Genomic DNA, 225,926 nt, shown 5'->3' on the forward strand with positions numbered 1-225,926 from the left:
GGCCTGTCGATGTCGACAGAGAAAACGGGTGCGTCACGGGGGTACGACAACGGCGACGCCGAGCCGGAAGAGAGGGCTCCGCCCGGGAGAATCCGGGTACGGGCCCGCCGACGGCGGCGTACCGAAAAAGCCTGTGACGGCCCGCCGCGCACTGCCTCCCATCCGGACTTTCACCGTCGGTCCAGGAATTACACCTGGTCAACCGGTCACTGGAGGTGACCGGGTCGCGGACTATAACCGCCGGTTCGGAATTACACCGACCCCGGAGTGCGCTGCTGCTGGTACAGGGCCAGTGTGCCACGACTGATCGGTGGCTATACCAGGGACCGCCTGTGGGCTGACTCACAGCGGTGTGGGCGGGGTCACATCCCGGCATCGGTGTGGGCGGGGTCACCTTTAACTGGTCCAGACCTATTGACGACTTGGTCTAGTCCTTTTAACGTCTGCGTCACCTCCCAGGAGACAGCCCGCCGGTGTGCGCACACCCCGGGCACGCACCACGGACCATCCCCGTACCGTCGCCGTGTGACGCTGAGCCTCCCCAGGAGGACCTGACGTGCTGTCCCCCACCAGACCCACCCGACCTGCGCCTTCTCGCACCCGGGCTTCCCTGCTCGCCGCCACGACCGCGGCCACCGCTCTCGCCGCGCTCCTCGTCGGCACCCTCTCCGCCACCGCCGCCCCGGCGGCCCCCTCCCCCGCCGCCGCGGACAACGAGTCCTGTCGGCCCGACGGGCTCTACAAGACGCCGGGCGTGGACGTCCCGTACTGCTCGGTCTACGACACCGAGGGCCGCGAGAAGATGGGCGCCGACCACCAGCGCCGGATCATCGGCTACTTCACCGGCTGGCGCACCGGCAAGGACGGTCTGCCCTCCTACCTGGCGTCCGACATCCCCTGGGACAAGGTCACCCACCTCAACTACGCCTTCGCGCACATCGGCGGCGACAACAAGATCTCGGTCGGCACGGACGGCGAGAAGAACGCCGCCACCGGCATGACCTGGCCGGGCGTGGCGGGCGCGGAGATGGACCCCGGGCTCCCGTACAAGGGCCACTTCAACCTGCTGAACAAGTTCAAGAAGCAGCACCCGAACGTCAAGACGCTCGTCTCGGTGGGCGGCTGGGCGGAGACCGGCGGCTACTTCGGCGACGACGGCAAGCGCGTGAACTCCGGCGGCTTCTACTCCATGGCCACCAACGCCGACGGCTCGGTCAACCAGGCGGGCATCGACACCTTCGCCGCCTCCACCGTCGACTTCATCAAGAAGTACGGCTTCAACGGCGTCGACATCGACTACGAGTACCCGACCACCATGAAGGACGCGGGCAACCCGCTCGACTGGTCCCTCTCCAACGCCCGCCGCGCCGGGCTGGTCAAGGGCTACGCGGCCCTGATGAAGTCCCTGCGCGAGAAGCTGGACCGCGCGGGCGCCGCCGACGGCAAGCACTACCTGCTCACCGTCGCCGCCCCCTCCTCCGGCTACCTGCTGCGCGGCATGGAGACCTTCCAGGTCCAGAAGTACCTGGACTACGTCAACATCATGTCGTACGACCTGCACGGCGCCTGGAACGAGCACGTCGGCCCGAACGCGGCGCTCTTCGACAACGGCAAGGACGGCGAGCTGGCCGCCGCCAACGTCTACGGCAGCGCGCAGTACGGGGGCATCGGCTACCTCAACACCGACTGGGCGTACCACTACTTCCGCGGCTCGATGCCGTCGGGACGCATCAACGTGGGCCTGCCGTACTACACGCGCGGCCACAAGAACGTGCAGGGCGGCACCGACGGCCTGTGGGGCAAGGCGGCCGCGACCACCTGCCCGGCCGGGTCCGGTCTGACCAAGTGCGGTGACGGCGCGGTCGGCATCGACAACCTGTGGCACGACAAGGACGACAACGGCAAGGAGTCCCCGGCGGGCTCCAACCCGATGTGGCACGCGAAGAACCTGGAGAAGGGGATCGTCGGCGACTACACGGCGAAGTACGGCTTCCCGGCGGGCACCAAGCTGACCGGCACCTACGTCCGCAAGTACGACTCCTCGCTGGTCGCGCCGTGGCTGTGGAACGCCGAGAAGAAGGTCTTCCTGTCGACGGAGGACGACCAGTCGGTCGGCGCCAAGGCCGACTACGTGGTGGACCGGGGCATCGGCGGCACGATGATCTGGGAGCTGGCGGGCGACTACGGCTGGAACGCGGCCAAGGGCCAGTACGAGATGGGGTCCACGCTGACCTCGCTGATGTACGACAAGTTCAAGGCCGCGAAGCCGTACGGGGCCACGGTCTCGAACAAGGCGCTGCCGAAGAAGGCCGTGAACATCGGTGTGGAGTTCGGCGACTTCAAGCTGGGCGACTCCAACTACCCGATCACCCCGAAGCTGAAGATCACCAACAACACCAAGACGGCGCTGCCGGGCGGCACGGAGTTCCAGTTCGACTACTCCACGGCCGCTCCGAACAACGCCTCCGACCAGTCGGGCTTCGGCACCAAGGTGATCAGCAGCGACCACACCGGCAGCAACGTCGGCGGACTGAAGGGCGACTTCCACCGGGCCTCGCTGAAGCTCCCGGCCTGGCAGTCGCTGGCCCCGGGCGCGTCGGTGGACCTGTCCTTCAACTACTACCTGCCGGTCTCCACCCCGTGGAACTGGACGGTGAACATCGGCGGTACGACGTACGCGCTCGCCGGTGACCTGGCGCGCGGCACCGAGACGGTGGAGCCGGGCACGGGCCCCGGCCCCGACCCGACGCCGACGCCCACGCCGACCCCGGGTGCGTGCACCGCGCCCGCGTACGTCGCGGCCACCGCGTACAGCGGCGGGGCGACCGTGTCGCACAAGGGTCACCAGTGGAAGGCCAAGTGGTGGACGCAGGGCGCTGAGCCCGGCACCACCGGCGAATGGGGCGTGTGGCAGGACCTGGGCGCCTGCTGAGGCACCGCTGAGGTCCTGCGTACCGGACCGCGCCCCCACCCTTCGCCCCGGCCCCTTCCCCTCCTGGGGAGCCGGGGCGAAGGGCTGTTCTACCGGGGTGCGAAGAGGTCGTCCTGCGCGGCCTCGCGGGCGATGAGCAGGGCACCGCTGAGCACCGCTGAGCCGCCGAGTTCCCCGGCCCGCACCTCCGTGTGCAGCGGGGAGAGTTCCGCGAGGCGGGCCTCGACGCGGGCGGCGAGGGCCTTGCCGCCCGCGAGGCCCATGTCGCCGCCGAGGACGACGCAGCCGGGGTCGATGACGGCCGCCACGGCCGCCGCCCCGAGGGCGAGGCGTTCGGCGAGGGCGTCGAGGAAGGGTTCGGCCCGCTCGCCCGCGTCCAGGGCCGAGGCGATGACCGCCGGTCCGTCGGGCCCGCCAGGCAGGCCGTGTTCGGCCGCCAGCCGGCAGATCGCGCCGCCGCCCACCAGGGAGTGGAAGCCGCCCTCGCAGCCGGTGGCGGAGGGCAGTCCGGCCGTTCCGGGCACGGGCAGGAAGCCCACCTCGCCCGCGCCGCCGGAGGCCCCTCGCCGTACCTTCCCGTCGAGTACGACGGCCGCGCCCACGCCCTCCCCCAGCCACAGGAAGACAAACGTGTCGTGGGCTCGCGCGGCGCCGAGGCGCTGTTCGGCGACGGCGGCGAGGTTGGTCTCGTTCTCGACGAGGACGGTGGCCGGAAGGCGCTCCTGGAGGACGGCGACCAGTCTGCGGTGCCAGAGCGGCAGCTTGGCGGAGTCACGCAGGTCTCCGGTGGCGGGGTCGATGAGGCCGGGCGCGCCGATGGCGACGGTGTGCAGCGGCGCGGACCCCGCCTCGCGGGCGGTGCGCTCCAGCAGGGCGACGGCCGCCTCCACCGCCTGGTCGGTGGGCATGTCCTCGGGCACCGCGAGGGTCTTCTCGGCGAGCGGGTTGCCGAGGAGGTCGGCGACACCCACGCCGACGCTGTCGGTACGGACGTCCAGTGCGGCCAGGTGGGCGCGGTCGGCGACGATCCCGTACACCCGGGCGTTGGGCCCGCGCCGCTCGGCGCCCCGCTCGCCGACGACCGCGATCAGGCCCGCGCCCTGGAGCCGCTCGACGAGGTCGGCGACGGAGGGCCTGGAGAGGCCGGTGAGCGCCTTGAGCTGTCCCGCCGTGAGCGGACCCTCCTCCTGGAGCAGGTGCAGGGCGCGCCGGTCGTTGATGGCGCGGGCGGTGCTCGGTGAGGCGGGCATGGCCAGATCCTTTCAGATCGCGGACGACTTCCCGCACTATTTATCAGGCAGGCTTCCTGATAGTTTACGGCGCGATACGGAGACGTACGGGAACAGAAGGCGTCCGGGGGCGAAGGGGAATCATGGAATTCGGTACGGAACGGGTGAAGCGGGCGCGGTACGCCATCGCCGCCGTCTTCTGCGTGCACGGGGCGGTGACCGGCAGCTTCGCCACGCGCATCCCGTGGATCCAGGACCACGCGTCGATCAGTGCGGGCCAGCTCGGTCTGGCGCTGGCCTTCCCGGCGCTCGGCGCGGCGGTGGCGATGCCGCTGGCGGGGGCGATCACCCACCGGTTCGGAGCGCGCAACGCGCTGCGCGGGCTGCTCGCACTGTGGACGCTGGCGCTGATCCTGCCGTCCCTCGCGCCCAACATCTGGACCCTGTGCGTGGCGCTCTTCGTGTACGGGGCCTCGGCCGGGATGTCGGACGTGGCGATGAACGCGCTGGGTGTGGAGGTGGAGAACCGGCTCGGCAAGTCGATCATGTCGGGGCTGCACGGCATGTGGAGCCTGGGCGCGCTGATCGGTTCGGCGGGCGGCACGCTGGCCGCGCACCTGGGCAGCGACGCACGGCTGCACCACCTGCTGGCCGCGCTGGTCCTGACCGCGCTCGGCCTGGCCGCCTGCCAGGGCGTGCTGGACCTGCGCAGCGCGCCGGACGCGGAGGCGCCGCCGCACTTCACGCTGCCGCCGAAGTCGGCGCTGATCATCGGTGCGGTGGGCTTCTGCGCGGTGTTCGCGGAGGGCGCGAGCCTGGACTGGTCGGCCGTCTACCTCAAGGACGTCCTGTCGACCGACCCCGGTCTCGCGGCCGCCTCCACGACCGCGTTCGCCCTCACCATGGCGATCGCGCGGATCGCGGGCGACAAGGTGGTGGACCGGTTCGGCGCGGTGCCGACGGTACGGGTCGGCGGTGTGGCGGCGACGATGGGCGGCCTGCTGGTGGTCTTCGCCCCGAACGTCCCGCTGGCGCTGGCCGGGTTCGCGCTGATCGGGCTCGGGGTGGCGGTCGTGGTCCCGCTGGCGTTCGCGGCGGCGGGTCGCAGCGGCCCGAACCCGAGCCAGGCCATCGCGGGCGTCGCCACCATCACGTACACCTCGGGCCTGATCGCGCCGTCGGCGATCGGTGCGGTCGCGGACGCGACGTCGCTGGTGGTGTCGTTCGGGCTGGTCACGGTGCTGGCGTTCGGCCTGGTGGTCGGTGCGCAGGTGCTGCGCGGGGCGGGCCGGGAGACGGCGCCGCTGGAGCCCGCCGCGAAGTAGGGACCTTCCGGCGGCCGTTCCGGGACCCTTTCCGGGGAGTGGGGGCCCGTTTTCAGCCATAACATTTGATCCTGCTCGATCGATCCCGACCGGGCAGGATCACTTGCACAGCTGCATCAGAACAGAGCTGAACGGGAGCACCCATGGGCCTCGGCGTCCGCTGGACCTTGCACGGCGACGGGCGCACACCCGCCCCCGGAGCCGTCGTCCGACCCGATGAACGGCTGTCGTGGCCGCGCACGGCGGGGCTGGGCGCGCAGCATGTGGTGGCCATGTTCGGCGCGAGTTTTGTTGCGCCCGTCCTGATGGGTCTTGACCCGAATCTGGCCATCATGATGTCGGGTGTCGCGACCGCCATCTTCCTGCTGGCCACCAAGGGCAAGGTCCCCTCCTACCTGGGTTGTTCGCTGTCCTTCGTGGGCGTGGCGGCGGCGATCCGGGCGACCGGCGGCGACAGCGCGACGGTCACCGGTGCGGTGCTGGTGGTCGGCGCCGCGCTCTTCCTCGCGGGTCTGGCCGTCCAGCGGTTCGGGGCGCGGATCATCCACGCGGCGATGCCGCCGGTGGTGACGGGCGCGGTGGTGATGCTGATCGGCTTCAACCTGGCGCCGGTGACGGCCTCCACGTACTGGCCGCAGGACCAGTGGACGGCGCTGCTGGTGATGCTCTTCACCGGTTTGGCCGTGGTGGCGCTGCGCGGTTTCCTCTCCCGCATCGCGATCTTCCTCGGGCTGATCTTCGGGTACGGGATCTCCTGGCTCTTCGACCAGGTCTTCGGCAAGATCAACTCGCCGATGGGCGGGGGCGCGGCGGTCGACCACTGGCGACTGGACCTGTCGGGTGTGGCGAAGGCCGACTGGATCGGGCTGCCGTCCTTCCACGGGCCCAGCTTCGAATGGTCGGCGATCCTGGTCGCGCTGCCGGTCGTCATCGCGCTGATCGCGGAGAACGCGGGTCATGTGAAGGCCGTCGGGGAGATGACCGGCGACAACATCGACGACAAGCTGGGCACGGCGATCGCCGCGGACGGTGCGGCGTCGATGCTCTCCACCGCGGTGGGCGGGCCGCCCAACACGACGTACTCCGAGAACATCGGGGTGATGGCGGCGACGCGGGTCTACTCGACAGCGGCCTACTGGGCTGCCGCCTTCTTCGCCTTGCTGTTCGGACTGTGCCCGAAGTTCGGGGCGGTCGTGGCGGCGATTCCCGGGGGTGTGCTGGGCGGGATCACCGTGATCCTGTACGGCATGATCGGCCTGCTGGGCGCCCAGATCTGGATCAACGCGAAGGTGGATCTGCGCAATCCGCTGAACCTGGTGCCTGCGGCGGCGGGAATCATCATCGGGGTCGGCGGGGTGAGCCTGAAGTTCACGGACAGCTTCGAGCTGAGTGGGATCGCGCTGGGGACGATCGTGGTGATCACGGGATATCACGTGCTGAGGGCTTTGGCGCCGGCACACATGAAGGAGGCTGCTGGCGGCCCTGGGCAGCGGGAGCCGCTGCTGGACTCGGGGACGTCGTCGTACGACGAAGACCGCTGAGCCCCCGCGGGGCGGGACGGGCTTCCATGCGTCGTGGCTGGTCGCGCCCCTGAAAGGGGCGCGGGGAACTGCGCAAAACGCCAGCCAAACACCCAGCCGCGCGGCCGAGCGCTTTAGGTGAAGGGGCGGGGCCGGGGCGGAAAAACCCCGGTGCCGGGGGCGACACGAATCGGGCCCGCCCCCGGCGGCCAAGGCTGCCGGGGACGGGCCCGTGAACGTACGAGAAGGCGTCAGCCGCGCGCCAGCTCGGCCGCGTAGTCGGGCGTGAAGCTCCCCGCCGCCCCCTTGCACCCGTCCGACTCACCGGGAAGCTTGACCCACAGGTAGGCGTCGATCCGCGCCTCCCCGGTACGCGTCGTCGGCGGACGGCCCAGCGCCCGCCCGTCGGGGTCGCACCACTTCCCCGCCTCCGGCGCCCCGTTCCCGTTGCGGCTGGTGTCGATCACCGCGCCGAGGGAGGACGGCCCGCCGAGTGCCGCGAGGACCCGGCGCGCGTAGGCGACCTCGTCGGCCGTGCGGTGGAAGTTGGAGACGTTGGTGAAGATGCCGTCGCTGCTGGTCGCGGCGTCGGCCTGGCGCAGGAAGCCCGCCATCTTGGAGGCCGCGTGCCACCCGGAGTGCCCCGCGTCGAAGTACACGCGGGCGTTGGGGTTGGCCGCGTGGATGGCCTTGCCCGCCCGGGACAGCGCCCCGAAGCGGTTGGCGCGCTGGCCGTCGTCGAGGCAGTCGGTCTGGGCGATGGAGTCGGGTTCGAGGATGACGATGACGTCGCCCTTGCCCAGCCCTGCGGCGAACTTGGCTATCCAGGAGTCGTACGCGTCAAAGCTGGGCGCACCGCCCTGCGAGGCCCCGCCGCAGTCCCGCTCGGGGATCGCGTACGGGACGACCACGGGGACGCGTCCGGCGGCCGCCGCGCCCGAGGTGACATCGCGCACCCTGCTGGTGATGGTGCCCGGGTTGTACTCGGCGAACCAGACCGCGGCGGGCTGGGCGGCGATCTTCGACTGGATGAGCTGCTGGCGCGGGTCGCCCCGGTTGGCGCGTACCCAGTCCAGGACCTGGGAGTCCGGGTGCAGGTAGAGGTTGCCGGAGACGGCGGCGCTCTGGCTGCGCGGCGGCTTGGCCTTCTTCGCGGGTTTCTTCGCCGCCTTCTTGGTCGCCGACGGGCTGGGCGACGGCGAGGTGGCGGACGGGCTGGGCACCGCGGGCAGGGGCGGTACCACGGGTGCCCGTGTCACGTCGGGTATCGCGGTGGAGCGCTCGCCCTCGCCGGAGGTCGCGGAGACCACTCCGGCGACGCCGCCGACGGCGACCACGGCGGAGGCGACCACGGCCATCGCGCCGCGCAGCGCGGAAGTGTTCACACGTTTGTCGTCCTGGGCGCCCCGGGTACCCCGGCCGCCCCGGCGAGCGGCCCTGCGGGAGGCCGCCCGGCCGACGGTGACCACCGGTTCCGTACCGTCCGCACCGCCGGCGTCCCGCGTACCGCCGGACACCTCCGTGACGTCTGCTGCGGGCGTCTCGCCCGCCGGGCTGCTCGTACCGCTGTCGGTACCGCCGCCACTCCTACTGCCGTGGGCCCCGTGCCGTCCTTCGGCACGACCCCTGCGGCGCTGGCCCGGTATGCCTGACACCGTGACTCTCCCCCTTTCCCCCGGCACCGGAGGCGTTCCGTTCCCTCGTTCTGGGGAAGCCCCGGCCCGGCTGCCTCGTGCACGCTCCGCGACTGGGACGCTGCCCCCATGTCACAGATCGAGCACTTCACACACTTCACAGTTGAGAGGGACCGTACACGGCCCACGCACCCGCGCACCGCACGGTCGGCCCCAAAAACCCCAGGAATCCCGGGGTCCGTGCACTCCGTGATGGAGCGGATGCGGACGGTCCGTGAAGAGTGGCCCGCGAGCGACGGGGTCGCGGTCTTCAACCGGGTGTATCTCACAGTGACGGAGGAGGTCTCCCGGCAGATCGATGCCGGACGCTTCCCCGATCCGGGTGCCGCGGCCACCCTCGACGTGTTGTTCGCGGAACGTTATCTGGCGGCGGTCGACGCGACGGCCGCGGGACGGCGGCCGCCCGCGTGCTGGCGGCCGCTGTTCCAGTACCGCAGACACCCGGGGGTGCGGCCCCTGCAGTTCGCGCTCGCGGGGATCAACGCGCACATCGGGCACGACCTGGCGCTGGCGGTCGTCGACACCTGTGAGGCGCTGGAGTGCGGGCCCGCCGAGGTGGAGGCGGCCTTCGACCGGGTCGGCGAGACGCTGGTGGCGCTGGAGGAGCGGATCAGGGAGGAGCTGATGCCGGGCCCGGACCTGCTGGAGATCGCGGACCCGCTCACCCATCTGATCGGTACGTGGAGCCTGGAGCGGGCCCGGGACGCGGCGTGGGCGGCGGCCCGGGTGCTCTGGGGGCTGCGCGAACTCCCGGATCTGGGGCGGGAGTTCGCGCAGCGGATGGACGCGGGGGTCGGGCTGGTGGGGAGGTGCCTGCTGACCCCGCTGCGGTAGCCGCCGGGGGAGGCCCGGCCGTACGGGGACTCAGTCCTCCGGCAGCTCCACCGGGGCGATCTCGTCGTACACGTCGCCCGGACCCGGGTTCGTGCCGTCCGTGGTGCCGCCGAAGTGGTGCATGACGCCCCAGACCGCGTTCAGCGCGGTCTGCACGGCGCCCTCGGCCCAGCCCGCCGTCCAGGAGATGTCGTCGCCCGCGAGGAAGATGCCGCGCTTGTCCTCGGGGAGGCGGTCCTGCATGAAGTGGGTGAACAGGCGGCGCTGGTAGCGGTAGTGGCCCGGCAGGTTGGCCTTGAACGCGCCCATGAACCAGGGCTCGTTCTCCCAGGACACGGTCACCGGGTTGCCGATGATGTGCTTGCGGATGTCGACCTTCGGGTAGATCTCGCCGAGCGACTTGAGCATGACCTCCATCCGCTCCTGCGCGGTCAGCGGCAGCCACTTGAGGCTGTCGTCGCACCAGGTGTAGGAGAGGCAGATGGTGGCGGGCTTGTCCGGGCCGTCGTCCAGGAGGTACGTGCCCCGGGTCATCCGGTCCGTCAACGTCATCGACATCACGTCGCGCCCGGTCTCCTCGTCCTTGTCCAGCCAGAACGGCCGGTCGACGGGCACGAAGAGCTTGCTCGACTCCATGTAGTGGGTCCGCTCCATCGCCGTCCAGTGGTCGATGGGGAACAGCGAGTCGTCACAGTCGATCTTGGAGAGCAGCAGCCAGGACTGGGCGGTGAAGATCGCCGCCCGGTAGGTGCGGATGTCGCCGGAGGAGTCCGTGACCGTGATCCGGTTCCCGGCCGTGCGGTTCAGGCGGGTCACGGCGGGCTTCGGGTCGCCGCCGTGCAGCGACTTCAGCGAGGTGCCGAGCGGCCAGTGCACCAGCTTCTGCGGTTCGCGTTCCCACAGCCGGACCGGCAGCTGCTGGCTGCCGCCCTCGATGCCGCGGTGGTGGTCGTCGGCCTCGGTGTAGACGACGCGCAGGATCTCGAGGATGGAGTTCGGGAAGTCGGTGTCCCAGCCGCCCGTGCCGAAGCCGACCTGGCCGAAGATCTCGCGGTGCCGGAAGGACTTGAAGGCGTCGGAGTCGCAGAGGAAGCCGTAGAAGGTCTGGTTGTCGAGCTTCTCGACGAGCCGGGCCCAGATCTCGCGGATGCGCGGGACGTCGCGCTCGCGCATGGCCTGGTTCATGTCGGAGAAGTCGGCGCCCTCCTCCAGGCAGGCGTTCCAGGCGGCGGCGACGTCGCGGTAGACCTGCGGGAGGTCGGCGACGGTCTCCGCGTAGTGCGACTCGCCCTTGAGGTCGACGACGGTGGACGGCGTCTCGGGGGCGAGCGGGTTCGGGAACGGCTTGGTGGTGAGCCCCACCAGGTCGATGTAGTGCTGGAGGGCGGTGGACGACGGCGGGAAGCGCATCGCGCCCATCTCCGCCGTCAGCCCCTCCGTGCTGGGCCCGTCGAAGCCGACGGTGCGCAGGCGGCCGCCGATCTGGTCGGCCTCGTACACGACGGGCTTGAGGCCCATCTTCATCAGCTCGTACGCCGCGACGATGCCGGACAGCCCGCCGCCGATCACCGCGACCTCACTGCCGTGCTCGGCCGCGGGTATCTGGCCGAGGCCCGCCGGGTGGGCGAGGAAGTCGTCGTACGCGTACGGGAAGTCCGGACCGAACATGGTGATCGGCGGCTGCGCGTCGGTGTGCTGGACGGCGGTGGGCACCGTGGACGTCATGGGGTACGGACTCCTTGCGGGGGCGGAACGGGGGAAGAAGAGCGGGGGGCGGACCGGTCAGGCCAGCGAGCCGTAGAGGCCCGGGCGGCGGTCGCGGAGGTACGGATTGGTCTCGCGCGAATCGCGCAGCAGGGCGGCGTCGACCTCGCCGAGGACGAGCTCCTCACCGCGCCCGGCACGCACGCGGGTGGCCCCGTCGGGACTGGCCAGGCAGCTCAGCCCGACGAACTCGAAGGCCTCGTCCCCCTCCCCCTCCGGACCCGTCCGGTTGACGTACGCGATGTACATCTGGCTCTCGAAGGCGCGGACCGGCACGAGGGACTCGGCGACGAACTCGAAGGGGTGCATCTGCGCGGTCGGCACCAGCAGGAGGTCGGTACCGGCGAGGGCGTGCGCCCGGACGTTCTCCGGGAACTCCACGTCGTAGCAGATCATCAGCCCGAGCTTCAGCCCGTCCAGCTCCGTCTGCACGACGGGCTGCTCACCAGCGACAAACACGTCCTGCTCGAACCCGCCGAAGAGGTGGGTCTTGCGGTAGTTGGCGCGGCGGGTGCCGGTAGCGTCGATGAGCTGGGCGGAGTTGAAGACGCGGTCGCCGTCGCGCTCGGGATAGCCGTAGTGGATGGCCACGTCATGCCGGGCGGCGATCTCCGCGACGGCGTCGGCGCCCTCGCCGTCGGCGCTCTCCGCCAGCCGGTGGACGGCGTCCTTGCCGATCGCGTACCCGGTCAGGAACATCTCCGGGCAGACCAGCAGCCCTGCTCCGGCCTCGGCGGCCCGCCCGGCGGCCTCGTCGAGGACCTTCAGGTTCGTGGCCACGGAGCCGGGACGCCCGGAGCTCTGGAGCAGGGCGATGCGCAGGGGCTGCGCGGGCGGGGACGACGGCATGGGGGACCTCGGGCGGGTGCGGAAGGGGGGTGGGGAGGACGTAATGACGGTACGGTCCGTCGATCACCCCGGACAAGGCACGACCGTTGCGGACCAACCGTTGATCCATTGCGTACGGGGGCCTTGCGGCGGCGATTCGTTGCGTAGGGGCTTTGATGCGGGGCGGGGCCCTTCAGGGGCGCGGGGGGGGACCGGGGGGGGCGGGAGACCGGGGCCCCTGGAGGGCCGTGCCCCGTCAGGGGCGCGGGGAACTGCGCGAGCAACCACGACTCGCCCGAACGGAACCGTGCAATTGCCCCGCGGGTTTAGGTGAAGGGGCGGGGCTGGGGACCCCTTGCCCCGGCGGGGCAGAGCTGCGCCTGTCCAACGCCGGGAGGCGGGCCGGAGCCCCCTTGGACGCGCACCCGGTGTCGGGGCGGAGCCGGGGGCGGCACCGGGCTGGGCCGGGAGCGGGAGGGGCCGCCCCCTTGCCCGCCCGTCCCGCCCCCGGGGGGGGCGGCCCCGCCGCCCAAGGGGGCTGCGGGAAGGGGAGGAGGGCGGCCCCGCCGCCCGGGGGGGGCTGGGGGGAAGTGGGGAGTGGGCGGCCCCGCCGCCCAAGGGGGCTGTGGGAACGGAGGGCGGAGCCCCAGGGGGGCCGGCTACGCCGGGGAACCCGAGGAGTACCTCCGCAGCAGCGGCGACAGCACCAGCACCGACTTCGTCCGCTCCACAAACGGCTCGCCCGCAATCCGCTCCAGCACCCGCTCGAAGTGCCGCATGTCCGAGGCGAAAACCTGAACGATCGCGTCCGCCTCACCGGTCACGGTGGAGGCGGACGCGATCTCGGGATACCGCTCCAGGCCACGGTTGATGGCCTCCGGCGACGTATTGCGACGGCAGTAGATCTCGATGAACCCCTCGGTCTCCCACCCCAGCGCCGCCGGGTCCACCCGGACCGTGAAGCCCGTGATGGCCCCTTCGGCGCGCAGCCGGTCGACCCTCCGCTTCACTGCGGGAGCGGAGAGCCCGACCAGGGAGCCGATGTCGGCATACGAACGGCGGGCGTCCGCCGCCAGGGCGTGGACGATTCGCTCGTCGAGATCGTTGAGTCGCACTGCGGGTCGTTCACTTTTCTACGCGTCTGCGGAAACCTTCTCCGGCGCGCCCTTCGCCAGCTGCGAGTGACGAATGCCGTACCCGAAGTAGAACACGAGACCGACGACCATCCAGATTCCGAAGTACACCCAGGTGGCGGTTCCGAGCCCGAACATGTTGTAGACGCAGAAGATGAAGCCCAGGATCGGGAAGACCGGGCCGAGCGGCACCTTGAAGGTGCGCTTCATGTCCGGGCGCGTCCGGCGCAGGATGATCACCGCGATGTTGACCAGCCCGAACGCGAAGAGCGTACCGATGCTGGTGGCGTCCACCAGGTTCCCGAGCGGGATCGCCGCCGCCAGGATCCCGCAGAAGAGGGACACGATGATCGTGTTGATCCTCGGCGTGCCACTCTTGGCGTTGACCTTCGAGAAGGCCTTCGGGACCAGCCCGTCGCGGGACATCGCGAAGAGCACACGGGTCTGGCCGTACATCACGGCCAGCACGACGCTCGCGATGGCGATGACCGCACCGGCGGCGAGCAGGGTGCCCCAGAAGGCCTGCCCCGTGACGTCCTTCATGATCCCGGCGAGCGCGGCCTCCGAGCCCTCGAAGCCCTTCCAGTTGCGGGCGCCGACGGCGACGGCCGCGACCAGGACGTACAGCACGGTGACGATGAGCAGCGAGAGCATGATCGCGCGCGGCAGGTCGCGCTGCGGGTTCTTCGCCTCCTCACCGGCAGTGGAGGCGGCGTCGAAGCCGATGTAGGAGAAGAAGAGCGTGGCACCGGCGGCGCCGACGCCCGTCATGCCCAGCGGCATGAAGTCGGCGTAGTTGCCGGACTTGAAGCCGAGGAAGCCGATCACGCAGAAGAGCAGCAGCGTGCAGATCTTCACCGCGACCATGATCGTGTTGGCGCGGGCCGACTCCTTGGCCCCGCCGAGCAGGAGGAACATGGCGAGGAGCACGACGATCAGCGCGGGGAGGTTGAAGACGCCGCCGTCGCCGGGCGGTGCGGACAGGGCGGCGGGGATGGTGACGCCGATCGTCCCGTCGAGGAACTCGTTGAGGTACTCGCCCCAGCCGACGGCCACCGCCGCCACCGAGACGCCGTACTCCAGGACCAGGCACCAGCCGCAGATCCAGGCGATGAATTCGCCCATCGTTGCGTACGCATACGAGTACGAGGACCCGGAGACCGGGATGCTCCCCGCGAGCTCGGCGTACGAGAGGGCCGAGAAGAGTGCGGTGAGACCGGCGATCACGAACGAGATCGTGACGGCGGGACCGGCCTCGGGGACGGCCGTGCCGAGCACGACGAAGATGCCGGTGCCGAGGGTGGCACCGATGCTGATCATCGTCAGCTGCCACATGGAGAGCGTGCGCCGCAGCGAGCCGCCCTCACCCTGGCCACCCTCGCTGACCAGCCGCTCGACCGGCTTGCGCCGCCACAACGGGTTGCCGGGGGACGCCGGGGGGACGGCGGTTGGCGGTGCGCCTTGGTCCAACACGGGGGTGGCTCCTTCTGCTGCCTCATCGGGCGGCGGGCGACCGCGGCGGTACCCCCGAAAGGCACGGCGAAGCAGCCGAGAGCTCGGGGACCGCCGAGCAGGCGGTCCCCGCCACTCCACGTACAGCGGTGAAGCCTATGAGGTGTCAGTTCCCGGTCGTAATGCAGCAACCTTGCGCATCCACGGATGATCATTGCGTGCAACGGCCGGTGGCGGCGGTTCGTTGCGCCCCCTTTTTCGATTTCCCTTTTGTCCGGTACGTCGTCCGGACCCGGAGGGAGCCTCCGCGAGAACCCTTTGCGCACTCATGTTCGGGGCTTTGCCTGGGCAGGGTGTCAGGAACGAACCGAGGGAACACCCCGGGGCGCGAACCGAGGGAGGCGCCGATGACCTGGCTGGACGCCGGGCCGTTTCTGCGCGGGGTGGCCTGGCGCGACGAGGACGGTTTCCCGCTGCGGGCGAACCCCGCCGACCTGGACCGGCTGCCCTGGGACGTCCTGGAGCGCGCCCGGGTGCCGGTCGGCGTCACCCTGGAGTTCCTCGCGTACGAGACGGAGGACGGGACGGAATCCGGCACGAAGACCGGGACGCAGGCCGGCACGAAGACCGGAACGCAGGCCGGCACGAAGACCGGAACGCAGGCCGGCACGAAGTCCAGGACGCAGGCCGTGGAGATACGTTTCCGCGCCGAGCCCGGAGAAGTCCCGCACGCCTTCGGGCTCTGGGCGGGAGGCGAGCAGCTCACCGAGGTGCTCGCCGACCCGGTGCCGGGCGAGACGACGGTGACCGTCCCGCTCCCGCCCGGCCGGGGCCCGTTCACCGTCCACCCGCCCGAGACCCAGTCACCCCGCCTGCTCGGGATACGGGCCCTGGGCGGTCGCATCGCCCCCGCCCCGCCGCGCCCCCGCTGGGTGGTGCACGGCGACTCCATCACCGAGGGCTGGTGGTCGACGCGGCCCGCGCACGCCTGGCCCGCCGCCGCCGGGCGCCTGCTCGGCCTGGAGCCGGTGAACCTGGGGCACGCGGGCGCGGGGCGCGCCGAGCTCGCGGTGGCACAGCAGATCGCCGCACTCCCGGCGGACGTCCTCACCCTCGCGTTCGGCACCAACTGCTGGGGGCGCGCCCCCTTCGACGTCCCGCTGCTGCGCGCGACGATGCGCTCCTTCCTCGCCCTCGTGCGCCGTGGCCACCCGGACACCCCGCTCCTCGTCGTCTCCCCCGTGCTGCGCCCCGCCGCCGAGGACGCCCCGAACACGGCCGGCGCGACCCTGGGCGCGCTGCGCACCGCGCTGGAGGACGTCGTACGGGAGGAGGCGGCTGCCGGGGACGGGCGGCTGGCCCTGCTGCCGGGGCTCGGACTGCTCGGCCCCGACCGCCTCGCCGACGGGCTGCACCCCGACGACGCGGGGCACGCGCTGATCGCGGCGGCGGTGGCCGAGGCGCTGACCAAGCTGCTGGCGGACGCCGGGCTGCCGACGCATGGTTCGCGACGGGCGGGGTAACCGGGGCCCCGTGGGCTGCGTGGTTCGGGCCGTTCGGCCGAGGGGACTAGCATCGTTCGGCCGAAGAGCCGGACAGGTTCGGTCGAGGGCCGGACAGCGGGCAGCCCGGGCAGGCTGCCGCCCGGTCAGCGATGCCAACGGCGAGAGGTGAGGGTTGAGTACCAGCGAGACCACCGTGCGGGACCGTCTTCGGGACGCCCTGCGCGAACGGGAGCAGGAGATCGCGGATCGCTGGGTCCGGCTTCAGCGGGAGCAGTCGGCCCCGGGCGCCGACCTGGGCGAGCGCGAACTGCGCGAGGAGGCGGGCCTGCTGATCGCCGCCCTCGGCGCGGGTCTCGCCAGTGACCTGCCGGTCGAGCGGCTCGTGGCCTCCCAGCACGAGCTGCGCAGAACGGTCATAGAACTGTCACTGCGCCGGGCCCGCGCGGGCGCCACGCCCACGGCGACCTCGCTCGCGGTGCTCTCCCTCAAGGAGGCGCTCCTGGAGGCGGTGCAGCACACCACCCGCGACGCGAACGAGCTGTTCCGGGCGGCGGTGCTGGTCAACCGGCTGCTGGACGCGGCGGGCGCACTGTCCTTCGAGACGTACGTGGAGGGCCGCGAGGAGATCATCCAGCGGCAGTCGCGGCAGCTGATGGAGCTGTCCACGCCGGTCGTGCGGCTGTGGCACCACGTCCTCGCGGTCCCGCTGATCGGCACCCTGGACACGGCCCGCACCCAGGTGGTGATGGAGAACCTCCTTCAGGCCATCCAGGACAACGAGGCCCAGGTCGCCATCATCGACATCACAGGCGTCCCGACCGTCGACACCGCCGTCGCCCAGCACCTGATGCACACGGTGTACGCGGTACGGCTGATGGGCGCGGACTGCGTCGTCTCCGGCATCCGGCCGCCGATCGCGCAGACCATCGCCCAGCTCGGCATCGACCTGTCCACCATCCTGACCCGCTCCACGCTGGCCGACGCACTGGCCGCCGCGGTCCGCCTGACCGACCGGACCCCGGTCCCGACGCCGTACGCACCGGCGGGTCCGTGAGTACCCCCTACCCGCGGGACGGCGGGGTGCCGATCCTGCGGCTCGGCGACGTCCTGGTGACGGGTCTGCTGAACGAGCTGGACGACAAGTCGGCGCTGGCCTTCACCGACGAGCTGACGGAGCGGATCGTCGCCGACGCGGCACGCGGCGTACTGATCGACATCTCACGACTCGAACTCATCGACTCGTTCGTGGCCCGTACGCTGATGGAACTCACCACCACGGCACGGCTGTTGGGCGCCCGGGTGATCGTGGCGGGCATGCGGCCCGCCGTGGCGATCACCCTGGTCGAACTCGGCCTGCGACTGACCGGCGTGGAGACGGCCCTCAACGCGGAGGCGGGTCTCGTCGCGCTGGGCTGGCAGCGCATGCCCCAGCCCTCTGGGGAGGCCTCTCGTGACGCTCTACGATGAACAGCTCACCCGAGGCGCGCACCCCGAGCAGGGTGCCGCGGGCGACTCGGCGACGTACCAAGTCGCCACCGAGGAAGACCTCCTGACGGTCCGTCATGCGGTGCGGGCGGCCACCGTCGAGGCGGGCTTCGGCCTGGTCGACCAGACCCGCATCGTCACCGCCGCCAGCGAACTGGCCCGCAACGCCTACATCCACGGCGGGGGCGGCAGCCTCAGCGTGGAGCAGGTGCGCGACGGCGGGCGCACCGGTCTGCGGCTCACCATGCGCGACGAGGGCCCCGGCATCCCGGACCTGGAGGCGGCCCTGACCGACGGCTACACCACCGGCGCGGGCCTGGGCCACGGCCTGGGCGGGGCGCGGCGGCTGATGCACGAGTTCTCGGTGCACAGTCACGAGGGCGAGGGCACCACCGTCGTCGCCACCCGCTGGAACGGCCGCTGATGCGCGGCGGCGACGCGGCCGCATCGCCCGGCCCGGCCCCCGGAACGCCGGATCGCGGCACCCCCGGCCCGACCGGGGGCCGCGCCGCGCCGCCCTCCCCCGCCGCCGTCCGCATCCGGATCGACCACTACAGCGCGGTCCACCTGGCCGCCGCCACCGCCCGCCGGATCGCCGTGGACAGCGGGCTGCCGGGGGCGCTGCCCGACCGGGCGGCGGTCCTCGCCAGCGAACTGGCCAGCAACATCGCCAAGCACGCGCAGGACGGCTCGGTGTTCGTGCAGCCGCTGCCGCTGCGCCCCGGCGTGGAGATCACCGCCGTCGACCGGGGACCCGGCATCCCCGACCTGGACGCGGCCCTCACCGACGGCTGGACCACCACGAGGACCCTGGGCTCGGGCCTCGGCGCGGTCCGCCGCATCGCCTCCGACGTCGCTCTGCGTACGAAGCCGGGCGCGGGCACCCTGATCTGCGCCCGCATCGCCGCCCCCGGGGCCCCGCCGCCCCCGGGCCCCGACCTGGCGGCCCTCTGCCTGGCGCTGGAGGGCGAGCGCGGCTGCGGCGACGGCTGGGCGGTCGCCGACGCCGAGGACGGGCTGCGCACGGTCGTGGTGGTGGACGGCCTCGGGCACGGCGAGAGCGCCGCGGAGGCCGCCGACGTCGCGCTGCGCGCGTTCCGCCGCGACCCCGAACTGCCGCTGCCCGAGCTGCTGTTCGCCCTGGACCGGGCGCTGCGGCACACCCGGGGCGCGGCGGTGGGGCTGCTGCGGCTGCGGCCCGACGGGGACGCCGACCACTGCTCGGTGGGCAATGTACGGGCCCAGACGGTCGGCTTCGACGGGGTGCGCTCCCGGGTGACCGGGCAGCCGGGGGTGGTCGGATGGAACATGCCGGGCCCGAGGGTACGGCGGATCGCGGTGCCGCCGGGCTCGACGCTGGTCCTGCACAGCGACGGCATCGACCCGCGCTGGACGCACGACCCGTCCCCGTTCCTGCTGCGGCTGCCGCCGCCCCTGCTGGTGGCGGCCCTCGCCCACGACTTCCGTCACATCCGCGACGACGCCACGGTCCTCGCGACCGGTGCACAGGCAACGACCGATGCACGGCCAACGACCGGTACCCCGACCCCGACCGACGCCCCGCCCCCGCAGAGCGGCCCCACCCCCGCTCCGAAGAGAGACGCATGATCCCCCACAGCACCACCCACCACTCCCTGCCCGGGCTGCGCACCACGCTGCGCCGGCTCGCCCATCAGCTGGACCTGCCGGTGGAGCAGCGTGCCCGGCTCGCGCTGGCGGTGACGCAGGTGGCCGCGGGGGAACTGGGCGCGGGCCGCTCCGTCACCCTGCACGCCGCCCAGGAGGACGACCCGAAGGAGGACGGCGGGTCGGTGCTCACCGTGCGGCTGCGCACCCCGCTCGCCCCCCGCCCGCCCTCGCTGCAGGACCTCCCGCTGCCCGCCGAACGGCTGCCGGGCACGGCGGCGGTGTGGCGCCTGCCGCACCCCCAGCCCCCGCTTCCGGCGCGGAACAGCACACCGGACAGCACACCGGACAGCGGGACTCCCGGGACGACGGAACTCCTGGAGGAGGAGCTGCGGGCCGCCGTCGCCCGGGCGGACACGCTCGCCGAGGACCACAAGCGCCTCAAGCACGAGCTGGCCGAGACCAACAGCGGGGTGCTGGCCCTCTACGTACAACTGGAGGAACGGGACGAGCAGTTGCGGCGCGCGCACGGACAGATGCTGCGCGAGCTGGAGGACGCACTGCGCCCGTCCCCGGTGCACGTGCCGGGCCTGGAGATGGCGGTGCACTACGAGCCCGCCGGCACCGACGCGCCGACCGGCGGCGACCTCTACGACTGGTTCCTGCTCCCCGACGGCCGCGTCCACATCACCCTCGTCGACGCCCTCGGCCACGGCGTCACCAGCACCCGCAGCGCCCTCAACGTCACCCACGCGGTGCGCACCCTGGCGCTGGAGGGCCACCCGCTGGAGTCGATCGTGGCCCGTACGGACGAGATCCTGCTGCCCTTCGACCGGGAGCTGATGGCGACCGTCCTGCTGGCCAGGATCGATCCGGCGGGCGGCACCTTCTCGCTGGCCAACGGCAGCCACCCGCCCGCCCTGCTGGTCCGCGAGGACGGCAGCGCCGAATTCCGGGAGGTGCGCGGGCGGGGCATCGGCTACCCGCTGCCGGGCAGCGAACAGCTCGTGTACGACGAACTGGCCCCCGGCGACCTCCTGGTCCTCTACACCGACGGCCTCACCGAAAGCCGCCGGGACCCCCGTGAGGGCGAGCAGCGTCTCCTGGAGGCCGCCCGCGCCCACCGCCACCTGCCCATAGAGAAGATCCCCGGCGCGATCGCCGCCGACATGCACACGGTGATCCTGCACCCCGACGACACCGTGGCCCTGACCGTACGCAGAACTCGCGAGGACAGCGCATGAACCGTGACCTCACCCCCGCTCACGACCCCTCCTCCCCCACCGCCCCCTCCCACGACCTCTCCCCGGCCCGTGAACTGACCGTCGCCGTCACCGCCACGGAGGTCCGGGGCCGCGACGCCGGCGTGGTGCTGGCCGTCGCGGGCGACCTGGACTTCGACAACTCGCCCCGGCTGCGCACGGCGCTGAACCGGCTCGCACTGGCCCCCGGCGACCTGCTGGTGATGGACCTCTCCGAGGTGACCTTCTTCGACTCCAGCGGCGTGACGATGCTGGTCATCGCCCGGAAGGTGGCGCAGGCCGCGAGTGCGGAGATCGTCGTCACCGGGGTCACGCCGATGGTGGCGAAGATATTCCGCATCACCGGCCTGGACGAGGTCTTCCGCACCTACGCCGACCCCGCGGCCGCGTTCGCCGACAGCGTGCACAACTGAGCGAGGGCGGAGGCCATGAGCGGGAGATCTCGGGGTAGGCGAGCGGTTGATGACTGAGGAGCCGCCCGTGGTTGTCCTGGATTCACCGCAAGGAGCGCAAGGAGACAGCGCATCCGCCCGAGACGCCGCCGCCGTGTATCTCGCCCAGCACTGTCCCTGGGTCGATCTCGACGCGGTGCTGCTGGTCGTGAGCGAGCTGGTCACCAATGCCGTGCGGCACACGACCGGCTGGTGGCGGCTGCGGCTGCGCGTCGGCAAGGAGCAGCTGGTGGTCGACATGGAGGACTCCAGCCGGGAGCCGCCGGTCCCCCGGGAGCCGGACTTCGCGGGCGGCGGCGGCTTCGGCTGGCACATGGTGCAGCGGCTCGCGGGCCAGGTGGAGGTACGCCCCCTGCCGGACGGCAAGCAGGTGCGGGCAACCTGGTTCCGCCCGGCGGACGCGACCTGCTGACGCGGGCGGCCCGGGACCGTACCGCACTGTCCTGACCGCAGTGCGCACACAACGCGAGAGCAGCACGCACACAACGCAAGAAGGGCCCGGACCCCACCAGGGGGTCCGGGCCCTTCTCCTGCACTCACTCCTGGGTGAGCAGTCCTTCGCGCAGCCGCTTGGTGATGCGCGTCAGCAGCCGGGACACCTGCATCTGGGACACGCCCAGTTCGGCTCCGATCTGCGACTGCGTCATCTCCGCGCCGTACCTCATGCTCAGGATGCGCTTGTCGCGCTCGTCGAGTTCGTCGATGAGGGGCTTGAGCGCCTGGACGTTCTCGACGATCTCCATGTCGGCGTCGGTGTCGCCGAGCCGGTCGGCGAGGGTCTGCGCACCGGAGTCCGCGCCGTCGTCGAGCGGGATGTCGATGGAACCCGCCGTGTAGCCGTTGGAGGCGACGAGACCCTCGACGATCTCGTCCTCCTCCATGTCGAGGTAAGAGGCGAGTTCGCTGGTCGTCGGGGCCCGGTCGAGCTGCTGGAACAGCACGTCGGACGCCTTCGCGAGGTCTATCCGCAGCTCCTGGAGGCGCCGCGGCACGTGCACGGACCAGCTGGTGTCGCGGAAGAACCGCTTGATCTCGCCGACGATGCACGGCATGGCGAAGGTGGCGAACTCGACCTCTCGGGTCAGCTCGAACCGGTCGATCGCCTTGATCAGCCCGATCGTGCCGACCTGGACGATGTCCTCCATCTGGTCGGCGCGGTTGCGGAAGCGGGTCGCCGCGTACTTGACCAGGGCCAGGTTCAGCTCGATCAGGGTGTTGCGGGCGTACTGGTATTCGTGCGTGCCCTCTTCGAGGACTGCGAGCCGGGCGAAGAAAAGCCTCGACAGCTCACGGGCGTCCTTCGGGGCTACCTCCGACGGGTTCGCCACATACGGAAGTTCCTGCTCCGCCGGTGCGGTCTCGGTCACTCCCCGCGTGGTATCCGTCGGGACTGCGGTCGCCATGGACACGGTGTCCTCCCCTTCATCGGTGTATCAGCGCAAGGGCGCGTGTACCCGGAGGGCAGCCCACCATGCATGGTCACGCACCGCTAATTTATTCAACACCACCTTCACATCGCGGATTTACCACCTCCTCCCCCCATCAAGTCGCCCCAAACCGCCCACAGCGGCCTTTCCCCCCAGCGTGTCACGGATGGGGGCCCGCGTCACTCCTCGGGGACAAGTCCCGCTTCGTACGCGAGGATCGCCGCCTGCACGCGGTTCCTGACGTCGAGCCGGGCGAGGATCTGACTGACGTACGTCTTCACCGTGCCCTCGACGACGTGCAGCCGCCGGGCGATCTCGGCGTTGGAGTGCCCGGCCCCGACGAGGGCGAGCACCTCCTGCTCCCGGGCGGTGAGTTCGGCGGTGCGGGCGCGGGCGGCGGTCCGCCTGCCGAGCTGCCCGGTGCCGAAGTGGGCCAGGACGCGCCGGGCGACCGTCGGGGAGAGGTACGCGCCGCCTTCGGCGACGGCCCGCACCCCGGAGATGAGTTCGCGCGGGTCCCCGGACTTGAGGACGAACCCGGCGGCTCCCGAGCCCAGCGCGCTCGCGATGTACTCGTCCTCGGAGAACGTCGTCAGCATCACGACGGCCGCCTCCGGAAGGAGCGTGCGCAGTTCCTCGGCGGCCCGCAGCCCGTCGACCCGGGGCATCCGGATGTCGAGCAGGCACACGTCGGGCCGGTGCTTGAGGGCGAGCTCGACGGCCTCGTGCCCGTCGCCTGCCTCGGCCACGGTCTCGATGTCGTCCGCCGAGGAGAGGATGGCCCGCACTCCGGCGCGCATCATCGCTTCGTCGTCGGCCAGCAGCACCCGGATCACTTCGGCTCCCCCGCATCACGTGTCTGTGTCACCGGAACGCTAACCGCCCCCGGAGAACGGAACGGGCCCGCCTCCCCTGCGAGGGGGAAGCGGGCCCGTACACGGGTGGGACGCGTCAGCTCCAGCTGGCGTGCAGGGGCTTGCCCTCGGCGTAACCGGCGGCGCTCTGCACACCGACGATGGCCTTCTCGGCGAACTCCTCCAGGGAGGCGGCACCGGCGTAGGTGCAGGAGGACCGCACACCGGCCACGATCGAGTCGATCAGGTCCTCGACACCGGGGCGGGCCGGGTCCAGGAACATCCGCGAGGTGGAGATGCCCTCCTCGAAGATCGCCTTGCGGGCCCGGTCGTACGCCGACTCCTCGCTGGTGCGGTTCTTGACCGCGCGGGCGGAGGCCATGCCGAAGGACTCCTTGTACCAGCGGCCGTCGGCGCTCTGCTGGAGGTCGCCGGGGCTCTCGTACGTACCGGCGAACCAGGAGCCGACCATCACGTTCGACGCACCGGCGGCGAGCGCCATCGCGACGTCGCGCGGGTGGCGGACGCCACCGTCGGCCCAGACGTGCTTGCCGTGCTTCTTGGCCTCGGCGGCGCACTCCATGACGGCGGAGAACTGCGGCCGGCCGACGCCGGTCATCATCCGCGTCGTGCACATGGCACCCGGACCCACACCGACCTTGATGATGTCGGCGCCGGCCTCGATGAGGTCCTTGACGCCCTCGGCGGCGACGATGTTGCCCGCCACGATCGGGACCTGCGGGTCGAGGGCGCGCACGGCCTTGACCGCGGCGATCATCGACTCCTGGTGCCCGTGCGCGGTGTCCACGACGAGGGTGTCGACACCGGCGTCGAGGAGCTGCTTGGCCTTGCCCGCGACGTCGCCGTTGATACCGACGGCGGCGGCGATGCGCAGCTTGCCGTTGGCGTCGACGGCGGGGGTGTACAGGGTGGCGCGGAGCGCGCCCTTGCGGGTCAGGATGCCCGCGAGGCGGCCCTCGGCGTCCACGGCCGGGGCGTAGCGGCGGTTGGCCGCGTCCAGCTTGTTGAACGCCTCCCGCGGGTCGATCTCCGCGTCCAGCAGCACCAGGTCCTTGGACATGACCTCGGACAGCTGGGTGAAGCGGTCCACCCCGGCGAGGTCCTGGTCCGTCACGACACCGATCGGCCGCTGTTCGTCGTCCACGACGACACCGGCGTTGTGCGCCCGCTTCGGCAGCAGCGACAGGGCGTCGGCGACGGTCTGGGTCGGGGCCAGCACGATCGGCGTGTCGAGGACGAGGTGGCGGGTCTTGACCCAGGCCACGACCTCGGTGACGACCTCGATCGGGATGTCCTGCGGGATGACGACGAGGCCGCCGCGGCGGGCCAGCGTCTCCGCCATGCGGCGGCCCGCGATGGCGGTCATGTTGGCGACGACCAGCGGGATCGTGGTGCCGGTGCCGTCGGGGGCGGAGAGGTCCACACCCTGGCGGGAACCGACCGCGGAGCGGCTCGGCACCATGAAGACGTCGTCGTACGTGAGGTCGTACGGCGGCTTGAGATCGTTGAGGAAACGCACGCGCGGAACATCCAGTCGTTCGGTGTTGGCCCCGGGGCATTTCAGCCCGGGGGAAAACGCACGTACTTGATTGTCCCACGAACGTCCGGTTTTGCCCCCTCGGCCGATCCTCCAGTCACCACCCCCTCCCCCTGGCCAATGCTCCAAAGCCGTTCCCACTACCGGTACGAGGAAGGGGGCGACCGGCATCACGCCGGTCGCCCCCTTCCTCGTCCGCCCGCAACCCGGCCGGACGGACTCAGTCGTCCGGGTCCGCCCGGTCCAGGGCGGGGCGCGGCGGCGGGCCGCCCGCGCTCAGCAGGTAGTCCGCGGCGGCCGTGTCGGTGACGAGGCTGGTCACGAGCCCGGAGCGGAGCACCGCGTCGATGGCCGCGGCCTTGCGCAGTCCGCCCGCGATGGCGACGACTTCGGGTATGCGGCGGAGCCGGTCGGCCTCGACGGTGATGCAGCGCTCGCCGAGGTCACGGCCGACCCGACGCCCCTGGGCGTCGAAGAGGTGCGCGGACGTCTCGGCGGCGACGCCGAGAGACGCGTAGTGCGCACGCTCCTCGTCCGTCAGCATGTCGTGCACCGTGGAGATCCCCGGCTCCCACGACCCGATGGACACGCACGCCACGGTCACCTTGTCGAAGTACTCGAAGGCGCGGGCGATGCCCGTCTGGTTGCGCAGGGCGGCGGCCGTCGCCGGATCGGGCAGCAGCATCGGCGCGTAGATGGGGTGGGCCTCGCCGCCGGACACCTGCGCGGCCCGCCGGACCGCCTCGACCGAACCGCGCTCGGCGGTCCCCGCGTCGTACACACCGGTGAGCTGTACGACCGTGCACGGCGGCAGGTGATGCAGGGCGGCGGCCATGTGGATCGTCGACCGACCCCACGCCAACCCCAGCACGTCCCCTTCATTCACCAGCTCACCGAGCAGGTCGGCGGCGACCTCACCCAGATTCTCCGGATCGGGAGCATCGTCGGCCGCATCCGCCGGGGACTCCACCACGACCGCGTGCCGCAGCCCGTACCGGGCGCGCAGGGCGTCGGAACGCTCCGCGTCCAGTTCGGCCGGGACGCGGATCTCGATCCGTACGAGATCGCGCTCCAGGGCGGTCTCCAGCACCCGGGCCACCTTGAAGCGGCTGACGCCGAACTCCTCGGCGATCTGGATCTTGGACTTGCCCTCCAGGTAGAAGCGGCGGGCCATGGCCGCCGCCTGCACCAGTTCAGCGGGTCCCATCCGCATGGCCGACCGGCCCGCTGACATCGCAGACACCGCGATCTCCTTAACCTTGGTTCACTTTCACACAATGGTTCGTCGTTCATCCTGTCAGATGTGACGGACCTTGATCAGCCCTGTGGGCCCACGTTCATTTTGCCGTCTTATTACTGTGCCCGCCCCGATGCTGCGCGGACTCTCAACGGACTCTCAGTGGGCGCAGGCCCAGGGAGCCTTCGCGGTGGCCTCGTCGGCCTGGTGGCGCAGCATGCGGACGGCGGCGGCCGGGTCGTCGGTGTTGTACACGGCGGACCCGGCCACGAACACATCGGCCCCGGCCTCGGCGCAGCGCTCGATGGTCGACGCGGAGACCCCGCCGTCCACCTGGAGCCACAGCTGGAGCCCGTGCTTGGCGATCAGCTGCCGCGTACGGCGGATCTTCGGCAGCATGATGTCGAGGAACGACTGCCCCCCGAATCCCGGCTCAACCGTCATGATCAGCAGCATGTCCAGCTCGGGAAGCAGGTCCTCGTACGGCTCGATGGGCGTGGCGGGCTTGAGCGCCATGGAGGCGCGGGCGCCCTTGGCGCGGATCTCACGGGCCGTACGCACGGGCGCCGCGGCCGCCTCCGCGTGGAACGTCACGGACCCCGCACCCGCCTCCACATACTGCGGAGCCCAGCGGTCCGGGTCCTCGATCATCAGGTGGCAGTCCAGCGGAATGTCCGTGGCCCGGCTGAGCGACTCCACGATCGGGACGCCGAGGGTGAGGTTCGGGACGAAGTGGTTGTCCATGACGTCGACATGGAGCCAGTCGGCGCCCTCGACGGCTTTGGCCTCGTCGGCGAGCCGGGCGAAGTCCGCGGACAGGATGCTGGGATTGATCTGCGCTGCCATGCCCCAAGACTGCCATGCCGCCCACCACTTCACGGACGGGGCGGGCCCGTTGGGCACGCGGGGCCGCACTCGATCTGCCGCTCGGGCGCGCCTCTTCAGGGGTGCGGGTCTGCACTCGCCCTACCGCTCAGACGCGCCCCGTCAGGGGCGCGGGGCCGTACCCGATCTGCGGCTCCGCCACGCTGGGCGCCCCGTCAGGGGCGCGGGGAACTGCGCGACCAGCCACCCACTCACCCGCACGGTAACCGTGCAATGGCCCCGCGGGTTTAGGTGAAGGGGCGGGGCTGGGGACCCCCTTGCCCCGGCGGGGCAGAGCTGCGCCTGTCCAACGCCGGGAGGCGACCCCAGGGCCCTGGTGGTGACGTGCACCCGGTGTCGGGGCGGAGCCAGGGGCGGCACCCGGGTGGGCCGGGAGCGGGAGGGGCCGCCCCCTTGCCCGCCCGTCCCGCCCCCGGGGGGCGGCCCCGCCGCCCAAGGCGGCTACGGGGAAGCGGGGAAAGGGCGAGCCCAAGTCCCCCTACGCCACCCGCCTCAGCACCGCCAGGTACATCGCATCCGTCCCATGCACATGCGGCCACAACTGCACATCAGGCCCCTCCCCCAACGCCGAAACCCCCGGCATCAGCGCCCTCGCGTCCACCCACTCCACCTCGAAGGGCTCGTTCCCCGCCCCGCGCCCCCGGATCACGTCGTCCACGACGGTCCGCGTCTCCGCCAGGTGCGGCGAGCACGTCGCGTACCCGACCACACCCCCGACCCGTACGGCCTTCAGCGCTTCCCGCAGCAGCCCCCGCTGCAACGGCGCGAACCCCTCCAGGTCCTCCGGCCGACGACGCCACCGCGCCTCCGGCCGCCGCCGCAGCGCCCCCAGCCCCGAGCACGGCACGTCCATCAGCACCCGGTCGAAGGTCCCCGGCAGCCACGGCGGCCTCGTGCCGTCGGCCGCGATCACCTGGTACGGCCCCGGGTTCCCGGCCAGCGCCTGCTCGACCAGGCGGGCCCGGTGCGGCTGCTTCTCGGAGGCGAGCAGCACCGCCCCCCGCTCGGAGGCCAGCGCCGCGAGCAGCGCCGCCTTTCCGCCGGGGCCCGCACAGCCGTCGAGCCACCGTTCGTCGCGGCCCTCGACGGGCGCGTTCGCGAGGGCCGCCGCGACGAGCTGGCTGCCCTCGTCCTGGACTCCGGCGCGCCCGTCCCGTACGGCGTCCAGCGCACCCGGTTCGCCGCCCTCGGCCATCCGTACCGCGTACGGCGACCAGCGCCCCGGCAGTCCGGACTCCTCGCCCAGCACGTCCAGCAGCTCATCGGTCGTGGAGCGCCCCGGACGGGCGACCAGCGTCACCTCGGGTCGCTCGTTGTCCGCTTCGAGGAGGTCCTCGATGCCCGCCCGGCCGCCGCCCAGCGCGTCCCAGAGCGCCGAGACGATCCAGCGCGGGTGCGAGTGCACGACGGCGAGGTGCTGCTCGGCGTCCTCGTCGTACGGCGGAGCGACCTGCTCCACCCACGCGTCCAGGTCCTGCTTGGAGATCTTGCGGAGCACCGCGTTGACGAACTTCGCCCGCCCCTCGCCCAGCACCAGCCGCGCCAGGTCCACGCTGGCCGAGACGGCCGCGTGGGTGGGGATGCGGGTGCCCAGGAGCTGGTGCGCGCCGAGTGCGAGCACGTCGAGGACCGGCGGGTCGACCTCGCGCAGCGGCCGGTCGATGCAGGCCGCGATGATCGAGTCGTACGTTCCCTGGCGGCGCAGCGTCCCGTAGACCAGCTCGGTGGCGAGCGCGGCGTCGCGGCCGTCGAAGCCCTCATTCTTCTCGCGGGCCTTCTTCAGCAGCGGCGGCAGCACCAGGTTGGCGTACGCGTCCCGCTCGTCGACGGCGCGCAGGGCCTCGAAGGCGAGGAAGCGGACGGGGTCCTTCTCCGGCTTGCGATGCGGCTTGTACGGCTGCTTGCCCTTGCTCGGTGCGCCCTGCTTGCGGGGGCGGCTCTGCTGGGACTTCTGGTCGCTCAAAAGGTGCTCCGCGTATGTGAAGGGTGTTCCCCCTCAGGTTACGTCTGTCTCGGTGGGCGGCCCGCCCGGGCCGCCGGGCCCCCGGGCGGGGGTCAGGCCGTCGCGGCCCTGGTCAGGAGTTCTCCCGCGGTGATGCGCACGCCGCGCGCCCAGTCGGCGGCCTTCATCGGCTTCTTGCCCTGCGGCTGCACCCAGAGCAGCTCGACGGCGTGCGAGCCGGTGCCGACGTACACGTTGTTCTTGCCCGCGGACAGCTCACCGGGGGCGAGGTCGGTGCGGTCCGTGACGAGGCCCGTCTGCACCAGCTTCAGGCGCTCGCCGCGGAAGACGGTCCACGCGCCGGGAGCGGGCGTGCAGCCGCGCACGACCCGGTCGACGCGCAGCGCCGGGGCCGCCCAGTCGACCTGTGCGTCCTCGACGGTGATCTTCGGGGCGAGGGTGATGCCGTCGGCGGGCTGCGGAACGGGCTTCAGCGAGCCGTCCTCGATGCCGTCCATGGTCGCCACGAGCAGCCCGGACCCGGCGAAGGCCAGTCGCGTCAGCAGGTCGCCGCTGGTGTCCGTGGGCCGTACGTCCTCGGTGATCACCCCGTAGACCGGACCCGAGTCCAGGCCCTGCTCGATCTGGAAGGTCGACGCGCCGGTGACCTCGTCGCCCGCCATCACCGCGTGCTGCACGGGGGCCGCGCCGCGCCAGGCGGGGAGCAGCGAGAAGTGCAGGTTGACCCAGCCGTGGGCGGGGATCTCCAGGGCGGACTTGGGCAGCAGCGCGCCGTACGCGACGACCGGGCAGCAGTCCGGGCCGATCTCGCGCAGCCGTGCCTGGAACTCCTCGTCACGCGGCTTCACCGGCTTGAGCACCTCGATGCCCGCCTCCTCCGCGCGCTCCGCGACGGGGCTCGCGACCAGGCGGCGGCCGCGCCCGGCCGGGGCGTCGGGCCGGGTGACGACGGCGACGACCTCGTGCCGCGAGGCGATCAGGGCGTCCAGGGCGGGGACGGCGACCTCGGGGGTGCCGGCGAAGACGAGCTTCATGGGGGTACGAGCCTCTCGTTCGGGTCGTTCGGGCGAAGGAACGGCCCGCCGGACGTGCGGACGCGGGCAGCGCACCAGTCTATGGGCGTGGCCCCCGGGCCGCCCCGGCGGGCGTCAACGGCAGCGGACCGACCCGCGCTCCGGCGGCTTCGAACGCTCCGGAGGTCGGGGGCGTACGCATGTCCGTGCGCCCCGCGCATATGCGGACACGCCCCTGGAGCGTGACCACAACACCGGGTGGCGCGTTGGTCAAAAGAGATTGACCGAAACGGGTCGTCAACCTGACGGCCCCGTCCTTCTTCGTCCTTCTTCATTCAACGCCGGTTCGAGAGGCTTTTTCATGGCCGACCACGCAACCCATGACGCCCAAGCGCGGGCCAGCCTGCACCTGTTGGTACGGGACATCGAGCGGGTCCGCCGGCAGGTGGACGCACTGCGTACCCTCACCGCCCAGTTGGGCAACGTCTACCGCCCGCGCCGATCGGGTCCCTCCACGGGCTTCGTCGTGTACGGGCGGGCCCCCGCCCCGACCGTCCGCCTCGCACAGGAACTGCGGGACAGCGTCGAGACCCTGGTGACCGCCGCCGTGGACTTCGACCGCTCGCTCGGATTCTCGTGGGACGCGGTGGGGTCGGCGCTCGGGGTCACCAAGCAGGCGGTGCACCGCCGGTACGGCGCACGCCGGGCGGCCGCGCAGTCCGCCGCCGGGGCGGCCGCGGAGTCCCACGGTGCGGACTCCGCGACCTCCTCCGCTCCGTCCTCCGGGGGTTCGATCGCTCCCGTCTCCCCTGCCGCGGCGGCGAACGGGGCGGTCACCACCGCACCGGCCCCGGCCGTGACGCGCACGATGCCGGGGATGCTTCCGGCGGTGCCTGCGGCGCGGTCGATGCCGCCGCAGCCGACGGCCTCCAGCCAGTCGCTCCGCGAGGAATCCCGCCCTACGCCTCCCCCTTTCCCCAGCCCCCGCAACGGCTGACCCCCTTCCAGGGCCCCCTCCAGGCCCTCTCCAGGCCCTCGCCACCCCCATGGCGGGGGCCTTCCCCTGTACGTGCCGCACCCGGCCCCCCGATGCCTGCGGCGCTGCCCCGGCCCCGCCCTGCGCCGAAGCCGCCCCCCTTCCCCTGAGCCCCCTTGGGCGACGGGGCCGCCCCAGGGGGGCGGAACGGGCGGGCAAGGGGGCGGCCCACCCGACACCGGCCCCGCCCGGTACCGGCCCACCCCCACACCGCCCCCGGCCAAGCCCCCCGCCGGACGCCCGTCCACAGAACCCCCAGCCCACCCCCGTACCGCACACCCCCTCACCCAATGTCCGGCGGATCCACCCGAATCCGCACCCCCTCTCCCCCACCCCCCTTCGCCATCCGCGCCGCCTGTGCCACCTTCAACGCCCCCGCCAACGCCGCCCCCTTCCCCTGCGGCACCCTCACCAGCGCCCGCTCCCACCGCTCCCCCACCGGCGGGTCCTGCGGCCTGCGCGGCCGTCCCGGCTCCGTCACCGGCAGCGGGATCGGGCCCAACACCTCCGCCTCCACCGGCAGTTCCGCCACCCGCAGGAACTCCTCCAGGTCCTCCGCCCGCCCGCTGACCGCCGCCATCCGCGACACTGGCGGAAAGCCCAGCTCAGCCCGCTCCGCCAGCTCCCGCTGCGCGTTGCCCACGGGGTCCCAGCGCACCAGCGCCTGCACCGGCCGCAGCGTCGGCTCGGCGACGACGACCACGACCCCGCCCGCCTCCTGGCCCCGGACCAGCGAGGCCGCCGCGATCCAGCGGCGCAGCGCGTCCTCCCCGGCCCGCAGGTCGGGCCGCCCGAGCATGGCCCAGCCGTCGAGCAGCAGCGCCGCCGCGTACCCGCCCTCGGCGACCGGCTCGGCCCCGGGTGTGCTCACCACCAGGGCAGGTGCGCCCGGCACCACATCGAGGACATGGTCACGCCCCGACGTCCGCACCGGCACCGCCGGGAACGCCCGCCCCAGCTCCTCCGCCGTGCGCCGCGCGCCCACGATCTGCGCCCGCAGCCGGTTGAACCCGCACTCCGCGCACCGCCACTCGGCCTCGGTGCGCCCGCACCACCCGCACTGCAAATCCCGTGCGTCGGGGGCCTCCAGGGGTCCGGCACAGTGCCGGCACCGCGCGGGCGTCCGGCACCGCTCGCACGCCAACCTCGGGACATACCCGCGCCGGGGCACCTGCACCAGTACGGGACCGGTTTTCAGCCCCTCCCGTACGGTCTGCCAGGCGAGGCTCGGCAGCCGTGCCGCCCGCGCCGCCTCGTCCCGCGCCAACTCCTGGTCGCCCACGGTCCGTACGAGAGGAGCGGCCCTGCGCACCTGCTCCCGCGAGGCCGCCAACGGGCGCGCCCACCCGCTGGCCACCAGCTGCGCGGCCTCCACCGTGCAGCTCGTACTGCCCAGCAGGAAGGCGCACTTGTCGAGCGTCGCCCGCAGTTCCAGCACTTCCCGCGCATGCGGCAGCGGGGCGTGCAGCTCGCTCAGGTTCATGTCCCCGTCGTCCCAGACCACGACCAGCCCCAGGTCCCTGACCGGCGCGAACATCGCCGACCTGGTCCCCACCACCGCCCGCACGGCGCCCCGCCGCACGGCCAGCCACTCCCGGTACCGCTTCTCGGGCCCGGCGTCCGCGGTGAGCACCGCGTGCCGCCCTTCCCCCAGCACCGAGGTCAGCGCGGCGTCCACCCGCTCCACGCTCCGCCCGTCGGGCACCACCACGACCGCCCCGCGCCCGGACGCGAGCGTCGCACGCACCGCCCGGGCGATCTCCTCGGCCCACAGGGGCCCCGGGAGCGCAGTCCACACGGCCCGCGGGGCACCACCCCCGGCCAGCGCCTCCAGAAAGGCCGCCCCCTGCTCGTACCGCCCCCAACTCCCCACCTCGGGAACCCCGGGTGCGGGCAGCGGCGGCGGGAAGTCCTTCTTCTCCGCCCGCGCGTTCCTCGGCGGAACGGCCAGTTGCAGCACGTCCGCCAGGCTCCCCGCGTACCGGTCGGCGACCGCCCGCGCCAGCCCCAGCAGCTCCGCGCTCAGCACCGGCTCCGGCGACACCACCTGCGCGAGCGCGGCCAGCGGCCCGTGATAATCCGACTCGGCGACCCGCTCGACGATGAACCCGTCGATCAGCCCGCCCCCCTCCCGCCGTCCGTCCCGCACCCGGTGCGCCCCGGCGCCGAACCGCACCCGCACCCGCACCCCGGGCTGCGCCTCGGCGTCCAGCTCCTCGGTCACCGCGTAGTCGAAGTACCGGTCGAGATGCAGCACGCCCTTGTTCACCATCACCCGGGCGACGGGCAGCTCCTTGGCCAGCGGCGCCCCCCGCCACGTACGCGGCTTCGCCTTCGGCACCTGCTTCTCGTGCCGGAGGAACTCCCGCATCAGCGCCAGCTGCTCGGGCGGCCCCTCCACCGCCCCCTGCTCCTGCGACTGCTCGTCCTTGCTGCTCACAGCCCCATACCTACCATCCCCCTCTGACAACCGACCTGTCCGAGGCTGCCCCGGACCGCCCGAAATCGCCGTCTCGACAGCTCCGAAGAGATCGGGTTCCCTCCACTTCGGGAAACGGGAAACTCCGCCGACCGTCTTGTCCGGCCCACCGCACCGGGCCGAACCTGACCGGCGACGACGGGCGCGACCCACGCCCGGACACCGACGGCCCCGGGGGGACGAAGTGCCGGAAGAGACGTCCGCGTTCGGCAGCGAGCTGCGCCGCACCAGGCAGGCGGCACGCCTGACCGTGGCCGGGCTGGCGGCCCGCCTCTGCCGCGCGGAGCTCCGTGCGCGCGGGGCCCTGCTGGCGCTGCTGCCCGGTGTCACGCCGCCGTCCGGACCTGCCCGCCGCCAAGTGATGACAGCGGGCACGGCCGCCTCGACCGTGCTGCCCGATCTGGCCGAGCTGACAGCGTCAACGAGTCGGGGCCGACCGTCGACGCCCCGTCCTGAAATGCGGCAGGAGAGCGCCCGAGATCACAACGACAAGCAGCAAACGCCCCAAGGGCGCCTGGTGCCATGGCCCACTCGGCCACACCGGCCCCCGAGGGAACCGGCGGCGGGATTCGAACCCGCGAGGGTGCGATCACCCAGGAAGTAGCCGCTCGCCCGCGCACCGGGCTGCGGCCCAGCCCAGGGCCCAACCACCGTCCCGGTCGCGGCAATTGCGTACGACGCCACGCAACGCGCGACGGCCCCGCACACCGCCGAAGGGCGGATGCGGGGCCGTCGCGCAAGCGAGAGCCGTACGAAGTACGAGGGCCTACAGGCCGGCGGCCTTCTTCAGCGCCTCCACACGGTCCGTGCGCTCCCACGTGAAGTCGGGCAGCTCGCGGCCGAAGTGGCCGTACGCGGCCGTCTGCGCGTAGATCGGGCGCAGCAGGTCGAGGTCGCGGATGATCGCGGCCGGGCGGAGGTCGAAGACGTCCGCGATGGCGTGCTCGATGCGGTCGGTGTCGATGGTGGCGGTGCCGAAGGTCTCCACGAAGAGACCGACCGGCTCGGCCTTTCCGATCGCGTACGCGACCTGGACCTCGCAGCGCGCGGCGAGACCGGCGGCCACGACGTTCTTGGCGACCCAGCGCATCGCGTACGCGGCCGAGCGGTCGACCTTGGACGGGTCCTTGCCCGAGAAGGCGCCGCCGCCGTGGCGGGCCATGCCGCCGTACGTGTCGATGATGATCTTGCGGCCGGTGAGGCCGGCGTCGCCCATCGGGCCGCCGATCTCGAAGCGGCCGGTCGGGTTGACGAGGAGGCGGTAGCCCTCGGTGTCGAGCTTGATGCCGTCCTCGACGAGCTGCTTGAGGACGTGCTCGACGACGAACTCGCGGATGTCGGGGGCCAGGAGCGAGTCCAGGTCGATGTCCGAGGCGTGCTGCGAGGAGACGACGACCGTGTCGAGGCGGACGGCCTTGTCGCCGTCGTACTCGATGGTGACCTGGGTCTTGCCGTCGGGGCGCAGGTACGGGATCGTCCCGTTCTTGCGGACCTCGGACAGGCGGCGCGACAGACGGTGCGCGAGGTGGATCGGGAGCGGCATCAGCTCCGGGGTCTCGTCGCAGGCGTAGCCGAACATCAGGCCCTGGTCGCCCGCGCCCTGCTTGTCGAGCTCGTCCTCGTCACCTTCGACGCGCTTCTCGTAGGCGGTGTCGACGCCCTGCGCGATGTCCGGGGACTGCGCGCCGATGGACACCGAGACGCCGCAGGAGGCGCCGTCGAAGCCCTTCTTGGACGAGTCGTAGCCGATGTCGAGGATCTTCTCGCGCACGAGCTGGGCGATCGGCGCGTACGCCTTCGTGGTGACCTCACCGGCGACGTGCACGAGGCCCGTCGTGATCAGGGTCTCCACGGCGACCCGGGAGGTCGGGTCCTCCCGCAGGAGCGCGTCGAGAATCGTGTCGCTGATCTGGTCAGCGATCTTGTCGGGGTGGCCCTCGGTCACAGACTCCGAGGTGAAGAGACGACGGGACACAACGCTCCCTGGGGTTGCAGCGGCTGCTGGCTGATCATTGGCGGACCTGCCGGGAGCTGCGCCCGGCGTCGGTCCGCGACCACTTTATCGGTCGCTCCCGCCTGTCGGACCACGTGTCTCACCGAATGGCAATTGTGTGATCCGAGGCACTGCCTCGTGCAGTACGACAAAACGCCGGGGAACGGGGTCGAAAATGCTGTTTTGACCGTATTTCCGACCCCTGAAGGAGTGAGGCAGGCTCTAGGCGGACTCAGATCCCAGACGAGGGACGACCAAGTCCCACACGACATCCGCCAGAGCTTCCTTCGGACCGTGCGGAACGGGCGTCTCCGCGCCGTCCGCCGCGAGCACGACCGCCTCGTTCTCCTCGGAGCCGAAGGTCTTGCGCTCCCCCACCTCGTTGACGACGAGCAGGTCACAGCCCTTGCGCCGGAGCTTCTTGCGCCCGTTGGCGAGTACGTCGTCGGTCTCGGCGGCGAATCCGACCACCACCTGACCGGGCCGCAGCCGGGCACCCGTGCCGCCGCCCGCGACCTCGGCGAGGATGTCCGGATTGCGGACGAGGGCGACCGGCGCGGGCTCCTGGCCGTCCTGCTTCTTGATCTTTCCTGTGGCGTACGTCTCGGGGCGGAAGTCGGCCACCGCGGCGGCCATCACCACCGCGTCCGCGTCCGCGGCGGCCTTCAGGACCGCCTCGCGGAGCTGCACGGCGGTGCCCACGCGCACGATGTCGGCGCCCGCCGGGTCGGGCAGGCCGGTGTTCGCCTCGATGAGCGTGACCCGCGCGCCGCGCGCCAGGGCGGTGCGCGCGAGCGCGTACCCCTGCTTGCCGGAGGAACGGTTCCCCAGGTAGCGGACCGGGTCCAGCGGCTCGCGGGTGCCGCCCGCGCTGATGACGACGTGGCGGCCGGTCAGGTCGGGGGCAGCGACACCGCGCGCCAGGACCCGGCGGCAGGTCTCGAAGATCTCCACCGGGTCCGGGAAGCGGCCCTTGCCGGTGTCCACGCCGGTCAGGCGGCCCACGGCGGGCTCCAGGACGACCGCGCCCCGGCGGCGCAGCGTGGCGACGTTCTCCTGGGTGGCCGGGTGCTCCCACATCTCGGTGTGCATGGCCGGGGCGAAGAGCACCGGACAGCGGGCCGTGAGGAGGGTGTTGGTCAGGAGGTCGTCGGCGAGGCCGTGCGCCGCCTTGGCGAGCATGTCGGCGGTGGCGGGGGCGACGACGACGAGGTCGGCGTGCTGGCCGATGCGCACGTGCGGGACCTCGTGGACGGAGTCCCAGACCTCGGTGGAGACCGGGTTGCCCGACAGCGCCGACCAGGTGGCCGCGCCCACGAAGTGCAGGGACGCCTCGGTCGGCACGACCCGTACGTCGTGGCCGGACTCGGTCAGCCGGCGCAGCAGCTCGCACGCCTTGTAGGCGGCGATGCCACCGCTGACTCCCAGGACGACCTTCGGCTTCTCCACCACTACCGCTCCCCGCGCTCTTCGGATGCGTACAGGACCATCACACACCACAGGCCCGACGGGAGTCCCGTCGGGCCTGTGGTGAAGGTGCTGGTGCTGCCAAATTTTCGTACTGACTACTGGCTACTGGGCCGGACCCTCGATGGCCTCGGAGGTCAGCAGGCCCGCGTTGATCTCACGCAGGGCGATCGAGAGGGGCTTCTCGTGGACGTGGGTGTCCACCAGCGGACCGACGTACTCCAGCAGGCCCTCGCCGAGCTGGGAGTAGTACGCGTTGATCTGGCGCGCGCGCTTGGCCGCGTAGATCACGAGGCTGTACTTCGAGTCCGTGGCCTCGAGCAGCTCATCGATCGGCGGGTTGATGATGCCCTCGGGCGTGGTGATGGAAGAGGACACGCTCTACCTTCCGAAAACTTCCGGGATACCCGGCTTCCCGGAGGACCGGTCTTCTGGGGCGCCCGAAAAAGTGGACAAAGATCAAACAACTTCCATCAACGTTAGCAGCTCACGTGCTACGTCCTCGACGGAGGTGTTGACAAGGGTGGTGTCGAACTCGGACTCGGCGGCCAGTTCGATCTTGGCGGCGGCGAGCCGACGCTCGATGACCTCGGGCGATTCGGTGCCGCGCCCGGTGAGGCGGCGGACCAGCTCGTCCCAGTTCGGCGGCGCGAGGAACACCAGCTGGGAGTCCGACATCGACTCCTTGACCTGGCGGGCGCCCTCCAGCTCGATCTCCAGGAGGACGGGCTCGCCCGCCTCCAGGCGCTCGACGACCGCGTTGCGCGGGGTGCCGTAGCGGTTGCCCGCGAACTCGGCCCACTCCAGCAGCTCGCCGTTGGCGATCAGCTTGTCCATCTCCTCGTCGGTGACGAAGAAGTAGTGCACACCGTGCTTCTCACCGGGCCGCGGCTTGCGGGTGGTGGCCGACACGGAGAGCCAGACCTCGGGGTGGACCTTGCGCATGTGCGACACGACCGTGCTCTTGCCGACCCCGGAGGGGCCGGAGAGCACGGTCAGCCGCGGACGTGCGTCCGGGGGTACGGGGGACGTCCCCCGGGATGTTGCAGCCATGGAGCGATTATTCCAGCTTCCCGGGCGTGCCCGGACCGCGAGTCAATCGCCGTGTGCGTGGACGGGGAGTACGGCCCGGTCGTCCTGGAGGGACGATCAGGCCGGGCTGCCGCCGAACTCGCGCTCCAGGGATGCGATCTGGTTGGAGCCGAGACCGCGCACCCGGCGGCTCTCGGAGATGCCGAGCCGCTCCATGATCTGCTTGGCGCGGACCTTGCCCACGCCGGGCAGGGACTCAAGGAGGGCGGAGACCTTCATCTTCCCGATGACGTCGTTCTCCTGGCCCTGCTTGATGACCTCGTGGAGGGAAGCGCCGGAGTGCTTGAGTCGATTCTTGACCTCGGCCCGCTCCCGGCGAGCCGCGGCGGCCTTTTCGAGCGCGGCTGCGCGCTGTTCAGGGGTAAGGGGCGGAAGAGCCACGCCTACGTCACCTCGGATGTCGAACTGTCGGATACGGACCGGCGCAGAGCTAGTAACCCCGCACGCGGTGACCAAACACACGGTGGAGCTGTGCGTTTGCTCTCGTCGGAGACTAGCGGGGTTGGCCGCTCCCGTCAGTGAGAACGGACTAAAAGTCCTGGTCAGCCTCAGACGACCAGGACATTTGCCCCATATCGCCCTGGTTTTGGGTAAGGAATGCGTCAACATCGCGCCCCGGCCCGACGCACGGAGGGCACGAACCCGTCTCCGGTCCGCGCCCTCCGTGCTGCGTCAGGTCTTCCGACAGGCCTCTCAGGCCCCGGCGACCGCCTCGCGCACCTCGTCCGCGAAGCGCTGTGCGGAATCCCTCAGTCCGGTCTTGTCGGGGCCGTGGCGCAGGACGCCCCGGCTCACGCTCGGTACGACGTTGCCGACGGCGGAGCCGAAGACGCCGGGAAGGTCGGCCGGGGTCGCGCCCTGCGCGCCGATGCCGGGGGCGAGCAGCGGGCCGTTGATCGCGAGGTCCGCGCCCGCGTCGCCCAGGGTCGCGCCGACGACCGCGCCGACGGAGCCCATCGGGTCGGCGCCCGCGTTCTCGGCGGCCATGTGGTCCAGCATCAGCTGGGCCAGCGAGCGTCCGTCGGCGGCGGTGGCGCGCTGCACCTCGGCGCCCTCCGGGTTGGAGGTGAGGGCGAGGACGAAAACGCCCGCGCCGTTCGCGGCGGCCAGGTCGAGCGCGGGGCGCAGCGAGCCGAAGCCGAGGTACGGGGAGACGGTCACCGCGTCGGAGAAGAGCGGGGAGGCCGGGTCCAGGTAGGTGGCGGCGTACGCGCCCATGGTGGAGCCGATGTCGCCGCGCTTGGCGTCCATCAGGACCAGGGCCCCGGCGGCGCGGGACTCCTCGACGGCCTTCTCCAGGACGGCGACGCCGCGCGAGCCGAAGCGCTCGAAGAACGCGGACTGCGGCTTGAGGACGGCGACCCGGTCGGCCAGCGCCTCCACGACGGTCCGGGTGAAGGTCTCCAGGCCCTTGATGTCGTCGTCCAGGCCCCAGGCCTGCAGCAGCGAGGCGTGCGGGTCGATGCCGACGCAGAGGGGGCCGCGGGTGTCCATGGCGGCGCGAAGACGCGTACCGAACGGGGTCATGCGGAGGCCTTCTTCCGGGTGTCTGCGCCGACGGCCTCGGCGAGGGTCTGGTACGGGCTGTTGGCGAGGCGCGCGGCCAGGCCCTTGTGGATCGCGCGGGCGTAGAAGGGGCCCTCGTAGATGAAGGCGCTGTAGCCCTGGATGAGGGTGGCGCCCGCGAGGATGCGCTGCCAGGCGTCCTCGGCGTTCTCGATGCCGCCCACCCCGATGAGGGTGAGGTCGTCGCCCACACGGGCGTACAGGCGGCGCAGGACCTCCAGGGAGCGCGCCTTGACGGGGGCGCCGGAGAGGCCGCCGGTCTCGCCGTACAGCTCCGGGGAGGACTTCAGGCCCAGGCTCTCGCGGGCGATGGTGGTGTTGGTGGCGATGATGCCGTCGAGGCCCAGCTCCAGGGCCAGGTCGGCGACCGCGTCGACGTCCTCGTCCGCGAGGTCCGGGGCGATCTTGACCAGGAGCGGGACGCGGCGGTCGGTGACCGTGCGGTCGGCCGCCTCGCGTACGGCGGTGAGCAGCGGGCGCAGCGACTCGGTGGCCTGGAGGTTGCGCAGGCCCGGGGTGTTCGGGGAGGACACGTTGACCACGAGGTAGTCGGCGTGGGCGGCGAGGCGTTCGGTGGACGCCACGTAGTCGCCGACCGCTTCCTCCTCCGGGACGACCTTGGTCTTGCCGATGTTGACGCCGACGGTCGCCTTGAAGACCGGGTTGCGGGCCGCCAGGCGGGCGGCCACGGCCTCCGAGCCCTCGTTGTTGAAACCCATGCGGTTGATGAGCGCGCGGTCCGCGATCAGGCGGAAGAGGCGCTTCTTGGGGTTGCCGGGCTGCGGCTGGGCGGTGACGGTGCCGATCTCGATGTGGTCGAAGCCGAGCATGGTCATGCCGTCGATGGCCACGGCGTTCTTGTCGAACCCGGCGGCCAGGCCGAACGGGCCGTGCATGCGCAGGCCGAGGGCCTCCGTACGGAGCTCCGTGAAGCGCGGAGCGAGGGCGGCGGCCACGAACGTACGCAGGACGGGGACGCGGGCGGCCAGGCGGATCCAGCGGAAGGCCAGGTAGTGGGCCTTCTCGGGGTCCATCCGCTTGAAGACGAGGTTGAAGAAGAACTTGTACATGGGTGCCTTCGCAGAAGTCTGGGTGAGGGGGCTCGCGAAGAGGGGGACACCGGATGCTTCCGGTGTCCCCCTCCCTGGCCGCTCAGTCCTCGCGGGCCGCGGTCAGATGTTCCGCGTGTTCCTGGAGGGAGCGGACCCCCACGTCGCCGCGGTTGAGCGCGTCGATGCCCTGCACGGCGGCGGCGAGCGCCTGGACCGTGGTGAGGCAGGGGACGGAGCGGGAGACCGCCGCCGTACGGATCTCGTAGCCGTCGAGGCGGCCGCCCGTGCCGTACGGGGTGTTGATGATGAGGTCGACCTCGCCGTCGTGGATCAGCTGGACGATGGTCTTCTCACCGCCCGGGCCCTCGCCCTCGGACTGCTTGCGCACGACGGTGGCGTTGATGCCGTTGCGCTTGAGGACCTCGGCGGTGCCGGAGGTGGCCAGCAGCTCGAAGCCGTGGGCGACCAGCTCGCGGGCCGGGAAGATCATCGAGCGCTTGTCGCGGTTGGCGACCGAGATGAAGGTGCGGCCCTTGGTGGGCAGCGGGCCGTACGCACCGGCCTGCGACTTGGCGTACGCCGTGCCGAAGACCGAGTCGATGCCCATGACCTCGCCGGTGGAGCGCATCTCCGGGCCGAGCACCGTGTCGACGCCTCGTCCGTGCATGTCGCGGAAGCGGCTCCACGGCATCACGGCCTCCTTGACGGAGATCGGCGCGTCCTGCGGCAGCGTGCCGCCGTCGCCGGTGGCCGGGAGCATGCCCTCGGCGCGCAGCTCGGCGACGGTGGCGCCCAGCGAGATGCGGGCGGCGGCCTTGGCCAGCGGCACCGCGGTCGCCTTCGAGGTGAAGGGGACGGTGCGCGAGGCGCGCGGGTTGGCTTCGAGGACGTAGAGGATGTCCCCGGCCATGGCGAACTGGATGTTGATCAGGCCACGGACCCCGACACCGCGAGCGATGGCCTCGGTCGAGGCGCGCAGGCGCTTTATGTCGTGGCCGCCGAGGGTGATCGGGGGCAGCGCGCAGGCGGAGTCGCCGGAGTGGATGCCGGCTTCCTCGATGTGCTCCATGACGCCGCCGAGGTAGAGCTCGGTGCCGTCGTAGAGGGCGTCGACGTCGATCTCGATCGCGTCGTCGAGGAAGCGGTCGACCAGGACCGGGCGGTCCGGGCTGATCTCGGTGGACTCCTCGATGTAGGAGGAGAGGCGGGTCTCGTCGTAGACGATCTCCATGCCGCGGCCGCCGAGCACGTACGACGGGCGTACGAGGACGGGGTAGCCGATCTCGTCGGCGATGGCCTTGGCCTCGGAGAACGTGGTGGCGGTGCCGTGCTTGGGGGCCGGGAGACCGGCCTCGGCGAGCACCCGGCCGAACGCGCCGCGGTCCTCGGCGGCGTGGATGGCCTCCGGGGAGGTGCCGACGACGGGCACGCCGTTGTCCTTGAGCGCCTGGGCGAGACCCAGCGGGGTCTGGCCGCCGAGCTGGACGATGACACCGGCGATGGGGCCCGCGAGGGACTCCGCGTGGACGATCTCCAGCACGTCTTCGAGCGTCAGCGGCTCGAAGTACAGGCGGTCGGAGGTGTCGTAGTCGGTGGAGACGGTCTCCGGGTTGCAGTTGACCATCACGGTCTCGTAGCCCGCGTCGCTGAGCGCGAAGGAGGCGTGGACGCAGGAGTAGTCGAACTCGATGCCCTGGCCGATGCGGTTCGGGCCGGAGCCCAGGATGATCACGGCGGGCTTCTCGCGCGGCGCGACCTCGCTCTCCTCGTCGTACGAGGAGTAGAAGTACGGGGTCTTGGCGGCGAACTCGGCGGCGCAGGTGTCGACCGTCTTGTAGACCGGGCGGACGCCCAGCGCGTGCCGGACCTCGCGGACGACGTCCTCGCGCAGGTCGCGGATCTCGGCGATCTGCACGTCGGAGAAGCCGTGACGCTTGGCGTCGGCCAGCAGCTGGGGCTCCAGCTTGTCGGCGGCGGCCAGCTCGTCCGCGTACTCCTTGATCAGGAACAGCTGGTCGACGAACCAGGGGTCGATCTTCGTGGCGTCGAAGACTTCTTCCTGGGTGGCGCCGGCCCGGATGGCCTGCATGACGGTGTTGATGCGGCCGTCGGTGGGGACCTTGGCGATCTCCAGGAGTTCGGCCTTGTCGCCGGGCTCGCCGACGAAGGTGAACTGGCTGCCCTTCTTCTCCAGGGAGCGCAGCGCCTTGTTGAGGGCCTCGGTGAAGTTGCGGCCGATGGCCATGGCCTCGCCGACCGACTTCATGGTGGTGGTGAGGGTGGCGTCGGCGGCCGGGAACTTCTCGAAGGCGAAGCGCGGGACCTTGACGACGACGTAGTCGAGGGTCGGCTCGAAGGAGGCCGGCGTCTTCTCGGTGATGTCGTTGGGGATCTCGTCCAGCGTGTAGCCGACGGCCAGGCGGGCGGCGATCTTGGCGATCGGGAAGCCGGTCGCCTTCGACGCCAGCGCCGAGGAGCGCGAGACGCGGGGGTTCATCTCGATGACGATGATGCGGCCGTCGTCGGGGTTGACCGCGAACTGGATGTTGCAGCCGCCGGTGTCGACGCCGACCTCGCGGATGATCGCGATGCCGATGTCGCGCAGGCGCTGGTACTCGCGGTCGGTCAGCGTCATCGCGGGGGCGACGGTGATCGAGTCGCCGGTGTGGACGCCCATCGGGTCGAAGTTCTCGATGGAGCAGACGACCACGACGTTGTCGTTCTTGTCGCGCATCAGCTCCAGCTCGTACTCCTTCCAGCCGAGGATGGACTCCTCCAGGAGCACCTCGGTGGTCGGGGAGAGCGTGAGGCCCTGTCCGGCGATGCGGCGCAGCTCCTCCTCGTCGTGCGCGAAGCCGGAGCCGGCGCCGCCCATGGTGAAGGAGGGGCGCACGACGACGGGGTAGCCGCCGAGGGTGTCGACGCCCTTGATCACGTCTTCCATCGTGTGGCAGATGACCGAGCGGGCGGACTCGCCGTGCCCGATCTTCTTGCGGACCTCTTCGACGACGCCCTTGAAGAGGTCGCGGTCCTCGCCCTTGTTGATGGCCTCGACGTTGGCGCCGATCAGCTCCACGCCGTACTTCTCCAGCACACCCTGCTCGTGCATGGAGATCGCGGTGTTGAGCGCGGTCTGACCGCCGAGGGTCGGCAGGAGGGCGTCGGGGCGCTCCTTGGCGATGATCTTCTCGACGTACTCCGGGGTGATCGGCTCGACGTACGTGGCGTCGGCGATCTCCGGGTCGGTCATGATCGTCGCGGGGTTCGAGTTGACCAGGATGACCCGCAGGCCCTCGGCCTTGAGGATGCGGCAGGCCTGGGTGCCGGAGTAGTCGAACTCCGCGGCCTGGCCGATGACGATCGGGCCGGAGCCGATGACCAGGACGGACTGGATATCGGTGCGCTTAGGCACGCTGGCCCTCCATGAGCTGTACGAAGCGGTCGAACAGGTACGCGGCGTCGTGCGGCCCTGCCGCTGCCTCGGGGTGGTACTGGACGCTGAACGCGGGCTGGTCGAGGAGCTGGAGGCCCTCCACCACGTTGTCGTTCAGGCAGACGTGGGAGACCTCGGCGCGGCCGTAGGGCGTGTCCGAGACCTTGTCGAGGGGCGCGTCGACGGCGAAGCCGTGGTTGTGCGCGGTGACCTCGACCTTGCCGGTGGTGCGGTCCTGCACCGGCTGGTTGATGCCGCGGTGGCCGTACTTCAGCTTGTACGTGCCGAAGCCGAGCGCGCGGCCGAGGATCTGGTTGCCGAAGCAGATGCCGAACAGGGGGGTCTTCTTGGCGAGGACCTCCTTGATGACGGTCAGGTCGACGGTGGCCGGGTCGCCGGGGCCGTTGGAGAGGAAGACACCGTCGGGGCCGACGGCGTACAGGTCCTCGGCGGTGGCCGTGGCGGGCATCACGTGGACCTCGATGCCGCGCTCGGCCATCAGCGCCGGGGTCATGCCCTTGATGCCGAGGTCGATGGCGGCGACGGTGAAGCGCTTCTCGCCGACCGCGGGGACGACGTACGTCTCCTTGGTGGCGACCTCCGCGGAGAGGTCGGCGCCCTTCATCTGGGGGGCCTGCTTGACCCGCTCCAGCAGGGTGGCCTCGTCGGCCAGCGCCTCGCCGGAGAAGATGCCGACGCGCATGGCGCCGCGCTCGCGCAGGTGGCGGGTGAGGGCGCGGGTGTCGATGCCGGAGATCCCGACGACGCCCTGCTTGCTCAGCTCGTCGTCCAGGGAGCGCTGCGAGCGCCAGTTGGACGGGATGCGGGCGGGGTCGCGGACCACGTATCCGGCGACCCAGATCTTCGCCGACTCGTCGTCCTCGTCGTTGACGCCGGTGTTGCCCACGTGCGGGGCGGTCATCACGACGACCTGACGGTGGTACGAGGGGTCGGTGAGGGTTTCCTGGTAACCGGTCATGCCGGTGTTGAACACCGCCTCGCCGAAGGTCTCCCCCACGGCCCCGTAGGCGCGGCCGCGGAAGCTGCGGCCGTCCTCCAGGACGAGTACGGCGGGAGCCTGTCCGGCTCCCCGGGTGGAGATCGTCATCGTGCGGTGCCTTCCGTAGTAACTGCGTTGTTCATGGTGTTGATCGCCTCGACCCAGGCCGCGTGCTCCGCCGCCCTGTCGGAGCGGAAGCCGGAGTCCAGCTGCTTGCCGCCGTGCTCCCAGGTGACGACCAGGAGGCCGCCCTCCGCGAGGACCTTGCCCGCGATGCCCTTGTCGAGGCGGGCCTCGACGAGCTGCGCGCGCGGGATGAAGAAGTCGTCCGCGCCGGGGCGTACGACGTCCAGCCCCTGGTCGGTCAGGGTGAGCTCGGCCCGGCTGCGCGTGCCCAGGCCGTGGGCCACGATCCGGTCGAGCCACTGCCCGGCGGTGGTGGAGCCGTGGTACCGGCCGCTCATCCTCAGCTTCGCCGCACCCGGCTCCGACGGCGATTCGGGGAGCTCGGGCAGGTCCGACTGGAGGGTGCCGCGCCACTTCCAGCCCTGGCGCATCAGCCAGTAGACGAGGGCGACGAAGAGACCGAGTCCGACGACCCAGCCGATGCGTCCCGACCAGTTCGTCACCTCCGCCGACTTCTGCTCGGCTGCCAGGCTTGCCGCCATTACCAGGTGAGTTGTCACGCGAGTTTCCCGTCCACGACCGTTGCCCGGCCCCGCAGGAAGGTGTGGGTGACGCGTCCCGGCAGCTCACGACCCTCGTAGGGGGTGTTGCGGCTGCGGGAGGCGAAGCCCGCGGGGTCCACCTGTCCACGGTAAGCGGCGTCCACGAGGGTGAGGTTCGCGGGCTCCCCGGCGGCGATCGGACGGCCGTGGCCCTCCAGGCGGCCGATGGCGGCGGGCTTGGCGGACATGCGCTCGGCGACACCGGCCCAGTCCAGGAGGCCCGTCTCGACCATCGTCTGCTGGACGACGGACAGCGCGGTCTCCAGGCCCACCATGCCCATGGCGGCGGCGGCCCACTCGCAGTCCTTGTCCTCGTGCGGGTGCGGGGCGTGGTCGGTGGCGACGATGTCGATCGTGCCGTCGGCCAGGGCCTCGCGGAGCGCCAGGACGTCCTTCTCGGTGCGCAGCGGCGGGTTCACCTTGTAGACCGGGTTGTACGAGCGGACCAGCTCGTCGGTGAGCAGCAGGTGGTGCGGCGTGACCTCGGCGGTGACGTCGATGCCGCGCGACTTGGCCCACCGTACGATCTCCACCGATCCGGCGGTCGACAGGTGGCAGATGTGCACGCGGGAGCCGACGTGCTCGGCCAGCAGCACGTCCCGGGCGATGATCGACTCCTCGGCGACGGCCGGCCAGCCGCCGAGACCGAGCTCGGCCGAGACGACGCCCTCGTTCATCTGGGCGCCCTCGGTGAGGCGGGGCTCCTGGGCGTGCTGGGCGACGACGCCGCCGAAGGCCTTCACGTACTCCAGGGCGCGGCGCATGATGACCGCGTCGTCGACGCACTTGCCGTCGTCGGAGAAGACCTTCACCCCGGCGGCCGAGTCGTGCATCGCGCCCAGCTCGGCGAGCTTCTTGCCCTCCAGGCCGACGGTGACGGCGCCGATGGGCTGCACGTCGCAGTAGCCGGACTCCTTGCCGAGCCGGTAGACCTGCTCGACGACACCGGCGGTGTCGGCGACCGGGAAGGTGTTAGCCATGGCGAACACGGCGGTGTAACCACCGGAGGCGGCGGCCCGCGTACCCGTCAGAACGGTCTCGGAGTCCTCGCGGCCCGGCTCGCGCAGGTGGGTGTGCAGGTCGACCAGGCCCGGCAGGAGGACCTTGCCGTCGGCCTCGACGACCTCGGCGCCCTCTGCGGAAAGACCGGTGCCGACCTCGACGATGGTCTCGCCGTCGATCAGGACGTCCTGGACCTCGCCGCCCAGCACCTTCGCACCACGGATCAGGGTCTTGCTCATGATTTCTTGCTCTCCTCGGTACGAAGGGTCTTACTGGGCGGCGGCGGACTCGTTGCCGCCGAGAAGCAGATAGAGGACGGCCATCCGCACGGAGACGCCGTTGGCGACCTGCTCGACGACCGTGCAGCGGTCGGAGTCGGCGACCTCGGCGGTGATCTCCATGCCGCGGACCATCGGGCCGGGGTGCATGACGATGGCGTGCTCGGGCATCTTCGCCATCCGCTCGCCGTCCAGGCCGTACCGGCGCGAGTACTCGCGCTCGGTGGGGAAGAAGGCGGCGTTCATGCGCTCGCGCTGGACGCGGAGCATCATCACCGCGTCGGACTTGGCGAGGACGCTGTCGATGTCGTACGACACCTCGGCAGGCCAGTTCTCGACGCCGATCGGCAGCAGGGTGGGCGGCGCGACGAGGGTGACCTCGGCGCCGAGGGTGTGCAGCAGGTCGACGTTGGAGCGGGCGACCCGGCTGTGCAGGACGTCGCCGACGAGCGTGATCCGCTTGCCTTCGAGGTCCTGGCCGAGCCCGGCGTCGCGGCCGACGAGGCGGCGGCGCATGGTGAAGGCGTCCAGCAGGGCCTGCGTGGGGTGCTGGTGGGTGCCGTCACCGGCGTTGATGACGGTCGCGTCGATCCAGTCGGAGGTGGCGAGGCGGTACGGGGCCCCGCTCGCGCCGTGCCGGATGACGACCGCGTCGACGCCCATGGCCTCCAGCGTCTGCGCGGTGTCCTTGAGCGACTCGCCCTTGGAGACGGACGACCCCTTGGCGGTGAAGTTGATGACGTCCGCCGACAGGCGCTTCTCGGCCGCCTCGAAGGAGATCCGGGTCCGGGTCGAGTCCTCGAAGAAGAGGTTGACGACGGTCCGCCCGCGCAGCGTGGGCAGCTTCTTGATCGGCCGGTCGGCGACCCGGGCCATCTCCTCGGCGGTGTCGAGGATCAGGACGGCGTCGTCGCGGGTGAGGTCGGCGGCCGAGATGAGGTGACGCATCATCTTGGGTTCTCTCCAGGTGTACGGAGGAGGTGGGAAGGCATGACGGCAGGCAGCAGCGTCCGTACGACCCGGATCGCGGGCCGTACGAGGCGGCTGGGGCTACTTGCTGTCGGCCGGGGCGGTCTGCTTGACACCGAGCAGCACGGTGTCGCGACCGTCCTCCTCGGCGAGCTGGACCTTGACCGTCTCCCGCAGGGACGTGGGGAGGTTCTTGCCGACGTAGTCGGCGCGGATCGGCAGTTCGCGGTGGCCCCGGTCGACGAGGACCGCGAGCTGGACCGCGCGCGGGCGGCCGAGGTCGCCCAGGGCGTCGAGAGCGGCGCGGATGGTGCGGCCGGAGAAGAGGACGTCGTCGACGAGGACCACCAGGCGGCCGTCGAGGCCGTCGCCGGGGATTTCCGTACGAGCGAGGGCGCGCGCGGGGCGCATCCGCAGGTCGTCGCGGTACATCGTGATGTCGAGGGAGCCGACCGGCATCGGGCGGCCGGTGATCTCTTCGAGCTTGGCCGCGAGCCGGCGGGCGAGGAAAACGCCGCGGGTCGGAATGCCGAGGAGAACCACGTCGTCGGCGCCCTTGGCGCGTTCGACGATTTCATGGGCGATACGGGTCAGTACCCGGGCGATGTCGGGGCCTTCGAGAACGGGCCGGGCCGCATCGCCTTCGCCGGAAATTCCGGAATTGGCTGTGTTACTGGCGTCCATAAAAACGGACCTCCTTCTCCGCCTCACGGGACGGTTCTTAAAGGACGTCGAGATGTGCGTGTTCCACGGTACCAGGGGCCCCGTAATGCCTCTCCCCCAGGGTGGGGAACCCCTCGGACCCCTTGTCCCACGGGGCTCCCACCCGTTCGGCTTGACGCAGCCAAGTAACGCTGCGTAACCTCACAGTGAGTTACCAGCCACGCGGCGGAGCCGCAATGTTCCAGCGTCCGGGGAGCTTTATGTCCAGCGAATACGCCAAGCAGCTCGGGGCCAAGCTCCGCGCGATCCGCACCCAGCAGGGCCTTTCCCTCCACGGTGTCGAGGAGAAGTCCCAGGGCCGTTGGAAGGCGGTCGTGGTGGGTTCGTACGAGCGCGGCGACCGTGCCGTGACCGTGCAGCGCCTCGCCGAGCTGGCGGACTTCTACGGGGTCCCCGTCCAGGAGCTCCTGCCCGGCACCACGCCCGGCGGAGCGGCCGAGCCGCCGCCGAAGCTCCGTCTCGACCTGGAGCGTCTCGCGCACGTTCCGGCGGAGAAGGCCGGCCCGCTCCAGCGGTACGCGGCCACCATCCAGTCGCAGCGCGGCGACTACAACGGCAAGGTGCTGTCGATCCGTCAGGACGACCTGCGCACCCTGGCCGTGATCTACGACCAGTCGCCCTCGGTCCTGACCGAACAGCTCATCAGCTGGGGCGTCCTGGACGCGGACGCGCGTCGCGCGGTCGGCCACGAAGAGGTCTGACCCTCGGCCCCGTCACCCCGGGTGCCACAAGAGAAGAAACGTACCGCCGGGGGCGGTGGGAACCATGTGGTTCCCACCGCCCCCGGCGGTTTTCGCTGAGGGGGACGGCTGCCCGGAGGGCATGCCGTCAGGGGCGCGGGGAACTGCGCGACCAGCCACGACGCACCCGCACAAGACCGAGACCCACGACACGCCCGCACGGGACCGCACGAGCCCGACGGAAGGCCCCGCACAGGGCCCCCGACGCGCCGAAGGGCCTGCGGTACGGGATCACCCGTACCGCAGGCCCTTCGTCAGCGGCGCACACCCCGCGTCGAGAGCGTCAGCTCTCCTCGCGGCGCAGCTTCGGCTTCAAATCCTTGAAGCGGCCGAGGAGGCCGTTCACGAACGACGGGGACTCGTCGGTGGAAAACTCCTTGGCGAGCTGAACCGCCTCGTCGATCACCACGGCGTCCGGGGTCCCGTCCACCCACACCAGCTCGTACGTACCGAGCCGGACGATGTTGCGGTCCACGACCGGCATGCGGTCGAGGTCCCAGCCCTCGGCATAGGTCTCGATGAGCTCGTCGATGCGGGGCGCGTACTGGGCGTACCCCTCGACCAGCTCCATCGTGTATTCGGTCACCGGCGGCTGTCGCTCGTCGCTCCGCGAGTGCCGGACCCAGTCCGCGAGGACATTCTGCACGGACGTGCCGCGCTGATCGGCCTCGAAGAGGATCTGGAACGCGCGCTTGCGGGCGTTGTTGCGAGCGGCCACGGTTAGCTGTTCACCCGGCCGAGGTAGTCGCCCGTGCGGGTGTCGACCTTGATCTTCTCGCCGGTCGTGATGAACAGCGGGACGCCGATCTCGTAATCGGTCTCCAGGATGGCGGGCTTGGTGCCACCGGTGGAGCGGTCGCCCTGCACACCCGGGTCGGTGTGCTTGATCGTCAGCTCGACGGCGGCCGGGAGCTCGACGTAGAGCACCTCGCCCTCGTGCTGCGCGACCGAGGCGGTGAAGCCCTCGATCAGGAAGTTGGCGGTGTTGCCGACGGACTTGCGGTCGACCATGAGCTGGTCGTACGTGTCCATGTCCATGAAGACGAAGTAGTCGCCGTCCATGTACGAGAACTGCATGTCGCGACGGTCGATGGTGGCCGTGTCGACCTTCGTGCCGGCGTTGAACGTCTTGTCGACGACCTTGCCGGACATGACGCTCTTCAGCTTGGTGCGCACGAAGGCAGGGCCCTTGCCGGGCTTGACGTGCTGGAACTCGACGACGGACCAGAGCTGGCCTCCGTCGAGCTTGAGCACCATGCCGTTCTTGAGGTCGTTCGTGGAAGCCACGGTTGCGGAATCTCCTGGACTGGTGGAACGACCGACGGAACGCCCTCGGCTAGAGCGCGAGGAGCTCCTTGGTCGTAATGGTGAGTAGCTCGGGTCCGCCGTCCGCCTCGGGGCGTACGACGAGAGTGTCGTCAATCCGGACTCCGCCCCGACCTGGGAGGTGAACCCCCGGTTCGACGGTGACCGGCACACAAGCGTCCAGTTTACCCATGGCCGACGGTGCCAACTGCGGGTCCTCCACGATTTCGAGCCCCACGCCGTGTCCGGTGGCCGCCGGAAGGGCTTCGCCGTACCCTGCCGCCTCCAGTGACTGCCGTGCCGCGCGGTCCACTTCGCGGTACTCGACGCCGGGCGCGAGGGACTCCCGGCCCGCCCGCTGGGCGGCGAAGACCAGGTCGTACAGCTCGATCTGCCAGTCCGCAGGGGCGGTCCCGATCACGAAGGTCCGCCCGATCTCGCACCGATATCCCCGGAAGTTCGCGCCGAGGCACACCGACAGGAAATCGCCCTCCTCGACCCGACGGTCCGTCGGCCGGTGTCCGCTTCGACCCGAATGCGGCCCGGTGCCGACCGAGGTGGCGAAGGCGGGGGCGTCCGCCCCGTGGTCGACGAGCCGCCGCTCCAGCTCCAGCGCGAGATGCCGTTCCGTCCTGCCCACCAGGATCGACTCCAGCAGCTCCCCCAGCGCCTGGTCGGTGATCTCCGCGGCCGTCCGCAGGCACGCGATCTCCTCCTGGTCCTTCACGATGCGCTGCTGCTCGACGGCGGAGCCCAGCTCCGCGAGCCGCATGCGCGGCGCGACCGACCCGAGGGCCCGGTACCGGGCCACCGTCAGGTGGTGCTCCTCCACGGCCAGCGACCCGGCCCCCGCCGCCGCGGCGAAGCCCGCCGCCGCCACGGCCGCGTCCGCCCCGGGAACGGGCAGCACGCTGACCCTGAGCGCCTCGTCGGGCCGCCCCTCCACGGGCGTCCCCTCGGGCGTGCGGGGACACAGCAGTACGTCGCTCTCGGGTCCCCCGGGCCCTATGAGCAGCACGGCCCCGGGCGGGGCGCTCCCCGCGAGGTAGCGGACGTTGGCGGGCCGGGAGACGAGCGCCGCCTCACTGCCCGCGGCGGCCGCACGGTCGCGCAGCCGCCCACGACGAATTCCATGGGCATCGGACATGCCCTCAACGTAGGTACGCCCGCCACCGCCCGCCGCCCGAGCGCGTCCGACCGGGGGCGGGAGCCCCGGCTACCAGGTCGGCGGGCTCGCCATGGCCCGGGCGAGGGTCTCGTCCAGCAGCCGCGCGGTGGTCGGCACGTCGAACTGCGAGTTGTCGATGATGGGCAGCCCCGACCCGTACCAACCGGCCATCCGCCCGTGGATCCGGGCGACTTCCTCGTCGCTGAGCCGTCGGTTGCCGCTGCGCTTGGCGTTGCGCTCCAGGACGACCTCAAGCCCCGGCAGCAGCACCACCGGGAGCAGCCCGGGGCCCACGTGCCGCTTCCACCCGCCGAGTCCCACCACGGGCCAGTCGGGGAAGACCGCGTCGTCGACGATGCAGGAGATGTTGTTGGCCAGGAAGTTGCGCGCCGCGAATCCGCACGTGCGCCGTGCCAGCCGGTACTGGGCCTCGGAGTGGTCGTTCCACCCGCCCTGCGGGTCGGCGAACCCGGAGCACACCCACTCGCGCACGTCGTCCAGGCTGATGTGCGCCGTCGGCACCCGGCGGCTCTGCGCCCAGTACTTGGCCACGGTGGTCTTGCCCGCCCCCGCGGGGCCTATCAGCAGCACGGCGAGCGTGGTGGTGCCCGTGCCGGCGTGCCCGGGCGCTCCCGGCGCCTGCGGCAGCGGTACGGGGCCGCCCGGCGGCAGCTGGATGTGCCCGGTGGTGTCCCGCGCCCCGGACGGCACCGGGGCGTGCTGCGGACCGGGACCTGCCCCGGGACCGGGCCCGGAGTAGGGCTGCGGCTGCGGGGCGACCGGCCCCTGCCCGTTCCCGTTGAATCCCGGCGCGGGCGCAGGAGCGTGCGGAGGCGCGGGCGCCTGCGGCGGCGTGTGCGGCGGAAGCGGCGGCCCCTGCGGCGCCGGCGGACCGACGGGCGGGTGCGGGGCGGCCCCCGCGGGCCCAGAGGCTCCCGGGGCTCCCGCCCAGCTCTGGCCAGAATCGTGCGGCGGTGGCAGCGGCGCCCCCACTACGTGCTGCATCCGGTGCCACTCCGTCTCGTACAGGCGACTGTTGCCGGGCCGATCGATACATCGGAACCGTGGTGATGCTGACCCGAAAGGACCGGGTCGAACCCTCGAACGGTACCGCCCCCGTCGTTCACCAGGTGAACGACGGGGGCGAACGATACGTGCCCTGCCCTGTCAGACGGCGGTCTCAGCCGTCGAGTTCCTCCGCGAGCGCCCGCAGTGCGAGCCGGTACGACCCGATCCCGAAGCCCGCGATCGTGCCGCTCGCGACGGCCGCGACCACCGAGGTGTGGCGGAATTCCTCACGGGTGTACGGGTTCGAGATGTGCACCTCGATCAGCGGGGCGGTGCGCTGGGCCGCCGCGTCCCGCATCCCGTACGAGTAGTGGGTGAAGGCCCCCGGGTTGAGCACGACCGGAATGGAGCCGTCCGCCGCCTCGTGCAGCCAGCGGATCAGCTCGCCCTCGTCGTTGGTCTCGCGGACCTCGACGGCGAAGCCGAGTTCCTTGCCGAGCCGCCGGCACTCCTCGACCAGCCCCGCGTACGAGGTCGCCCCGTACACGTCCGGCTCGCGGGAGCCGAGCCGCCCCAGGTTCGGCCCGTTGAGCACGAAGACCCGGGGCGTGTGCCCGGTCCCCTGCACCTGGCGGCCGCCGCTCACGACGCGATCTCCGCGTGTGCCGCCAGCAGCATCGCCGGGTCCGGGCCCTCCAGCACGACGGGCTTGCCCAGCCCGTCCAGGACGATGAAGCGCAGGAGGTCACCGCGCGACTTCTTGTCGACCTTCATGTTCTCGACCAGCTTGGGCCACTGGTCGCCCCGGTAGGTGAGCGGCAGCCCGACCGACTCCAGGATGGAGCGGTGCCGGTCGGCGGTCGCGTCGTCCAGCCGTCCGGCGATCCGCCCGAGTTCGGCGGCGAAGACCATGCCGACCGAGACGGCCGCGCCGTGCCGCCAGTTGTAGCGTTCGTTCTTCTCGATCGCGTGGCCGAGCGTGTGGCCGTAGTTGAGGATCTCGCGGCGTCCGGCCTCCTTGAGGTCCCCGGACACCACCTCCGCCTTGACCCGGATGGAACGCTCGATCAACTCGGCGGTGTGCGGCCCGGCGGGCGTGCGCGCCGCCTGCGGGTCCTCCTCGATCAGGTCCAGGATCACCGGGTCGACGATGAAACCGGCCTTGATGATCTCCGCGAGCCCCGACACGTAGTCGTTGACCGGCAGCGAGTCCAGCGCCGCGAGGTCGCAGAGCACCCCGGCGGGCGGGTGGAAGGCCCCCACCAGATTCTTGCCCTCGGCGGTGTTGATGCCGGTCTTGCCGCCGACGGCCGCGTCCACCATGCCGAGCACGGTCGTCGGTACGGCGATCCAGCGCACCCCGCGCAGCCAGGTCGCCGCGACGAAGCCCGCGACGTCCGTGGTGGCCCCGCCGCCGACGCCGACGATCACGTCGGTGCGGGTGAAGTTGGTCTGCCCGAGCGCCTTCCAGCAGTACGCCGCGACCTCGACGGTCTTGGACTCCTCGGCGTTGGGCAGCTGGATCGCGACGACCTCGTAGCCCTGGTCAGCGAGGTCCGCCCGCAGCGCCTCACCGGTCTCGGCGAGGGCTTCGGGGTGCAGTACGGCGACCCGCTTGGCCTTCTTCCCGATCAGAGCGGGAAGCTCGCCCAGCAACTGCCGCCCCACCAGGACGTCGTACGCCTCGGTGCCGTCCGTGCCGCCGACGGTGATCCGCGTCGGCGCTCCTGCCTGCTCCGTCATGCGTCCTTCAACTCCAGTGCGTCCAGGACCGCCTGGGCGACCTCTTCGGGGGTGCGCCCGTCGGTGGCGACGACCACCCGGGCGACTTCGGTGTACAGGGTGCGGCGGGCCTCCATCAGCTCGCGCCACTGCTTGCGCGGGTTGACGGCGAGCAGCGGGCGGGCCTGGTTCAGCCCGGTGCGCTTCACGGCCTCCTCGACGTCCATCGACAAGTAGACGACCGGGTGTGCCGAGAGCAGCTCCCGCGTCGACGCGTCGAGGATCGCCCCGCCGCCGAGGGCGAGCACGCCCGTGTGCTCGGCGACGGCCGCCGAGACGGCCTCCCGCTCCAGCTCGCGGAAGTGCTCCTCACCGTCGTCGACAAAGATGTCGGCGATCTCACGGCCCTGAGCTGCGACGATGTCCGCGTCGGTGTCCCGGTGCGGGACACCGAGCCGCTCGGCGAGCAGCGCGCCGACGGTGGTCTTGCCGACCCCCATCGGTCCGACCAGAACGACCTTCGGGCCGGTCACCGGATCTGCCTCGCGGCCGGTCACCGGATCTGGAGGTTGTCGAGGTACGACTGCACGTTGCGCCGCGTCTCGCCCACGCTGTCCCCGCCGAACTTCTCGGCGACCGCGTCCGCCAGCACCAGCGCCACCATGGCCTCGGCCACGATGCCCGCCGCCGGGACGGCACACACGTCGGAGCGCTGGTGGTGGGCGGCGGCGACCTCGCCGGTGGCGACGTCGATCGTGGCCAGCGCACGCGGCACCGTCGCGATCGGCTTCATCGCGGCCCGTACCCGCAGCAGCTCACCGGTGGACATGCCGCCCTCGGTGCCGCCCGCGCGCCCGGTGGTGCGCTTCACGCCCTCGGCGGTCGGGACGATCTCGTCGTGCGCCTTCGAGCCCGGCACCCGCGCCAAGTCGAAGCCGTCGCCGACCTCGACGCCCTTGATGGCCTGAATTCCCATGAGCGCACCGGCCAGACGGGAGTCAAGCCGCCGGTCCCAGTGCGTGAAGGAGCCGAGGCCGACCGGCACGTTGTACGCCAGCACCTCGACCACACCGCCGAGGGTGTCGCCGTCCTTGTGGGCCTGGTCGATCTCCGCGACCATCGCCTTCGACGCGTCGGCGTCCAGGCAGCGCACCGGGTCCTCGTCCAGCTTCGCCTCGTCGGCGGGGACGGGCAGCACACCGTACGGAGCCTTGGCGGCGGCCAGCTCCACGACGTGCGAGACGATCTCGATGCCGGTGGTCTGCTGGAGGTACGAACGGGCCACGGTGCCCAGGGCCACCCGCGCCGCGGTCTCGCGGGCGCTCGCGCGCTCCAGGACCGGACGGGCCTCGTCCAGGGCGTACTTCTGCATGCCCGCGAGGTCGGCGTGGCCGGGGCGGGGGCGGGTCAGCGGCGCGTTGCGCGCCATCGTGGCCAGCTCGTCGGGGTCGACCGGGTCGGCCGACATGACCTTCTCCCACTTGGGCCACTCGGTGTTGCCCACCATGATCGCGACGGGGCCGCCCATGGTGAGGCCGTGCCGTACGCCGCCGAGGAAGGTGACCTCGTCCTTCTCGAACTTCATCCGCGCGCCGCGGCCATAGCCGAGCCGTCGCCTGGCCAGCGCGTCCGCCACCATCTCCGTGGTGATCGGCACGCCGGCGGGAAGTCCCTCCAGCGTCGCGACGAGTGCGGGTCCGTGGGATTCTCCCGCGGTCAGCCAGCGCAACCTGCTCAACGGTGCTCCTCATGCTCGCGCCTGGAACTGCAATGACGCAGCCCGGATGCGCGGCCCGGACCCGCCACCCCCGATCCTCCCACGTCCGGCGGTACGCCCCTGCCCCCGGTCCAGCACTCGGACCCGGTGGTCATCTTTCGGACACCGGGGAGCTACCTCGCGGCGAGGGCCCGCTCGCCCGCGGCCCGCATCGCAGCGAGCGGTCCGACAGGCACACCCGTCATCTGCTCCACCTGCAACACCGCCTGGTGGACCAGGAGATCCAGCCCACCGACCACCGCTCCCCCGCGCGCCGTCCAGGCGCTCGCGAGGGGGGTCGGCCACGGCTCGTACAGCACGTCGAAAAGCGTTCCGACGGACTCCGGCACGTCCCTTGCCAGCGCGTCCGTCGTTCCGGCGGGTGTGGTCGCGATCACCAGCGGTGCGGTGAAGGCCTCGCGGGCGTCGTTCCAGTCGGCGGTGCGGACGTCGACTTCCAGCCGCTCGCCCCAGGTCCGCATCTCGGCCGCGCGTGCTGCACTGCGTACGTACGCGGTGACCGGGCCGGTGCATATCCGGCGCAGGGCGGCCAGCGCGGAGGAGGCGGTGGCTCCCGCACCGAGGATCGCGGCGGACTCGACCTTCTCGACCCCGCGCTCGCGCAGGGCGGCGACCATGCCGGGGATGTCGGTGTTGTCGCCGAGCCTGCGGCCGTCCTCGGTGAGGACGACGGTGTTGACCGCCGCCACTGAGGCCGCCGTCTCGCTGACCTCGTCGAGCAGCGGCATGATCGCCCGCTTGAGCGGCATGGTCAGCGAGAGGCCCGCCCACTCCGGCCCCAACTCCCGCACGAATGCGGGGAGTTGGGCCTCGTCCACCTCGAAGCGGTCGTACGACCAGCCGTCGAGGCCCAGTTCCGCGTAGGCGGCGCGGTGCAGGACCGGGGACAGGGAGTGGGCGATGGGCTTGCCGAGGACGGCGGCCCGCCGCTCCTCAGCGGCCCTTCTGACTGTCATTGAACTTGTCCTTCAGCTTGAGGAACTCGTCGTGCGTCTTGGCGAACTCGGTCTTGTTCAGGCCGTCGGTCGCCACGAAGTAGAGCCAGCCGTCGTGCGTCGGGGTCACCGCCGCGGTGAAGGCGTCGTTGCTGGGGTTGTTGATGGGGCCGGGCGGCAGACCGTCGTTCGTGTACGTGTTGTACGGGTCCTTGTCCTTGTTGATCGCGTTTTCGCCAATGTTGATGTTGCTCTGGCCCTTGGCGTAGTTGTACGTCGAGTCGAACTGGAGGCGTCCCACGGTCTGCGGGTTGTACGTGCGGCGGTTGTAGACGACCTCGGCGATCTTGCGGTAGTCGTCGTGCGTCTTGCCCTCGGCCTCGACGAGGCTCGCCACGATGAGCAGGTCGAAGGGCTTGAGCTTCATCTTCGCCGCCTCCTCCGTGATGTTCTGCGCCTCGTAGTGGGAGGTGGCCTGCGAGACCATCTTCTTGAGGATCGTCTCGGGCTTGGTCCCCTTGGGCGCGGAGTAGGTCGCGGGGTACAGGAAGCCTTCCAGCCGGTCCTTGATCTTCGGGTCCTTGGGCACCCAGGCAGGCAGGCCCAGCTCGCCGACCTTCTCCTTGGCGATCTTCTTCGTGGTGCCCTCGGCGAGACCGAGCCGCTTGTCGATGTCCTTGTAGACGGCGATGTTCCGCTGGCCCGGCCGCACCATGAGGTTGCTGCGGCTCTTGGGGTCCAGCATCAGCGTCACCGCGCTGTCCGCGGACATGCCCTGCCGCAGGGTGTACGCACCGGGCTGCAGGGTGCGGCCCTTGGGGTTCTTCTCGGCCGCGGACGTGAAGGCGTCGACGCTCTTGACGACGCCCGCCTTCTTCAGCGCGTTGCCGATCTCGTTGAGACCGGCGTCGTCCTTGATCTCGACCTCGACCTGGCCCGACCCCTCGCCCGCGAAGTCCTCCGCCGGGCCGAAACGGTCCTTCCAGAAGGAGTAGGCGACGTACCCGACCCCTCCGAGTCCCCCGAGGATGACCAGCGAAACCACCAGGCACGCAACACCGTTGCGGCCCTTCTTCTTGCCCTTGCCGCCGCCCTTGCCGCGGCGGGAGGCGGGCTCGTCGTCGTGGCCGTCGTCGTCACCGCCGCCCCGCCCCGCCCGGTTGTCGTCGGCGCCGGTGAAGAAGGGGTGCTCCTCCTGCACCGGGGCGTCCGCGTCCCAGTCGGTCTCCGGCTCGGGCGCGGCGCGCCGCTGGGCGGGGGGCTGCGGCGGGGGGTAGGCGTCGGGGGTGCCGTAGTGGTCGTGGTTCTCGGCGCCGTAGCCGGGCTGCTGGCCGCTGTAGGGGTCGGCCGCGTTCATCCCGTACGGAATCGCCTGGCCCTGGCCGGTGTCCCAGTCGCCCTGCTGCTGACCGTGCCCCTGCTGCTGCGGGTACTGGCCGCCCTGCTGGGCCTGCGCGTACTGGCCGCCGTCGTAGGAACCCTGCGGGTACTGGCCGCTGTCGTAGCCCTGGCCGTACTGCCCCGTGTGCTGCTGCGCCTGCGGGTACTGACCGCTGTCGTGCCCCTGGACGTACGGGCCGTCGTGCTGGGGGGCCTGCTGGTACGGGCCACCGTTGTCGTAGTACGGCTGCTGGGGCTGGCCCTGCTGCGGGTACTGCTGCTGGCCCGCGTAGGTCGGGTCGTAGGGGACCTGGCCCTGTGCGGCCTGCTGTCCGGCCCAACCCTGGTCTCCCTGGTCCCCGTACAACGGGTCCTGAGGGTGCCATTGTTCGGAGCCCTGACCCCGGCCATACTCAGTCATCGGTCCCCTAGAGCCGCGAGGCGGCGGGTGTGGCGCGCGTGGGGCACGGCATCCGTCCCGCCTCAAATCCTGTGCGGCAGCTGTTCGAACGCCGCCACGGCGCGGAACGTTACCGTATCGCGATCAGACAACCACTTCGACGCCTTCGCCGGGAAGCTCTCCCGACACCCGTTCGGACTCCAAGGCGTTCTGAAGAATGACGATCGCAGCGGCCTGGTCGATGACGGACCGCCCCTTCTTGGACTTCACGCCCGAAGCGCGCAGCCCCTGAGTGGCCGTCACCGTGGTCATCCTCTCGTCGACCAGTCGTACGCCGATCGGGGCAATGCCCTTGGCGAGCTCCTGGGCGAACTTCCTGACCTTGGCCGCGGCCGGGCCCTCGCCCCCGTTGAGGGAGCGAGGGAGTCCGACGACGACTTCGAGGGGTTCGTACTCCTCGACCAGCTGGCGCAGCCGCCGGTGGGCGGCCGGGACGTCACGTCCCGGCACGGTCTCCACCGGCGTGGCGAGGACCCCGTCGGGGTCGCACGAGGCGACCCCGATCCGGGCGTCCCCGACGTCGATCGCGAGACGGCGTCCGCGTCGCATCAGGCCGTTTCCCCAACCAGGCGCTCGACGGCGTCGATGGCGTCGCCGATGGCCTCGACGCTGGTACCGCCGCCCTGGGCGACGTCCGGCTTGCCGCCGCCGCCTCCGCCGAGGGTCTTGGCGGCGGTGCGCACCAAGTCGCCTGCCTTCAGGCCGCGCTGACGGGCCGTCTCATTGGTGGCGATGACGGTCAGCGGGCGGCCGTTGGCCGTGGTGAACAGGGCCACGACGGCGGCCCGGTCGCCCTGGATGCGGCCGCGCACGTCGAGGACGAGCTTGCGCAGGTCGTCGGCGGAGGTGCCGTCGGGCACCTGGCCGGTGACCAGGGCGACGCCCTTGACGTCCTTGGCTCCGGCGACGAGTCCGGCGGCGGCCTGGAGGACCTTCTCCGCGCGGAACTTCTCGATCTCCTTCTCGGCGTCCTTCAGCTTGCCGAGCATGGAGGAGATCTTCTCCGGGAGTTCCTCGGGGCGGCCCTTGACCAGCTCCTGGAGCTGGGCGACGACCGTGTGCTCGCGGGCCAGGAACTTGTACGCGTCGACGCCGACCAGGGCCTCGATGCGGCGCACGCCGGAGCCGATGGACGACTCGCCGAGCAGCTTGACCAGACCCAGCTGGGCGGTGTTGTGGACGTGCGTGCCGCCGCACAGCTCCTTGGAGAAGTCGCCGATGGTGACGACGCGGACCCGCTCGCCGTACTTCTCGCCGAACTCGGCGATGGCGCCCTGCTTCTTGGCCTCGTCGATCGACATGACCTCGGCGTGGACGTCCATCTCGTGCGAGAGGACCTCGTTGATGCGCTGCTCGACGTCGATGAGGACGTTGCCGGGCACCGCGGCCGGGGAGCCGAAGTCGAAGCGGAAGCGGCCGGGCTGGTTCTCGGAACCGGCCTGGGCGGCCGTGGGGCCGAGAGCGTCGCGCAGCGCCTGGTGGGTGAGGTGCGTGGCGGAGTGGGCGCGGGCGATGGCGTTGCGACGGTGCACGTCGATGATCGCCTGGGCCTGGGCGCCGACGGTGACCTCGCCGACCTGGACGACGCCCTTGTGGACGTACACGCCGGGAACCGGCTTCTGGCAGTCGCGGACCTCGATGATGGCGCCGCTGTCCAGCTTGATGCGGCCGGTGTCGCCGATCTGGCCGCCGCCCTCGGCGTAGAAGGGGGTGCGGTCCAGGACGATCTCGACGTCGTCGCCCTCGGTGGCGACCGGCGACGGCACGCCGTCGACCAGGATGCCGACCACGCGGGACTCGCCGACCGTGGAGGTGTAGCCGATGAAGTCGGTCTCGCCGGAGGCGTCCGCGATCTCGCGGTAGCCGGACATGTCGGCGTGGCCGTGCTTCTTGGCCTGGGCGTCGGCCTTGGCGCGGTCCCGCTGCTCCTTCATCAGGCGGCGGAAGCCGTCCTCGTCCACCGAAAGGCCCTGCTCGGCGGCCATTTCGAGGGTGAGGTCGATCGGGAAGCCCCAGGTGTCGTGGAGCAGGAACGCCTTGTCGCCGGAGAGGACCTGGCCGCCGGCGGCCTTGGTCTCGGTGACGGCGGTGTCCAGGATGTTGGTGCCGCCCTTGAGGGCCTTAAGGAAGGCGGCCTCTTCGGCGAGGGCGACGCCCAGGATGCGCTGACGGTCGGTGATGAGCTCGGGGTACTGCTGGCCCATCGTGTCGATGACCGTGGTGACCAGGTCCTGGACGACGGCTCCGGTGGCGCCCATGAGGCGCATGTTGCGGATCGCGCGGCGCATGATGCGGCGCAGCACGTAGCCGCGGCCCTCGTTGCCGGGGGTGACGCCGTCGCCGATGAGCATGACGGAGGTGCGCATGTGGTCGGCGACCACGCGCATCGAGACGTCGCTGTTCTGGGCGGCGCCGTAGCGGACGCCGGTCAGCTCGGTGGCGGTGTCCATGACGACGCGCAGGGTGTCGGTCTCGTACATGTTCTGTACGCCCTGGAGGATCATGGCGAGACGCTCAAGACCCAGACCCGTGTCGATGTTCTTGGACGGCAGCTCGCCGAGGATCTCGAAGTCCTCCTTGCCGATGCCGGCGCCGCGCTCGTACTGCATGAAGACCAGGTTCCAGATCTCCACGTAGCGCTCGTCGTTGACGGCCGGGCCGCCCTCGACGCCGAACTCGGGGCCGCGGTCGTAGTTGATCTCCGAGCACGGGCCGCAGGGTCCGGGGACGCCCATCGACCAGTAGTTGTCCTTCTTGCCCAGGCGCTGGATGCGCTCGGCGGGGACGCCGATCTTCTCCCGCCAGATCTCCTCGGCCTCGTCGTCGTCGAGGTAGACGGTGATCCACAGGCGCTCGGGGTCGAGGCCGTAACCGCCGTCGTCGACGGACTTCGTCAGGATCTCCCAGGCGAAGCGGATGGCCCCTTCCTTGAAGTAGTCCCCGAAGGAGAAGTTGCCGCACATCTGGAAGAACGTGCCGTGCCGAGTGGTCTTGCCGACCTCTTCGATGTCCGGGGTACGGACGCACTTCTGGACGCTGGTGGCGCGCTGCCAGGGGGGCTTGACCTCACCCAGGAAGTACGGCTTGAAGGGCACCATGCCCGCCGGGACCAGGAGCAGAGTCGGGTCGTCCGCGATGAGCGACGCCGAAGGGACAACGGTGTGACCGCGCTCCTCGAAGAAGCTCAGCCAGCGGCGACGAATTTCTGCCGACTCCATCAGTGGTCCTCATTCCGGTTGTACGAAGTCCCGTTGGTGTACGGGGGCTTGGGGTTGTCGAGGGCAACGGCGTACCGCTGCGGGGGAAGTGCTCGTACGTCGTCGGGCGCCGCGTCGAGGCCGAGCGCGTCGCCCAGTTCGGCCTCGCGCTGGACCATGCCGGCCCGGACGTCGAGCGCGAAGTCCTTGAGCCGGTGGCCCGCTTCGACGGCCTTGTCGGCGGCCTGCGCGGCGAGGCTCTCGGGGCTCAGCGCCTTGATCTTGCGGTTGACCTTCTGGGTGGCCCACACGCCTGCTGCGGCGCCTGCGGTGAACCAGAATGTACGGCGGAACATCGCAGCCTCAGTTCTTGTTTCCGCGCGATCCCCGGGCCCGGCGGCGCGCTGCGGGCAGGGTCCGTCCGACGATCACGGTGCGTTCGGCAGCCGGGGGCTCCGGGGCCTTGCGGCGGCCGATCGCCCGGCGCACCCCGTACCCGAAGGCGGCGACCTTGACCAGGGGGCCGCCGAAGGTGGAGGCGACGGTGGTGGAGAGCGCCGAGGCGTTCGAGGTGACTTCCTGGACGTCGGAGGCGATCGCGTCGACCCGGTCCAGCTGCGTCTGCGCGGAGCGGACGGTCGCGGAGGCGTCGGCCAGCAGCGGAACCGCCTGGTCCGTCACGTCGGCCACCATGCGGGTCGTCGCCTTGAGCGTCTGCGCCAGCCTCACCAGCACCAGGGCCAGGAAGGAGACGAGGATCGCCCAGAAGACGGCCACCAGGATGCCGGCCACCTCTCCACCGGACACGATGCGCTCCCTTGTGATCGAGACGTTTGCGGGACGAAAAGTCGTTCCGCGAGCCTATCGCGCCGGGGCGAGCGCTCCGTACCGGATATCGCACGCCCCGCCGAGGCGGCCCCACAACGCGCAAACCCGCCGCTCCCCGCTCCGGTGAGGGAGCGGGAAGACGACGGGCAGTGCACGCACGTGCGTAAGTGCTACGCCGAATCAGCGGGCGTAGTACTCGACGACCAGCTGCTCGTCGCAGATGACCGGGATTTCCTTGCGGTTCGGGTCGCGGTCCAGGCGGAAGGCCAGGGCCTTCAGGTTCACCTGGAGGTAGCGCGGGGTCTCACCCTCGGTGTCGTAGCCACCCTCGCGGGCGACCTGGAAGGGGACCTTCTCGCGGCTGCGCTCGCGGACCATCACGACGTCGTCGGGACGGACGCGGAACGACGGCTTGTCGACCTTGCCACCGTTGACCTCGATGTGGCCGTGCACGACCATCTGGCGGGCCTGGTAGATGGTGCGGGCGATGCCCGAACGCAGGACCAGGGCGTCGAGGCGACGCTCGAGCTCGACGACCAGCGCCTCGCCCGTCTTGCCTTCGGCCTTCTTGGCGCGGTCGTAGGCGCGCGCCATCTGGCGCTCGCTGATGTCGTACTGGGCGCGCAGACGCTGCTTCTCGAGCAGACGGACCTTGTAGTCCGAGTTCTGCTTGCGGCCACGGCCGTGCTCGCCCGGCGGGTAGGGGCGCGACTCGAAGTACTTGACGGCCTTCGGCGTCAGCGCAATGCCGAGCGCGCGGCTCTTCTTGACCTTGGGGCGGGACTGGTTCGGCACGAACCAACCTCTCTATCTGTGTGGAAAACGGCTTCACCAGGGTTAAGGGAGGTCGCATCCGCAGCCGGGGAAACCCCTCCATGACTTCTGGACGGGCAGCCGCTCCCTGGTCTGGGCACTATGTGCAGCACGCGAGAGGCCCACCGATCCGTCGGGAATCCCCGGGATGATGGGCTGCCCGCGACACCTTCAACGGTGCGCGACGCTCCTGGAACACCCTCGAAAGGGGTTCCGGCTGCCTGTCCCGTTCTGGTGATGCCGGTACGAGACCGGACACGGGACGCAGCGCTTCGGTCGATTGTACGGGGTCGCGCGCGATGGTGCGGACCGGGCCGCCGGTCAGGCGCAGGCCCCGAGCATCTCGTACAGCGCGCCCTTCTCGGGCGGGGTCACCGTCAGCGCGTACTTGGCCTTGATGCCGGTCCAGCGGCGTGCGTACTCGCACCAGTATTCACGCCGGGGCTTCCACTTGTCGGGGGTCTTGCTGCTCTTGTCGTAGTTCGCCTGCTTGTCGACGGCGAGCAGCACATCCAGGTCGTTGGCGTACGTGAGCCGCTTCTCCGGGGTCCACGCCCAGGCCCCGGCCCGCCAGGCCGCGCCGAGCGGGACGACGTGGTCGGTCTGGATCCGGGAGGCGCGACGGTAGGCGTACGGGAGGTCCTGGCCGGTGTACGGGTCGTGGAGCACCCCGGCGAGCGGCACGCAGGCGTCCGGGTCGCCCTGCTCGGTCACGGTGAGGTCGCGGTGCAGGACGTCGTCCCGGGTGTCGCAGCCGTTGCGCCCGCCCGGGGCATCGGTCTCGTCGCTCCAGGTCTCGCCGAACTCCGCCCTCTTGTACGTCTCCCAGTTCTTGCCCCAGGCGACGGTGAGCCCGGCGAGCTCGCGGCGGGCGCGGTCGGCGTCGGGCGGGAAGCCGTGGCCGGTGAGGGGCACGGGCGAGGGGCGCTCGGGCGGGGTCTCGGCCTGGTGGCAGGCGGTGGCCGCCGCGAGGCAGACGAGGAGTACCGCCGTTCGTCGGGCCATGTTCCGGAGCGTAGTCGCGCGGGCACGCTCCCGCCCGTTGCGCTCACCCCTTCCCGCCCAGCCTCTCCCGCACCTTCTCCACCACGTCTGCGTACCGGGCCTCGGCGCCGTACCGGGTGGGCCGGTAGTACTCCTTGTCCTTGACCTCGTCGGGGGCGTACTGCTGGGCGGCGATTCCGCCCGGCACGTCGTGCGGGTAGACGTACCCCTGGGCGTGCCCCAGCTTGGCGGCGCCCTTGTAGTGCCCGTCGCGCAGGTGCGGCGGGACGGCACCGGCCAGTCCGTTGCGTACGTCGGCCTGGGCGGCCTGGATGGCGAGGGTCGCGGCGTTGGACTTGGGAGCCAGCGCGAGGGCGATGGTGGCGTGGCTCAGGGTCAGGGCGGCCTCGGGGAAGCCGATCAGGGCGACGGCCTGGGCGGCGGCGACGGCGGTCGGCAGGGCGGTGGGATCGGCCAGGCCGATGTCCTCGCTGGCGGAGATCATGAGCCGCCGGGCGATGAACCGGGGGTCCTCCCCCGCCTCGATCATCCGCGCCAGGTAGTGCAGGGCGGCGTCCACGTCGGAGCCCCGGATGGACTTGATGAGGGCGCTGGCGACGTCGTAGTGCTGGTCGCCGTCGCGGTCGTAGCGCACGGCGGCCCGGTTGACGGCCTCCTCGACCGTCTCCAGGGAGATCTCCTCGTCCCCCTTGGAGATCGCCGCTCCGGCGGCCGCCTCCAGAGCAGTCAGCGCACGGCGGGCGTCGCCCCCCGAGATCCGCAGGAGGTGCTCCTCGGCGTCCTGGGACAGGGTGACCGCCCCGCCGAGGCCGCGCTCCTCGGTGAGCGCCCGGTGCAGGAGTCCGCGCAGGTCCTCGTCGGTGAGGGATTCGAGGGTGAGCAGCAGGGAGCGGGACAGCAGCGGCGAGATGATCGAGAAGTACGGGTTCTCGGTGGTCGCCGCGATGAGCGTCACCCAGCGGTTCTCCACGGCGGGCAGCAGGGAGTCCTGCTGGGCCTTGCTGAAGCGGTGGATCTCGTCGAGGAAGAGCACGGTCTCCTTGCCGTACCCCCCGGAGGCCCGCCGGGCCCCCTCGATCACGGCCCGGACCTCCTTCACCCCCGCCGTGATCGCGGACAGCTCCACGAACCGCTTCTGGGTGGCCTGACTGACGACGTACGCGAGGGTCGTCTTGCCGATGCCCGGCGGCCCCCAGAGGATCACGGACGACGCCCCGGCCGGGCCGCCGCCGCCCTCGCCCACCAGGCGGCGCAGCGGGGAACCCGGCTTGAGCAGGTGCTTCTGCCCGAAGACCTCGTCGAGGGTGCGCGGGCGCATCCGGACGGCCAGGGGGCTGCTGGACGGGTCGCTCGCCTGGCGTTCTTCTGCGGCTGCGGTAAAGAGATCGGGCTCCACAACCTGAAGCCTAGGTCAGCCCACTGACAACGCCGGGTCCGGCCGCCGGATCAGCTGGTCCAGAAGCTCCACCAGTTGGTGAGGATCAGGATGCCGATGACCCCGATCCACAGCACCGGCACCACCCAGTGGAACTCCACCAGCCCGTTGCGCAGGGCGCGCGGGGCGGGCAGCACGCGGTGCTTGAGGTTGTGGACGGTGACGTAGCAGAACATGAAGATGGTGGCGACCCAGGCCAGGCAGCACCACAGGCACAGCGAGCGGATCGTGTACAGCGACTGGTACTGGAGGTAGGTGCAGAACGCGACGCCGAAGAGGGTGCCGGCGTTGAGCCCGAGCCAGTACCAGCGCTTGTAACGGGCCCCCGCGAGGAGCGCGACGCCGATCGCGATCACCATCGCGTAGGTGACCAGTCCGAGCATCGGGTTCGGGAACCCGAAGAAGGACGCCTGCTCGCTCTTCATGATGTTGCCGCAGGCGACGACGGGGTTGAGGCTGCACCCGGGGGTGAAGTTCGGGTCTTCGAGCAGCTTGAACTTGTCGATCGTGATCACCCAGGCGGCGAGGAGCCCGGCCGCCCCGGTGATGATCAGCATCCAGGCGAAGGCCTTGCCCGCCCCGATGAGGCCGGTGCCGTCCCGTTCGTCCGTGTCCGCAGACGCGCCCTCTGACACGTCGTCAACCGCTGTCGAAGTCATATCGCCGTTCCGTCGCTGCTGGGCCTTTGCTGGGCAGCCTCATTCTGCCGCACGGGGGGCGGCGGATGCCGTTGGGCGGGGATAAGGAGAGGCTCGGGCGGGGCCCGGGGCTGCGGGCCGTCGCCGTCGATTCGGACATGCGTCTGACGCGTAGTCATCCGTCGTCGTACGTTGGCCGCTCCCCGGCATGATCCAGGAGCTGCCTTGGCCACGACCACCCCTTCCGTCCTGACCGTTGCCGGAGCGCCCGGCGAGGGGTCCCGCGCCTCCTTCGACGGGACGGCGGTCGAGGTCACCACGGGCCGCCACGTGCTGCGGATTCCGTTGTCCGCGGTGCACTCGGTGGACGTCTCGCCGCAAACCCTCATGATCATGGTCACCGGCGACCGGGCCACCGAGCCCGACACCGGGGCACCCCAGCAGATCCGCTACCACTCGCCCGCCGAGGCGCGGGCCTTCGCCGAGGCCGTGACGTCCGCGCTCGCCCGCACGCAGCCGCGCCCGGGCGGCCTGGCCCGGGTGGAGAGCAGGCTGCGGCCGGACTTCCTGTTCCACGGCTGGACGGGGCGGGTGCTCGCGGTGTGGGCGCTGCTGGGCCTGGTGACGCTGCCGCTCCTGCTGGGCCCGACACCCGAGGACACGTCCGCCATGCTGGTGCTGAGCGCGGTGCTGTGGCCGCTCGCCCACCTGCTGGTCCGCTTCTGGTGGCAGCTGCTGGTCCGCGACCCGCTGATCCTGCTCCGGCGCGGCGTCAGCGTGCCCGGCACGGTGCTCCGGCACCGCCGCAACGCCGGGGACAACGCGCTGTACTACCCGGAGCTGCGCTTCACCACGGCCGAGGGCACGGTCCAGGAGACGCGCTCGTGCGTCGGCCGCCGGCTCGACGGCCCGCCCGGAGCGGTCCGGGTGCGCTACGACCCCCGCGATCCGCGCCGGGCGGGGCGGCCCATGACGTTCGCCCATCTGTTCTGGATCGCGGTGCTGGGTGGGATCGCGCTGAGCATCTCGGCGCCGGCGGGCAGTCCGATGTACGGGCCGTGGGCGGAGTTCCTCGGGGGCTGACCGCACCGCAGCCGTGGCGGCCGGTGCTGCACGGGCGGCGCGGAATACCCGGTTCTCCGTCATCCTCATAAGCCATGACAGCCCACGCAGTGGAAGTCCGCGCCCTGCGCAAACGCTACGGCGACGTCACCGCCGTCGACGGCCTCGACCTCGGCATCCGGTACGGCGAAGTGTTCGGCCTGCTCGGCCCGAACGGAGCCGGCAAGAGCACCACGGTGGAGATCCTCCAGGGCCACCGCACCCGCGACGGCGGCGACGTGAAGGTCCTGGGCGCGGACCCCGCCACCGCCGACCGCGCCTGGCACGCACGGGTCGGCATCGTCTGGCAGGACGAGTCCGCGCCCGCGGAGCTGACCGTACGGGAGACCGTGACGCACTTCGCCCGCTACTACCCCCGCCCCCGCGACCCCGACGCGGTGATCGCCCTGGTCGGCCTGGAGGCGAAGGCGAAGGCCCGGGTCAAGAGCCTGTCCGGCGGTCAGCGGCGGCGGCTCGACGTGGCGCTCGGGGTGATCGGCGGCCCTGAGCTGCTGCTGCTCGACGAGCCGACGACCGGCTTCGACCCGGGGGCGCGGCGGCAGTTCTGGGACCTGATCCGGATGCTGGCGGCCGAGGGCACGACGATCGTGCTGACCACGCACTACCTGGAGGAGGCCGAGGCCCTCGCCGACCGGCTGGCGGTGATCGCGGCGGGCAAGGTGGTCGCGGAGGGCGTTCCCGCCGATCTGCGCGCCGAGTACGGGACGTACGCGACGGTGGAGTGGCGGGAGGCCGACGGCTCGCCCCGCTCGGAGCGCACGCAGACCCCGACCCGTACGGTCGCCGAGCTGACCGGCCGCTTCGACGGCGAGATCCCGGGGCTCCGGATCACCCGACCCACCCTGGAGGACGTCTATCTGCGCCTCACGGGACAGGAGGTGGCCCCGTGACCACGGACCCGAGCACGGACCCGAGCACGGACCCGAGCACGGACCCGAGCACGGCGACGAAGAACGCAACGGCCGAGCGGCCCCCGCTCCCCGGCGTGTGGGCGATCGGCCTGCACCGGGGTGCGGTGGAGATCAAGCAGTTCTTCCGCCAGCGCGACCAGGCGATCTTCACCTTCGCCTTCCCGATCGTCTTCCTGGCGCTGTTCGCGTCGATCTTCCGGGACGACATGGAGGGCACGGGCATCACCGCCTCCCAGATGTACGTGCCGACGATGCTGGCCTCCGGTCTGATGTCGGTCAGCTTCCAGTCGCTGGGCATCTCGATCGCCATCGAGCGCGACGAGAAGGTGTTGCGGCGGCTGCGCGGCACACCGATGCCCCCGGCCGCTTACTTCTTCGGGAAGATCTGGCTGGTGCTGGTCACCGGGGTCGCCGAGGCGGTGATCCTGCTGGCGGTCGGCGCCACGCTGTTCGACGTGGATCTGCCGGCGACCGCGGGCAAGTGGCTGACCTTCGGGTGGATCTTCACGCTGGGGCTGACGGGCTGCGCGCTGCTGGGCATCGCGGTCAGCAGCCTGCCGAGGTCGGGCAGGAGCGCGACCTCGGTGGTGGTCCTGCCGTTCCTGCTGCTCCAGTTCATCTCCGGGGTGTACATCCCGTCCAAGGAACTGCCCGACTGGATGCTGACGATCGGGTCGGCGTTCCCGCTGAAGTGGATGTGCCAGGGCCTGCGCGGAGTGTTCCTGCCGGAGTCGGCGGCGAGCCTGGAGCACGCGGGGGCGTGGGAGTTCGGCCGGACCGCGCTGGTGCTCGGGGCGTGGGTGATCGGCGGCCTGGTGCTGTGCCTGCTGACGTTCCGGTGGAAGAACAAGCAGGACGGGTGACGGTACGGGCGAGGGGCGCCCGGAATCGATGATTCCGGGCGCCCCTGCGCACCGTACGAGCCGAAAAGCACTCAGCCCAGTCGGCGCTGCAGCTCCGTGACGACCGCGTCCAGCGCGACCGGCTCCTGCTCGCCGGACTCCATGTCCTTGATCTGGACCTGGCCCTCGGCGAGGTCGCGCTCACCGGCGACGACGACGTAGCGCGCGCCACTGCGGTGGGCGTTCTTCATGGCCGACTTCAGACCGCGCCCGGTGAAGGAGAAGTCGGTGGCGACCCCCGCCCTGCGCAGCTCGACGACCTTGGCGAAGAGCACCCGGCGGGCCTCCTCGCCGAGCGGCACCGCGTACACGGAGGTCGAGGCGGGGATGTCGAGGGCGATGCCCTCGGCCTCCAGCGCGAGGACCGTGCGGTCGACGCCGAGCGCCCAGCCCACCGACGGCAGTGCGGGGCCGCCGATCATCTCGGAGAGGCCGTCGTAGCGGCCGCCGCCGCCCACCGCGGACTGCGAGCCGAGACCGTCGTGGACGAACTCGAAGGTGGTGCGGGTGTAGTAGTCCAGGCCGCGCACCAGCTTCTCGTCGTCCTCGAAGGCGACGCCCGCTGCGGTGATCAGGGCGCGCACCTCCTCGTGGTACGCCTTGCAGCCGTCGCAGAGGTAGTCGCGCAGCACCGGGGCGCCGACGAGCTGCTTCTGCACGTCCGGGCGCTTGTCGTCGAGGACGCGCAGCGGGTTGATCTCGGCGCGGCGGATCGTCTCCTCGTCGAGGTCGAGGCCGCGCAGGAAGGTCTGGAGGGCCTCCCGGTAGACGGGGCGGCACTCCTTGTCGCCCAGCGAGTTCAGCAGGATGCGGAAGTTCTGGAGGCCGAGGGAGCGGTACGCCTGGTCCGCCAGGATGATCATCTCGGCGTCGAGTGCCGGGTCCTCCGCGCCGATGGCCTCCGCGCCGACCTGCGAGAAGTGGCGGTAGCGGCCCTTCTGCGGGCGCTCGTAGCGGTAGTACGAGCCGGAGTACCAGAGCTTGACGGGCAGGTTGCCGACCTTGTGGAGGTTGGCCTCCAGGGCGGCGCGCAGCACGGAGGCGGTGCCCTCGGGACGCAGGGCGAGCTCGTCGCCGCCCTTCGTGGTGAGGGTGTACATCTCCTTGGTCACGATGTCGGTGGACTCGCCGACACCGCGCGCGAAGAGCTCGACGTTCTCGAAGCCGGGGGTCTCGATGTAGCCGTAGCCGGAGTTCTTCAGCGGCGCGGCGATGGCCTCGCGCACCGCGAGGAACGTCGCGGAGTCCGGGGGAAGCAGGTCGTAGGTGCCCTTGGGGGCCTTGAAGGTGCTCACGGGAGGGGGTTCACATTCCTCGTCGAGGGGCGGGCGCGGCGTCCATGCCCCGCAGGTACGGGTTGGTCGCGCGCTCCTGGCCGATGGTCGTCTGGGGGCCGTGCCCGGACAGCACCACGGTCGAGTCCTCAAGCGGCAGGCACACGCGGGCCAGCGACTTGAGGAGATCGGCGTGGGAGCCGCCGGGAAAGTCCGTGCGTCCGACGGAGCCGGCGAACAGCAGGTCGCCCGAGAAGAGGATCGACGGAATGTCCGCCGCCTCGGGCAGCCCGAAGGTCACCGACCCCTTCGTATGGCCGGGCGCGTGCGACACGGTCAGGTCCAGACCGGCGAGCTTCAGCTCGGCCCCGTCGTGCAGCTCCTTGACGTCGTCCGGCTCGCCCACGGTCAGCTCGCCCATGAGCTGGGCGCCCAGGGAGCGGCCGAGGGCCTTCTCCGGGTCGCTCATCATGAAGCGGTCCTCGGGGTGGATCCAGGCGGGCACGTTCTTCGCGCCGCACACGGGGACGACGGAGGCGACGTGGTCGATGTGGCCGTGGGTGAGCACGACGGCGACGGGCTTCAGCCGATGCTTCTTCAGCGTCTCCTCGACACCCTGGGTGGCCTGGTGGCCCGGGTCGATGATGACGCACTCCTCGCCTGCGGCGGGGGCGACCAGGTAGCAGTTGGTCCCCCAGGCCCCAGCGGGGAACCCGGCAATAAGCACGATCGTCCTCTTCGTGGTCGTCCAGCCAGCCGTTATCTATTGCACGTGCAATAGATGAGAGCCTACCGGCGCTCCTCGTCCCACAGGTAACCCGTATACGGTACGGGCAAGCTCGGGCCGATCGGACACATGTCCGACATACGACGACACGTACGAGGAGAACACCCGGTGGTCACCAGCGATCAGCGGCGGCGGCAGCTCGCCAGGGAGAAGTTCGAGCGCCAGCAGCAGCGGCGTGCCGAGAAGCAGCGCAGGGCGCGTCGCCGCGCGGCCGTGATCGGCGCGGCGGTGGCCGTGGTCGTCGCGGCCGCGGCGACGGCGTTCGCCACGGGCGCCTTCGACAGCAAGTCCGCCAAGGACAAGGACGACGGGGCCAACGTCGCGGACGCCCCGACGACTCCCGCCAAGAAGCCCGACCCGTGCAAGAAGCCCGCCCCGGGCCAGATAGCCAAGCTCTCCTTCGACAAGGAGCCGAAGCTCGACGTCGACACGTCCGCGACGTACTCGATGAAGCTGGCCACCACCTGCGGCGACATCGCTCTCGACCTGGACGCCAAGAACGCCCCGCGCACGGTGAACTCCTTCAACTTCCTCGCGAACAAGGGCTACTTCGACCACACCAAGTGCCACCGCCTGACCACCCGGGGCATCTACGTCCTCCAGTGCGGCGACCCGACCGCGGCGGGCAGCGGCACCCCCGGCTACAAGCTGCCCGACGAGAACCTGAAGGACCCGAAGGTCAAGGGCGGCACCTACCCGGCGGGCACGGTCGCGATGGCCAACTCGGGCCCGAACACCGGCGGCAGCCAGTTCTTCCTGGTCTACAAGGACAGCCCGCTGCCGCCGAACTACACCCCGTTCGGCACCATCAAGGCGGGTCAGGACGTGCTGGAGAAGATCGCTGGTGCGGGTGAGTCGGCCGGGACCGGCGACGGGGCCCCGAACGCCACCGTGGTCATCGACAAGGCGACCGTGACCAAGTAGCCCCCTGCGGGCGGTCGGCCAAACCCAGATGTGCGGGATGCGGACAGCCGCCCTGCACGTCGCCTATGTTGGCGGTGTGCAGGGCGTCTGTCGCCCCGCGATCAACTGTGGACGTTGAAAGACGTGTGGACGATGTCCGGGGGCTCACGAGCCTCGGCGGGCATCATGTGGAGGAGGCGCTGTGAGCAGCGACCCGTGGGGCCGTGTCGACGAGACGGGCACCGTGTACGTGCGGACGGCCGACGGTGAGAAGGTCGTCGGTTCCTGGCAGGCGGGCTCTCCCGAGGAGGCGCTGGCCTACTTCGAGCGCAAGTACGAGGGGCTGGTCGTCGAGATCGGGCTTCTCGAGCGCCGGGTGAAGACCACCGACCTGTCGGCGAAGGACGCCCAGACCGCGATCGACCACCTGCGTACGCAGGTCGACGAGCATCACGCGGTGGGCGACCTGGCGGCGCTGACCAAGCGCCTGGACGCGCTCGTCACGACGGTCGAGGCGCGCCGCGAGGAGCGCAAGGCGGAGAAGGCCAAGCAGGCCGACGAGGCGAAGGACGCCAAGGAGAAGCTGGTCGCCGAGGCCGAGGAGCTGGCGCAGAGCGACCAGTGGCGTTCGGCGGGCGAGCGGCTGCGGGCCCTGGTGGACACCTGGAAGGGTCTGCCCCGCCTCGACCGCAAGGCCGACGACGAGCTCTGGCACCGCTTCTCGCACGCCCGCTCGGCGTTCTCCAAGCGCCGCAAGGCGCACTTCGCGTCGCTGGACGCGCAGCGCGAGGAGGCCCGCAAGGCCAAGGAGAAGCTGGTCGCCGAGGCCGAGTCGCTGTCGAAGTCGACAGACTGGGGCGGCACGGCGGCGCGCTACCGCGACCTGATGACGGAGTGGAAGGCGGCGGGCCGCGCCCAGCGCGAGTTCGAGGACGACCTGTGGAACCGCTTCCGCGGCGCCCAGGACGTCTTCTTCGCCGCCCGCGGCGAGACCTTCGCCGAGCGGGACGCGGAGCAGGGCGAGAACCTCAAGCTGAAGGAGGAGCTCGCCGCCGAGGCCGAGAAGCTGGTGCCGGTCAAGGACCTCAAGAGCGCGCGCGCCGCGTTCCGGGCCCTGAACGAGCGCTGGGAGGCCATCGGCCACGTGCCGCGGGACGCCCGTCCCAAGGTCGAGGGCCGCATGCAGGCCGTCGAGCGCGCCCTCCAGGAGCAGGAGGAGAACGAGTGGAAGCGGACCAACCCGGAGGCGCGCGCCCGTGCCGCGGGCCTCACCGGTCAGCTCCAGGACGCCGTCGAGAAGCTCCAGAAGCAGATCGACGCCGCCCGCTCGGCCGGCAACAACGCCAAGGCCGACAAGCTGGCGCGTGAGCTGGAGGGCCGCCAGGCCCTGCTCGACCAGGCCATGAAGGGCCTGGAGGAGTTCGGCGGCTGATTCTCACCGTCTCAGGTACGTGGAAGGGGCCCCCGGCATTGCGCCGGGGGCCCCTTCCACGTACCGCCGTACTACGGCCTGCGTGCCGACGTCACCCGGTACACGTCGTACACGCCCTCCACTCCCCGGACCGCCTTCAGGACGTGCCCGAGGTGCTTCGGGTCGCCCATCTCGAAGGTGAAGCGCGAGGTGGCCACCCGGTCGCGGGACGTCTGGACGGCCGCCGACAGGATGTTGACGTGCTGGTCGGACAGGACGCGGGTGACGTCCGAGAGCAGCCGGGACCGGTCGAGGGCCTCGACCTGGATGGCGACCAGGAAGACCGAGGACTGGGTGGGCGCCCACTCGACTTCGAGGATGCGCTCGGGCTGCTGCGACAGCGAGTCGACGTTCACGCAGTCCGCGCGGTGCACGGAGACGCCGCTGCCGCGCGTCACGAAGCCGATGATCGGGTCGCCGGGCACGGGCGTGCAGCACCGCGCCAGCTTGACCCACACGTCGTCGGTGCCCTTGACGACGACACCGGGGTCGGCGTTGGACCGGCGCTTGCCGCGGCTGTGCGAGGGCGGCGAGCTCTCCGCGATGTCCTCGTTGGCCGCGTCCTCGCCACCCAGCGACTGCACGAGCTTCTGCACCACGGACTGCGCGGTGACATGGCTCTCGCCGATCGCCGCGTACAGCGACGAGATGTCCGGGTAGCGCATCTCGTGCGCGAGCGTGACGAGCGAGTCCCCCGTCAGGATCCGCTGGATCGGCAGGTTCTGCTTGCGCATGGCACGCGCGATGGCGTCCTTGCCCTGCTCGATGGCCTCGTCGCGGCGCTCCTTGGAGAACCAGGCCCGGATCTTGTTGCGCGCACGCGGCGACTTGACGAACCCGAGCCAGTCCCGCGAGGGCCCCGCACCGTCCGCCTTGGAGGTGAAGACCTCCACCAAGTCACCGTTGTCCAGGGTCGATTCGAGCGGTACGAGCCGCCCGTTGACCCGCGCTCCTATCGTCCGGTGCCCGACCTCGGTGTGCACCGCGTACGAGAAGTCGACCGGGGTCGCGCCCGCCGGGAGCGCTATGACGTCGCCCTTGGGCGTGAAGACGAAGACCTCGTTGCGCGACAGGTCGAAGCGCAGGGACTCCAGGAACTCGCTGGGGTCCTCGGTCTCCTTCTGCCAGTCCAGCAACTGCCGCAGCCACGCCATGTCGTTGACGGCGTCGTCCTTGTGCCGGGGGACGTCGGTGCGGACCTTGGAGGCGCCGGCCACGGCCTCCTGCTTGTACTTCCAGTGCGCGGCGATGCCGTACTCGGCGCGGCGGTGCATGTCGAACGTACGGATCTGGAGCTCGACCGGCTTGCCGCTGGGCCCGATGACCGTCGTGTGCAACGACTGGTACATGTTGAACTTGGGCATCGCGATGTAGTCCTTGAAGCGCCCCGGAACCGGGTTCCAGCGCGCGTGCACGGTGCCCAGGGCCGCGTAGCAGTCCCGGACCGTGTCGACGAGGACACGGATGCCCACCAGGTCGTAGATCTCCGCGAAGTCCCGGCCCCGGACGATCATCTTCTGGTAGACGCTGTAGTAGTGCTTCGGTCGCCCGGTGACGGTGGCCTTGATGCGCGCGGCCCGCAGGTCGCTCTGCACCTCGTCGGTCACTATGGCCAGGTACTCGTCGCGCTTGGGGGCGCGCTCGGCGACCAGGCGCACGATCTCGTCGTACATCTTGGGGTAGAGGATCGCGAAGGCGAGGTCCTCCAGCTCCCACTTGATGGTGTTCATGCCCAGGCGGTGGGCGAGCGGCGCGTAGATCTCCAGGGTCTCGCGCGCCTTCTTCTCCTGCTTCTCGCGCTTCAAGTACCGCATGGTGCGCATGTTGTGCAGGCGGTCGGCGAGCTTGATGACCAGGACGCGCGGGTCCTTGGCCATCGCGACGACCATCTTGCGTACGGTCTCGGCCTGCGCGGCCTCGCCGAACTTGACCTTGTCGAGCTTGGTCACGCCGTCGACGAGGAGCGCCACCTGGTCGCCGAAGTCGCGGCGCAGGGTGTCCAGGCCGTACTCGGTGTCCTCGACGGTGTCGTGCAGCAGGCCCGCCATGAGCGTCGCCGGGTCCATGCCCAGCTCGGCCAGGATGGTCGTCACGGCGAGCGGGTGCGTGATGTACGGGTCGCCGCTCTTGCGCTTCTGGCCCCGGTGCCAGCGCTCGGCCACCTGGTAGGCGCGCTCGATGGTGCGCAGCGTCGCCGTCTCGATCTTCGGGTCGTTGCTGCGCACTATCCGCAGCAGCGGCTCCAGGACCGGGTTGTACGGGGACTGCCGCTGCACGCCGAGGCGGGCGAGCCGGGCGCGTACGCGGTTGGAGGAGCCTCCGGTGCGGGCCGTGGGGCCCGTGGGGGCGGCGGGGCGTACCGCGGGGGCGGGAGCGGGGCCGTTGGCGCGCTCCGGGGCGACGGGCGGCTTGGCCTTGTCGACCGGCGGCGTCGGGGGCGTGGCGCCCGCCGCGGCCTTGTCCGGCTGCGGGGTGGCGACTGGCTGGGCCTCGTCAGGCAAGGGCGCTCCTCGTACGGGCCTGGGCTCCGGGGCTCCCCCGTGTGGGGCGGCCCGGTTCAGGTTCTCTCCCGGTCGGGTCCGGAACGCCCATGGTATCGACCCTTGGCCGCCCGTTCTTCCTGGGCCGGGAGTGGAGGTACGGGAAAGGCGGGCCCCGGGGTGTCCCGGTGGCCCGCCCGTCCGTGCGTACCGTCTGCGATCAGATCGCGATCAGGGTGTCCAGCGGTGCCCCCTGGAGCGCGGGCTCCAGCTTGGCGCGGCCGCCCAGGAAGCCGAGCTCCATGAGCACGGCGACCCCGGCGACCTCGGCCCCGGCCCGGCGGATCAGCTCCAGGGCCGCGCCCGCGGTGCCGCCGGTGGCCAGGACGTCGTCGATGACGAGGACGCGGTCGCCCGCGTTCAGGTCCTCGGCGTGCACCTCGATCTCGGCGGTGCCGTACTCCAGCTCGTACGCCTGCGAGAGCGTCGCGCCGGGCAGCTTGCCCGCCTTGCGGACCGGGATGAACCCGAGGCCCGCACGAATCGCCACCGGGGCGGCCAGGATGAAGCCGCGCGCCTCCAGGCCGACGATCTTCGTGGCGCCGTGCTTCACGCACAGCTCCGCGAGGGCGTCGGTGAGGGCCGTGAAGGCCTCCGGGTCGGCGAGCAGGGGCGTGATGTCCTTGAAGACGACGCCGGGCTTCGGGTAGTCCTGCACGTCCCGGATGCGGCTGAGCAGCAGCTCCCGGGTGGTGTCGGCGTCCGTCATCGGCGCTTCCCCGACGCGGGGCGGCCACGGCTGGGCCGGGGCCCGACCACGGCGGCCGCAACGGCGTCCTGCGGTGCCTCGTCGTCGGCGGGCCCGTTCTTGGCCTCGGACGCGCGCTTGGCGAGGATGCGCTTCTTCAGGGCCTTCATCGCCGGGTCGCGCTCCTTCAGGTCGGCGACCAGCGGAGTGGCGATGAAGATCGAGGAGTACGCACCGGCCGCGAGGCCGACGAACAGCGACAGCGAGATGTCGTTGAGCATGCCCGCGCCCAGCACACCGCCACCGATGAACAGCAGACCGGCGACCGGCAGCAGCGCGACGACCGTGGTGTTGATGGAACGCACCAGGGTGCCGTTGAGGCTGCGGTTGGCGATCTCGCTGTAGGTGAAGCGGGTCTGCTTGGTGATGTCCTTCGCGCCCTCCTTGAGACCGTCGAAGACGACGACGGTGTCGTAGAGGGAGTAACCGAGGATCGTCAGCAGACCGATCACGGTGCCCGGGGTGACCTCGAAGCCCACCAGGGCGTAGATGCCCACGGTGATCGTGAGGTCGTGGATGAGGGCGATGAGGGCGGCGACGGCCATCCGCCACTCGAAGGCGATGGCCAGGTAGATCACCACCAGGATCATGAAGACCGCGAGGCCGGTCCAGGCCTTGTTGGCGATCTGCTCGCCCCAACTGGGGCCGACCAGCTCGGTGTTGATCTTCTCGGACGGAACGCCGAGGTCCTGCGCGAGCTTCTCGGTGACCGGGGCGGCGGTCTTGGTGTCGAGACCGCCGACCTGGATGCGCAGGGTGTTGTTGCCCAGCTTCTGGACGATGGCGTCGTGGCCGGACGCCTTCTCGGCGTCCTCCTTCGCCTTCTCGACGGAGACCGAGGTGGGGGGCGTGGTGAAGAGCGCGCCGCCCTGGAACTCGATGCCCATGTTGAGGCCCTTGAAGGCGAGCCCCGCGATGGCGATGACGGTGATCAGTACGGAGATCCCGTACCAGATCATCCGCTTCCCGACGAAGTCGTAACCGACCTCGCCGCGGTACAGCCGGGCGCCGATGCTGCCGAGTCGCGACATCTCACGCCTCCTTCGGTTCGGTGGAAACGACAGAACGGCGGGTGCGACGCAGCGGGGGCTGCACGCCGAGCCGCTTCGGGTCCAGACCGGACCACTTGTGGCCGTTGCCGAAGAACTTCGTCTTCGAGGCGAGCAGCGTCATCAGCGGCTTGGTGAAGAGGAACACCACGACGACGTCGAGCAGGGTGGTCAGGCCCAGCGTGAACGCGAAGCCCTGCACCTTGCCGACGGTGACGATGTACAGCACCACGGCGGACAGCAGCGACACGAAGTCGGACACCAGGATGGTGCGCCGGGCGCGCGGCCAGGCCCGCTCGACCGCGGGGCGCAGCGTGCGGCCGTCGCGGATCTCGTCCCGGATGCGTTCGAAGTACACGATGAAGGAGTCGGCGGTGATGCCGATCGCGACGATGGCACCACAGACGGCCGGGAGGTTCAGCGCGAAGCCGATGGCCGGGCCGAGCAGGGCCATGATCGTGTACGTCAGGATGCCCGAGACCAGGAGGCTGAGGAGCGCCACGAAGGACAGGCCGCGGTAGTACAGCACCAGGTAGATCACGACGAGGGCGAGACCGATGGCGCCGGCGATCAGGCCGGCCTCCAGCTGGTCGCTGCCGAGCGCCGGGGTGACCGTGGTGACGGTCTCTTCCTTGAAGGTCAGGGGCAGGGAACCGTAGGAGAGGATGTTGCCGAGCTCCTGCGCGGTCTCCTGGGTGAAGCTGCCGGTGATCTCGGCGTTGCCGCTGAGGACCGTGGAGACCGAGGGCGCCGAGACGACGTTGCCGTCGAGGACGATGCCGAACCGGTTCATCGGGTCCTGCTGCTTCATCAGCTTGCCGGTGGTCTTGGCGAACTTGTCGGAGCCACCCTTGGTGAACTCCATGTCGACCTTCCACAGCGCACGCTGGGTGTCGAAGGTGCCGGCCGCCTTCTTGACGTCCGTGCCCTCCAGCTCGGCCGGGCCCAGGAGGTACTTCTCCCAGCTCTTGCCGTCCCAGACCTTGCCGGTGATGGCCTTGCCGCAGCCGATCGTCGTCTCGCTCGGCTTGAAGCCGTCGCCGGCCTTCTCACGCTGGTCGGGCTTGGTGCAGTCGAGGGCGGCGAACGCCTTCTCCAGCTTCGCGGTGGCCGGGTCCGGCGCGGGCGGGGTCTTCTTCGGGTCGGGCGTCTTGGAGGCGCCCGGCGTCGGCGTGGGCGTCGGCGCCTTCAGGGCGTCGGTGACGGCACGGCCCTGCGAGGTCTTGGTCGGGTCGGGGGTCGGCGAGGACTTCTTGTCGTCCTTGTCCTTGCCCTTGTCCTTCGGGTCCTTGGCCTCGTCCGGCTTGCCGGTGGACGTCGGGTCCGGCTTGGGGGTCTTGCCCGGGTCGGGCAGCGGCGTGCCGTTGGTGACCGCCAGCACGGGCCGGAAGTAGAGCTTGGCCGTGGTACCGACCTGCTCGCGGGCCTGCTTGGAGTTCGTGCCCTTGGGGATGTTGACGATGATGTTGTCCGTGCCCTGGGTCTGCACCTCGGACTCGGAGACACCCATGCCGTTGACGCGTCGCTCCATGATGGCGACGGCCGTGTCCATGTTCGTCTTGTTGATCGCGTTGGGCTGGCCCGGCTCGTTCTGCGCCTTGAGCGTGATGCTCGTACCGCCGGCGAGGTCGATGCCCAGGCGGGGGGTGGTGTGCCCGGACGCGAACATCCCGCCCGCGAGGGCGAGGATGACGATCGTGATCAGTGCCAGGGCGCGCCCCGGCCTGCCCGGGGCCCCCGAGACCTTGCGGCCCTTCTTCGGTGCTGCCACCTTCTCGTTTCTCCCTGTCCAACCGCATGCGCCGGGATGTGCGTCGATGCGGCCACGAAGTGTTGTGGGGGCCTGCCCCCGCAGAGGAATGCACAATCCGCGGACCGCGGCGCTCCCGGTGGGGTGCGCCGCGGTCCGCGGAGGTGGCTACTTCGCGTCGCCCTCGCCGTCGGTCTTCTTGTCCTTCGGCTCGGTGTCGGCGTCGGCGTCGCCGGACGCGGACTCGGGCTTCTTGCCGAGGTCGATGCGCGCCACGTCGGCGTCGTCGGCGGAGTCCGAACCGGTCAGCGACGACGCGTCGTCCGGGACGACGGGGGTGTCGGACTCGAGGTCGGCGGCAGCCTGCTCGCCGTGCACGATGCGGTTGTACTCCTCGTCCGCGAGGACCGCGCCGATGGCGTTCTTCGCGTAGACGGCGTGGACGCCCGGGGCGACCTCAAGAAGGACCGTGTCGTCGTGAACCTCCTTGACCGTGGCGTACATGCCGCCGATGGTGCGCACGCCGGTGCCGGGCTGCATGTCGTTGCGCATCTGCGCAGCGGCCTGCTGCTTCTTCTTGGCGGACCGGGTCATCAGGAACATGGCCCCGATGAGCACGATGAAGGGGAGGAAGGTCATGAGACTCACGGGACGGAACTTCCTTCGCACGACCGCGTCGAGGGCGGCCTGTATATACGGGGGTGGGCATGCCGACGGGAAGGTCGGCATCGGCGGAGTCTAAGCGAGTCCGCGTATCTGGAACAACGTCCAGCATCGCACTGGGGTTCCTGAGCGTGCGAGCCTCCGCGCCGTCACGTCCCGAACAGACCCGGTTGTCCGCCTTTCCCCAGGCCCTGCTGGGGCGGCACGAGCCCCAGGTGCGCCCACGCGGCGGGCGTGGCGACCCGCCCGCGCGGTGTTCTGGCCAGAAGACCTTCTCGTACGAGGAACGGCTCGGCCACTTCCTCGACGGTCTCGCGCTCCTCCCCGACCGCGACGGCGAGCGTGGACAGGCCGACGGGTCCGCCGCCGAAGAGCTTCAGGAGCGCCTCCAGGACGGCCCGGTCGAGCCGGTCCAGTCCGCGTGCGTCCACTTCGTACACCTTGAGGGCGGCGGCGGCGATGTCCTTGTCGATGATTCCGCCGTCGGTCTTGACCTGGGCGTAGTCACGGACCCGGCGCAGCAGCCGGTTGGCGATGCGGGGGGTGCCCCGGGAGCGTCCGGCGATCTCGGCGGCTCCGTCGGCGCCGATCTCGACGTCGAGGAGGCGGGCGGAGCGGTGGACGACGCGCTCCAGCTCGGCGGGTTCGTAGAACTCCATGTGTCCGGTGAAGCCGAAGCGGTCGCGCAGCGGCGGCGGCAGGAGACCGGCCCGGGTGGTCGCGCCGACCAGGGTGAAGGGCGGCAGCTCCAGCGGAATCGCGGTGGCGCCGGGGCCCTTGCCGACGATGACGTCGACCCGGAAGTCCTCCATCGCCATGTACAGCATTTCCTCCGCCGGGCGGGACATCCGGTGGATCTCGTCGAGGAAGAGGACCTCACCCTCCTGGAGGGAGGAGAGGATCGCGGCGAGGTCGCCCGCGTGCTGGATGGCCGGGCCGCTGGTGATGCGGATCGGGGCGCCCATCTCGGCGGCGATGATCATCGAGAGGGTGGTCTTGCCGAGACCGGGGGCGCCGGAGAGCAGGACGTGGTCGGCGGTCGCGCCCCGGGCGCGGGCGGCCTTCAGCACCAGGTCGAGCTGCTCGCGCACCTTCTCCTGGCCGATGAACTCCTCCAGGTCCTTGGGGCGCAGGGCGGCCTCGACGGCCTGGTCCTCGCCGTCGGCGGAGGAGTCGACCAGCCTCGCGTCGGCGGGGGTGTCGGGTCCGGTCTCGTCCCAGTTCATGTGCGGATCGCTCTCGGGTCGGGTGCTGCGGCTCTACGTCGGGGCCGTGCGGGTCAGCGGGTGCGGTTGAGGGTCTGCAGGGCGGCCCGCAGCAGCTGCGGCACCGGCGGCTGGGTGCCTTCGGCGAGGGCTGCCTCGGCCTGCGGGGTGACGGCGGCGACCGCTTCCTCGGCCTCCCGGGAGGCGTAGCCGAGGCCGATGAGCGCGGCGCTGAGCTGCTCGGTCCAGGGGGCGGGGCCCGACGCGACGCGCTGGGCGCCGAGCTGTGCACCGGTGCCGAGCGGGGCCCCGAGCCGGTCCTTCAGCTCCAGCAGCAGCTTCTGCGCACCCTTCTTCCCGATGCCGGGGACGGCGGTGAGGGCCTTCTCGTCGCCGGTGGACACCGCGAGGCGCAGGGCGTCGGGGCTGTGCACGGCGAGCATGGCCTGGGCGAGGCGGGGGCCGACGCCGCTGGCGGTCTGGAGCAGCTCGAAGACCTGCCGCTCGTCGTCGTCGGCGAAGCCGTACAGGGTGAGCGAGTCCTCCCGTACGACCAGCGAGGTGGCGAGCTTCGCCTCCTGGCCCATGCGCAGGGTGGACAGGGTGTTGGGGGTGCACTGGACGGCCATGCCGACGCCGCCGACCTCGATCACCGCGGTGGTGGGGGCGAGGGCGGCCACCGGGCCACTGACGAAGGCGATCATGAGGTGCGGCCTTTCCTGACGGCGGTACGAACGGGTGCGGTACGGGACTTGTGTGCGGCCACCGCCTGCTGGAGGCGGTTCTGCGCGGGGGCCCGCCAGATGTGGCAGATGGCGAGGGCCAGCGCGTCGGCGGCGTCGGCGGGTTTCGGCGGGGCGTCGAGCCGCAGCAGCCGGGTCACCATGGCTCCGACCTGCGCCTTGTCGGCGCGGCCGCTGCCGCTGACGGCGGCCTTGACCTCGCTGGGGGTGTGCAGGGCGACGGGGATGCCGCGCCGGGACGCGCACAGCATGGCCACGGCGCTGGCCTGGGCGGTGCCCATCACCGTACTGACGTTGTGCTGGCTGAAGACGCGTTCCACGGCGAGGACTTCGGGGCGGTAGTCGTCGAGCCACTGCTCGATGCCCTGCTCGATGGCGACCAGCCGCAGCCCCAACTCGGCTTCGGGGGGCGTGCGTACGACACCCACTCCGCACATGGTCAGCGGACGCCCGGCGACGCCTTCGACCACGCCGACACCGCACCGGGTCAGACCGGGGTCCACCCCAAGCACCCGCATCGCACCCCTCCTTCGCTCACCTGTTTGTGCAGGCTATCGGCTCGCACTGACAATCAGGCCCGCCAACACAGCCCCGCCGTCCCGGGCCGGGCAACGCGACGGGCCGACGGGAAGGTCTCCCGTCGGCCCGTCGTCGTACCGGCAACTGGCGGTGCACCGGCAACCGGCGATCACTCGCCGTCGATCGCCGCCATGACCTTGTCGCTGACGTCGAAGTTGGCGAAGACGTTCTGCACGTCGTCGCTGTCCTCCAGCGCGTCGATCAGCTTGAAGATCTTGCGCGCGCCCTCTTCCTCCAGCTCGACCTGCATGGTCGGGACGAAGTTGGCGTCGGCGGAGTCGTAGTCGATGCCCGCCTCCTGGAGCGCGGTGCGGACCGCGACCAGGTCGGTGGCCTCGCTGAGCACCTCGAAGCTGTCGCCGAGGTCGTTGACCTCTTCGGCACCCGCGTCGAGGACCGCGCCCAGCACGTCGTCCTCGGTGAGCTCACCCTTGGGGACGACGATGACGCCCTTGCGGTGGAAGAGGTACGACACGGAGCCCGGGTCGGCCATGGAGCCGCCGTTGCGGGTCATGGCGACACGCACGTCGGAGGCGGCACGGTTGCGGTTGTCGGTGAGGCACTCGATGAGCACCGCGACACCGTTCGGGCCGTAGCCCTCGTACATGATCGTCTCGTAGTCGGCGCCACCGGCTTCGAGACCGGCGCCGCGCTTGACCGCGGAGTCGATGTTCTTGTTCGGGACCGAGCTCTTCTTGGCCTTCTGGATGGCGTCGAAGAGGGTCGGGTTGCCCGCCGGGTCGGCGCCGCCCGTGCGCGCCGCGACCTCGATATTCTTGATCATCTTCGCGAAGAGCTTGCCGCGCTTGGCGTCAATCACGGCCTTCTTGTGCTTCGTCGTAGCCCATTTAGAGTGGCCGGACATCTGCCTGTCTCCTTCGCGTAACCAATTCTGCTGCGTTCGGCAGAGATCCTACCGGGATCCCCGCCGATGACTGCGCTCAGGCGGCAGCACGCACCATGTCGACGAACATCGCGTGCATCCGGTGGTCGCCGGTGAGCTCCGGATGGAAGGACGTCGCGAGCGCGTTCTTCTGCCGTACGGCCACGATGTGGTCGCCGTGCTCGGCGAGCACCTCGACCTCCGCGCCGACCGATTCCACCCACGGTGCGCGGATGAAGACGCCCTCGACGGGGCCGCCCTCGACGCCCGTGACCTCGACGGTCGTCTCGAAGGACTCGTTCTGCCGGCCGAAGGCGTTGCGGCGGACGATCATGTCGATGCCGCCCAGGGTCTCCTGGCCGGACCGGGGGTCGAGGATCTTGTCCGCGAGGAGGATCATCCCGGCGCAGGTGCCGTAGACCGGCATCCCGGCGGCGATGCGCTCGCGCAGCGGCTCCAGGAGCCCGAAGAGGGACGCCAGCTTGGAGATGGTGGTGGACTCGCCGCCCGGAATCACCAGGCCGTCGACCTCCGCCAGTTCCTCGGGGCGCCGGACCTCCCGGGCCGTGGCGTCGGCCACGGCCAGGGCGATCAGGTGCTCCCGGACGTCGCCCTGGAGGGCCAGGACGCCGACAACGGGGTTGCTCTTCATGCTGCTTACCAGCCCCGGTTGGCGTAGCGCTCGGACTCGGGGAGGGTGTCGCAGTTGATGCCGACCATGGCCTCGCCGAGGTTGCGGGAGGCGTCCGCGATGATCTTCGGGTCGTCGAAGAAGGTGGTGGCGCGGACGATGGCGGCGGCACGCTTGGCCGGGTCGCCGGACTTGAAGATGCCGGAGCCGACGAAGACGCCCTCGGCACCGAGCTGGCGCATCAGCGCGGCGTCGGCGGGGGTGGCCACACCACCGGCGGAGAACAGCACCACGGGGAGCTTGCCGAGCTCGGCGACCTCCTTGACCAGCTCGTACGGGGCGCGGAGCTCCTTGGCGGCGGCGAACAGCTCGTTGTTGTCGAAGCCGCGCAGCTTGGCGATCTCGTTCTTGATCTGGCGCAGGTGGCGGACGGCCTCGACGACGTTGCCGGTGCCGGCCTCGCCCTTGGAGCGGATCATGGCCGCACCCTCGGCGATGCGGCGCAGGGCCTCGCCCAGGTTGGTGGCACCGCACACGAAGGGGGTGGTGAAGGCCCACTTGTCGGAGTGGTTGACCTCGTCGGCCGGGGTGAGGACCTCGGACTCGTCGATGTAGTCGACGCCCAGCGACTGGAGCACCTGGGCCTCGACGAAGTGGCCGATCCGGGACTTCGCCATGACCGGGATGGACACGGCCGCGATGATCTCTTCGATCATGTTGGGGTCGGACATCCGGGCCACACCGCCGTCCTTGCGGATGTCGGCGGGCACCCGCTCCAGCGCCATGACGGCGACCGCGCCCGCGTCCTCGGCGATCTTCGCCTGCTCGGCGTTGACGACGTCCATGATCACGCCGCCCTTGAGCTGCTCGGCCATGCCGCGCTTGACGCGGTCGGTGCCGGTGGCCGGGGACTGGGGAGTGGGGGTGCTGGACATGTTCGACCTCGCTCGATGACGAAAGACAGGCGTTTTTAGCGATACGGGCGCGCCTTCGGGTGGCGCACGCTGCCCGCACAGCCGAGGAAACGCCCTGCGACCAGTCCACTGCAAGGGCCAATGGGGAGCCGGTGGATCGTTTTCATCCCACGAAGGCGTACGAAGTGGAACCGGCGTTACGTTCCGGGACGGTCGGCCAGTGCCACCGGAGCCTCGTCGTCCATTTCGAAGGCCAGCGGGAACGGGGCGTGCCCGGCCAGCCGGAACCACCGCACCTTGCGGTGCCGGCGCAGGGCGCGGGCGGCCCGTACGGAGTCGTTGTGGAACCGCCGCGCCATCGGCACCCGCCGCACGGCGGCCGCCAGCTCCCCGGCAGCTTCCTCGCCGCCCGGGGCCAGCTTGAGCGCCTCCACCTGCTCCGGTTCCCCGAACACGGCCCGCAGCGCCTGGCTCAGCTCGCTCTCGGCGACCTCCCGCTGCTCCTCCTCGGCCTGGCGGGCGTCGTGGGCGGCCTGGTACAGCACGATCGACGAGGCGGGGTCGAGCACCCCGGAGGTCGCCAACTCCTGCGCCACGGACGCCCGGCGCAGCAACTGCGCGTCGAGGGCGGCACGCGAGGCGTCGATACGGGCGTGCAGGCGGTCCAGCCGCCCGGCGGTCCAACTGAGGTAGAGCCCGATCGCGAACAGGCCGACAACGATCCAAATGAGGGTGGTCACGGCCCGCAAGGCTACCGGCGAACAGACGGCGCCCCGTCAGGGGCGCGGGGAACTGCGCGAGCAACCACGACGCACCCGCACGAGAACCGTGCATGCTCCCGCGGATTTAGGTGAAGGGGCGGGGCTGGGGACCGCTTGCCCGCGCGGGGCAGAGCAGAACGCTTCAAGCACCGGAAGGCGAGCCGGGCCCGGCAGAAGTGGGCCCCTTGGAACCCCCGCCCCCTTCCGCAAGACTGCGACCCCACCGCGCCACAGGGGCGCGCGAGCACTTCCCAGGGGGACGACCACCCATGGACAGACGGACCTTACTGGCAGCCGCCGCTGCCGGAGCGCTGGCAGGCACCCTGCCCACCTCCACCGCCCACGCCGCACCCACCACCCCCGACCCCCTCCCCCGCATCGCCCACACCCTCGGCGCCTCTCTCGCCCGGACGGTCCACGGCGACGGCTGGACCCACCTCCGTCTCACCCTCCCCGACGCCCCCGTCCCCCTCGGCGTCGACGTCCTCGCCGACACCCGTCGGCCCCCGCAGGGGATCGCCTACCTCCTCCCCGGCGGCGGCCTCAACTTCGCCGCGAACTTCTTCACCCCGCGCGCCCGCAACCTCGCCCACCACCTGCGCTCCCAGGGCCTGTTGGTCATCGGCATCAGCCCCCGCGAGGACCTCGCGAAGCCCACCGACCTGACGGCCTCCTGGGGCCAGGCCGCGCACAAGGCCGACGCGGCGAAGGTGATCACCGCCGTCGACCGCGCCCTGTGCCTGCCGTACCAGTTCGTCGGCCATTCGGCGGGAGCGGCCCTCGCCCTCGACCTGGCCTCGACGGACCGCTCACCGAGACTGCGCAGGGCGGTCGCGATCGACACCACGGGCCCGTACACGGGTGCGCAACAGGCCCGGGCCGTACAGATGCAGGCCGCGATCCAGGGCCAGATCGACGCGGGCGTCCTGTACGGGGACACCGGCCTGAAGGGCCTGGTCTCCCGCGCGCTGACCGACCCGAACGGCGCCTCGCCCGTCCCCCGCCCGACGGACCCGGCCACCTTCTTCACGAACGCGGCCTTCGCCCACTTCGCGCTGATCCGCACGCGCGCGCTCCCCAGCGCCACCAACTGGATCTACCAGCAGGGCTACAGCGCGGGCACGTTCACGTTCGGCGCGACCCCGCTCGACGACCGCTACTCCCTCACCCACACCCCGCTCGCCACCTGGGGCGAGGCCACCCGGGCCCTCGGCAGCGGCCTGGTCCCCAACGCACTGCTCCGCGACCTCGCCGCGATCTGGGCGGGGGACACCGCGACGTACCCCTTCGACTGGTCCGGCATCCGCACGGAGGTCGTCTGGGTCAACGCGGCACTGGGCCGGGGCGACGAACCGCACGGCGCGGAGCTGATCCGGGCCGGGGGCAACCGGCGGGTGACCTTCCGGGTCGTCCCCGACTACGGACACGCGGACCCCGTGTGGAGCGACACGGCGGACCAGGACGTCTGGCGGCACCTGACCCCGTAAACACCCCGCGCAAGCACCCTGCAAGCACCACAAGCACCGCAGGCATCTCAAGCCCCCCGTGAACGAACAACGGGCTGCGGGGGCACACCGCCCCCGCAGCCCGCCCCTTCCCCCTGCCTACTCCCGCCCCATCCGGGCCCGCGCCCGCGCCCGCAGTCCGCCCCGCTCCCCCACGTCCTCCGCCGCCACCGCGTTCGCGCCGTCCGTCACCGTCTCGTACACGGCCAGGATGTCGGCGGCCACCGTCGACCAGTCGAAGCGCCGCACATGCGCCGCCCCCCGCTCGCTCAGCCCCTTGCGCCGCTCCGCGTCCTCCAGCAGCCGCACCGCCGCCCCGGCCAGCGCGTCCGCGTCCTCGTTGGCGAACAGGTCACCGGCCGCCCCCTGGTCCAGCACCTGCGCGAACGCGTCCAGGTCGCTGGCCAGCACTGGCGCGCCCGCGGACATCGCCTCGACCAGGATGATCCCGAAGGACTCCCCACCGGTGTTGGGAGCGACGTACACATCGACACTGCGCAGCAGCCGCGCCTTGTCCTCGTCGCTGACCATGCCGAGGAACTCCACCCGCGAGCGCAGCTCCTCCGGGAGGGAGGCGACGGCCTCCTTCTCGTCGCCGCGCCCCGCGACCAGCAGCCTCGCCCCGGGCCGCTCGGCGAAGACGCGCGGCAGCGCCCGCATCAGCACGGGCAGCCCCTTGCGCGGCTCGTCGATCCGCCCGATGAAGCCGAGGGTCTCCCCCTGCCACTCCTCCTTGGGCTCGGCCTTGGCGAAGAAGTCGACATCCACCCCGTTGGGAATGGTGACCGCGTCACCGCCGAGGTGCTCCACCAGCGTGCGCCGCGCGTACTCGCTCACCGCGATCCGCGCGCTGATCTTCTCCAGCGCGGGCTGCAGGATCGGGTACGCCGCCAGCATCACCCGCGAGCGCGCGGTCGACGTGTGGAAGGTCGCCACGATCGGCCCCTGCGCCGCCCAGCAGGTCAGCAGCCCCAGCGACGGAGCGGCCGGCTCGTGGATGTGCACCACGTCAAAGGCCCCGTCGTGCAGCCACTTGCGCACCCGGGCGGCCGACAGGACGCCGAAGCTCAGCCGCGCGACCGACCCGTTGTACCGGACCGGGACCGCCCGCCCCGCCGACACCACGTACGGCGGCAGCGGCGTGTCGTCGTCCGCCGGAGCCAGCACGGAGATCTCGTGCCCGAGCCCGATCAGGTGCTCGGCGAGGTCCCGGATGTGGAACTGGACGCCGCCCGGCACGTCCCACGAGTACGGGCAGACGATCCCGACCTTCACGCCCGGTCCTCCGTCCGGGGTTCCAGATCCGCCGTCCGGGGTTCCAGATCCACCGTCCACAGCCTTTGCAGCATGTGCCAGTCCTCCGGATGCTCGGCGATCCCGGTGGCGAAGGCATCGGCCAGCGCCTGTGTCATCGTGGACGTCTTCTCGCCCCGCGTACCTGTCTCGGGCACGTCGACCGGCGGGTGCACCCGCCCCCGCATCACCTTCGGCCCGTCGTACCAGAGCGTCACGGGCAGCAGCAGCGCCCCCGTCTGCTGGGCGAGTATCGCGGGCCCGGCGGGCATCTTCGCGCTCTCGCCGAAGTACTTGACCTCGACACCGGACGCGGACAGGTCCCGGTCGGCGACCAGGCACACCAGTCCGCCGCCCCGCAGCCTGCGCGCCAGCGTCCCGAAGGCCGAACCGCCCGTGTGCGGCAGGACCTCCATGCCCAGGCTCTCGCGGTACGCCACGAACCTGTCGTACAGGGACTCCGGCTTCAGCCGCTCGGCGACCGTCGTGAAGGGGTGGCCGAGGTGGCTGGTCACCCAGACTCCCGCCAGGTCCCAGTTCCCCATGTGCGGCAGCGCCAGCACCACGCCCCGGCCGCTCTCCAGCGCATCGGTTATCCGGTGCGCGTCCTGGATGCGCACATCGGCGGCGATCCGCTCCGGCGTCCACGAGGGCAGCCGGAAGGACTCCATCCAGTAGCGCATGTACGAGCGCATGCCCGCCCGGGACAGCGCCCGCAGCCGGGCCTCGCTCGCGTCGGGGACGACCCGGGCGAGGTTGGACTCCAGGCGCAGCACGCTCTTGCCGCGCCGCTTCCAGGTCTGGTCGGCGATGGTGCGGCCGAGCCGCGCGACGAGCGGCTCCGGGAGCTTCTTCACACCGGCCCAGCCGAGCCCGTACAACCCGTCGACCAGCCGGTCCTGGGGCGTCATGCGTTCGAGGGTGCTCACGTCGCGGCTCCGTTCCCGGTCGCCGCGTCCGCCTCGGCGGACTCCCGGCGCACCGTCACCACCCGTTGCCCCAGGGTCACCAGGGACCCCACGGCGACGACCCACAGCGCGATCGGCAGCAGGATCTCCACGCCGGGCAGCCCGAACGTGTGCAGCCCCGCGACACCGGCCGCGACCAGCGTGATGACCAGGCGTTCCGCCCGCTCGACCAGCCCGTTGACGGCGACCGGCAGGCCGATCGCCTCGCCGCGGGCCTTCGTGTACGAGACGACCTGGCCGCTCGCGAGGCAGAAGATGGACACCGCGCACAGCACGTTGTCGTCGCCGTTGCCCGCGTACCAGAGGGCGAGCCCGCCGAAGATGCCCGCGTCGGCCACCCGGTCCAGCGTCGAGTCGAGGAACGCGCCCCACCGGCTGGAGACTCCGGCCTGCCGGGCCATGTTGCCGTCGACGAGGTCGGAGAAGACGAAGAGGGTGATGACGATGGTGCCCCAGAAGAACTCCCCGCGGGGGAAGAAGACCAGCGCACCCGCCATCACCCCGGCAGTACCGATGAGGGTGACCGCATCCGGACTGACTCCGCGGCGGAGCAGAAATGCGGCAAACGGTGTGAGGACACGCGTGAAGAATGCACGCGCGTACTTGTTCAGCATGGCCTTCCCGAGGGGTCGGATCGCCGAGCGGCCCCTATGGCCACCGGCTGGCCCATCGTAGCCACGACCGCCCCGCCGCACCGCCGGGCACCCGCCCGCCGCCGTGTCCGTACGACAGATGGCCGCAATCGGGCCCTCGCGGAGCGGCCGAACACGCAACGGACCGGGGTATGGACGCACAGTGACCCGAGTGGAAAGCTCGAATGACCGCGGGCGTCACCGGTGCCGCCACGCCGCTGCGGCTCCCCGTGCCCGCGCCCTTCACCGTGCACTTCTCCTCGGGAGGCCGGAAACCATGGGCGACAAGACACACACGAGCGCACACCCCGGAGCCGCCGGCAGGGCTCCATTGGCCGACCGCCCCGCATCCGTACGGAACGTGGTGCTGGTCGGCCACAGCGGATCGGGCAAGACCACCCTGGTGGAAGCCCTCGCGCTCGCCGCGGGGGCAGTGAACCGGGCGGGCCGGGTCGAGGACGGGACGACCGTCTCCGACCACGACGAGATCGAGCACCGCCAGCAACGGTCCGTACAGCTCTCCCTCGTCCCCGTCGAGTGGGACGGCATCAAGGTCAATCTCATCGACACCCCCGGCTACGCCGACTTCGTCGGGGAACTGAGGGCCGGTCTGCGGGCTGCGGACGCGGCCCTCTTCGTCGTCTCGGCCTCCGACGGCGTCGACGGCGCGACCCGCATGGTGTGGGAGGAGTGCGCCGCCGTCGGCATGCCGCGCGCCATCGTGGTGACCCACCTGGAGGCCGCCCGCGCCAACTTCGAGTCCATGACCGACTTCTGCGCCACGGCCTTCGGCAACGACGACCCCGACGCCGTGCTCCCGCTCTATCTGCCGCTGTACGGGGACCACGGCCCCGACGGGCACGCCCCCGTCGCCGGACTCCTCGGTCTGCTCTCGCAGCAGATCTACGACTACTCCTCGGGCGAACGCAAGGAGCTCGCCCCCGACCCCGCCCAGCTCCCCCGCATCGAGGCGGCCCGCAACCGGCTGATCGAGGGCATCATCGCCGAGAGCGAGGACGAGTCCCTCATGGACCGCTACCTCGACGGCGAGGACATCGACCTCAAGACCCTGATCGACGACCTCGAACGGGCCGTCGCCCGCGGCACCTTCCACCCCGTGCTCGCCGCCGCGCCCGCCCCCGAGGGCAGCCGCCAGGGCCTGGGCACGGTCGAGATCCTGGAGCTGATCACCGGCGGCTTCCCGACCCCCGCCGAACACGAACTGCCCGCCGTCACCACCCCGCAGGGCCGCCCCGCACCCCCGCTGACCTGCGACCCGGCGGGCCCGCTGGTCGCCGAGGTGGTCAAGACCGCCTCCGACCCGTACGTCGGCCGGATCTCCCTGGTCCGCGTCTTCTCCGGGACGCTCCGCCCCGACGAGACCGTCCACGTCTCCGGGCACGGCATGGCCGACCGGGGTCACGAGGACCACGATGTCGACGAGCGCGTCGGCGCCCTCTCCGCCCCCTTCGGCAAACAGCAGCGCACCCTCTCCCACGTCATCGCGGGCGACCTCGCCTGCGTGGCCAAACTCACCCGCGCGGAAACCGGCGACACCCTCTCCGCGCGGGACAACCCGCTGCTCATGGAGCCCTGGCAGATGCCCGACCCGCTCCTCCCGCTCGCCATCCAGGCCCACAGCAAGGCCGACGAGGACAAGCTCTCCCAGGGCCTCGCCCGCCTGGTCGCCGAGGACCCCACGATGCGCCTGGAGCAGAACCAGGCCACCCACCAACTCGTCCTGTGGTGCCTGGGCGAGGCCCACCGCGACGTCGCCCTCGAACGGCTGCGCTCCCGGTACGGGGTCCAGGTCGACGCCGTCGACCACAAGGTGTCCCTGCGCGAGACCTTCGGCGAGAAGACCGCCGGGCGCGGCCGGCACGTCAAACAGTCCGGCGGCCACGGCCAGTACGCCATCTGCGAGATCGACGTGGAGCCGCTGCCGCCCGGTACCGGCATCGAATTCGTCGACAAGGTGGTCGGCGGTGCGGTGCCACGCCAGTTCATCCCCTCCGTCGAGAAGGGCGTACGCGCCCAGGCCGCCCGGGGCCTGGCCACCGGGTATCCGCTCGTCGACGTACGTATCACCCTGCGGGACGGCAAGGCCCACTCGGTGGACTCCTCCGACGCCGCCTTCCAGACCGCCGGGGCCCTCGCCCTGCGCGAAGCCGCCGCCGACGCCCGCATCGACCTCCTCGAACCCGTCGCCGCCGTCACCGTCCTGGTCCCCGACGACTACGTCGGGCCCGTGATGAGCGACCTGTCCGGCAGGCGCGGCCGCGTCGTCGGCACCGAACAGGCGGGCCACGGCCGCACCCTGGTGCGGGCCGAGGTCCCCGAGATCGAGATCGGCCGGTACGCCGTCGACCTGCGCTCCGTGTCCCACGGCACCGGCCGCTTCCACCGCACGTACGCCCGGCACGAACCCATGCCTCCCCAGATCGCAGGCAAATTCCGCGAACGGGAGCAAAACGGCGGCTAGTTGACCGATTTGCGGCAATGCCGCCCGCCCAATTCCCTTGCGGTGGGCGGCATTCCGCGCTCCCATGACGAAGAGGACCCCACGTCGATACGCTGTGACCCCAGCTCAGAAGGTGTGCGGGGCGCGGCGGTTGGGAACAACGCCGCAGTGCGGGAACGACGTGGAGAGCACAGGGCTCCACGGACGCGGACGGTCGATGGGGGCGGTAGTGGCGGACTCGGGATTCGATTTCTCACCCGGTGCACAGGTACCGCTCCAGGGCGCGGCCGGACAGACCGCGGCGACCAACGCGCTCGCCTCGGCCGCGTACCGGGACAGCCCGGTGACCGTCCTGCTCGACGCGAACAGCGAGTGGCACAAGTCCGCCGTGAAGAAGGGCAAGCTGTCCCTCTTCGAACCGGACCTCGGCGAGGCCTTCTCCCGCGCGGTACGGGTCCGGATGCTCGGCGGCGCCCGCAAGGCCCTCATCCAGTCCTTCGGCACGGAACCGCAGACCGTCGTCGAGCACTGCCTCGCCGCCACCAACATCCGCAAGGCCCGCGACACCAAACTCACCCTCATCATGGTCGTCTTCGGCCTGCTCTTCCTGCCCGGACTCCTCATCTGGCTGGCCATCTTCCAGCTGCGCCGCACCATCGCGGGCGCCAAGGACAAGAAGTCCGGCGCACTCGGCACGGCCCTGCTGGTCGCCGTCGGCGGCCTCGCCGTGATCTTCCTCATCAAGCTGCCGTTCGACGGGATACTCGGCATCTACCTGCGCGCCATGGTGATCGCCCCGGTGATCGGCTGGCTCTGGGCCAAGCAGGTCTGCGAATCCACCGCCAAGGACCTGCGCGACCGCTGGTCCTCCCTCCTCGGCGGAGGCGGCGGCATCGGCCCCAAGATCCCCGAGGCCGTCCCCCGCGACCCCAGCCAGAGCAACGCCGAAGAACTCCGCCAGGGCCTCGCCCGGCTCACCGCCGAGCAGCAGTCCAACTCGGTCTTCTACGCAGGCCCCAAGGGCATACTCGGCATGGGCACCCGCTGGGGCAGCTGGCAGCTCGCCGAGGAACTCGCCCCCGCCGACCCCGGCAAGGAGATCCACGGCTTCCGCAGCTGGGACGTCATCCGCGCCATCCACGACCAGCTCCGCATGCTGGAGCGCAGCACCCTGCACACCAACGGTTTCCCGACCCCCTCGGTCAAGCACTGGATCGTCGCCCCGGTGGGCGAGAACGCGGGCGAGGTCAGCCGCCCCGACGGCCAGGACGTGGACCAGTACCTCATCAAGAACCACGAGATACAGCGCATCTGCAACGAGCAGCAGTTCGGCGCGGGCAACCGGCACTATCTGGGTGTCCAGTTCACCCTGTGGGACGGCCAGTTGGTCATCACCATGCTCATCACGGTGACCGTCCTGCACGAGACCCTGCGCATCGAGGTCACCGGTCACGCACTGGGCCCGGTGCACTCCCTGTTCACCACGAAACCCAAGGCCAAGACGGTCACCGTCAGCAAGACGGTCAAGTTCTGGGAGACCAAGGACCGTCAGCTGCCCCTCATGGAGACCAGCGACGTCGTCCGCCTGAGCGTGCGCGCCCCGTTCACCTGGTTCCCGAACGTCCTGGACTTCCTCGGCGGCAAGCTCACGCTGCCCGAGCCGTTCGGCCTGCGGCACGTGTGGGCGGAGAAGCCCTGGCGGCACCGGTTCATGGCCGACGACGCGATGCGTACGGCCACGCCCGTCCTGCGGGTCGTGCACAGCGCCGCGATCAAGGTCCTGGAGGACCACGGAGTCGACACCGAACGCTTCAACGGCCGTTCGACGTTCCTCAGCGGCATGATCCAGGACCCGTCCCCGCGCAAGGCCGACCTGTACGACGCGTGACGCCTACGGCTGCTCGGGCCACACGTCGGCGAGCATCTTCCGGGTGTCCGCGAGGAGCTGCGGCAGCACCTTGGTGTGCCCGACGACCGGCATGAAGTTGGTGTCCCCGCCCCAGCGGGGCACCACGTGCTGGTGCAGGTGCGCGGCGATCCCGGCCCCGGCGGCGGAGCCCTGGTTCATCCCGAGATTGAACCCGTGCGCCCCCGACGCCTTCCGCAGCGCCGTCATCGCCTTCTTCGTGAAGAGGGCGAGCTCGGCGGTCTCGGCGTCGTCCAGCTCGGTGTAGTCGGCGACGTGCCGGTACGGCATGACCATCATGTGGCCGCCGTTGTAGGGGTACAGATTCATGATCGCGAAGACGCTCGTCCCCCGCGCCACGATCAGCGACTCCTCGTCACTGTGCGCCGGAGCGATGCAGAAGGGACAGCCGTCGCCGGACCCGGGTCCGGTCGGCTTGTTCTCACCCTGGATGTACGCGATCCGGTGGGGCGTCCACAGCCGCCCGAACCCGTCCGGCTCACCCACCGGTCCACTCTGCTGCTCCGGCTCAGTCGTCATGCGGAAAGCATAGGCGTACGACCTGGGGGGATGGCAGAGAGGGCGGCTCCCCGAAGGGAACCGCCCTCATCCGCGCTCTTTACGGTCAGACCTGGACGCGGCGCTCCACCACGTCGACCAGCTTCGCGATGGCGTCGGCCTTCGGGATGCCGTTCTCCTGCGAACCGTCGCGGTAGCGGAAGGAGACCGTACCGGCGGCCATGTCCTCGTCACCGACGATGATCATGAACGGCACCTTGAGCTTCTGGTGGTTCCTGATCTTCTTCTGCATGCGGTCGGAGGAGGCGTCCACCTCGACCCGCAGCCCCTTCTTCTTCGCCTCGGCGGCAAACTCCTGGAGGTACGGGATGTGGCCGTCGCCGATCGGGATGCCGACCGCCTGCACGGGCGCCAGCCACGCCGGGAACGCACCCGCGTAGTGCTCCAGCAGCACTGCGAAGAAGCGCTCGATCGAGCCGAACAGCGCCCGGTGGATCATGACCGGCTGCTGCTTGGTCCCGTCCGGGCCGGTGTACTCCAGGTTGAAGCGCTCCGGGAGGTTGAAGTCGAGCTGCACGGTCGACATCTGCCAGGTGCGGCCGATGGCGTCCTTGCACTGGACGGAGATCTTCGGGCCGTAGAAGGCGGCGCCGCCCGGGTCCGGAACCAGGGGCAGCCCCTGCTTCTCGGCGACCTGCTGAAGGGTGGCGGTGGCCTCTTCCCAGATCTCGTCGGAGCCGACGAACTTCTCCGGGTCCTTGGTGGACAGCTCCAGGTAGAAGTCGGTCAGGCCGTAGTCGCGCAGCAGCCCGAGGACGAAGGTGAGCGTCTTGTCGAGCTCCTCCGCCATCTGCTCCTTGGTGCAGTAGATGTGCGCGTCGTCCTGCGTGAAGCCCCGGGCACGGGTCAGACCGTGCACGACGCCCGACTTCTCGTACCGGTACACGGTGCCGAACTCGAAGAGGCGCAGCGGCAGTTCACGGTAGGAACGCCCGCGCGCATCGAAGATCAGGTTGTGCATCGGGCAGTTCATGGGCTTGAGGTAGTAGTCCGTGCCCTCGTCGAGCTGCATGGGCGGGTACATGCCGTCGGCGTACCAGTCCAGGTGGCCCGACTGCTCGAAGAGCTTCCCCTTCGTCGCGTGCGGGGTGTAGACGAACTCGTAGCCCTCCTCCTCGTGGCGGCGGCGCGAGTAGTCCTCCATGACCCGGCGGATGATGCCGCCCTTGGGGTGGAAGACCGCGAGGCCCGACCCGATCTGCTCCGGAATGGAGAACAGGTCCAGCTCGTTGCCCAGCTTGCGGTGGTCGCGCTTCTCGGCCTCGGCGAGGAACTCCAGGTACGCCTTCAGCTCGTCCTTCGACGGCCACGCGGTGCCGTAGATGCGCTGGAGCATCGGGTTCTTCTCGCTGCCGCGCCAGTACGCGGCGGCGTTCCGCATGAGCTTGAAGGCGGGGATGTTCCGGGTCGACGGCAGGTGCGGGCCCCGGCAGAGGTCCTTCCAGCACAGGTCGCCGGTCTTCGCGTCGAGGTTGTCGTAGATGGTCAGCTCGCCGCCGCCCACCTCGACGTCCGCGCCGTCGTCGCTGGACGCGGAGCCCTTGATACCGATGAGCTCCAGCTTGTACGGCTCGTCGGCGAGCTCCTCGCGGGCCGCCTCGTCGGAGACCACGCGGCGGGCGAACTTCTGGCCCCGCTTCTGGATCTCCTGCATCTTCTTCTCGATCGCCTTGAGGTCCTCCGGGGTGAAGGGCTTCTCGACGTCGAAGTCGTAGTAGAACCCGTCCTTGACCGGCGGGCCGATGCCCAGCTTGGCCTCGGGGAAGAGCTCCTGCACAGCCTGCGCCATGACGTGCGCGGTGGAGTGGCGCAGGATGTTGAGGCCGTCCTCGGAGGTGATCTCGACCGGCTCCACCTCCTCGCCGTCCTGCACCGCGTGGCTGAGGTCCTTCAGCTCACCCGCGACGCGGGCGGCGACGATCGAGCGCTCGCCGGCGAAGAGCTCGGCTGCCGTAGTGCCCGTCGTCACCACGCGCTCTTCCCGCTCGGAATCGCGTTGGATGATCACACGGACGTCTGACACCGGTCTCTCCTGACTGAGGGGGGTGCGGGCCTCGGAAGCGGCACGCCCCCGAATCGTACCGAGCCACCGGCCCCTCTCGCGAAACGGTATTCGCCGACCCCTCACTCCTCCCCGCTGCACGCCTCCTCGAAGAAGTCCAGGTTCTCGTGCAGCGCCTTCATCAGCCGGTCCCGCTCCGCCTCCTCCACCTGTACGGGAGCCACCCCGACCGCCCCGGTCAGCCGCCGGAACCCGCCCCTGCGCTCCAGCCGCCCGCCCACTTGAATGGGCAGCCCCACCAGATGCGCGTGCCCGGCGATCCGGTACGCCTCCTCGTCCAGTACGAGCCGTACGTGCGGCACCTCCGCCCCGGCCAGCACCCGCAGCCGCACCGTCCCGCCGCCCCGCGGGTCCGACCTGCGCATCCGTACCACCGCCCCGGTGATCCGCACCGGCACCGACGGCTCGTCCCGCAGATAGCGCGCCCCCGCCGAGCGGAGCGCGGGCAGGTCCCCGGGCGAGAACTCCACGACCTCCGGCCGCACCGCGCACCCGGGCGGCGCCCCGGCCGCCGGCGCCCAGTCCAAAGCGATCCGCGCACCCTCCGCACCCTGCACCAACGCGACGACGGCCTCCGTCAGTTCATGGCTGACCCCCGCCTCGACGGCCGCGTCGAACGCCTCCATCCCCCCGGTGGCCCGCTGGTAGTCCGTGGCTTCCCGCGCCGCGTGCAGCGCGTGGTGCAGCCGTACGACGGTGCCGCGCCCGCCCGCGACCGGCACGAAGGCCGTCAGCTTCCGCCCGCCCGTCGCGGCCCCCACCAGCACACCCTCCAGCGAGGCCTGCGCCTGCCGCCGGTGCCGCGCCCCGTAGTACCCGGCGCGCCCGCGCGCGGCGAGCGCCCCGGCGAGCAGCATCTGCCGGGCCGCCGAGCGCAGCTTCTCCTGCGCGGGCCAGGCCGCCGCCCCGGTCACGTCCTCGGGCACGTCCCGGGACCAGCGGATCTCGTCGCTGGGCACGGCGAGCTGCACCAGCACCTCCCGCGCGGACGGCGCGGGGCAGCGTTCCAGGGCGTACAGCGCCTCCCCGAGCAGGTCCTCGCTGTCGGGGAACGCCCTCGATTCCGGTACGAGCAGACTCATGCCCCCTGCCGAGGGCCCCGGCGGTGTCCAGCGGGCGTAGCGGCCCGCGGCTCCCCCGCGCCGCCGCCAGCCGTGCCGGGCGAGGAGGGTGCCGAGGACGGCGGGGTCGACCTGGGCGGGTTCGGGGCCGCCGCCGTCCCAGCTGCCGGCGGGTTCCCCGGGGTGCGGTCGTCCGGGGTCGTCGATGGGCCGGTACCGGTGCATCAGGGTTTCCCTCCCGCCCCGACGCGGGTCATGATCTCGCAGAGGGCTCGGTCGTCGAATATCCGCGAGGTGGGGACCCGCACGTTGGTCCTGTTCCGGCCGGTCACCGGGTGTCCGGCCAGGTTGATCCAGTAGCAGCAGTGCCGCAGGTCGAGCCGGTCGTGCCCGGCGCGCAGCCAGTCGTCGCGGCTGCGCGGCACGAGCATCACGACCAGGATCTTGTGCACCGAGACGGGGGTGCGCGCCAGCTTCACCAGGTGGTCGTTGTCGAGGGTGAAGGAGAAGGCGGAGCCCGGCGGGCGCGGGGCGATCTGGTACGTGCACTTGAGCTGGACCTTGATGGTCACTTCGTCGTCGATGGTGTGCACGGGCGATCCGTGGCTGACGTGCCAGTCGATCCCGTTGTCCGGAAACGGCTGGGAGAGCGAGCAGCCCGCGGCTGCCGCGACGGCGTGCAGATAGCCCACCTGGAGTGTCTCCATGCAGGCGGTGGTGGCGAGCGCGCCGCGGAGCGGGGTGGTCCGCTCGGGCAGCAGCCCGCCCGGTTCGGGCTGCGTGAGCGCCATGGCTGACGTGTGCCTTCCGGGCCGTGCCGAATCGATGGCTGGTGTGCTGAGCGTGTGCTGCTCGTGCGCGCGGCCCCGGCGGGAGCTGCGCTTTCGCGACGGAGCGTCAACTTCCCTCCCCGTCACCTGTGTTGTCTCCGTACGGCTTATGGCGTAAACGGCCCGGGTATCACCGCTTCGGGCAGAAAGCGCACCGGGTCCGTTCCGTGAGCACGCCGTCTGCCGTCGGAGCATGAGGAGTTGGGGACATGACGTGCTGGTACGAGGGGCCGCTGGCGGCCTTCGACACGGAGACCACGGGTGTGGACGTGGAGGGTGACCGGATAGTTTCGGCCGCCCTCGTCGTGCAGGACGCCGCGGGGTCGCGCATCCGGGCCACCAAGTGGCTGGTGAACCCGGGTGTGCCGGTGCCCGCGGGGGCCACCGAGATCCACGGGCTGACGGACGAGCACCTCCAGCGCAACGGCCGGTGGCCGTCGCCGGTGATGGAGGAGATAGCGCGGGCGCTGGCCGAGCAGTGCGCGGCGGGCCGCCCGCTGGTGATCATGAATGCGCCGTTCGATCTGACGCTGCTGGACCGGGAGTTGCGGCGGCACCGGGCGTCGTCGCTGGGCCGCTACCTGGAGGCGCGGCCGCTGCACGTCCTGGACCCGCGGGTCCTGGACAAGCACCTGGACCGCTACCGCAAGGGCCGCCGCACCCTCACCGATCTGTGCGCGCACTACGGCGTGGAGCTGGCCGGGGCGCACGACGCGGTGGCGGACGCGACGGCGTCGCTGGAGTTGGTACGGGCGGTGGGCCGGCGTTTCTCGGCCCGTCTGGAGCGCCTGTCCCCCGCCGAACTGCACACGCTCCAGGCGGTGTGGCATGCGGCGCAGGCGCGTGGCCTGCAGGCCTGGTTCGCCCGCAACGGTTCGGACGAGGCGGTCGACCCGGCGTGGCCGCTGCGCCCCGAGGTGCGGGCCCAGGCGGCCTGATCAGTCGGACGAGGTCCGCTTGAGGGCGACCAGCCCGGCGATCGCGGCGAGTCCGACGCCTCCGGCGACCACGCTGAGCAGGACCTGGAAGACGCCGTCCAGCTGCGAGCTGAGGAGTCCGTTCGCGGCGACGGCGACGGCGAGCAGGGTCCAGAGCATCGTCTTGGTCATGGTGGTGTCCATCAGGGCGGTTCTCCTGTGTGTGGGTACGGCGGTTCTCGTCCCCCCAAACTAGGAAGACCGCTCGCGCCGGAACAGGGCGTTCGCACCCGGACCGGGGGTGTCGTCAGCACCACCACGGCGCTTCGCCCTGCCCTCTCGCAGCTGCTCGGGGCATGCAAAAAGCCGGTCCGTCTGTGACGGACCGGCCTTTCCCAGGTGGGCGATACTGGGTTCGAACCAGTGACCCCTTCGGTGTGAACGAAGTGCTCTCCCACTGAGCTAATCGCCCGGGAACGGGTTGAACCATACAGCGCTTTTCGGGTTTCGTTCAAACCGCGCCCCCGGCCGCCCTCAGCATCGTGGCCCGCGCGGCGAGTCCACGCCGTCCGGCACGCATCATCAGGGCGTGGTTGGCGAGGAAGAAGGGCCGCCCGGGCACGGCGAGGCGGCGCAGGAGCGGCTTGTTCACCTCGACCTCCTGCTCGTACCGGACGACGGTCCCGGCGCCGTGCGGGCGCAGCGTCCAGCGCACCCAGCCCTCCAGATCGCCCGTCATCCGCACTTCCAGGAACCCGGCGTCCCGGTCGCCGCGCCCCTCGTGGACACCGACGACCAGGTCGTACGGGAGGAAGGACCGGAAGCGCACGGTCCCGCTGCACTCGTCGACGCGGGCGACGTCGCGCACTTGGGGCCACCAGCTCGGGTACCCCTCCGGGTCCTCCAGGACGGCGAACACTGCTGCGGGCGGGGCGGGCACCTTCCAGATGCTGAGGAAGCGGTAGTGGCTCCAGTCCATGGGCTCAGTGTGCTCCGCCTGCGCGTCGGCATGCCTGTGCGTGCGCGCATGAGTACGGGAGTGAGTATCCGCGCCCATGTCCGGCGGGGCGTACGGCCGCACACTCCCTCCATGACGAACGTTCCGCCGCTCGCGCCCGCCGAGGAACTGCGCAGGCTCGACCAGGAGTTGCTGCGCCTCGACGTGCACCGCGCCCAGTTGCTGCAGCGGCGCGCCTGGCTGCTGCGCGCCCTCAACGCTCCGGTCCCGCCGCCGGCCCGGCCCGGTGTGCCGGTGCGGGAGGCTGCGCCGCAGCCCGGTCCGAGCGCACAGAACGTGCTGCTCACCCTGGGCGGCATTCTGCTGGCCGTCGCCGCGCTGGCGTTCACGCTGGTGGGCTGGGGGCAGTTGGGGATCGCCGGACGCTCCGCCGTGCTGGCCCTGGTGACCGCGGCGACGCTCGCCGCCCCGGTGCTGCTGATCCGCCGGGGGCTGGTGGCGACGGCGGAGTCGGTGGCGGTGCTCGGCCTGGTCCTGACCCTGCTGGACGCGTACGCCCTCCGCCAGGTGGCCTTCCCCGACGCGGACGGCACCTCCTACACCGCCGCGGCAGCGACCGCCCTCACCGCCCTCTGGGCCTCGTACGGCCTCCTCCTCCCCCGCCTGCGCACCCCGCTCCCCGCCGCCCTCCTCCTCGCCCAACTCCCGCTCTCCCTCTGGGCCCTGTCCCACTCCACCACCCCGACCCCCGTCCTCTGGGCCCTCCTCGCCACCGCCGCCCTGGACACCATCGTCGCCCTCCACCGTCTCCCGCCACGACCTCCCGTACGGCCCACGCCGCCCCCCGCAGCCGCCACCCCGAACACCCGTGGAACCACCCCGGCCACCCCGCACCAGACCCCGGCCTCCGCCGGCGGCTCGCCCGCAAGCCCCGCAGCATCCACCCCCGCAGCACCCACCCCCGGTGCACCCGCAAGCCCCGCCGCGCCCACCGCTGCGCCCCTCGGCGCCCCGCACCCGGCCGCCGCCCAGGGCCTCCCGGCTCCCGACGCCCGCCCCTCGGCCGCCGCCTCCGGTGCTCCCTTCGCCGGGGCCCCGGGCACCCCGCGTCCGGGCGGAGTGCCGGTCCCGGGTGCCGCCCTCCGCGTCCTGGCGGCCGTGCTCGCGTGGGCGGCCGGAGCTGTGGCCCTGCTGGCCGCGCTGTTCCTGTCCGGCCTCGCGGACTCCCTCGCCGACACCCCGCGTTCCTCCGCCCTGCTGCTGGCCGGCGGCGCCCTCGCCCTCTCCGCCTCCCTGCGCCGCCTGCAGACCGCGACCGCCGTGGTCGCGGGGCTGGCCGCCACGGCCGCCGTCGGCGGTCTCCTGCGGCCCGTCCTGCCGCTCGCCTGGACGGTTCCGCTGTACCTGGCGTGTGCGCTGGCCGTGCTCGCCGCCCCGCGCCTGGCCCGGCCGGTCCGGCACGGTCTGGCCTGGTCGTCGGCCGCCGTCACGTCGGGTGCGGTCCTCTCCACGCTGCCCGCGCTGACGCTGACGCTGATGTCGGGCCCGCTCTCCGCCCTCGCCGCCCCGTGGCGGGGCCTGCCCGGAACCCTCCGGGCCCCCCTGGCCGACGGCGAGGAGTGGCACCTGCCCTGGCAGGCCATGTCGACCGCGCCGCTGATCCTCCTGGCTTCGGCGGCCGCCCTCGCTCTGTTCCACCGCCGCCGCCCGCACCCGGCCTCCGCCGTCGGCGCCGTCCTGCTGACCGCCGCCGCGCTGCTCGCCGTCCCGCTCGCCGTGAACCTGCCGTACGTCGCCGGGCTCGCCCTGTACGTCGTCGTGGCGGCCACCGCCCTGACCCTGGCCGCGCTGTCCGCCCCGTCGGCCGCCTCGCACGCGGCGCTGGCCTCCGGCGCGGTGGCCTCGGTCACGGTGTCCTTCCTGGCGGTGGCGAGCCGGGGCAGCACCTTCGCCGTCCTCGGTGTCCTGTTCCTGCTGTGGCTCGCCCCGGCCGTCCGGACGACGGCGCCTGCCCTCCGGCCCCTGGGCGCCGTCGCCTGTGTCGCGTACGCCCTGGCCCTGGCCTGCGCCTCGGGGGCCGCCCTCGGCCTCCCGGTGCGGCACACGGCGCTGCTGGCCCTGGCGGTGCCCGCCCTGGTGGCGCTGCTGGCGGTCCGGGTGCGCAGCGTCCCGATGGAGATCGCGGGCGCGGCCTCGGCCCTGGTGCCCCTGGCCCTCGCGGCGGTTCACCTGCCGACGTTCTCCCTCGCCCTGGCCCTGTGCGGTGTGATCGCCGCCGCCACGGCGGTCCGGCCGGAGCGCCGGGCGGTCGGCTGGGCGGCCGGGGGCCTGTTCGTCGCGGCGACCTGGGCGCGGCTGGCGGCCTCTGAGATCGCCGATCCGGAGGCGTACACGATCCCCGCGAGCGTCCTGGCGCTGACGGTGGGCGTCCTGCGCCGCCGCCGCGACCCGCAGGCCTCGTCCTGGACGGCGTACGGTCCGGGGCTCTCGATGACCCTGGTGCCGAGCCTGGTCGCCGCCTGGGCGGACCCGCACTGGCTGCGCCCGCTGCTGCTGGGGGTGGCCGCGCTGGTGGTGACCCTGCTGGGGGCCAGGTTCCGGCTCGGGGCTCCGCTGCTGCTCGGCGCGGTCGTGCTGAGCCTGGTCTCGCTGCACGAGTTGGCTCCGTACGCCGTCCAGGTCGTCGACGCACTCCCCCGCTGGCTGCCGCCCGCGCTGGCCGGGATGCTGCTGCTGGCCGTGGGGGCGACGTACGAACAGCGGCTGCGCGACGCCCGCCGCCTGCGCGAGCGCATCGGCCGCCTCCAGTAACCCCGGCGGAGGGCCCGCCGGAAACGCCAGAGGCCCGAGAGACGGTTTACGTCTCTCGGGCCTCTGATCCCGGGTGGGCGATACTGGGTTCGAACCAGTGACCCCTTCGGTGTGAACGAAGTGCTCTCCCACTGAGCTAATCGCCCGGGCACAGACAGAACATTACCGCATGTCAGCGCGTGCCCCCGACCACTTTTACGGGTGGCCGCCGATCGTCACTCGTTGATCTTCCACGGCATCACGATGCCGAACTTCCAGACGTAGATCCCGACCAGCACGGCGATGATCACCAGGCCGATGGTGGTGAGGATGATGTTCCGCCGCCGGACCTTCGGGTCGAGCGCCTTCTGGGCCGCCTCGGTGAGCTTCCGCTTCGTCCAGCGCATGACCAGCTGGGCCCAGACGAACTCGGTCGCCCAGATCGCCATGCCGCCGAAGATCACCACCCAGCCGGGCCCCGGCAGCGGAAGCATGATGATGCCCGCGATCACGACCGCGAGGCCCACGACGAAGACGCCGACCTGCCAGCTGAGGTGGAGCGTCCTGCGCGCCTGGATGTACTGCGGCGCCCGCGATCCGAGCCCTCGCTCGTCGGTGGCGCCCCCCGTTTCGGGATCGGTCGTCGCCGCGGCGACGCCCCCGTCCCGCCCGTCACTCTCCGCATTCATGAGGGCCAACTTACCGGACCGATCCCCTTCACTGGAATGGCCGTACGAGTCAAGTCCGGACTCGGCCGTACGAGCGACATCAAGAGACTCAAAACACTCATAAGGGTTTACAACGGCCCTGGAGGTGGCATGTCGATTTCGCCGACGTGCGAATCCCCGAGCGCACACTGAGCGAAAGGCCCTGGCGCTTATGAACACCACGGTCAGCTGCGAGCTGCACCTGCGCCTCGTTGTGTCGAGCGAGTCATCACTGCCTGTACCCGCGGGCCTGCGGTACGACACGGCCGATCCCTATGCCGTGCATGCCACCTTCCACACCGGAGCCGAGGAAACGGTCGAGTGGGTCTTCGCCCGCGATCTCCTCGCCGAGGGCCTGCACCGGCCCACCGGAACCGGCGACGTCCGAGTCTGGCCGTCCCGGAGCCACGGTCAGGGCGTCGTCTGCATCGCCCTGAGCTCACCGGAGGGCGAGGCCCTGCTCGAAGCCCCGGCGCGGGCGCTTGAGTCGTTCCTGAAGAGGACGGATGCCGCAGTGCCACCCGGCACTGAACACCGGCACTTCGACCTCGACACGGAGCTCTCTCACATCCTGGCCGAAAGCTGAGCCAGGTCGAGAGTCGCTCCTCGCCGTCCGACTCGGGGAGACGGCGCGGAGCGGACAACCTCATAGGGACAACTTCATAAGCCTTGCCGACTGCGCCGCCGTCGCGGAATCCACCGCGACGGCGGCGCAGCCGTGCCCGCACGCAGCGCGATCGCACCGGGTGCGGGGAACTGTCCGTAGCGTTCTGGGTACGAGCGGCTAGAGTCGGCGAGCATCGGCGGGCAACGGCCCGCGCAGGCCAGGGAGCAAAGCGTGCTGATCCCCCACGACACCCGGCGAGCCCTCGACGTCGTCGTCGGCCTCGTGAACACCGCGCCGGAGAGCGAGCCCACGGACCGCCTCACGGACGTCGAGGCGCTGACCGACTTCGCGGTGCGCTACGACGTGAGCGACGTCGGCGAACTGACCGAGGACGACGTCCGGGCCGTACGAGCGGTACGGGCCCGCTTCGCAGACGTGTTCGGGGCCTCCGATCCGCACACGGCCGCCGAGCTGATCAACCAGCTGATCGCCGCGGCCGGGACCACGCCCCGGCTCACCGACCACGACGGCTACCACTGGCACGTGCACTACTTCGCGCCCGGCGCCTCGATGGCGGACCACCTGGCGGCGGACTGCGGGATGGCCCTGTCGTTCATCCTGGTGTCCGGGGAGCTGGAGCGGCTGCGGCGCTGCGAGGCGCCGGACTGCCGGCACGCCTTCGTGGACCTCTCGCGCAACCGCTCCCGGCGCTACTGCGACAGTCGCACCTGCGGGAACCGGCTGCACGTGGCGGCGTACCGGGCGCGGCGTAAGGAAGCGTCGGGCTGACGCAGGGCCGGGTCGGTCCGGGCGGTGCCGGTCCACGCCGTGTCAGTCCAGGAACAGGTCATGGACCGCTCCCATCAGGAGCAGCGTGCCGATGAACGCGAGGAAGATCATCAGCGGCGGCTGGGAGAGCGCGAAGAGGCACCCGCGCGCTTCTTCGGCGGGCGCGGGTACCTGGGGGGTCTCGTCGGGGGAGGTCTGGAGCATCTCGGGCTGATGATGACGCAGCCCGGTGGTACGGGATGACCATCACGCCCACGAATGGCGGCAGTTCACCGGATTGGGCGGCTCCGGTGTGTTCGTTCGACCGGTCCGAGCGAAACCCGGTGAGGTGCTCGACCGCGTCAGATCCCGTGCTTCTTCAAGATCGCCTCGATGTCGGAGAAGTCGTCGTCCGCCTTCTTGCCCTTGGCCTGCGCGGGCGCCGGGGCGGGAGCGGCGGCGGGTGCGCCCGCCGGGCGTGCCGCGCCGAGCGAGGGGGCACTGGCCGCCGGGGCGACCGCGTCCCGCTGCGCGGCCCTGGCGGCCTTGCGCTCCTTGCGGGTGCCGCCGCTGCGGCGTTCCACGAAGCGGGTGGTGACGAAGAGCAGCCAGGCCACGCCCAGGACGCCGAGGCCCGCCCAGACGACCGGCTTGAAGACGATGTCGGAGAGCCAGCCCACCGCCCCGATCATCACCAGGCCGACCGGCACCAGCGAGTAGGCGGCCAGCCGGGTCGCGGTGAGGAAACGCTTCCGGTACGCCGTGATCGCGGCGATGCCCAGTCCTGCGGCGGACACCGCGGAGCAGACGGTCTCAACCAGCAGCATCGGTCCTCCAGCGGTGGAAAGTACGGTCCCTTCCATCCTGCACCGCCCCGCACGCGCGCGGCCATCCCCGGCCCCGGTCTCAGGGAGATCTCCGGGGTGCGGCTCCTCCCCAGGTCCCGGTTGGGGCGGCGGTCGTACGACTGGGAGACTGACCCCATGAGCAACACGCCTCCCCTCGACTCCCCCGCCGCCTCCCCCGTCGTCCTGGACGTCTGGTGCGAGCTCCAGTGCCCCGACTGCCGGACCGCGCTCGCCGACCTGGACGCGCTGCGGGCCCGCTACGGCGACCGGATCGACGTCCGGCTGCGGCACTTCCCGCTGGAGAAGCACGCCCACGCCCACGACGCCGCGCAGGCCGCCGAGGAGGCGTACGAGCAGGGCCGGGGCTGGGCGTACGTCGAGGCGGTGCTGGCGCGCGCCGAGGAGCTGGGCGAGCGCGGGAAGCCGGTGCTGATCGAGGTGGCCGGCGAACTCGGCCTGGACGCCGAGGAGTTCGACACCGCGCTGATCGACGGGCGGCACATGCTGATCGTGGACGCCGACCAGGCCGAGGGCAAGGCGATCAAGGTGACGGGCACGCCGACGTACGAGATCGGCGGGCAGCTCCTCGACGGCAGCAAGGACCAGTCGGGCCTGCGGGAGCGCATCGAGGAGATCGCGGACAAGCTGCTCGCCGAGCAGCAGGGCTGAGGCGTACTAGAGCAGCTGCTTGAAGCTGTTCACAGTGGTCGTGCGGTAGCCGAGGGAGTCGTACAGGCGCAGGGCCGGGGTGTTTCCGGCGAAGACGTGCAGGCCGATGCGGCGTTCGCCGGCCTGGAGGGCGATCCGCTCCGCCGCCGTCATCAGGGCCCGCCCGTACCCCCTGCCGCGCTGGTCCTCGTCGACCTCGACGGCGTACACGAAGGCACTCCACTCGCCCGGCTCGGTCTCGCTGCGGCCGAGCCACAGCAGGCCGACGGGCGCGCCGTCGCGCAGCAGGCGGCTGACCCAGGTGTGCGGGGTGGCCAGACCCCGGGGCAGGAAGCGGCGTTCGCTGGTCTCCGCCTTGGCGCGGGCCTGGGCGGGGGTGAGGCCCCGGTCGATCCAGCTCTGCGCGAAGTGCGCGGTGTCCTGGGCCCGCCAGGCGTCGTATTCCTCCTGGGTCACGGGACGGAAGCTCACATCGGCGGGCAGCGGCGGGGGCTCGGCGGGGAGGTCCTTGAGCATGTTGCGGCTGCGCTCGACGTAGCCGAGCGCGGTCGCCATGCGCCCGGCCGCCTCCGCGTCCGCCGGTACGGAGATCACCACCTGGTCGCAGCCCCAGCCGCGCAGGACCTCCTCGGCGGCGAGGGCGGCGACCGTGCCGCGGCCCCGGCGGCGGTCCGGCTCCTCGATGTGCAGCGAGGCGATCCGGCCGACCTTGCTGCCGAACTCGGGCACGGTCTCGATGCGGGCGGTGCCGACGGGCCGGCTGTTCACGCACACTTCGTAGGGGCGCGAGCGCGCGCCGTCGTCGCTGGTCGAAAGCGGCCCGGTCGGCCGTAGGGTCGTCGTCATCACGGGAGTTGTACCCCTGCGGGGAGCGCCCGTCATCACGTTTTACGGTTCGGGATTGTCCTGCGCGTGCTCCTCGAAGACCCGCATCGCCTTGGCGGTCACCGGTCCGGGGGCCCCGGGCAGGTCACGGCCGTCGACGCGGTGGACGGCCTGCACGTCGCGCAGGGTGGAGGTCAGGAAGATCTCGTCGGCCCGCTCCAGCACGTCGAAGGGCAGGTCGGCCTCCTGGGCGCCGGTCCACTCGACGGCGAGCGCGCGGGTGATGCCGGCCAGGCAGCCGGAGGCGACGGGCGGGGTGAGGAGCTGTCCGTCGAGGACGACGAAGACGTTGGAGCCCGTCCCCTCGCAGAGCTGCCCGACGGTGTTGGCGAACAGCGCCTCCGACGCCCCGTTCTCGCGCGCCCTGGCGAGGGCCACGACGTTCTCCGCGTACGAGGTGGTCTTGAGCCCGGCCAGCGCGCTGCGCTCGTTGCGCGTCCAGGGGACGGTGATCACGGCGGTGGAGTCGGGGCGGCGCGCGGACTCGCCGAGCGCGACGACCAGCGTGGGCGGGTGCTCGCCCCGGTCGGAGCCGAGCGGGGAGACGCCCCCGGTGTACGTCACCCGGAGCCGCCCCAGCGGCATCGGGTTGGCGTCCAGGACGGCGGCGCAGGCCCGGCGGACCTCGTCGTGGTCGGGGTCGGGCAGGCCCAGCCCCCGGGCGGAGGCGGTGAGCCGGTCCAGGTGGCGGGTGAGGGCGAAGGCCTGGCCGTCGGTCGCCTTCATGGTCTCGAAGACGCCGTCGCCCACGGTGATCCCGTGGTCGAGGACGGAGACGCGGGCCGAGTCGGCGTCGACCAGTCCCCCGTTGACCCAAATCTGCATGACGCGGCCTTTCCTCTCGCTGTTCGTCGTGCCCGCGCTGTCGGTGGTGCTGCTGTTCATGCCGTACGCGCGGTGACCTCGTAGGCACCCGACGCTACCGCGAGCAGTCGGGACGCCTTCAGCTCGGTCTCCGCCCACTCGCGCTCGGGGTCGGAGCCCCAGGTGATGCCCGCTCCGGTGCCGAAGCGCAGGAGAGGGCCGCCGGGCGCGGTGCGGTCGATCCAGAACGTACGGATGCCGACGGCCAGCTCCCCGGTCCTCCGGTCGGCGTCGACCCAGCCGATGCCGCCGCAGTAGGGGCCGCGGGGTGCGGTCTCCAGCGCCCGGATGATCTCCAGGGCGCTGGCCTTGGGCGCTCCGGTGACGGAGCCGGGCGGGAAGGTGGCGCGCAGCAGCCCGCCCCAGCCCTGCCCGGGGGCCAGCTCGGCCCGTACGGTCGATACGAGGTGGACGAGCCCGGGGTGCGGTTCGACCTCGCAGAGCTGCGGGACGGTCACGGAGCCGGTGACGGCGACGCGGCCCAGGTCGTTGCGGACCAGGTCGACGATCATCACGTTCTCGGCGTGGTCCTTCTCCAGGAGGTCGGCCTCGGTCCGCCCGGTGCCCTTGATGGGCCCGGACTCCACCGTGCGTCCCTCCCGGCGCAGGTACAGCTCGGGGGACGCGGTGGCGATCTCCACGCCGTGCGCGGGCAGCCGGATCGTTCCTGCGTACGGAGCGGGGTTGCCCCGCGCCAGGAGGGCGGTGAGGGCGTCGACGTCCGCCCCGGCCTCCACCGGCGCGCTCAGTACGCGGCAGAGGTTGGCCTGGTAGACCTCCCCCTTCGCGATGTGCTCGCGGATGCGGCGCACGCCCGCCGTGTAGGCGGCGCGGTCCAGGGAGGACGTCCAGGAGCCGGCCGAGGGGCCGCGCCAGGCGCCGGGGACGGGGGCGGGCACCGGTTCCGTACGGACGTCTCCGAAGCGCGCACAGACGAGACGGCCTTCGAAGTCGGCCGCGACGGCCCAGAAGCCCGCGGAGTCGAGGGCCGCGGGATCGCTGGTCACGTCGCGCAGATCGGAGGCGACAAGGCCGCCGAAGCGGGCCAAAGAGGGGAGGTCGGACACGCCGTCGAGTCTAGGGCGGGGGTGTGCGGCTCTCTCGGTGGCGAGGACACCGCAGCACGCTGCACAAACGCGTTTTTGTGCTGGCCCAGGAATCCGCTAGAGTTCAACACGTCGCCGGGACACGCAAGTGAAACGGAACAGACAAGCGGACGTAGCTCAGTTGGTAGAGCACCACCTTGCCAAGGTGGATGTCGCGAGTTCGAGTCTCGTCGTCCGCTCTATAGTGGGGGAATCATCCCGATACCCTTTACTAGCACTCCTGGTGGAGTGGCCGAGAGGCGAGGCAACGGCCTGCAAAGCCGTCTACACGGGTTCAAATCCCGTCTCCACCTCCAAGCGCGATTAGCTCAGCGGGAGAGCGCTTCCCTGACACGGAAGAGGTCACTGGTTCAATCCCAGTATCGCGCACGCAGAACAACTGAACAGATACGATCCGCATGGATCGTCCCGCGCGATTAGCTCAGCGGGAGAGCGCTTCCCTGACACGGAAGAGGTCACTGGTTCAATCCCAGTATCGCGCACGCAGCACCAGCAGTACGTTGCAAGATCAGGTTCGCAAGGACCGTCCCGCGCGATTAGCTCAGCGGGAGAGCGCTTCCCTGACACGGAAGAGGTCACTGGTTCAATCCCAGTATCGCGCACAGCAGTTGAAGCCCCCGGCCGTTCTCGGTCGGGGGCTTCTTCGTGTGTCCGGCTCGTGTGTCCGGCGTGCTGATCAACCGGTGAAGAGCTGGGTGGCCTTGCGGATGAGTTCGTACAGGCCGTAGGCGAAGGGCAGCAGGACCCAGAGCCAGACGGCGACGGCGAGAGCGCGGGGGCTACTGCTGCGGGGCGGCATGGGCGGGGTTCCCTTCGGGGGCCTTCGGGCGGGGCTCGTGGAAGCGGGGGTTCACCGGGCGGACGAGTTCGTTGGCGACGAAGCCGACCAGGAGCAGGCCGATCATGATGTACATCGAGGTCGTGTAGAGGCTGGGGCCGCTGTGGCCCGCCTGTTCCTGGGCGTCGGCGACCCGGTTGACGATGAGGGGGCCGAGGACGCCCGCCGTGGACCAGGCGGTGAGCAGGCGCCCGTGGATGGCGCCGACCTGGTACGTGCCGAAGAGATCCTTCAGGTAGGCGGGGATCGTGGCGAAGCCGCCGCCGTAGAAGGACAGGATCACCAGGGCGCAGACGATGAAGAGCGGCTTGGAGTCGTTGCCGAAGTGGGCGAGGGCGAGATAGGTGAGGGCGCCGACGCCGAGGTAGACGCGGTACATGGACTTGCGGCCGATGAGGTCGGAGGTGGAGGCCCAGAGGATGCGGCCGGTCATGTTCGCGAAGGAGAGCAGGGCGACGAATCCGGCGGCGGCGGAGACCGAGACGGGGGCCGGGGTGTCCGCGAAGTAGTCCTTGATCATCGGGGCGGCCTTTTCGAGGATGCCGATGCCCGCGGTGACGTTGAGGCACAGGACCACCCACAGGCACCAGAACTGCGGGGTGCGCAGGGCGTTGCGGGCAGAGACGTCGGCGGTGGTGACCAGGGCCCGGGACTTCTGGGCGTCCGGCTGCCACCCCTCCGGCTTCCATCCTGGGGGCGGTACGCGGACCAGGACGACGCCGAGGGTCATGAAGACGGCATACGCGAGGCCCATGACCAGGAAGGTGAGCGCGATGCCGCCGTCCCCGTCGGGCTTCAGGCCACCGAAGGACTCCAGCAGCTGGGAGGACCAGGGCGAGGCGATGAGGGCTCCCCCGCCGAAACCCATGATCGCGATGCCGGTGGCCATGCCCGGCCTGTCCGGGAACCACTTCATGAGGGTGGAGACCGGGGAGATGTACCCGATGCCGAGCCCGATGCCGCCGACGAAGCCGTAGCCGAGGACGATCAGCCAGAACTGGTGGGTGGCGGCGCCGAGGGCGGAGATCAGGAAGCCGGAGGAGAAGCAGACGAGGGAGACGAACATGGCCCAGCGGGGCCCGTTGCGCTCCACCAGCGTGCCGCCGAACGCGGCGGACAGGCCGAGCATGACGATGCCGAGCTGGAAGGGGAGGGCGCTGGCGGTGCCGGAGAGGCCGAGGGAGGTTTCGAGCGGGGGCTTGAAGACGCTCCAGGCGTAGGCCTGGCCGATGGAGAGGTGGACGGCGAGGGCGGCGGGCGGGACGAGCCAGCGGCTCCAGCCGGGTGGGGCGACGGTCCGGGACCTGTCGAGGAAGGTCATGGGGCCGAACACTAGGGATCATGGGACCCGTCTGACCAGACGGCGGGCCGGGGAGTTGACGGCTCCCCGGCCGCGGGCGTTGGGGTGTCGGACCGTTCCTGACCGCTCCGGACCGTTGCGGGTTTCGGGCCGGGGTCAGGAGGAGAAGAGCATGCGGCCGAAGCCCTTCTGGCGGTGGTGACCGCCGTGGTGACCGCCGTAGTGGGCGCCGTGGCCGCCGTGCTGGGGGGCACCCCAGGCAGGGGCGGGGGCGGCCGGGTAGGCCTGCGGCGGCGGGCCCGCGGGCGGCGGGGCCTGCTGGGACCACTGGGATTCGAGACGGGTGAGGGACTCCAGCTCGCCGTAGTCCAGGAAGATGCCCCGGCAGTTGCTGCACTGCTCGATCTGGACGCCGTTGCGGTTGAAGGTGTGCATGGGGGCGTGGCACTTGGGACAGTGCATGGCGTTCGCTCCTCGGTGGTCGGGTCGTCCGGTACGGGTCTCCTGCGTCGCGGGGATGCATGCCCGGTGGGCCGGGATTCACCCTACGGCGGAGGGGCCGCGTCCAACTCCGGCGGGAGGGAGGCGATTCGGGCGCAGGAGTCGAGCATGAGCTGCTCGACCTCGTCGAGGGGGCGGGCCTCGGTGGTGGACTTGGCGAGGGCGAGGGCCGCCGTCTGGACCGTCAGGGCGCGGGCGGCGACGTCGAGTTCGGGCCACGGGTCGCCCTCGGGGCGTACGGCGGGGCCGCCGGCCGCCCGGTAGGCGGTGAGGAAACGCTGCCAGATGTCGGGGTGCAGGAGGCCTGCGGCGTACCAGGCGGCGGGGCGGGCCAGGTCCCAGGTGGGGTCGCCGAGGCCGAGGTCGTCGACGTCGATGAGGTGCCAGGGGCCGTCGGGGGCGGGGTGGCGGACGAGCTGGCCCAGGTGCAGGTCGCCGTGGCAGAGGGTGGTGAGGGGGCGGGCCGGGTCGGGGTCGTCACGGGCCCAGGCCGGGAGGCCGTGCCAGGCGTGGCGGACGGTGCGGTGGGCGTCGGGGGCGGCCGGGTGCGGGGCGGTGGTGTGCATGCGGGCGACGGCCCGGGCGGCTTTGGCGGGGCCGCGCATGGGCGGGAGGGGGGTGGGGAGGGCGGCGGGGTCGGCGCGGTGGAGGCGGGCGAGGAGGGTGGCGGTCTGCTCCCAGGGGGCGGCGTCGGGGTCGTCCGGGGCGACGGGCGTGCCGTAGGGCCAGGCGGAGAGAGGGCGGCCGGGGTGGGCGGGGGTGGCTGTGGCGGGGGTGGGGAGCGGGGGCAGGAGGATGCCGGTGAGGAGGGGGTGGGCGGCGACGGCGATGCGGGTGGTGAGGGCGGTGGGGTCGGAGTCGGGGGCGTGGGTCTTGAGGACGAGGGGGCCGTGGCGGACGACGGTGCCGTCGGGGCGGTCGGCGAGGAGTTCCGGGGCGGGGTCGGGTGGGGGCATGGTCCTCCGGAGCTTAGGCCGCGGGGCGCGTCCGGTACGGGGGTGGGCCGGGGCCTCTGCGGACGGGCGTCCGGCGGGGGGGCTTGGCCTCGGGCCGGTGGCGGGGCGGGCCAGAGGCGAGAGGGCCGGAACCGTGCGGGGCCCGTGTCGGGCGGGCCGCCCCCTTGCCCGCCCGTCCCGCCCCCGGGGGGCGGCTTCGCCGCAGGGGCTATGGCTGCCCGGAGGGCATGCCATTAGGGGCGCGGGGAACTGCGCGACCAGCCACGACGCACCCGCACAGGACAGAGACCACCACACACCCGCACCCGCACCCGCACAGGTACAGGCAACCGCCCGGCCCGCACGGAGCGCGGAGCCAGCACCACGGCTCACCCACACCACGCCCCGCACCCGCCCCGGAAACACGTTTGCCCGGACAGCTCCCCAGCTGTCCGGGCAAACTCAGCCGTCCGCCGCACCCCCGTCCCCACGGGGCTGATGGGCTTGGTGTTGTCCCGACCCGGACCGCTCTTCCGGGTCAGGGGCGCCGCTCAGCGCCCCAGCAACATGCCCACGGACGACGCTTGTGTGGCCACCGCCTCCCAGCCTCCGAAGAGGAAGAGGAGGAGGACCACCAGGGGGAGGGCCATGGCCGTTGCCACCAGGGGGTGGCGCGGGCCGGAGTTGCGACCGCCGAACACCGCGAGGGCGCGGCGTCCGCGGACGCGGATCGAAGCGCTGCGGATCATCGTCCGCGATGCCGTGTCCGCCATGGTCCTCTCCCTGTCGTTTTGGAAGCGGTGAGTGTCTGACCTCGGGGGACGAGTGCTGCACCCACCGCTTGAGTTCAAGATTAGGGGCGGGGGCCGGACGGGTCGTCATGCCCTCGTACCGATTGGTGGGCCTCCCGGAGGATGACCTACCGGGTGAGGATGTACTCCCCTGGGTGGAGAGCCGGGTGGAGGTCTCGGGGACTTCCCCGAGGGGTCGCGGGGGGGCCCGCCCCCGCACGACCCCCCAGCGCTCCCCGGCACTCCCCCGGCTCACTCCGCCTGGCTGCGCCGTTCCGAGGCGTCCTCCCTGGGGACCGGCTGCTCCACCAGGGCCAGCACGCGGGTGGCCATGAAGCGTGCCGTGCGCACGACGCTGCCGTTGCGGGTGACTTCACTCACTTCCACCACCCCCCTGCGGACCGCCGTCTCGACCCTTCGGCCTGCCCTGCTGGCCACCATTTCGTACGTCCGGGTGGTGTCTCCGGCGTCCACCACTATCTCGACTCGATCACCCTTCATGGAGTCAATCCCCCTTCTGCTGTTGCCCGTTGGGAATGAGCAGGGGTCAGGAAGATGGGAACGTACGTTCCCTGACCACTCCTCAAGTTTCGCACCCGGCACTGACAATCGATCGATTCGGGCGGGTGTGGCCTATGAGCACACCGCGCCAGGGATACGTAAGCTGTGCCACGTCGAACGGACCGGTCGGAAGTGGGGTGGGGGAGGCCCCACCGGAGGTAGGGGACGGACATGGCGATGATGCGGCTCCGGCGCGAGGACCCGCGTGTCGTCGGCTCGTTCAGGATTCACCGGCGGCTCGGTGCGGGCGGCATGGGTGTCGTCTACCTGGGCTCGGACCGGCGGGGCCAGCGGGTCGCGCTGAAGGTGATCCGGCCGGATCTGGCGGAGGATCAGGAGTTCCGGTCCCGGTTCGCGCGTGAGGTGTCCGCCGCGCGGCGGATCAGGGGCGGTTGTACGGCGCGGCTGGTGGCGGCGGATCTGGATGCCGATCGGCCGTGGTTCGCGACGCAGTACGTTCCCGGGCCGTCCCTGCACGACCGGGTGGCCGAGGAGGGCTCGCTGGTCGCCGCCGAGGTCGCGGCGATCGGGGCGGCGCTGGCGGAGGGGCTGGTGGCCGTTCACGAGGCGGGGGTCGTGCACCGCGACCTGAAGCCGTCGAACATCCTCCTCTCCCCCAAGGGCCCCCGCATCATCGACTTCGGCATCGCGTGGGCGACCGGCGCGAGCACGCTGACGCATGTGGGGACGGCCGTGGGTTCGCCCGGCTTCCTCGCGCCGGAGCAGGTGCGCGGTGCCGCTGTGACGCCCGCGACGGACGTGTTCGCGCTGGGTGCGACGCTGGCGTACGCGGCCACGGCGGACTCGCCGTTCGGGCAGGGCAGCTCCGAGGTCATGCTCTACCGGGTGGTGCACGAGGAGCCGCTGCTGGACGGCGTACCGGACGCACTGGCTCCGCTGGTGCGGGCCTGCCTGGCGAAGGAGCAGGAGGAACGTCCCAGCACCCTCCAGCTGTCGATGCGACTCAAGGAGATCGCCGCCCGGGAGACGCAGGGGGGTTCCGCCTCGGGCGGTTCCGACAAGCGTCCGCCCGTACAGCGCGGGGCCGATCGGGACGCGTACGCCGACCAGCGGACGCAGCGGAGCGTGCAGCAGCGGACGGAGGGCGGCAGCGGTGGCGGTCAGGGGGCGCGCGGGTCGTCCGCTCCCCCGGCGGCCCAGGCGGCTTCGCGGGGCGGTTCGGGTGCCCGGCGCACCGGGCCGTCCTCCGGGCCCGGCAAGAACGGCTCCCCGCGCAACACCACCCGGTCGGGGCCTGCCCGCAAGGGGACGCGGCCGGGGGGCCGGCCCACCTCCGGCGGGAAGCTGCGGCCCGCCAATCCGCGCCTGCTGCGGCAGCGGCTGGTGGTGTTCGTGGTGGTGACGCTGCTGGTCGCGCTGGGCATCGCGGCGGCACAGGGGTGCCAGGGGCCGAAGGAGTCCAAGGGCGCGGGGGTCGTGGTGTCGGGCACGGTGGGTGCCGCGTGCCTGCCGTCGGACGGCGAGTGCCCTGCGTAACACTCGCGAGGGCACGTGCCCTGCGTGACGTACGAAAGCTCCGTCGCGTGGCATCGGCCGCGCGGCGGAGCCTTTGTCGTACGGGAGAGGGCTAGGCGGGACGGCCCGTCGTCACGGCGTAGAAGGAGACGGCGGCGGCCGCGCCCACGTTCAGGGAGTCCACGCCGTGGGCCATCGGGATGCGGACCCATTCGTCGGCGGCGACCAGCGCGCGGCGGGAGAGGCCGTCACCCTCCGCGCCGAGCATGAGGGCGACCCGGTCCATGGTGTGCGGGGCGACCTCGTCGAGGGAGCGGGCCTTGTCGGCGGGGGTGAGGGCGAGGAGCGTAAAGCCCGCCTCGCGCACCGTTTCCAGGTCGGCGGGCCAGGACTCCAGGCGTGCGTACGGTACGGAGAAGACCGCGCCCATCGAGACCTTGACGGAGCGTCGGTAGAGGGGGTCGGCGCAGTCCGGGGAGAGGAGGACGGCGTCCATGCCCAGGGCGGCCGCGCTGCGGAAGATCGCGCCGATGTTGGTGTGGTCGTTGACCGACTCCATGACGACGACGCGGCGGGCGGTGGTGAGGAGGTCCGCGGCCGTGGGCAGCGGTTTGCGCTGCATGGAGGCGAGGGCGCCGCGGTGCACGTGGTAGCCGGTGACCTGCTCGGCGAGGTCGGGGCTGACCGCGTACACCGGGGCGGGGACCTCGTCGATGACGTCGCGCATGACGTCGACCCACTTGGCGGAGAGCAGCATCGAGCGCATCTCGTAACCGGCCTGGCGGGCCCTGCGGATGACCTTCTCGCCCTCCGCGATGAACAGGCCCTCGGCGGGCTCGCGGCGGCGCCGGAGCTCGACGTCGGTCAGGCCCGTGTAGTCGCGCAGGCGCGGGTCGTCGGGGTCGTCGATGGTGAGGAGATCGGCCACAGGGTGATACTGCCTTGTCGTGGGTGCGGTGCCCAAGGGGCGGGAGCGGTTGTTACCCCCGGTTACTGCGGGGTGTTCACCGAGACTACGTCGCCGATGACGATGACGGCGGGCGGTCGTACGTTCTCGGACTTGGCGAGCGCGCCGACCGTGGCCAGCGTCGCGTCGACGCGGCGCTGGGTGGCCATCGTGCCCTCCTGGATGATCGCCACGGGGGTTTCGGGCGAGCGGCCGTACGCGACCAGGGCCTCGGCGATCGAGCCGATGCGCTCGACGGCCATCAGGAGCACGAGGGTGCCGCGGAGGCGGGCCAGGGCTTCCCAGTCGACCAGGGAGCGCGGGTCATCGGGGGCGACGTGGCCGCTGACCACGGTGAACTCGTGGGCCACCCCGCGGTGCGTGACCGGGATGCCGGCCGCACCGGGGACGCTGATGGTGGAGGAGATGCCGGGGACGACCGTGCAGGGGATGCCCTCGGCGGCCAGGGCCTGCGCTTCTTCCATGCCGCGGCCGAAGACGAAGGGGTCGCCGCCCTTGAGGCGTACGACCGTCTTGCCCTGCTTGGCGTGGTCGATGAGGGCCTGGTTGATGGCTTCCTGGGCCATGAAGCGGCCGTACGGGATCTTCGCCGCGTCGATGACCTCGACGTGCGGGGGAAGTTCGTCCAGGAGGTCGCGGGGGCCGAGACGGTCGGCGATGACGACGTCGGCCTCGGCGAGGAGGCGGCGGCCCCGGACGGTGATCAGGTCGGGGTCGCCGGGTCCGCCGCCGACCAGGTGGACGCGGGGGGCGTCGTCGGCGGTACGGGGGCGGTGGTGCGGGGCGGCGAGGGTGCCGTTGCGCAGGCCCTCGACGAACACGTCGCGCAGGGCGGCGGAGCGGCGGGGGTCGTGGCCGGTGAGGACGGCGACGGTGACGTCGTCGCAGCGGCCGGTGGCGGGGGTCCAGGCGGTGGCGGCGTCCGCGTCGTCGGAGCGGACGCACCAGGTGCGGTTGCGCTCGGCCTCGGCGGAGGCGGTGGCGTTGGCCTCCGGGTCGCTGGAGGAGATGAGGACGTACCAGGCGTCGGCCAGGTCGCCCTCCGCGTAGCGGCGCTGCTCCCAGGTGATCTCGCCCGCTTCGGCCATCGCCTCGACGGAGGGGGTGGCGGAGGGGGAGATCAGGGTGATGTCCGCGCCGGCCGCTATGAGGGCGGGCAGGCGGCGCTGGGCGACCTGGCCGCCGCCGAGCACGATCGTGCGGCGGCCGGAGAGGCGGAGGCCCACGGGGTATGCCGGGGGCTCGACTTCGTGCGTCGCTCCGGCCTGGTGCGGGGCGCCTGCGGCGTGCGCGGTCATGGGTGCGGCTCCTCGGGAGGGTGGGGCTTGGCGGGCCCCCGCCTGGGGAGGGGGTGCCGGGGCCGGTGGGCCGCTGCGGCGGTGGAGCGGCGCTGGTGGGGAGGGGTGGGGAGGGGTTTCGGGTGTGGGGGTTACTTTACGGGGCGGGGGGGTTGGGGGGCGCTTCGGGCCCCCGGGGGCCCGGGCTTTCGGGTCCCCCTTCCCGGGGGGCGGTGGCTGCCTGGTGCACCCGGGAGGCCGGGTTCGCGGGAGCCTGGCTGCGGGGCACCCTCCCGGCGGCGGGGCCCGGCTGCGGCGGGGCCCTGTTTGTGCCGCACCCGGCACCCCGGTTGCCTGCGGCGCTGCCCCTGCCCCGCCCCTTCACCTAAACCCGCGGGGCAATGGACGGTTACGTGCGGGTGCGTCGTGGTTGCTCGCGCAGTTCCCCGCGCCCCTGAAGGGGCGCTGCGCGAGCGACCCACCACAAAGCGCTCGCCGAGCACGGGCTACTTCTCCGTGACCCCCGCCGAGTCGAACGTCGCCACCTCGTGCATGGCACGGGCCGCGCTCTGCACCACCGGGAGGGCCAGCAGTGCGCCCGTGCCCTCGCCCAGGCGCAGGTCCAGGTCGACCAGCGGGCGCAGGCCCAGCTTGTTCAGGGCGGCCACGTGGCCCGGTTCCGCGCTGCGGTGGCCCGCGATGCAGGCGGCGAGGGCTTCCGGGGCGACGGCCCGGGCGACCAGGGCCGCCGCGCCCGTGCTCACGCCGTCCAGCAGGACCGGCGTACGGAGGGATGCGCCGCCGAGGATGAGGCCGACCAGGGCCGCGTGCTCCAGGCCGCCCACCGCGGCGAGGACGCCGATCGGGTCGGCCGGGTCCGGCTTGTGGAGGTCCAGGGCGCGGCGGACCACGTCCACCTTGCGGGCGTGCATCTCGTCGTTGATGCCCGTCCCCCGGCCCGTGACCTCGGCCGGGTCCTGGCCCGTGTAGACGCAGATCAGGGCGGCCGACGCGGTGGTGTTGGCGATGCCCATCTCACCGGTGAGGAGGGCCTTGTTGCCTGCCGCCACCAGGTCGCGGGCCGTCTCGATGCCGACCTCGACGGCCGCGAGGACGTCCTCGCGGGACATCGCCGGACCCGTGGTGAAGTCGGCCGTGCCCGCGCGGACCTTGCGCGGGAGGAGGCCGGGGGTGGCCGGGAGGTCGCCCGCGACGCCGACGTCGATGACGCAGACCTCCGCGCCGACCTGGTTGGCGAACGCGTTGCAGACCGCTCCCCCGCCGAGGAAGTTGGCCACCATCTGGGAGGTGACCTCCTGGGGCCAGGCGGTGACGCCCTGGGCGTGCACGCCGTGGTCGCCCGCGAAGATCGCGACGGCGGCGGGCTCCGGGATCGGCGGCGGGCAGGTCCGGGCCAGGCCGCTGAGCTGGGCGGAGATGATCTCCAGCATGCCCAGGGCCCCGGCGGGCTTGGTCATGCGCTTCTGGCGCTCCCACGCCTCGCCGAGCGCCTTCGCGTCCAGCGGGCGGATATTGCCGATCGTCTCCTGGAGGAGGTCGTGCGGCTCCTCACCGGGGAGGGCCCGGCGACCGTACGTCTCCTCGTGGACGACCCAGGACAGCGGGCGGCGCTTGGACCAGCCCGCCTGGAGGAGTTCGGGCTCCTCGGGGAACTCGTCGACGTAACCGACGCAGAGGTAGGCGACGACTTCGAGGTGTTCGGGCAGGCCCAGCGCGCGGACCATCTCGCGCTCGTCGAAGAAGCTGACCCAGCCGACGCCCAGGCCCTCGGCGCGCGCGGCGAGCCAGAGGTTCTCGACGGCGAGCGCCGAGGAGTACGGGGCCATCTGCGGCTGCGTGTGGCGGCCCAGGGTGTGGCGGCCGCCACGCGTCGGGTCGGCGGTGACGACGATGTTCACCGGGGTGTCGAGGATCGCCTCGATCTTCAGTTCCTTGAACTGCTTCGCCCGGCCCTTGGGCAGCGACTTCGCGTACGCGTCGCGCTGGCGGGCGGCCAGTTCGTGCATCGCGCGGCGCGTCTCGGCGGAGCGGATGACCACGAAGTCCCAGGGCTGGGAGTGGCCGACGCTGGGAGCCGTGTGCGCGGCCTCCAGGACGCGGAGGAGGACCTCGTGCGGGATGGGGTCGCTGCGGAAGCCGTTGCGGATGTCGCGGCGCTCGCGCATCACGCGCAGGACCGCCTCGCGCTCGGCGTCGTCGTAGCCGGGGGCGGCGGGCGTCGCCGGGACGTCGGAGGACTCGGCGGGCTCGGTGGACTCCGGGAGCGCGGACGTCTCGATGATCTGCGGGCCTTCGGGCGCCTCGGGCGCCTCGACGGATTCCTGCGGGGGCTGCGGTGCTTCGGGCCCGGCGTGGGCGGCGGGCTCCGGCTGTGCGGACAGCACGGATTCCTCCTGTATGGGCTGCGCGGGCTGTACGGGTTCCGGCTGCGGTTCGGGCCGGGGCTGTACGGATTCCTGCGGTACGGACGGGACGGGCTGGGGGGCCTCGGGCTCCCCCTCGGCGGCGGGCGCGGACTCCTGCGGTCCGGCCTGGCCCTCGGGGGCCTCCTCCGCCACGGGCTGCGGCTGGACGTCGTCCGCCGCCGGAACCCGGACCTCAGTGTGCTCCAGGTCGGGCTGCGCGGCCAGCCGGACGGCCGGGCCGCCGTCGCGCGGTGCGGGCACCGTCGCGGACTGCTCCGCCGGTACGTCACCGGGCTGCTCGGCGCGTACGTCGCCGGGCTGTTCGGGCCGTACGTCATCGGGCTGCTCGGCGGGGGCCGCCGCTGCCTCGGCCGGTGCGGCTTCCGGCTCCTGCGGTACGGGCACGGGCTCGGCCTGCGCCTCCGCCACGGGTGCGTCGGGCGCCTCCGGAACGGGCTGCGGTGCCGTGCCCGGCTGCGCTTCCGCCGGAGCGGCGGCCTGGGCCTGCTCCGGGGTCGCGGGCTGCTCGGGGGTGCCGTCCACCGGCGTGCCGTCCACCGGCGTGCCGTTCACCGGCGTGCCGTTCACGGGAGTCGCGTCGGCCGACGTCGCGTCGTTGTCGGCAGGAGTCTCCTGTACGGGCAGGCCCTGGGCCGGGGTCGCCTGCGCCGGGGCGGGGGCCACCACACCATCGGCCGGGGTTTCGCCCGCCGGAACGACGGCCGCCGGAACGCCCTGGGCCGGAGTGCCGTGGACCGGCACGCCCGGAGCGGGAGTCCCCTCGGCCGGAGTAGGGGCCTGGGCAGGGGCCATGACCGGCACGGCCGCCATCGGCGTCGGGGCCAGGTGGGCGCCGTCCGGCACCGAGCCCTCGACCTGGACGAACTGCCCCTGCGGCATCGCCCGGGGAGCGCCCTGGGCCGGGATCGGGGCCGTCGGCGTGGCGTGCGCGGGGCCCGGCTGGAACACGGGCTGCGCGGCGGCGTCCGGCGTCGCCCCGGGGGCGTCGGGCCCGGTGCCCCCGGCGGCCACCGGCTGCTCGGCGGGAGCAGAAGCGGGAGCGGGAACAGCAGTAAGAGGGGGACCGGCAGCGACAGGCGCGGCCTTCGGCTCCTCGGCGGGCGCGACACTCCCGGCCTCGGGGGCTGCGGGCGCGGCGGCCTCCGGAGCGGCCTGCTCCGGGACGACCGTTTCTGCGGTGCTGCTCTGAGGCTCCTGGGGCGCCTGGGACTCGGCCGGCTGCTGCGCGGCAGCGTCCGGCACAGGAGTCACGGGGGTTACGGGGGTCACGGGAGTGCCTGGACTCGGCACCTGGACGTGCGTCTCCGCCGCCTCGGCCTGGGCGGGCACAGCGGCCTGCGGGGGCGAAACAGCCGAAGCGGCGGCAGCGGAAGGAGTGGCGGGAACCGGGGCGGAGCCGTCCGCCGGAACACCCTGCGCGGGCACCGGCACGGGCGCCGTCTGGACCTGCTGCGTCACGGGCTGCGCGGCGGCCTGGGACGGCTGCGCCCACGGCGTCGGCCCCTGCGAGGGGATCTCGCCGAGCTGCGGGCCGGGCAGCATCGCGGCCTCGTCGCGCGGGATGTCGAGGTACTCGGGGCCCGTGGTCGGCGGACCCGCGTGCCGCATCTGCGCGGCAGCGGCGGGCGCCGGGACCGGGGTCTGGGCGGGGGCCTGGAACTGGCCGGGAGCGGGCGCCGCGACCGGCGTCATGCCCTGCAGGGGCAGCGGGCTCTGCGCGGCGGCCGGGCCCCGGTCGGCCAGGGAACGTACGACACCGCTGGAGGCGTCCGGCACCGGCGGGCCCATGTGCAGCGGGCGGCGGGAGGGGGGCGGCGTCATCGACGCGGGCGGCGGGGGCATCCGTACACCCGAGAAGTCCACCGAACCGGAGTCCCGGCCACCGGTCTCGTGCGTGCCCGCCTCGGGCTGCGGGGCGAGCGGCGGCTGCGCGGGGACGACCTGCGGGTCGCTCCAGGCGCCCTGCGCGGCGGGCATCAGCAGGAGGTCGTCGTCCTCCATGCCGGAATCGCCGGAGTCGCCGAGGTCGCCGGAGTGGGCGGCGGGGTCGGAGGGGTCGAGGAAGGTGTAGGCACCCGGGGCGGGGACGCCCGGCTGCTCCACCATGCCTGCGTTCTCCGGCAGTCCCTCGCCCGGGACCTGGCCGGTGTCAGTCATGCGTACCCCTCGCTCATCTGTGCCGCCAACGCTTCTTCGGCCGCGCCGCCTTCCGCCGGCAGGGCCCCGTCGCCCGGAACGACCGCCCGACACGGCCGCACCCGTTCCTGATGGAACGAGCGGGGGTGTCGTGCGGCACGAAAGGTTCCGCGGACACCAAGCATTGTCGCGGCCCTTCGGAGCCGGGGCAGGGAGAACTGCCACGGCCCACTGTGGGCTGCGCCACGTCGCGCACGTCCCGGGTCCGCCGCACCGCCGGGGTCCCAAAGCGGGCCCCGTTTCAGGACATTGGCGAACGATCCGCCAACCGCCCATCTGCGGTACAACGATCGGCCAGCCTACCCCGCGCCACCGACAGCGCTCGCCCTGGGGAGCGATCCGTAGAACATCCGCGCGAAGAAGGGGACATGGTCCCGCCGGATCAGGTACGACCGTCCCGAATCGCCCCGGGGCGGAAGCGTCCTGCGGTATGGGGCGTCAGACGCGGGGGTCGCGGGTGGTGCGTTCCTGGCGGCGGCCGGTGAGGAGGAAGACCACCGAGCGCCGGCGCTCCTCCCACTCCCCCGCCGCGTGCAGGTCGACGGTCTGGAAGAGGGCGCACTCGACGGTGTACCCGCCCTCCTCCAGGGTGCGGCCGATCTCCTCGGCGGCGTCCCGGGTCTGGGCGTGGGTGACGATGCGTTCGGGGCGGCGGTCGACGCAGGCCTGGACGACGGGGACGCCGCCGCCCCCGATGCGTACGACGTCCGGTTCGGGGAGGTCCTCCAGGACGTGCGGGGCGGTGCCGCGCACCACCTGGAGCTGGACGCCGAAGCGGCGGGCGGCGGCGGCCGTCCGTACGCACGCGTCGGCGCTCTCGTCGACGGCGATGACGGCCGCGCCGAACCGGGTGGCCTCCACGGCGAGCGCGCCGCAGCCGGAGCCGATGTCCCAGACGAGGTCGCCGGTGCGCGGGCCGAGCCGGGCGAGCTGGGCGGCACGCAGGCCGGGGGTCTCGCCGTCGGCCAGGTCCTCCCCGTACTCCTCGGAGTTCAGGGCCCAGCCGCGCAGTTCGCCCGGATAGGTGCTGTCGTGGCCGAGCAGCCAGCCACCGCCCTGGGCGGGGGGTGCGGTGCCGCCGACGGCGATGACGACGTTGGGGTCGCGCCAGGCGTGGTCGGCGGCCTTGTCGGAGGTGAGGACGGTGATGCGCTCGCGGTCGGTGCCGAGTTCCTCGCAGATGACGAAGGTGCGGTGCACGCCGTCGAGGAGCAGGGCGAGTTCGGCGGGGCCCGCGCCCGGGGAGGTGAGGACGGCGACCTTGGTGTGGGCGCGGATCACGTTGACGGCGCGGCGCAGGGTGCGGCGGTGGGCGACGACGACCTGGGCGTCGTCCCAGGGCATTCCGGCGCGGGCGAAGGCGGCGGCGACGGAGGAGACCGCCGGGACGACCTCGACCTCCAGGCCGTGTTCGGGGGCGCGCAGGGTGCGCACGACGCCGAAGAAGCCGGGGTCGCCGTCGGCCATGACCACGGCGGTGCCCCGGTGGCCCGCGATCCGACGGGCGGCGAGGTCGACGCTGCCCAGCCGGATGCGCTCGGCGCCCGCGGGGACCTCGGGGAGGTCCAGGTGGTGCGGGGCGCCCGCGACGAGGGTGGCGGCCGCGAGGGCGGAGGTGGCCGCGGCAGTGAGGGGCGAGCCGTCCCAGCCGATCACCGTGACGCGGTCGGCCATCGTGGTCTGTCTCCTGAGGGGGTAGGGCTGGAGGGAAGGGGTTCCGCCGCCGCCGAGGGCAAGGGGCCCGTCCGGGGCACGGAGCCCGGCTGCGGCACGGAGCGTTCGGGGCAGGCTGAGAGTACCTGGTCCAGACCACTGCCGCCGCCGTGCGGGCGTCAGTTCCAGTCGGTGTACGCCGACGCGTAGCCGCCCGCGTCGGCCATCTGGTCGGAGACGCCCTCCAGGTCCTCGGGCAGCAGGCTCCACACGATGAGGTCGGTGCGGATGTTCGTCCAGCCGCCGTCGGTGCCGTTCTCGGTGCGCGTACGCGCTATCCAGGCGTTGCGCAGGACTCCCTCGCTGATGCAGCCGACACGCTGGGCGACCTGCTGGGCTGCGGTGTTGTCGGCGGGGGTGCGCAGTTCGATGCGCTCGAAGCGCTGGTCGCGGAAGAGCCACTGGGCGACCGCGAGGACGGCCTCGGTGGCGTAGCCCTCGCCGCGGGCCCAGGGGGCGGTGACGTACGAGATTTCGGCGGCCTGGATGTGCCAGTCGGTGCGGGAGAGGTGGATGAGGCCCACCAGGCGCTGGGTGAGGAACTCGGTGACGGCGAAGACGATGCCGCGGCCCTGGGTGCGCTCGGTGGGCGCGATGCGGCGCACCCAGCGTTCGGCGTCGCGCGCGGTGTAGGGGTGCGGGGCGGTCGTCCAGGCGGTCACCGCCTCGTCGTTCATCATCTCGATGTGCGCGGGGATGTCCGCCTCCTCGTAGGGGCGCAGCACCAGCCGGTCCGTGCTGATGGAGACGTCCGGGAAGGTGGTTGTCATGCGCTGCTCCATACCGAAGGGGCGTCGGGCCGGGTCCGTACGGGAAACGATTCCGCGGTCGTACGGGCGTGAACGCACAGCATGCCGCACGCCTCGGCCGTCATGCATGGCCGGGTCGGCGGTGGGGGTGACGCCCGGTCATATGCCCGAAGCCCCGTACTCCGCGCGGGAGTACGGGGCCCGGTCGCCAAGTGTCGTACGAGGGCGGTGACTTGGCGGGTGGTGCGATGCGCCGGAGTTACTTGACGGCGCCGAAGGACGGGACGACCAGCCCGGTGTACTTGTCCTCGATGAACTTCTTGACCTCGTCGGAGTTGAGGAGCTTGGCGAGCTTCTCGACGCGCGGGTCCTTCTCGTTGCCCTTCTTGACGGCGAGGAAGTTCGCGTACGGGTTGCCGTCGGCCTTCTCGGTGGCGAGGGCGTCGTCGGCGGGCTTCAGCTTCGCCTGGATGGCGTAGTTGCCGTTGATGACGGCGGCGTCGACCTGGTCCAGGGCGCGGGGCACGGAGGCGGCCTCCAGCTCCTTGAACTCCAGGCCCTTCTTGTCCTTGATGTCGGACAGCTTGGCGTCGATGCCCACGCCGTCCTTGAGGACGATCACGCCGTTGTCGGCGAGCAGGTGCAGGGCGCGGCCCTCGTTGGTGGTGTCGTTGGGCACGGCGATGGTCTGGCCGGGCTTGAGACCCTTGAGGTCCTCGATCTTCTTGGAGTAGAGGGCCAGCGGCTCCAGCTCGACATTGACGACGGGGACGATGTCCGTGCCGCGCTTCTTGTTGAAGTCGTCGAGGTAGGGCTTGTGCTGGAAGAAGTTGGCGTCGACCTCGCCGGACTGGGTGGCGGTGTTCGGCAGGACGTAGTCGGAGAACTCCCGCACCTCCAGCTTGAGTCCGGCCTTCTCCGCCAGGTTCTTCTTGACGAAGTTGAGGATGTCGGCGTGCGGCGTCGGGGACGCGGCGACCGTCAGCGGCTTGGTGGTGTCGGCCTTGGTGCCCTCGGTCTTGGCGCCCGGGTCGGAGGCCGTGCCGCAGGCGGAGACGCCCAGGGCGAGCGCGGTGACAGCGGCGGCGGCGAGGGAGATCTTGATGTTCTTACGCACGAAAAGTGCCTCTTTCTTGATCTTGCGGATGGATCGCCCGGACAAGGAGTGCGGGCTCAGGGGAGGAAGGTTCAGGAGGTGCGGCCCCGGCGGGCGAGCAGGCGCACCGCGCCGTCGCCGATCAGCTGGACGACCGTCACCAGGACGATCAGGACCGCCACGGTGATGAGCATGAAGTTGGTCTCGAAGCGGTTGTAGCCGTAGTTGACGGCCACGCTGCCGAGTCCGCCGCCGCCGACCGCTCCTGCCATCGCCGAGTAGCCGACAAGGACGATCACCGTGGTGGTGACGGCGGAGATCAGGGTGGGCAGGGCCTGCGGGAGGAGCACCTTGAAGACGACGGTCGGCACGCCGCCGCCCATCGCCTGGGCGGCTTCGACCAGCCCGTGGTCCACTTCGCGGACGGCCGTCTCGACGAGCCGGGCGAAGAAGGGGATGGCGCCGATGGCGAGCGGTACGACCATGGCGCTGGGGCCGATGAAGGTGCCGACCACCAGGGTCGTGAAGGGGATCAGCGCGATCAGCAGCACGATGAAGGGGAGCGAGCGGCCGATGTTGACGATCACGCCGACGACCTTGTTGACGACCGCGTTCTGGAGCAGGCCGCCCTTGTCGGTGAGGACGAGGAGCAGGCCGAGCGGCAGGCCGCCGAGCACGGAGACGACCGTGGCCCACAGAACCATGTAGAGCGTGTCGATGATGCCCTGCGAGAGCAGCGGCTGCATTTCGGACCAGGTCACTTCGCGTTCTCCTTGACCAGGGCGGCCTTGTTCACCAGGACGGGCTGTTGCGCCGGTACGTCGGTGGGCTCGTCGTCATCCTCGACGTGGTCGACCTGGAGGCCCTGCTCGCGCAGGAAGCCGATCGGGACGACGTTCTCCTCGTACGGGCCGGGCAGCTCGATGCGCATCCGGCCGATCTGCTTGCCGCCGACGGTGTCCATCGCGGCGCCCAGGATCGAGATGTCGATGTTGTACGTCCGGGACAGCTGGGAGATGACCGGCTGGGTGGCGGCCTCGCCCTGGAAGGTGACGTCGACGACGGTGCGGCCGGGGCCGGTCGCGTGGCCGGTCACCGGGAACAGTTCGGCGGCCAGCTCGGAGCCGGGGGTGGCGAGCAGTTCGGCGACGGTGCCGGTCTCCACGACGCGTCCGCGCTGCATGAGGGCGGCCGAGTCGCAGATCGTCTTGACGACGTCCATCTCGTGGGTGATGAGCAGGACGGTCAGGCCGAGCTGCTGGTTGAGGTCGCGCAGCAGCTGGAGGATCGAGCGGGTGGTCTCCGGGTCGAGGGCGCTGGTGGCCTCGTCGGAGAGCAGCACCTTGGGGTCTCCGGCCAGGGCGCGGGCGATGCCGACGCGCTGCTTCTGACCGCCGGAGAGCTGTCCGGGGTACGACTTGGCCTTGTCGGCCAGTCCTACGAGGTCGAGCAGCTCCAGGGCCTTGCGGCTGCGCTCCTTGCCGGAGACGCCGAGGATCTCCAGGGGCAGCTCGATGTTGCCCTGCACGGTGCGCGAGGACAGCAGGTTGAAGTGCTGGAAGACCATGCCGATGCGGGAGCGGGCGGCGCGCAGTTCCTTGCTCGCGCGCTGGCCGCGTCCGGCGAGCGCGGTGAGGTCGACGCCGTCGACGGTCACGGTGCCGGAGGTGGGGCGCTCCAGCAGGTTGACGCAGCGGATGAGCGAGGACTTGCCGGCGCCGCTCTGACCGATCACGCCGAACACCTCGCCCTCGCGGACGTGCAGGTCGACGCCGTCGAGGGCGGTGACCTCACGGCCGCGCGAGGCGTAGACCTTGGTCAGGCCAGTTGTGGTGATCACAGGGTTTCCATCACTGTTGTCGAGTGCGCGGCGGTTCGTGTCCGCCGGACGCACGGGGCAGGTGTCCGGGGGCGAGGCTCAGCTCGGCTCGGGTGGATCTGGGGAGCCGAGGGCGCGCGGGGCGGGTGGCGCGGTCGTACGCGGGTGAGGCGTGCCGACGCGGCCGGACCGGGTCTCGCTTCGGGGCGCGAGGCTCAGGCGGGGGCCCTCAGAAGTCGCACATTCGACACATACAACGAGCACCGGGCGTCATCATCGCCTCGGTCGCAAGGGTGCGGCTGCTCGTCGTGGTCATGGGAACGAGTAAACCAGACGGGTGTGCGGACGGATCACTTCTGTCCGAATAGCGGACAGGTTGTGTCCAGGGATGGACAGCCGTGGGGCGTGGCGCCCTGTGCTGGCAAGGGTGCGGGGCGGGGGTGTGTGGCCAACGCCACGCCGGGTGCGAGGGTGGGTGCGGGGTGGGCGGCACGCCGTGCGCGGGGGTGGGGGTCCGAGGGGAAGCGTCCGGAAGCGCCCAGTACGCTCCTTCCCATGCTTGACGCCCTGACGGTCGCGGTCGCCGTGGCCGCGCTCGCCCTCGCCGCGTGGTGCGGTTACGCCGCCTTCCGCGACCAGCCCACCAAGGACTGGCACTTCATCGGCATGGCCGTGGTGTCGGTTCTCGCGCTCGCCCAGTTGGTGATCGGCATCGTGCAGCTCGCGCGGGGCGAGAAGCCGGCCGAGGGGAACGTGATCTTCGTGTCGTACCTGATCGGCTCGTTCGCGGCGGTGCCCGCCGCGGGGTTCATGTCGCTCGCGGAACGGACCAAGTGGGGGTCGATCACGGTGGCGGCGGGCGCTGTGGTGCTCGCGGTGCTGGAAGTACGGCTGTACGACATCTGGAGTGGCTGAGATGAGCGCGGAGACCGCCCCCGGGCGCAAGAGGCTCGTCAAGGGGCCCGGACTGCTGCTCGTGTGGCTGTACGGGGTGATGTCGGTGGGGGCCGTGTCGCGGTCGGCCTACCAGATCGCGACGGAGTACGACCGGGCGCCGCTGGCGTACACGCTGTCGGCGGTGGCGGCGGTCGTGTACGCGTTCATCACCTACACGCTGGTGCGGGGCGGGGAGACGGCCCGGCGGGTCGCGCTCGGGTGCTGTGCGGTGGAGCTGGTGGGTGTGCTGGTGGTGGGGACGTGGACGCTGGTGTCGCCGGGGTCGTTCCCCGACGCGACCGTGTGGTCGAAGTTCGGGTTGGGGTATTTGCTGATTCCGGTGATTTTGCCGGTGACGGGGCTTTTGTGGCTGCGGGGGCGGCGGGACGCTTAGGCGCTGTGCGGGCTGGGCGGGTGGGTTGGTGGTTGCGGTTCAGGGGGGGGGGGGGGGGGGGGGGGGCCCCCGGGGGGGCGCCCCCCCCCCCCCCCCCCCCCACGAACCGCAACCCCACTCCACCCGCACGCCCCCCCCAGGCGCCTCAGACCACCTCCCGCGGCAACCGCAAGCTCAGCAGCCCCGTCACCCCCGCGACAGCCACCTGCACCAGCACGGTCCAGACCAGCGCCCCCCGCATCCCCACCCCCTCCGCCAACCCCAGAAAGAGCGTCCCGAGGGTCGCCACCCCCAGCCCCAGCGCCGCCTGCTGCGCCGTGACCATCACCCCACTCCCCACCCCGGCCCGCTCCGCCGGAACCTCCGACAGCACGATCCGCATCAGCACCGGCAGCTGAAGCCCCTGCCCCAGCCCCGTCAGCACCATCGCCGGAAGCAGCGCGCCGAACCCCAACTCGGGCCACTCCCGCCACACCACTCCCACCAGCACCAGAAACCCCGTCGCCTGGATCAGCGACCCGGCCACCGCGACCCGGCCGCCCCACCGCCCGATCAGCTTCGGCCCCGCCAGGGAAGCCCCGAAGTACGCGAGCGCCATCGGCACCAGCGTCATCCCAGCCGCAACGGCCCCCTTCCCCAGCCCCTGCTGCAAAGCCACCGCGAGCACGAACATGTACCCGCCGAAGTTCACCGAGAACGGCACGATCGGCGGCAGCCCCCGCCGCATCGACGCCACCGCGAACATGCTCGGCGGCACCAGCGGCACCCGCCCGGCCCGGTCCGCCCGCCGCTCCACCAGGAAGAACGCGAGCGCCACGAACGGAAACGCCCCCAGCGACACCCACGTCCACAGCGGCCAGCCCGCCGCCCGCCCCTCGGTCAGCGGCACCAGCAGCGTGAGCAGGGACAGGGCGAGGAGCAGCGTTCCGGGTACGTCGACGGGCGCGGGCCGCTCCGAGCGGCTCTCCGGCACCGAGCGCGCCGCGAGCAGCAGCCCGAGGAGCACCACGGGCACGTTGACCAGGAAGATCGACCGCCAGCCGGTCCCGGCGAGGTCGGCGGCGACGAGGACCCCGCCGAGTATCTGCCCGGCGACTCCGGCGAGCCCGGCCGTCGCCCCGTACAGGCCCATCGCCTTCGCCCGGCGCTCACCCGCCGTCGACGCCTGGATGGTGGCCAGCACCTGCGGCAGCATCAGGGCCGAGGCCGCACCCTGGGCGACCCGTGCCGCGACCAGCGTCCCCGCGTCGGGCGCGAGGCCGCAGGCCAGGGAGGTGAGGCCGAAGGCGGCCATGCCCCACAGGAACAGCCGCCGACGCCCGAACATGTCGCCGAGCCGCCCGCCGAGGACCAGCAGGACGGCGTACGCCACCCCGTACCCGGCGACGACCAGTTCCAGGACGGCCGGTCCCGCGGCCAGTTCGCGGTCGATGGTCGGCAGGGCGACGTTGACGATGAAGAAGTCGACGAGCGGGAGCGCCGCACCGAGCAGCACGGTGAACAGGGCGAGCGGCCCCAGCGAGGACGGGGCGGAGGAGGGGGAAGCGGGGGAGGGACGGACAGGGACAGGAGCGAGTGCGGTCGTTGTGGTGGTCACGGCAGCCACTCTCCCGGCGCCCCCAGACGGGTACCAGAGCTTCCTTATCCTGGTAGTGGCAGTACCCGCCAACGGTCTGGCCCGACGGCGGCCCGACGGGAGAGGCTGACCACATGCTCACGACGACGCAGTACGAGACGGCCGCCCGACAGCCCACCGAGGCCGACGTCCGCCGCACCGAACTCGCCGCCTTCCTGCGCAGCCGCCGCGAGCGCATCACCCCCGAGCAGGTCGGCCTGGTCCGGGGCGCCCGCCGCCGCACGCCGGGCCTGCGCCGCGAGGAGGTCGCACAGCTCGCCGCTGTCGGCGTCACCTGGTACACGTGGTTGGAGCAGGCCCGCGACATCCAGGTCTCCCCGCAGGTCCTGGACGCCATCGCGCGCGCCCTGCGGATGGACCGGGTCGAGCGCTCCCACCTCTTCGCGCTCGCCGGGACCCCCGACCCCGCCCCCAACGGGCCCTGCCCGACGGTCACTCCGGCCTACCAGGCGCTGCTGCGGCAGCTGGAGCCGATCCCGGCCTGCGTCCAGAACAGCCGGTACGACATCCTCGCGTACAACCGCTCGTACGCCCGTCTGCTCTGCGACCTCGACGCCCTGCCCCGCCAGGACCGCAACTGCATGCTGCTCGCCTTCACCAACGAGGAGTGGCGCGCCTCCATGGACGACCTGCCCCGGGTCACCCGGTCGATGGCCGCCAAGTTCCGCGCCTCGATGGCCGGGCACCTCGCGGAGCCCGCGTGGAAGGCGCTGCTGAAGCGGCTGGAGGCCGAGTCGGCGGAGTTCCGGGAGCTGTGGGAGCGGCACGAGGTCGTCGAGCACACCGGCCACACCAAGTTCCTGCGCAACGCCGAGGTGGGCCTCCTGCACGTCGAGCACGTCAACCTCTGGCTGAGCCCGGGCAACGGCCACGGCACGGGCCCCCGCCTGGTCAGCTATCCGCCCGTCGACGCCGAGACCCGCGAGAAGCTGGAGCGCCTTCACGCCCTGGCGGGCGCCGCCTCCTGAGCCACCGGCTCCGCCAGCCGCTCCGCCGTCCGCAGCGCCGTCTTCTTCGCCCACGTCCCGCTGGTCAGCGCCCCGACGAGGAGGACGGCCAGTCCGCACCCGGCGATCACCCACCACGCCGGGACGGCCGCCGCCACGAAGCCGTCGGCGTACGAGGTCCCGCTGATCCCCGCCGCGATCACCGCCCCGATCACGGCGACCCCGAGGGTGGAGCCGACCTGGCGGCTGGTGGAGGCGACGGCGGCGGCCACGCCCGCCTGGGCGCGCGGCATCCCGGACACCGCCGTGTTGGTGATCGGCGCGTTGACCACGCCGAAGCCGATGCCGAACAGGACGTACCCGGTGAACATCAGCGCGGTGTTCGTCTCCGCCCGGAAGCCCGCGAACAGCACCGCGCTCGCCGTCATCGCGGTGCCCGCGACCAGCAGCGACAGCCGGGGTCCGCGCGTGCCGACCAGCCGCCCGGACAGCGGTGCGCAGACGAAGGTCAGCGCGGCCATGGGCAGCATGTACAGCCCGGCGTGCAGGGCGGACAGGCCGCGCACGTTCTGCAGGTAGAGGGTGTTGAGGAAGAGGAACCCGGCCAGCGAGGCGAAGGCGCAGATGGCGATCACGGTCGCGCCGCTGAACGGGGCGCTGTGGAAGAACCGCAGGTCGATCAGGGGTTCCGCGCGCCGGGGTTCGTACAGCACCAGGGCGACGAGCGCGAGGACCGCGACCCCGGCCAGGGACAGCGTGAGCGGCGAGACCCAGCCCGCCTCCGGGGCCTCGATGATCGCGTAGGTCAGGGCGGCGAGCAGCACGATGACCAGGAGCTGGCCCACCGGATCCGCCCTGCGGGCCTTGGGGGCGCGCGACTCGGGAACGTACCGGAACGTCAGCAGCAGGGCCGCGAGCCCGACCGGGAGGTTGACCCAGAAGATCGACCGCCAGCCCACCGAGTCGACGAGCAGCCCGCCGATCAGGGGTCCGGCGGCCATGGATATGCCGACGACGCCGCCCCAGACGCCGATGGCGCGGGCGCGTTCGCGCGGGTCGGTGAAGGTGTTGGTGATGATCGACATCGCGACCGGGTTGAGCATCGAGCCGCCGATCGCCTGCACCGCGCGGAAGGCGACCAGGGACCCCAGGTTCGGGGCCAGCGAGCACAGCAGCGAGCCGAGCGTGAACATCACCAGGCCCGCCATGAACACCTTGCGCCGCCCGATCCGGTCGGCCGTCGAGCCCGCGAGCATGAGCAGCGAGGCCAGGACCAGGGTGTAGGCGTCGATCGACCACTGCATTCCGGCGACGCTCGCGTCCAGCTCGCGCTGCATGGAGGGGAGGGCGACGTTGAGCGCCGTGTTGTCGAGGCTGACGATCAGCAGGCTCATGCAGCAGATGCCGAGGATCAGCATCCGGCGGCGGTGCGGGAGCGGGAGGGAGGTGTCGGCGGACATCTTTCGATAGTACGGATAACTAAAGAAACCGCTCGATCGGGTCCGGGGCGTGCGCGACAATGAGGTAATGACCTCGCTCAACATCGGCCCCCATCTTGTGCAGCCGCCCGTGGTCCTTGCACCCATGGCAGGCATCACGAACGCCCCCTTCCGCACCCTGTGCCGCGAATTCTCCGGCGGGAAGGGCCTGTTCGTGAGCGAGATGATCACGACGCGGGCGCTGGTGGAGCGCAATGAGAAGACCATGCAGCTGATCCGCTTCGACGCGAGCGAGCAGCCGCGTTCGATCCAGCTGTACGGAGTGGACCCGGTCACCGTCGGCAAGGCGGTCCGCATGATCGTGGACGAGGACCTGGCCGACCACATCGACCTGAACTTCGGCTGCCCGGTGCCCAAGGTGACCCGCAAGGGCGGCGGCTCGGCCCTCCCGTACAAGCGGCCGCTGCTGCGCGCGATCCTGCACGAGGCCGTGACCAACGCGGGCGACCTCCCGGTCACGATGAAGATGCGCAAGGGCATCGACGACGACCACATCACCTTCCTGGACGCGGGCCGCATCGCCGTGGACGAGGGCGTCACCGCGATCGCCCTGCACGGCCGCACGGCCGCCCAGCACTACGGCGGCACCGCCGACTGGGACGCCATCGCACGCTTGAAGGAGCACGTGCCGGAGATCCCGGTGCTCGGCAACGGCGACATCTGGTCGGCGGACGACGCGCTGCGGATGGTCCGCGAGACCGGCTGCGACGGCGTGGTCGTGGGCCGCGGGTGCCTGGGGCGGCCGTGGCTGTTCGGCGACCTGGTGGCGGGCTTCGAGGGCCGTGAGGGGCGGGCGACGCCCACGCTGCGCGAGGTCGCGGTGGTGATGCGGCGGCACGCGGAGCTGCTCGGCGAGTGGATCGGCGACGAGGCACGGGGTGTCATCGACTTCCGGAAGCACGTCGCCTGGTACCTGAAGGGCTTCTCCACGGGCGGCGAGATGCGGAAGAAGCTGGCTGTGGCGTCTTCTCTCGCCGAAATGGACGCTCATCTGAGCGAGCTTGATCTGGACCAGCCGTGGCCGGAGGGGGCGGACGGGCCTCGGGGGCGTACGTCCGGAAATGGGCGGGTTGTGCTGCCTGATGGCTGGCTGAAGGACCCGTACGACTGTGCCGGGATCAGTGACGAGGCGGAGCTGGACACGTCCGGAGGGTGAGATCCGGGGTGCTCTGATGAGCGTACGGATGAGTGATTCTCGCCACGCCTGATGGTGTAGTCGCTCAGATGAGCATCAAGAGACGGGCTGCAGTTTTCAAAGGGTGGCACCCAGTGCCACCCTTTCTTTTTTCAATCTCCGAGATCATCCGTAACGCTGAGTCGATCAGCGCCGCTCTTGTCGTGCCTCTTTGTGATCTTCCGTTCAAGACCTGAAGGCTGACCGCACGGGCCCGGTGAGCCCGGATCACTTTCGATCTGCTGGCGGACGGGTGGTTAAAGCCGTATGACGGTTAAGTGGACGTACCCAGACACCTTCGATCTGGGTATGTTCCTCGCCGTCAGGGCAGCCAACGCGTCTTCGAGGAGCCGAGACCGTGTCGGAAAACAAAGAACCCCACGTAGGTACGTCGACTTCTGAGCAGAAGTTCGTCTACGACTTCACCGAGGGCAACAAGGACCTCAAGGACCTTCTCGGTGGCAAGGGCGCCAACCTCGCCGAGATGACCAACCTGGGTCTGCCGGTGCCCCCGGGGTTCACGATCACGACCGAGGCCTGCAAGGTCTACCTCGACAGCGGTGACGCTCCCAAGGAGCTGCGCGACGAGGTCAGCGCCCACCTGGACGCCCTTGAGGCGAAGATGGGCAAGAAGCTCGGCCAGGCCGACAACCCGCTCCTCGTCTCGGTCCGCTCCGGCGCGAAGTTCTCGATGCCCGGCATGATGGACACGGTCCTCAACATCGGCCTCTCCGACGCCTCCGTCACCGGCCTCGCCCAGCAGGTCGGCGGCGACGAGCGCTTCGCGTGGGACTCCTACCGCCGCCTGATCCAGATGTTCGGCAAGACCGTCCTCGGCGTGGACGGCGAGCTGTTCGAGGACGCCCTCGACGAGGCGAAGACGGCCAAGAAGGTCAAGGTCGACACCGACCTGGAGGCCGCCGACCTCAAGAAGCTGGTCAAGAAGTTCAAGAAGATCGTCTCCGACGCGTGCGGCCGGGACTTCCCGCAGGACCCGCGCGAGCAGATGGACCTCGCGATCAACGCGGTCTTCGACTCGTGGAACACCGACCGCGCCAAGCTCTACCGCCGCCAGGAGCGCATCCCCGGCGACCTGGGCACCGCGGTCAACGTGTGCTCGATGGTCTTCGGCAACCTCGGCCCGGACTCCGGCACCGGCGTCGCCTTCACTCGCGACCCCGCCTCCGGCCACCAGGGCGTGTACGGCGACTACCTCCAGAACGCGCAGGGCGAGGACGTCGTCGCGGGCATCCGCAACACGGTCCCGCTCGCCGACCTGGAGCACATCGACAAGGCGTCGTACGACCAGCTCATGCAGATCATGGAGACCCTCGAAACCCACTACAAGGATCTCTGCGACATCGAGTTCACCATCGAGCGCGGCCAGCTGTGGATGCTCCAGACCCGTGTCGGCAAGCGCACGGCGGGCGCCGCCTTCCGCATCGCCACGCAGCTCGTGGACCAGGGCCTCATCGACGAGGCCGAGGCCCTCCAGCGGGTCAACGGCGCGCAGCTCGCGCAGCTGATGTTCCCCCGCTTCGACGACGAGGCGAAAACGACGCTGCTGGGCCGGGGCATCGCCGCCTCGCCGGGTGCGGCGGTCGGCAAGGCCGTCTTCGACTCGTACACGGCCGTGAAGTGGTCGCGCTCGGGCGAGAAGGTCATCCTGATCCGCCGCGAGACCAACCCCGACGACCTGGACGGCATGATCGCCGCCGAGGGCATCCTGACCAGCCGCGGCGGCAAGACGTCCCACGCGGCGGTCGTGGCGCGCGGCATGGGCAAGACCTGTGTCTGCGGCGCCGAGGAGATCGAGGTCGACACCAAGCGCCGCCGCCTCACCGTCGGCGACACGGTGGTCGAGGAGGGCGACGTCGTCTCCATCGACGGCTCCTCCGGCAAGGTCTACCTGGGCGAGGTCCCGGTCGTCCCGTCGCCGGTCGTGGAGTACTTCGAGGGCCGCATGCACGCGGGTGCCGACGACGCCGACGAGCTGGTCGAGGCCGTGCACCGGATCATGGCGTACGCCGACCGCCGCCGCCGGCTGCGGGTGCGCGCCAACGCGGACAACGCCGAGGACGCGCTGCGCGCACGCCGCTTCGGGGCGCAGGGCATCGGCCTGTGCCGCACCGAGCACATGTTCCTCGGTGAGCGCCGCGAGATGGTCGAGAAGCTGATCCTCGCCGACACGGACGACGAGCGCGAGGAAGCCCTCAAGGGCCTTCTGCCGCTTCAGAAGCAGGACTTCATAGAGCTTTTCGAGGCCATGGACGGCCTGCCGGTCACCGTCCGTCTCCTCGACCCGCCGCTGCACGAGTTCCTGCCCGACATCACCGAGCTCTCGGTCCGCGTCGCCCTCGCCGAGTCCCGCAAGGACGCCAACGAGAACGACCTGCGCCTCCTCCAGGCCGTGCACCGCCTGCACGAGCAGAACCCGATGCTGGGCCTGCGCGGCGTCCGCCTCGGCCTGGTCATCCCGGGCCTGTTCACCATGCAGGTGCGGGCCATCGCCGAGGCCGCCGCCGAGCGGCGCAACGCCAAGGGCGACCCGCGCGCCGAGATCATGATCCCGCTGGTCGGCACGGTCCAGGAGCTGGAGATCGTCCGCGATGAGGCCGAGGCGGTCATCGCCGAGGTCCAGGCGGCCACCGGCATAGACCTCAAGCTGGCGCTCGGCACGATGATCGAGCTGCCGCGCGCCGCCATCACCGCCGGTCAGATCGCCGAGGCGGCCGAGTTCTTCTCCTTCGGCACGAACGACCTCACCCAGACGGTCTGGGGCTTCTCCCGCGACGACGTGGAGGCCTCCTTCTTCACGGCCTACCTGGAGAAGGGCATCTTCGGCGTCTCCCCCTTCGAGACCATCGACAAGGACGGCGTCGGCTCGCTCGTACGGCAGGCCGTCGAGGCGGGACGCAAGACCCGCCCCGACCTCAAGCTGGGCGTCTGCGGCGAGCACGGCGGCGACCCGGAGTCCGTCCACTTCTTCCACGAGGTGGGCCTGGACTACGTGTCCTGCTCCCCGTTCCGCATCCCGGTCGCCCGCCTGGAAGCGGGCCGGGCGGCGGCCCAGTCGGCGGGCAGCGACAGCCGCTGACGCCGTACTCGGCCTTCTGCTCCTGGCCCGCTGCTGCTGGGCCTGTGTGAGACCACCGATCCCGTTGCCGGGACTGCACCACCCCCACCCTCACCCCTGGCGACGGGCTCGGCCCGATACGAAGCGGCGGCACCCCGTGCGGGGGTGCCGCCGCTTCGGCGTGCGCGCGGACCGGGGCGGGCGTGCGGGTGTCCCGGCGGGCGTGCGGGGGTCCAAGAGGAGAGGGTGCGCAGTCCTTGCGGTAACGGTTTGGGTACCGGTATAGACCACTGTGGATCAGATCGCGTCACTCATCGCTCGTACGCCCCGGACGTCCTCAGGAGGACCCCGCATGAGCAAGGGAACGACCGCACACCAGGAATCCACCCCGCCCCGTTTCTCGCGCCGCGCCCTCGTCGCCGCTGCCACCGTCGCCACCGCGACCACCGTCTTCCCCTTCTCCGCCCCGGCCTACGCCGCCGAGCCCGCCCCGCCGCTCACCGAGCCCGCGCTCGCCGCCGACGGGACCAACGCCCGGCCGGTCGTCGTCCCCGCCCTCCAGGAGTGGACCGGAGGTACGGGCACCTACCGGATCGACGACGACACCCGGGTGGTGGTGGAGGGGCGGGCCGATCACCAACTCCTCGCCCTGGCCCGGACCTTGACCGAGGAGATCGGCGAGGTCACCGGGGTCCGGCTGGCCGCGCCCCGGCGCGGTCAGGCCCGGCGCGGGGACATCGTGCTGCGGGTCGACCCCCGCTCCGTACACCCCAAGGGCGGGGAGCTGTATGAGCGGGAGGGGTACGAACTCCAGGTCGCCGAACGGGGGTTGAGAGTAACCGCACCCGGCTATCGAGGGGTCTTCTACGGCACCCGCTCCCTCCTGCAGATCCTCCTCCAGGACGACCGCCGCACCCGCGTCCCCGTCGGCACCGCCCAGGACTGGCCGCACTACCGGCTGCGCGGCTTCATGCTCGACGTCGGGCGGCGCTTCTTCACCCCCGGGTTCCTCCGCGACTACCTGCGCATCATGGGCTGGTTCAAGCTCAACGAGCTCCAACTCCACCTGAACGACAACGAGATCACGGCCCCCGGCGGGGACTGGTCCAAGGCCTACGACGCCTTCCGGCTGAAGAGCGAGAAGAAGAAGTGGGACGGGCTCGCCGCGAAGGACGGGGCGTACGACCGGCGGGACTGGGATTCCTTCGAGGACGTCGCCGCCGCGCACGCGGTCACGCTCACCCCCGAGATCGACGCCCCCGCGCACTCCCGCTCCTTCGTACGGTTCCGCCCCGACATCGGGCTCGGCGGCCCCAACAGCGACCACCTGGATCTGGGGAATCCGGCGACCCTGGCCTTCATGAAGGAGGTCTTCGACGAGTTCACGCCATGGTTCCGCAGCCCGGAGGTGCATTACGGGGCCGACGAGTACACGGGCCCGGAGTCCCACTACCGGGCGTACTTCAACGGGATGGCCGCCCACCTGCGCGACAGTCTCAAGAAGCGGCCGCGCGCCTGGGGCAGCCTCAGCCGCCTCACCAAGGAGCCCGCCGCCTACGACAAGCAGGTCACGATCCACAGCTGGAACAACGGCTGGTACGGCCCGCAGGCCGCGAAGCGGGACGGCTACACCGACATCGTCAACACCAACGACGGGCTGCTGTACGTCGTGCCGTTCGCGACGTACTACCACCCGCTCGGGCTCGACGGCCGTTACCTGTACGACAGTTGGGAGCCGCACGTCTTCCCCGGCAAGGAGAGCCTCGCCCCCTTCGACCCCGTCCTGCGGGGCGCCATGTCCGCCGTGTGGAACGACCTCGTGCACGCCACGTACACCGAGAAGGACGTCCACGGCCTGATCGAGAAGACCTTCGGCATCCTCGCCCAGAAGATGTGGAGCGGCACCAAGGCCGCAGTGCCGTACAGCGCCTTCACCGCCTCCATGCGGCGCGGCGCACTCGGTCCCGGGCTCCAGGTCGTCGGGCCGACGCTCACCGAGCCGGACCAACTCTCCTTCCGCGCCGCCGCGTTCGCCTCCTCCAGTGGCTACGGTACGAAGCCCGCCGCCGCGACGGACGGCAGCCCCGTGACCCGCTGGAGCAGCCGCCACGAGCGCGAGCCCTGGCTCGCCGTCGACCTCGGGAAGGTGCGCGGGGTGGGCAGGGTGCGGCTCGACTGGGGCCAGGAGTACGGGCGTTCGTACGACATCGAGGTGTCGGCCGACGCGAAGAAGTGGGCGAAGGTCGCCGAGCGGCGGGACCGCGGCGCGCCCGGCCGCGACGAGCTGGCCTTCGACGCGGTCGACGCCCGGTACGTACGGGTGCGGGGCCGGGAGCGGCGGCCGGTCCGCTGCACCCTGTGGTCCGTGCAGGTCTTCGACGTACCGGACCTGGCACGGGGGAAGGCGACCACGGCCTCCTCGGCGGAAGTGGACTACCTGGGGGCCGCCCTCGCCACCGACGGGGACCCGGGGACGCGGTGGGCGTCGAAGTACACCGACGGCGAGTGGATCGCGGTGGACCTCGGGTCCGTACAAGGCTTCCGGCGGGTGCTGCTGGACTGGGAGGCCGCCGCCGGGAAGGACTACGACCTCCAGGTCTGTGACGACGGGACCGTGTGGCGCACCGTCGTGGAGCGGCGCGGGCGGACCACCGCCGGGGAGGACGCGATCGAACTGCCCGAGGGGACGCGGGCCCGGTACGTCCGGATGCAGGGGCGTGCACGGCAGTCCACGTACGGGTACTCGCTGTGGCGGTTCGAGGTCAGAGCGTAAAGGTCAGCCCAGCTGCGCGAAGTGAGCAGTTGAAAAGTCGACCTTCGCAGTCCGGGGTTCGCCGGGACTTTCCCCCGCGTTCTCCGGCGCACCGGAGGCGGCGACGCCGGGCACGGTCGGCAGATCCCCACCTGCCGACCGCGCCCCGGCGCCTCGGGCGGACACCGACTCCGCCGGCCCCGCTCGCCGCCGTCAAGTGCGGCGAAGCCCCCCACGGCCTTCGCCGAACCCCTCGGGCGTGCGGGGCGGCCGGTGTCCGACACGGCCCAGCTTCGCTCCTGCCGCACCGCCCCGGCGAGGCGTTTCAACTGTGGCCGAAAGGCCGTGGTGACGGGGTGTGAGGGCATGCATACTCAGTCCCTGGGGTGGTTGCGGGTGCAACCTTGGGGCGAGGGTGGGGAGTTGGGCCGGTGGTGCTGCGCATCCACTTCACGGGGGAGGACCTCGCGCGGGTACGGCTCGCCGCGCGTCCGGACGCCCTCTGGGAGACGGTCCTCAGCCTGCACCGGCTGCGGGACCGCAGGGGCGGGCGGGCCTACGGGGGCTGGCGGGAGCAGACCCGGGCCCGGTGGGCGGGCGGCGGGCGCAACCTCCTGCGGGCGGTGGTGCCGCCGCGCGGGTACTTCCCCGACTTCCTCACCCCCGAGGAGGGGGCGACCGGCTGGGCCGAGGGCCTGGCGGCGGTGCGCGGCACCCCCGAGGGGCGCGTCGGGGCCGAACTGGCGGTGCTGGGCGGCGCGTTGGACGTACCCCTGGCCGGGCTGGTGGACGCGCTCGCGGACTACCACCGGGCGGCGGTCGTCCCCGTGTGGCGTGAGGTGCAGGCGCGGGTCGAGGCGGACCGGGCGGCGCGCGGGCGGGCGCTGCTGGACGGCGGGGCCGACGCCCTGCTCGCGTCGCTGCCGCCGGGCCTGCGCTGGCACGCGCCCGTGCTGGAGGCGGACTACCCGGTGGAGCGGGAGGTGTGGCTCCACGGCCGGGGGCTGCGCCTCCAGCCGTCCTTCTTCTGCCAGGGGGCGCCCGTGATGCTGTACGACCCGGGGCTCCCGCCCGTGCTGGTGTACCCGGTGGCGCACGCGCCGGGGCGGCCCGGGGAGCGGGCCGGGGCATCGCTGGGCAGGCTGGTGGGGCACACCCGGGCGGCGGTGCTGCGGGCCATCGACCACGGGTGCACGACGAGCGAGCTGGCCCGCCGGGCCGGGGTGTCGCTGGCGTCGGCGAGCCAGCACGCTGGGGTGCTGCGGGAGGCGGGGCTGGTGGTGACGCTGCGGCACGGGAGCGCGGTGCTGCACTCGCTCACCCCGCTGGGGGTGGCCCTGGTGCGGGGCGCGGCCTTCCCGTAACAGGGCTGGCGGCCGTCCCGTGACAGACCTGGCGGCCTTCCCGTAACAGATCCAGCAGCGGACCTAGTCGTCGATGCCCGACCGCTCCACCCCCGCCACGATCCACCGCTGGAAGAAGAGGAACACCAGCAGCAGCGGCAGGATCGACACCGCCGCCGCCACGAACAGCTCGTGCAGGTTGACCGTCTGGGCGGTGTTCAGCGTGGACAGGGCCACCTGCACCGTCCAGGAGCTCTGGTCCTGGCCGATGACCAGCGGCCACAGGAAGGCGTTCCACGCGCCGATGAAGACGATGGTGCCCACGGCGGCGAAGACCGGCCGGGAGTTGGGCACCACGATCCGCCAGAAGGTCCGCCAGTACCCGAGCCCGTCCACCCGCGCCGCGTCCTCCAACTCCCGCGGGAAGCCCAGGAAGTACTGCCGGAAGATGAAGCACGCGAAGGCCGAGAAGAGCGTCGGGACGATCAGCCCTCGCAGGGTGGAGACCCAGCCCAGTGAGGAGACCAGCACGAAGCTGGGCACGAAGGTCACCGCGGCGGGGACCATGAGTGTGCCGAGGATCGCGTAGAAGACCGTGTTCGCGTGGCGGTAGGGGATGCGGGCCAGCCCGTACCCGGCGAGCGCCGCGAGCAGCAGGGTGCCCAGCGTCGTCGCCACCGCGATCAGCGCCGAGTTGAGGAGCGAGCGGGCGAAGGGGATCGCCGTGTCGTCGAAGAGCTCGGTGACGTTGCCCCACTGGAGGGTGGCGGGGAAGAAGGTCCAGTCGGGGGAGGTGATCTCGGCGTCGGTGGCCAGCCCGTTGCGGACCAGCAGGTAGAAGGGGATCAGGAAGAGCAGGGCCAGAGCGACCAGCAGCACCACGCGCAGGGCGCGGCCCACCCGTACGAGAGCGTCGTTCATCGGGGCTCAGTCCTCCTTCCGGCCGAGGCCGAAGAAACGGGCCTGGAAGACCGTCACCACCGCGATGATCAGGGCCAGGATGATCGCTCCCGCGCTGCCCATGCCGAGGTTCTGCCCCTGGCCGAGCGCCGTGTAGTACAGGTAGACCAGCGGCGGGCGGGCGTACGGCGGGTAGCCGCGCGAGTCCGAGAGCAGGTTGTAGAACTCGTCGAAGGCCTGGAAGGCGTTGATGACCAGCAGTAGGACGACGGCGACCGACGTGGCCCGCAGCAGCGGGAAGGTGATGTTGCGGAACACCTGCCAGCCCGGACGCGCGCCGTCGACGGCCGCCGCCTCGTACAGCGTCGGCGAGATCCGTTGCAGGCCCGCCAGGAAGAGCACCATGTAGAACCCCGCCTGGAGCCACAGCCGTACGGTCACGATGACCAGCCAGTACCAGGGCGGCGAGGTCGTCGACAGCCACGCCGTCTGGTCCGCGCCGAACCAGCCCAGCACCGTGTTCGCCAGCCCGAACCGCACCCCGTTGAAGATCGACATCTTCCAGATCAGGGCGGCCACCACGTAGGAGCAGGCCGCCGGGAGGAAGAACACCGACCGGAAGAAGGCCTGCGCGAAGCGCAGCCGGTTCACCATCAGGGCCAGCGCGAGCGAGAGCGCGTACGTCGCCGGGACGATGAAGGCGGTGAACAGGGCGAACGTGCCGAGGCTGCTGGTGAACGACTCGTCGCCCAGCATCGCCGTGTAGTTGTCGAGGCCCACGAAGTCCGTCGGGGAGACGGTGTTGTGCGCGTCGAAGAAGCTGAGGTAGAGGCTCCACAGGAGCGGTACGTACGTGAAGAGGCCGAGGCCGATCGCGAACGGGCCGACGAACACCCAGAACCAGAGCGTCCGGTTCTGGGTGCCGAGGAGCCGCTCCCGCACAGTGCTTCCGGCGGCCCGCTCCGGGCTTGCCGTCACGAGGTCTTCTTCTTCACGCGCTGAAGCTCCGCGTTCGCCGTGCGGACCACCTTCTTCAGCTCCGTGTCCGGGTTCGCGCCGTCCTTGATGATGCGGCTCAGCGCGTCCTGGTACGCGGTCGCCGACGCCGGGGTCCAGAGCAGGGGCTGCGCGTACGCGTTCTCGGTGGCGTACGTCACGGCGTCCGCCGCCGCACCCGACTTCAGCTTGTCCGCCTTCTTGGCGAGCGAGGTCCGGGCCGGGATGTGGAAACCGTACGAGAGCGCGAAGTCCGTCTGGAACTCGGCCTGTTCGATCCACAGCCACTTGATGTACTCCTTGGCGGCGGCCTGCTGCTTGCTGCGGGCGTTCACCGCCGCCCCGTACGCGCCGACCGGCACCGACGGCTTACCGCTGCCGCCGTCCTTCGGGAAGGGCAGCACGCCGAAGTCGTCGCCGAGCGCCTTCTGCACGGCGGGCAGCGCCCACAGGCCCGACCACTGCATCGCGGTCAGGCCCTGGACGAAGGCGGAGGGGTCGGACCAGTCCGTCGGGGCGCCGAGCAGGAGCGACTTGTCGGCGTACAGCTGGCGCAGCTTGCCGAGCGCGCGGGCGGCCGCCGGGTCGTCGAAGCCGACCTTGCCGTCGTCGGTGACGAGGGAGAGCCCGGCGGCGTACAGCGGGGTGCCGCCGATGGCGCCCGCGCCGCCGTCGTTGCCGAGGAAGAGGCCCTTGGTCTTCTTGTCCGTCAACTTCTTCGCTGCGTCCACGAGTTCGTCGAGGGTCTGCGGGGGCTCGACGTTCGCCGCCTTCAGCAGGCTCTTGCGGTAGAAGAGGATCTGCATGTCCACGACCTGCGGGACGGACCAGATCTTCCCGTCGTACGTCTTCGGCGCGAGCACCGCCTGGTTGAAGTCGTCCTTCACGCCCTCGAACAGGTCCGTGAGGTCCACGACCTGACCGCCCTGGATCTGGTCCAGCGTCGGCCCGTTGACCTCGAACACGTCGGGGCCGTCGGCCGTGAGGAGGGCGGCGGCGGTCTGCTGGTCGTAGTTGCCGGGCCGCCACTGCACGGTGACCTTGGTCTTCTTGTACGCCGCCGCGTACCGCCGCACGGCCTGCTCCGTGCCCGCCTCCCCGTACTGGTGGTACCACTGGGCGAGCCCCGCCCCGCCGCCCCCGTCCGGCCCGCCGCTCGAACCGTCCTCGTCGCGGCCGGTGTTGGAGCCGCAGGCGGTCAGCGCACCGGCGAGCGCGAGGCCGGACCCGGCGGCGAGGACAGTGCGGCGGCTGATCGACATGATGTGTTCCCCCAGGGGTGGATCATCGGCAGTGGTTGACCGTCGGACCGGACCATCGTGCGGACGGACCGCCCAACGATCAACCATGCGGGGGGATTACGGCCGGCGTGTTGCGCCGGTGTGTCGCCCTGTGAGACGGCGGACCGGGGGACGCGGGGCGGGTCAGTAGTCCTTGGCCACGTACGCGTTGGTCACCTCGGACATCTCCGGGCCGTCGAACTCCTCGCCCTTCTGCTGGGCCTCCATGCGTGCCTTGTTGGTGTACGCCAGCTCCTGGTTCGCGGTGACGAAGTCGCGCAGTTCGCGCTCGTACGCGGCGAAGGCGGCCGTGTGGTCGCCGTGCGCGGCCTTCAGCTCGCCCGCTAGGACGTACGCGCCGATGAGAGCCATGCTGGTGCCCTGCCCGGACAGGGGCGAGCCGCAGTAGCCCGCGTCGCCGACCAGCGCGACCCGGCCGCTGGACCAGGAGTCGGCCTTCACCTGGGCCATCGAGTCCAGGTAGAAGTCCTCGGCCTGCCACATGTGCTCGATCAGCTTCGGGAAGACCCAGCCCTTGCCCTGGAACTCGTCGGCCATGATCTGCTTCTGGGCCTGGACGTCCCGGTAGTCGTAGGAGAAGTCGGGGGCGTGCTCCAGGCCGAGGTAGGCCCGCATTTCCTTGTTCTCGCGTACGGACATGACCAGCCCGCCCCAGTTCGAACCGGCCGCCTGGAAGGCGATCTGCCACTCGTCGAGGTCGAGGAAGTTGGGGGCCGACCACACGGCGAGGATCGTGCCCATGTGGGTCACGAAGTCGGACTCGGGGCCGAAGGCCAGGGCGCGGGTGCGGGAGTGCAGGCCGTCGGCGGCGATCACCAGGTCGAAGGTGCGGGGCTCGTGGCCGTTGCGGAAGGTGACGTGGACGCCGGTGTCGTCCTGGTCGAGGGTGTCGATCGAGTCGTCGAAGAGGTACTCGACCTCCGGGCCTTCGCTGTCCGCCACCGCGTCGACCAGGATGTTCGCCAGGTCGTCGCGGAGGATCTCGATGTCGGGGCTGGCGAGTTCGCCGCCGCTCATGGTCTGCTCGGTGGAGCGGAAGAGCTCGTTGCCTTCGGGGTCGACCACGGACATGCCCCGCATGTGGACCTTGCGGGCCCGGGTGGTCTCCAGGACCCCCATCCGCTCCAGGACCCCCAGGGCACCGCCGCGTACGTCGACGGCCTGGCCGCCGGGGCGGAAGGCGGGGGTGAGCTCGACAACGGTGACCTGGAACCCGTACCGCTTCAGCCAGTAGGCGAGGGCGGGACCGGCGATGCTGGCGCCGGAGACGAGGACGTGCTGAGTGCGGGGCACGGTGGGGCCTTTCGGGCAGGTGGCGGAGGCGACGGCCCGGACGAGCAGGGCCGGGCCAAGTCTCCGGCTGCCCAACTCCCGGAGGAGAAAGGAAGGTTCAAGTCCGCGAAACGGTCAGGCAAAGCGGGCCCGGCCCGGGGGCGGGGAGGGGAGGGGCGGGGTGCGGCTCGGGTCGGGGTGCGGCGGGGGTGCGGTCCCCGGCCGGGGGGGGCGGGGCGGGCACGGGGTCGGCGAGGCCGGGCTGGGGGAGTGGCCGGGGCTGGTGCAGGGGTCCAGTCGCGGGGTGCCCGGCGGCCCGGGGGAGGGGGTTTGGAGGTGGGCGCCCGGCGCGGGGTTGGTGGGGTCGGGCGGGGGCGTGGCCGGTGTAGGGATCCAGTCCCGGGGTGTCCGGCGGCCGGAAGACGGGGGCTCGGGGAGGGTACCTGGCACGGGGCTGGCGAGGCCGGGTAGGGGGAGTGGCCGTGGCCGGTGCAGGGGGCCAGTCCCGGGGTGCCTGGCGGCCGGGGGGAGGGGGCTCGGGGTGGGCACCCGGCGCGGGGTTGGTGGGGTCGGGCGGGGGGAGTGGTCGGGGCCGGGGAAGGGGGTCCGGTCCGGGGGTGCCCCGCGGCCGGGGTCCGGTCGCACCGGAATCGGCCTGGTGGGATCTTGCCGGTGTGCCTCGCTCGGGAGCGAGGCGGAGCGCGGCCCGGGTCAGGGCGGCGGCAGGACCGGGGCGGCCCTTGGCGTCCGGCGGTCAGGCCCCGGCCCGTCGGGAGCCCGGGCACGCCGCCGCCCGGCCCGCAGCCACCGCCTCGGCCCGGGGCGGGGCGGGGCGGGGCGGGGCGTGGAGGGCCCCTGGACCACCTGGAGGCCTTGGTCCGGGGCCGCCCCACGCCGCCCGAGGTCCGCCCCCCCCACACACGCCAGCCCCAAGCGCCCGCCCCCGCCCGGCGCCCCGAGGCGCGCCCGGCACTGGAACACGCCTCGGCCCGCAGCGGGGTGTACCCGCAGATCCCGGCACGGGCGGCCCTCGCCCGGTCGGAGTCCCCCCACCGCCAGGCCTGGGGCGTGCCTTCGCCCGGTCGGAGTTCCCGCACCGCCAGGCCTGGGGCGTGCCCTCGCCCGGTCAGAGCCTCCACGCCGCCAGGCCTGGGACGTATCCCCGCCAGGTCAGAATCCCCACGCCGCCAGGCCTGGGACGTACCCCCGCCCGGTCAGAGCCCCCCCACCGCCAGGCCTGGCCAGCCTGGGATGCCCCCCCGCCCGGCCCCGGAGCCGCACACCGGCCCGCACCCCCTCCAGAGGTCCGCCCCCCCGGAGTCACATGCCTCCTCGCCGGGCCGTCGTTCGAATCTTGTGTCATTTTTCTTCCGTGGGGGCGATGAGTTTTCTGATCGCCCCCGGTCTACATCTGTGAAAGGCGACGGCAAGCGGGCCGCGCCGGACGTGCGGGACGCGAGTGACCGCGCGGGACGAGAGAGACAGGGACGCACACCATGGCGACGTACCAGCAGATGATCTTCCTGAACCTTCCGGTCAAGGACCTGGAGGCGTCGAGGAGCTTCTTCGTCAAGCTGGGCTACGGCTTCAACGAACAGTTCAGCGACGAGAAGACCGCGTCGGTGGTGGTCAGCGAGACCATCGTCGTGATGCTGCTCTCGGAGCCGCGCTTCAAGGAGTTCACGACGAAGCAGATCGCGGACACCTCCACCCACACCGAGGCCCTCATCGCCCTCAGCGCCGAGAGCCGCGAGAAGGTCGACGAACTGTGCGACGCGGCGCTGGCGTCGGGCGGCTCCCCGGCCAACGAGCCGCAGGACCACGGCTTCATGTACGGCCGCTCCTTCCAGGACCCGGACGGCCACATCTGGGAGATCGTCTGGATGGACCCGGCGGCCGTCCAGGGCTGAGCCCCCGGGACGGGTGTGCGGAACGGCCGGGGGTTCGGTTTGCCCCACCCCCGGTGTCCGTGCTGGCACGATCGCCGTACAGGGGGTCCGGCCGACAGGCTTGAGGCATGGACATCGCAGCGCAGTCGCAGGCCAGGGCCGTAGAGGGCCGGAGGATTCCCGGGTGGCGGGAGATCCTGCGGGAGCCGTTCCGCCGGGAGACCTGGCGGCGGGCCCTGTATCTGGTGCTGGCCGTGCCGGTGAGCGTGCTGTGTGTGCCGCTCGCGCTGGTGGGCGGGCCGGTGGGGCGGGTGCAACGCACCCTGCGGGAAAGGGTGTTGGGGGAGCGCTTCGAGGTGCGGGAGCGCGGCGGCGCGGTGGGGGTGGTGTACGCCCTGGCGGCCGTGCCGTTGAGTCTGGTCGCCTTCGTGGTGACGGCGTACTGCTGGTTCGTGGTGGTCATCAACCTCGGGTATCCGCTGCGGCCGGGCGGCGACCCCACCAACGCGTGGGGCGGGCCCACCATGGCCGGAGCCTGGGCCGTGCACGGGATCGCGGGCGGTGTGGGGTTCCTACTGCTCACGCCGTGGATCGCCAAGGGGTTCACCGCCTTGCAGACGCGGCTCGCCGACGGACTGCTCGGGCGGGACGGGCGGGGGCGCGGGCGGGCGCTCGGGCTCGCGGTGGGGGTCGTGGCGGTGTGCGGGCTGTTGTCCGTGCCGATCATCCATCAGCTTTAGTGAGTGCCGTGAAACGTTCGTTGAAGGCGCTGCTCCATGCCCTTGTCGCCCTGCCCCTGGCCCTCGTCGGCGCGCTCCTCGTGCTGGTCGGGCTGCTGGTGGGCGGGGCGCTCTCCGTCACCGCGCTCGGGCCGTGGCTGATCGCCGCCACCCTGCGCGGCGCGGGCGCGCTGGCCTCCGTACAACGGGCCCTGGCGGGTGGGCTGTTGGGGGTGCGGGTGGAGACTGTGCCGCAACTCCCGCCCGGCGGCGGGCCGTTCGCGTGGCGGCGGGCGGTGCTCGCCGACCGACGGGCCTGGCGGGCGGTCGGCTGGGTGTGCCTGGCGCCGCTGCTGGCACTGCCCGGGCTGGTGGTCGCCTTCACCGGGTACGTGTACGGCCTGCTGTTCCTGCTCCACCCCCTGCTGCGGCACGTGAACTACACCACCGTCCGCGCCCCCGACGGCAGCGAACGGCACGTCTCGCTGGAGTGGTTCGGCGTGCAGATGGACACCTGGCCCCGCTGGCTCGCCGTGGTCGCCGCCGGTGCGCTGCTGCTCGCCGCCGCGCCGTATCTCGTACGGCTGGCCCTCCTCCCGTACGAGAAGGTCCTGCGCTCCCTCCTCGGCCCGGGGGCCGCCGACCGGCGCATCCACGCGCTGGAGGAGACCCGCGCCCGGGCCGTCGAGGACGCCGCCGCCACCCTGCGGCGCATCGAACGCGACCTGCACGACGGGACGCAGGCCCGGCTCGTCGGCCTGGGCATGCACCTCACGATGATCCGGGAGCTGGTGGCGGGCGGGGCGGGGGCCGAACAGGTGCTGGCCGTGGTCGAGACCGCCCAGGGCAACGCCCGACAGGCCGTCGCCGACCTGCGGGTCCTGGTCAAGGGCATCCATCCTCCGGTCCTCGACCAGGGCCTGGACGCCGCCCTGGCCACGCTCGCGGCGGACAGCCCGCTGCGGGTTCGGGTGCGGGTGGAGGTCGGCGAACGGCCCTCCCCGGCGGTCGAGTCGATCGCCTACTTCTGCGCCGCCGAGCTGCTCGCCAACGCCGCCAAGCACAGCGGGGCCGAGACGGTCGAGATCGAAGTGGCCGGGGACGGTGAGGTGTTGAGCCTGGTGGTACGGGACGACGGGTGCGGCGGCGCGGTCGTCGGGGCGGGCAGCGGGCTGACCGGTCTGCGCGGGCGGGCCGGGGCGGTGGACGGGACACTGGAGTGCGACAGCCCGGCGGGCGGGCCTACGGTGGTGCGCGTCGTCCTGCCGTACCGCTGAACCGTGGTGCGCGGGTGCGCGTCGTCCTGCCGTTCCGCCGAGAGGAACCGTCCCACCATGCGTGTTGTCGTCGCCGAGGACTCGGCACTGCTGCGGGACGGGCTCGTCCAGCTCCTCGGGATGCGAGGGGTGGAGGTGGTCGCGGCGGTCGGCGACGCGGACGCGCTGCTGGCGGCGGTCGCCGAGCACGGGCCGGACGCGGCGGTCGTCGACGTACGGATGCCGCCGACGCAGACGGACGAAGGGCTGCGGGCGGCCGTCGAGATCCGGCGGACGCACCCCGGGACCGGGGTGCTGATCTTCTCCCAGTACGTCGAGACCCAGCACGCCGCACACCTGCTGGGGAGCGGGGCCGGGGGAGTCGGCTACCTGCTCAAGGAGCGGGTCGTGGACATCGGCGAATTCGTGGACGCGCTGGGGAGGGTGGCGGCCGGGGGCACCGCCCTCGACCCGGAGGTCGTCTCCCAGCTCTTCGGCGCGAGCCGCCGGGCCTCCGCGCTGGACGCGCTGACGCCGCGCGAGCGGGAGGTGCTGGGACTGATGGCGCAGGGGCTCACGAACCAGACGATCGCGGGGCGGTTCGTGGTGACCGAGCGGGCGGTGGAGAAACACGTGGCGAACATCTTCGCCAAGCTGGGGCTCGGGGTGGGGGAGGGCGGGCACCGCAGGGTGCTGGCGGTGCTGCGGTATCTGGAGGGGTGAGGGCGAGGAGTGAGGGCCGAGGGGTGAAGGGCGGTGCGCCCCGCACCCCTCCGGGCACCCGGCGGATCAGATCTGGAGCTCGCCCATCTCGCTCCAGCCCGTCTGGCCCTCGATCGTCGTGCTGACGATCTGCGGGGTGTGCCGCAGCAGCGGACGCATGGTCTCCAGGCCCGCACGGAAGTGGTCCGAGTTCACGTGCGCCTCGGCCGCGTCGTCCTGGAAGGCCTCCACCAGCACGAACTCGTTCGGGTCCGCGATGCTGCGGGACCAGGTGAACCACAGGTTCCCCGGCTCGGCGCGGGTGGCGTCCGTGAACGCCGCCACGTGCTCGGTCCAGGACTCGGCGTACTCGGGCTTTACCGGAAACTTCACGACAATAAAGATCATTGGGCCATTCTAGGCCCGCCCTTAATCCCCGTTCAGGGCTCCCTCAAGCCTGCCTTAAGGATCCCGCCCGACCGCCCTGACCAGCCCCTTCGCCCCTACCCGCGGCCTAGGTTGGCAATCGTGACGATCGAGGCCCCCGCACCGCCCCAGCCGGACGCCTACCCGGCCCTCTCGGCCTACCTCTCCCGGGCCGCCCCGCAGGTCCCCGCGCCCGGGCCCCCGGCCCCCGAACCCGTCCGCACCCCCCGCCTCACCCCGCGCGCCCTGCGCACCGGCATCCTCACCGGCCTCGGCGCGGTCTGACTGCTGTGGGGCGTGCAGGCCGTGCCCTCCTTCCGGCTCGACTCGCTCTTCGCCGCCGGGGCGCACCTCAGCGGGCTGCTCGCCGGGTACGGGGTCCTCGTCCTGCTCTTCCTGATGGCCCGCGTCCCCGCCGTCGAGCACGGCGTCGGCGCCGACCGGCTCGCCCGCTGGCACGCGCTGGGCGGGCGGTACGTGCTGTCGCTGTGCGCGGGGCACGGGCTGCTCGCCCTGTGCGGATACGCCGCCCACACCGGCGACGACCTCTTCACCGCCACCGTCGACCTGCTCGGGTACGCCGGTGTCCTGACCGCCGTGCTCGGCACCGCGCTCCTCGCCGCCGTCGGCGTCAGCTCCGCGCGCGCCGTCCGCGCCCGGCTCCCGTACGAGACCTGGCGGGCCCTGCACCTGCTCACCTACCTCGGCGCGGCCCTCGCCCTCGCCCACCAGCTCGTCGGCCCCGACGTCGCCGGGAGCCCCCTCACGCTGTGGCTGTGGGCGATGCTGCACACGAGCGTGGGGGTGCTGCTGGTCTGGTACCGGGGGGTCGTTCCCGTACGCCAGGCCCTGCGGCACAGCCTGCGGGTGCGGGAGGTCCGGGACGAGGGGCCGGGGGTGGTCTCCGTCCTCGTACAGGGCATGGGGCTGGACGAACTGCGGGCGGAGCCCGGGCAGTTCTTCCGGTGGCGGTTCCTGCGGCGGCGGCTGTGGCACACCGCGCTGCCGTTCTCGCTGTCCGCGCCGGTGCGGGACGACATGCTGCGCATCACCGTGAAGGCGGCCGGCGACCACACCCGGCGGCTGCGCCGCCTGCGCCCCGGCACCCGGGTCCTGGCCACCGGCCCGTTCGGCGCGCTCACCGCGCACCGGCGCACCCGGCGCAAGGTGCTGCTGCTCGCGGGCGGCGTCGGGATCACCCCCATGCGGGCCCTGTTCGAGACGCTGGACTGCGCACCGGGGGAGCTGACGCTGCTCTACCGGGCGGGCAGCGCGGCACAGGTGGTACTGCGCGAGGAACTGGAGGCGATCGCCCGGGAGCGGGGAGCGGGCCTGCACTACCTGCTCGGGCCCTCCGACGGCGCGTACGACCCCCTCGCCCCGCAGGCCCTGCGCGACCTGCTGCCCGACCTCGCCGAGCACGACGTGTTCCTGTGCGGGCCGCCGGGGATGGCCGACGCGGCGACGGCTTCGCTGCTGCGGGCCGGGGTGCCCGAGGCGCAGCTGCACGTCGAGCTCTTCCGGTTCTGACTCTTCTGCCGCCCTTCGACCTCCTAGGACTTGAACATGGCCCGCCACCGCAGACCCCTCCCCGCCCCCGCGGCCTCCCTCGCCCACCGGGCCCACCGCGCCCGCCGTCAGGTCGCCGCCGGGCTCTTCGGCGCGAGCGCGCTCGCCGCGACGGTGCTCGCCGTCGCCGTGGAACCGGCCGCTCCGCCCGCCCCCGACCGGGCTCCGGCCGGTCCCGTCGCGACGACCTCAGATCTGGCTCAAGTTTCCGAGAAGTAAGTGGTGCGCCCGTAGCGCGCTCCGTACTGTCGTGATCATGCCCGATATCTCGATGACCGCCGTCCTGCTCCTGTGCCTCGCCGCCGCCGCGGCCGGGTGGGTGGACGCGGTGGTCGGCGGCGGGGGACTCCTGCTGCTCCCGGCGCTGGTCATGGGTCTGCCGCCGGGCATGGCGGGCACCTTCGCGCTCGGCACCAACAAGGCCGTCGCCATCGTCGGCACCTCGGGCGCTGCGATCACGTACGTCCGCAAGGCCCCGATCGACGTGAAGATCGCGCTGAAGATCGGCGTCGCGGCCCTCGCGGGATCGATGACCGGGGCGTTCTTCGCTGCCGGGATCAGCGACGCGCTGCTGCGGCCCATGATCATGGTGGTGCTGGTGGGTGTCGGTACGTTCGTGATCTTCCGGCCCAGCTTCGGCACCGCGCCCGCGACCGGCCCCGCCACCCGGCAGCGCGTTGTCGCGGCGATCCTCCTCGCGGGCTGCGGAATCGGCTTCTACGACGGGCTGTTCGGGCCGGGCACCGGCACCTTCCTGGTCCTCGCGCTCACCGCGATCCTGCACTTCGACATGGTCAACGCCTCCGCCACCGCGAAGATCGTCAACGGGTGCACCAACGCGGGCGCGCTCGCCACGTTCGCCGTGCAGGGGTACGTACTGTGGCAACTCGCCCTGCTGCTGGCCGCGTTCAACCTCACCGGCAGCCTGATCGGGGCGCGCACCGCGCTCAAGAAGGGCAGCTCCTTCGTGCGGGTGGTGCTGCTGGTGGTGGTGTTCACGCTGGTTGCGAAGCTGGCGTACGACCAGTGGGTGGGGTGACGGTGTCGGGGGCCGCGTGGTGGGTCACGGCGCGCACGCCCGTGAGGTGGGCGAAGACCACCACGTTGCCCCGGTAGCCCTTGCCCTCGACGAAGCCGCCGCCGCAGGTGATCACCCGCAGCTCGGGGCGCGCGGCCTTCCCGTACACCTTGCTGTCGGGGAAGTCGGCGGCGTCGTACACCTCGATCGCGTCGATCGTGAAGACGGCGGTACGGCCGTCCTTGCGCAGCACCTCGACGGTGTGGCCCTTGCGCAGCGAGCCCAGGCGGTAGAAGACCGCCGGGCCGTCGGCCGTGTCCACGTGACCGGCGACGACGGCGGTTCCGGGGGCGCCGGGCGGGGTGCCGTCCTTGTACCAGCCCGCGATGTTCGGATTGCCCTCCGGCGGTACGTCCAGGCTGCCCGCGGAGTCCAGGCCCAGGCGCATCACCGGGGTGTCCACCCGGATCTGCGGGATGCGCAGGCGCACCGGTTCGGAGGCGGGCAGCGGGGCGACGGCGGGCCTCTCGCGCGCCCCGCCCGCCCGGTCCGCGCGCAGGGGCGCGAACGCCTCGGCGGCGGAGGGCTGGGGCGGGGCGGTGGCGGGGGAGGTGCCGCCCCGGATCAGCCAGACGCCGGTCAGGACGGCGAGCACGAGGACGGCGCAGTGGGTGCGGAAGCGGGGGGAGGCGGCGGGCGGCCGGGGGAGCCTCGGCGCGCGGAACACCGGCATGCGCAAGGTCGGCATCCGGGGAATCCTGGGCACGGGGGCCTCCCGCTGTCGCGTGGTGTGTGGGGGTGCGGTGCGCTGTGGCCCGCGGCCCCGCCCGGGACTCATGGTGAAGGGCGGGGACACGGGACAGCGGCGGCGACCGACGCGGCGTGTGCTCCCGCACAGACCGCACTGCTGCTAGCGCGAGCCGCTCGCCCGGCGGCGCAGCAGCCAGGTGCCGCCCACGGCGGACGCGGCCAGGAAGGCCACTCCCGCCGCGATCTGGGGGGTGTTCGGGGCGGTGGTGCCGCCGCCGACGCCGGTACGGACGTGCCCCGTGGGGGTGGTGGGGACGGCGCTCGGGCTGGTGCTCGCACCGGTCGCCGCCCGCACCACCAGGTCGCCCATCGCGGACTTCTTCCCGTCGGCGCAGGAGACGCTGATGCCGTACGTGCCCGGGGTGGTGGTGGCGGGGACCGTGAACTCGCCCGCCAGCGCCTGCTGGGAGTCGCCGCCCGCGAGGGCGAAGTCGCCGATGCCGAGGGAGGAGGCGTTGCCGGTGCCCTTCATGTGCGGGCCACAGGCGTCGGTGTGCACGCTGACCTCGGTGCCGGGGGCGACGAACTCCGGGGTGACGGTGAGGTCGCCGGCGGGCGGGGGGTCGGTGTCGGAGGGGGCGCCCTGCTCGGGGAGGGGGAGGGAGGGCGGGTCTTCGGCGAGGGGGTCGGCGGGGGTGTCGGCGGGTGTTGCGTTCCCGGCCACGGGTGCTGGGGCCTCGGCCGGTGCTGTGTTCTCGGCCGGTTCGGCCAGGGGGGCCGCGGTCTCGGCGGGGGCGTCCGCCAGGGGTGCCGCGGCCTCGGCGGGGGTGGGAGTGTCGGCCATGGCCACCGTGCCCGGGACGCCCAGTGCGAGCCCGGCGGCGACGAGCGCGGCGAGGGCGGCGCCGGTCGGCCGGGGGCGGGACGGGGTGTGCATGGGGTGGCTCCTTCGGGGCGTCGGTGGCGTACGGGTGGGGCTTCCGCTGGTTCGAGGTAAGCGGTACGTCTTCGGGCGCGCCTCCCGAGAGCGCCGCCCGGCGGGTCCCCCGGGTGGGGGCACGAGCGGGGGCCCGGCCCCATCTCCCCAGCTCACGGGGGATACGGCCCCCTCTTTGCCGCCTCACCCCCACCTCCCCGAACGGGTGACCCGCTTCCCCCTCCTCCTCACCCTCGTCCCCTGGGGCCCTCCTCATCCCCGCTCCCTTGGGCTCCGCCCTTTGCCGCCCCGTCCCCTTGGGCGACGGGGCCGCCCCAAGGGGGCGGGACGGGCGGGCAAGGGGGCGGCCCGCCCGACACCGGCCCCGCCCGGTTCCGGCCCTCTCGCCGCCGGGCCGCCCCGGCACCGGCCCTGGCCGAGCGCCCGCACCGGGCGCCCGTCCAAAGGGGCCCCGGCCCACCCCCGTACCGGACACCTGAGCCCCGCGCCGCCCAGGCAGGGAGGCCCCAGACCCGCCCCTTTCCCTAAAACGCTCGCCGCGCAGCGATTGCACGGGTCGGTGCAGACCCGTCGTGGCTGGTCGCGCAGTTCCCCGCGCCCCTGAAGGGGCGGTCCTGCGGCGGCGCCCCCGCACCCCCGCGAACACCTTTGAACTGCCCTTGACCTCAAGTCCACTTGACGTATGAACCTTCTCCGCATGGACACCAACACCAACAACGCCCCCGCCCGCCTCCGCCTCGCCCTCATCGTCGGCAGCAACCGCGAAGGCCGGTTCGCCCCCGTCATCCGGGACTGGTTCCTCTCCCGTGCCGCCGACTTCGGCGGGTTCGACGTGGACGTCGTCGACGTGGCCGAGGCCGACCTGCCGACCGCCCTCTCCTTCAGCCCGTCGGAGGCGGTCAAGAAGGAACTCGGCAAGGTGACGGGGAAGTTGGCCGCGGCCGACGCCTTCGTCGTCCTCACGCCCGAGTACAACCACTCCTACCCGGCCGGACTGAAGAACCTCATCGACTGGCACGGCCCCGAATGGCACGCCAAGCCCATCGGCTTCGTGTCGTACGGAGGGCTCTCCGGCGGCCTGCGCTCCGTCGAGCACCTGCGGCAGGTCTTCGCCGAGCTGCACGCCGTGACCCTGCGCGACACCGTCTCCTTCCACGGCCCATGGGGGCAGTTCGACTCCGACGGGCAGCACCTGAACCCCGAGGACGCCGACACCGCCGTCAAGAACATGCTCGGCAAGCTGGACTGGTGGGGCAACGCCCTGCGCGACGCCAAGTCCGCCCGCCCGTTCGCCGCCTGACGGCCCCCGAGGCAGACCACCGTCATGCGCGCCCTCCTGGGACTCCTCCGCCCCCGCCTGCACCCCTACCGCCGTCCCCTCGCCCTCCTCGTGGCCCTCCAGCTCGCCCAGATCGCCGCGACCCTGACCCTGCCCACCCTCAACGCCGACGTCATCAACCGGGGCGTCCTCACCGGCGACACCGGGTACGTCCTCGCCTCCGGCGGCCGCATGGTCGCCGTGACCCTGCTCCAGGTGGCCGCCTCCGCGGCGGCCGTCTGGTGCGGGGCGCGGATCGCCATGGGCGTCGGGCGCGATCTGCGGTCCGCCGTGTTCTCCCGGGTCCAGGACTTCTCCGTACGCGAAGTCGGCCGGTTCGGGGCCTCCTCGCTCATCACCCGTACGACCAATGACGTCCAGCAGGTGCAGACGCTGGCCGTGCTGCTGCTGACCATGCTGGTCGCCGCCCCGCTGATGTGCCTGGGCGGCATCGCGATGGCGCTCAGCCAGGACGTGCCGCTGGCCCTGCTGATGCTCGTCTTCGTGCCGTTGCTCGGCGGGGCCGTCGGCCTCATCGTCCGCCGCATGCCGACGCTCTTCCGCGGCATGCAACTGCGCATCGACCGCGTCAACCGCATCATGCGCGAGCAGATCACCGGCATCCGCGTCGTCCGCGCCTTCGTCCGCGACCGGCACGAGCAGCGCCGGTACGCCGAGGCCAACACCGAGCTCATGCGGGTCGCCCTGCGCAGCGGGCGGCTGATGGCCCTGCTCATGCCGACCATCCTCATCGTGTGGGAACTCGCCACCATCGCCGTCGTCTGGGTCGGCGGCCAGCGCATCGACGCCGGCTCCCTCCAGGTCGGCTCGCTGATCGCCTTCCTCGGGTACCTGATGCAGATCCTGATGGCGGTGATGATGACCGCGTTCCTGATGATGCAGGTGCCGCGCGCCGAGGTCAGCGCCGAACGCATCCGGGAGGTGTTGGAGACCGAGCCGAGTGTCGTCGCGCCCGTCGCCCCCGTCCGGGCGCTGCGTGCCCAGGGTCAACTGGCTCTGGAAGGTGTCGACTTCAGCTATCCCGGCGCCGAGGAACCCGTCCTGCGCGGCATCTCCCTCACCGCCCGGCCCGGCCGCACCACCGCGATCGTCGGCTCCACCGGCAGTGGCAAGACCACCCTCCTCCACCTGATCCCGCGCCTCTTCGACACCACCGGCGGGCACGTCCTGGTCGGCGGTTCGGACGTCCGCACCGTCGACCCGGACGTCCTGTCCCGCACGGTGGGCCTCGTACCGCAGAAGCCGTATCTGTTCTCCGGGACCGTCGGCTCCAACCTCCGGTACGGAAATCCGGAGGCCACCGACGACGAGCTGCGGCATGCCCTCGACGTCGCCCAGGCCCGCACCTTCGTCGACGCCCTCCCCGAGGGGCTCGACGCCCCCGTCGCCCAGGGCGGCACCAACCTCTCCGGCGGACAGCGCCAACGCCTCGCCATCGCACGGGCGTTGGTGGCCCGCCCCGACATCTACCTCTTCGACGACTCCTTCTCCGCCCTCGACTACGCCACCGACGCCGCCCTGCGCCGCGCCCTGGCCGCCGAGACCACCCGCGCCACCGTCGTCATCGTCGCCCAGCGCGTCTCCACCATCCGCGACGCCCACTCCATCGTCGTCCTCGACGAGGGCCGCGTCGTCGGCACCGGCACCCACGAGGACCTCATGCGGACCAGCCCCACCTACCGGGAGATCGTCCTCTCCCAACTCACCGAGGAGGAAGCCGCATGAGCACCGCCCAGCAGGAGGAGGCCCCCACCGGGAAGCCTCCCGCCGACAAGACCCCCACCGGCAAGACCCCGACCGGCAAGACCCCCGCCAACAAGCCCCCCGAGCGCCTCGGCCCGCCCCCGCAGCGCGGCCCCGGCGCGGTCAACGCCCCCTCCCTGGAACGTTCCCGGAACTTCCGCCGCTCCGGCACCCGCCTGCTGCGCCTGCTCGGCCCCGAGAAGCACCTCGTCGGCGCCGCCCTCACCGCCGGACTCCTCGCCGTCGCCCTCGCGGTCCTCGCCCCGAAGGTCCTCGGCGAGGCCACCGACCTGGTGGTCAGCGGCGTCAAGAGCCCCGGCGGCATCGACTTCGACGCCGTCGGGCGGGCGCTGCTCCTGGCCCTCGCCCTCACCGCGGGCGGCGCGGCCCTCACCTGGGTCCAGGTCCGCATCGCGATGATCGTCGCCCAGCGGCTCGCCTTCCGGCTGCGCGAGCGCGCCGAGACCAAACTCGCCCGCCTGCCCCTGGCGTACTTCGACCGGCAACCGCGCGGCGAGGTCCTCTCCCGCACCACCAACGACATCGACAACATCACGCAGAGCGTCCAGCAGGCCTCTGCCCAGATGGTGCGCGCCCTGCTCACCCTGGTCGGCGTCCTGGTGATGATGTTCTGGATCTCGCCCCTGATGGCGCTGGTCACCCTCGCCACCGTCCCGGTCTCCGGGTACGTGGCCTACCTCGTCGGCCGCCGTGCCCAGCCCCAGTTCGTCCGGCAGTGGGCGGTCACCGGCAAGCTCAACGGGCACATCGAGGAGATGTACACCGGGCACGCCCTGGTGAAGGTCTTCGGCCGCAAGAAGCAGGCCGTCGCCACCTTCGACGCCCTCGGCGACGACCTGTACGAGGCGAGTTTCCGCGCCCAGTTCATCTCCGGCGTCATCCAGCCCGCGATGGCCTTCATCGGCAACCTCAACTACGTCCTGATCGCCGTCGTCGGCGGCCTGCGCGTCGCCTCCGGCACCCTCACCATCGGCGAGATCCAGGCCTTCGTGCAGTACTCGTACGAGTTCAACGGCCCCGTCACCCAGGTCGCCGCCATGGCCAACCTCCTCCAGTCCGGCGTCGCCTCCGCCGAGCGCGTCTTCGACCTCCTCGACGCCGAGGAGGAGTCGAAGGAGCCCGCGCACAGCGGCCGCACCGACAAGGTCACCGGCCGCGTCACCTTCGAGCAGGTCGCCTTCCGGTACGAGCCCGACGCGCCCCTCATCGAGGACCTCACCCTCACCGTCGACCCCGGCCAGACCGTCGCCGTCGTCGGCCCCACCGGCGCGGGCAAGACCACCCTGGTCAACCTCCTCATGCGGTTCTACGACGTCACCGGCGGCCGCATCACCCTCGACGGCACCGACATCGCCGCCCTGCCCCGCGAGGAACTCCGCGCCCACACCGGCATGGTCCTCCAGGACACCTGGCTCTTCGGCGGCACCATCGCCGAGAACATCGCGTACGGGGTGGACGGCGAGGTCTCGCGGGAGCAGGTGGTCGAGGCGGCCATGGCGACGTACGCCGACCGCTTCATCCGCACCCTCCCCGACGGCTACGACACGGTCGTCGACGAGGAGGGCGGCAACCTCAGCGCGGGCGAGAAGCAGCTCGTCACCATCGCCCGCGCCTTCCTCACCGCACCGTCCATCCTGGTCCTGGACGAGGCGACCAGCTCCGTCGACACCCGCACCGAGGTCCTCATCCAGCGCGCCATGAACTCCCTGCGCCGGGGCCGCACCTCGTTCGTCATCGCCCACCGGCTCTCCACCATCCGCGACGCGGACGTCATCCTGGTGGTGGAGGCGGGCCGCATCGTCGAACAGGGCAGCCACGACGAACTCCTCACGGCGGACGGGCCCTACGCCCGCCTGTACGCCGCGCAGTTCGCAGCCGTCGCCGCCTGAGCACTCCGTACGGTACGAACCGGGGTGGGCCGGACCTCACGGGGTCCCGCTCACCCCTCCCGCGACGCCTCCGGCAGGGTCACGACGACCACCGCGCCCCCGTCCTCGGGGTGGTTCGCCAGCTCCACCCGCGCCCCGATCGCCCGCGCCTGCCCGAACGCGATCGTCAGGCCCAGGCCGCTGCCCTGACCGCGCTCGGCGGCACCCGTCAGGAACCGCTGCGGGCCATCGGCCAGCAGCGTGTCCGGGAAGCCGGGACCGTGGTCGCGGACCACGACCCGGGGCCCCTCGACCCGTACCTCCACCGGGTCCCCGCCGTGCCTGCGGGCGTTGACCAGCAGATTCGTCAGGATGCGTTCCAGGCGGCGGGCGTCGGTGCGCACCGAGGTCTCGTCGGCGGGGACCGTGAGCTCCACGACGCATCCCAGGCGGTCCACCAGGCTGCGCACCAGGCGGCCCAGCGGGTGCGCGGCCAGCTCCGGCTCCTCCGCCGCCGAGTCCAGGCGGGCGACTTCGAGGAGGTCCTCGGTGAGGGTGCGCAGGGCGGCGACCCGGTCCCGTACCAGCTCCGTCGGACGCGACGGCGGCAGCAGTTCCGCGGCGGTCTGCAAGCCCGTGAGCGGGGTGCGCAGCTCGTGCGCCACATCGGCGGTGAACCGCTGCTCGGCCTCGATCCGGCGCTGGAGCGAGGCCGCCATGGTGTTGAGCGCGGCGGACAGCTCCGCCACCTCGTCCTTGGTGCCCCGGGAACCGTCGTGGGCGACGGCGATCCGGGCGTCCAGGTCGCCGTTGCTGATCCGGCGGGCGGTGGCCGCCGCCGTCCGCAGCCTGCGGCTCAGCCGGGACGCCAGCGCGGCCCCGCCGAGCGCGGCCAGCGCGACGACGACCGCGCCCCACACCACCAGGCTGCGGTCCAGGTCCTTGATCTCGGCGCGCTGGGCGCCCAGCGGCAGCCGCACCGACAGCACCTGATCGCCGATCGGCCGGGCCGCCCACACGCTCGGGGCGCGGCCGGAGAGGTCCAGGTAGGTGTTGCGGGAGCCCGCGCGGGCGTCGGCGGCCAGGGCGGCGGGCAGCTCGGGGGAGTCGAGGGCGGCGCCCGTGTCCTGCGGGTTCACGTGCCCGGTCAGCTCGTAGAGCTGGCGCACCCGGTACAGCTCGGCGATCGCGGACTCCCGGGCGGTCTCGGCGACCTGCGCGGTACGGGCCTGGTGGATCACCATCCCGATGGCCAGCGCCACCAGCGCCGCCCCGGCGGCGGGCAGCGCGGCGATCTTCCAGCGCAGGCTGAGCCCGGCGACGAACGCCCGCACACGGCGGTCGGGGCGGGGGATCACGGGGCGGGCTCCTTCGTGCCCTGCGGGGGCGTGACGTCCCGGGGGGTGGGCTCCCTGCCCGGAGCGGTCGGCCGGGCCTCGCCGTCCGTGCGGAAGCTGCGCACCTCGCTGACGGTGATCATCCGGTTGCCGTCCCAGCGGTAGCGGATCGCCTGCTCGCCGCCGTCCGTCGCGGAACCCCGTACGACGAGGTCGACGCCGACGGATTCGACGACCGGGCGTACGCCACTCGTGTAGAGGATCGGCACGATCTTCTTGTCGCGGACCGTGTACGCGGCCATCACCACCCGCCCGCTCTCCAGGTCCACCGCGCTGATCAGCTCCGCCGTCCCGTCGCCGGTCAGGTCGTGCAGCACGGCCGGGCGGATGCCGGGCCTGCCGGGCCTGTCCACCGGGCCGCGCTGGGTGAGGCGGCGCATCCGGGGGTCGGCGCGCAGGACGTCCAGCTGGTCCATCGCCGCCAGGCCGCCGGCCGGGACGGCGGGGGAGCCGGGGAGCGGGTCGGGGGCGGGCTGGAGCTCGGGGTCGGAGACCGCGTCCGAGGGCGAGGACGACGCGGGGGACCAGGCGGGCCACAGGGTCTCGGGCCGGGGCTGGGCACTGGCCGAGGGGGCGGGTTCGGCGGGGCCGAGGCCGTTGGGGGCGCCGCAGGCGCTGACGCCGGTGAGCACAGCGCAGAGTGCCGCGGCGGCGGGGACGGCCGGAACGGTTCTGCGGGGGGTGCTCGGGGGGCGGGGCATAGGTCCCTCGACCTTATGTACCGAGCATCACAAGAACCGGGACATTCTGTAACAACCATGCGTACGGTCCAGCGCGGAGGCGTGGGGAGGGTCCGGCGCGGGTTGGTTCGGGCGGTCCGGCGGGGGTGGGTTCGGGCGGTCCGGCGCGGGGCTGTGCGGGTGGTCCGGTGCGCGTCGCCCGGGGGCGGCCCGGCCGGGTCCGTGCGGCGGCGACACGCGATACACCCGAACGAGTGCCCCTGGTTTGGAAGTTGGCCGCCGCCAATAGCAAGGTGCCCTGCATGCACAGCTCCCACCTCAAGACCCTGTTCACGGCAGCGGCCCTCGCGGCGACCTTCTTCGCCCCCGCCGCTGAGTCCCACGCCGCCGAGGCCGAGCACCAGCCGGCGGTGGCCGTCGCGCCCGACTACGACCAGTGGATCGGCAGGACCCTGGTGCGGGACGGGGACACCGACCCCGTCGGGCTCCCCGCCGACCGCATCGTCCACGAGCGGGACATTCCGAAGCCGTACCGGATCGTCAGGCCCGGCGCGATGCTGACGCAGGAGTACATGCCGGACCGGCTGAACGTCCACGTCGACGACGCGAACCGGATCACCCGGATCACCTTCGGCTGACCCGCCCGGCACGTGCGCCGGACCTGCCCGCGCGCCGGACCCGCCCGCGCGAGCCGGACCTGCCCGGCCGGCCGGACCTGCCCGATTGCCCGGTTGGCCGGACCCGTCTGCCCGGACTACCGCACCCCCGGCCGCTGCGGCACCAGTCCCGCCGTCCAGCCCCCGTCCACCGCCAGCTCCGCCCCCGTCACGTACGCCGCCGCGTCCGACAGCAGGAACGCCACCGCCGAGGCGATCTCATGGGGCACCCCCACCCGCCCCATGGGAGCGCCGGGGTACTTGCCCGCCCCGACCTCGATCCCCACGTGCGCCGTCATGTCCGTGTACGTCATCCCCGGATGCACCGAGTTGACCCGGACGCCCGCCTCGGCCAGCTCCACCGCGCCGATCTTCGACAGCCCGCGCACGCCCCACTTGGACGCCCCGTAACCGGCCGTCCGCACCATCCCGGTGAGGCCCGCCGCCGACGAGATGTTCACGATCGAGCCGCCGCCCGCGTCCCGCAGCACCGGCACGACCGTCTTCATGCCGATGAAGACGCCGATCAGGTTGACCTCGACGATCTCGCGGAAGCGGGCCACGTCCGCCTCGGCGAGCAGCTCCCCGCTGGATATCCCGGCGTTGTTGACCAGACCGTCCAGCCGGCCGAACTCCCGCACCGCGAAGGCGACCGCCGCCTCCCAGCTCCGCTCGCTCGTCACGTCGTGCTTGCAGAAGCGCGCGGCCGCCTCCCCGTACTCCCCGGTCAGCTCCTTGGCGAGCGCCGCGCCCTCGTCCACCAGGACGTCCGTGACGACCACCCGCCCGCCGCCCGCGACGACCGCCCGCGCGGCCGCCGCCCCCAGGCCCCGGGCGCCCCCGGTGACCAGTACGACCTTCCCGTCCAACTGCCCCTGCGCACCGGCCACGTGGACCCACCGCCTCTACGTCAGCACCGTATACCTAACCGGCATACCCGATTCGGACGGCGGTCAGTGTGTCAGCGCGCCACGCCCCCTGCCAACGCCTCGGTGACCCCCTTTTCCCGCTCACCGAGAAAGTGCGGGTCCGGCCGCAGCGTCGCGTCCAGCAGCGCCTTGCCCGCCGCGAACACCTCGCGGGCCCCGCCGTAGTACCAGGTCGCGTCGTGCTCGTCGTCCACGCCGACCCCGAAGCTGTCCACCCCGGCCGCCTCGCACAGGGCGACCGCCCGCCGGATGTGGAACCCCTGGCTGATCAGCACCGCCCGGTCGACCCCGAAGATCTTCTTGGCCCGTACGCACGAGTCCCAGCTGTCGAAGCCCGCGAAGTCGCTCACGACATGCCGGTCGGGGACGCCGTGCCGCACCAGGTAGGCGCGCATCGCGTCCGGCTCGTCGTACTCCTGGCGGCTGTTGTCGCCCGTGACGAGCACGACCTTCACCTTGCCCGTGCGGTACAGCTCCACCGCCGCGTCCAGACGGCGCGCCAGGTACGGCGTCGGCCGGCCCTTCCACAGGCCCGCCCCGAACACCATCGCCACCTCGCGCGCGGGCGCGTCCGCGACCTCGCCGACCCGGTCGGCGGTCGACGCGTACGTCCATGTGGAGGGCATGAGGGCGAGCACGCACCCCGCCATCACCGCTTGTACGAGCCGCCGCTTGCCCCGTCGCCCCTTCGGCAGCCGGGGCCACTTCGCGCCGACGCTCCTGAACCGCATGGCCTTCTCCCCGTGCTGCGTGGACTTCTCTGCCCTGTCCGACGTGGAAAGGGCCAGGTCAGTTCCCGTACGGGCGCATCTTTGTACAGGGCGGAGACCTGTCGGCTGTTCGATTTCCTGTCCCGAAACACGGGTGCGGCCCCGGGTGTGGAACTCGATACTGCACGCATGACCAACGACGACGAAGGTGCCGTGCTGCGGGTCGGCGGGGAGGACCACGACCTCGCCGACCGGCTCGACAGAGAACTCACCGCCTTCAACAACGCCGCTTCCGGCGCGAGCGAGGAGGAGTTGTCGGTGCGCGTCACGGACGCCTCCGGCGAGCTCATCGGCGGCCTCACCGGCTTCACCTGGGGCGGCCTCGGCTTTGTTCACCTGCTGTGGGTCCGCGAGGGTGCCCGGCACGCGGGCTGGGGCGCCCGGCTGATGCGCGGTGCCGAGGAGGAGATGCGGCGGCGCGGCTGCACGGGGGCGGCCGTCTCCACGTACACCTTCCAGGCGCCCGGCTTCTACGAGCGTCTCGGCTACGAGGAGACGGGCCGCCTGCCGGGCGTGCCGGGCGGGCACGAGGACGTGTACCTCTTCAAGAGGCTCTAGGGGGGGAGTTCGGGGCGTCGGGCGGACGGCAGCCGTCACCCTCGCGCAATGCGTCGGCAACCTGGGACCGGGAGGATCAGGGACATGACGTACGAGTCGGCTCCACCGCGAGAAGCCCTGCCGCGCGAAGCTCTGCCGTGCGAAGCTCTGCCGCGCGAGGCACGGGAAGCAGACCGGGACCCCGCGCGCACACCTGGCCCGTCCCCGGCCGCCTCGGCCTCCCTGCCCCCGGCCGTGTCCGCCTCCCTGCCCCTGGACAGCACCGCCGAACTCCTCACCCGCATCACCGCCCAGCTCTCCGCCCAGCTCGGCCGTGTCTCCCGCAACGGGACGCGGACCGGGACGTGTTCCCCGTCGGGAGCGCCCGCGCCCGCCTGACCTGCGCACGGCGGGCGGGGTCGACCTGTCGGCGGGTGGGGTTGACTGTCAGTGGGTGCGGTTACGGTCATCGGTATGGAAAGCACCGCATACGACTCGGCCGCGACGGAGCGCTGGGACGCCGAGCCCGACAAACGGCCCGGCAGGACGGCGTTCCAGCGCGACCGCGCCCGCGTGCTGCACTCGTCCGCCCTGCGCCGCCTCGCGGGCAAGACCCAGGTCGTCACCCCCGGTTCGCGCAGCCAGGTGTGGGACTCCAGCCCCCGCACCCGGCTCACCCACTCCCTGGAGTGCGCCCAGGTGGGACGGGAGTTGGGCGCCGCGCTCGGCTGCGACCCCGACCTCGTCGAAGCGGCCTGCCTCTCCCACGACATGGGCCACCCGCCCTTCGGCCACAACGGCGAACAGGCCCTCAACGACTTCGCCAAGGACTGCGGCGGCTTCGAGGGCAACGCCCAGTCGCTGCGCCTGCTCACCCGGATCGAGCCGAAGCGGTTCGTGCGGTCACGGGCGAGCGGGGAGCTGGTGAGCGTCGGGCTGAACCTGACACGGGCCGCGCTCGACGCCGCGACCAAGTACCCCTGGACGCGGGGGAGTCACCCCACCGACCCGGACTCGGTGAAGTTCGGTGTGTACGAGGACGACCTGCCGGTGTTCCTGTGGGCCCGCGAGGGCGCGCCCGAGTACCGCAAGTGCTTCGAGGCGCAGGTCATGGACTGGTCCGACGACGTCGCCTACTCCGTGCACGACTTCGAGGACGGCCTCCACGCGGGCCACATCGACCCGAACCTGCTGGACGCGGAGCCCGAGCGGCAGGAGATCTTCGCGGTGGCGCGCGGGCGGTACGTCCCCGAGGACACCGACCCCGCCGAACTGGCCGAGGCGCTCGACCGGCTCATGGGCCAGGACTGGTGGCCGCACGGGTACGACGGGTCGGCCATCGCCCAGGCCCGCCTCAAGGACGCCACGAGCCAGCTCATCGGCCGCTTCTGCCTGGCGGCGGAGAGCGCCACGCGGGCGGCGTACGGGTCCGGCCGCCTCACCCGGTACTCCGCCGAGCTCGTCGTCCCGCGCCCCACCCGCAACGAGTGCGCGGTCCTCAAGGCGGTCGCCGACCGGTACGTCATGCAGCGCGACGAGCAGGAGCGTCTGCGGGCCGACCAGCGCATCGTCATCGCCGAACTCGCCGAGGCGCTCACGCTGCGCGCCCCCTCCGAGGGGCTCGACCCCCAGTTCCGCGCCCTGTACGACACGGCGGCCGACGACCGCACCCGCAAGCGTGTCCTCATCGACCAGATCGCCTCCCTCACCGACTCCTCCGCCCGCTCCCTCCACGCCCGCCTGACCTCAAACCGGTGAGGGGCGGGGGCATGGGGTGCGGGTGGGTGGGTGGTTGCTGTTCCTGCCGGGGGCGCTGCCCCCGGACCCCTGTTTTGTGCCCCTGCCCCGCCCCTTTCCCTAAAGCGCTCGCCGCGCGGCTGGGTGGGTGGTTGCTCGCGCAGTTCCCCGCGCCCCTGACGGCATGCCCTCCGGGCAGCCGTCCCCCTCCTCTTCCCCCCGCCCCCTTGGGCGGCGGGGCCCCCCGGGGGCGGGACGGGCGGGCAAGGGGGCGGCCCGCCCGATACCGGCCCACCCCCGTACCGGCCCTCTCGCCGCCGGGTCAGCCCGACACCGCCCCCCGGCCAAGCCCCCCGTCGGACGCCCGTCCGAAGGGGCCCCGGCCCACCCCGCCCCCGGCACGGGCCAGCCCCGTACCCCCACCCCCCTCTTCCCCCGCACCCCTCCGTGCGGGACGCTCAAAAGCCACGCGCACATTGATGGAGGCACCAAGTGGTCGACGCAGATCAGACATTCGTCATCATCGGCGGCGGACTCGCCGGCGCCAAAGCCGCCGAGACCCTCCGCACCGAGGGCTTCACCGGCCGGGTGATCCTGATCGGCGACGAACGCGAGCACCCCTACGAACGCCCGCCCCTCTCCAAGGGCCTCCTCACCGGCACGTCCGACCGCGACGCCGTCTTTGTCCACGACGCCGCCTGGTACGCCGCCAACGACATCGAGCTGCACCTCGGCCAGACCGTCGTCCACCTCGACCGCGAGGCCAAGACCGTCCGCCTCGGCGACGACAGCACCCTGATCCGCTACGACAAGCTCCTCCTCGCCACCGGCTCCGAGCCCCGCCGTCTCGACATCCCCGGCACCGGCCTCGCCGGAGTCCACCACCTGCGCCGCCTCTCCCACGCCGAGCGCCTGCGCGGCGTGCTCGCCACCCTGGGTCGGGACAACGGGCACCTGGTCATCGCCGGAGCCGGGTGGATCGGCCTGGAGATCGCCGCAGCCGCCCGCGGCTTCGGCGCCGAGGTCACCGTCGTCGAGGCCGAGCCCACCCCCCTGCACTCCGTCCTCGGCCCCGAGCTCGGCCAGCTCTTCACCGACCTGCACGCCGAGCACGGCGTCCGCTTCCACTTCGGGGCCCGCCTCACCGAGATCGTCGGCCAGGACGGCATGGTCCTGGCCGCCCGCACCGACGACGGCGAGGAACACCCCGCCCACGACGTCCTCGCCGCCATCGGCGCCGCCCCCCGCACCGCCCTCGCCGAGGCCTCCGGGCTCGCCCTCGTGGACCGCGCCCACGGCGGCGGCATCGCCGTCGACGGCCACCACCGCACCAACGACCCCGACATCTACGCCGCCGGCGACGTCGCCGCCGTCCCCCTCCACCTCCCCGGCACCCCCCTGCACGGCCAACGCCTGCGCGTCGAGCACTGGGCCAACGCCCTCAACGGCGGCCCCGCAGCCGCCCGGGCCATGCTGGGCCGGGGCACCCCGTACGGCCGCGTCCCGTACTTCTTCTCCGACCAGTACGACCTCGGGCTCGAATACTCGGGCTGGGCGCCCCCGGGGACGTACGACCAGGTCGTGGTGCGCGGCGACGCCGGGAAGCGGCAGTTCATCGCCTTCTGGCTCAAGGACCACCGCGTCCTCGCGGGCATGAACGTCAATGTGTGGGACGTCACCGACCCGATCCAGGCCCTGGTCAGGAGCGGTGCCCCGGTCGACCAGCACGCCCTCGCCGACCCCTCCGTCCCCCTCGACTCCTTGATCGCCTAGCCGCCGCCGCAGAGTGTCCGACCCTCCCCGTACACTTCACGCGTGGCTGGCAGGATCAACGACGACGACGTGAAGGCGGTCCGGGAGGCGCTCCCGATCGACGCCGTCGTGTCCGAATACCTTTCGCTCCGCAACGCGGGCGGCGGCAACCTCAAGGGCCTCTGCCCCTTCCACGACGAGAAGTCCCCGTCCTTCCAGGTCAGCCCCAGCAAGGGTCTCTTCCACTGCTTCGGCTGCCAGGAAGGCGGCGACACGATCGCCTTCGTGATGAAGATCGACCACCTCACCTTCGCGGAGACGGTCGAGCGCCTCGCCGCGCAGGCGGGCATCACGCTTCGGTACGAGGAGGGCGGCTACAACCCCTCCACGCAGAGGGGTGAGCGCACCCGGCTGGTCGAGGCGCACAAGGCAGCCGCCGAGTTCTACATCCAGCAGCTGGAGAGCCCCGAGGCCGAGATCGGCCGGAAGTTCCTCGCCGAGCGCGGCTTCGACCAGGCCGCCGCCGCCCACTTCGGCGTCGGCTACAGCCCGGCCGGCTGGGACCACCTCACCCGCCACCTGCGCGGCAAGGGCTTCAGCGACAAGGAGCTGCTGCTCTCCGGGCTCGCCCAGGAGTCCCGCCGCAGCCCCATCGACCGCTTCCGCGGCCGCCTGATGTGGCCGATCCGCGACATCGGCGGCGAGGTCGTCGGCTTCGGCGCGCGCAAGCTCCGCGACGACGACAACGGGCCCAAGTACCTCAACACGCCCGAGACCCCGATCTACAAGAAGTCCCAGGTCCTGTACGGCATCGACCTGGCCAAGAAGGACATCGCCAAGTCGAGCAGGGCCGTCGTCGTCGAGGGTTACACCGACGTCATGGCCTGCCACCTGGCCGGGGTCACCACCGCCATCGCGACCTGCGGCACGGCCTTCGGCGGCGACCACATCAAGATCCTCCGCCGCCTGCTGATGGACAACGGCAGCGCCCGCGTCATCTTCACCTTCGACGGCGACGCCGCAGGCCAGAAGGCCGCACTGCGGGCCTTCGAGGACGACCAGAAGTTCGCCGCCGAGACGTACATCGCGATCGCCCCGGACAACATGGACCCGTGCGACCTGCGCCTGGCCAAGGGCGACGAGGCCGTGGTCGACCTCACCCAGCCGCGCACCCCGCTCTTCGAGTTCGCGCTGAGGCAGATCATCGCCCGCTACGACCTGGAGACCCCGTCCGGCCGTGCCGCCGCCCTGGACGAGGCGGGCCCGGTCGTCGCCCGCATCAAGAACAGCGCCTCCCAGCACGAGGTCGCCGTCCAGCTCGCGGGCATGCTCGGCATCCTCGACACCCAGTTCGTCGTCAAGCGCATCGCCCAGCTCGCCCGCTGGGCCAAGGACCGCGGCGGCCGCGGCCCGTCCTCGGGCCCGGAGTCGCGTCGGCAGCAGGGTTACGAGTCCGGGCCCGCCGCGCCCGCCGTCAGCGGCCCTGCGCTCAACCTGCGCAGCCCCGTACACCGCACCGAGCGCGAGCTGCTGAAGCTGGCCCTCCAGCGCCCCGACCTGGTCTCCCCGGCCTTCGACGCGTACGGCGCGGACGAGTTCACCGCCCCGCCCTACGCGGCCGTCCGGCAGACCATCGAGGAGGCGGGCGGCGCCGAGCTGGGCGCGCAGGCCTCCGCCGAGTACCTCGCCCGGGTCCGCGAGTGCGCGGTCGACGACCAGGTCAGGGCCATGGTCACCGAGCTGGCAGTCGAGGCCCTGCACGCCAAGTCCATCGACGAGGTCTACGCGGGCGTCCAGCTCGTGCAGGTCCGGCTGCGTGCCGTCGACCGCCGCATCCTGGAGGTCCAGGGCTCCCTGGCCCGCCTCGGCGGCCACGGCGACCCGGCCCACCTGACCGCCGTGCAGAACGAACTCTGGGTCCTCCAGCAGTACGCGCAGTCCCTGCGCAACCACGGTGCCGCCGCCCTCTAGGGCCTCCCACAGCACCCTCGGGTAACCGCTCGGTCACGGACCGGACTCAAAAAGTCACCGCACGCCCCTCGCGGCGGCCGTGTGTCGCACCCCACACTGGGTGCGGTGCTTGTGGCCCGTGATGGGCGGCCCGCAATCGGTGGCCGTACGAGGGGCCGAACCCGTGCGTGGCCCGTGCCCCCGGCTCAGACCCGGCAGCGTTCACCCTGGAGGTCGCCCCCGTGCAGACCCAGACCCTGACCGATCTGATCGCGGCCGTACCCGCGCAGAGCCACGCCGAACGCCCTCCCCAAGCGCCCGCGGAGACCGAGGCCGGGCCCGCGGAGGACGTGGTGGAGCCGGACCTGGAGGCCGACCGGGAGCGGCCCGACCCGCCCGAACGGCCCGCCCGCGCCGACACCTCCGGCCCCTCCTCCGACCTCTTCCGCCAGTACCTGCGCGAGATCGGCCGCATCCCGCTCCTCACCGCCGCCGACGAGGTGGAACTGGCCCGGAGCGTGGAAGCGGGCCTCTTCGCCGAGGAACGGCTCGCCGGATCGACGGACCTGGACTCCCAACTCGCCCTCGACCTCGACACGTTGGTGGTACGGGGCCGGATGGCGAAGCGGCGGCTCATCGAGGCCAACCTCCGGCTGGTCGTCTCCGTGGCGAAACGGTACGTCGGGCGGGGGCTCACCATGCTCGACCTGGTCCAGGAAGGGAACCTGGGTCTCATCCGGGCGGTCGAGAAGTTCGACTACGCACGGGGCTACAAGTTCTCGACGTACGCGACGTGGTGGATACGGCAGGCCATGTCCCGGGCGCTGGCCGACCAGGCGCGGACGATACGGGTCCCCGTGCACGTCGTCGAACTCATCAACCGGGTCGTGCGGGTGCAGCGGCGGCTGCTCCAGGAGCGGGGGTACGAGCCCACCGCCGAGGAGGTCGCCGCCCAGCTCGACCTGACGCCGGAACGGGTCGGTGAGGTGCTGCGGCTGGCCCAGGAGCCGGTCTCCCTCCACGCGCCCGTCGGCGAGGAGGACGACGTCGCTCTCGGCGACCTCATCGAGGACGGCGACGCGACGTCACCCGTGGAGTCCGCCGCCTTCCTGCTGCTCCGCGAGCACCTCGAAGCGGTCCTCTCCACGCTCGGCGAGCGTGAACGCAAGGTCGTTCAGCTCCGCTACGGGCTGGCGGACGGGCGGCCGCGCACGCTCGAAGAGATCGGCCGCATTTTCGGTGTGACTCGGGAGCGGATTCGCCAGATCGAGTCCAAGACGCTGAACAAACTCCGCGACCATGCTTTCGCCGACCAACTCCGGGGCTACCTCGACTGAGTGGTGGTCGTGCGGGGGTGTGGGTGGTCTCGGTTCCGTGCGGGGGCGCGGGTGGTCTCGGTTCCGTGCGGGTGCGTCGTGGCTGGTCGCGCAGTTCCCCGCGCCCCTGGATGGATGCCCTCCGGGCACCATCCCCCTCCCGGGCCCCCGCCGCCGGGCGGCGAAGCCGCCCCCTCCCTTTCCCCAGCCCCCTTGGGCGGCGGGGCCGCCCCCCCGGGGGCGGGACGGGCGGGCAAGGGGGCGGCCCGCCCGACTCCGGCCCGCCCCCGTTCCGGCCCTCTCGCCACCGGCCCAGCCCCGCACCGGCCCCTTGGTCGAGCCCCCCGCCGGACGCCCGTCCAAAGGGGGCTACTCCACCTCCACCACCGCCTGCGCGAACTGCGCCGCATACAGCCGCGCATACGCACCCCCCGCCTCCAACAGCCCCGCATGCGACCCCTGCTCCACGATCGCCCCGTTCTCCATCACCAGAATCACGTCCGCATCCCGGATCGTGGAAAGCCGGTGGGCGATCACGAACGACGTCCGCCCGTGGGCCAACCGAGCCATCGCCTTCTGGATCAGGACCTCGGTCCGGGTGTCGACCGAGCTGGTCGCCTCGTCCAGCACCAGGATCACCGGGTCCGACAGGAACGCCCGCGCGATCGTGATCAGCTGCTTCTCACCCGCGCTGACCCCCGCCCCCTCGTCGTCGATGACGGTGTCGTACCCGTCCGGCAGCGTCCGCACGAAGCGGTCCGCGTGCGCCGCCCGCGCCGCCTCCTCGACCTGCTCCCGCGTCACGGGACCACTCGCCCCGTACGCGATGTTGTCCGCGATCGTCCCCCCGAACAGCCAGGTGTCCTGGAGCACCATCCCGACCCCGGAGCGCAGCTCCTCGCGGGACATCTTCGCGATGTCGACCCCGTCGATGGCGATCCGGCCGCCGGTGACCTCGTAGAAGCGCATGAGGAGGTTGACGAGCGTGGTCTTGCCGGCGCCCGTCGGGCCGACGATCGCGACCGTCTGGCCCGGCGAGACCCGCAGCGAGAGGTCCTCGATGAGTGGCTTGTCCGGGTCGTAGCGGAAGGAGACGTTCTCCAGCTCCACCGCGCCCCGCAGCTCGTCGTGGTCCGTCACCGGCAGGCCCGGCGCGTCCACCGCGTCCGGCTCCTGCTCCTCCGCGTCGAGGAGTTCGAAGACGCGCTCGGCGGAGGCGACCGCCGACTGCACCAGGTTCGCCATCGACGCCACCTGCGTCAGCGGCATCGAGAACTGCCGCGAGTACTGGATGAAGGCCTGCACGTCACCGATGGACAGGGTGCCGGAGGCGACCCGCAGGCCGCCGACCACCGCCACCAGCACATAGTTCAGGTTCGACACGAACATCATCAGCGGCTGCATGATCCCGCTGTTGAACTGCGCCCGGAAGCTCGCCTCGTACAGCTGCTCGTTCTGCTCGCGGAAGCCCTCCGCCGACTCGTGCTGACGGCCGAAGACCTTCACCAGCGAGTGACCGGTGTACATCTCCTCGATGTGCGCGTTCAGCGTGCCCGTCGTCTTCCACTGCTGCACGAACTGCGGCTGCGACCGCTTGCCGACCTTCGCCGCCACGACCACCGACAGCGGCACCGTGATCAGCGCGACCACCGCCAGCAGCGGCGAGATCCAGAACATGATGATCAGGACGCCGACCACCGTCAGCACGGAGTTGATGAGCTGACCCATGGTCTGCTGCATCGTCTGGCCGATGTTGTCGATGTCGTTCGTGGTGCGCGACAGCACCTCGCCGCGCTTCGCCCGGTCGAAGTAGGACAGGGGGAGACGCGACAGCTTCGCCTGCACGTCCTGGCGCATCCGGTAGACCGTGCGGTTGACCGCCTTGTTGACCATGCGCGTCGAGACCAGCATCAGCAGGCCCGCGCCCACGTACACCGCCAGCACGATCAGCAGTACGGTGCCGATCGCCCCGAAGTCGATGCCCTGGCCCGGCGTGAAGTCGACGCCCGACAGCATGTCCGCGAGCCCGCCCTCACCCGCCTTGCGCATCCCCTCGATGGCCTGTTCCTTGGTGAGGCCCGCGTCCATCGTCCGGCCGACGATGCCCGCGAACAGCAGGTCCGTCGCCGAGCCGAGGATCTTCGGGCCGATGACCGAGAGCGTCACGCTGAAGACCAGCGCCACGAACAGCACCCACAGGGTGGCCTTCTCCGGTGCCAGCTGCCTCAGCAGCCGCTTCCCCGACTCCTTGAAGTTCATCGACTTCTCGGTCGGGGGTCCCATCATGCGTCCAGCGGGCCCGCTCATGCCGCCTCCGCCTCCGTCAGCTGGGAGAGCACGATCTCCCGGTAGGTCTCGTTGGTCTCCATCAGCTCGTGGTGCCGTCCGGTGCCCACGACCCGGCCCTCGTCCAGCACGACGATCCGGTCGGCGTCACGGATGGTCGACACCCGCTGCGCCACGATGATCACCGTCGCCTCGGCGGTCTCCCGCGCCAGCGCCGCCCGCAGGGCCGCGTCCGTCGCGTAGTCCAGGGCGGAGAAGGAGTCGTCGAAGAGGTAGATCTCCGGGTGCTGGACCAGCGTCCGGGCGATGGACAGGCGCTGCCGCTGGCCGCCCGAGACGTTCGTGCCGCCCTGGGAGATGGGGGCGTACAGGTCGCCCTCCAGGCGTTCCACGAAGTCCTTGGCCTGCGCCGTCTCCAGCGCCGCCCACAGCTCCTCGTCCGTGGCGTCCGGATTTCCGTAGCGCAAATTGCTCGCGACCGTCCCCGAGAAGAGGTACGGCTTCTGCGGGACGAGCGAGACGGTCTTCGCGAGCAGCACCGGGTCCAGCGTGCGTACGTTGACGCCGTCGACCAGCACCTCTCCGTCCGTGGCATCGAACAGCCTCGGGACCAGGCCCAGCAGCGTCGACTTGCCCGAGCCCGTCGAGCCGATGATCGCCGTCGTCTCGCCCGGGTGGGCCTGGAGCGTGATGTCCTTCAGTACGGACTCCTCGGCGCCCGGGTAGCTGAACTCCACGCCCCGCAGCTCCAGTTGACCGTGCCTGCGCAGCTCGACCACCGGGGCGAGGGGCGGCACCACGCTGCTGTCCGTACCGAGTACCTCCTCGATGCGCTCGGCGCAGACCTCCGCGCGCGGCACCATCATGAACATGAAGGTGGCCATCATCACGGACATCACGATCTGCATCAGGTAGGCGAGGAAGGCGGTCAGCGCGCCGATCTCCATGCCGCCGCTGTCGATGCGGTGCGCGCCGAACCAGACCACCGCGACGCTGGAGACGTTCACGACCGTCATCACGATCGGGAACATCAGCGCCATCAGCTTGCCGGTGGACAGCGACACCTCGGTGAGGTCCTCGTTGGCCTTGCGGAAGCGGTCCTTCTCGAAGTCGTCCTTCACGAAGGCGCGGATCACCCGGTTGCCGGTGATCTGCTCGCGCAGCACCCGGTTCACGGTGTCCAGCTTCTCCTGCATGGACCGGAACAGCGGGCGCATCTTGCGGATGATCAGCGAGACGGCGATGCCCAGCACCGGCACCACCGCCAGCAGCACCGCCGACAGCGGCACGTCCTGCCCCAGCGCCATGATCACGCCGCCGACGCACATGATGGGCGCGGCCACCACCAGCGTGAAGCTCATCAGGACCAGCATCTGCACCTGCTGGACGTCATTGGTCGTACGGGTGATGAGGGACGGCGCCCCGAAGTGCCCGACCTCCCGTGCCGAGAAGCTCTGCACCTTCGCGAACACGGCCGCCCGGACGTCCCGGCCGAGCGCGGCGGCGGTCCTGGCCCCGTAGAAGACGGCTCCGATGTTGCAGACGACCTGCACGACGCTGACCGCGATCATGAAGCCGCCGAATTCCAGGATGTAACCCGTGTCCCCCTTCACCACGCCCTGGTCGATGATGTCGGCATTGAGGGTCGGCAGATAGAGGGCGGCGCTGGTCTGCAACAACTGCAGCAGCACCAGCAGGGCTATGGGTTTCTTGTACGGGCCGAGATGGGCCCGCAGCAGCTTCAGAAGCACGCGCAGTCTTTCGTCGGGCGGCGAGGGCTGGAGGGATCGGATCGCCCTCCATCCTCCGCCACCCGGACCCGACCCGCCCACGGGTTTATTCCAAACCCGGGTCAAGACCTCCGGCCCCCGGGCCCGCCCGCCCGGCGCCGCTACTCCGAACCGGTCTCGAAGGCCCCCGGGTGCACCTGGTCCCGCGCCGCCTTGAACTGCTGGCGGATCGCCGCGCCCACGGCCGCCTCGTCGCCCGGTTCCAGAACCTGCGCCACCGCACCCCGCCATGCGGGCGGCTCGTGCTCGGAGAGGGTGCCCTGCGCGACCCCCAGCGCCCATGCCGCCTGCCGGGCCGCACCCAGCGCCGCGTACTGCGCCGGAGCGGGCACCACCACCTGCGTGCCGAAGACCATCGGCGCCATCGCCTGCACCGCGGGCAGCTCCGCGGCGGCCCCCAGCAGGAACACCCGCCGCACCTCCACGCCCCGCCCGCGCAGCACGTCCAGCGCGTCCGCCAGCGAGCACAGCATCCCCTCGAAGGAGGCCCGCGCCACGTGCTCCGGCTTCATCGACTCCCGCCGCAGCCCGAACAGCGTCCCGGCGGTGTGCGGCAGCCACGGCGTCCGCTCGCCCTCCAGGTAGGGGAGGAGCACCAGCCCCGAGGATCCCGGCGTCGACTTCAGCGCCAGCGCCGACAGCTCCTCCAGGCCCCCCTCCACGCCCAGCATCTCCGCCGTCCCGCGCAGCGCCCGTACCGCGTTCGACGTGTGCACGACCGGCAGGTGCATGCCCGTCGCGTCGGCGAACGACGTGATCGTCCCGCTCGCGTCGGCCAGCGCCTCGTGGTGCACCGCCATCACGGACCCCGAGGCCCCCAGCGACACCACCGCGTCCCCGACGGCCACCCCGAGCCCGAAGGCGGCGGCCATCGTCTCCCCGGTGCCTGCCGAGATGAGCAGCCCCTCCGGCGTCGTACCGGCCGCCTCGGAGGGACCGAGCACCTCCGGCAGCGCCACCTGGTGCCCGAGCGCCAGCTCGACCAGGTCGGGCCGGTACGAACCGGTCGCCGCGGACCAGTACCCGGTGCCCGAGGCGGCGCCCCGGTCCGTCGTCCGGCGCGCCGGACGGCCCAGCAGCTGCCACACCAGCCAGTCGTGCGGCTGCATCACGGCGGCGACCCGGGCGGCGTTCTCCGGCTCGTGCCGGGCCAGCCACGCCAGCTTCGCCAGCGGCTGCGGCGAGGTCGGCACCGAGCCGACCGCCTGCGCCCACGCCTGCCGGCCGCCGTACCCCTCCACCAGGTCGGCCGCGGCGACCTGCGCCCGCTTGTCGTTGCCCAGCAGCGCGGGCCGCACCGGCTGCCCGTTGCCGTCCAGCGGCACCAGGCCGTGCTGCTGCGCCGAGACCCCGATGGCCGCCACGTCGTCCAGCAGCCCGTCTGCGGCGGCCTCGCCCAGCGAGAGCAGCCACGCCTGCGGATCGGCCTCGGTGGCCCGTTCCTCGATCGGATGGGGGGCGTACCCCTCACGCAGTACGGCGCCCGTGTCCGTGTCGCAGACCACGACGTGTGTGAAACCTGAGGAACTGTCCAACCCCGCGACTATGCCCATGCACATGATTCTGCCGCACCCCGCCGAGGCGGAATGCGGCAGCCGTGCATCCCGTGACGCAGGCGACAGGGCGGCGGTCCGCCCCTGAGCCCGTCGACGGGTCAGGTGTTGCTCGTCCCCCAGTCGTCCTCGCCGCCCTGGCCGCGCTCCCGCAGCGAGCGCACCCGCTGGGCCACGGACTCCGGCACCCGGCCGCTCACCTTGTCGCCGACCTTGTCGGTGACGGTGTGCAGCGCCTTGCCCGCGAACTCGCGTCCGCTCTGGGCCGCCGACTCCGCCGTGTTCCGCACGGCCGGGTTCTGGGAGATCCGCCGGGCGGACTTCCTGATCTGCTCGTACCGCTCGCGCCCGGCCCGGGTGCCGAGCACGTATCCGAGGGCCAGTCCGGCGACGAACGTGAGCCGGTAGCGCATGGCTGCCACCCTTCTCCTGCAACGGTGTCGGTGTGCGATCCGCCTACCCGTCGTGCCCGCAGATCATCCCGGGGCATACCGATTGGCGGAGCACCCCCCTGCTTGCGCTAATGTATGTCTCGCAGCGAGCGCACGCCCCCGGGAAGACCGGTGGGAGGTGCATTCGGTGCAACCGCAGCAATCCCCTGTAGCTCAATTGGCAGAGCAGCCGGCTGTTAACCGGCAGGTTACTGGTTCGAGTCCAGTCGGGGGAGCGCGGTCCCCTGTAGCTCAATTGGCAGAGCATTCGGCTGTTAACCGGAGGGTTACTGGTTCGAGTCCAGTCGGGGGAGCAGGAAGGGAAGAGGGCCTCCACGGAGGCCCTCTTTTCGTGCGTACGGGAGTGTGTGCGGGAGCCGCCCGGCCCCTCTTCGTGTGGCGTGCGGCACGTTCGGGAACCGTCCGGGCAGCCGGGAAGTCCTCATGGTCATGTGTTGCCGGGCATCCGAGGCGGGAGATCGTATGACCGGCTATGCTGCGGCAGACGGCGCGTACATGTGTACGCGCCACGCCGTGTGGGGGCGGTAGCTCAGCCGGTTAGAGCAGCGGACTCATAATCCGTCGGCCGTGGGTTCGAGTCCCACCCGCCCCACCGCAGCAGATTGCCGCAGAAACGATTCCGAGCTGCACGGCAGTCATGGCAGGGCCCCCACCTCAGGGTGGGGGCCCTGCCGCGTTCACGACCCTGTCGCCCGGGGGCGGGCGGGTCTAGGCTGGGGCGTGCCCCGGCCCCCGGCACGAGTTGAGCCGACTCCTGCCGACTGGGTGCGAGCGGGGATTCCAGAGGGGGCCTGTGATGGTCGTTCTGTTGGGGATCTGTGTCGTGGTGCTGGTGTTCATGGGGTTCTCGCAGCCTGCCTGGTGGCTGGCCGCGGCGGCCCTGGTCTACCTCGCCCTCCGGTACGGGAAGGGCACGGTCCACCGTGCCGAAGGACAGGGCGGGTACGACGAGTACCGGGCCCGGCGTGAGCAGCGCGACAAGTGGGACCGGCGCTACCGGCGCCAGCACCGGGGGCAGCGCATCACCCCGGACCGGCCGTCGCAGTAGCGGGGCGGGCCCACGTGACGGGGATGTGACGCGGTTTCGGATTCGAGTTCGCTGTATGAGACAACTGAACGAGTCGTTCCGGTCCGGTGACCTGGGCGGCGGCGGTTGTCTCCAGCGAAAGGTGAACTCCATGGTCCTCTCCCTCCTCCGGCGTGCGCGGGCGAAGTCCGGCGGTGCGGGAGGCGGTGGGCTCGTGCTGCCGGTGCCGCGCGGTGCCGGGACCGTGAGCTGCGAGGTCGTGGACCCGGTCGGGCAGAAGCTGGGCGGGGCGGAGATCACCGTCACCGCCAAGGCCGACGGGCGGGTGGTGGCCAAGGGGACGACCGACCTGTTCGGGCTGTTCACGGCCGCGCTGCCGGCCGGTGAGTACGGGCTGCTGATGACGGCGGAGTCGATGCGGCCCGCGAGCTGGTCCTTCTACATCGAGCCCGGCGAGACCCTCACCATGGGCCGGGTCGAGATGGAGGTCGCCCAGCAGCTGGAGCCGCCGACCCCCGGCATGTGGCTGATCGACCCGCCGCACACCGCGATCCGCTTCATCGCCAAGCACGTGGGAATGGCGAACGTGCACGGAAGATTCCAGAAGTTCGAGGGCGGGGTACGGGTCGCGGAGAATCCCGAGGAGTCGGAGGTACGGGTGCGGATCGAGGCCGCGAGCCTGACGACCGGGAACAAGACCCGGGACGGCCATCTGCGCTCCGCCGACTTCCTGGACGTCGAGAACTACCCGTACATCGACTTCGTCAGCGACCGCTTCGTCTACCGGGGCGGCAACACCTGGTCCGTGCAGGGTGCGCTGACCCTGCACGGGGTGAGCCGGTCGGTGGCGCTCGACACCTCCTACCTGGGCGCGGTCAACGGCGGGTACGGCGAGGAGCTGCGCTGTGCGGCCCGCGCGACGGCCGAACTGCACCGCGAGGACTACACCCTGAACTGGCGGAACATGCTGGCCAAGGGGATCGCCATCGTCGGGCCCACGGTGCGGCTGGAGATGGACATCCAGACGATGTTCCAGGGGCCGGACACCCCGACGCCGCCGGAGTAGGCCGGAGCAGGGAGTGGCCGGCCCCTGGTGGGGTCACTTCTCCAGGGTCGCCGCGAAGACGAACGACGTCGCCTGCGCACCCTGCGGGCCGGTGGCCTTCTTGAAGGTGACCGCCGTCAGCTCCTTGCCCGGGTCGACCGGCAGGCGCAGCCCGTACACGCTCACCTTCAGGTCCTGCCGCTTGCCGTCCAGCCAGCGGTAGGGGGAGGTCAGCGCCGGGGTGCCGCCGCCGGTCACCCAGTCGGGCACCGCCTGCTTCGTCTCGGTGGTGGTGCCGTCCGCGTAGTGCAGGACGACGGGCATGTCGGCCGGACCGTAGGCGGTGGAGGCCAGCAGGTCGAGCGAGCTGTACGTGCCCTTCGGGACGGTCACCCTGCGGTCGTCGCCCGCCGTGACGGCGTTCTTCGCGCCCGGGGCGCCCGAGGGCCAGTCGTACCGCACCATGTCCGCCGTGTACGGACCCGGCCGGGGCAGTTCCTCGGCCGGGTAGCCGATGCCCTTGCCGACGAAGTCCGTGTCGGCGGGGGCGGCGGCGTCCGCGATGACGTCCGCGTCGCGGGCCGGGGCCAGGTCGACGGGCACGCTCGCGCCGACGACCCGCAGCTCGCCCCGGCCGGTGTAGGTCTCGCCGCGCGAGGTGACCTTCGCGGTGATCCGCTCGGTGCCCGCCGCCGTGCCCGCCGGGACGGCCAGGTCGAGTGCGGCGTGCACGCGCTGGTGCGGCTTGAGGGCGGGGACGCGTACCGACACCGGCGCCGCGCCCGGCCAGGACGGGGTCACGGTGGCGGTGCCCGCCAGGATCGCCCGGTCGCCCCGGTTGGCCAGGGTCACCGTCGCCCTCACCGACGTACCCGAAGCCGAACTCGGCGCCGAGACACCGACGTTGAGGAGGTCGGCGCGGTCGGCGCGGTAGCCCTTGGGGGCGATGCGGAAGGTCCAGGCGTTCGTGGACGGGGTCGCGGCCTGCCCGGCGGACGGCATCGTGACGACCAGCCTGCCGGTGCCGTCGCGGTAGGCGGGCAGGGGCTTGTCGTACCCCAGGAGGCGGACCTCGTCGCCCGTGCCGACGTCGACGGGCGCGGTCAGCGTGAGCTGCCTGCCCGGCCAGGCGGTGGCCGTCGCGTACAGGGCCTTGGGCTGCTTGGTGAAGCGGACGGGGACGTTCGCGCCCTTGTCCTCGGCCTGCGTCCAGTAGCTGGAGCCGTAGATCGCCTCGCCGTTGATCTTCAGCCAGGCGCCGAGGGCCCGCATGCGGTCGGCCTGCACGGCGGGGATGGTGCCGTCGGCCTGCGGGCCGGTGTTCAGCAGGAGGTTGCCGCCCTTGGCGACGGTGTCGACGAAGGAGGTGACGAGGTCCTTGTCGGTGAGGTAGTCGGCGACGTCCTCCTCCTTGTTGTAGCCGTACGAACGGCCGATCCCGCGGCTCGCCTCCCACGCCGACTTCTTGATGTCGGGCTCGGTGGTGTACTCGGGGGTGGTGAAGTCGGCGTGCTGGTTGCCGCAGCGGTTGTCGACGGCGACGTCCTTGGGGACCGGGCGGTTCTTGGCCTGGTTGTAGTAGCGGGCCATGAAGGCGTCGGAGTTGTTCACGCCGCCGATGTCGCACCAGAAGATGTCCGGGTCGAAGCGGTTGACCAGCTCGTTCATCTGCGGGTACTGGTAGTCCTTCACCCAGTCGGGGGCGGGCTTGTATCCGGTGTACGGGGTCGGTTGGCCGGTGTACGGGTTCTTCGGCGCGCCCGCGCCGAACCAGCCGCCCCACTGCTTCGGGCCGTCCGGGTGGTACCACTCCGGCATCGAGAAGTAGACGCCGTTCTTCAGTCCGTAGCCGCCGCGCTTGTTGGCGTCGACCAGCGCCTTGACGATGTCGCGCCCGGGGCCCTGGGCGACGGTGTCGCGGTTGGAGACGGCGGAGTCCCAGAGCGCCACGCCGTCATGGTGCTTGGCGACCAGCACGTAGTACTTGGACCCCATCTCCTGGAAGAGCCTGAGCCAGGCGTCCGGGCTCCACTTCTCGGCCTTCCACTGGCGCAGGAAGTCGTCGTAGGGGACGTTCTCGCCGTAGGTCTCCTTGTGGTGCTTGTACGCGGCGGAGTCCTTCCGGTTCATCTCCGACCAGTACCACTCGGCGTACACATTGCCCTGCTTGTCGTCCTTGGGGGCGTACGCGGGGACCGAGTAGGCGCCCCAGTGGATGAAGGTGCCGAGCTTGGCGTCGGAGAACCACTGCGGGGCCTTGTGCTTGTCGAGGGACGCGGTGTCCGGGGTGTAGTCCGGGACGGTGGTGTCGTCGAGCCACTGCACGTCGGTGTAACGCCCGTACGCGGCAGGGGCGTTGGCGGGCTGCCCGGTCGCGGTGGCCGTACCGGCGGCGAGGGCGGCGAGGGCGATGGCCGTGGCGAGGGCGGTGGTTCTCCTGCGGCTCGTCGTGCGGGGGTGCGGGGACGGCACGGGGTCTCCCATCGGGGCGGGGGGGGGGGCAGGGCGGGGGGCGTACGCGACAGGCGGGTGAATGCGCTTACAGCACCGGACTGTGGGTCATGGCGGGGGCGGGCCGCAAGGGTCGTGCAGGGAATTTCCGGCGGATTGGCACGACCACATGCCGCAACGGTGCCTCGGTGGGGTCGAGTTGGGGTGGATGTCCGTGAAGTGGCCTGTCCACTGGGCTGGTTCGGGCGGCGGGCCCGGACACCCGAACCGCATCCGAACACGATCCGAGCCGACACGGTCGACGGCGCGGTGGCGGTCGCGGAACCGCTGGGGGCCGTGGGGGAGCGGCTGGTGGAGGTCGCCCGGGGGGCCTTCGTGGAGGGATTCGAGGTGGCGGCGCTGCTGCGGAGGGTGCCGGTGGTGGGGAGGTGAGGGCGGGGCGGGGGGAGTGAGGGGAGGGGCGGCCCGAGGGTCGCCCCTCCCCTCTTGCGTGGGTCAGCGAGAGGCGGGGGCGGGGGAGGCGGTGGCTGCGGGCTGCCCCTCCTCCTCCTGCTGCTCGCTGCCCGTGACCGGGGTCGCCGGGCGTCCCGGCAGCAGCGGTGTGGCGAGCAGGATGACCACGGACACCCCGGTCACGAACCAGTACACGCCGTGGAACCCACCGACCGCGTCCCCGGGAGCCCCGGCTTCCGCACTCGCTCCCGCCGTGCCCAGCACCAGCGCGACCACCGCGACGCCCAGCGCCCCGCCCAGCTGGTTGAGGTTGTAGAGCACCGAGCTGCCCTGCGGCACCTTCTCCGGTGGGAGCGTGCGGTACAGGGCGCCCATGGTCGGCGCGCCGACCGCGCCCAGGCCGAGACCGATCGCGAACGCGGCGCAGGCGGACGGGAGTTCACCGGCGTCCGTGCCCATGCGGGTGAGCGCGAACGCGCCGAGCCCCGCGACGATCGCGCCGCCCGCGGCCAGGCTCCGCGCCCCCGTGCGGTCGCTGAGCCGCCCGGCCAGCGGCATGGCGAGCGCCGAGCCCAGGCCCAGCGGGGCGACCAGCAGCCCGGCGGAGCGCGCGCCGTGACCGTACAGCAGCTGGTAGTAGAGCGGGAGGGCGAACAGGCCCGCGTACGTGGCGAGTCCGACCAGGCCCTGGACGGTGACGCTGGCGGCGAAGCTCCGGCTGCGGAAGAGCCGTACGTCGATCAGGGGCGGGGTGCGGTGGGTACGGAGGGCGTGCAGGACGTACGAGAGGAGCAGTGCGGCACCGAGGGCGAGGGGGACCAGGACGGACGGCGCGGCGAAGGTCGCGTGCTCGCCCGCCTGGGTCAGGCCGAGGACCGTCGCGGCGAACCCCGGTGCCAGCAGGGCGAATCCGAGGAGGTCGAGGGCGGGGTCGGTGCGCGCACCGGGCGGCGGGTCGGCCGGGATCACCCGGTTCGCCAGGTACAGCGCGACGACGCCGACGGGCAGGTTGATGAGGAACATCCAGCGCCAGTCGAGGGATTCCAGGACCACCCCGCCCAGGACGGGCCCGAGCACCGGCCCGAGTGAGAGCACCACGCCCATCATGCCCATCACGCGCCCCGCCCTGCTGGGGCCTGCCGCGCGGGCGAGGATCACCAGCACCAGCGGATCGAGCACGCCGGAGCCGAGTCCCTGCACGACGCGGAAGACGATCAGGCTCTCCACGTTCCAGGCCAGCGCGGAGGCGAGCGAACCGGCCAGGAAGAGCACCAGGCCCAGCAGCCAGAGCCGCCGGACGCCGTAGCGGCCGATCGCCCAGGCGGTGACCGGGATGGTGACGGTCAGGGTGAGCAGGAAGGCGGTGGAGGCCCAACTGATCGCCGTGAGTGAGGTGTTGAACTCCGCGGAGAGGGTCTCGGCGGCCACCGCGACCATCGTGCTGTCGAGGATCCCCATGATCCCGCCGAGCAGGACCACGCCGATCAGGCGCAGCAGGGTGCGGTCCACGTGGTCGGGGGGAGTGGTGGGCGGGCCGTTCTGGGCAGGGGGCATCGCGGCAACTCCACTGGTCGGGATGGGCAGTTCGTTTGAACCGGGTGGTTCAAGTTAGGGGTATGCGGGAGTGGGATGCAACCAGGTGGATCGATTTATTGAACCGACAGGTTCATTTTTGAGGGCGCGGCGGTAGGGTGGGCCCGTGGCCGAATCCAGAACCTCCGTCGCCCCCCGGCGCACCGCCGCGCGCGGGCGCATCGACAAGCGGCAGGCGATCCTCGACGCCGCCTTCCGGGTCTTCGCCCGCGAGGGTTACGGGCAGGCCTGCGTCAAGGAGATCGCCGCCGAGGCGGGCGTCGCGAAGCCCACCATCTACAACCACATGCACGACAAGGAATCCCTGTTCAGGGAGTCGACGGCCGCCGTGGCGGCCCGCCTCTCCGAGGGGCACATCGCCGCGCTCGAACCGTTGCGGGAGGCACCGGACGACCTTGCGGACGTACTGACCGAGGTCGGGTGCCGCCTGCTGGCGCTGCACTGCTCCGACGAGTCCTGGGCGCTGCGCCGCCTCCTGTACGCGGAGGGCGTCCGCTTCCCCGAGCTGCTGGAGACCGTCGCGGGGCAGGGCGACCGGCGGCTTCGGGAGGCGCTCGCCGACCGGCTGGCGCGGGTGGCGCTCGCGGGCCGGATGCGCACCCCCGATCCGGACGGGGCCGCCGAACAGTTCCTCGCCCTGCTCACCGGGCCGATGGAGGCGCGGTCGGCGCTGGGCACGCGGGACGTGCCGGAGGGGGAGCGGAGGGGCGTCGCGGAGGCGGCCGTACGGACCTTTCTGATGGCGTACGGGCCTTCCTGACGGCGTACGGAGTGCGGCAGGCGTAGGTGCGGGAAGGCCCCCGTGCGGCGGTTGCCGTACGGGGGCCTGGGGGGTGTGAGGTTCAGAGGGTGGGCCGGCGAAACCGTGCGTCCAGGTGCGGTCGATCCAGCCCTTGAGGAGCGCGGGCAGGCCGTACCACCAGAGAGGGAAGACGACCACGATCGTGTCGGCGGCCTCGATGCGGCGGATGTGCGCGTGGACTTCGGGGCTGTACGTCTTGCGGGGGTCCGACCAGTCGGGTTCGTCGGCCTCCGTCAGTGGGTACGGGCGGAGTGCCCGCCCGGCAGCAGACCCTCCGGGCGATGATCGACTGGAGCTGGGAACTGCTCAGCGGCCCCGAGCGGACCGTGCTGCGCCGCCTCGCCGCCCACGCCGACGGCTGCACGGCCGAGGCCGCCGACCTGCTCTCCGGCCTCGACGGCGCGAACGCCCTGATCCTCGCGGAACTGGGCTTCGTGGCGGAGCTGCGCGGCGACGCGCAGCAGGCCCTCGCCCTGCACGAACGCGGCTTCACCCCCGCCCTCGGCACGGGCGACGACCGCGCCGTCGCCCTCGCCCTGGAGGGCCTGGCGGGCGCGCACGCACGCGCCGGACGCCCCACGGACGCGGCCCGCCTGCTCGGCACCGCCTCGGCGGCCCGGGCCGCACGCGGAGCACCGCTGCCGGTCGCCGAACAGGGAGACGTACGGCGCATCGCCGCCATGTGCCGTGCGGCGCAGGGGAGTTCGTACGAGGAGGTCTTCGCGGAAGGGCAGGCCCTGAACCCCCGCGACCGCGCGGGTGGCGACGGTGCGCGCCTGACCGGGACCGCCGGGACTACACCGTGATCCAGTAGCGCTGCTTGAGGCCGATGGAGGTCATGCGGGTGTCCTCCAGGACGCCGCCGTTGCGCTCGATCGTGCGGGCGGAGGCGGTGTTGGTGTCGTCGCAGGTGACCAGGATGCGGTCCAGGCCCAGCGCCCGGGCCTCGGGGAGGATCGCGCCGAGGGCCCAGGTGGCGAGGCCGCGCTTGCGGGCCGAGGGGCGGACGCTGTAGCCGACGTGCCCGCCCGCGTCGAGCAGGAAGTCGTTCAGGGCGTGCCGCAGGTCGATGGCGCCGAGATAGGTGTCGCCCTCCGTTATCCACCAGTGCGTGGCGTGAACGCGCCCCTCCCCGACGTCGGAGGCGGGATCCGACTGCCGCCGCAGCTCCGCCGTCCAGGCCGCGAAGACCTCCGGACCGGCGAGGTCACCGCCCGCCAGCACCAGGCTCGCGCCGGGCTGGTGCTCGCCGGGGTCCCACTCCTCACGCGCGTCGAGCCAGGAGGAGTGGAGCCGGGCGGTGGGGGCGATCAGTTCGGGCATGCCGGGGAAGGTAACACCGGTGCGCCCGCCGCAGCAGAGGATTTACGACGACGGCCGGGGCTGCGGCTGCTGCTCGACCTGTTGGGCGAAGTCCACGCGTGTGGGGCCGCCTAGTCGCCGGTGGTGCCGTCGAGCAGTTCGCGCAGAATATCCATATGGCCGTTGTGGCGGGCCGTTTCCTCCACAAGGTGGTGGAGGATCCAGCGCAGGTCGACATGGACGCCGCCCCGGATGGTCCCCACGGACTTCTGGTCCAGCGGGGTCCTCGCCACCAACTCCCGGTGGCGGGCGCTGTTTTCCGCGTACTCGGCGAGCAGTTGGGGGAGCGGGAAGTCGACGGCGATCCGCATCTCGCCGTCGGGGTCCTCGTCGGTCATGGGGGCCCGGTCCTCCTCGCCGAGCAGGATCACCTCGAACCAGTAGTGCTCGACCCAGCGCAGGTGGTTGACCACCCCGCTCAGGGTCATCAGGGGCGAGCCCGGCAGGGGTGCGGTGCGGGCGTGCTCGGCGGAGGCCCCCTCGCACTTGGCGCGGACGGTGTCGCGCGCGTAGTCGAGGAAGGTGGTGAGCTGGGTGCGTTCGTCCCAGGCGGTCGGCGTGTCGCTGATTCGAGTCATCGCGGGAAGAGTGGCAGGCCGGAGGGGGTGTGTCGAACGTTTATCGCCCGTCCGGCCAGTCCCTCCCGACGTTCAGCGGCGGCGTACCAGCGCCAGCACGCTCAGCCCGAACATCAGCACCCCCAGCGGGAGATGGACCGACGGGACGTGGGCGATGCCCACCACCACCTGCACTGACGCGAGCACCAGGAAGCCCGTCGCGTACAGGACGGGACGCAGCGAGCCGCCGCCCGGCTTCCACGCGAGGACCGCCGCCAGGACGTACAGCATCGTCGCCCCGTACATCACGCGCGCCCCCGCGCTGTGCAGCGTCTCGCCGTACGACGTGGACAGCAGCAGGCCCGACGAGACCGCCTGGAGGAAGATGGTCAGGGTCTGGAGGCCGACGGTGAGGCGCAGGAGGTCCGGGCGGCGGACGTCGGAGCGGGGCGTGCGGAGTCGGGTGGTGGGCTGGGTGGTGGTCATGGTCCGGTCCCCTTGTCTGCCCGTGAGCAGTTGATCGGTATGGTCTCAGCAGCCCGACGACGCGGGCGTGCGAAAGGTAAGGCGGGGGCCGTGGGGACGACGCGGACGGTGGACGGCGGGCAGCGGCAGCAGCCCGCGGTGGACGGGGAGCGGCGGCAACTGCTCAACGTGTCCTATCGGTTGCTCGGTTCGCTGGCCGAGGCCGAGGACGCCGTGCAGGAGGCGTTCGCCCGGTGGTACGCCCTGACGCCCGCCCAGCGTGCCGCCATCGAGTCGCCGGGAGCCTGGCTGACGACCGTCACCGGGCGGATCTGCCTGGACGTGCTCGGCTCGGCGCGGGCCCGCCGGGAGCGGTACGTGGGGACCTGGCTGCCCGAGCCGCTGCCCGACCGGGGCGGCGGCGGGTCCGGTGACGGCGACCCCGCCGAGCTGATGGTGCTGGACGAGTCGGTCGGCATGGCCCTGCTGGTCGTGCTGGAGGCGATGACGCCCGCCGAGCGCGTGGCGTTCGTCCTGCACGACGTCTTCCGGTACCCGTTCGCCGAGATCGGTGCCATCGTCGGCCGAACTCCCGCCGCCTGCAAGCAACTTGCCGCCTCCGGACGCAAGCGGGTGCGGGACGCGCAGGGTGCGGTGGTGGTGGCCCGGCAGGACGAGACCGTCCGCCGGATCAAGGCGGCCTGGGAGGCCAAGGACGTCGCGGGCCTCGTCGGGCTGCTGGACCCGGACGCCGTGCTGACCGCCGACGGGGGAGGCCTGGTCGGCACGGTGCTGCACCCGGTCGAGGGCGCGTCCCGCATCGCCGCGTACATGGTCGCCATCGCCGACCGGGCCCCCGGGCTCGAACTCCTCGTCCGGTCGGTGAACGGGGTGGCGGGCCTGGTGGCCGCCCGCGACGGGGTCGTGATGACCGTGGCCTCGTTCGAGGCGGGCGCGGACGGCCGGATCGTACGGATCTGGGCCGTCCGCAACCCGGAGAAGCTGCGGGCGTGGTACGAGGAGCAGCCCGCCGCCCGCGAGGCGTAACCCGCTACTCCTGTACGGGAGTCGGCGCGTCGGCGGGCCTCGTGTGGAGGATGTCGCGGGCCTGCTCCGCCGCGCGGGCCATGGCCTCGGCGACGTAGTCCAGGAAGCGGGCGACGTTCTCCAGACGGGCGGCGGCCGGGGTGCCGGGGCCCAGGACCGCGACGCCGTCCCGGGCCGTCTGCACCACCTGGGCGGTGGCGCGGGCACTGGCGATCATCGACTGGTACCAGATGTCGTCGTCGACGGTGTAGCGCTCGCGGCGGCGGTCGTCCTTCTCCCGGCGCACCAGGCCCTGGCTGTCCAGGAACGCGACGGCCTTGGAGATCGAGGCCGGGCTGACCTGGAGGTGCCGGGCCAGTTCGGCGGCGCTGAGGCTGCCGGAGTCGCTGACCGTGAGGGCGGTCATCACCCGGGCCATCATCTGCGGCATGCCGTTCGCCATCTGCACGGTCGTGAACACCTCTTCGTACGCCTGCAACGCCTCGGGGTCGCGGCCGTGCGGCAGCGCCGCGGTCTGCGTGCCCCGGGCGGTCGCGGCGGCGGGCCTGCGGCGCTGGGTGCGGCGTTCGGTGGCGCGGTGGGCGAGGTCGGCGCGGTAGGAGGCGGGGCCGCCGTTGCGCATGACCTCGCGGGTGACCGTCGAGGTCGGGCGGTCGAGGCGGCGGGCGATCTCCGCGTACGCGAGTCCGTCGGCCAGGCCCAGCGCGATCTGCTGACGTTCCTGCTGGGTGAGTCGGCCTCCGGGCATCACGGTCTCCTTCGTGCGGGGCGATCGGGGTCGATTCGCGGTGGGGCGGGGCGGGTTGGGGCGCACCAAGGCGACGCCGTGCGGCCCACCATAGCGTTCACGCTCATTCCATTGCAATGAATGCGGTGGGTGCTGTTGCGTTATGCGGCAAAGCGTTGCAACGAAATTGTGGCACTGGCCTGCAATAACAAGGATTCTGCGCAACAAGGGTGTTGCTGGGTTCGTGAAGGCAACGTAGCGTTCAGGTCATCGGAAAGAGCGAGCCGGAACGCAACTCCGGCCCACACAAAGGAAACTGACATGCAGAAGTTCGCCACCGCCACCGCCGTCACCGCCCACCTCGACCTCCCCGCCGGCAGCATCCGCCTCATCGCCGCCGACCGCACCGACACCACCGTCGAGGTCCGCCCCGCCGACCCGGCCAAGAGCCGCGACGCCAAGGCCGCCGAAGCCACCACCGTCAGCTACGAGAACGGCGTCCTGCGCATCACCGCCCCCGAGGCCAAGAAGTTCGGCAACTCCGGCGCCGTCGAGATCACCGTCCAGCTCCCCGCCGGATCGCACGTCGAGGCCAAGACGGCGACCGCCGACTTCCGCGGCGTCGGCCGCCTGGGCGACGTCACCTACGACAGCGCCCACGGCAGCGTCAAGCTCGACGAGACCGCCGCCGCCCGCCTCACCCTGCTGGCCGGGGACATCCACGTCGGCCGCCTCGACGGCGCCTCACAGCTCAGCACCGCCAAGGGCGACCTCACCGTCGCCGAAGCCGTCCGGGGCGAGCTCACCCTGCGCACCGAGGCCGGGAACATCACGGTCGGCGCCGCCCGGGGCACCGACGCCACCCTCGACGCCGGAACCTCCTACGGCCGCATCTCCAACTCCCTGCAGAACGCGGCCGGTTCCGCCGCCGCCCTGACCATCCACGCCACCACCTCGTACGGCAACATCACCGCCCGCAGCAACTGACCCGCAGTGCCCGACCCCAGTACCACCCGTACCACCCGCACCACCGCCACCCCGGGGCGGCGGTACCGCACCGCCGCCCCGCACACCCCCCGCCCCACCCCTGCCAAGGAGTCCGTCACCATGTCCCACCCCACCGCCGCCCCCGCCCAGGACCGCCCCGCACTCCACAAGGCCCTGGAGACCATGGTCGAGTCCGGCTTCACCGGAGTGCAGCTGCGCGTCCGCGACGAACACGGCACCTGGTCCGCCGTCGCCGGTCTCGCCGAACTGGGCGGCAACGAGCCACCCCCGCTCGACTCCCCGGTCCGCGTCGGCAGCAACACCAAGACCTTCGCCGCCACCGTGCTGCTCCAGCTCGTCGGCGAGGGCAGCGTCGGCCTCGACACCCCGGCCGCCGACTACCTCCCGGAGTTCGGCCTCGACCCCCGCATCACCGTCCGTATGCTCCTCCAGCACACCAGCGGCATCTTCAACCACACCGGCGAGATCTACGACGACGGCTCGAAGGTCTACGGCATCCCGTGGTCGGGCCGCGAGTGGGTGGAGAACCGCTTCCAGGCCTACCCGCCGGAGGAGCTGGTGCGGTACTCCCTGGAGCGGCCGGTCCGCTTCGAGCCGGGCGCCGACTGGAGCTACGCCAACACCAACTACGTACTCGTCCGCCTGATCATCGAGAAGGTCACCGGCCGCACCTTCGCCGAGGAGACGGGCCGGCGCATCCTGGAGCCGCTGGGCCTGGCCGACACCCGGGTCCCCTCCGCCGACCACCCGCAGACCGACCTCGAAGGCCCGCACGGCCACGCCTACTACCGCTACGAGGACGCCGAGGGCCAGGAGCAGGTCGTCGACGTCACCCGCCAGGACCCCTCCTGGGTCTCCACCGGCGGCGACATGATCTCCACCACCCGCGACCTCCAGACCTTCATCACCGCGCTCGTCCGGGGCGACCTGCTGCCCGCCCCGCTGCTGGCCGAGATGTACCAGACGCACGACAAGGTCCCGTACGGACTCGGCGTCTTCGTCCAGCCGACCGGCGACGGCGGAACCGTCATCACCCACAACGGCGGCATCTCGGGCCACGGCGCGCTGATGTACGCCACCCCCGACGGCAGCCGCACCCTCACCGCCGCGTTCAACTACGTCGACGACCCGGACCTGTCGCTGGCCACCGCCTTCCAGCAGGCGACGGCGATGCTGGTCGCCGAGGTCTTCGGCGGAGGGGACGCCGGGCCGACGGAGTGACCGGGTCCAGGGGTACGGGTACGAGCAGCGGGCCGCGCCGGACTTCCGGGGCGGCCCGCACCGCGTTCCGGGGCCGTCGCCCGCGGTTGCGCAGTGGCCACGCCCGCGTTCCGCAGCGGCCGCCGCAGCCGGTGTTCCGGACCTGTCGCCACCGCCCGCGGTCCGGAGCGGGGCCCGCCCCCGCTCACTCCTCCAACTGCCCCCGCAGCCAGTCCTCCACCGCGCCCACGTGCGAGGCCGCCGCGACCCGTGCCGCCTCCGGGTCGCGGCTCACCAGCGCCTGGTAGATCCGGGTGTGCTCCTCGCGGGCGCGGGCGAACGCGTCCGCCTCCTGGTGGCCGCGTCTGACCCTGGCCCGGAAGGTGCGGGAGGAGAGGCCCTCCACGATCGCGGCCAGCGCCTCGTTGCCCGCGGCCTGGGTGATCGTGCGGTGGAAGGCCATGTCGGCGGCGAGGAACTCCTCCGGGTCGTCCGCCTCCCGCATGGTGTCCAAGTGGACCGCCACCTGGGCGAGTTGGGGCTCGGTGATACGGGCGGCGGCGAGCGCGGTCGCCGTCGACTCCAGGATGCGGCGCACCTCCAGGAACTCCACCAGCCGGTGCTGCGGCGAGATCTCCGCGACCATGCCGAAGGTGTCGAGGAGGTCCCCGGCCTCCAGGTTGGTGACGTAGATGCCGGAGCCGTGCCGGGACTCCAGCACGCCCAGGACGGTCAGCGCGCGGATCGCCTCGCGCATGGAACTGCGCGAGATGCCCAGGCGTACCGCCAGATCGCGTTCCGTGGGCAGGCGTTGGCCCGGTGCCAGCTTTCCGTCGGTGATCATCGCCTTAATGGACTCGATCGCCCGCTGCGTGACCGAACCGCCCTTCAGCGGGACGGCCTCCGCGTCCGGCTCGGGGACGGCTTCGGGGGTGGTCGTGGCCATGGGGTTCCTCCGGCTTCGGCAGGTGCTGCGCACGGGGACGGGTGCGGCGCAGCGTGTCCGGCTCCACTCTGCCCGATCATCCAAGTCATCGGACCAATTGGCCAGTTCTCTGCGGAAAATCGGCTCAGAGGGGTGTTCGGGCCCTGGAAAGGTCTGATAAATATTCGGCGCGCGCAATCCGTTCGTTGGGGATCAGGATTCGATCAGGAGCCGAGGAGCCGTCAGATGGCCGGCAGCATGAGCAGGGCAGCGAGCAGGGCAACAGGGACCACGACTCGGGCGGTGCGGGTGGCCGCTCTCGCGGCGTGCGCCGCCCTCGCGCTCAGCGCGTGCGGCAGCACCAAGGACGCGGGCGCGGCGGGCGCGGCCGGCGGAGAGGGCAAGGTCGGTGTCGTACTGCCCCTGCTGACCTCGCCGTTCTGGCAGTCGTACAACGACTACGTGCCGAAGATGGCGAAGGAGGAGAAGGTCGACGCGCTGAAGACCGTCAACTCCAACTCCGACCCGGCGCAGCAGATCACCGACATCAACAACCAGCTCAACCAGGGCGTGAAGGGGCTCGTCGTCGCACCGCTCGACAGCGCCGCGATAGCCGCCGGTCTCGACCAGGCCGAGCGCAAGGGCGTCCCCGTGGTCGCCGTCGACGTCGCCCCCGAGAAGGGCAAGGTCGCGATGATCGTGCGGGCGAACAACGTCGCGTACGGGCAGAAGGCCTGCGAGTTCCTGGGCGCGAAGATCAAGACCGGCAAGGTCGTGCAGATCATGGGCGACCTCGCCTCGGTCAACGGCCGCGAGCGCTCCGAGGCCTTCCGCACCTGCGCCAAGGAGAAGTTCCCCGGACTGAAGGTCCTGGAGATCCCCGCCAAGTGGGAGTCCGACGCGGCCGCCTCCCAGCTGGACACCCTCCTCAACCAGAACCCCGACATCAAGGGCATCTACATGCAGGCGGGCGGCGTCTACCTCGCGCCCACCCTCCAGACCCTGAAGTCGAAGAACCTCCTCAAGCCGGTCGGCGACGCGAAGCACATCGCGATCGTCTCCAACGACGGCATCCCGCAGGAGTTCGACGCCATCCGCAAGGGCGAGATCGACGCGACCGTCTCGCAGCCCGCCGACACGTACGCCAAGTACGGCATGTACTACATCAAGAAGGCGATGGCGGGCGAGACCTTCAAGGAGGGCCCGACCGACCACAACTCCACGATCGTCAAGCACCCGAGCGGTCTCCTGGAGGACCAGCTGCCCGCGCCGCTGGTGACCAAGGAGAACGTGGACGACAAGGCGCTCTGGGGCAACAACGTCAAGTGAGTGCCGTGACCCGTGCCGACGCCTCTGACCTGAAACCGCTGGTCGAGGCGTCCGGGATCACCAAGCGGTACGGTCCCACGACCGCCCTGAAGGACGGCCGGCTGACCGTGATGCCCGGCGAGTCGCACGCCCTGGTGGGGCGCAACGGCGCGGGCAAGTCCACCCTCGTGACCGTCCTCACCGGGCTCCAGGCCCCGGACGCGGGCACGGTCCGCTTCGACGGGGAGCCTGCACCGGCGCTCTCCGACCGGGACGGCTGGCGGCGCAAGGTCGCCTGCGTGTACCAGAAGCCGACGGTCGTCCCCGAGCTGTCCGTCGCCGAGAACCTCTTCGTCCACCGCCAGCCCACCGGCTTCGGCGGAATCATCAAGTGGCGGCAACTGCGGTCCCAGGCGGCCGAGTTGCTCGACACCTGGGACGTACGGGTGGACCCCGACGCCCGGACGGCGGACCTGAAGGTCGAAGACCGGCAGATGGTCGAGATCGCCCGCGCGCTGTCCTTCGGGGCCCGGTTCATCGTCCTGGACGAGCCGACCGCGCAGCTCGACAACAAGGAGATCGAGCGGCTCTTCGCCCGCATGCGGACCCTCCAGGAGTCCGGGGTCACCTTCCTGTTCATCTCGCACCACCTCCAGGAGGTGTACGAGGTGTGCCAGGCGGTGACCGTCCTGCGCGACGCCCGCTGGATCACCACCGCCCCGGTCGCCGAACTCCCGCGCGCCGCCCTGGTGGAGGCCATGGCGGGGGAGGCCGTGACGGCCGCCGAGAGCGCCGCCCGCTCGGACGTGCCCGCCGACGCGCCGGTACGGCTGGAGGTCGCCGGGCTCGGCTCGGCGGCGTACCGGGACATCGACCTGACCGTCCGCGAGGGCGAGGTCGTGGGCCTCGCCGGGACCAGCGGCAGCGGCAAGATCGAACTGGCGGAGACCTTCGCGGGGCTGTACACGCCGGAGCGCGGGTCCGCCCGGCTCGACGGCCGCGAACTCCCCTTCGGGGACGTCCCCGCCGCACTGAAGGCAGGCGTGGGCTGCGTGCCGCGCGACCGGCACGACCAGGGCCTCGTCTCCGGGATGAGCATCGGCGACAACGCCACCATGAGCGTGCTCGGGCGGCTCGGACCGTACGGATTCGTCGGCACGGAGAAGAAGCGCGCGGTCGGCGAGGAGCTGATCCACCGCCTCGACATCCACGCCGAGGGGCCCCATCAGCCCGTCTCCGACCTGTCCGGCGGCAATGCGCAGAAGGTCGTGATGGCCCGGGCACTGGCCTCCGATCCGCGGCTCCTGGTCCTGATCAACCCCACCGCGGGGGTGGACGTGAAGTCCAAGGAGTCCCTCCTCGCACGGATGGACAGTGCCCGCGAGGACGGCACGGCGGTACTCGTCGTGTCCGACGAAATCGACGATCTGCGGCGCTGCGACCGCGTGCTGGTCCTCTTCCACGGGCGGGTGGTCGCCGACCACGCGGCCGGGTGGAACGACCACGAGCTGATCGCATCCATCGAAGGAGTAGACCGTGGCTGACACGACAGCCTCGAAGGTGGCCGCGCCCGCGCCGGACAGGACGGGCTCCTCCGCCGACCGAAGGAAGTCCCTGCTGATCGGCCGGGCCCGCGAACTGGCCCTGCTGCCCGCCCTGTTGGTGCTCGTCCTGGTCGGTGCGCTGACCAACGAGACCTTCTTCACCAGCGGCAACATCATCTCCATTCTGGGCGCGTCCGCCGCGCTCGCGATGGTGGTGCTGGCGGAGTCGCTGGTGCTGATCACCGGCAAGTTCGACCTGTCGCTGGAGTCGGTCGTGGGCATCGCGCCCGCGATGGGGGCGCTGCTGGTGCTGCCCGCCCTCAACTCCGGCTTCGGCACCGAACTGCCCGCGTTCGTCGGCATCCTGGTGATCCTGGTGGTCGGCGCGCTGATCGGCGCGTTCAACGGGGCGCTGGTGGTGAAGCTCAAGCTGAACGCGTTCATCGTGACGCTGGCCATGCTGATCGTGCTGCGCGGGCTGCTCGTCGGGGCCACCGAGGGCAAGACGCTCTTCGGCATGCCGGACGCCTTCTTCGCGCTGGCCACCTCCACCTTCATCGGCATCCCGCTGTCGGTGTGGATCGCGGCCCTGTGCTTCGGCATCGCGGGCTTCGTGCTCAAGTACCACCGGGTGGGACGGGCGTTGTACGCGATCGGCGGCAACCAGGCGGCGGCACGCGCGGCGGGCATCCGGGTGGACCGGGTCATGCTCGGGGTGTTCGTCACGGCGGGCGTACTGGCCTCCCTCGGCGGCCTCATCCAGACCGGGTACGTCGGCGCGATCAACGCCAACCAGGGCCAGAACATGATCTTCACGGTGATGGCGGCGGCCGTCATCGGCGGCATCAGCCTCGACGGCGGCAAGGGCACGATGTTCGGGGCCCTGACCGGTGTCCTGCTGCTGGGCGTCGTACAGAACCTGCTCACCCTGGCCCAGGTGCCGTCCTTCTGGATCCAGGCCATCTACGGCGGAATCATCCTGATCGCCCTGATGATCGCCCGGGTGACGACGGGCCGCGCCCAGGACTGAGCCCCCGACCACGGAACGTCCCCGCCGCGTCGGGCCCGCACGCGGGCCCGGGACCGGCCCGCACCCCGGTTCGGGGCCGACCCCGCGCCGGGGTCCGGGACCGGCTCGTACCCGGGGCCGGGACCGTCCGCCCGGGCGGTTTTGGCCGACGGTCCCCGTGCGGCGGCCGCGCTCCGGGACGGCAGCGAGACCCGGCCGTCCACCCCACCGACCAGCCCACCCGCCCACCGAACAAGGAGTCCGACCCCCCCATGAAATTCCAGCGACTCGGCGAGCGCGGCAGCGAGACGCCCGTGCTTCTCGCCGGTGACGGCCAGACGTACGACCTGTCCGGTCTCACCCCCGACATCGACGGCGCCTTCCTCGCCGGCGGCGGTGTCGAGCGGGTCCGCGCCGCGTACGAGGCCGGGACCCTGCCCCTCCTCGAGGACGCCGCCGGCCTCCGCACGGGTGCGCCCGTCGCCCGGCCCGGCAAGGTCGTCTGCATCGGGCTCAACTACCGCGACCACGCCGCGGAGACCGGGGCCGCCATCCCGCCCCGGCCCGTCGTGTTCATGAAGGACCCGTCCACCGTCGTCGGCCCGTACGACGAGGTGCTGATCCCGCGCGACTCCACCCGCACCGACTGGGAGGTGGAGCTCGGCATCGTCATCGGCAGCCGCGCCCGCTACCTGGAGGGACCGGAGGAGGCCCTGGCCTGCATCGCCGGGTACGCGGTCAGCCACGACGTCTCCGAGCGCGAGTTCCAGCTCGACTTCTCCCCGCAGTGGGACCTCGGCAAGTCCTGCGAGACCTTCAACCCGCTCGGCCCCTGGCTGCTCACCGCCGACGAGGTCGCCGACCCGCAGGACCTGCGGCTGCGCCTGTCCGTGAACGGCGAGAAGCGCCAGGACGGCCACACCGGCGACATGATCTTCCCCGTCGCCGAGATCGTCGCGTACCTGAGCCGGTACATGGTCCTGGAGCCCGGCGACGTCATCAACACCGGAACCCCGGCCGGAGTCGCCCTGGGCCTGCCCGGAAACCCGTACCTGCGTGCCGGTGACACCGTCGAGCTGTCCATCGACGGCCTCGGCAGCCAGCGCCAGACCTTCGCCCAGGCGTGAGAGGCCATCCTCGTGACCCGAACCACGGCGCGTATCACGGCAGTTGATACGTACGACATCCGCTTCCCCACCTCCCGCGAGCTCGACGGCTCCGACGCGATGAACCCCGACCCCGACTACTCGGCGGCCTATCTGATCCTGCGCACGGACGCACCCGACGGCATCGAGGGGCACGGCTTCACCTTCACCATCGGGCGCGGCAACGACGTCCAGGTCGCCGCCATCGACGCCCTCAAGCCGCACCTGATCGGCCGCTCGGTCGACGAACTCTGCGCCGATCCCGGCACGTTGGGGCGTGCCCTCGTCGGGGACAGCCAGCTGCGCTGGCTCGGGCCCGAGAAGGGGGTGATGCACATGGCGATCGGGGCGGCCGTCAACGCCGCCTGGGACCTCGCCGCCAAGCGGGCCGGACAGCCGCTGTGGAAGCTGCTCGCCGACGCCGAACCCGAGTGGCTCGTGCGGCAGATCGACTTCCGCTACATCGCGGACGTACTGAGCCCCGCCGACGCCCTGCACCTGCTGCGAGGCGGCAAGAACGGGGCCGCCGGGCGGGAGGCGAAGCTCCGCGAGCGCGGCTACCCCGGCTACACCACCTCGCCCGGCTGGCTCGGCTACTCCGACGAGAAGCTGACCCGCCTCGCCCACGAGGCCGTCGCCGACGGGTTCACCCAGATCAAGCTGAAGGTCGGCGCCGACCTCGCCGACGACGTCCGCCGCATGCGGGCCGCCCGCGCCGCCGTCGGCCCCGACATCCGCATCGCCATCGACGCCAACCAGCGGTGGAACGTCGGCGAGGCCATCGAGTGGACACGGGCACTGGGCGCGTTCGACCCGTACTGGATCGAGGAGCCGACCAGCCCCGACGACGTCCTCGGCCACGCCGCGATCCGGAGGGCCGTCGGCCCGGACATCAAGGTCGCCACCGGCGAACACGTGCAGAACCGCATCATCTTCAAGCAGCTCCTCCAGGCCGGGGCCATCGACGTCCTCCAGATCGACGCGGCGCGGGTCGGCGGTGTCAACGAGAACCTGGCGATCCTGCTGCTCGCCGCGAAGTTCGGCGTCCCGGTCTGCCCGCACGCGGGCGGCGTGGGCCTGTGCGAGCTGGTCCAGCACCTGTCGATGTTCGACTACGTGGCGCTGACCGGCACCACCGAGAACCGGGTCATCGAGTACGTCGACCACCTCCACGAGCACTTCACCGACCCGGTCGTCATGCGCGCGGGCCACTACACGGCCCCCGTCGCACCCGGCTTCTCGGCGACCATGCACGCGGAGTCGATCGCCGAATTCACCTATCCGGGCGGGCGGTTCTGGGCCGCCGACCTGGCCGCACAGATCACCGAGGGGGTTGGGGCATGAGCTCGACCGGGGAACTGGAAGGACTCAAAGCGCTGGTCACCGGGGGTGCGTCGGGCATCGGCCTGGCGACGGCCCGGCTGCTGGCCGCGCGCGGCGCGCAGGTCGCCGTACTGGACCTGGACCCGTCGGGGGCCGCGTCCCCGCTGCTCGGCTTCCAGGCCGACGTCTCCGACGACACTTCGGTACGTTCCGGGGTCGCGGCCGCGCTGGAAGCGCTCGGCGGCCTCGACATCCTGGTCAACAACGCGGGCATCGGCGCCGCCGGAACCGTCGAGGACAACGACGACGACCAGTGGCACAAGGTGCTGGACGTCAACGTGGTCGGCATGGTGCGCGTGACCCGCGCCGCCCTGCCCGCACTGCGGGCCTCCCGGCACGCGGCCGTCGTCAACACCTGCTCGATCGCCGCCACCGCCGGACTCCCGCAGCGCGCCCTCTACAGCGCCAGCAAGGGCGCGGTGCTGTCCCTCACCCTCGCGATGGCCGCCGACCACGTCCGCGAGGGGATACGCGTCAACTGCGTGAACCCAGGAACGGCGGACACCCCGTGGGTGGGCCGTCTGCTGGACGCGGCCGACGACCCCGAGGCGGAGCGCGCCGCGCTCAACGCCCGCCAGCCCATGGGCCGCCTCGTCTCCGCCGACGAAGTCGCCGCAGCCGTCGCCTACTTGGCGAGCCCGGCCGCCGGCTCCGTGACCGGGGCCTCGCTCGCCGTGGACGGCGGGATGCAGGGGCTGCGGCTGCGGCCGGAGGGCCAGTGAGGACGCTGGGCGGCAGCCGGGCCGCCGTCAGCCCGCTCGGCTTCGGGGCGGCCACCCTCGGCAACCTCTTCGCGGAGGTCTCCGACGACGACGCGCACGCCGCCGTGGACGCCGCCTGGGCCGCCGGGGTCCGCTACTTCGACACCGCCCCGCACTACGGTCTCGGCCTGTCCGAACGCCGCCTCGGCGCAGCCCTGCGCGGGCGCCCCCGGGACACGTACACCCTCTCCACCAAGGTCGGCCGGCTCCTGGAGCCGGGCGGCTCCGGCGGGCCGGACGAGGGCTTCGCCGTCCCGGCGGACCGGCGCCGGGTCTGGGACTTCAGCGCGGACGGGGTACGCCGCTCCGTCGAGGACAGCCTGCACCGGCTGGGCCTGGACCGGATCGACGTCGCCTACATCCACGACGCCGACGAGTGCGCGGACGGCGGGGAACAGGCGCTGCGCGAGGCCTACCCGGCACTGGAACGGCTCCGCTCCGAGGGCGTGATCGGCGCGATCGGCGCAGGCATGAACCAGGTCGCCCCACTGGAGCGGTACCTCACCGAGACGGACGCCGACGTCGTGCTGTGCGCGGGCCGCTACAGCCTCCTCGACCAGCGGGCGGGCCGCTCCCTGCTGCCCGAGGCACTGCGGCGCGGGCGCAGCGTCGTCATCGGCGGCGTCTTCAACTCGGGCCTCCTCGCGGACCCGCAGCCCGGGGCGACGTACGACTACAAGGCCGCACCCGTGGAACTGCTCGGCCGGGCCCTGCGCATCAAGAAGATCGCGGAGGCGCACGGGGTGCCGCTGCGGGCGGCGGCCCTGAACTTCCCGTTCCGGCACCCGGCGGTGGCGAGTGTGCTGGTGGGGATGCGGTCGGCGGCGGAGGCTGCGGACGCGGCGGCGATGCTCGCGGTGGACGTGCCGGACGAGCTGTGGGGCGAACTGAGGGAAGAGGGGCTGTTGACGCCGTGAGCGGTCGGATCGGACGGATCGTGGACGCGCACCACCATGTGTGGGACCTGTCGGTACGGGACCAGGACTGGATCACGGGTCCACAACTCGCCCCGATCCGGCGGGACTTCCTCGTCCCGGACCTGGCGGTGGAGGCGGCGGCGGCCGGCGTGGACGCCACCGTTGTCGTCCAGACGGTGACGGTCGCCGAGGAGACCCCCGAGATGCTCGCGCTCGCCCGGGCGCACGAGCTGATCGCCGGGGTCGTCGGCTGGACCGACCTCACGGCGGAGGGGGTGGGGGAGGAACTGGCCCGGCTGCGTTCCCTTCCCGGTGGTGAGTCTCTGGTCGGCATCCGGCACCAGGTGCAGGGGGAGCCCGATCCGGAGTGGCTGCTGCGGGCGGACGTGGGGCGGGGGCTGGCGGCCGTCGAGGCGGCCGGACTCGCCTACGACCTCGTGATCGTCCCCGGGCAGCTCGCCGCCGCAACGAAGGCCGCTGCGGCGCACCCGGGGCTGACCTTTGTTCTGGATCACTTGGGCAAGCCGCAGATCGTGCGGGGTGCGCTGGAGCCGTGGGCGGGGCTGGTGCGGGAGCTGGCGGCGCTGCCGAACGTGGTGTGCAAGCTGTCGGGGATGGTGGTGGAGGCGGACTGGGAGCGCTGGGAGGTGGACGACCTGCGGCCGTATGCGGAGGTGGTGCTCGACGCGTTCGGGGCGGGGCGGGTGATGTACGGGTCGGACTGGCCGGTGTGCCGGTTGGCGGCGTCGTACGGGGAGGTGCTGGGGGTGGCGCGGGAGTTGTGCGGGGCGCTTTCGGAGGGGGAGCGGGGGGATGTGTTCGGGGGGACGGCGGGGCGGGTGTACGGGGTGTAAGGGGGTGGTTGTGCGGGTGCGGGTCGGTGGGTGGCTGGGGTTTCGCTGCGCGGGCCTCTCCCCGCCCCGCCCCTTCCCGTAAGCGCTCGCCGCGCGGCTGGATGGGTTGCCATGTGCGGGTGCGTTGTGGCTGGTCGCGCCCACGCGGCGGAGCCGCACATCCAGCAGAGCCCCGCGCCCCTGAAGGGGCGCTGCTCCATGCGGGTTGGCTGTCGTGCGGGGTGAGCTTGGTCGCCGTACGGTCGCGGCGAGGTGAGAGAAATGTCCGCGATTGCAGCGCATCGCCTGGCGCGACGGACCGTTCCGGTCGTCGTTCCGTTTCTCGTGCTTGCCGCCACCGGCTGCGGTGGGGCGACTTCCGGTGCTCCGGCGGCCGTCGCTTCCCCGGTCGCCGTGCCGCTTGCCGAGTCCGTCGTGCAGGTGCAGCGTGCCGTCGCCAAGGTGTGGCCCCGGACCGGTGAGATCTGGCCCGGTGTCGACTTCCGGCCCCATGTGGCGCTGATCCTCGACGGCAGGGACACCGGCTGGCTGGTGTCCGTCGACCGGGGGGCGACGCCCGAGAAGGTCGACGCGGCCCGTATCGCCGCCGCGAAGGCGCCCGTACCCGACAAGGACGGCTACGCCTTCGGCACCTGGGAGGGCCGCCACCTGGTCAGCGTCCAGGCCCGTGCCCTGCCCGACTTCCGCACGGGGCGTCCCGAGTACGACCGTCTCACCGACGCCGAACTCCTCTTCGGGGTCGCCACCCACGAGCTGTTCCACGACGCCGTCCAGGAGGGCGGGCCCTCGGGGAAGACCTGGAAGTGGCCCGAGGCGGAAGGGGCCGCCGACCGGGCCGCCGACAGCTACCCCGTCGACCCGGACGCCCGCCTGCGCCGCACCCTCACCCTGAACTCCCTGGTCGACGCCTACCGCGACCCGGCCCGCCGCGCCGAGAAGCTGGCGGCCGCCGCGTACTGGCAGCACCAGTGGGAGAAGGGCGCCCCGGACGAGGCCCGCGACTTTCGCAGGCTGGACGTCTCCGAGGGCACCGCCCGGTACTTCGAGAACACCGCCGAGAGCATGGCCGCCGCCGACCCGGCCGCCTTCCTCCGCGACAAGGTCTACGTTCCCGAAGCCTTCTACCGGCCCGCCGACCGGCAGAGCTACGTCATCGGCTCGGCCGCCGGAACCCTCAACACGGACCCGCAGTGGAAGCGGGCCGTGCAGTCCGGCACGGGCGACACCCCGCTCTCGTACCTCCTCAAGGGCGTACGTCCCGCCCCGCAGACCGAACCCGCCGACGTCGCCCGAGCCGTCCGCACGGGTGTCCACGCCCGCAACGCCGAGCTCAAGCCCGACCTCCAGCCCGCCGTCGACGGCTACCGCGACACGACCGGCCCCCTGCTCCTCCTGCCCGCCGACGCCATGACCGACGGCACGGACTTCCCCCTCAGCGGCCACTTCTCCTCCCCGGACCTCCCGGCGGGCGCCCAGCTCATGCGGAGCTTCACCGGCGCGTTCACCCTCAAGAGCGGCGGCACGCTGCGCCTGAAGGACGTGACCCTGCTGACCGGGCTCCCGGGCCTGGAGGAGTACGCGGTGCTGCCGCTGGCGGTGGTCAAGGGCCAGGTCGTCCAGACCTCCGGACAGGTGAAGGGCACCGGCGACCGCGTGTCGGGCGCGGTCGGGGTGCGCGCCTCGGACGTCACCGGACGCAAGGCACTGATCGCCCAGTGAACCCCCGTACGTACGGAAGGAAGTCCCCCATGCCGAGCCGCAACCGGTTCCTCGCCGCCACCGCCCTCCTCCCCGCCCTCGCCCTGCTCGCCACCGGCTGCGGCGGCGACGAGGACAAGGGCACCAAGGCCGCCGAGGCGACGCCCAGCGCGACCCCCGCCGCCTTGGCCCGCTTCTACAGCCAAAAACTCGACTGGAAGGCCTGCACCGACGAGAACCTCAAGGGCGTCGAGTGCACCAAGGTCAAGGTCCCCGTCGACTACACCAAGCCCGACGGCAACACCCTCGACCTGCACGTCACCCGCGTCGCCGCCACCGACAAGGCCAAGCGGCGCGGTGCCCTGCTCGTCAACGCCGGCGGCCCGGGCCTGCCCACCACCACCTACCTCGGCGACGCCGCCCAGTGGCCCGCGGGGCTCAAGGCGGCCTACGACGTGATCGCCTTCGACCCGCGCGGGGTCGGCCTCAGCGCCCCGCTGACCTGCAAGCTCGACACGACCGTCGAGGACTACGTCCAGCGCCCGGCCGGGCCCGAACCGTTCGCCCAGCAGGTCACCGAGGCGAAGCAGGTCGCCGAGGCGTGCCGCAAGAACCGGCCCCAGGGCGACCTCGGGCAGTTCACCACCCGCAACACCGCCCGCGACATGGACGTCGTCCGGGGCGCACTGGGCGAGCAGAAGATCAGTTACGAAGGCCTGTCGTACGGCACCTACCTGGGAGCCGTCTTCGCGCAGATGTTCCCCGCCGGCCTCGACCGGATCGTCCTGGACGGCGTCGCCGACCCGGGGCGCGTCTGGCGTCCCATGCAGCAGGCGCAGACCGAACAGTCCCAGCGCAACGCCCCCCTGTTCGCGGCCTGGGCGGCCGAGCGGGACAGCACCTACCACTGGGGGGCGACCGCCGAGGAGGTGGAGAAGAACCTCACCGCCCTCGCCCGCAAACTGGCCGTGACACCTGTGCAGGCGGAGGGCCGGGCTGTGGGCGCGCGGGAGGTCCTCGGTTCGGCGGGCATGGGAGCCACCGGCGACGAGGAGTCGATGAAGGAGTCCGCCGAAATGATCCGCAAGATCCAGCAGGCGGACGCGGACGGCAAGAAGGCGACGCTCCGCCCGATGGTCGCGCCCGGCACGGTCACCGATGACACCCCGGGCGGCGACACGTCCCCCAACGACAACCTCATGGCGTCCCGGCTCGCCATCCAGTGCGGCGACGTGGAATGGCCGCGCGATCCGGCGACGTACGAGAAGGACGTCGAGCGGATGGCGAAGGAACTGCCCTACGGCGACGCCAGCGCCTGGAACATCAACGCCTGCGCCTTCTGGGACAAGCCCGTCGAGCCGCCGACCGAGATCAAGCCCCTCGACCGTGAGGTGCTGCTGCTCCAGTCGACGTACGACGCCAGCACGCCGATGGAGGGCGCGCGGGCGATGCAGAAGGCGCTCGGCGACAAGACCCGCATGATCGAGGCGAAGGGGTCGTGGGCGCACGGGCTGTTCCCCGGCGACTGCGTGGAGAAGGCGACGGTGGACTACCTGGTCGACGGGACCTTCCCGGCACAGGACGGGAGCTGCACGCCCAGCTATCTGAAGAAGCCGTAGCACTCGCTCACGGCAACGGCAGCGCGATCTTCACTGCGTACACCGCGACCAGCCCGAAGCCGACCCGGAAGGTCCACGCGCGCACCGTCGGCGAGATCCGCGCGCCCGCGAACCCCGCGACGGCGACCAGGAGTTGCTGCCAGCAGAACGACGCCAGGAACACCCCGGCGACGAACAGCGCCCCGGGGCCCGGCCCGTCCAGGGTCGTGCCCTGAGCGGTGGTCAGGGCGGCGAAGTACAGGGCGGTCGTCGGGTTGATCACGGTGAGCGCGACGAAGCGGGTGAAGGTGCGGGTCGCGCCGCCCCGGCCCGCCGGTGAGTCCTCCACCGGTGCGGGGCGCCGTGACGCCCACAGGCCCCGTACCGCGATGACCAGGAGCACGGCTGCCGACACCAGCCGCACCCACGCCTCCACCCCGCTCAGCGCCGACGCGACCAGAGGGCCCAGCGCGGTGGCGGCGGCCGCGTACGCCAGGTCGACGACGGCGACGGCCGAGGCGGCGGCCACCGCGTTGCGGCGCTCCCGCATGCCCTCCTGGATCAGCAGGACGCCCATCGCCCCGACGGGCACCGCCACTCCCAGACCCGCCGCCGCACCAGCCAGCGCGGGCGCCATCAGCTCGCTCATGGCGCTCACTGTCGGGGTTCGCGGGCCCGCTGCGCGACCGAGTTTCGGGGGAGCGGGGCGGGGCTACCGCAGCGGGGCCTGCCACGTCAGTACGGTCTCCCGCTGCCCGCCCTCGCCCACCCCGTCGTCCGCCACCGTCAGCCGTACGCCGTCGCGCCCGTCCGGCAGCTGTGCCTTCGCGTCGACGCGGACGTGTACGGAGGTGACCTGCGCCCGGCGGTGCGCGGCGGCCAGCGCCCCGCGCAGGGCCGCCACCAGCTGTTTCGCCACCGGTTCGGGGACCAGGGTGTCGACGGCGCCCTCGAAGTGCACCGACGGCGCGAAGCCGAGCAGCGCGGCCGCGCCCGCCGTCTCCCGCAGCACCTTGCCGCGTACCGTCGTCGGCGCGTCGGCGGGCGGCTGCTGGAGGGCGAAGATCGCGGTGCGGACCTCCTGGATGGTCGAGTCGAGCTCGTCGACGGCCCGGCCGAGGAGTTCGTCCATGCCGGGGACCGAGGCCGCCCCGTTCGCGGCCCGCCGCCGGGTCGACTCCAGCATCATCTCCGTCGCGAACAGCCGCTGTACGACGAGGTCGTGCAGGTCACGGGCGATCCGGTCGCGGTCCTCGAAGACCGCGAGGCGCTCCCTGGCCTCCCGCCCGCCGGCCAGCACCATCGCCAGCGCGGCCTGCGAGGCGAACTGGGAGGCCAGCAGGCGTTCGACCCCCGTGTACGGCGCGCCGCCCGGACGGCGGGGCAGGGCGAGCGTGCCGATGAGCCGGCCGCCGCTCTGCAGGGGCAGCAGCATGCTGGGGCCGAAGCGGGACCGTACGACCGTCGTCATCCGGTCGTCGGTCGCCGAGTCGTCGACGAACACCGGTTCCCCGCCGAGGAGTTGCTCCAGGACCGGGCTGCCGGGCTCGATGGAGGTGCCGAGGAAGTCCGCCGCGTCGTCGCCGGGGCCGGTGGCCGCCGCGACGATCTCCATGCCGTCGTCCTCGGTCGGCTGGAGGATGATCCCGGCCGCCGCACCGGACAGCGTGCGCGCCTTCTCGGCGACGGTCATCAGCGCGTCCTCGTTGGTGCCGCCGTGCAGCAGGGCGGTCGTGACGGCGGCGGCGCCCTCGATCCAGTGCTCGCGCAGGCGGGCCGTCTCGTACAGGCGGGCGTTGCCGATCGCGATCCCGGCCTGCGCGGCGAGGACCCGCAGCAGCGACAGGTCGTCCGTGCCGAACGGGGCGCCGCCCGGCTTGTCGGTCAGGTAGAGGTTGCCGAAGACCTGCGCGTCGACGCGGACCGGCACCCCGACGAAGGACTCCATCTCCGGATGCCCCTCGGGAAAACCCACCGAGCGGACGTCTGTGCGGATGCGCGGTACGAGGAGCGGGCGCGGCTCGCGCACCAGCGCGCCCAGCAGCCCGCTGTGCCCGTCCGGGAGCGGCCCGATGCGCTCCCTGGCCTCGGCGTCGAGGCCCGCCGTGTAGAGGTCGGTGACCCCGGTGCGCTCGGCGTCGAGGACCCCGAGGGCGCCGTAGCGGGCGCCGGTCAGCTCCACGGCCGAGTCCACGATGTGCTGGAGGGTGCCGCGCAGCTCCAGGTCCATGCCCACGCTCAGGACCGCGTCGAGCAGCCGGGGCAGGCCGGGGGCCGTGCGTCCCTCTTGGTGCATGGGGCTGGGGTTCCTTCTCGCCGGGTATGTGCCGATCTTGTACGACCTTAACCAGGCGGGGCGGGGGACCGCAGCTCCCGGGCGCGGCCGGGACAGGAGCGGGCCCCCGCGGGGGTGGGGGGGGAGTGCTACGAGGCGGGGTGGGCCTCCGCCGTCTGCTGTTCGCCCTGGGCGGGGGCCTTGGCTGCGGCAGCCGCGTCGGCCTTGTGGGCCTTGGGCGTCCTGTGGTCCGCCTTGCGGGCCGCCCGGGACTCTGTCAGCGGGTCCAGGGCCAGCGGCTGGATGCGTCCCTCCAGCATCGCCCCCAGCCCCAGCACCGCGCACACGTCCGGCCGCTCCGCGATCCGCACCGGCATCCCCGTGGCGTCCCGCAGCATCTGGTCCAGGCCCGGCAGCAGCGCGCTGCCGCCGACCATCATGATCCCGCTCTCGCCGAGGTCGGCCACCAGGTCCGGCGGGCAGGTCCGCAGGATCTTGCCGATGCCGTCCAGGACGGCGGTCAGCGGGGTGTGGATGGCGCGCTGCACGGCGGCCGTGTCGACGTGCACCGAGCGGGCGAGCCCGGTCGCCACGTCCCGGCCGTGGATCTCCGTGGACACCGGCCCGCCCGCGGCCAGCCCGCTCGACCGCAGGGCCAGTTGCAGCGGACGTACCGACTGCGAGGGCAGCATCAGCTCGTGCGCCTGGCGCAGGTGCTGCACGACGGCGTGGTCGATGGCGTTGCCGCCGACCGGGATGCGCTCGGCGGCCACGATGGAGCCCAGCGAGAGCACCGCCACCTGGGTGGTGGCCGCCCCGCACACCATGATCATGGTGGCCGAGGGCTGTTCCACCGGGAGGCCGCAGCCGACGGCCGCCGCGATCAGGGTGTCGACCAGTTCCACGCGGCGGGCCCCGATGCCGACCAGCGTCTCGACGGCGGCGCGCTGGGCGAGCGGGTCGGCGTCGTGCGGGGTGCAGGCGGCGGCCCGCAGGCCCGGCTTGCGGCGCAGCTGACGGCGGAGCTTGTCGCCGAGGAGGCTGCGCAGCATGCGCTGGGCCATCTCGATGTCGACGACGGTGCCGCCGGAGACGGGGCGGACGACGCGGATGTAGTCGGGGGTGCGCCCGGTCATCTGCTCCGCGAAGGCGCCGACCGCGATGAGGGCGCCGGTGCGGGTGTTGACGGCGGCGCAGCTCGGTTCGTCGACCACGAGGCCGAGCCCCTTCACGAAGACCCGGGTCCTGGCGGCCCCCAGATCGACGGCGACATGGCAACGGCGCAACTGCTCAAGGCTGACGGTCATAGTCGCATCGTGCGGGGTGCGCGCGGTGGGCGCGCGCTGGGATGAGCCGCACGGGGTACGGGATCTGACGCCACGCCAGAAACTGCCGGTGCGTCAGCCCTCCTCTCGGCCTCCTCGGGTCCCTCCGCCCCTACGGCAGCTCCCTCAGCTCCTGGAAGAGCCCCCAGGAGAATTCCGCCACCCGGGCGGAGCCGTCCGGCAGGGTGAGGGAGAGGCGGGCCCGGTTCGGGGTGCCCGGGTCCAGCATGCGTACCGGCCCGAAGGCCGCGAAGGCCTGCGCCACCTCGTCCACGGTCGCGGACCAGGGGGCGAGGTCCCCGGCCGTGCGCAGCTCGGGTCCGGCCGCGCCGGGCGCGCGCACCAGCCACTCGTTCCACGCCACCCCGTCCGGCCCGGTGAGCACCTCCAGCCGCAGGTCGGGCCAGAGCGGCACCCGCCACTGGTGCGCGTCGCACTCCAGGTCGCCGATCCGCCGCCGTACGACCGCCTCCGCAGGCCCCAGCACGGACCGGTAGCGGTCCACCGCGCCGCGCGCGCGGGGCGAACGCACCATGGCCTGCCAGCGGCGGTTGACGTCGCGCATCTCGGTCAGGCTCACCCCCATCGCGATTCGGGCGTCCTCCACCAGCCCCGGCTGGTGGTCGGCCATCCTCCGCAGCAGGACGAGCTGAAACTCCCGGGGCCCCAGGCCCCCGCCCGTCCTGCCCGCCCTGTCTGCCCCGCCGGACCCGCCGGATCCGCCACGCACCATGATCCACCTCACTTACTTGACAATCTCAATCATTGAGGAGCAAGGTTCATCCAGATACTAAAGTTTCAGTTCACCGCGTCGATCCGGAGGCCGCACCCCCATGACCACTCTCCCCACCACCGGCCGCGCCTGGCACCTCGTACGCCGTCCGAACGGCTGGCCGGTGCCGGAGGACTTCGCCCTCGTCGAGACCCCGGTCACCGAGCCCGCCCCCGGCCGGGTCCTCGTCCGGAACCTCTACCTCTCCGTCGACCCGTACATGCGCGGCCGCATGAACGACGTGAAGTCCTACATCCCGCCCTTCCAGCTCGGTGAGCCGATGACCGGCGGCGCGGTCGGCGAGGTCATCGCCTCGAACGACGAGCGCTTCGCCGTCGGCGACCACGTCCTGCACGACCTGGGCTGGCGCGAGTACGCGGACCTGAAGGCCGACCACGCCACCAAGGTCTCCGCCGAGCTGGCGCCCCTCTCCACCTACCTCGGCGTCCTCGGCATGCCGGGCCTGACGGCCTACGCGGGCCTCTTCGAGGTGGCCTCCTTCCGGGAGGGCGACACCGTCTTCGTCTCCGGCGCGGCCGGCGCCGTCGGCAGCCAGGTCGGCCAGATGGCCAAGCTGCGCGGCGCCCGGCGCGTGATCGGCTCCGCCGGTTCCGCCGACAAGATCAAGCTCCTCACCGAGGAGTACGGCTTCGACGCGGCCTTCAACTACAAGGACGAGGCCCCCGTGGCCGAGCAGCTCCGCGAAGCCGCCCCCGAGGGCATCGACGTCTACTTCGACAACGTCGGCGGCGAGCACCTGGAAGCGGCGATCTCCTCCCTCACCGTGCACGGCCGCGCCACCCTCTGCGGCGCGATCTCCGGCTACAACGAGACCGAGCCGGTCCCGGGCCCGCGCAACATGATGGCCATCATCGGCAAGCGCCTGCGCCTGCAGGGCGTCCTGGTCGCCGACCACGCCGACCTCCAGCCGAAGTTCGTCGAGGAGGTCTCCTCCTGGATCCGCTCCGGCGAGCTGAAGTACGACGAAACGGTCGTCGAGGGCATCGAGCACAACGTCGACGCGTTCCTCGGAATGCTGCGCGGCCAGAACACCGGCAAGATGATCGTTTCCCTGGCCGGATGACTGGAAAGTCGACCCGATAGAGTCCAGGCACACCGTCACGGCGCGTGGGCGCGAGCCGTTGACGAACCAAGCAGGAGGAACCACCCGTATGTCCATCCAGAAGATCGACGTCAAGTACACCGCTGTCGCCACCGCGGAGAACGGCCGTGACGGCCGGGTCGCCACCGACGACGGCAAGCTGGACGTGGTCGTCAACCCGCCGAAGGAGATGGGCGGCAGCGGCGCCGGCACCAACCCGGAGCAGCTCTTCGCCGCCGGTTACAGCGCCTGCTTCCAGGGCGCGCTCGGCGTTGTCGCCCGCAAGGAGAAGGTCGACATCACCGGCTCGACCGTCACCGCGAAGGTCGGCATCGGCTCGACCGAGGCGGGCGGCTTCGGCCTGGAGGTCGCGATCTCGGCCTCCATCCCGAACGTGGACGAGGCCACCGCCAAGTCCCTGGTCGAGAAGGCCCACGAGGTCTGCCCGTACTCCAGCGCCACCCGCGGCAACATCAAGGTCGAACTCTCCGTCGCCTGATGCACTGACGCCACACAAAGAGGGGCCGCACCTGCGAGGTGCGGCCCCTCTTCGCCTACCCTGCCCCGTCGGGGCGCGGGGCTGTGTCGATGTGCGGCTCCACCGCGCCGGGCGCCCCTTCAGGGGCGCGGGGCTGTGCTGCACGTGCGGCTCCGCCGCGCGGGCGCGCCCCTTCAGGGGCGCGGGGAACTGCGCGAGCAACCACGACGCACCTGCACGGAACCGTGCAATCGCCGCGCGGCGAGCGCTTTAGGGAAAGGGGCGGGTCCGGGGCCTCTCTGCCTGGGCGGCAGGGGCTGACGTGTCCGGTACGGGGGCGGGCCGGGGCCCCTTTGGACGCGCGTCCGGTGTCGGGGCTGGCCAAGGGGCGGCACCCGGGTGGGCCGGGAGCGGGAGGGGCCGCCCCCTTGCCCGCCCGTCCCGCCCCCGGGGGGCGGCCCCGCCGCCCAAGGGGGCTAGGGGGAAGGTGGGGAGGGCGGCCCCGCCGCCCAAGGGGGCTCGGGGGAAGGGGACGAGGGGCGGCCCCGTCGCCCAAGGGGGCGGAGGGAAGCTGCGCCGCCCCCCAAGGGGGCTACGGGGGGTGGGAGGGGACGAGGGGCGGTCCCTCCCGCTCGCGGGGAGAGGACCCCGCACCCCCTACGCGGACGCAGCCCGCACGATCGCCCTCACCAGGTGCACATTCTCCGGCGCCGCACCCCCGGGGTACGCAAACCGCCTCCGGTTGTACCCGTACGCGATCCGCTGCCGAGGATCGGCGAACGCCATCGACCCCGCCGCCCCACTGTGCCCGATCGCCCCGTGCCCCAGCACCGGATACCGCTCCGCCGACAGCGCCACGAACCCCGCCCCGAACACCGACCGTTCCCCGGCCACCAGGTCGGTCCCGTCGAAGTGAATCCGCCCGAAGTCCGCCAGCGTCCGCTCCGTGAGCAGCGGCTCCACCCCGTCCCCGAGGATCGCCCGGTACATCCCGGCCAGCCCCCGGGCCGACGCCACCCCGCCGAACGACAGCTGCCCGTTGGCCCGCAGGGCGTACGAGTTGCCCGCCTCGACGATGTCCGTCGGCTTCTCGGCGTTCAGGTTGAAGGCGATCCCGGTCAGCGAGTGCGCACTGCCCGGGTTGGCCGCGATCTCCGCCTGCTGGTCGGCGGTCGGCGCCATCGGCAGCGTGTCCAGCACCCGCGGAATCTCGGCGTCCGGCAGCCCCACGAAGAAGTCGAGCCCGTACGGGGCCCGCACCCGCTCCTCGTAGACCTCCTGAATCGACCGTCCGGTGACCCGCCGCACGACCTCTCCGGCCAGCGCGCCGATCACGTACGCGTGGTACCCGGCCTGCGTCCCCGGCGTCCAGTACGGCGCCTGGCCCGCGAGGCGCTCCGCGACGACCCGGTCGTCGGCCAGCTCCTCCGCCGTGAACCCGGCATCGGCCCCCACCAGTCCCGCCCGGTGCGCCAGCAGGTCCCGCAGCGTCAGCCGGTCCTTGCCCTGCGCGCCGAACTCCGGCCAGTACGACGCCACTTCGCGGTCCAGCTCCAGCACCCCGTCCTGCACGAGCAGCGCCACCACCAGATAGGCGGCGCCCTTCGTGGACGAATACACCGGAGTCAACGAGTCCGCCTCGATCTCCGGCCCGCCCCACAGGTCCACCACCAGCTCGCCGCGCACGTACGCGGCGAGCTGGGCGGAGTGGTCCGGCCCCTCGTCGGGGTTGTTGAGGACGGCCGCGAACTCCTCGCGGACGTCCTCATAGCCTGCGGCGACGGTCCCCTTGACATCGATCCCGCTCACGCGAATCCAACTCCCCCACATCAGTGCTCTCTGCTTGCAGGGTGATCAAGCGCCCGCCGCCGCGGCCTATTCCGTTCCTGCCGACTTCGTTCACATCGGCTTAACAAAACGTCCGTTACGCACCGGACGTGACGTACAGCGCCCGCGCGACCTGCGCGAACTCGCCCTTCGGGTGGGCCCGGAACAGCGGCTGCGTACCGAAGAGCACGACCGCGGCCCCCTGTGCGGAGGTCCCGGAGACGACGGCCGCCTGCCCCGCCGCGTCCTTCGGGCCGCCCGTGCCGTCCTCGCCCGCACGCCAGTGCCCGGACACGAGCGGGTTCCCGCCCGTCTTGTCGTACGACTGGTCCACCCGCACACCCGTGCCGAGCCCGCTGAACCACAGTGGCGCGAAGACAAACGTGTGCGCGGGAGCCCCGCCGGTCACGGCACTGCCCGCCGCGTTGTCGACCCGTACGACGCCGTTGGCATCCCCGTTGCCCTGCACGGCGGTGGCGGCGATCAGCTTCGCGTCGGCGTTGAACTTCGCCCCGGTGCCGCCGAGTCCGACGACCCCGTGCCCCTTCAGGAAGGCGTCGAGCCCGGCCTTGGCCGCCGCGTTCAGCTTCCCGTAGGCCAGATCCGCCGACACGTACAGCGTGTCGACCTTCTTCCAGTCGAACCCGGCGTTGAGCACCGCCGTCGACACGGGCGTCACGTCGAAGCCCATCTCGCGCAGCGCGAACAGCTCACCGGACGACACGGCCGCCGCCACCCGGGTCCGCCCGATCGCCGCGACCCCCTGGGCCCGCGTGGCGTGGAACGCCACCCCGAACCGGTCCGCCAGCTTCACGGCCTTCCACCGCGCCGACCCCGGCACGACGGCCGTCCCGTCGGCGGCCCGCCGCACCTTCACCCCGTCCGCCAGCAGCGCGTTGAGGGCGCCGACCTCCTTGGGGTCGTCCAGCCGCAGTTGCAGGTCCCCCCACGGGGCGACGTACCCGGTGGCCGAAGCGGCGTGCACACCACGGCGCGGAACATCCACCGTGGTGCCCTGAGCGACGCGGTCCACGCTCGCACCCCACAGCAGCCCCAGGCTCCACCCGGAGATGTCGTACATCGCGGAGACGTCGGCGCTGATGTCGCGCCCGTCGGCCAGGATGACGTTCGCGACCCCGCGCTTGGGCTGCTTCATGTCCACGACGTACGACCCGGCCGGGTAGCTCTTGGAGCCCACCCGGAAGGCGCGCAGCGCCCGCTCGACCTTGACGTCGTTGGCCACCAGATGGTCGACGAGCCGCGCCGCCGCCACGCCGGACCGCTGCCCCTCGCCGCCCGCCGGGATGACGTACGCGCTCGGGAACTCGGTCGTGTACACGTCCTCCGGGCCGATCCCCGGAACGCCGGGCACGGTCTCCTCCGACACGGGCACCTGCGCGGCACCCGCAGCACCCCGCCGGAAGGACTCGATCTGGTCGGCGATGACCGAAGTCCGGTGCGTGGACGTGTAGTCGACGGCCGCCTTGATGGCCGCACCGGCGATGTCGGTGTTGATCGCCGACCGACGCCGCAGCTCCGCGACGGGCTGCGTGTCGTACTCCTCGTTGTTGACCTGGAGCGGAATCTCGATGGTGTGCGTGGCGACCGCGCCCTGGAAGGGCATGTACTGCGGGGTGAAGATGGGCGGCCAGTCGTCCCACCCTTCCTGCTGGTCCCGGAAGGGGATGATCGCCGGATCGACGCCGTCCTTGGCGGGCGTGTACCCCAGCCCGTTCACGGCGGCCTCCATCCCCAGCGCGTTCGCGTACGAATTCTTCAGGAAGAGGTCGTACTCGTAATTCTCGCCGTGCGGGGGAGTGGTGGGCTCGATCAGCGTCCCGTTCACATAGCCGTGCATGTCCAGCATGACCGCGGGCTGCTTGTCGATGGCGATCTGCCGGATGGCACGGGCCTCGGGCTGGGTGGCGGTGATGAAGTCGCGGTTGATGTCGAACCCGTTGGAGTTCTCCCGCGTCCCGGCTATCCGTCCGTCCGGATTCGCCGTGACATTGAAGTACAGCCGGTTCTTGTCCAGCAGCTTCCGCGTCTTCTCGTCCTTCGCGGAAGCCAGCTCGGATATGAGCTTCAGAGACGCGTCCGTCCCCTCCCACTCATTCCCGTGAATGTTGTTGTTGACAAACAGCGGCGTCTTGTAATCCGCCTTTATCTCACGGTCCTTGGCCGCCTTCGCCGGGGAATTCTCGATCAATTCCCGCATCCGTTCCTGCCGCCCGGCCTCCCGGCTGCTCTCCGGCGCGGTGACGGTCACCAGATACAGGTCGTGCCCGCCCGCCGACTTCCCGGCCAGCTCGACGCTCACCCGGTCGCTCTGCTTCTGCAGCTGATTCAGCTTCGGGGCTATCGCGTGGTACGGGGTCAGCCCCAACTTGATGGACTTGTCAGCGGGGTTGGGCGCGGGCTCCCTCAGCTTCGTCCGCCGGGGGAACCCGTCGGTCCGGCCGCCGCGGCGGACCCCGAGGTCCCCGAGCGCCCGCTCGGCGGCACCCGCCCCGGTCCTTGCCGCGGGCCCCCTCAACTCCCGCTCGCTGTCGGTACGTTCATGCTTCGGCCCGTCACCCTTCGGCCCGGGTGCGGCCTGGGCGCCGGAGGTGGGGACGATCAGGGCGGCACCGGCGAGGGCGGCGGTGGCGACGAGCACGGGTCTCGGTATGCGTACGGCCATGGATGTGCGTACCTCCGGGAGGGGCGGTTGATCGGTACGCAGGGGTCTACCGGCTGAACACCCGTGACACAAGGGGGTCTTGGGAACGGCTCCGCCACTCCTAGGACCGCACGGCATTCCCGCAGGAGCCGTCCGCGCCCCCCTCGGTGACGGGCCCCTTCCGGTCGTACGGGTCCGTGTCCGGCCCCTCGCCCCCGGCGCGCGTGCCGAACTCGGGTGCGAAGAAGCCGGTGAGGTTGACCCCGCAGCCGCCGTTCGTCATGTTCACCTTGTAGGACAGCAGCGAGAAGGTCCCCGGGTCGGTCCGCACCTTCGCCGGATCGTCCCAACTGGCCACCACCTCACGCCGGACGACGGTCCGCACGACCTCGCGGCTGTCGGCGGCCGCCCGGGTCACGGGATAGACGTACGTGACATCACTCGCCACCTCCACGGCCCCCCGCGCCCCCGCCCGGAAGCTCAACTCCCCCCGCACCTTGACCACGTCCCCCACCAGCCGCACCTTGCCCCCGTCGAACCGGCTGAACAGCAACAACGGATCGTTCTCCGCATCCGGCTTCAGGAACGCCTGCCGCAGATAGCGGGCCGTGTCCGCCTGCTGCGGATTCACGAGCGTGATCGCCTTGTCGGGCCGCTTGCCGCGCAGGGTGTCGGCATCCAGGTTGGCCGCCACCAGGAAGTCCCGGGTCTTCGCCAGCGCCTGCTCCACCTGCGCGGCACTCATCCACCCGGTGGCCTTCGCCTGCGGTACGAAGATCCCCCGCGCCCCGTCCTCCCACCGGTCGGCGGGCGACCCCCGGAACGGCTCCTCCACGGTCCCGCGCTCACCGGAACCGACCCCCGGCGACGCGCCCCCGCCGAACCACCCGGCGAGACTCCCGGGCACGAACGCCACGGCCAGCAACGCCACCGCCGCCACCAGCACGAACACATGCCACACCCGGAACCGCCGTCGCCGCACCGGCACATGAGCCCTCCAGGGCACGGCCTGCTGCGGCTCCTCCTGCAACCGCCGCGTGACCATCCGGGCCCGCGCGGAGGGCTCCTTGGGCGCACCCGGCACCCCGTTCACGGAGTCGCGGAGAAACTTCTCCCACTCCTCGTCCGAAACCGAAGCCCCGTCATCCGTCCCCGTACCCACCGCTGCCACTCCCCGCTGCCACGCACTCCCACTCCGGTTCCCCCCAGAGCGGCCCACGGAATAATCACACAGCCCCCCACGCGCCCCCGACCAGGGCCCGCACCGCTCCCTCCCCGCTGTCAGTGCGACCCCCTACGGTGCTGCCATGTTCGCGCTCCCCGACGGCCTGCCGCCCGGCCGCTTCCAGCTCCACGAGGCCACCCCCGTCTGGCTCTCGGACACCCGCCCCGCGCCGCCGCTCCCGCTCGCACCGGGCCTGGTGGCGCTCCTGTGCCATCCCTATGCGCTGGGCGGCCCGGTGGAGTTCGCGCACCTGCCGCTGGAGGAGACGCTGGCCGAGGCGTTCACCGCGTACCGCCGCGAACGGCTCCCGCTGTGGACGAACCCCGACCCCCACCCGGCCCCGGAGGACATCGAGCCGTGGCCGCACGACCCCGGCCCCCCTTTCACCACCTGGCCGGGCCTGGCCCCGGGAACCCCCGCACTCCCGGCCCCTCCGCCCCCCTTCCCCCTCACCGATCCCGAACTCGCCGACACCCGCCTCCTCCTGACCCCCGCCCCCCGCCCCAGCGAGGCCCTCGCCCGCCTCGGCTGGACGGCGGACGTGAACCTCCCCCTCCTGTGCGCCCTCCTCCACTCCTGGGAGGACCGCTTCGGGGCGCGACTGGTGGCCGTACTCGGCAGCGAACTGCACCTGACGGTGGAACGACCGCCCCTGGACGCCGAATCGGCGACCCTGCTCGCCCTGGAACACGCCCTGACCGGCGCGACCAGCGTCGTCGACGACCCACCCACCCCGTTCCCCACCTACGCGGCAGACCTGCCGGGCCGCACCACCTGGTCCTTCTGGTGGGACTGACCCTGGTGGGACTGACCCCATCCGCCCCACGAACGCCGCCGTCAGACCCCGTACGCCTCACGCGTGATCGCGTACACCCGCACCGGCGCTCCGTGTCCGGGTACGACCGTCTCGCGCTCCCGGCGCATGCCCAGCTTCCGCATCACGGCTTCCGAAGCACCGTTGTGGGCATGGCAGATGCTGACGACGCGCTCCAGCCCGACCGCGTCGAAGGCGTGCCCCAGCACCGCGCGCGCCGCCTCCGTCGCCAGCCCCCGACCCCAGTGCCCGCGGTCGAAGCGCCACCCGATCTCGACCGCCGGAAGCACCTCGGGCAGGAAGTGCGGCACGGTGGTGCCGGTCCATCCGGCGAACTCCCCGCTCTCGCGCACCTCCACCGCGAACATCCCGTGCCCCCGCTCCTCCCACTCGGCCCGCATCCGGGCCAGGCCCGCCGCGGTCTCCTCACGGGTGCGTACGGAGCCGTCGCCGATGTACCGCATGACCTCCGGGTCGGCGTTCAGGCGGGCGAGGGCGTCGAGGTCGTCGTCGTGCAGGGGGCGCAATCGCAGCCGCGCGGTGAACAGTTCCGGCATTTCGGCATCCTCGCACGGTGGCCTCCGGCGAGCCGTGCGGCCGGTGCACCATCATCGGGCCCATGGCCGTCATCCCGCCCCGCCTGTCCGTCCTCACCCTCGGCGCCCGCGACCTGCCCCGGCTGCGGGCCTTCTACCGTCGGCTGGGCTGGGAGGAGGTGCCCGGCAGTGACGACGCCTGGTGCGGGTTCCTGTTGGGCGGGGTCCTGCTCGCCCTTTATCCGGTGGGGGAGTTGGCGGCGGAGGCGGCGCCCGGCGGTGCCGTGCCCGGGGCGGGCTGGGGCGGGATTTCGTTGGCGTGCAACGTCGATGCCCGCGATCATGTGGACGCGGCCTTCGCCGCAGCGGTCGCCGCGGGCGCGGAGGCCGTGGCGGAGCCGACCGACCGTTCCTGGGGCGGGCGCTCGGCCTATGTCGCCGACCCGGAGGGCAACCGCTGGGAGCTCGCCTGGGCACCCGGCGCCCGCTTCGACGCCCGGGGCGCACTGACCGGCTTCGGGGGCTGAACCGTGCCCCCGGCAGAGGGGGAGAAGAGCCGCATGGGACTGACGTACAGCTACGAGATCCACTTGCCGCCCAAGAACGTTGCCACCCTGCTGGCGCACATGGCCGCCCTGGCGCCCCCGGAGCGCCACAAACCGCCGCTCGACCTCACCCTCCCCGACGGGCAGCGGATCACGCTGCCCTTCACGTCCCACTTCGAGGGCGGGACGGCCGACTGGTCCAGGAGCGATGAGTCCTGGTTCGAACTCGACACGTCCCTCCTGTTCGACGCGTACGACGGGGAAGAAGCGGACGACGATCTGCGCGCGTACGCGGAGGAGCACGTTCACGAGCCCCGGGCCGACGGGCGTTTCCAGGTCGGGTACATCTACGCGAGCATCGGGTTCGGGTCGCCCCCGTCGGGATACGCGGTGGTGGCCTGCTGGGCGGCGACCTCGCGGATGAGCCGCCTGTTCGAACGGTCGGCCGGAGTCCGCACGACGTTCACCGACCTCACCGCGGCCGCCGGCGGCGTCTGCTGCCTGTTCGACTTCGGCGACGGCAGCCCGGAGGAGGTGCTCTGGCTCAACGGGGAGAGCATGCGGGAGCGGATCCCCGGCACCCGCTTCCCGGACGAGCAGTCGCTGGTGGCGACCTGGCCCGACCTCCCCGCCTGAGCCCGGTGGTCGGACGGTCAGGGCAGGGTCGTCAGGGCAGGGTCAGGGTGTGGCCCGTCGTCGTGTCCACGTGGTCCGGGACCTCGTCGTGGCGGTCGCCCACGGTCGGCGTCCCCGTCGGTTCGAACATCAGGATCGCCGCACCCGACGGCGCCGACGGCTTGTGCTCGGTGCCCCGGGGGACCGTGAAGACCGACCCCTGGGGCAGCCGCACCGTGCGCTCCCCGGCGGGCTCGCGCAGAGAGAGGTGCAGTTCCCCGTCGAGGACCAGGAAGAACTCGTCCGTGTCGTCATGGGCGTGCCAGATGTGCTCGCCCGCCACCTTGGCGACACGGACGTCGTAGTCATTCACCCGCGTGACGATGCGGGGGCTCCACAGGGCGTCGAACGAGGCCAGGGCCTCGTCGAGGGATATCGGTTCGGTGCTCATGAGCCGATTCTCAGCCGCTCCGCGCGATCGCACGAGTGCTAGGAATGGCACATGGCGCAAGAATCCTCGCAACCGGTCGGCGACCGCACGGCACCCCTGCACCGGGTCGTCGTGATCGTGGACGAGAACTCCAACCCCTTCGAGCTCGGCTGTGCCACGGAGGTCTTCGGCCTGCGCAGGCCGGAGCTCGGGCGTGAGCTGTACGACTTCCGGCTCTGCTCCCCGCAGCCCCGCACCCTCATGCGGGACGGGTTCTTCACGCTCACCGGAGTCGCCGGTCTGGAGGCGGCCGACACGGCCGACACCCTGATCGTCCCCAACCGCCCCGACACCGACGTGCCCCGCCGCCCCGCCGTCCTCGACGCCATCAGGAGGGCGCACGCGCGCGGCGCCCGCCTGATCGGCTTCTGCAGCGGGGCCTTCACGCTGGCCGAGGCCGGGGTCCTCGACGGCCGCCGGGCCACCGCACACTGGCAGTGGGCCGACTCCTTCCGGGCCCGCTTCCCCTCGGTCCGCCTCGCGTCCGACGTGCTGTTCGTGGACGACGGCGACATCCTCACCGCCGCGGGCAGCTCCGCCGCACTCGACCTGGGGCTGCACGTGGTGCGCCGCGACCACGGGGCGGAGGTCGCCGCCTCGGTGAGCCGACGGCTGGTCTTCGCCGCACACCGGGACGGCGGCCAGCGGCAGTTCGTGGAGCGCCCGCTGCCCGAGCTGCGGGACGAGTCCCTGGCGCCCGTCCTGGCCTGGGCCCAGGAACGCCTGGACACACCGCTCGCGGTCGCCGACCTCGCGGCCCGCGCGGCCGTCAGCCCCGCGACGCTGCACCGCCGCTTCCGTGCCCAGCTGGGCACGACCCCGCTGGCCTGGCTCACCGGGGAACGGCTCGCCCTGGCCTGCCGGCTGATCGAGCGGGGCGAGTCCCGCTTCGAGGTGGTCGCCCGGCGCAGCGGCCTGGGCACGGCCGCCCACCTCCGCGCCCTGATGCGCCGCGAGACCGGCGTCTCCCCGTCGACGTACCGGACCCGCTTCGGCCCGGTGACCCCGGCCTGACACGCACCGGGGTCACGGGCGGGCGGTCGCGTCCGCCGGGGCTCGCCGCCCGAACCGGGCCAGGCAGTGCCACACCTTCTTCAGGTCCTGCTCCCCGTGGCGGCCCGTCCGCAGCGCGGCCCCGACGACCCCCGGGTCCAGCCGGCCCGAAGCGGCGACCTCCGCCCCCAGCTCCACGTACCGCGCACCCCGGTAATCCGGGTGCCGCCGCAGTTCCGCCACGCTCAGCCGGTACCCCGGATGCCACTCCACCGGGCACCCCAGCCGCCGTGCCGCCACCGCCACCTCCGTGCCCCGGAAGCACGGGTCCAGGACCAGCGCCTCCACGTCCTGCGCGAGCCGGACCGGCCCGTGCACCTGTGCCTCGACGTAGTCGTCCAGCGCGTCCCGGTCGTCCGCGAGGGCGAGTTCGGTCAGTCGCATCCGGGACGCCACCCCGAAGTCGGCCGGCTCCAGGTGGCTGTCGGGGTAGCAGAAGGTCGTACGGGACAGGGTCCCGGCACGCAGCCGGAAGTGGGCGGAGCCGAAGCGCGGGGCGGCCCCGTACGGGTCGGCGCGGAAGTTCAGTGCCCCGTAGACCGGGCGCTCCCCGGCCGGAGCCTCGTCGTACGCCCCCGCGAAGATCCGGCTCTCCCAGCGCCACCGGTCGCCGCCCGGGTGCGCGGTCAGGCCCCCGTTGCTGGTGCCCGTGACGAACTGCGAGCGGTAGACCCCGTCCGCCGCCAGCGCTTCGAGGATCGGCACGCCCCGCACCCACCGGTCCGGATGGAAGCTGAGCGTGACGCGCACCGACGCGTCCAGGGGTGCGCCGGACGACAGCGCGGTGACATGGGCCAGGGCCCGGTCCCGGGGTGTCCGAGTGACATGGGCCAGGGCCCGGTCCTGGGGGGTCGGAGGGGGGATCATCCGAGCAGTGTGCTGCCCACCGCCCCCTGCCCGCACCCGAATTGCCCTCCCCGCACCCCCTCCCACCAGCCCACCTCTACAGTGTCTGCGTGAGAGATTTCGGGGTGGGTTTCAAGTACTTGGCCAAGGGCCAGCAGTGGATGGCGCAGCACGGACGGAGCTACGGGCTCGGGCTGCTGCCCGGTCTCGTCACGCTCGTCCTGTATGTCGGCGCGCTCGTCGGCCTCATCGCGTGGTCGGACGACTTCGTCGCCTGGGCCACCCCGTTCGCCGACGGCTGGGGCGACACCTGGCTGACCCTCTTCCGGGGCGTGCTGCGCGTCCTGCTCTTCGCGCTCGCCCTCTTCCTCGCCGTCATCACCTTCACCGCCGTGACCCTGCTCGTCGGGCAGCCCTTCTACGAGGCGTTGTCGGAGCGCGTCGACAGGTCCCGCTCGCACGACGGCACCGCCCCCGAGTCCGGGCTGCCGCTGCTGCGCGAACTGTGGATCTCCGCACGGGACAGCGTCCGCGTCCTGGTCCGCGTGCTGTTCTACGGCATCCTGCTCTTCGCCTGCGGATTCATCCCGGTGATCGGGCAGACCGTCGTCCCCGTGATCGGCTTCTGCGTCTCCGGGTTCTTCCTCACCGAGGAGCTGACCGCCGTCGCCCTCCAGCGGCGCGGCATCGAATTCAAGGAGCGCCTCGCCCTGTTGCGCGGCCGCCGCTCCCTGGTCCTCGGCTTCGGTGTGCCGCTCACGCTCGCCTACCTGGTGCCGTTCGTGGCCGTCTTCCTGATGCCGGGCGCCGTCGCCGGGGCCACCCTGATGGCCCGCGACCTGCTCGAAGAGCCCTCGATCGACGACGAGGACAGCGACGACACCCGCACCTCTCCCGCTACGACCTGACCTTCACCGGTACGTCCGCCACCGCCAGCCCCGGTACGTCCGCCGGGGCCTCGGCCAGCAGCCCACCGCCCGCGCCCCACACGGCACTTCGCCCGCACCCCGTCCACGCGCCCGCCGGGCCCACGTGGTTGGCCAGCACCACCGGGAGGCCGAAGTCCCGTGCCAGGCCGGGATAGACCGTCGACCTCTCCTCCTCGCCGCCCCCGACCCCGTACAGCGAACTCGCCAGCCACAGCCCGCACCCGTCCCCGGCGGCCTCCTCGGCCAGCTCGGGGAAGTGGTTGTCGAAGCAGGTGGCCAGCGCGATCCGGACACCGTCGAGCGTGAAGCGGCCGGGCGCGGAACCCGCCGCGAAGACCTCCCGCTCGCCCTCGAAGAGGCGTCGTTTCGCGTACGTCGTCACGGGCGAGCCGTCCGCTCCGTACACGAAGCTGACCAGCCGCCCCTGCGCGGCGCAGTTCACCACGGCCACCGTGCCCGTCTCCCGGCACGCCTCCCGGACGGGGGACAGCCGGGGGTCCTCCGGCCCGCTCATCCACAGCTCGGGCGAGGCGGCCAGCAGGTCCAACTCGTAACCGGTGACGGCCAGTTCGGCGAAGACCGTCAGCCGTGCGCCGGACGCGGCGGCCTCCCGTACAAAAGCGGCCATCGTGGCGACGTTGGCGGTGACATCGCCCGGAAGGGCGGAGAACTGGGCAGAAGCCAGGCGCATGGACACCCAGTCTCCCAGGCGGTCTGCCATCATCCGGAAAGGGGTTGATCAAGCAACCCCGCGACGGCAGCATCACGTACATGACAGAAGTTCTCGCCGTCGCGCTGATCACCGTCCTCGCCGTCATCAGCCCGGGTGCTGACTTCGCCATGGTCGTCCGCAACAGCTATCTGTACGGGCGGACCACCGGCCTGCTGGGCGCCGCCGGGGTCGCGGCGGGCGTCCTGGTGCACGTCACGTACACCATGCTCGGCGTCGGTCTGCTGATCGCCTCGTCCACGGCCCTGTTCACCGCCATCAAGCTCCTCGGCGCCGCCTACCTCGTCTACATCGGCCTGCGCACCTTCTTCGCCCGCGCCGAACTCGCCGTCGACCTGGAGGGCAAGCGGGAGCTGACGCCGCTGGGGGCGATGCGGGCCGGATTCCTGACCAACGTGCTCAACCCGAAGACGACCCTGTTCGTGGTGTC

200 protein-coding genes, 10 tRNA genes, 3 pseudogenes and 1 riboswitch (1 of these 214 cut by a window edge) are annotated in these 225,926 nt (G+C 71.8%); of the genes and pseudogenes, 87 read left to right on the forward strand and 126 right to left on the reverse strand.

All coding sequences use genetic code 11. The features are described from left to right. Positions 1-144: 144 nt before the first annotated feature. Positions 145-275, reverse strand: a riboswitch (FMN riboswitch). A gap of 281 nt (positions 276-556) precedes the next feature. Beyond that, a complete protein-coding gene (locus ACIO3O_RS14940) occupies positions 557-2,932 on the forward strand; it encodes a chitinase C-terminal domain-containing protein (protein ID WP_401745378.1) in 2,376 nt (791 codons plus the stop codon). 89 nt (positions 2,933-3,021) lie between these two features. Here the strand turns inward: ACIO3O_RS14940 and ACIO3O_RS14945 are convergent, their stop codons facing one another. After that, on the reverse strand, positions 3,022-4,182 hold the full coding sequence (locus tag ACIO3O_RS14945; RefSeq protein WP_401745380.1) for an ROK family transcriptional regulator: 1,161 nt from the start codon (positions 4,180-4,182) through the stop codon (positions 3,022-3,024). Between the two features lie 122 nt (positions 4,183-4,304). Between ACIO3O_RS14945 and ACIO3O_RS14950 the strand changes: the two genes are divergently transcribed. After that, complete coding sequence (locus ACIO3O_RS14950; RefSeq protein ID WP_401745381.1) at positions 4,305-5,486, forward strand: MFS transporter; 1,182 nt, start codon at positions 4,305-4,307, stop codon at positions 5,484-5,486. A 143-nt stretch (positions 5,487-5,629) separates the two neighbouring features. Further along, positions 5,630-7,027 carry a uracil-xanthine permease family protein gene (locus ACIO3O_RS14955; RefSeq protein WP_401745383.1) on the forward strand — a complete coding sequence of 466 codons (1,398 nt, stop codon included), beginning with the start codon at positions 5,630-5,632 and terminating at the stop codon, positions 7,025-7,027. 230 nt (positions 7,028-7,257) lie between these two features. Here the strand turns inward: ACIO3O_RS14955 and ACIO3O_RS14960 are convergent, their stop codons facing one another. Further along, the gene (locus tag ACIO3O_RS14960; protein ID WP_401745883.1) at positions 7,258-8,364 is read right to left on the reverse strand and encodes a glycoside hydrolase family 6 protein; all 1,107 of its coding nucleotides are present in this window, start codon (positions 8,362-8,364) and stop codon (positions 7,258-7,260) included. 528 nt (positions 8,365-8,892) lie between these two features. On the opposite strand from ACIO3O_RS14960, the gene ACIO3O_RS14965 reads away from it, so the two are divergent. Then, on the forward strand, positions 8,893-9,534 hold the full coding sequence (locus tag ACIO3O_RS14965) for a DUF5995 family protein (RefSeq protein WP_401745885.1): 642 nt from the start codon (positions 8,893-8,895) through the stop codon (positions 9,532-9,534). A gap of 30 nt (positions 9,535-9,564) precedes the next feature. Here the strand turns inward: ACIO3O_RS14965 and ACIO3O_RS14970 are convergent, their stop codons facing one another. The 4 genes from ACIO3O_RS14970 to ACIO3O_RS14985 form a co-directional block, all read right to left on the reverse strand. Next, on the reverse strand, positions 9,565-11,259 hold the full coding sequence (locus tag ACIO3O_RS14970; protein WP_401745385.1) for a flavin monoamine oxidase family protein: 1,695 nt from the start codon (positions 11,257-11,259) through the stop codon (positions 9,565-9,567). Between the two features lie 57 nt (positions 11,260-11,316). Then, positions 11,317-12,147: a carbon-nitrogen hydrolase family protein gene (locus ACIO3O_RS14975; protein ID WP_401745387.1), complete on the reverse strand. Its 831-nt coding sequence runs from the start codon at positions 12,145-12,147 to the stop codon at positions 11,317-11,319. Between the two features lie 638 nt (positions 12,148-12,785). After that, entirely contained in the window at positions 12,786-13,241 is a 456-nt protein-coding gene (locus ACIO3O_RS14980) for an Lrp/AsnC family transcriptional regulator (RefSeq protein ID WP_189827842.1), read from the reverse strand. Positions 13,242-13,259: 18 nt separating this feature from the next. Next, positions 13,260-14,732 carry an amino acid permease gene (locus ACIO3O_RS14985; protein WP_401745389.1) on the reverse strand — a complete coding sequence of 491 codons (1,473 nt, stop codon included), beginning with the start codon at positions 14,730-14,732 and terminating at the stop codon, positions 13,260-13,262. A gap of 386 nt (positions 14,733-15,118) precedes the next feature. On the opposite strand from ACIO3O_RS14985, the gene ACIO3O_RS14990 reads away from it, so the two are divergent. The 8 genes from ACIO3O_RS14990 to ACIO3O_RS15025 all read left to right on the forward strand — a co-directional run bounded on the left by ACIO3O_RS14990 (position 15,119) and on the right by ACIO3O_RS15025 (position 21,453). Beyond that, positions 15,119-16,234 carry a GDSL-type esterase/lipase family protein gene (locus ACIO3O_RS14990; RefSeq protein ID WP_401745391.1) on the forward strand — a complete coding sequence of 372 codons (1,116 nt, stop codon included), beginning with the start codon at positions 15,119-15,121 and terminating at the stop codon, positions 16,232-16,234. 154 nt (positions 16,235-16,388) lie between these two features. Beyond that, positions 16,389-17,270: an STAS domain-containing protein gene (locus ACIO3O_RS14995; RefSeq protein ID WP_401745393.1), complete on the forward strand. Its 882-nt coding sequence runs from the start codon at positions 16,389-16,391 to the stop codon at positions 17,268-17,270. After that, the gene (locus ACIO3O_RS15000; RefSeq protein ID WP_401745395.1) at positions 17,267-17,683 is read left to right on the forward strand and encodes an STAS domain-containing protein; all 417 of its coding nucleotides are present in this window, start codon (positions 17,267-17,269) and stop codon (positions 17,681-17,683) included. The genes ACIO3O_RS14995 and ACIO3O_RS15000 overlap by 4 nt, the downstream gene beginning before the upstream one ends. Next, positions 17,667-18,125: an anti-sigma regulatory factor gene (locus tag ACIO3O_RS15005; protein WP_401745397.1), complete on the forward strand. Its 459-nt coding sequence runs from the start codon at positions 17,667-17,669 to the stop codon at positions 18,123-18,125. Before ACIO3O_RS15000 ends, ACIO3O_RS15005 begins: the two co-directional genes overlap by 17 nt. Continuing rightward, a complete protein-coding gene (locus tag ACIO3O_RS15010) occupies positions 18,125-19,309 on the forward strand; it encodes a SpoIIE family protein phosphatase (RefSeq protein WP_401745399.1) in 1,185 nt (394 codons plus the stop codon). Before ACIO3O_RS15005 ends, ACIO3O_RS15010 begins: the two co-directional genes overlap by 1 nt. Beyond that, positions 19,306-20,571 (forward strand): PP2C family protein-serine/threonine phosphatase, encoded by a 1,266-nt coding sequence (locus ACIO3O_RS15015; RefSeq protein WP_401745400.1) that lies wholly within the window; start codon positions 19,306-19,308, stop codon positions 20,569-20,571. The genes ACIO3O_RS15010 and ACIO3O_RS15015 overlap by 4 nt, the downstream gene beginning before the upstream one ends. After that, on the forward strand, positions 20,568-21,002 hold the full coding sequence (locus tag ACIO3O_RS15020) for an STAS domain-containing protein (RefSeq protein WP_401745402.1): 435 nt from the start codon (positions 20,568-20,570) through the stop codon (positions 21,000-21,002). Before ACIO3O_RS15015 ends, ACIO3O_RS15020 begins: the two co-directional genes overlap by 4 nt. A 67-nt stretch (positions 21,003-21,069) precedes the next feature. Next, complete coding sequence (locus ACIO3O_RS15025) at positions 21,070-21,453, forward strand: ATP-binding protein (protein WP_401745404.1); 384 nt, start codon at positions 21,070-21,072, stop codon at positions 21,451-21,453. A gap of 124 nt (positions 21,454-21,577) precedes the next feature. Here the strand turns inward: ACIO3O_RS15025 and ACIO3O_RS15030 are convergent, their stop codons facing one another. The 7 genes from ACIO3O_RS15030 to fmt form a co-directional block, all read right to left on the reverse strand. After that, positions 21,578-22,444 (reverse strand): RNA polymerase sigma factor SigF, encoded by an 867-nt coding sequence (locus ACIO3O_RS15030; RefSeq protein ID WP_401745406.1) that lies wholly within the window; start codon positions 22,442-22,444, stop codon positions 21,578-21,580. Positions 22,445-22,647: 203 nt separating this feature from the next. Continuing rightward, complete coding sequence (locus ACIO3O_RS15035) at positions 22,648-23,304, reverse strand: response regulator (RefSeq protein WP_401745408.1); 657 nt, start codon at positions 23,302-23,304, stop codon at positions 22,648-22,650. Positions 23,305-23,419: 115 nt separating this feature from the next. After that, positions 23,420-24,862 carry a GuaB1 family IMP dehydrogenase-related protein gene (locus ACIO3O_RS15040; protein WP_401745410.1) on the reverse strand — a complete coding sequence of 481 codons (1,443 nt, stop codon included), beginning with the start codon at positions 24,860-24,862 and terminating at the stop codon, positions 23,420-23,422. Positions 24,863-25,100: 238 nt separating this feature from the next. Next, positions 25,101-26,114, reverse strand: a complete 1,014-nt coding sequence (locus ACIO3O_RS15045; RefSeq protein WP_401745887.1) for a sugar-binding transcriptional regulator — start codon at positions 26,112-26,114, stop codon at positions 25,101-25,103. A gap of 162 nt (positions 26,115-26,276) precedes the next feature. Continuing rightward, positions 26,277-26,963: a ribulose-phosphate 3-epimerase gene (gene rpe / locus ACIO3O_RS15050; RefSeq protein ID WP_401745412.1), complete on the reverse strand. Its 687-nt coding sequence runs from the start codon at positions 26,961-26,963 to the stop codon at positions 26,277-26,279. A 517-nt stretch (positions 26,964-27,480) separates the two neighbouring features. Beyond that, a complete protein-coding gene (locus ACIO3O_RS15055) occupies positions 27,481-28,965 on the reverse strand; it encodes an RsmB/NOP family class I SAM-dependent RNA methyltransferase (protein ID WP_401745414.1) in 1,485 nt (494 codons plus the stop codon). Between the two features lie 92 nt (positions 28,966-29,057). Beyond that, on the reverse strand, positions 29,058-29,999 hold the full coding sequence (gene fmt / locus ACIO3O_RS15060; RefSeq protein ID WP_401745416.1) for a methionyl-tRNA formyltransferase: 942 nt from the start codon (positions 29,997-29,999) through the stop codon (positions 29,058-29,060). Positions 30,000-30,339: 340 nt separating this feature from the next. Here fmt and ACIO3O_RS15065 point away from each other — a divergent pair, with 340 nt between their 5' ends. Further along, on the forward strand, positions 30,340-30,975 hold the full coding sequence (locus ACIO3O_RS15065; protein ID WP_401745418.1) for a hypothetical protein: 636 nt from the start codon (positions 30,340-30,342) through the stop codon (positions 30,973-30,975). A 322-nt stretch (positions 30,976-31,297) separates the two neighbouring features. Here the strand turns inward: ACIO3O_RS15065 and ACIO3O_RS15070 are convergent, their stop codons facing one another. From ACIO3O_RS15070 to pyrR, 14 genes are all read right to left on the reverse strand, one after another. Further along, entirely contained in the window at positions 31,298-33,454 is a 2,157-nt protein-coding gene (locus tag ACIO3O_RS15070) for a primosomal protein N' (protein ID WP_401745420.1), read from the reverse strand. Between the two features lie 805 nt (positions 33,455-34,259). Further along, positions 34,260-35,468: a methionine adenosyltransferase gene (gene metK, locus ACIO3O_RS15075; RefSeq protein WP_401745422.1), complete on the reverse strand. Its 1,209-nt coding sequence runs from the start codon at positions 35,466-35,468 to the stop codon at positions 34,260-34,262. Between the two features lie 240 nt (positions 35,469-35,708). Further along, positions 35,709-36,935: a bifunctional phosphopantothenoylcysteine decarboxylase/phosphopantothenate--cysteine ligase CoaBC gene (coaBC, locus tag ACIO3O_RS15080; RefSeq protein WP_401745424.1), complete on the reverse strand. Its 1,227-nt coding sequence runs from the start codon at positions 36,933-36,935 to the stop codon at positions 35,709-35,711. A gap of 123 nt (positions 36,936-37,058) precedes the next feature. After that, positions 37,059-37,331: a DNA-directed RNA polymerase subunit omega gene (gene rpoZ, locus ACIO3O_RS15085; RefSeq protein WP_003970369.1), complete on the reverse strand. Its 273-nt coding sequence runs from the start codon at positions 37,329-37,331 to the stop codon at positions 37,059-37,061. 81 nt (positions 37,332-37,412) lie between these two features. Then, the gene (gene gmk, locus ACIO3O_RS15090) at positions 37,413-38,006 is read right to left on the reverse strand and encodes a guanylate kinase (protein WP_401745426.1); all 594 of its coding nucleotides are present in this window, start codon (positions 38,004-38,006) and stop codon (positions 37,413-37,415) included. A gap of 96 nt (positions 38,007-38,102) precedes the next feature. Next, positions 38,103-38,426, reverse strand: a complete 324-nt coding sequence (locus tag ACIO3O_RS15095) for an integration host factor (RefSeq protein WP_003970367.1) — start codon at positions 38,424-38,426, stop codon at positions 38,103-38,105. A gap of 312 nt (positions 38,427-38,738) precedes the next feature. After that, positions 38,739-39,572: an orotidine-5'-phosphate decarboxylase gene (gene pyrF / locus ACIO3O_RS15100; RefSeq protein ID WP_401745428.1), complete on the reverse strand. Its 834-nt coding sequence runs from the start codon at positions 39,570-39,572 to the stop codon at positions 38,739-38,741. Next, positions 39,569-40,681 (reverse strand): quinone-dependent dihydroorotate dehydrogenase, encoded by a 1,113-nt coding sequence (locus tag ACIO3O_RS15105; RefSeq protein WP_401745430.1) that lies wholly within the window; start codon positions 40,679-40,681, stop codon positions 39,569-39,571. Before ACIO3O_RS15105 ends, pyrF begins: the two co-directional genes overlap by 4 nt. An 82-nt stretch (positions 40,682-40,763) precedes the next feature. Continuing rightward, positions 40,764-44,075 carry a carbamoyl-phosphate synthase large subunit gene (gene carB / locus ACIO3O_RS15110; protein WP_401745432.1) on the reverse strand — a complete coding sequence of 1,104 codons (3,312 nt, stop codon included), beginning with the start codon at positions 44,073-44,075 and terminating at the stop codon, positions 40,764-40,766. Further along, entirely contained in the window at positions 44,068-45,204 is a 1,137-nt protein-coding gene (gene carA / locus ACIO3O_RS15115; RefSeq protein ID WP_401745434.1) for a glutamine-hydrolyzing carbamoyl-phosphate synthase small subunit, read from the reverse strand. Before carA ends, carB begins: the two co-directional genes overlap by 8 nt. Beyond that, the gene (locus ACIO3O_RS15120; RefSeq protein WP_401745889.1) at positions 45,201-45,764 is read right to left on the reverse strand and encodes a hypothetical protein; all 564 of its coding nucleotides are present in this window, start codon (positions 45,762-45,764) and stop codon (positions 45,201-45,203) included. The genes carA and ACIO3O_RS15120 overlap by 4 nt, the downstream gene beginning before the upstream one ends. Positions 45,765-45,778: 14 nt before the next feature. After that, positions 45,779-47,065: a dihydroorotase gene (locus tag ACIO3O_RS15125; RefSeq protein WP_401745436.1), complete on the reverse strand. Its 1,287-nt coding sequence runs from the start codon at positions 47,063-47,065 to the stop codon at positions 45,779-45,781. A 30-nt stretch (positions 47,066-47,095) separates the two neighbouring features. Continuing rightward, positions 47,096-48,055 carry an aspartate carbamoyltransferase catalytic subunit gene (locus tag ACIO3O_RS15130; RefSeq protein WP_189827348.1) on the reverse strand — a complete coding sequence of 320 codons (960 nt, stop codon included), beginning with the start codon at positions 48,053-48,055 and terminating at the stop codon, positions 47,096-47,098. Between the two features lie 99 nt (positions 48,056-48,154). Beyond that, positions 48,155-48,757, reverse strand: a complete 603-nt coding sequence (gene pyrR / locus ACIO3O_RS15135; protein ID WP_401745438.1) for a bifunctional pyr operon transcriptional regulator/uracil phosphoribosyltransferase PyrR — start codon at positions 48,755-48,757, stop codon at positions 48,155-48,157. Positions 48,758-48,996: 239 nt separating this feature from the next. Between pyrR and bldD the strand changes: the two genes are divergently transcribed. Further along, complete coding sequence (gene bldD, locus ACIO3O_RS15140) at positions 48,997-49,497, forward strand: transcriptional regulator BldD (protein WP_185030598.1); 501 nt, start codon at positions 48,997-48,999, stop codon at positions 49,495-49,497. 322 nt (positions 49,498-49,819) lie between these two features. Here the strand turns inward: bldD and nusB are convergent, their stop codons facing one another. The 18 genes from nusB to ACIO3O_RS15230 all read right to left on the reverse strand — a co-directional run bounded on the left by nusB (position 49,820) and on the right by ACIO3O_RS15230 (position 67,228). Then, positions 49,820-50,254 (reverse strand): transcription antitermination factor NusB, encoded by a 435-nt coding sequence (nusB, locus tag ACIO3O_RS15145; protein ID WP_189827350.1) that lies wholly within the window; start codon positions 50,252-50,254, stop codon positions 49,820-49,822. 2 nt (positions 50,255-50,256) lie between these two features. After that, positions 50,257-50,823 carry an elongation factor P gene (gene efp / locus ACIO3O_RS15150; RefSeq protein ID WP_401745440.1) on the reverse strand — a complete coding sequence of 189 codons (567 nt, stop codon included), beginning with the start codon at positions 50,821-50,823 and terminating at the stop codon, positions 50,257-50,259. Positions 50,824-50,872: 49 nt separating this feature from the next. Beyond that, positions 50,873-51,988 (reverse strand): M24 family metallopeptidase, encoded by a 1,116-nt coding sequence (locus ACIO3O_RS15155; RefSeq protein ID WP_401745442.1) that lies wholly within the window; start codon positions 51,986-51,988, stop codon positions 50,873-50,875. A gap of 69 nt (positions 51,989-52,057) precedes the next feature. After that, positions 52,058-53,014, reverse strand: coding sequence for an AAA family ATPase (locus ACIO3O_RS15160; protein ID WP_401745444.1), 957 nt, complete (start codon positions 53,012-53,014; stop codon positions 52,058-52,060). Between the two features lie 175 nt (positions 53,015-53,189). Next, a complete protein-coding gene (aroQ, locus tag ACIO3O_RS15165; RefSeq protein WP_401745445.1) occupies positions 53,190-53,663 on the reverse strand; it encodes a type II 3-dehydroquinate dehydratase in 474 nt (157 codons plus the stop codon). Then, positions 53,660-54,760, reverse strand: coding sequence for a 3-dehydroquinate synthase (gene aroB, locus ACIO3O_RS15170; RefSeq protein ID WP_401745447.1), 1,101 nt, complete (start codon positions 54,758-54,760; stop codon positions 53,660-53,662). Before aroB ends, aroQ begins: the two co-directional genes overlap by 4 nt. Beyond that, positions 54,757-55,239 carry a shikimate kinase gene (locus tag ACIO3O_RS15175; protein WP_401745891.1) on the reverse strand — a complete coding sequence of 161 codons (483 nt, stop codon included), beginning with the start codon at positions 55,237-55,239 and terminating at the stop codon, positions 54,757-54,759. The genes aroB and ACIO3O_RS15175 overlap by 4 nt, the downstream gene beginning before the upstream one ends. A gap of 53 nt (positions 55,240-55,292) precedes the next feature. Next, the gene (aroC, locus tag ACIO3O_RS15180) at positions 55,293-56,477 is read right to left on the reverse strand and encodes a chorismate synthase (RefSeq protein ID WP_401745449.1); all 1,185 of its coding nucleotides are present in this window, start codon (positions 56,475-56,477) and stop codon (positions 55,293-55,295) included. A gap of 152 nt (positions 56,478-56,629) precedes the next feature. Further along, a complete protein-coding gene (locus tag ACIO3O_RS15185; RefSeq protein WP_401745451.1) occupies positions 56,630-57,472 on the reverse strand; it encodes a shikimate dehydrogenase in 843 nt (280 codons plus the stop codon). Then, positions 57,450-59,198, reverse strand: coding sequence for an endolytic transglycosylase MltG (gene mltG, locus ACIO3O_RS15190; RefSeq protein ID WP_401745453.1), 1,749 nt, complete (start codon positions 59,196-59,198; stop codon positions 57,450-57,452). The genes ACIO3O_RS15185 and mltG overlap by 23 nt, the downstream gene beginning before the upstream one ends. Positions 59,199-59,375: 177 nt before the next feature. Further along, the gene (gene ruvX, locus ACIO3O_RS15195; RefSeq protein ID WP_189827358.1) at positions 59,376-59,840 is read right to left on the reverse strand and encodes a Holliday junction resolvase RuvX; all 465 of its coding nucleotides are present in this window, start codon (positions 59,838-59,840) and stop codon (positions 59,376-59,378) included. Further along, entirely contained in the window at positions 59,840-62,509 is a 2,670-nt protein-coding gene (alaS, locus tag ACIO3O_RS15200; RefSeq protein WP_401745455.1) for an alanine--tRNA ligase, read from the reverse strand. Before alaS ends, ruvX begins: the two co-directional genes overlap by 1 nt. Further along, positions 62,509-62,844, reverse strand: a complete 336-nt coding sequence (locus ACIO3O_RS15205) for a DUF6167 family protein (RefSeq protein ID WP_401745457.1) — start codon at positions 62,842-62,844, stop codon at positions 62,509-62,511. Before ACIO3O_RS15205 ends, alaS begins: the two co-directional genes overlap by 1 nt. 7 nt (positions 62,845-62,851) lie before the next feature. Then, positions 62,852-63,295: a DUF948 domain-containing protein gene (locus ACIO3O_RS15210; RefSeq protein WP_401745458.1), complete on the reverse strand. Its 444-nt coding sequence runs from the start codon at positions 63,293-63,295 to the stop codon at positions 62,852-62,854. Positions 63,296-63,496: 201 nt separating this feature from the next. Next, positions 63,497-64,111 carry a 30S ribosomal protein S4 gene (rpsD, locus tag ACIO3O_RS15215; protein ID WP_345224933.1) on the reverse strand — a complete coding sequence of 205 codons (615 nt, stop codon included), beginning with the start codon at positions 64,109-64,111 and terminating at the stop codon, positions 63,497-63,499. Positions 64,112-64,450: 339 nt separating this feature from the next. Further along, positions 64,451-65,134, reverse strand: coding sequence for an HNH endonuclease family protein (locus ACIO3O_RS15220; RefSeq protein ID WP_401745460.1), 684 nt, complete (start codon positions 65,132-65,134; stop codon positions 64,451-64,453). Positions 65,135-65,177: 43 nt separating this feature from the next. Next, entirely contained in the window at positions 65,178-66,530 is a 1,353-nt protein-coding gene (locus ACIO3O_RS15225) for a replication-associated recombination protein A (RefSeq protein WP_401745461.1), read from the reverse strand. Between the two features lie 50 nt (positions 66,531-66,580). Next, the gene (locus tag ACIO3O_RS15230; RefSeq protein WP_401745463.1) at positions 66,581-67,228 is read right to left on the reverse strand and encodes a vitamin K epoxide reductase family protein; all 648 of its coding nucleotides are present in this window, start codon (positions 67,226-67,228) and stop codon (positions 66,581-66,583) included. A 204-nt stretch (positions 67,229-67,432) separates the two neighbouring features. Between ACIO3O_RS15230 and ACIO3O_RS15235 the strand changes: the two genes are divergently transcribed. The 3 genes from ACIO3O_RS15235 (at position 67,433) to ACIO3O_RS15245 (ending at position 70,103) form a co-directional block, all read left to right on the forward strand. Further along, positions 67,433-68,290, forward strand: a complete 858-nt coding sequence (locus tag ACIO3O_RS15235) for a DUF3592 domain-containing protein (RefSeq protein ID WP_401745465.1) — start codon at positions 67,433-67,435, stop codon at positions 68,288-68,290. Between the two features lie 74 nt (positions 68,291-68,364). Next, positions 68,365-69,219, forward strand: coding sequence for an ABC transporter ATP-binding protein (locus ACIO3O_RS15240; RefSeq protein ID WP_401745467.1), 855 nt, complete (start codon positions 68,365-68,367; stop codon positions 69,217-69,219). A gap of 95 nt (positions 69,220-69,314) precedes the next feature. Beyond that, on the forward strand, positions 69,315-70,103 hold the full coding sequence (locus ACIO3O_RS15245; RefSeq protein ID WP_401745893.1) for an ABC transporter permease: 789 nt from the start codon (positions 69,315-69,317) through the stop codon (positions 70,101-70,103). Positions 70,104-70,174: 71 nt separating this feature from the next. Here the strand turns inward: ACIO3O_RS15245 and hisS are convergent, their stop codons facing one another. Both hisS and ACIO3O_RS15255 read right to left on the reverse strand, forming a co-directional pair. Beyond that, positions 70,175-71,437 (reverse strand): histidine--tRNA ligase, encoded by a 1,263-nt coding sequence (gene hisS, locus ACIO3O_RS15250; protein ID WP_401745469.1) that lies wholly within the window; start codon positions 71,435-71,437, stop codon positions 70,175-70,177. Positions 71,438-71,447: 10 nt separating this feature from the next. Beyond that, positions 71,448-72,143 carry an MBL fold metallo-hydrolase gene (locus ACIO3O_RS15255; RefSeq protein WP_401745471.1) on the reverse strand — a complete coding sequence of 232 codons (696 nt, stop codon included), beginning with the start codon at positions 72,141-72,143 and terminating at the stop codon, positions 71,448-71,450. Positions 72,144-72,311: 168 nt separating this feature from the next. Here ACIO3O_RS15255 and ACIO3O_RS15260 point away from each other — a divergent pair, with 168 nt between their 5' ends. Together ACIO3O_RS15260 and ACIO3O_RS15265 are read left to right on the forward strand one after the other, a co-directional pair. Beyond that, positions 72,312-73,127 (forward strand): peptidylprolyl isomerase, encoded by an 816-nt coding sequence (locus tag ACIO3O_RS15260; protein ID WP_401745472.1) that lies wholly within the window; start codon positions 72,312-72,314, stop codon positions 73,125-73,127. A gap of 181 nt (positions 73,128-73,308) precedes the next feature. Next, positions 73,309-74,538 carry a DUF349 domain-containing protein gene (locus tag ACIO3O_RS15265; RefSeq protein ID WP_401745474.1) on the forward strand — a complete coding sequence of 410 codons (1,230 nt, stop codon included), beginning with the start codon at positions 73,309-73,311 and terminating at the stop codon, positions 74,536-74,538. A 71-nt stretch (positions 74,539-74,609) separates the two neighbouring features. On the opposite strand, the gene ACIO3O_RS15270 is transcribed toward ACIO3O_RS15265, so the two are convergent. The 12 genes from ACIO3O_RS15270 to ACIO3O_RS15325 form a co-directional block, all read right to left on the reverse strand. Then, positions 74,610-77,078, reverse strand: a complete 2,469-nt coding sequence (locus tag ACIO3O_RS15270) for a RelA/SpoT family protein (protein WP_401745475.1) — start codon at positions 77,076-77,078, stop codon at positions 74,610-74,612. A 199-nt stretch (positions 77,079-77,277) separates the two neighbouring features. Then, entirely contained in the window at positions 77,278-77,826 is a 549-nt protein-coding gene (locus tag ACIO3O_RS15275; RefSeq protein ID WP_401745477.1) for an adenine phosphoribosyltransferase, read from the reverse strand. Continuing rightward, complete coding sequence (gene secF, locus ACIO3O_RS15280) at positions 77,823-78,896, reverse strand: protein translocase subunit SecF (protein ID WP_401745479.1); 1,074 nt, start codon at positions 78,894-78,896, stop codon at positions 77,823-77,825. The genes ACIO3O_RS15275 and secF overlap by 4 nt, the downstream gene beginning before the upstream one ends. A 1-nt stretch (position 78,897) precedes the next feature. Further along, positions 78,898-80,685 (reverse strand): protein translocase subunit SecD, encoded by a 1,788-nt coding sequence (secD, locus tag ACIO3O_RS15285; protein WP_401745481.1) that lies wholly within the window; start codon positions 80,683-80,685, stop codon positions 78,898-78,900. Between the two features lie 147 nt (positions 80,686-80,832). After that, entirely contained in the window at positions 80,833-81,312 is a 480-nt protein-coding gene (yajC, locus tag ACIO3O_RS15290; RefSeq protein ID WP_401745482.1) for a preprotein translocase subunit YajC, read from the reverse strand. Positions 81,313-81,476: 164 nt separating this feature from the next. Beyond that, positions 81,477-82,553, reverse strand: coding sequence for a Holliday junction branch migration DNA helicase RuvB (ruvB, locus tag ACIO3O_RS15295; protein WP_401745483.1), 1,077 nt, complete (start codon positions 82,551-82,553; stop codon positions 81,477-81,479). A 53-nt stretch (positions 82,554-82,606) separates the two neighbouring features. Next, positions 82,607-83,236 (reverse strand): Holliday junction branch migration protein RuvA, encoded by a 630-nt coding sequence (gene ruvA, locus ACIO3O_RS15300; RefSeq protein WP_401745484.1) that lies wholly within the window; start codon positions 83,234-83,236, stop codon positions 82,607-82,609. After that, positions 83,233-83,793 carry a crossover junction endodeoxyribonuclease RuvC gene (gene ruvC / locus ACIO3O_RS15305; RefSeq protein ID WP_401745486.1) on the reverse strand — a complete coding sequence of 187 codons (561 nt, stop codon included), beginning with the start codon at positions 83,791-83,793 and terminating at the stop codon, positions 83,233-83,235. The genes ruvA and ruvC overlap by 4 nt, the downstream gene beginning before the upstream one ends. Before the next feature lie 170 nt (positions 83,794-83,963). Further along, positions 83,964-84,719: a YebC/PmpR family DNA-binding transcriptional regulator gene (locus ACIO3O_RS15310; protein ID WP_401745488.1), complete on the reverse strand. Its 756-nt coding sequence runs from the start codon at positions 84,717-84,719 to the stop codon at positions 83,964-83,966. Between the two features lie 76 nt (positions 84,720-84,795). Further along, positions 84,796-85,389: a pyridoxal 5'-phosphate synthase glutaminase subunit PdxT gene (gene pdxT / locus ACIO3O_RS15315; RefSeq protein WP_401745489.1), complete on the reverse strand. Its 594-nt coding sequence runs from the start codon at positions 85,387-85,389 to the stop codon at positions 84,796-84,798. Positions 85,390-85,394: 5 nt separating this feature from the next. Next, positions 85,395-86,303 carry a pyridoxal 5'-phosphate synthase lyase subunit PdxS gene (gene pdxS, locus ACIO3O_RS15320; protein ID WP_401745491.1) on the reverse strand — a complete coding sequence of 303 codons (909 nt, stop codon included), beginning with the start codon at positions 86,301-86,303 and terminating at the stop codon, positions 85,395-85,397. Positions 86,304-86,479: 176 nt separating this feature from the next. After that, on the reverse strand, positions 86,480-87,022 hold the full coding sequence (locus ACIO3O_RS15325) for a hypothetical protein (protein WP_401745492.1): 543 nt from the start codon (positions 87,020-87,022) through the stop codon (positions 86,480-86,482). A gap of 290 nt (positions 87,023-87,312) precedes the next feature. Here ACIO3O_RS15325 and ACIO3O_RS15330 point away from each other — a divergent pair, with 290 nt between their 5' ends. Next, positions 87,313-88,530 (forward strand): hypothetical protein, encoded by a 1,218-nt coding sequence (locus tag ACIO3O_RS15330; protein WP_401745494.1) that lies wholly within the window; start codon positions 87,313-87,315, stop codon positions 88,528-88,530. A gap of 117 nt (positions 88,531-88,647) precedes the next feature. Here ACIO3O_RS15330 and ACIO3O_RS15335 read toward each other — a convergent pair whose 3' ends face one another. Genes ACIO3O_RS15335 through pgsA form a run of 3 tightly spaced genes read right to left on the reverse strand, consistent with a single transcriptional unit; the run spans position 88,648 to position 91,423 of the window. Continuing rightward, on the reverse strand, positions 88,648-89,823 hold the full coding sequence (locus ACIO3O_RS15335) for a glycosyltransferase family 4 protein (protein ID WP_401745496.1): 1,176 nt from the start codon (positions 89,821-89,823) through the stop codon (positions 88,648-88,650). Next, positions 89,820-90,752 (reverse strand): phosphatidylinositol mannoside acyltransferase, encoded by a 933-nt coding sequence (locus ACIO3O_RS15340; RefSeq protein WP_401745895.1) that lies wholly within the window; start codon positions 90,750-90,752, stop codon positions 89,820-89,822. The genes ACIO3O_RS15335 and ACIO3O_RS15340 overlap by 4 nt, the downstream gene beginning before the upstream one ends. Before the next feature lie 14 nt (positions 90,753-90,766). After that, on the reverse strand, positions 90,767-91,423 hold the full coding sequence (gene pgsA, locus ACIO3O_RS15345) for a phosphatidylinositol phosphate synthase (RefSeq protein WP_401745498.1): 657 nt from the start codon (positions 91,421-91,423) through the stop codon (positions 90,767-90,769). A 295-nt stretch (positions 91,424-91,718) separates the two neighbouring features. On the opposite strand from pgsA, the gene ACIO3O_RS15350 reads away from it, so the two are divergent. Together ACIO3O_RS15350 and ACIO3O_RS15355 are read left to right on the forward strand one after the other, a co-directional pair. Beyond that, entirely contained in the window at positions 91,719-93,923 is a 2,205-nt protein-coding gene (locus tag ACIO3O_RS15350) for an elongation factor G-like protein EF-G2 (protein ID WP_401745500.1), read from the forward strand. A 208-nt stretch (positions 93,924-94,131) separates the two neighbouring features. After that, positions 94,132-95,790, forward strand: coding sequence for a hypothetical protein (locus tag ACIO3O_RS15355; RefSeq protein ID WP_401745502.1), 1,659 nt, complete (start codon positions 94,132-94,134; stop codon positions 95,788-95,790). Positions 95,791-95,793: 3 nt separating this feature from the next. Here the strand turns inward: ACIO3O_RS15355 and ACIO3O_RS15360 are convergent, their stop codons facing one another. The 4 genes from ACIO3O_RS15360 to ACIO3O_RS15375 all read right to left on the reverse strand — a co-directional run bounded on the left by ACIO3O_RS15360 (position 95,794) and on the right by ACIO3O_RS15375 (position 100,301). Next, positions 95,794-96,348, reverse strand: a complete 555-nt coding sequence (locus ACIO3O_RS15360; RefSeq protein ID WP_401745504.1) for an HIT family protein — start codon at positions 96,346-96,348, stop codon at positions 95,794-95,796. A gap of 85 nt (positions 96,349-96,433) precedes the next feature. Then, positions 96,434-98,410, reverse strand: a complete 1,977-nt coding sequence (gene thrS / locus ACIO3O_RS15365) for a threonine--tRNA ligase (protein ID WP_401745506.1) — start codon at positions 98,408-98,410, stop codon at positions 96,434-96,436. A gap of 101 nt (positions 98,411-98,511) precedes the next feature. Then, complete coding sequence (locus ACIO3O_RS15370) at positions 98,512-99,735, reverse strand: hypothetical protein (protein WP_401745508.1); 1,224 nt, start codon at positions 99,733-99,735, stop codon at positions 98,512-98,514. Beyond that, positions 99,735-100,301: a DUF4365 domain-containing protein gene (locus tag ACIO3O_RS15375; RefSeq protein ID WP_401745510.1), complete on the reverse strand. Its 567-nt coding sequence runs from the start codon at positions 100,299-100,301 to the stop codon at positions 99,735-99,737. The genes ACIO3O_RS15370 and ACIO3O_RS15375 overlap by 1 nt, the downstream gene beginning before the upstream one ends. Before the next feature lie 248 nt (positions 100,302-100,549). On the opposite strand from ACIO3O_RS15375, the gene ACIO3O_RS15380 reads away from it, so the two are divergent. Then, a complete protein-coding gene (locus ACIO3O_RS15380) occupies positions 100,550-101,278 on the forward strand; it encodes a 3'-5' exonuclease (RefSeq protein ID WP_401745511.1) in 729 nt (242 codons plus the stop codon). On the opposite strand, the gene ACIO3O_RS15385 is transcribed toward ACIO3O_RS15380, so the two are convergent. From ACIO3O_RS15385 to ACIO3O_RS15395, 3 genes are all read right to left on the reverse strand, one after another. Beyond that, positions 101,279-101,461: a hypothetical protein gene (locus ACIO3O_RS15385; protein WP_401745513.1), complete on the reverse strand. Its 183-nt coding sequence runs from the start codon at positions 101,459-101,461 to the stop codon at positions 101,279-101,281. Positions 101,462-101,657: 196 nt separating this feature from the next. Next, a tRNA-Val gene (locus ACIO3O_RS15390) sits at positions 101,658-101,729 on the reverse strand. A gap of 39 nt (positions 101,730-101,768) precedes the next feature. Beyond that, positions 101,769-102,236 carry an SRPBCC family protein gene (locus ACIO3O_RS15395; RefSeq protein ID WP_401745515.1) on the reverse strand — a complete coding sequence of 156 codons (468 nt, stop codon included), beginning with the start codon at positions 102,234-102,236 and terminating at the stop codon, positions 101,769-101,771. Positions 102,237-102,347: 111 nt separating this feature from the next. Here ACIO3O_RS15395 and ACIO3O_RS15400 point away from each other — a divergent pair, with 111 nt between their 5' ends. Beyond that, on the forward strand, positions 102,348-105,026 hold the full coding sequence (locus ACIO3O_RS15400) for an SCO7613 C-terminal domain-containing membrane protein (protein WP_401745517.1): 2,679 nt from the start codon (positions 102,348-102,350) through the stop codon (positions 105,024-105,026). Positions 105,027-105,100: 74 nt separating this feature from the next. Here the strand turns inward: ACIO3O_RS15400 and ACIO3O_RS15405 are convergent. Both ACIO3O_RS15405 and ACIO3O_RS15410 read right to left on the reverse strand, forming a co-directional pair. After that, a tRNA-Val gene (locus tag ACIO3O_RS15405) sits at positions 105,101-105,172 on the reverse strand. 69 nt (positions 105,173-105,241) lie between these two features. Continuing rightward, the gene (locus tag ACIO3O_RS15410) at positions 105,242-105,694 is read right to left on the reverse strand and encodes a TIGR02611 family protein (RefSeq protein WP_401745519.1); all 453 of its coding nucleotides are present in this window, start codon (positions 105,692-105,694) and stop codon (positions 105,242-105,244) included. 190 nt (positions 105,695-105,884) lie between these two features. On the opposite strand from ACIO3O_RS15410, the gene ACIO3O_RS15415 reads away from it, so the two are divergent. Then, positions 105,885-106,298 carry an SsgA family sporulation/cell division regulator gene (locus ACIO3O_RS15415; protein ID WP_003959770.1) on the forward strand — a complete coding sequence of 138 codons (414 nt, stop codon included), beginning with the start codon at positions 105,885-105,887 and terminating at the stop codon, positions 106,296-106,298. A gap of 252 nt (positions 106,299-106,550) precedes the next feature. After that, a complete protein-coding gene (locus ACIO3O_RS15420; protein WP_401745520.1) occupies positions 106,551-107,108 on the forward strand; it encodes a CGNR zinc finger domain-containing protein in 558 nt (185 codons plus the stop codon). A gap of 42 nt (positions 107,109-107,150) precedes the next feature. Here ACIO3O_RS15420 and ACIO3O_RS15425 read toward each other — a convergent pair whose 3' ends face one another. Further along, the gene (locus ACIO3O_RS15425) at positions 107,151-107,312 is read right to left on the reverse strand and encodes a hypothetical protein (RefSeq protein WP_401745522.1); all 162 of its coding nucleotides are present in this window, start codon (positions 107,310-107,312) and stop codon (positions 107,151-107,153) included. Between the two features lie 137 nt (positions 107,313-107,449). Then, complete coding sequence (locus tag ACIO3O_RS15430) at positions 107,450-107,911, reverse strand: hypothetical protein (RefSeq protein ID WP_401745898.1); 462 nt, start codon at positions 107,909-107,911, stop codon at positions 107,450-107,452. Positions 107,912-108,070: 159 nt separating this feature from the next. On the opposite strand from ACIO3O_RS15430, the gene ACIO3O_RS15435 reads away from it, so the two are divergent. Beyond that, positions 108,071-108,604: a DsbA family protein gene (locus ACIO3O_RS15435; RefSeq protein ID WP_401745524.1), complete on the forward strand. Its 534-nt coding sequence runs from the start codon at positions 108,071-108,073 to the stop codon at positions 108,602-108,604. Between the two features lie 6 nt (positions 108,605-108,610). On the opposite strand, the gene ACIO3O_RS15440 is transcribed toward ACIO3O_RS15435, so the two are convergent. Genes ACIO3O_RS15440 through ACIO3O_RS15450 form a run of 3 tightly spaced genes read right to left on the reverse strand, consistent with a single transcriptional unit; the run spans position 108,611 to position 111,420 of the window. Further along, positions 108,611-109,450, reverse strand: coding sequence for a GNAT family N-acetyltransferase (locus tag ACIO3O_RS15440; RefSeq protein WP_401745525.1), 840 nt, complete (start codon positions 109,448-109,450; stop codon positions 108,611-108,613). 42 nt (positions 109,451-109,492) lie between these two features. Beyond that, positions 109,493-110,314, reverse strand: a complete 822-nt coding sequence (locus tag ACIO3O_RS15445; RefSeq protein ID WP_401745901.1) for an aminotransferase class IV — start codon at positions 110,312-110,314, stop codon at positions 109,493-109,495. A 56-nt stretch (positions 110,315-110,370) separates the two neighbouring features. Continuing rightward, positions 110,371-111,420 (reverse strand): chorismate-binding protein, encoded by a 1,050-nt coding sequence (locus ACIO3O_RS15450; RefSeq protein WP_401745526.1) that lies wholly within the window; start codon positions 111,418-111,420, stop codon positions 110,371-110,373. Positions 111,421-111,565: 145 nt separating this feature from the next. Between ACIO3O_RS15450 and ACIO3O_RS15455 the strand changes: the two genes are divergently transcribed. The 5 genes from ACIO3O_RS15455 (at position 111,566) to ACIO3O_RS15475 (ending at position 112,061) form a co-directional block, all read left to right on the forward strand. Continuing rightward, positions 111,566-111,638 (forward strand) — tRNA-Gly (locus tag ACIO3O_RS15455). A 43-nt stretch (positions 111,639-111,681) separates the two neighbouring features. Next, a tRNA-Cys gene (locus ACIO3O_RS15460) sits at positions 111,682-111,755 on the forward strand. A 1-nt stretch (position 111,756) separates the two neighbouring features. After that, a tRNA-Val gene (locus ACIO3O_RS15465) sits at positions 111,757-111,828 on the forward strand. A gap of 41 nt (positions 111,829-111,869) precedes the next feature. Further along, positions 111,870-111,941 (forward strand) — tRNA-Val (locus ACIO3O_RS15470). A gap of 48 nt (positions 111,942-111,989) precedes the next feature. Beyond that, positions 111,990-112,061 (forward strand) — tRNA-Val (locus ACIO3O_RS15475). Between the two features lie 74 nt (positions 112,062-112,135). On the opposite strand, the gene ACIO3O_RS15480 is transcribed toward ACIO3O_RS15475, so the two are convergent. From ACIO3O_RS15480 to ACIO3O_RS15505, 6 genes are all read right to left on the reverse strand, one after another. After that, entirely contained in the window at positions 112,136-112,258 is a 123-nt protein-coding gene (locus ACIO3O_RS15480; protein WP_401745528.1) for a hypothetical protein, read from the reverse strand. Further along, positions 112,239-113,618, reverse strand: coding sequence for an OFA family MFS transporter (locus ACIO3O_RS15485; RefSeq protein ID WP_401745530.1), 1,380 nt, complete (start codon positions 113,616-113,618; stop codon positions 112,239-112,241). Before ACIO3O_RS15485 ends, ACIO3O_RS15480 begins: the two co-directional genes overlap by 20 nt. Positions 113,619-113,753: 135 nt before the next feature. Then, positions 113,754-114,059 carry a zf-TFIIB domain-containing protein gene (locus ACIO3O_RS15490; RefSeq protein ID WP_401745532.1) on the reverse strand — a complete coding sequence of 102 codons (306 nt, stop codon included), beginning with the start codon at positions 114,057-114,059 and terminating at the stop codon, positions 113,754-113,756. 83 nt (positions 114,060-114,142) lie between these two features. Next, complete coding sequence (locus tag ACIO3O_RS15495) at positions 114,143-115,054, reverse strand: phosphotransferase family protein (RefSeq protein ID WP_401745534.1); 912 nt, start codon at positions 115,052-115,054, stop codon at positions 114,143-114,145. A 530-nt stretch (positions 115,055-115,584) separates the two neighbouring features. Then, entirely contained in the window at positions 115,585-115,806 is a 222-nt protein-coding gene (locus ACIO3O_RS15500; RefSeq protein WP_401745536.1) for a hypothetical protein, read from the reverse strand. Between the two features lie 270 nt (positions 115,807-116,076). Continuing rightward, on the reverse strand, positions 116,077-116,325 hold the full coding sequence (locus ACIO3O_RS15505) for a hypothetical protein (protein ID WP_401745538.1): 249 nt from the start codon (positions 116,323-116,325) through the stop codon (positions 116,077-116,079). Positions 116,326-116,556: 231 nt separating this feature from the next. Here ACIO3O_RS15505 and ACIO3O_RS15510 point away from each other — a divergent pair, with 231 nt between their 5' ends. After that, entirely contained in the window at positions 116,557-117,882 is a 1,326-nt protein-coding gene (locus tag ACIO3O_RS15510) for a serine/threonine-protein kinase (protein WP_401745540.1), read from the forward strand. A gap of 91 nt (positions 117,883-117,973) precedes the next feature. On the opposite strand, the gene ACIO3O_RS15515 is transcribed toward ACIO3O_RS15510, so the two are convergent. From ACIO3O_RS15515 to ACIO3O_RS15550, 8 genes are all read right to left on the reverse strand, one after another. After that, positions 117,974-118,789 (reverse strand): TrmH family RNA methyltransferase, encoded by an 816-nt coding sequence (locus tag ACIO3O_RS15515; RefSeq protein WP_401745543.1) that lies wholly within the window; start codon positions 118,787-118,789, stop codon positions 117,974-117,976. Between the two features lie 62 nt (positions 118,790-118,851). Further along, positions 118,852-120,126 (reverse strand): uroporphyrinogen-III C-methyltransferase, encoded by a 1,275-nt coding sequence (gene cobA, locus ACIO3O_RS15520; protein ID WP_401745545.1) that lies wholly within the window; start codon positions 120,124-120,126, stop codon positions 118,852-118,854. Between the two features lie 485 nt (positions 120,127-120,611). Then, complete coding sequence (gene cobT / locus ACIO3O_RS15525; RefSeq protein WP_401745547.1) at positions 120,612-124,709, reverse strand: nicotinate-nucleotide--dimethylbenzimidazole phosphoribosyltransferase; 4,098 nt, start codon at positions 124,707-124,709, stop codon at positions 120,612-120,614. Positions 124,710-125,186: 477 nt separating this feature from the next. After that, positions 125,187-126,422, reverse strand: coding sequence for a precorrin-6y C5,15-methyltransferase (decarboxylating) subunit CbiE (gene cbiE / locus ACIO3O_RS15530; RefSeq protein ID WP_401745549.1), 1,236 nt, complete (start codon positions 126,420-126,422; stop codon positions 125,187-125,189). 158 nt (positions 126,423-126,580) lie between these two features. Continuing rightward, a complete protein-coding gene (locus ACIO3O_RS15535; RefSeq protein ID WP_401745551.1) occupies positions 126,581-127,231 on the reverse strand; it encodes a GNAT family N-acetyltransferase in 651 nt (216 codons plus the stop codon). 238 nt (positions 127,232-127,469) lie between these two features. Next, entirely contained in the window at positions 127,470-128,327 is an 858-nt protein-coding gene (locus ACIO3O_RS15540) for a MetQ/NlpA family ABC transporter substrate-binding protein (RefSeq protein WP_401745553.1), read from the reverse strand. A gap of 71 nt (positions 128,328-128,398) precedes the next feature. After that, positions 128,399-129,067 (reverse strand): methionine ABC transporter permease, encoded by a 669-nt coding sequence (locus ACIO3O_RS15545; protein ID WP_401745555.1) that lies wholly within the window; start codon positions 129,065-129,067, stop codon positions 128,399-128,401. Then, positions 129,064-130,146: a methionine ABC transporter ATP-binding protein gene (locus tag ACIO3O_RS15550; RefSeq protein WP_401745557.1), complete on the reverse strand. Its 1,083-nt coding sequence runs from the start codon at positions 130,144-130,146 to the stop codon at positions 129,064-129,066. Before ACIO3O_RS15550 ends, ACIO3O_RS15545 begins: the two co-directional genes overlap by 4 nt. A 534-nt stretch (positions 130,147-130,680) precedes the next feature. Between ACIO3O_RS15550 and ACIO3O_RS15555 the strand changes: the two genes are divergently transcribed. Both ACIO3O_RS15555 and ACIO3O_RS15560 read left to right on the forward strand, forming a co-directional pair. Next, entirely contained in the window at positions 130,681-131,040 is a 360-nt protein-coding gene (locus tag ACIO3O_RS15555) for a hypothetical protein (RefSeq protein ID WP_189827416.1), read from the forward strand. Position 131,041: 1 nt separating this feature from the next. After that, positions 131,042-131,455 carry a hypothetical protein gene (locus tag ACIO3O_RS15560; RefSeq protein WP_401745558.1) on the forward strand — a complete coding sequence of 138 codons (414 nt, stop codon included), beginning with the start codon at positions 131,042-131,044 and terminating at the stop codon, positions 131,453-131,455. Positions 131,456-131,600: 145 nt separating this feature from the next. On the opposite strand, the gene ACIO3O_RS15565 is transcribed toward ACIO3O_RS15560, so the two are convergent. Then, positions 131,601-133,052 (reverse strand): MFS transporter, encoded by a 1,452-nt coding sequence (locus ACIO3O_RS15565; RefSeq protein WP_401745560.1) that lies wholly within the window; start codon positions 133,050-133,052, stop codon positions 131,601-131,603. Between the two features lie 113 nt (positions 133,053-133,165). Here ACIO3O_RS15565 and ACIO3O_RS15570 point away from each other — a divergent pair, with 113 nt between their 5' ends. Then, positions 133,166-134,059 carry a helix-turn-helix transcriptional regulator gene (locus tag ACIO3O_RS15570; protein WP_401745561.1) on the forward strand — a complete coding sequence of 298 codons (894 nt, stop codon included), beginning with the start codon at positions 133,166-133,168 and terminating at the stop codon, positions 134,057-134,059. Here ACIO3O_RS15570 and ACIO3O_RS15575 read toward each other — a convergent pair. Beyond that, positions 134,032-135,456: an MFS transporter gene (locus tag ACIO3O_RS15575; RefSeq protein ID WP_401745904.1), complete on the reverse strand. Its 1,425-nt coding sequence runs from the start codon at positions 135,454-135,456 to the stop codon at positions 134,032-134,034. The two genes, ACIO3O_RS15570 and ACIO3O_RS15575, sit on opposite strands and share 28 nt — an antisense overlap. A 109-nt stretch (positions 135,457-135,565) precedes the next feature. Here ACIO3O_RS15575 and dusB point away from each other — a divergent pair, with 109 nt between their 5' ends. The 4 genes from dusB to ACIO3O_RS15595 all read left to right on the forward strand — a co-directional run bounded on the left by dusB (position 135,566) and on the right by ACIO3O_RS15595 (position 143,903). After that, on the forward strand, positions 135,566-136,693 hold the full coding sequence (dusB, locus tag ACIO3O_RS15580) for a tRNA dihydrouridine synthase DusB (RefSeq protein WP_401745563.1): 1,128 nt from the start codon (positions 135,566-135,568) through the stop codon (positions 136,691-136,693). 376 nt (positions 136,694-137,069) lie between these two features. Next, positions 137,070-139,808: a pyruvate, phosphate dikinase gene (gene ppdK / locus ACIO3O_RS15585; protein WP_401745565.1), complete on the forward strand. Its 2,739-nt coding sequence runs from the start codon at positions 137,070-137,072 to the stop codon at positions 139,806-139,808. A gap of 331 nt (positions 139,809-140,139) precedes the next feature. Continuing rightward, positions 140,140-142,560 (forward strand): discoidin domain-containing protein, encoded by a 2,421-nt coding sequence (locus tag ACIO3O_RS15590; protein WP_401745567.1) that lies wholly within the window; start codon positions 140,140-140,142, stop codon positions 142,558-142,560. 413 nt (positions 142,561-142,973) lie between these two features. Further along, on the forward strand, positions 142,974-143,903 hold the full coding sequence (locus ACIO3O_RS15595; protein WP_401745907.1) for a helix-turn-helix domain-containing protein: 930 nt from the start codon (positions 142,974-142,976) through the stop codon (positions 143,901-143,903). A gap of 63 nt (positions 143,904-143,966) precedes the next feature. Here the strand turns inward: ACIO3O_RS15595 and ACIO3O_RS15600 are convergent, their stop codons facing one another. The 4 genes from ACIO3O_RS15600 to ACIO3O_RS15615 all read right to left on the reverse strand — a co-directional run bounded on the left by ACIO3O_RS15600 (position 143,967) and on the right by ACIO3O_RS15615 (position 148,372). Then, positions 143,967-144,803 (reverse strand): carbohydrate ABC transporter permease, encoded by an 837-nt coding sequence (locus ACIO3O_RS15600; RefSeq protein WP_401745569.1) that lies wholly within the window; start codon positions 144,801-144,803, stop codon positions 143,967-143,969. 6 nt (positions 144,804-144,809) lie between these two features. After that, positions 144,810-145,760, reverse strand: coding sequence for a carbohydrate ABC transporter permease (locus ACIO3O_RS15605; RefSeq protein WP_401745571.1), 951 nt, complete (start codon positions 145,758-145,760; stop codon positions 144,810-144,812). Next, on the reverse strand, positions 145,757-147,040 hold the full coding sequence (locus ACIO3O_RS15610; protein WP_401745572.1) for an ABC transporter substrate-binding protein: 1,284 nt from the start codon (positions 147,038-147,040) through the stop codon (positions 145,757-145,759). Before ACIO3O_RS15610 ends, ACIO3O_RS15605 begins: the two co-directional genes overlap by 4 nt. A 162-nt stretch (positions 147,041-147,202) precedes the next feature. After that, the gene (locus ACIO3O_RS15615) at positions 147,203-148,372 is read right to left on the reverse strand and encodes an FAD-dependent monooxygenase (RefSeq protein WP_401745573.1); all 1,170 of its coding nucleotides are present in this window, start codon (positions 148,370-148,372) and stop codon (positions 147,203-147,205) included. Positions 148,373-149,847: 1,475 nt separating this feature from the next. On the opposite strand from ACIO3O_RS15615, the gene ACIO3O_RS15620 reads away from it, so the two are divergent. The 4 genes from ACIO3O_RS15620 to ACIO3O_RS15635 all read left to right on the forward strand — a co-directional run bounded on the left by ACIO3O_RS15620 (position 149,848) and on the right by ACIO3O_RS15635 (position 152,938). Next, the gene (locus ACIO3O_RS15620; RefSeq protein WP_401745575.1) at positions 149,848-150,261 is read left to right on the forward strand and encodes a VOC family protein; all 414 of its coding nucleotides are present in this window, start codon (positions 149,848-149,850) and stop codon (positions 150,259-150,261) included. A gap of 107 nt (positions 150,262-150,368) precedes the next feature. Next, a complete protein-coding gene (locus ACIO3O_RS15625; protein WP_401745577.1) occupies positions 150,369-150,980 on the forward strand; it encodes a sensor domain-containing protein in 612 nt (203 codons plus the stop codon). An 8-nt stretch (positions 150,981-150,988) separates the two neighbouring features. After that, a complete protein-coding gene (locus tag ACIO3O_RS15630; protein WP_401745579.1) occupies positions 150,989-152,236 on the forward strand; it encodes a sensor domain-containing protein in 1,248 nt (415 codons plus the stop codon). 57 nt (positions 152,237-152,293) lie between these two features. Beyond that, complete coding sequence (locus ACIO3O_RS15635; RefSeq protein WP_401745580.1) at positions 152,294-152,938, forward strand: response regulator; 645 nt, start codon at positions 152,294-152,296, stop codon at positions 152,936-152,938. 66 nt (positions 152,939-153,004) lie between these two features. On the opposite strand, the gene ACIO3O_RS15640 is transcribed toward ACIO3O_RS15635, so the two are convergent. Beyond that, entirely contained in the window at positions 153,005-153,325 is a 321-nt protein-coding gene (locus tag ACIO3O_RS15640) for a putative quinol monooxygenase (RefSeq protein ID WP_401745582.1), read from the reverse strand. A 120-nt stretch (positions 153,326-153,445) separates the two neighbouring features. Here ACIO3O_RS15640 and ACIO3O_RS15645 point away from each other — a divergent pair, with 120 nt between their 5' ends. The 4 genes from ACIO3O_RS15645 to ACIO3O_RS15660 are packed head-to-tail and all read left to right on the forward strand — an operon-like array spanning position 153,446 to position 155,951. Continuing rightward, a complete protein-coding gene (locus ACIO3O_RS15645) occupies positions 153,446-153,628 on the forward strand; it encodes a hypothetical protein (RefSeq protein ID WP_401745583.1) in 183 nt (60 codons plus the stop codon). Positions 153,629-153,640: 12 nt separating this feature from the next. Further along, positions 153,641-154,873 carry a ferric reductase-like transmembrane domain-containing protein gene (locus ACIO3O_RS15650; protein ID WP_401745584.1) on the forward strand — a complete coding sequence of 411 codons (1,233 nt, stop codon included), beginning with the start codon at positions 153,641-153,643 and terminating at the stop codon, positions 154,871-154,873. Positions 154,874-154,909: 36 nt separating this feature from the next. Next, the gene (locus ACIO3O_RS15655) at positions 154,910-155,131 is read left to right on the forward strand and encodes a hypothetical protein (protein ID WP_401745585.1); all 222 of its coding nucleotides are present in this window, start codon (positions 154,910-154,912) and stop codon (positions 155,129-155,131) included. Between the two features lie 37 nt (positions 155,132-155,168). Beyond that, positions 155,169-155,951, forward strand: coding sequence for a sulfite exporter TauE/SafE family protein (locus ACIO3O_RS15660; RefSeq protein ID WP_401745586.1), 783 nt, complete (start codon positions 155,169-155,171; stop codon positions 155,949-155,951). On the opposite strand, the gene ACIO3O_RS15665 is transcribed toward ACIO3O_RS15660, so the two are convergent. Together ACIO3O_RS15665 and ACIO3O_RS15670 are read right to left on the reverse strand one after the other, a co-directional pair. Further along, a complete protein-coding gene (locus ACIO3O_RS15665; protein ID WP_401745587.1) occupies positions 155,908-156,678 on the reverse strand; it encodes a class F sortase in 771 nt (256 codons plus the stop codon). The two genes, ACIO3O_RS15660 and ACIO3O_RS15665, sit on opposite strands and share 44 nt — an antisense overlap. Positions 156,679-156,840: 162 nt before the next feature. Then, positions 156,841-157,617 (reverse strand): hypothetical protein, encoded by a 777-nt coding sequence (locus ACIO3O_RS15670; RefSeq protein ID WP_401745589.1) that lies wholly within the window; start codon positions 157,615-157,617, stop codon positions 156,841-156,843. Between the two features lie 682 nt (positions 157,618-158,299). Here ACIO3O_RS15670 and ACIO3O_RS15675 point away from each other — a divergent pair. The 3 genes from ACIO3O_RS15675 to ACIO3O_RS15685 are packed head-to-tail and all read left to right on the forward strand — an operon-like array spanning position 158,300 to position 162,609. After that, positions 158,300-158,917, forward strand: a complete 618-nt coding sequence (locus tag ACIO3O_RS15675; RefSeq protein WP_401745591.1) for an NADPH-dependent FMN reductase — start codon at positions 158,300-158,302, stop codon at positions 158,915-158,917. Positions 158,918-158,941: 24 nt separating this feature from the next. Then, the gene (locus ACIO3O_RS15680) at positions 158,942-160,681 is read left to right on the forward strand and encodes an ABC transporter ATP-binding protein (protein WP_401745593.1); all 1,740 of its coding nucleotides are present in this window, start codon (positions 158,942-158,944) and stop codon (positions 160,679-160,681) included. After that, positions 160,678-162,609 carry an ABC transporter ATP-binding protein gene (locus ACIO3O_RS15685; protein WP_401745595.1) on the forward strand — a complete coding sequence of 644 codons (1,932 nt, stop codon included), beginning with the start codon at positions 160,678-160,680 and terminating at the stop codon, positions 162,607-162,609. Before ACIO3O_RS15680 ends, ACIO3O_RS15685 begins: the two co-directional genes overlap by 4 nt. A gap of 50 nt (positions 162,610-162,659) precedes the next feature. Here ACIO3O_RS15685 and ACIO3O_RS15690 read toward each other — a convergent pair whose 3' ends face one another. Together ACIO3O_RS15690 and ACIO3O_RS15695 are read right to left on the reverse strand one after the other, a co-directional pair. Further along, positions 162,660-163,946, reverse strand: a complete 1,287-nt coding sequence (locus tag ACIO3O_RS15690; RefSeq protein ID WP_401745597.1) for an ATP-binding protein — start codon at positions 163,944-163,946, stop codon at positions 162,660-162,662. Then, on the reverse strand, positions 163,943-164,686 hold the full coding sequence (locus tag ACIO3O_RS15695; RefSeq protein ID WP_401745598.1) for a hypothetical protein: 744 nt from the start codon (positions 164,684-164,686) through the stop codon (positions 163,943-163,945). Before ACIO3O_RS15695 ends, ACIO3O_RS15690 begins: the two co-directional genes overlap by 4 nt. Positions 164,687-164,967: 281 nt before the next feature. On the opposite strand from ACIO3O_RS15695, the gene ACIO3O_RS15700 reads away from it, so the two are divergent. Then, complete coding sequence (locus ACIO3O_RS15700; protein ID WP_401745600.1) at positions 164,968-165,303, forward strand: I78 family peptidase inhibitor; 336 nt, start codon at positions 164,968-164,970, stop codon at positions 165,301-165,303. 116 nt (positions 165,304-165,419) lie between these two features. Here the strand turns inward: ACIO3O_RS15700 and ACIO3O_RS15705 are convergent, their stop codons facing one another. Continuing rightward, a complete protein-coding gene (locus ACIO3O_RS15705; RefSeq protein WP_401745602.1) occupies positions 165,420-166,211 on the reverse strand; it encodes a glucose 1-dehydrogenase in 792 nt (263 codons plus the stop codon). 71 nt (positions 166,212-166,282) lie between these two features. Then, positions 166,283-166,981: a vancomycin high temperature exclusion protein gene (locus ACIO3O_RS15710; RefSeq protein WP_401745604.1), complete on the reverse strand. Its 699-nt coding sequence runs from the start codon at positions 166,979-166,981 to the stop codon at positions 166,283-166,285. Positions 166,982-167,149: 168 nt separating this feature from the next. Here ACIO3O_RS15710 and ACIO3O_RS15715 point away from each other — a divergent pair, with 168 nt between their 5' ends. The 6 genes from ACIO3O_RS15715 to ACIO3O_RS15740 all read left to right on the forward strand — a co-directional run bounded on the left by ACIO3O_RS15715 (position 167,150) and on the right by ACIO3O_RS15740 (position 174,333). Continuing rightward, positions 167,150-167,578 (forward strand): GNAT family N-acetyltransferase, encoded by a 429-nt coding sequence (locus tag ACIO3O_RS15715; RefSeq protein WP_401745605.1) that lies wholly within the window; start codon positions 167,150-167,152, stop codon positions 167,576-167,578. Between the two features lie 84 nt (positions 167,579-167,662). Beyond that, on the forward strand, positions 167,663-167,956 hold the full coding sequence (locus ACIO3O_RS15720; RefSeq protein ID WP_401745607.1) for a hypothetical protein: 294 nt from the start codon (positions 167,663-167,665) through the stop codon (positions 167,954-167,956). A gap of 75 nt (positions 167,957-168,031) precedes the next feature. After that, positions 168,032-169,315 (forward strand): deoxyguanosinetriphosphate triphosphohydrolase, encoded by a 1,284-nt coding sequence (locus ACIO3O_RS15725; RefSeq protein WP_401745608.1) that lies wholly within the window; start codon positions 168,032-168,034, stop codon positions 169,313-169,315. A gap of 471 nt (positions 169,316-169,786) precedes the next feature. Next, positions 169,787-171,067, forward strand: coding sequence for an NAD(P)/FAD-dependent oxidoreductase (locus ACIO3O_RS15730; protein ID WP_401745610.1), 1,281 nt, complete (start codon positions 169,787-169,789; stop codon positions 171,065-171,067). 42 nt (positions 171,068-171,109) lie between these two features. Then, positions 171,110-173,017, forward strand: a complete 1,908-nt coding sequence (gene dnaG / locus ACIO3O_RS15735) for a DNA primase (protein WP_401745611.1) — start codon at positions 171,110-171,112, stop codon at positions 173,015-173,017. 167 nt (positions 173,018-173,184) lie between these two features. Next, positions 173,185-174,333, forward strand: a complete 1,149-nt coding sequence (locus tag ACIO3O_RS15740) for an RNA polymerase sigma factor (protein ID WP_401745613.1) — start codon at positions 173,185-173,187, stop codon at positions 174,331-174,333. Positions 174,334-174,681: 348 nt separating this feature from the next. Here ACIO3O_RS15740 and ACIO3O_RS15745 read toward each other — a convergent pair whose 3' ends face one another. The 4 genes from ACIO3O_RS15745 to ACIO3O_RS15760 all read right to left on the reverse strand — a co-directional run bounded on the left by ACIO3O_RS15745 (position 174,682) and on the right by ACIO3O_RS15760 (position 180,354). Then, entirely contained in the window at positions 174,682-176,619 is a 1,938-nt protein-coding gene (locus ACIO3O_RS15745; RefSeq protein WP_401745615.1) for an ABC transporter ATP-binding protein, read from the reverse strand. Further along, complete coding sequence (locus tag ACIO3O_RS15750; RefSeq protein WP_401745617.1) at positions 176,616-178,349, reverse strand: ABC transporter ATP-binding protein; 1,734 nt, start codon at positions 178,347-178,349, stop codon at positions 176,616-176,618. The genes ACIO3O_RS15745 and ACIO3O_RS15750 overlap by 4 nt, the downstream gene beginning before the upstream one ends. A gap of 140 nt (positions 178,350-178,489) precedes the next feature. Continuing rightward, positions 178,490-179,941: an FGGY family carbohydrate kinase gene (locus tag ACIO3O_RS15755; protein WP_401745619.1), complete on the reverse strand. Its 1,452-nt coding sequence runs from the start codon at positions 179,939-179,941 to the stop codon at positions 178,490-178,492. 101 nt (positions 179,942-180,042) lie between these two features. Then, on the reverse strand, positions 180,043-180,354 hold the full coding sequence (locus tag ACIO3O_RS15760) for a YtxH domain-containing protein (protein WP_401745910.1): 312 nt from the start codon (positions 180,352-180,354) through the stop codon (positions 180,043-180,045). Between the two features lie 181 nt (positions 180,355-180,535). On the opposite strand from ACIO3O_RS15760, the gene ACIO3O_RS15765 reads away from it, so the two are divergent. The 5 genes from ACIO3O_RS15765 (at position 180,536) to ACIO3O_RS15785 (ending at position 182,486) form a co-directional block, all read left to right on the forward strand. After that, positions 180,536-180,608 (forward strand) — tRNA-Asn (locus tag ACIO3O_RS15765). Between the two features lie 5 nt (positions 180,609-180,613). Then, positions 180,614-180,686 (forward strand) — tRNA-Asn (locus tag ACIO3O_RS15770). 225 nt (positions 180,687-180,911) lie between these two features. Then, a tRNA-Ile gene (locus ACIO3O_RS15775) sits at positions 180,912-180,985 on the forward strand. 204 nt (positions 180,986-181,189) lie between these two features. Continuing rightward, positions 181,190-181,441, forward strand: a complete 252-nt coding sequence (locus tag ACIO3O_RS15780) for a hypothetical protein (protein WP_401745621.1) — start codon at positions 181,190-181,192, stop codon at positions 181,439-181,441. A gap of 130 nt (positions 181,442-181,571) precedes the next feature. Then, a complete protein-coding gene (locus tag ACIO3O_RS15785) occupies positions 181,572-182,486 on the forward strand; it encodes a YceI family protein (RefSeq protein ID WP_401745623.1) in 915 nt (304 codons plus the stop codon). 33 nt (positions 182,487-182,519) lie between these two features. Here the strand turns inward: ACIO3O_RS15785 and ACIO3O_RS15790 are convergent, their stop codons facing one another. After that, positions 182,520-184,937 (reverse strand): alpha-L-fucosidase, encoded by a 2,418-nt coding sequence (locus ACIO3O_RS15790; protein WP_401745626.1) that lies wholly within the window; start codon positions 184,935-184,937, stop codon positions 182,520-182,522. A gap of 198 nt (positions 184,938-185,135) precedes the next feature. On the opposite strand from ACIO3O_RS15790, the gene ACIO3O_RS15795 reads away from it, so the two are divergent. Then, the gene (locus ACIO3O_RS15795; RefSeq protein ID WP_401745628.1) at positions 185,136-185,348 is read left to right on the forward strand and encodes a hypothetical protein; all 213 of its coding nucleotides are present in this window, start codon (positions 185,136-185,138) and stop codon (positions 185,346-185,348) included. A 63-nt stretch (positions 185,349-185,411) separates the two neighbouring features. On the opposite strand, the gene ACIO3O_RS15800 is transcribed toward ACIO3O_RS15795, so the two are convergent. Continuing rightward, entirely contained in the window at positions 185,412-186,923 is a 1,512-nt protein-coding gene (locus tag ACIO3O_RS15800; RefSeq protein ID WP_401745631.1) for a DHA2 family efflux MFS transporter permease subunit, read from the reverse strand. A 145-nt stretch (positions 186,924-187,068) separates the two neighbouring features. Here ACIO3O_RS15800 and ACIO3O_RS15805 point away from each other — a divergent pair, with 145 nt between their 5' ends. After that, the gene (locus ACIO3O_RS15805) at positions 187,069-187,722 is read left to right on the forward strand and encodes a TetR/AcrR family transcriptional regulator (protein ID WP_401745633.1); all 654 of its coding nucleotides are present in this window, start codon (positions 187,069-187,071) and stop codon (positions 187,720-187,722) included. Positions 187,723-187,827: 105 nt separating this feature from the next. Here the strand turns inward: ACIO3O_RS15805 and ACIO3O_RS15810 are convergent. Further along, positions 187,828-188,001 (reverse strand): annotated as a pseudogene (locus ACIO3O_RS15810) (NAD(P)H-dependent oxidoreductase); the annotation flags it as partial. 2 nt (positions 188,002-188,003) lie between these two features. Here ACIO3O_RS15810 and ACIO3O_RS15815 point away from each other — a divergent pair. Continuing rightward, positions 188,004-188,570, forward strand: a pseudogene (locus ACIO3O_RS15815) (hypothetical protein); the annotation flags it as partial. On the opposite strand, the gene ACIO3O_RS15820 reads toward ACIO3O_RS15815, so the two are convergent. From ACIO3O_RS15820 to ACIO3O_RS15830, 3 genes are all read right to left on the reverse strand, one after another. Beyond that, entirely contained in the window at positions 188,560-189,087 is a 528-nt protein-coding gene (locus ACIO3O_RS15820; protein WP_401745634.1) for a GNAT family N-acetyltransferase, read from the reverse strand. The pseudogene ACIO3O_RS15815 and the gene ACIO3O_RS15820 sit on opposite strands and share 11 nt — an antisense overlap. Before the next feature lie 110 nt (positions 189,088-189,197). Next, positions 189,198-189,704 carry a DinB family protein gene (locus tag ACIO3O_RS15825; RefSeq protein ID WP_401745637.1) on the reverse strand — a complete coding sequence of 169 codons (507 nt, stop codon included), beginning with the start codon at positions 189,702-189,704 and terminating at the stop codon, positions 189,198-189,200. Between the two features lie 72 nt (positions 189,705-189,776). Then, positions 189,777-190,169, reverse strand: coding sequence for a hypothetical protein (locus tag ACIO3O_RS15830; RefSeq protein WP_401745640.1), 393 nt, complete (start codon positions 190,167-190,169; stop codon positions 189,777-189,779). Between the two features lie 90 nt (positions 190,170-190,259). On the opposite strand from ACIO3O_RS15830, the gene sigJ reads away from it, so the two are divergent. After that, positions 190,260-191,195 carry an RNA polymerase sigma factor SigJ gene (gene sigJ, locus ACIO3O_RS15835; protein ID WP_401745642.1) on the forward strand — a complete coding sequence of 312 codons (936 nt, stop codon included), beginning with the start codon at positions 190,260-190,262 and terminating at the stop codon, positions 191,193-191,195. Between the two features lie 4 nt (positions 191,196-191,199). On the opposite strand, the gene ACIO3O_RS15840 is transcribed toward sigJ, so the two are convergent. Further along, positions 191,200-191,943, reverse strand: a complete 744-nt coding sequence (locus ACIO3O_RS15840; RefSeq protein WP_401745645.1) for a helix-turn-helix domain-containing protein — start codon at positions 191,941-191,943, stop codon at positions 191,200-191,202. 300 nt (positions 191,944-192,243) lie between these two features. Between ACIO3O_RS15840 and ACIO3O_RS15845 the strand changes: the two genes are divergently transcribed. Together ACIO3O_RS15845 and ACIO3O_RS15850 are read left to right on the forward strand one after the other, a co-directional pair. Then, positions 192,244-192,909 (forward strand): DUF4097 family beta strand repeat-containing protein, encoded by a 666-nt coding sequence (locus ACIO3O_RS15845; RefSeq protein WP_401745648.1) that lies wholly within the window; start codon positions 192,244-192,246, stop codon positions 192,907-192,909. 6 nt (positions 192,910-192,915) lie between these two features. Then, a complete protein-coding gene (locus ACIO3O_RS15850) occupies positions 192,916-194,151 on the forward strand; it encodes a serine hydrolase domain-containing protein (protein WP_401745650.1) in 1,236 nt (411 codons plus the stop codon). A gap of 184 nt (positions 194,152-194,335) precedes the next feature. Here ACIO3O_RS15850 and ACIO3O_RS15855 read toward each other — a convergent pair whose 3' ends face one another. Then, positions 194,336-195,076: a FadR/GntR family transcriptional regulator gene (locus ACIO3O_RS15855; protein ID WP_401745652.1), complete on the reverse strand. Its 741-nt coding sequence runs from the start codon at positions 195,074-195,076 to the stop codon at positions 194,336-194,338. A 225-nt stretch (positions 195,077-195,301) separates the two neighbouring features. Here ACIO3O_RS15855 and ACIO3O_RS15860 point away from each other — a divergent pair, with 225 nt between their 5' ends. From ACIO3O_RS15860 to ACIO3O_RS15905, 10 genes are all read left to right on the forward strand, one after another. Beyond that, on the forward strand, positions 195,302-196,384 hold the full coding sequence (locus ACIO3O_RS15860; RefSeq protein ID WP_401745654.1) for a sugar ABC transporter substrate-binding protein: 1,083 nt from the start codon (positions 195,302-195,304) through the stop codon (positions 196,382-196,384). A 5-nt stretch (positions 196,385-196,389) separates the two neighbouring features. Continuing rightward, a complete protein-coding gene (locus ACIO3O_RS15865; protein WP_401745657.1) occupies positions 196,390-197,907 on the forward strand; it encodes a sugar ABC transporter ATP-binding protein in 1,518 nt (505 codons plus the stop codon). After that, positions 197,900-198,937 (forward strand): ABC transporter permease, encoded by a 1,038-nt coding sequence (locus ACIO3O_RS15870; protein ID WP_401745659.1) that lies wholly within the window; start codon positions 197,900-197,902, stop codon positions 198,935-198,937. The genes ACIO3O_RS15865 and ACIO3O_RS15870 overlap by 8 nt, the downstream gene beginning before the upstream one ends. Before the next feature lie 251 nt (positions 198,938-199,188). Next, positions 199,189-200,043, forward strand: coding sequence for a fumarylacetoacetate hydrolase family protein (locus ACIO3O_RS15875; RefSeq protein ID WP_401745661.1), 855 nt, complete (start codon positions 199,189-199,191; stop codon positions 200,041-200,043). Positions 200,044-200,055: 12 nt separating this feature from the next. Next, the gene (locus ACIO3O_RS15880) at positions 200,056-201,405 is read left to right on the forward strand and encodes an enolase C-terminal domain-like protein (RefSeq protein ID WP_401745664.1); all 1,350 of its coding nucleotides are present in this window, start codon (positions 200,056-200,058) and stop codon (positions 201,403-201,405) included. Then, positions 201,402-202,166: an SDR family NAD(P)-dependent oxidoreductase gene (locus ACIO3O_RS15885; RefSeq protein ID WP_401745666.1), complete on the forward strand. Its 765-nt coding sequence runs from the start codon at positions 201,402-201,404 to the stop codon at positions 202,164-202,166. The genes ACIO3O_RS15880 and ACIO3O_RS15885 overlap by 4 nt, the downstream gene beginning before the upstream one ends. Then, positions 202,163-203,122, forward strand: a complete 960-nt coding sequence (locus tag ACIO3O_RS15890; RefSeq protein ID WP_401745669.1) for an aldo/keto reductase — start codon at positions 202,163-202,165, stop codon at positions 203,120-203,122. The genes ACIO3O_RS15885 and ACIO3O_RS15890 overlap by 4 nt, the downstream gene beginning before the upstream one ends. Continuing rightward, the gene (locus tag ACIO3O_RS15895; RefSeq protein WP_401745672.1) at positions 203,119-203,976 is read left to right on the forward strand and encodes an amidohydrolase family protein; all 858 of its coding nucleotides are present in this window, start codon (positions 203,119-203,121) and stop codon (positions 203,974-203,976) included. Before ACIO3O_RS15890 ends, ACIO3O_RS15895 begins: the two co-directional genes overlap by 4 nt. Before the next feature lie 261 nt (positions 203,977-204,237). Beyond that, positions 204,238-205,695: a hypothetical protein gene (locus tag ACIO3O_RS15900; protein ID WP_401745674.1), complete on the forward strand. Its 1,458-nt coding sequence runs from the start codon at positions 204,238-204,240 to the stop codon at positions 205,693-205,695. 29 nt (positions 205,696-205,724) lie between these two features. Further along, positions 205,725-207,293 carry an alpha/beta fold hydrolase gene (locus ACIO3O_RS15905; protein ID WP_401745676.1) on the forward strand — a complete coding sequence of 523 codons (1,569 nt, stop codon included), beginning with the start codon at positions 205,725-205,727 and terminating at the stop codon, positions 207,291-207,293. A gap of 7 nt (positions 207,294-207,300) precedes the next feature. On the opposite strand, the gene ACIO3O_RS15910 is transcribed toward ACIO3O_RS15905, so the two are convergent. From ACIO3O_RS15910 to ACIO3O_RS15925, 4 genes and pseudogenes are all read right to left on the reverse strand, one after another. Beyond that, positions 207,301-207,921 (reverse strand): LysE family transporter, encoded by a 621-nt coding sequence (locus tag ACIO3O_RS15910; protein WP_401745679.1) that lies wholly within the window; start codon positions 207,919-207,921, stop codon positions 207,301-207,303. A gap of 63 nt (positions 207,922-207,984) precedes the next feature. Further along, positions 207,985-209,568, reverse strand: a complete 1,584-nt coding sequence (locus ACIO3O_RS15915; protein WP_401745681.1) for a GAF domain-containing sensor histidine kinase — start codon at positions 209,566-209,568, stop codon at positions 207,985-207,987. A 257-nt stretch (positions 209,569-209,825) separates the two neighbouring features. Continuing rightward, positions 209,826-210,854: pseudogene (locus tag ACIO3O_RS15920) on the reverse strand (rod shape-determining protein); the annotation flags it as partial. Between the two features lie 130 nt (positions 210,855-210,984). After that, on the reverse strand, positions 210,985-211,503 hold the full coding sequence (locus tag ACIO3O_RS15925; RefSeq protein ID WP_401745684.1) for a hypothetical protein: 519 nt from the start codon (positions 211,501-211,503) through the stop codon (positions 210,985-210,987). Positions 211,504-211,705: 202 nt separating this feature from the next. Between ACIO3O_RS15925 and ACIO3O_RS15930 the strand changes: the two genes are divergently transcribed. Next, on the forward strand, positions 211,706-212,728 hold the full coding sequence (locus tag ACIO3O_RS15930; RefSeq protein ID WP_401745687.1) for an NADP-dependent oxidoreductase: 1,023 nt from the start codon (positions 211,706-211,708) through the stop codon (positions 212,726-212,728). Between the two features lie 88 nt (positions 212,729-212,816). Next, a complete protein-coding gene (locus ACIO3O_RS15935; protein ID WP_345223185.1) occupies positions 212,817-213,245 on the forward strand; it encodes an organic hydroperoxide resistance protein in 429 nt (142 codons plus the stop codon). A gap of 636 nt (positions 213,246-213,881) precedes the next feature. On the opposite strand, the gene ACIO3O_RS15940 is transcribed toward ACIO3O_RS15935, so the two are convergent. The 3 genes from ACIO3O_RS15940 to ACIO3O_RS15950 all read right to left on the reverse strand — a co-directional run bounded on the left by ACIO3O_RS15940 (position 213,882) and on the right by ACIO3O_RS15950 (position 218,875). After that, positions 213,882-215,033 (reverse strand): serine hydrolase domain-containing protein, encoded by a 1,152-nt coding sequence (locus tag ACIO3O_RS15940; protein WP_401745690.1) that lies wholly within the window; start codon positions 215,031-215,033, stop codon positions 213,882-213,884. A 115-nt stretch (positions 215,034-215,148) separates the two neighbouring features. Beyond that, positions 215,149-217,734 (reverse strand): M14 family zinc carboxypeptidase, encoded by a 2,586-nt coding sequence (locus ACIO3O_RS15945; protein WP_401745691.1) that lies wholly within the window; start codon positions 217,732-217,734, stop codon positions 215,149-215,151. A 100-nt stretch (positions 217,735-217,834) separates the two neighbouring features. Next, positions 217,835-218,875, reverse strand: coding sequence for a hypothetical protein (locus ACIO3O_RS15950; RefSeq protein WP_401745694.1), 1,041 nt, complete (start codon positions 218,873-218,875; stop codon positions 217,835-217,837). A 145-nt stretch (positions 218,876-219,020) separates the two neighbouring features. Between ACIO3O_RS15950 and ACIO3O_RS15955 the strand changes: the two genes are divergently transcribed. After that, entirely contained in the window at positions 219,021-219,734 is a 714-nt protein-coding gene (locus ACIO3O_RS15955) for a DUF4253 domain-containing protein (protein WP_401745698.1), read from the forward strand. A 41-nt stretch (positions 219,735-219,775) separates the two neighbouring features. Here the strand turns inward: ACIO3O_RS15955 and ACIO3O_RS15960 are convergent, their stop codons facing one another. Next, complete coding sequence (locus ACIO3O_RS15960) at positions 219,776-220,309, reverse strand: GNAT family N-acetyltransferase (protein ID WP_401745701.1); 534 nt, start codon at positions 220,307-220,309, stop codon at positions 219,776-219,778. Positions 220,310-220,371: 62 nt separating this feature from the next. Between ACIO3O_RS15960 and ACIO3O_RS15965 the strand changes: the two genes are divergently transcribed. Beyond that, positions 220,372-220,815, forward strand: a complete 444-nt coding sequence (locus ACIO3O_RS15965; RefSeq protein WP_401745704.1) for a VOC family protein — start codon at positions 220,372-220,374, stop codon at positions 220,813-220,815. Positions 220,816-220,848: 33 nt separating this feature from the next. After that, positions 220,849-221,469: a hypothetical protein gene (locus tag ACIO3O_RS15970; protein ID WP_401745707.1), complete on the forward strand. Its 621-nt coding sequence runs from the start codon at positions 220,849-220,851 to the stop codon at positions 221,467-221,469. A 31-nt stretch (positions 221,470-221,500) separates the two neighbouring features. On the opposite strand, the gene ACIO3O_RS15975 is transcribed toward ACIO3O_RS15970, so the two are convergent. Next, positions 221,501-221,899, reverse strand: coding sequence for a cupin domain-containing protein (locus ACIO3O_RS15975; protein WP_401745709.1), 399 nt, complete (start codon positions 221,897-221,899; stop codon positions 221,501-221,503). A 51-nt stretch (positions 221,900-221,950) separates the two neighbouring features. On the opposite strand from ACIO3O_RS15975, the gene ACIO3O_RS15980 reads away from it, so the two are divergent. Beyond that, a complete protein-coding gene (locus ACIO3O_RS15980; RefSeq protein ID WP_401745711.1) occupies positions 221,951-222,952 on the forward strand; it encodes a GlxA family transcriptional regulator in 1,002 nt (333 codons plus the stop codon). 12 nt (positions 222,953-222,964) lie between these two features. Here the strand turns inward: ACIO3O_RS15980 and ACIO3O_RS15985 are convergent, their stop codons facing one another. Next, on the reverse strand, positions 222,965-223,858 hold the full coding sequence (locus tag ACIO3O_RS15985) for a DUF3626 domain-containing protein (protein ID WP_401745714.1): 894 nt from the start codon (positions 223,856-223,858) through the stop codon (positions 222,965-222,967). 89 nt (positions 223,859-223,947) lie between these two features. On the opposite strand from ACIO3O_RS15985, the gene ACIO3O_RS15990 reads away from it, so the two are divergent. Beyond that, positions 223,948-224,745 carry an EI24 domain-containing protein gene (locus ACIO3O_RS15990; RefSeq protein ID WP_401745717.1) on the forward strand — a complete coding sequence of 266 codons (798 nt, stop codon included), beginning with the start codon at positions 223,948-223,950 and terminating at the stop codon, positions 224,743-224,745. Here ACIO3O_RS15990 and ACIO3O_RS15995 read toward each other — a convergent pair. Next, positions 224,735-225,457, reverse strand: a complete 723-nt coding sequence (locus tag ACIO3O_RS15995) for a carbon-nitrogen hydrolase family protein (protein WP_401745720.1) — start codon at positions 225,455-225,457, stop codon at positions 224,735-224,737. The genes ACIO3O_RS15990 and ACIO3O_RS15995 overlap by 11 nt on opposite strands. 80 nt (positions 225,458-225,537) lie before the next feature. Here ACIO3O_RS15995 and ACIO3O_RS16000 point away from each other — a divergent pair, with 80 nt between their 5' ends. Then, positions 225,538-225,926 carry the 5' portion of a LysE family transporter gene (locus tag ACIO3O_RS16000; protein WP_401745723.1) on the forward strand. The gene runs 220 nt beyond the window's last position, so only the first 389 of its 609 coding nucleotides appear in the window; it begins with the start codon at positions 225,538-225,540; its stop codon lies off the right edge, out of view.

Source organism: Streptomyces sp. NPDC087440, from assembly GCF_044744005.1.
Classification (GTDB): domain Bacteria; phylum Actinomycetota; class Actinomycetes; order Streptomycetales; family Streptomycetaceae; genus Streptomyces.

What these genes read in the sequence shown, in the direction of transcription:
- ACIO3O_RS15155 (WP_401745442.1), bottom strand. Translation starts at nt 51,988, where the DNA reads ATGTCCGATGCCCATGGAATTCGTCGTGGGCGGCTGCGCGACCGTGCG.
- ACIO3O_RS15975 (WP_401745709.1), bottom strand. Translation starts at nt 221,899, where the DNA reads ATGAGCACCGAACCGATATCCCTCGACGAGGCCCTGGCCTCGTTCGAC.
- ACIO3O_RS15375 (WP_401745510.1), bottom strand. Translation starts at nt 100,301, where the DNA reads ATGGCGCTCACGCAGCCCGAACCGGGCGGGCTGCTGCCCGAGCGGACC.
- ACIO3O_RS14990 (WP_401745391.1), top strand. Translation starts at nt 15,119, where the DNA reads ATGACCTGGCTGGACGCCGGGCCGTTTCTGCGCGGGGTGGCCTGGCGC.
- ACIO3O_RS15875 (WP_401745661.1), top strand. Translation starts at nt 199,189, where the DNA reads ATGAAATTCCAGCGACTCGGCGAGCGCGGCAGCGAGACGCCCGTGCTT.
- ACIO3O_RS15925 (WP_401745684.1), bottom strand. Translation starts at nt 211,503, where the DNA reads ATGGCCGACCACCAGCCGGGGCTGGTGGAGGACGCCCGAATCGCGATG.
- ACIO3O_RS14965 (WP_401745885.1), top strand. Translation starts at nt 8,893, where the DNA reads ATGGAGCGGATGCGGACGGTCCGTGAAGAGTGGCCCGCGAGCGACGGG.
- alaS (WP_401745455.1), bottom strand. Translation starts at nt 62,509, where the DNA reads ATGGAGTCGGCAGAAATTCGTCGCCGCTGGCTGAGCTTCTTCGAGGAG.
- ACIO3O_RS15910 (WP_401745679.1), bottom strand. Translation starts at nt 207,921, where the DNA reads ATGAGCGAGCTGATGGCGCCCGCGCTGGCTGGTGCGGCGGCGGGTCTG.
- pyrR (WP_401745438.1), bottom strand. Translation starts at nt 48,757, where the DNA reads ATGGACGCCAGTAACACAGCCAATTCCGGAATTTCCGGCGAAGGCGAT.
- ACIO3O_RS15205 (WP_401745457.1), bottom strand. Translation starts at nt 62,844, where the DNA reads ATGTTCCGCCGTACATTCTGGTTCACCGCAGGCGCCGCAGCAGGCGTG.
- ruvX (WP_189827358.1), bottom strand. Translation starts at nt 59,840, where the DNA reads ATGCGACGCGGACGCCGTCTCGCGATCGACGTCGGGGACGCCCGGATC.
- ACIO3O_RS14970 (WP_401745385.1), bottom strand. Translation starts at nt 11,259, where the DNA reads ATGACGTCCACGGTGCCCACCGCCGTCCAGCACACCGACGCGCAGCCG.
- ACIO3O_RS15410 (WP_401745519.1), bottom strand. Translation starts at nt 105,694, where the DNA reads ATGAATGCGGAGAGTGACGGGCGGGACGGGGGCGTCGCCGCGGCGACG.
- ACIO3O_RS15780 (WP_401745621.1), top strand. Translation starts at nt 181,190, where the DNA reads ATGGTCGTTCTGTTGGGGATCTGTGTCGTGGTGCTGGTGTTCATGGGG.
- bldD (WP_185030598.1), top strand. Translation starts at nt 48,997, where the DNA reads ATGTCCAGCGAATACGCCAAGCAGCTCGGGGCCAAGCTCCGCGCGATC.
- ACIO3O_RS15625 (WP_401745577.1), top strand. Translation starts at nt 150,369, where the DNA reads ATGGACATCGCAGCGCAGTCGCAGGCCAGGGCCGTAGAGGGCCGGAGG.
- ACIO3O_RS15700 (WP_401745600.1), top strand. Translation starts at nt 164,968, where the DNA reads ATGCACAGCTCCCACCTCAAGACCCTGTTCACGGCAGCGGCCCTCGCG.
- ACIO3O_RS15445 (WP_401745901.1), bottom strand. Translation starts at nt 110,314, where the DNA reads ATGCAGATTTGGGTCAACGGGGGACTGGTCGACGCCGACTCGGCCCGC.
- ruvC (WP_401745486.1), bottom strand. Translation starts at nt 83,793, where the DNA reads ATGCGGGTGCTTGGGGTGGACCCCGGTCTGACCCGGTGCGGTGTCGGC.
- ACIO3O_RS14955 (WP_401745383.1), top strand. Translation starts at nt 5,630, where the DNA reads ATGGGCCTCGGCGTCCGCTGGACCTTGCACGGCGACGGGCGCACACCC.
- ACIO3O_RS15820 (WP_401745634.1), bottom strand. Translation starts at nt 189,087, where the DNA reads ATGCCCGAACTGATCGCCCCCACCGCCCGGCTCCACTCCTCCTGGCTC.
- ACIO3O_RS15785 (WP_401745623.1), top strand. Translation starts at nt 181,572, where the DNA reads ATGGTCCTCTCCCTCCTCCGGCGTGCGCGGGCGAAGTCCGGCGGTGCG.
- ACIO3O_RS15220 (WP_401745460.1), bottom strand. Translation starts at nt 65,134, where the DNA reads ATGGCCCGACGAACGGCGGTACTCCTCGTCTGCCTCGCGGCGGCCACC.
- ACIO3O_RS15480 (WP_401745528.1), bottom strand. Translation starts at nt 112,258, where the DNA reads ATGCCGCCCCGCAGCAGTAGCCCCCGCGCTCTCGCCGTCGCCGTCTGG.
- ACIO3O_RS15360 (WP_401745504.1), bottom strand. Translation starts at nt 96,348, where the DNA reads ATGACGACTGAGCCGGAGCAGCAGAGTGGACCGGTGGGTGAGCCGGAC.
- ACIO3O_RS15340 (WP_401745895.1), bottom strand. Translation starts at nt 90,752, where the DNA reads ATGACGCCCCAGGACCGGCTGGTCGACGGGTTGTACGGGCTCGGCTGG.
- ACIO3O_RS15980 (WP_401745711.1), top strand. Translation starts at nt 221,951, where the DNA reads ATGGCGCAAGAATCCTCGCAACCGGTCGGCGACCGCACGGCACCCCTG.
- ruvA (WP_401745484.1), bottom strand. Translation starts at nt 83,236, where the DNA reads ATGATCGCCTTCGTCAGTGGCCCGGTGGCCGCCCTCGCCCCCACCACC.
- ACIO3O_RS15640 (WP_401745582.1), bottom strand. Translation starts at nt 153,325, where the DNA reads ATGATCTTTATTGTCGTGAAGTTTCCGGTAAAGCCCGAGTACGCCGAG.
- ACIO3O_RS14950 (WP_401745381.1), top strand. Translation starts at nt 4,305, where the DNA reads ATGGAATTCGGTACGGAACGGGTGAAGCGGGCGCGGTACGCCATCGCC.
- ACIO3O_RS15970 (WP_401745707.1), top strand. Translation starts at nt 220,849, where the DNA reads ATGGGACTGACGTACAGCTACGAGATCCACTTGCCGCCCAAGAACGTT.
- ACIO3O_RS15665 (WP_401745587.1), bottom strand. Translation starts at nt 156,678, where the DNA reads ATGCCGACCTTGCGCATGCCGGTGTTCCGCGCGCCGAGGCTCCCCCGG.
- pgsA (WP_401745498.1), bottom strand. Translation starts at nt 91,423, where the DNA reads ATGCTGAACAAGTACGCGCGTGCATTCTTCACGCGTGTCCTCACACCG.
- ACIO3O_RS15490 (WP_401745532.1), bottom strand. Translation starts at nt 114,059, where the DNA reads ATGCACTGTCCCAAGTGCCACGCCCCCATGCACACCTTCAACCGCAAC.
- pdxT (WP_401745489.1), bottom strand. Translation starts at nt 85,389, where the DNA reads ATGAAGAGCAACCCCGTTGTCGGCGTCCTGGCCCTCCAGGGCGACGTC.
- ACIO3O_RS15065 (WP_401745418.1), top strand. Translation starts at nt 30,340, where the DNA reads ATGGCCGACCACGCAACCCATGACGCCCAAGCGCGGGCCAGCCTGCAC.
- ACIO3O_RS15845 (WP_401745648.1), top strand. Translation starts at nt 192,244, where the DNA reads ATGCAGAAGTTCGCCACCGCCACCGCCGTCACCGCCCACCTCGACCTC.
- ACIO3O_RS15560 (WP_401745558.1), top strand. Translation starts at nt 131,042, where the DNA reads ATGAGCGCGGAGACCGCCCCCGGGCGCAAGAGGCTCGTCAAGGGGCCC.
- ACIO3O_RS15905 (WP_401745676.1), top strand. Translation starts at nt 205,725, where the DNA reads ATGCCGAGCCGCAACCGGTTCCTCGCCGCCACCGCCCTCCTCCCCGCC.
- ACIO3O_RS15555 (WP_189827416.1), top strand. Translation starts at nt 130,681, where the DNA reads ATGCTTGACGCCCTGACGGTCGCGGTCGCCGTGGCCGCGCTCGCCCTC.
- ACIO3O_RS15600 (WP_401745569.1), bottom strand. Translation starts at nt 144,803, where the DNA reads ATGAACGACGCTCTCGTACGGGTGGGCCGCGCCCTGCGCGTGGTGCTG.
- ACIO3O_RS15310 (WP_401745488.1), bottom strand. Translation starts at nt 84,719, where the DNA reads ATGTCCGGCCACTCTAAATGGGCTACGACGAAGCACAAGAAGGCCGTG.
- ACIO3O_RS15440 (WP_401745525.1), bottom strand. Translation starts at nt 109,450, where the DNA reads ATGACGACGACCCTACGGCCGACCGGGCCGCTTTCGACCAGCGACGAC.
- ACIO3O_RS15435 (WP_401745524.1), top strand. Translation starts at nt 108,071, where the DNA reads ATGAGCAACACGCCTCCCCTCGACTCCCCCGCCGCCTCCCCCGTCGTC.
- ACIO3O_RS15930 (WP_401745687.1), top strand. Translation starts at nt 211,706, where the DNA reads ATGACCACTCTCCCCACCACCGGCCGCGCCTGGCACCTCGTACGCCGT.
- cobT (WP_401745547.1), bottom strand. Translation starts at nt 124,709, where the DNA reads ATGACTGACACCGGCCAGGTCCCGGGCGAGGGACTGCCGGAGAACGCA.
- ACIO3O_RS15675 (WP_401745591.1), top strand. Translation starts at nt 158,300, where the DNA reads ATGAACCTTCTCCGCATGGACACCAACACCAACAACGCCCCCGCCCGC.
- ACIO3O_RS15670 (WP_401745589.1), bottom strand. Translation starts at nt 157,617, where the DNA reads ATGCACACCCCGTCCCGCCCCCGGCCGACCGGCGCCGCCCTCGCCGCG.
- ACIO3O_RS15620 (WP_401745575.1), top strand. Translation starts at nt 149,848, where the DNA reads ATGGCGACGTACCAGCAGATGATCTTCCTGAACCTTCCGGTCAAGGAC.
- ACIO3O_RS15955 (WP_401745698.1), top strand. Translation starts at nt 219,021, where the DNA reads ATGTTCGCGCTCCCCGACGGCCTGCCGCCCGGCCGCTTCCAGCTCCAC.
- ACIO3O_RS15485 (WP_401745530.1), bottom strand. Translation starts at nt 113,618, where the DNA reads ATGACCTTCCTCGACAGGTCCCGGACCGTCGCCCCACCCGGCTGGAGC.
- ACIO3O_RS15660 (WP_401745586.1), top strand. Translation starts at nt 155,169, where the DNA reads ATGCCCGATATCTCGATGACCGCCGTCCTGCTCCTGTGCCTCGCCGCC.
- ACIO3O_RS15655 (WP_401745585.1), top strand. Translation starts at nt 154,910, where the DNA reads ATGGCCCGCCACCGCAGACCCCTCCCCGCCCCCGCGGCCTCCCTCGCC.
- ACIO3O_RS15175 (WP_401745891.1), bottom strand. Translation starts at nt 55,239, where the DNA reads ATGGGGGTCGGCAAGACCACCGTCGGCGCGCTGCTCGCCGAGCGGCTC.
- ACIO3O_RS15935 (WP_345223185.1), top strand. Translation starts at nt 212,817, where the DNA reads ATGTCCATCCAGAAGATCGACGTCAAGTACACCGCTGTCGCCACCGCG.
- secF (WP_401745479.1), bottom strand. Translation starts at nt 78,896, where the DNA reads ATGTCGCGACTCGGCAGCATCGGCGCCCGGCTGTACCGCGGCGAGGTC.
- rpe (WP_401745412.1), bottom strand. Translation starts at nt 26,963, where the DNA reads ATGGCAGCGCAGATCAATCCCAGCATCCTGTCCGCGGACTTCGCCCGG.
- ACIO3O_RS15010 (WP_401745399.1), top strand. Translation starts at nt 18,125, where the DNA reads ATGCGCGGCGGCGACGCGGCCGCATCGCCCGGCCCGGCCCCCGGAACG.
- cobA (WP_401745545.1), bottom strand. Translation starts at nt 120,126, where the DNA reads ATGACCGCGCACGCCGCAGGCGCCCCGCACCAGGCCGGAGCGACGCAC.
- ACIO3O_RS15275 (WP_401745477.1), bottom strand. Translation starts at nt 77,826, where the DNA reads ATGACGGACGCCGACACCACCCGGGAGCTGCTGCTCAGCCGCATCCGG.
- ACIO3O_RS15800 (WP_401745631.1), bottom strand. Translation starts at nt 186,923, where the DNA reads ATGCCCCCTGCCCAGAACGGCCCGCCCACCACTCCCCCCGACCACGTG.
- ACIO3O_RS15900 (WP_401745674.1), top strand. Translation starts at nt 204,238, where the DNA reads ATGTCCGCGATTGCAGCGCATCGCCTGGCGCGACGGACCGTTCCGGTC.
- ACIO3O_RS15985 (WP_401745714.1), bottom strand. Translation starts at nt 223,858, where the DNA reads ATGATCCCCCCTCCGACCCCCCAGGACCGGGCCCTGGCCCATGTCACT.
- ACIO3O_RS15030 (WP_401745406.1), bottom strand. Translation starts at nt 22,444, where the DNA reads ATGGCGACCGCAGTCCCGACGGATACCACGCGGGGAGTGACCGAGACC.
- cbiE (WP_401745549.1), bottom strand. Translation starts at nt 126,422, where the DNA reads ATGGCCGACCGCGTCACGGTGATCGGCTGGGACGGCTCGCCCCTCACT.
- ACIO3O_RS15495 (WP_401745534.1), bottom strand. Translation starts at nt 115,054, where the DNA reads ATGCCCCCACCCGACCCCGCCCCGGAACTCCTCGCCGACCGCCCCGAC.
- ACIO3O_RS15760 (WP_401745910.1), bottom strand. Translation starts at nt 180,354, where the DNA reads ATGCGCTACCGGCTCACGTTCGTCGCCGGACTGGCCCTCGGATACGTG.
- ACIO3O_RS15855 (WP_401745652.1), bottom strand. Translation starts at nt 195,076, where the DNA reads ATGGCCACGACCACCCCCGAAGCCGTCCCCGAGCCGGACGCGGAGGCC.
- ruvB (WP_401745483.1), bottom strand. Translation starts at nt 82,553, where the DNA reads ATGAACTGGGACGAGACCGGACCCGACACCCCCGCCGACGCGAGGCTG.
- ACIO3O_RS15830 (WP_401745640.1), bottom strand. Translation starts at nt 190,169, where the DNA reads ATGACCACCACCCAGCCCACCACCCGACTCCGCACGCCCCGCTCCGAC.
- ACIO3O_RS15745 (WP_401745615.1), bottom strand. Translation starts at nt 176,619, where the DNA reads ATGAGCGGGCCCGCTGGACGCATGATGGGACCCCCGACCGAGAAGTCG.
- ACIO3O_RS15385 (WP_401745513.1), bottom strand. Translation starts at nt 101,461, where the DNA reads ATGGACACCACCATGACCAAGACGATGCTCTGGACCCTGCTCGCCGTC.
- ACIO3O_RS15510 (WP_401745540.1), top strand. Translation starts at nt 116,557, where the DNA reads ATGGCGATGATGCGGCTCCGGCGCGAGGACCCGCGTGTCGTCGGCTCG.
- ACIO3O_RS15610 (WP_401745572.1), bottom strand. Translation starts at nt 147,040, where the DNA reads ATGTCGATCAGCCGCCGCACTGTCCTCGCCGCCGGGTCCGGCCTCGCG.
- ACIO3O_RS15575 (WP_401745904.1), bottom strand. Translation starts at nt 135,456, where the DNA reads ATGCTGATCCTCGGCATCTGCTGCATGAGCCTGCTGATCGTCAGCCTC.
- dusB (WP_401745563.1), top strand. Translation starts at nt 135,566, where the DNA reads ATGACCTCGCTCAACATCGGCCCCCATCTTGTGCAGCCGCCCGTGGTC.
- ACIO3O_RS15915 (WP_401745681.1), bottom strand. Translation starts at nt 209,568, where the DNA reads ATGCACCAAGAGGGACGCACGGCCCCCGGCCTGCCCCGGCTGCTCGAC.
- ACIO3O_RS15425 (WP_401745522.1), bottom strand. Translation starts at nt 107,312, where the DNA reads ATGCTCCAGACCTCCCCCGACGAGACCCCCCAGGTACCCGCGCCCGCC.
- ACIO3O_RS15015 (WP_401745400.1), top strand. Translation starts at nt 19,306, where the DNA reads ATGATCCCCCACAGCACCACCCACCACTCCCTGCCCGGGCTGCGCACC.
- fmt (WP_401745416.1), bottom strand. Translation starts at nt 29,999, where the DNA reads ATGAAGCTCGTCTTCGCCGGCACCCCCGAGGTCGCCGTCCCCGCCCTG.
- ACIO3O_RS15725 (WP_401745608.1), top strand. Translation starts at nt 168,032, where the DNA reads ATGGAAAGCACCGCATACGACTCGGCCGCGACGGAGCGCTGGGACGCC.
- ACIO3O_RS15105 (WP_401745430.1), bottom strand. Translation starts at nt 40,681, where the DNA reads ATGTACAAGTTCTTCTTCAACCTCGTCTTCAAGCGGATGGACCCCGAG.
- ACIO3O_RS15505 (WP_401745538.1), bottom strand. Translation starts at nt 116,325, where the DNA reads ATGAAGGGTGATCGAGTCGAGATAGTGGTGGACGCCGGAGACACCACC.
- ACIO3O_RS15240 (WP_401745467.1), top strand. Translation starts at nt 68,365, where the DNA reads ATGACAGCCCACGCAGTGGAAGTCCGCGCCCTGCGCAAACGCTACGGC.
- ACIO3O_RS15710 (WP_401745604.1), bottom strand. Translation starts at nt 166,981, where the DNA reads ATGCGGTTCAGGAGCGTCGGCGCGAAGTGGCCCCGGCTGCCGAAGGGG.
- ACIO3O_RS15995 (WP_401745720.1), bottom strand. Translation starts at nt 225,457, where the DNA reads ATGCGCCTGGCTTCTGCCCAGTTCTCCGCCCTTCCGGGCGATGTCACC.
- ACIO3O_RS15825 (WP_401745637.1), bottom strand. Translation starts at nt 189,704, where the DNA reads ATGACTCGAATCAGCGACACGCCGACCGCCTGGGACGAACGCACCCAG.
- ACIO3O_RS15395 (WP_401745515.1), bottom strand. Translation starts at nt 102,236, where the DNA reads ATGGACTGGAGCCACTACCGCTTCCTCAGCATCTGGAAGGTGCCCGCC.
- ACIO3O_RS15945 (WP_401745691.1), bottom strand. Translation starts at nt 217,734, where the DNA reads ATGGCCGTACGCATACCGAGACCCGTGCTCGTCGCCACCGCCGCCCTC.
- ACIO3O_RS15380 (WP_401745511.1), top strand. Translation starts at nt 100,550, where the DNA reads ATGACGTGCTGGTACGAGGGGCCGCTGGCGGCCTTCGACACGGAGACC.
- pyrF (WP_401745428.1), bottom strand. Translation starts at nt 39,572, where the DNA reads ATGACCCCGTTCGGTACGCGTCTTCGCGCCGCCATGGACACCCGCGGC.
- ACIO3O_RS15840 (WP_401745645.1), bottom strand. Translation starts at nt 191,943, where the DNA reads ATGCCCGGAGGCCGACTCACCCAGCAGGAACGTCAGCAGATCGCGCTG.
- ACIO3O_RS14975 (WP_401745387.1), bottom strand. Translation starts at nt 12,147, where the DNA reads ATGCCGTCGTCCCCGCCCGCGCAGCCCCTGCGCATCGCCCTGCTCCAG.
- pdxS (WP_401745491.1), bottom strand. Translation starts at nt 86,303, where the DNA reads ATGTCCAGCACCCCCACTCCCCAGTCCCCGGCCACCGGCACCGACCGC.
- carA (WP_401745434.1), bottom strand. Translation starts at nt 45,204, where the DNA reads ATGACGATCTCCACCCGGGGAGCCGGACAGGCTCCCGCCGTACTCGTC.
- ACIO3O_RS15415 (WP_003959770.1), top strand. Translation starts at nt 105,885, where the DNA reads ATGAACACCACGGTCAGCTGCGAGCTGCACCTGCGCCTCGTTGTGTCG.
- ACIO3O_RS15960 (WP_401745701.1), bottom strand. Translation starts at nt 220,309, where the DNA reads ATGCCGGAACTGTTCACCGCGCGGCTGCGATTGCGCCCCCTGCACGAC.
- ACIO3O_RS15965 (WP_401745704.1), top strand. Translation starts at nt 220,372, where the DNA reads ATGGCCGTCATCCCGCCCCGCCTGTCCGTCCTCACCCTCGGCGCCCGC.
- ACIO3O_RS15680 (WP_401745593.1), top strand. Translation starts at nt 158,942, where the DNA reads ATGCGCGCCCTCCTGGGACTCCTCCGCCCCCGCCTGCACCCCTACCGC.
- ACIO3O_RS15160 (WP_401745444.1), bottom strand. Translation starts at nt 53,014, where the DNA reads ATGCAGCACGTAGTGGGGGCGCCGCTGCCACCGCCGCACGATTCTGGC.
- ACIO3O_RS15590 (WP_401745567.1), top strand. Translation starts at nt 140,140, where the DNA reads ATGAGCAAGGGAACGACCGCACACCAGGAATCCACCCCGCCCCGTTTC.
- ACIO3O_RS15330 (WP_401745494.1), top strand. Translation starts at nt 87,313, where the DNA reads ATGGACAGACGGACCTTACTGGCAGCCGCCGCTGCCGGAGCGCTGGCA.
- ACIO3O_RS15130 (WP_189827348.1), bottom strand. Translation starts at nt 48,055, where the DNA reads ATGATGCGTCACCTCATCTCGGCCGCCGACCTCACCCGCGACGACGCC.
- ACIO3O_RS15885 (WP_401745666.1), top strand. Translation starts at nt 201,402, where the DNA reads ATGAGCTCGACCGGGGAACTGGAAGGACTCAAAGCGCTGGTCACCGGG.
- gmk (WP_401745426.1), bottom strand. Translation starts at nt 38,006, where the DNA reads ATGGCTGCAACATCCCGGGGGACGTCCCCCGTACCCCCGGACGCACGT.
- ACIO3O_RS15500 (WP_401745536.1), bottom strand. Translation starts at nt 115,806, where the DNA reads ATGGCGGACACGGCATCGCGGACGATGATCCGCAGCGCTTCGATCCGC.
- ACIO3O_RS15045 (WP_401745887.1), bottom strand. Translation starts at nt 26,114, where the DNA reads ATGTCAGCGGGCCGGTCGGCCATGCGGATGGGACCCGCTGAACTGGTG.
- ACIO3O_RS15695 (WP_401745598.1), bottom strand. Translation starts at nt 164,686, where the DNA reads ATGCCCCGCCCCCCGAGCACCCCCCGCAGAACCGTTCCGGCCGTCCCC.
- ACIO3O_RS15120 (WP_401745889.1), bottom strand. Translation starts at nt 45,764, where the DNA reads ATGGCGGCAAGCCTGGCAGCCGAGCAGAAGTCGGCGGAGGTGACGAAC.
- ACIO3O_RS15570 (WP_401745561.1), top strand. Translation starts at nt 133,166, where the DNA reads ATGCTCACGACGACGCAGTACGAGACGGCCGCCCGACAGCCCACCGAG.
- ACIO3O_RS15715 (WP_401745605.1), top strand. Translation starts at nt 167,150, where the DNA reads ATGACCAACGACGACGAAGGTGCCGTGCTGCGGGTCGGCGGGGAGGAC.
- ACIO3O_RS15755 (WP_401745619.1), bottom strand. Translation starts at nt 179,941, where the DNA reads ATGGGCATAGTCGCGGGGTTGGACAGTTCCTCAGGTTTCACACACGTC.
- ACIO3O_RS15860 (WP_401745654.1), top strand. Translation starts at nt 195,302, where the DNA reads ATGGCCGGCAGCATGAGCAGGGCAGCGAGCAGGGCAACAGGGACCACG.
- ACIO3O_RS15020 (WP_401745402.1), top strand. Translation starts at nt 20,568, where the DNA reads ATGAACCGTGACCTCACCCCCGCTCACGACCCCTCCTCCCCCACCGCC.
- ACIO3O_RS14945 (WP_401745380.1), bottom strand. Translation starts at nt 4,182, where the DNA reads ATGCCCGCCTCACCGAGCACCGCCCGCGCCATCAACGACCGGCGCGCC.
- ACIO3O_RS14960 (WP_401745883.1), bottom strand. Translation starts at nt 8,364, where the DNA reads ATGGCCGTGGTCGCCTCCGCCGTGGTCGCCGTCGGCGGCGTCGCCGGA.
- ACIO3O_RS15720 (WP_401745607.1), top strand. Translation starts at nt 167,663, where the DNA reads ATGACGTACGAGTCGGCTCCACCGCGAGAAGCCCTGCCGCGCGAAGCT.
- ACIO3O_RS15350 (WP_401745500.1), top strand. Translation starts at nt 91,719, where the DNA reads ATGGGCGACAAGACACACACGAGCGCACACCCCGGAGCCGCCGGCAGG.
- ACIO3O_RS15535 (WP_401745551.1), bottom strand. Translation starts at nt 127,231, where the DNA reads ATGACAACCACCTTCCCGGACGTCTCCATCAGCACGGACCGGCTGGTG.
- ACIO3O_RS15185 (WP_401745451.1), bottom strand. Translation starts at nt 57,472, where the DNA reads ATGACAGTCAGAAGGGCCGCTGAGGAGCGGCGGGCCGCCGTCCTCGGC.
- ACIO3O_RS15230 (WP_401745463.1), bottom strand. Translation starts at nt 67,228, where the DNA reads ATGACTTCGACAGCGGTTGACGACGTGTCAGAGGGCGCGTCTGCGGAC.
- ACIO3O_RS15635 (WP_401745580.1), top strand. Translation starts at nt 152,294, where the DNA reads ATGCGTGTTGTCGTCGCCGAGGACTCGGCACTGCTGCGGGACGGGCTC.
- ACIO3O_RS15125 (WP_401745436.1), bottom strand. Translation starts at nt 47,065, where the DNA reads ATGAGCAAGACCCTGATCCGTGGTGCGAAGGTGCTGGGCGGCGAGGTC.
- aroB (WP_401745447.1), bottom strand. Translation starts at nt 54,760, where the DNA reads ATGACGGAGCAGGCAGGAGCGCCGACGCGGATCACCGTCGGCGGCACG.
- ACIO3O_RS15400 (WP_401745517.1), top strand. Translation starts at nt 102,348, where the DNA reads ATGACGAACGTTCCGCCGCTCGCGCCCGCCGAGGAACTGCGCAGGCTC.
- ACIO3O_RS15685 (WP_401745595.1), top strand. Translation starts at nt 160,678, where the DNA reads ATGAGCACCGCCCAGCAGGAGGAGGCCCCCACCGGGAAGCCTCCCGCC.
- ACIO3O_RS15370 (WP_401745508.1), bottom strand. Translation starts at nt 99,735, where the DNA reads ATGCACCGGTACCGGCCCATCGACGACCCCGGACGACCGCACCCCGGG.